The sequence below is a fragment of the Acinetobacter sp. AOR14_HL genome (genome assembly GCF_027855175.1).
Lineage (GTDB): Bacteria > Pseudomonadota > Gammaproteobacteria > Pseudomonadales > Moraxellaceae > Acinetobacter > Acinetobacter calcoaceticus.
On record NZ_JAKTII010000006.1, the window covers coordinates 57,672 to 280,859 of the forward strand.

General features: G+C 38.9%; 203 protein-coding genes and 2 other RNA genes (1 of these 205 cut by a window edge). 87 read left to right on the forward strand and 118 right to left on the reverse strand.

The window, feature by feature from the left end; all coding sequences use genetic code 11:
* Window positions 1–266, reverse strand: the 5' end (the start) of a protein-coding gene (locus MKL38_RS07160) for a cation transporter (protein ID WP_270902919.1). Its footprint begins 376 nt before the window's first position; only the first 266 of its 642 coding nucleotides appear in the window; its start codon is at window positions 264–266; its stop codon lies beyond the left edge, outside the window.
* Window positions 267–331: 65 nt separating this feature from the next.
* On the opposite strand from MKL38_RS07160, the gene MKL38_RS07165 reads away from it, so the two are divergent.
* Entirely contained in the window at window positions 332–733 is a 402-nt protein-coding gene (locus MKL38_RS07165) for a MerR family transcriptional regulator (RefSeq protein WP_080026514.1), read from the forward strand.
* 61 nt (window positions 734–794) lie between these two features.
* On the opposite strand, the gene MKL38_RS07170 is transcribed toward MKL38_RS07165, so the two are convergent.
* The 5 genes from MKL38_RS07170 to MKL38_RS07190 all read right to left on the reverse strand — a co-directional run bounded on the left by MKL38_RS07170 (window position 795) and on the right by MKL38_RS07190 (window position 5,738).
* The gene (locus tag MKL38_RS07170) at window positions 795–1,046 is read right to left on the reverse strand and encodes a hypothetical protein (RefSeq protein WP_003652849.1); all 252 of its coding nucleotides are present in this window, start codon (window positions 1,044–1,046) and stop codon (window positions 795–797) included.
* 206 nt (window positions 1,047–1,252) lie between these two features.
* Window positions 1,253–2,485, reverse strand: a complete 1,233-nt coding sequence (locus MKL38_RS07175) for an FAD-dependent monooxygenase (RefSeq protein ID WP_056478561.1) — start codon at window positions 2,483–2,485, stop codon at window positions 1,253–1,255.
* Window positions 2,482–3,690 carry a 2-octaprenyl-6-methoxyphenyl hydroxylase gene (gene ubiH / locus MKL38_RS07180; protein WP_270902920.1) on the reverse strand — a complete coding sequence of 403 codons (1,209 nt, stop codon included), beginning with the start codon at window positions 3,688–3,690 and terminating at the stop codon, window positions 2,482–2,484. Before ubiH ends, MKL38_RS07175 begins: the two co-directional genes overlap by 4 nt.
* Window positions 3,691–3,721: 31 nt before the next feature.
* Window positions 3,722–5,041, reverse strand: coding sequence for a Xaa-Pro aminopeptidase (gene pepP / locus MKL38_RS07185; RefSeq protein WP_270902921.1), 1,320 nt, complete (start codon window positions 5,039–5,041; stop codon window positions 3,722–3,724).
* Between the two features lie 67 nt (window positions 5,042–5,108).
* A complete protein-coding gene (locus MKL38_RS07190; RefSeq protein WP_270902922.1) occupies window positions 5,109–5,738 on the reverse strand; it encodes a UPF0149 family protein in 630 nt (209 codons plus the stop codon).
* Between the two features lie 64 nt (window positions 5,739–5,802).
* On the opposite strand from MKL38_RS07190, the gene MKL38_RS07195 reads away from it, so the two are divergent.
* The 3 genes from MKL38_RS07195 to ssrS all read left to right on the forward strand — a co-directional run bounded on the left by MKL38_RS07195 (window position 5,803) and on the right by ssrS (window position 7,016).
* On the forward strand, window positions 5,803–6,363 hold the full coding sequence (locus MKL38_RS07195) for a hypothetical protein (RefSeq protein ID WP_270902923.1): 561 nt from the start codon (window positions 5,803–5,805) through the stop codon (window positions 6,361–6,363).
* Window positions 6,360–6,644: a cell division protein ZapA gene (locus MKL38_RS07200; protein WP_003652859.1), complete on the forward strand. Its 285-nt coding sequence runs from the start codon at window positions 6,360–6,362 to the stop codon at window positions 6,642–6,644. The genes MKL38_RS07195 and MKL38_RS07200 overlap by 4 nt, the downstream gene beginning before the upstream one ends.
* 188 nt (window positions 6,645–6,832) lie before the next feature.
* A non-coding RNA gene (gene ssrS / locus MKL38_RS07205) (6S RNA) lies at window positions 6,833–7,016 on the forward strand.
* Between the two features lie 132 nt (window positions 7,017–7,148).
* Here ssrS and MKL38_RS07210 read toward each other — a convergent pair.
* The 3 genes from MKL38_RS07210 to MKL38_RS07220 form a co-directional block, all read right to left on the reverse strand.
* Window positions 7,149–7,469, reverse strand: a complete 321-nt coding sequence (locus tag MKL38_RS07210) for a hypothetical protein (RefSeq protein WP_270902924.1) — start codon at window positions 7,467–7,469, stop codon at window positions 7,149–7,151.
* 92 nt (window positions 7,470–7,561) lie between these two features.
* Window positions 7,562–7,675: a hypothetical protein gene (locus MKL38_RS07215; RefSeq protein ID WP_128814522.1), complete on the reverse strand. Its 114-nt coding sequence runs from the start codon at window positions 7,673–7,675 to the stop codon at window positions 7,562–7,564.
* Window positions 7,676–7,788: 113 nt separating this feature from the next.
* On the reverse strand, window positions 7,789–8,133 hold the full coding sequence (locus MKL38_RS07220) for a hypothetical protein (protein WP_270902925.1): 345 nt from the start codon (window positions 8,131–8,133) through the stop codon (window positions 7,789–7,791).
* 246 nt (window positions 8,134–8,379) lie between these two features.
* On the opposite strand from MKL38_RS07220, the gene MKL38_RS07225 reads away from it, so the two are divergent.
* The 5 genes from MKL38_RS07225 (at window position 8,380) to MKL38_RS07245 (ending at window position 14,805) form a co-directional block, all read left to right on the forward strand.
* On the forward strand, window positions 8,380–8,964 hold the full coding sequence (locus tag MKL38_RS07225; protein WP_270902926.1) for a 5-formyltetrahydrofolate cyclo-ligase: 585 nt from the start codon (window positions 8,380–8,382) through the stop codon (window positions 8,962–8,964).
* Between the two features lie 460 nt (window positions 8,965–9,424).
* A complete protein-coding gene (gene lon / locus MKL38_RS07230) occupies window positions 9,425–11,854 on the forward strand; it encodes an endopeptidase La (protein ID WP_045434518.1) in 2,430 nt (809 codons plus the stop codon).
* Window positions 11,855–12,158: 304 nt separating this feature from the next.
* Entirely contained in the window at window positions 12,159–12,638 is a 480-nt protein-coding gene (gene rlmH, locus MKL38_RS07235) for a 23S rRNA (pseudouridine(1915)-N(3))-methyltransferase RlmH (protein ID WP_003652981.1), read from the forward strand.
* Window positions 12,639–12,750: 112 nt separating this feature from the next.
* Complete coding sequence (locus tag MKL38_RS07240; protein ID WP_270902927.1) at window positions 12,751–13,527, forward strand: DODA-type extradiol aromatic ring-opening family dioxygenase; 777 nt, start codon at window positions 12,751–12,753, stop codon at window positions 13,525–13,527.
* Between the two features lie 168 nt (window positions 13,528–13,695).
* Window positions 13,696–14,805: an META and DUF4377 domain-containing protein gene (locus MKL38_RS07245; RefSeq protein WP_270902928.1), complete on the forward strand. Its 1,110-nt coding sequence runs from the start codon at window positions 13,696–13,698 to the stop codon at window positions 14,803–14,805.
* 54 nt (window positions 14,806–14,859) lie between these two features.
* Here MKL38_RS07245 and gdhA read toward each other — a convergent pair whose 3' ends face one another.
* On the reverse strand, window positions 14,860–16,263 hold the full coding sequence (gene gdhA / locus MKL38_RS07250; protein WP_209830226.1) for an NADP-specific glutamate dehydrogenase: 1,404 nt from the start codon (window positions 16,261–16,263) through the stop codon (window positions 14,860–14,862).
* Between the two features lie 272 nt (window positions 16,264–16,535).
* Here gdhA and MKL38_RS07255 point away from each other — a divergent pair, with 272 nt between their 5' ends.
* Together MKL38_RS07255 and nth are read left to right on the forward strand one after the other, a co-directional pair.
* Window positions 16,536–17,327 carry an RnfABCDGE type electron transport complex subunit B gene (locus tag MKL38_RS07255; RefSeq protein ID WP_270902929.1) on the forward strand — a complete coding sequence of 264 codons (792 nt, stop codon included), beginning with the start codon at window positions 16,536–16,538 and terminating at the stop codon, window positions 17,325–17,327.
* The gene (nth, locus tag MKL38_RS07260) at window positions 17,328–18,017 is read left to right on the forward strand and encodes an endonuclease III (protein ID WP_231761677.1); all 690 of its coding nucleotides are present in this window, start codon (window positions 17,328–17,330) and stop codon (window positions 18,015–18,017) included.
* Window positions 18,018–18,054: 37 nt separating this feature from the next.
* Here the strand turns inward: nth and MKL38_RS19245 are convergent, their stop codons facing one another.
* The 4 genes from MKL38_RS19245 to MKL38_RS07280 all read right to left on the reverse strand — a co-directional run bounded on the left by MKL38_RS19245 (window position 18,055) and on the right by MKL38_RS07280 (window position 20,896).
* Window positions 18,055–18,192 (reverse strand): hypothetical protein, encoded by a 138-nt coding sequence (locus tag MKL38_RS19245; RefSeq protein WP_003652992.1) that lies wholly within the window; start codon window positions 18,190–18,192, stop codon window positions 18,055–18,057.
* Window positions 18,193–18,264: 72 nt separating this feature from the next.
* Complete coding sequence (adk, locus tag MKL38_RS07270; protein ID WP_003652994.1) at window positions 18,265–18,918, reverse strand: adenylate kinase; 654 nt, start codon at window positions 18,916–18,918, stop codon at window positions 18,265–18,267.
* A gap of 86 nt (window positions 18,919–19,004) precedes the next feature.
* Window positions 19,005–20,318 carry a membrane protein gene (locus tag MKL38_RS07275; protein ID WP_003652996.1) on the reverse strand — a complete coding sequence of 438 codons (1,314 nt, stop codon included), beginning with the start codon at window positions 20,316–20,318 and terminating at the stop codon, window positions 19,005–19,007.
* A 59-nt stretch (window positions 20,319–20,377) separates the two neighbouring features.
* Entirely contained in the window at window positions 20,378–20,896 is a 519-nt protein-coding gene (locus tag MKL38_RS07280; protein WP_005042185.1) for a hypothetical protein, read from the reverse strand.
* A gap of 235 nt (window positions 20,897–21,131) precedes the next feature.
* Between MKL38_RS07280 and mrdA the strand changes: the two genes are divergently transcribed.
* Together mrdA and rsmD are read left to right on the forward strand one after the other, a co-directional pair.
* Window positions 21,132–23,141 (forward strand): penicillin-binding protein 2, encoded by a 2,010-nt coding sequence (gene mrdA, locus MKL38_RS07285; RefSeq protein ID WP_270902930.1) that lies wholly within the window; start codon window positions 21,132–21,134, stop codon window positions 23,139–23,141.
* Window positions 23,141–23,686, forward strand: a complete 546-nt coding sequence (gene rsmD, locus MKL38_RS07290; RefSeq protein WP_270902931.1) for a 16S rRNA (guanine(966)-N(2))-methyltransferase RsmD — start codon at window positions 23,141–23,143, stop codon at window positions 23,684–23,686. Before mrdA ends, rsmD begins: the two co-directional genes overlap by 1 nt.
* Before the next feature lie 73 nt (window positions 23,687–23,759).
* Here rsmD and MKL38_RS07295 read toward each other — a convergent pair whose 3' ends face one another.
* From MKL38_RS07295 to MKL38_RS07335, 9 genes are all read right to left on the reverse strand, one after another.
* A complete protein-coding gene (locus tag MKL38_RS07295) occupies window positions 23,760–24,215 on the reverse strand; it encodes a hypothetical protein (RefSeq protein WP_270902932.1) in 456 nt (151 codons plus the stop codon).
* Between the two features lie 57 nt (window positions 24,216–24,272).
* On the reverse strand, window positions 24,273–24,842 hold the full coding sequence (locus tag MKL38_RS07300; protein WP_270902933.1) for a HupE/UreJ family protein: 570 nt from the start codon (window positions 24,840–24,842) through the stop codon (window positions 24,273–24,275).
* Between the two features lie 9 nt (window positions 24,843–24,851).
* Entirely contained in the window at window positions 24,852–25,466 is a 615-nt protein-coding gene (gene ureG / locus MKL38_RS07305; RefSeq protein WP_002117800.1) for an urease accessory protein UreG, read from the reverse strand.
* Between the two features lie 24 nt (window positions 25,467–25,490).
* A complete protein-coding gene (locus MKL38_RS07310) occupies window positions 25,491–26,156 on the reverse strand; it encodes an urease accessory protein UreF (protein ID WP_270902934.1) in 666 nt (221 codons plus the stop codon).
* On the reverse strand, window positions 26,143–26,625 hold the full coding sequence (gene ureE / locus MKL38_RS07315) for an urease accessory protein UreE (protein WP_270902935.1): 483 nt from the start codon (window positions 26,623–26,625) through the stop codon (window positions 26,143–26,145). Before ureE ends, MKL38_RS07310 begins: the two co-directional genes overlap by 14 nt.
* 72 nt (window positions 26,626–26,697) lie before the next feature.
* Window positions 26,698–28,398, reverse strand: a complete 1,701-nt coding sequence (ureC, locus tag MKL38_RS07320; protein WP_270902936.1) for an urease subunit alpha — start codon at window positions 28,396–28,398, stop codon at window positions 26,698–26,700.
* A 37-nt stretch (window positions 28,399–28,435) separates the two neighbouring features.
* Entirely contained in the window at window positions 28,436–28,744 is a 309-nt protein-coding gene (locus MKL38_RS07325) for an urease subunit beta (RefSeq protein ID WP_004641817.1), read from the reverse strand.
* Window positions 28,745–28,755: 11 nt separating this feature from the next.
* Window positions 28,756–29,058: an urease subunit gamma gene (gene ureA / locus MKL38_RS07330; protein WP_002117495.1), complete on the reverse strand. Its 303-nt coding sequence runs from the start codon at window positions 29,056–29,058 to the stop codon at window positions 28,756–28,758.
* A gap of 100 nt (window positions 29,059–29,158) precedes the next feature.
* A complete protein-coding gene (locus MKL38_RS07335; RefSeq protein WP_270902937.1) occupies window positions 29,159–30,034 on the reverse strand; it encodes an urease accessory protein UreD in 876 nt (291 codons plus the stop codon).
* A 201-nt stretch (window positions 30,035–30,235) separates the two neighbouring features.
* Here MKL38_RS07335 and MKL38_RS07340 point away from each other — a divergent pair, with 201 nt between their 5' ends.
* Both MKL38_RS07340 and MKL38_RS07345 read left to right on the forward strand, forming a co-directional pair.
* Entirely contained in the window at window positions 30,236–30,559 is a 324-nt protein-coding gene (locus MKL38_RS07340; RefSeq protein WP_005042208.1) for a hypothetical protein, read from the forward strand.
* Window positions 30,560–30,746: 187 nt separating this feature from the next.
* Window positions 30,747–31,217, forward strand: coding sequence for a copper resistance protein NlpE (locus MKL38_RS07345; protein ID WP_270902938.1), 471 nt, complete (start codon window positions 30,747–30,749; stop codon window positions 31,215–31,217).
* 59 nt (window positions 31,218–31,276) lie between these two features.
* Here MKL38_RS07345 and MKL38_RS07350 read toward each other — a convergent pair whose 3' ends face one another.
* Window positions 31,277–32,881: an isocitrate lyase gene (locus MKL38_RS07350; RefSeq protein ID WP_003653024.1), complete on the reverse strand. Its 1,605-nt coding sequence runs from the start codon at window positions 32,879–32,881 to the stop codon at window positions 31,277–31,279.
* 587 nt (window positions 32,882–33,468) lie between these two features.
* Between MKL38_RS07350 and MKL38_RS07355 the strand changes: the two genes are divergently transcribed.
* The 3 genes from MKL38_RS07355 (at window position 33,469) to MKL38_RS07365 (ending at window position 37,800) form a co-directional block, all read left to right on the forward strand.
* Window positions 33,469–34,458 (forward strand): LysR family transcriptional regulator, encoded by a 990-nt coding sequence (locus MKL38_RS07355; protein ID WP_003653025.1) that lies wholly within the window; start codon window positions 33,469–33,471, stop codon window positions 34,456–34,458.
* Between the two features lie 110 nt (window positions 34,459–34,568).
* Window positions 34,569–35,894, forward strand: coding sequence for a hemolysin family protein (locus MKL38_RS07360; protein ID WP_017391686.1), 1,326 nt, complete (start codon window positions 34,569–34,571; stop codon window positions 35,892–35,894).
* A 568-nt stretch (window positions 35,895–36,462) separates the two neighbouring features.
* A complete protein-coding gene (locus tag MKL38_RS07365; RefSeq protein WP_017391687.1) occupies window positions 36,463–37,800 on the forward strand; it encodes a CitMHS family transporter in 1,338 nt (445 codons plus the stop codon).
* Between the two features lie 40 nt (window positions 37,801–37,840).
* Here the strand turns inward: MKL38_RS07365 and MKL38_RS07370 are convergent, their stop codons facing one another.
* Window positions 37,841–38,353, reverse strand: coding sequence for a hypothetical protein (locus MKL38_RS07370; RefSeq protein WP_005042220.1), 513 nt, complete (start codon window positions 38,351–38,353; stop codon window positions 37,841–37,843).
* A gap of 222 nt (window positions 38,354–38,575) precedes the next feature.
* Between MKL38_RS07370 and MKL38_RS07375 the strand changes: the two genes are divergently transcribed.
* Window positions 38,576–39,124: a DUF2239 family protein gene (locus MKL38_RS07375; protein ID WP_270902939.1), complete on the forward strand. Its 549-nt coding sequence runs from the start codon at window positions 38,576–38,578 to the stop codon at window positions 39,122–39,124.
* Window positions 39,125–39,178: 54 nt separating this feature from the next.
* Here MKL38_RS07375 and cysN read toward each other — a convergent pair whose 3' ends face one another.
* From cysN to lysS, 5 genes are all read right to left on the reverse strand, one after another.
* The gene (cysN, locus tag MKL38_RS07380) at window positions 39,179–40,792 is read right to left on the reverse strand and encodes a sulfate adenylyltransferase subunit CysN (protein ID WP_270902940.1); all 1,614 of its coding nucleotides are present in this window, start codon (window positions 40,790–40,792) and stop codon (window positions 39,179–39,181) included.
* Between the two features lie 30 nt (window positions 40,793–40,822).
* Complete coding sequence (gene cysD / locus MKL38_RS07385) at window positions 40,823–41,731, reverse strand: sulfate adenylyltransferase subunit CysD (protein WP_004641806.1); 909 nt, start codon at window positions 41,729–41,731, stop codon at window positions 40,823–40,825.
* Window positions 41,724–41,855, reverse strand: coding sequence for a hypothetical protein (locus tag MKL38_RS07390; RefSeq protein ID WP_080026499.1), 132 nt, complete (start codon window positions 41,853–41,855; stop codon window positions 41,724–41,726). Before MKL38_RS07390 ends, cysD begins: the two co-directional genes overlap by 8 nt.
* 254 nt (window positions 41,856–42,109) lie before the next feature.
* The gene (locus MKL38_RS07395; RefSeq protein WP_270902941.1) at window positions 42,110–43,555 is read right to left on the reverse strand and encodes a capsule assembly Wzi family protein; all 1,446 of its coding nucleotides are present in this window, start codon (window positions 43,553–43,555) and stop codon (window positions 42,110–42,112) included.
* Between the two features lie 185 nt (window positions 43,556–43,740).
* Window positions 43,741–45,270 (reverse strand): lysine--tRNA ligase, encoded by a 1,530-nt coding sequence (gene lysS, locus MKL38_RS07400; protein WP_003653042.1) that lies wholly within the window; start codon window positions 45,268–45,270, stop codon window positions 43,741–43,743.
* A 257-nt stretch (window positions 45,271–45,527) separates the two neighbouring features.
* Here lysS and MKL38_RS07405 point away from each other — a divergent pair, with 257 nt between their 5' ends.
* Window positions 45,528–46,016 (forward strand): YqiA/YcfP family alpha/beta fold hydrolase, encoded by a 489-nt coding sequence (locus MKL38_RS07405; RefSeq protein WP_270902942.1) that lies wholly within the window; start codon window positions 45,528–45,530, stop codon window positions 46,014–46,016.
* Window positions 46,017–46,070: 54 nt separating this feature from the next.
* Here the strand turns inward: MKL38_RS07405 and MKL38_RS07410 are convergent, their stop codons facing one another.
* Complete coding sequence (locus MKL38_RS07410; RefSeq protein WP_198496296.1) at window positions 46,071–46,511, reverse strand: SRPBCC family protein; 441 nt, start codon at window positions 46,509–46,511, stop codon at window positions 46,071–46,073.
* Window positions 46,512–46,946: 435 nt separating this feature from the next.
* Between MKL38_RS07410 and rubA the strand changes: the two genes are divergently transcribed.
* From rubA to oxyR, 4 genes are all read left to right on the forward strand, one after another.
* Window positions 46,947–47,111 carry a rubredoxin RubA gene (gene rubA, locus MKL38_RS07415; protein WP_000760495.1) on the forward strand — a complete coding sequence of 55 codons (165 nt, stop codon included), beginning with the start codon at window positions 46,947–46,949 and terminating at the stop codon, window positions 47,109–47,111.
* A 94-nt stretch (window positions 47,112–47,205) separates the two neighbouring features.
* A complete protein-coding gene (rubB, locus tag MKL38_RS07420; RefSeq protein ID WP_270902943.1) occupies window positions 47,206–48,387 on the forward strand; it encodes a rubredoxin reductase RubB in 1,182 nt (393 codons plus the stop codon).
* A gap of 53 nt (window positions 48,388–48,440) precedes the next feature.
* Window positions 48,441–49,385, forward strand: a complete 945-nt coding sequence (gene estB, locus MKL38_RS07425) for an esterase EstB (protein ID WP_005042235.1) — start codon at window positions 48,441–48,443, stop codon at window positions 49,383–49,385.
* 6 nt (window positions 49,386–49,391) lie between these two features.
* Window positions 49,392–50,300: a LysR family transcriptional regulator OxyR gene (gene oxyR / locus MKL38_RS07430; protein ID WP_005042237.1), complete on the forward strand. Its 909-nt coding sequence runs from the start codon at window positions 49,392–49,394 to the stop codon at window positions 50,298–50,300.
* Window positions 50,301–50,339: 39 nt separating this feature from the next.
* On the opposite strand, the gene MKL38_RS07435 is transcribed toward oxyR, so the two are convergent.
* Window positions 50,340–50,930, reverse strand: coding sequence for an SPOR domain-containing protein (locus tag MKL38_RS07435; RefSeq protein WP_270903021.1), 591 nt, complete (start codon window positions 50,928–50,930; stop codon window positions 50,340–50,342).
* A gap of 57 nt (window positions 50,931–50,987) precedes the next feature.
* Here MKL38_RS07435 and MKL38_RS07440 point away from each other — a divergent pair, with 57 nt between their 5' ends.
* Window positions 50,988–51,116: a hypothetical protein gene (locus MKL38_RS07440; protein ID WP_080026496.1), complete on the forward strand. Its 129-nt coding sequence runs from the start codon at window positions 50,988–50,990 to the stop codon at window positions 51,114–51,116.
* A gap of 59 nt (window positions 51,117–51,175) precedes the next feature.
* Here the strand turns inward: MKL38_RS07440 and ppk1 are convergent, their stop codons facing one another.
* Window positions 51,176–53,257 carry a polyphosphate kinase 1 gene (gene ppk1, locus MKL38_RS07445; protein ID WP_003653056.1) on the reverse strand — a complete coding sequence of 694 codons (2,082 nt, stop codon included), beginning with the start codon at window positions 53,255–53,257 and terminating at the stop codon, window positions 51,176–51,178.
* Window positions 53,258–53,362: 105 nt separating this feature from the next.
* The gene (gene mtgA / locus MKL38_RS07450) at window positions 53,363–54,040 is read right to left on the reverse strand and encodes a monofunctional biosynthetic peptidoglycan transglycosylase (protein WP_231761694.1); all 678 of its coding nucleotides are present in this window, start codon (window positions 54,038–54,040) and stop codon (window positions 53,363–53,365) included.
* Between the two features lie 76 nt (window positions 54,041–54,116).
* Between mtgA and MKL38_RS07455 the strand changes: the two genes are divergently transcribed.
* Entirely contained in the window at window positions 54,117–54,926 is an 810-nt protein-coding gene (locus tag MKL38_RS07455) for a rhomboid family intramembrane serine protease (RefSeq protein ID WP_270902944.1), read from the forward strand.
* Window position 54,927: 1 nt separating this feature from the next.
* Here the strand turns inward: MKL38_RS07455 and MKL38_RS07460 are convergent, their stop codons facing one another.
* Both MKL38_RS07460 and MKL38_RS07465 read right to left on the reverse strand, forming a co-directional pair.
* Window positions 54,928–57,387 (reverse strand): ABC transporter permease, encoded by a 2,460-nt coding sequence (locus MKL38_RS07460; RefSeq protein WP_270903022.1) that lies wholly within the window; start codon window positions 57,385–57,387, stop codon window positions 54,928–54,930.
* Between the two features lie 3 nt (window positions 57,388–57,390).
* The gene (locus tag MKL38_RS07465) at window positions 57,391–58,083 is read right to left on the reverse strand and encodes an ABC transporter ATP-binding protein (protein WP_270902945.1); all 693 of its coding nucleotides are present in this window, start codon (window positions 58,081–58,083) and stop codon (window positions 57,391–57,393) included.
* A 44-nt stretch (window positions 58,084–58,127) separates the two neighbouring features.
* Between MKL38_RS07465 and MKL38_RS07470 the strand changes: the two genes are divergently transcribed.
* Window positions 58,128–58,751 carry an arylesterase gene (locus tag MKL38_RS07470; RefSeq protein ID WP_270902946.1) on the forward strand — a complete coding sequence of 208 codons (624 nt, stop codon included), beginning with the start codon at window positions 58,128–58,130 and terminating at the stop codon, window positions 58,749–58,751.
* 36 nt (window positions 58,752–58,787) lie between these two features.
* On the opposite strand, the gene MKL38_RS07475 is transcribed toward MKL38_RS07470, so the two are convergent.
* Window positions 58,788–59,402: a carbonic anhydrase gene (locus tag MKL38_RS07475; RefSeq protein WP_003653067.1), complete on the reverse strand. Its 615-nt coding sequence runs from the start codon at window positions 59,400–59,402 to the stop codon at window positions 58,788–58,790.
* A 285-nt stretch (window positions 59,403–59,687) separates the two neighbouring features.
* Here MKL38_RS07475 and MKL38_RS07480 point away from each other — a divergent pair, with 285 nt between their 5' ends.
* Together MKL38_RS07480 and MKL38_RS07485 are read left to right on the forward strand one after the other, a co-directional pair.
* Window positions 59,688–60,713, forward strand: a complete 1,026-nt coding sequence (locus MKL38_RS07480; protein ID WP_270902947.1) for an alpha/beta fold hydrolase — start codon at window positions 59,688–59,690, stop codon at window positions 60,711–60,713.
* A gap of 26 nt (window positions 60,714–60,739) precedes the next feature.
* Complete coding sequence (locus MKL38_RS07485) at window positions 60,740–61,747, forward strand: hypothetical protein (protein ID WP_270902948.1); 1,008 nt, start codon at window positions 60,740–60,742, stop codon at window positions 61,745–61,747.
* A gap of 23 nt (window positions 61,748–61,770) precedes the next feature.
* Here the strand turns inward: MKL38_RS07485 and MKL38_RS07490 are convergent, their stop codons facing one another.
* Window positions 61,771–64,035, reverse strand: a complete 2,265-nt coding sequence (locus tag MKL38_RS07490; protein ID WP_270902949.1) for a TonB-dependent siderophore receptor — start codon at window positions 64,033–64,035, stop codon at window positions 61,771–61,773.
* Window positions 64,036–64,204: 169 nt separating this feature from the next.
* Window positions 64,205–64,843 (reverse strand): Fe-S biogenesis protein NfuA, encoded by a 639-nt coding sequence (nfuA, locus tag MKL38_RS07495; protein ID WP_003653074.1) that lies wholly within the window; start codon window positions 64,841–64,843, stop codon window positions 64,205–64,207.
* A gap of 158 nt (window positions 64,844–65,001) precedes the next feature.
* Between nfuA and MKL38_RS07500 the strand changes: the two genes are divergently transcribed.
* The 5 genes from MKL38_RS07500 to MKL38_RS07520 all read left to right on the forward strand — a co-directional run bounded on the left by MKL38_RS07500 (window position 65,002) and on the right by MKL38_RS07520 (window position 70,838).
* The gene (locus MKL38_RS07500; RefSeq protein WP_003653076.1) at window positions 65,002–65,619 is read left to right on the forward strand and encodes a rhomboid family intramembrane serine protease; all 618 of its coding nucleotides are present in this window, start codon (window positions 65,002–65,004) and stop codon (window positions 65,617–65,619) included.
* 168 nt (window positions 65,620–65,787) lie between these two features.
* Window positions 65,788–67,464 (forward strand): arylsulfatase, encoded by a 1,677-nt coding sequence (locus MKL38_RS07505; protein WP_080026491.1) that lies wholly within the window; start codon window positions 65,788–65,790, stop codon window positions 67,462–67,464.
* The gene (locus MKL38_RS07510) at window positions 67,461–68,465 is read left to right on the forward strand and encodes an SUMF1/EgtB/PvdO family nonheme iron enzyme (RefSeq protein ID WP_270902950.1); all 1,005 of its coding nucleotides are present in this window, start codon (window positions 67,461–67,463) and stop codon (window positions 68,463–68,465) included. The genes MKL38_RS07505 and MKL38_RS07510 overlap by 4 nt, the downstream gene beginning before the upstream one ends.
* Before the next feature lie 107 nt (window positions 68,466–68,572).
* A complete protein-coding gene (locus tag MKL38_RS07515) occupies window positions 68,573–68,737 on the forward strand; it encodes a hypothetical protein (protein WP_004793999.1) in 165 nt (54 codons plus the stop codon).
* 553 nt (window positions 68,738–69,290) lie between these two features.
* On the forward strand, window positions 69,291–70,838 hold the full coding sequence (locus tag MKL38_RS07520; RefSeq protein WP_270902951.1) for a hypothetical protein: 1,548 nt from the start codon (window positions 69,291–69,293) through the stop codon (window positions 70,836–70,838).
* Between the two features lie 46 nt (window positions 70,839–70,884).
* On the opposite strand, the gene MKL38_RS07525 is transcribed toward MKL38_RS07520, so the two are convergent.
* Both MKL38_RS07525 and MKL38_RS07530 read right to left on the reverse strand, forming a co-directional pair.
* The gene (locus tag MKL38_RS07525) at window positions 70,885–72,219 is read right to left on the reverse strand and encodes a D-serine ammonia-lyase (protein WP_270902952.1); all 1,335 of its coding nucleotides are present in this window, start codon (window positions 72,217–72,219) and stop codon (window positions 70,885–70,887) included.
* A 164-nt stretch (window positions 72,220–72,383) separates the two neighbouring features.
* Window positions 72,384–74,015 carry an inorganic phosphate transporter gene (locus MKL38_RS07530; protein ID WP_005042277.1) on the reverse strand — a complete coding sequence of 544 codons (1,632 nt, stop codon included), beginning with the start codon at window positions 74,013–74,015 and terminating at the stop codon, window positions 72,384–72,386.
* Window positions 74,016–74,481: 466 nt separating this feature from the next.
* Here MKL38_RS07530 and metH point away from each other — a divergent pair, with 466 nt between their 5' ends.
* The gene (gene metH, locus MKL38_RS07535; RefSeq protein WP_270902953.1) at window positions 74,482–78,168 is read left to right on the forward strand and encodes a methionine synthase; all 3,687 of its coding nucleotides are present in this window, start codon (window positions 74,482–74,484) and stop codon (window positions 78,166–78,168) included.
* Between the two features lie 42 nt (window positions 78,169–78,210).
* Here the strand turns inward: metH and MKL38_RS07540 are convergent, their stop codons facing one another.
* The 5 genes from MKL38_RS07540 to MKL38_RS07560 all read right to left on the reverse strand — a co-directional run bounded on the left by MKL38_RS07540 (window position 78,211) and on the right by MKL38_RS07560 (window position 83,646).
* Window positions 78,211–79,440, reverse strand: coding sequence for a hypothetical protein (locus MKL38_RS07540; protein WP_270902954.1), 1,230 nt, complete (start codon window positions 79,438–79,440; stop codon window positions 78,211–78,213).
* A gap of 197 nt (window positions 79,441–79,637) precedes the next feature.
* Window positions 79,638–80,642 carry a transketolase family protein gene (locus MKL38_RS07545; RefSeq protein WP_270902955.1) on the reverse strand — a complete coding sequence of 335 codons (1,005 nt, stop codon included), beginning with the start codon at window positions 80,640–80,642 and terminating at the stop codon, window positions 79,638–79,640.
* A 10-nt stretch (window positions 80,643–80,652) separates the two neighbouring features.
* Window positions 80,653–81,498: a transketolase gene (locus MKL38_RS07550; RefSeq protein ID WP_270903023.1), complete on the reverse strand. Its 846-nt coding sequence runs from the start codon at window positions 81,496–81,498 to the stop codon at window positions 80,653–80,655.
* 19 nt (window positions 81,499–81,517) lie between these two features.
* Window positions 81,518–82,819, reverse strand: a complete 1,302-nt coding sequence (locus tag MKL38_RS07555) for an MFS transporter (protein WP_035364395.1) — start codon at window positions 82,817–82,819, stop codon at window positions 81,518–81,520.
* Window positions 82,820–82,896: 77 nt separating this feature from the next.
* Window positions 82,897–83,646 (reverse strand): SDR family NAD(P)-dependent oxidoreductase, encoded by a 750-nt coding sequence (locus tag MKL38_RS07560; protein ID WP_205469704.1) that lies wholly within the window; start codon window positions 83,644–83,646, stop codon window positions 82,897–82,899.
* Window positions 83,647–83,830: 184 nt separating this feature from the next.
* On the opposite strand from MKL38_RS07560, the gene MKL38_RS07565 reads away from it, so the two are divergent.
* A complete protein-coding gene (locus MKL38_RS07565) occupies window positions 83,831–84,706 on the forward strand; it encodes a LysR substrate-binding domain-containing protein (protein WP_081037658.1) in 876 nt (291 codons plus the stop codon).
* A 12-nt stretch (window positions 84,707–84,718) separates the two neighbouring features.
* Here the strand turns inward: MKL38_RS07565 and MKL38_RS07570 are convergent, their stop codons facing one another.
* Window positions 84,719–85,165, reverse strand: a complete 447-nt coding sequence (locus MKL38_RS07570) for a hypothetical protein (protein WP_270902956.1) — start codon at window positions 85,163–85,165, stop codon at window positions 84,719–84,721.
* Window positions 85,166–85,356: 191 nt separating this feature from the next.
* On the opposite strand from MKL38_RS07570, the gene MKL38_RS07575 reads away from it, so the two are divergent.
* Window positions 85,357–86,502 carry an aldose epimerase family protein gene (locus tag MKL38_RS07575; RefSeq protein ID WP_270902957.1) on the forward strand — a complete coding sequence of 382 codons (1,146 nt, stop codon included), beginning with the start codon at window positions 85,357–85,359 and terminating at the stop codon, window positions 86,500–86,502.
* Between the two features lie 68 nt (window positions 86,503–86,570).
* Here the strand turns inward: MKL38_RS07575 and MKL38_RS07580 are convergent, their stop codons facing one another.
* Window positions 86,571–87,791, reverse strand: a complete 1,221-nt coding sequence (locus tag MKL38_RS07580; protein WP_003653093.1) for an MFS transporter — start codon at window positions 87,789–87,791, stop codon at window positions 86,571–86,573.
* Window positions 87,792–87,896: 105 nt separating this feature from the next.
* Between MKL38_RS07580 and MKL38_RS07585 the strand changes: the two genes are divergently transcribed.
* Window positions 87,897–88,685 carry an AraC family transcriptional regulator gene (locus tag MKL38_RS07585; protein ID WP_270902958.1) on the forward strand — a complete coding sequence of 263 codons (789 nt, stop codon included), beginning with the start codon at window positions 87,897–87,899 and terminating at the stop codon, window positions 88,683–88,685.
* Here the strand turns inward: MKL38_RS07585 and MKL38_RS07590 are convergent.
* Window positions 88,652–89,974 carry a glutaminase gene (locus MKL38_RS07590; protein ID WP_004641747.1) on the reverse strand — a complete coding sequence of 441 codons (1,323 nt, stop codon included), beginning with the start codon at window positions 89,972–89,974 and terminating at the stop codon, window positions 88,652–88,654. The genes MKL38_RS07585 and MKL38_RS07590 overlap by 34 nt on opposite strands.
* A 178-nt stretch (window positions 89,975–90,152) precedes the next feature.
* A complete protein-coding gene (gene def / locus MKL38_RS07595) occupies window positions 90,153–90,635 on the reverse strand; it encodes a peptide deformylase (RefSeq protein WP_003653096.1) in 483 nt (160 codons plus the stop codon).
* Between the two features lie 238 nt (window positions 90,636–90,873).
* Here def and MKL38_RS07600 point away from each other — a divergent pair, with 238 nt between their 5' ends.
* On the forward strand, window positions 90,874–92,172 hold the full coding sequence (locus MKL38_RS07600; RefSeq protein ID WP_005048427.1) for an MFS transporter: 1,299 nt from the start codon (window positions 90,874–90,876) through the stop codon (window positions 92,170–92,172).
* Between the two features lie 62 nt (window positions 92,173–92,234).
* Here the strand turns inward: MKL38_RS07600 and MKL38_RS07605 are convergent, their stop codons facing one another.
* The 14 genes from MKL38_RS07605 to MKL38_RS07670 all read right to left on the reverse strand — a co-directional run bounded on the left by MKL38_RS07605 (window position 92,235) and on the right by MKL38_RS07670 (window position 105,689).
* Entirely contained in the window at window positions 92,235–93,431 is a 1,197-nt protein-coding gene (locus MKL38_RS07605; RefSeq protein ID WP_270902959.1) for a hypothetical protein, read from the reverse strand.
* Window positions 93,432–93,586: 155 nt separating this feature from the next.
* Window positions 93,587–95,227 (reverse strand): thiamine pyrophosphate-binding protein, encoded by a 1,641-nt coding sequence (locus tag MKL38_RS07610; protein ID WP_270902960.1) that lies wholly within the window; start codon window positions 95,225–95,227, stop codon window positions 93,587–93,589.
* 38 nt (window positions 95,228–95,265) lie between these two features.
* A complete protein-coding gene (locus MKL38_RS07615; RefSeq protein WP_270902961.1) occupies window positions 95,266–96,732 on the reverse strand; it encodes an aldehyde dehydrogenase in 1,467 nt (488 codons plus the stop codon).
* Between the two features lie 13 nt (window positions 96,733–96,745).
* Window positions 96,746–97,537 (reverse strand): aspartate dehydrogenase, encoded by a 792-nt coding sequence (locus tag MKL38_RS07620; RefSeq protein WP_270902962.1) that lies wholly within the window; start codon window positions 97,535–97,537, stop codon window positions 96,746–96,748.
* Window positions 97,538–97,552: 15 nt separating this feature from the next.
* Complete coding sequence (locus MKL38_RS07625; RefSeq protein WP_056478455.1) at window positions 97,553–98,347, reverse strand: SDR family oxidoreductase; 795 nt, start codon at window positions 98,345–98,347, stop codon at window positions 97,553–97,555.
* Between the two features lie 15 nt (window positions 98,348–98,362).
* The gene (locus tag MKL38_RS07630) at window positions 98,363–99,187 is read right to left on the reverse strand and encodes an alpha/beta fold hydrolase (protein WP_270902963.1); all 825 of its coding nucleotides are present in this window, start codon (window positions 99,185–99,187) and stop codon (window positions 98,363–98,365) included.
* A 36-nt stretch (window positions 99,188–99,223) separates the two neighbouring features.
* Entirely contained in the window at window positions 99,224–99,745 is a 522-nt protein-coding gene (locus MKL38_RS07635) for a cupin domain-containing protein (RefSeq protein ID WP_003653112.1), read from the reverse strand.
* Between the two features lie 23 nt (window positions 99,746–99,768).
* Complete coding sequence (locus tag MKL38_RS07640) at window positions 99,769–100,992, reverse strand: MFS transporter (protein WP_003653114.1); 1,224 nt, start codon at window positions 100,990–100,992, stop codon at window positions 99,769–99,771.
* 42 nt (window positions 100,993–101,034) lie between these two features.
* Window positions 101,035–102,246 carry an NAD(P)/FAD-dependent oxidoreductase gene (locus MKL38_RS07645; protein ID WP_016138960.1) on the reverse strand — a complete coding sequence of 404 codons (1,212 nt, stop codon included), beginning with the start codon at window positions 102,244–102,246 and terminating at the stop codon, window positions 101,035–101,037.
* A gap of 28 nt (window positions 102,247–102,274) precedes the next feature.
* Entirely contained in the window at window positions 102,275–103,204 is a 930-nt protein-coding gene (locus tag MKL38_RS07650; RefSeq protein WP_270902964.1) for a VOC family protein, read from the reverse strand.
* 11 nt (window positions 103,205–103,215) lie between these two features.
* Window positions 103,216–103,980 carry an SDR family oxidoreductase gene (locus MKL38_RS07655; protein ID WP_017391727.1) on the reverse strand — a complete coding sequence of 255 codons (765 nt, stop codon included), beginning with the start codon at window positions 103,978–103,980 and terminating at the stop codon, window positions 103,216–103,218.
* Entirely contained in the window at window positions 103,973–105,040 is a 1,068-nt protein-coding gene (locus tag MKL38_RS07660) for an aromatic ring-hydroxylating oxygenase subunit alpha (protein ID WP_017388716.1), read from the reverse strand. Before MKL38_RS07660 ends, MKL38_RS07655 begins: the two co-directional genes overlap by 8 nt.
* A gap of 16 nt (window positions 105,041–105,056) precedes the next feature.
* Window positions 105,057–105,356 (reverse strand): recombinase-like helix-turn-helix domain-containing protein, encoded by a 300-nt coding sequence (locus tag MKL38_RS07665; protein WP_003653124.1) that lies wholly within the window; start codon window positions 105,354–105,356, stop codon window positions 105,057–105,059.
* Window positions 105,357–105,383: 27 nt separating this feature from the next.
* Window positions 105,384–105,689, reverse strand: coding sequence for a non-heme iron oxygenase ferredoxin subunit (locus tag MKL38_RS07670; protein WP_003653126.1), 306 nt, complete (start codon window positions 105,687–105,689; stop codon window positions 105,384–105,386).
* A 273-nt stretch (window positions 105,690–105,962) separates the two neighbouring features.
* Here MKL38_RS07670 and MKL38_RS07675 point away from each other — a divergent pair, with 273 nt between their 5' ends.
* Window positions 105,963–106,775: an IclR family transcriptional regulator gene (locus tag MKL38_RS07675; RefSeq protein WP_003653128.1), complete on the forward strand. Its 813-nt coding sequence runs from the start codon at window positions 105,963–105,965 to the stop codon at window positions 106,773–106,775.
* Window positions 106,776–106,822: 47 nt separating this feature from the next.
* On the opposite strand, the gene MKL38_RS07680 is transcribed toward MKL38_RS07675, so the two are convergent.
* Genes MKL38_RS07680 through pnuC form a run of 4 tightly spaced genes read right to left on the reverse strand, consistent with a single transcriptional unit; the run spans window position 106,823 to window position 108,870 of the window.
* Window positions 106,823–107,122, reverse strand: a complete 300-nt coding sequence (locus tag MKL38_RS07680) for a hypothetical protein (protein WP_270902965.1) — start codon at window positions 107,120–107,122, stop codon at window positions 106,823–106,825.
* A gap of 22 nt (window positions 107,123–107,144) precedes the next feature.
* A complete protein-coding gene (locus MKL38_RS07685) occupies window positions 107,145–107,612 on the reverse strand; it encodes a hypothetical protein (RefSeq protein WP_270902966.1) in 468 nt (155 codons plus the stop codon).
* Between the two features lie 21 nt (window positions 107,613–107,633).
* Entirely contained in the window at window positions 107,634–108,233 is a 600-nt protein-coding gene (locus MKL38_RS07690; RefSeq protein WP_270902967.1) for a hypothetical protein, read from the reverse strand.
* 46 nt (window positions 108,234–108,279) lie between these two features.
* Window positions 108,280–108,870, reverse strand: coding sequence for a nicotinamide riboside transporter PnuC (pnuC, locus tag MKL38_RS07695; protein WP_005048460.1), 591 nt, complete (start codon window positions 108,868–108,870; stop codon window positions 108,280–108,282).
* Between the two features lie 402 nt (window positions 108,871–109,272).
* Here pnuC and MKL38_RS07700 point away from each other — a divergent pair, with 402 nt between their 5' ends.
* From MKL38_RS07700 to MKL38_RS07715, 4 genes are all read left to right on the forward strand, one after another.
* Window positions 109,273–110,217 carry a DMT family transporter gene (locus MKL38_RS07700; RefSeq protein ID WP_132071922.1) on the forward strand — a complete coding sequence of 315 codons (945 nt, stop codon included), beginning with the start codon at window positions 109,273–109,275 and terminating at the stop codon, window positions 110,215–110,217.
* 194 nt (window positions 110,218–110,411) lie between these two features.
* Window positions 110,412–111,200: a crotonase/enoyl-CoA hydratase family protein gene (locus MKL38_RS07705; protein WP_270902968.1), complete on the forward strand. Its 789-nt coding sequence runs from the start codon at window positions 110,412–110,414 to the stop codon at window positions 111,198–111,200.
* Window positions 111,201–111,234: 34 nt separating this feature from the next.
* Window positions 111,235–112,119, forward strand: a complete 885-nt coding sequence (locus MKL38_RS07710; RefSeq protein ID WP_270902969.1) for an alpha/beta hydrolase family protein — start codon at window positions 111,235–111,237, stop codon at window positions 112,117–112,119.
* A 22-nt stretch (window positions 112,120–112,141) separates the two neighbouring features.
* Window positions 112,142–112,702, forward strand: coding sequence for a TetR/AcrR family transcriptional regulator (locus tag MKL38_RS07715; protein WP_270902970.1), 561 nt, complete (start codon window positions 112,142–112,144; stop codon window positions 112,700–112,702).
* Between the two features lie 44 nt (window positions 112,703–112,746).
* Here MKL38_RS07715 and pgaD read toward each other — a convergent pair whose 3' ends face one another.
* The 5 genes from pgaD to MKL38_RS07740 all read right to left on the reverse strand — a co-directional run bounded on the left by pgaD (window position 112,747) and on the right by MKL38_RS07740 (window position 117,720).
* Entirely contained in the window at window positions 112,747–113,166 is a 420-nt protein-coding gene (gene pgaD / locus MKL38_RS07720) for a poly-beta-1,6-N-acetyl-D-glucosamine biosynthesis protein PgaD (protein ID WP_005048472.1), read from the reverse strand.
* Window positions 113,167–113,254: 88 nt separating this feature from the next.
* A complete protein-coding gene (gene pgaC / locus MKL38_RS07725; RefSeq protein ID WP_270902971.1) occupies window positions 113,255–114,511 on the reverse strand; it encodes a poly-beta-1,6-N-acetyl-D-glucosamine synthase in 1,257 nt (418 codons plus the stop codon).
* Window positions 114,512–114,524: 13 nt separating this feature from the next.
* Window positions 114,525–116,519 carry a poly-beta-1,6-N-acetyl-D-glucosamine N-deacetylase PgaB gene (gene pgaB / locus MKL38_RS07730; RefSeq protein WP_270902972.1) on the reverse strand — a complete coding sequence of 665 codons (1,995 nt, stop codon included), beginning with the start codon at window positions 116,517–116,519 and terminating at the stop codon, window positions 114,525–114,527.
* Between the two features lie 244 nt (window positions 116,520–116,763).
* Window positions 116,764–117,102, reverse strand: coding sequence for an FKBP-type peptidyl-prolyl cis-trans isomerase (locus tag MKL38_RS07735; protein WP_270902973.1), 339 nt, complete (start codon window positions 117,100–117,102; stop codon window positions 116,764–116,766).
* A gap of 87 nt (window positions 117,103–117,189) precedes the next feature.
* Window positions 117,190–117,720, reverse strand: coding sequence for a YaeQ family protein (locus MKL38_RS07740; RefSeq protein WP_270902974.1), 531 nt, complete (start codon window positions 117,718–117,720; stop codon window positions 117,190–117,192).
* Window positions 117,721–117,907: 187 nt separating this feature from the next.
* Between MKL38_RS07740 and dctA the strand changes: the two genes are divergently transcribed.
* On the forward strand, window positions 117,908–119,170 hold the full coding sequence (gene dctA, locus MKL38_RS07745) for a C4-dicarboxylate transporter DctA (RefSeq protein WP_270902975.1): 1,263 nt from the start codon (window positions 117,908–117,910) through the stop codon (window positions 119,168–119,170).
* Between the two features lie 43 nt (window positions 119,171–119,213).
* Here dctA and MKL38_RS07750 read toward each other — a convergent pair whose 3' ends face one another.
* Window positions 119,214–120,212, reverse strand: a complete 999-nt coding sequence (locus MKL38_RS07750; RefSeq protein WP_270902976.1) for a CobW family GTP-binding protein — start codon at window positions 120,210–120,212, stop codon at window positions 119,214–119,216.
* A 497-nt stretch (window positions 120,213–120,709) separates the two neighbouring features.
* On the opposite strand from MKL38_RS07750, the gene MKL38_RS07755 reads away from it, so the two are divergent.
* Window positions 120,710–120,910 carry a hypothetical protein gene (locus MKL38_RS07755; protein WP_005042359.1) on the forward strand — a complete coding sequence of 67 codons (201 nt, stop codon included), beginning with the start codon at window positions 120,710–120,712 and terminating at the stop codon, window positions 120,908–120,910.
* Window positions 120,911–121,024: 114 nt separating this feature from the next.
* On the opposite strand, the gene MKL38_RS07760 is transcribed toward MKL38_RS07755, so the two are convergent.
* From MKL38_RS07760 to MKL38_RS07775, 4 genes are all read right to left on the reverse strand, one after another.
* Window positions 121,025–121,540 (reverse strand): acyl-CoA thioesterase, encoded by a 516-nt coding sequence (locus MKL38_RS07760; RefSeq protein ID WP_003653152.1) that lies wholly within the window; start codon window positions 121,538–121,540, stop codon window positions 121,025–121,027.
* Between the two features lie 252 nt (window positions 121,541–121,792).
* A complete protein-coding gene (locus MKL38_RS07765) occupies window positions 121,793–122,407 on the reverse strand; it encodes a MarC family protein (protein ID WP_003653161.1) in 615 nt (204 codons plus the stop codon).
* A gap of 11 nt (window positions 122,408–122,418) precedes the next feature.
* On the reverse strand, window positions 122,419–124,485 hold the full coding sequence (locus MKL38_RS07770; RefSeq protein WP_270902977.1) for a choline transporter: 2,067 nt from the start codon (window positions 124,483–124,485) through the stop codon (window positions 122,419–122,421).
* Window positions 124,486–124,607: 122 nt separating this feature from the next.
* Window positions 124,608–126,230: a BCCT family transporter gene (locus MKL38_RS07775; RefSeq protein ID WP_270902978.1), complete on the reverse strand. Its 1,623-nt coding sequence runs from the start codon at window positions 126,228–126,230 to the stop codon at window positions 124,608–124,610.
* A gap of 265 nt (window positions 126,231–126,495) precedes the next feature.
* Here MKL38_RS07775 and betI point away from each other — a divergent pair, with 265 nt between their 5' ends.
* From betI to MKL38_RS07810, 7 genes are all read left to right on the forward strand, one after another.
* Window positions 126,496–127,119 (forward strand): transcriptional regulator BetI, encoded by a 624-nt coding sequence (gene betI / locus MKL38_RS07780; RefSeq protein ID WP_017388703.1) that lies wholly within the window; start codon window positions 126,496–126,498, stop codon window positions 127,117–127,119.
* Window positions 127,112–128,584 (forward strand): betaine-aldehyde dehydrogenase, encoded by a 1,473-nt coding sequence (gene betB / locus MKL38_RS07785; RefSeq protein WP_270902979.1) that lies wholly within the window; start codon window positions 127,112–127,114, stop codon window positions 128,582–128,584. Before betI ends, betB begins: the two co-directional genes overlap by 8 nt.
* A gap of 95 nt (window positions 128,585–128,679) precedes the next feature.
* The gene (gene betA / locus MKL38_RS07790) at window positions 128,680–130,338 is read left to right on the forward strand and encodes a choline dehydrogenase (protein WP_270902980.1); all 1,659 of its coding nucleotides are present in this window, start codon (window positions 128,680–128,682) and stop codon (window positions 130,336–130,338) included.
* A 509-nt stretch (window positions 130,339–130,847) separates the two neighbouring features.
* Complete coding sequence (gene mqo / locus MKL38_RS07795; protein WP_004641704.1) at window positions 130,848–132,488, forward strand: malate dehydrogenase (quinone); 1,641 nt, start codon at window positions 130,848–130,850, stop codon at window positions 132,486–132,488.
* A 91-nt stretch (window positions 132,489–132,579) separates the two neighbouring features.
* Window positions 132,580–133,050 (forward strand): hypothetical protein, encoded by a 471-nt coding sequence (locus MKL38_RS07800; RefSeq protein WP_270902981.1) that lies wholly within the window; start codon window positions 132,580–132,582, stop codon window positions 133,048–133,050.
* A gap of 216 nt (window positions 133,051–133,266) precedes the next feature.
* A complete protein-coding gene (locus MKL38_RS07805; RefSeq protein WP_005042379.1) occupies window positions 133,267–134,145 on the forward strand; it encodes a homocysteine S-methyltransferase family protein in 879 nt (292 codons plus the stop codon).
* A 5-nt stretch (window positions 134,146–134,150) separates the two neighbouring features.
* The gene (locus MKL38_RS07810; protein WP_080026460.1) at window positions 134,151–135,485 is read left to right on the forward strand and encodes a basic amino acid/polyamine antiporter; all 1,335 of its coding nucleotides are present in this window, start codon (window positions 134,151–134,153) and stop codon (window positions 135,483–135,485) included.
* A gap of 55 nt (window positions 135,486–135,540) precedes the next feature.
* On the opposite strand, the gene MKL38_RS07815 is transcribed toward MKL38_RS07810, so the two are convergent.
* Together MKL38_RS07815 and MKL38_RS07820 are read right to left on the reverse strand one after the other, a co-directional pair.
* A complete protein-coding gene (locus tag MKL38_RS07815) occupies window positions 135,541–137,454 on the reverse strand; it encodes an esterase/lipase family protein (RefSeq protein ID WP_270902982.1) in 1,914 nt (637 codons plus the stop codon).
* A 149-nt stretch (window positions 137,455–137,603) separates the two neighbouring features.
* Window positions 137,604–138,311, reverse strand: a complete 708-nt coding sequence (locus MKL38_RS07820; RefSeq protein ID WP_231761737.1) for a YoaK family protein — start codon at window positions 138,309–138,311, stop codon at window positions 137,604–137,606.
* Window positions 138,312–138,632: 321 nt separating this feature from the next.
* On the opposite strand from MKL38_RS07820, the gene MKL38_RS07825 reads away from it, so the two are divergent.
* The 12 genes from MKL38_RS07825 (at window position 138,633) to MKL38_RS07880 (ending at window position 147,258) form a co-directional block, all read left to right on the forward strand.
* Complete coding sequence (locus MKL38_RS07825; RefSeq protein ID WP_017391749.1) at window positions 138,633–138,908, forward strand: hypothetical protein; 276 nt, start codon at window positions 138,633–138,635, stop codon at window positions 138,906–138,908.
* 231 nt (window positions 138,909–139,139) lie between these two features.
* Window positions 139,140–139,553 carry a type II secretion system major pseudopilin GspG gene (gene gspG, locus MKL38_RS07830; protein ID WP_270902983.1) on the forward strand — a complete coding sequence of 138 codons (414 nt, stop codon included), beginning with the start codon at window positions 139,140–139,142 and terminating at the stop codon, window positions 139,551–139,553.
* Window positions 139,554–140,603, forward strand: a complete 1,050-nt coding sequence (locus tag MKL38_RS07835) for a type II secretion system F family protein (protein WP_270902984.1) — start codon at window positions 139,554–139,556, stop codon at window positions 140,601–140,603.
* Window positions 140,600–142,180 (forward strand): GspE/PulE family protein, encoded by a 1,581-nt coding sequence (locus tag MKL38_RS07840; RefSeq protein ID WP_270902985.1) that lies wholly within the window; start codon window positions 140,600–140,602, stop codon window positions 142,178–142,180. The genes MKL38_RS07835 and MKL38_RS07840 overlap by 4 nt, the downstream gene beginning before the upstream one ends.
* Entirely contained in the window at window positions 142,164–142,733 is a 570-nt protein-coding gene (locus MKL38_RS07845; RefSeq protein WP_270902986.1) for a hypothetical protein, read from the forward strand. Before MKL38_RS07840 ends, MKL38_RS07845 begins: the two co-directional genes overlap by 17 nt.
* Window positions 142,730–143,206, forward strand: coding sequence for a PilN domain-containing protein (locus MKL38_RS07850; protein ID WP_270902987.1), 477 nt, complete (start codon window positions 142,730–142,732; stop codon window positions 143,204–143,206). Before MKL38_RS07845 ends, MKL38_RS07850 begins: the two co-directional genes overlap by 4 nt.
* Window positions 143,203–143,685, forward strand: a complete 483-nt coding sequence (locus tag MKL38_RS07855) for a hypothetical protein (RefSeq protein WP_270902988.1) — start codon at window positions 143,203–143,205, stop codon at window positions 143,683–143,685. The genes MKL38_RS07850 and MKL38_RS07855 overlap by 4 nt, the downstream gene beginning before the upstream one ends.
* Window positions 143,682–144,176: a hypothetical protein gene (locus MKL38_RS07860; RefSeq protein WP_270902989.1), complete on the forward strand. Its 495-nt coding sequence runs from the start codon at window positions 143,682–143,684 to the stop codon at window positions 144,174–144,176. The genes MKL38_RS07855 and MKL38_RS07860 overlap by 4 nt, the downstream gene beginning before the upstream one ends.
* Window positions 144,177–144,182: 6 nt before the next feature.
* Window positions 144,183–145,976, forward strand: a complete 1,794-nt coding sequence (locus MKL38_RS07865) for a hypothetical protein (RefSeq protein WP_270902990.1) — start codon at window positions 144,183–144,185, stop codon at window positions 145,974–145,976.
* 2 nt (window positions 145,977–145,978) lie between these two features.
* Complete coding sequence (locus MKL38_RS07870) at window positions 145,979–146,452, forward strand: type II secretion system protein (protein WP_270902991.1); 474 nt, start codon at window positions 145,979–145,981, stop codon at window positions 146,450–146,452.
* Window positions 146,439–146,825, forward strand: a complete 387-nt coding sequence (locus tag MKL38_RS07875; protein ID WP_270902992.1) for a prepilin-type N-terminal cleavage/methylation domain-containing protein — start codon at window positions 146,439–146,441, stop codon at window positions 146,823–146,825. Before MKL38_RS07870 ends, MKL38_RS07875 begins: the two co-directional genes overlap by 14 nt.
* Window positions 146,800–147,258 (forward strand): hypothetical protein, encoded by a 459-nt coding sequence (locus MKL38_RS07880; RefSeq protein ID WP_270902993.1) that lies wholly within the window; start codon window positions 146,800–146,802, stop codon window positions 147,256–147,258. Before MKL38_RS07875 ends, MKL38_RS07880 begins: the two co-directional genes overlap by 26 nt.
* 374 nt (window positions 147,259–147,632) lie before the next feature.
* Here MKL38_RS07880 and MKL38_RS07885 read toward each other — a convergent pair whose 3' ends face one another.
* The 6 genes from MKL38_RS07885 to MKL38_RS07910 all read right to left on the reverse strand — a co-directional run bounded on the left by MKL38_RS07885 (window position 147,633) and on the right by MKL38_RS07910 (window position 163,957).
* On the reverse strand, window positions 147,633–147,884 hold the full coding sequence (locus MKL38_RS07885; RefSeq protein WP_270902994.1) for a hypothetical protein: 252 nt from the start codon (window positions 147,882–147,884) through the stop codon (window positions 147,633–147,635).
* A gap of 10 nt (window positions 147,885–147,894) precedes the next feature.
* Window positions 147,895–151,101, reverse strand: a complete 3,207-nt coding sequence (locus MKL38_RS07890) for a transglutaminase domain-containing protein (RefSeq protein WP_270902995.1) — start codon at window positions 151,099–151,101, stop codon at window positions 147,895–147,897.
* A gap of 91 nt (window positions 151,102–151,192) precedes the next feature.
* Window positions 151,193–157,819 carry a carboxypeptidase regulatory-like domain-containing protein gene (locus MKL38_RS07895; RefSeq protein WP_270902996.1) on the reverse strand — a complete coding sequence of 2,209 codons (6,627 nt, stop codon included), beginning with the start codon at window positions 157,817–157,819 and terminating at the stop codon, window positions 151,193–151,195.
* Between the two features lie 521 nt (window positions 157,820–158,340).
* Window positions 158,341–161,373: an efflux RND transporter permease subunit gene (locus tag MKL38_RS07900; protein ID WP_270902997.1), complete on the reverse strand. Its 3,033-nt coding sequence runs from the start codon at window positions 161,371–161,373 to the stop codon at window positions 158,341–158,343.
* Window positions 161,373–162,527 carry an efflux RND transporter periplasmic adaptor subunit gene (locus MKL38_RS07905; RefSeq protein ID WP_270902998.1) on the reverse strand — a complete coding sequence of 385 codons (1,155 nt, stop codon included), beginning with the start codon at window positions 162,525–162,527 and terminating at the stop codon, window positions 161,373–161,375. Before MKL38_RS07905 ends, MKL38_RS07900 begins: the two co-directional genes overlap by 1 nt.
* An 11-nt stretch (window positions 162,528–162,538) precedes the next feature.
* Window positions 162,539–163,957, reverse strand: a complete 1,419-nt coding sequence (locus MKL38_RS07910) for an efflux transporter outer membrane subunit (protein WP_270902999.1) — start codon at window positions 163,955–163,957, stop codon at window positions 162,539–162,541.
* A gap of 97 nt (window positions 163,958–164,054) precedes the next feature.
* Between MKL38_RS07910 and MKL38_RS07915 the strand changes: the two genes are divergently transcribed.
* On the forward strand, window positions 164,055–164,657 hold the full coding sequence (locus MKL38_RS07915) for a TetR/AcrR family transcriptional regulator (RefSeq protein ID WP_056478401.1): 603 nt from the start codon (window positions 164,055–164,057) through the stop codon (window positions 164,655–164,657).
* 132 nt (window positions 164,658–164,789) lie between these two features.
* Here the strand turns inward: MKL38_RS07915 and MKL38_RS07920 are convergent, their stop codons facing one another.
* The gene (locus MKL38_RS07920) at window positions 164,790–165,680 is read right to left on the reverse strand and encodes a LysR family transcriptional regulator (protein WP_270903000.1); all 891 of its coding nucleotides are present in this window, start codon (window positions 165,678–165,680) and stop codon (window positions 164,790–164,792) included.
* A 185-nt stretch (window positions 165,681–165,865) separates the two neighbouring features.
* Here MKL38_RS07920 and MKL38_RS07925 point away from each other — a divergent pair, with 185 nt between their 5' ends.
* The 4 genes from MKL38_RS07925 (at window position 165,866) to MKL38_RS07940 (ending at window position 170,725) form a co-directional block, all read left to right on the forward strand.
* Window positions 165,866–166,810, forward strand: a complete 945-nt coding sequence (locus MKL38_RS07925; RefSeq protein WP_003653186.1) for a dihydrodipicolinate synthase family protein — start codon at window positions 165,866–165,868, stop codon at window positions 166,808–166,810.
* Window positions 166,811–166,982: 172 nt separating this feature from the next.
* A complete protein-coding gene (locus tag MKL38_RS07930) occupies window positions 166,983–168,368 on the forward strand; it encodes an MFS transporter (RefSeq protein ID WP_045434717.1) in 1,386 nt (461 codons plus the stop codon).
* A 78-nt stretch (window positions 168,369–168,446) separates the two neighbouring features.
* Window positions 168,447–169,793, forward strand: a complete 1,347-nt coding sequence (locus MKL38_RS07935) for an OprD family outer membrane porin (protein ID WP_270903001.1) — start codon at window positions 168,447–168,449, stop codon at window positions 169,791–169,793.
* Between the two features lie 647 nt (window positions 169,794–170,440).
* Window positions 170,441–170,725, forward strand: coding sequence for a hypothetical protein (locus tag MKL38_RS07940; protein WP_151799143.1), 285 nt, complete (start codon window positions 170,441–170,443; stop codon window positions 170,723–170,725).
* A gap of 158 nt (window positions 170,726–170,883) precedes the next feature.
* Here MKL38_RS07940 and MKL38_RS07945 read toward each other — a convergent pair whose 3' ends face one another.
* From MKL38_RS07945 to MKL38_RS07985, 9 genes are all read right to left on the reverse strand, one after another.
* Entirely contained in the window at window positions 170,884–171,681 is a 798-nt protein-coding gene (locus MKL38_RS07945) for a hypothetical protein (RefSeq protein WP_270903002.1), read from the reverse strand.
* Entirely contained in the window at window positions 171,678–173,261 is a 1,584-nt protein-coding gene (locus tag MKL38_RS07950) for an AAA family ATPase (protein ID WP_270903003.1), read from the reverse strand. The genes MKL38_RS07945 and MKL38_RS07950 overlap by 4 nt, the downstream gene beginning before the upstream one ends.
* A gap of 23 nt (window positions 173,262–173,284) precedes the next feature.
* The gene (locus MKL38_RS07955; protein ID WP_270903004.1) at window positions 173,285–175,009 is read right to left on the reverse strand and encodes a restriction endonuclease subunit S; all 1,725 of its coding nucleotides are present in this window, start codon (window positions 175,007–175,009) and stop codon (window positions 173,285–173,287) included.
* The gene (locus MKL38_RS07960; RefSeq protein WP_270903005.1) at window positions 175,006–176,568 is read right to left on the reverse strand and encodes a type I restriction-modification system subunit M; all 1,563 of its coding nucleotides are present in this window, start codon (window positions 176,566–176,568) and stop codon (window positions 175,006–175,008) included. Before MKL38_RS07960 ends, MKL38_RS07955 begins: the two co-directional genes overlap by 4 nt.
* 313 nt (window positions 176,569–176,881) lie before the next feature.
* Window positions 176,882–177,240, reverse strand: a transfer-messenger RNA (tmRNA) gene (gene ssrA, locus MKL38_RS07965).
* Between the two features lie 160 nt (window positions 177,241–177,400).
* Complete coding sequence (ggt, locus tag MKL38_RS07970; protein ID WP_270903006.1) at window positions 177,401–179,386, reverse strand: gamma-glutamyltransferase; 1,986 nt, start codon at window positions 179,384–179,386, stop codon at window positions 177,401–177,403.
* Window positions 179,387–179,689: 303 nt separating this feature from the next.
* Window positions 179,690–181,216 (reverse strand): DHA2 family efflux MFS transporter permease subunit, encoded by a 1,527-nt coding sequence (locus MKL38_RS07975; protein ID WP_005042591.1) that lies wholly within the window; start codon window positions 181,214–181,216, stop codon window positions 179,690–179,692.
* Between the two features lie 6 nt (window positions 181,217–181,222).
* Window positions 181,223–182,374, reverse strand: coding sequence for an EmrA/EmrK family multidrug efflux transporter periplasmic adaptor subunit (locus MKL38_RS07980; protein ID WP_270903007.1), 1,152 nt, complete (start codon window positions 182,372–182,374; stop codon window positions 181,223–181,225).
* A gap of 268 nt (window positions 182,375–182,642) precedes the next feature.
* A complete protein-coding gene (locus tag MKL38_RS07985) occupies window positions 182,643–183,140 on the reverse strand; it encodes a thioesterase family protein (RefSeq protein WP_004641674.1) in 498 nt (165 codons plus the stop codon).
* A 142-nt stretch (window positions 183,141–183,282) separates the two neighbouring features.
* On the opposite strand from MKL38_RS07985, the gene hemB reads away from it, so the two are divergent.
* Complete coding sequence (gene hemB, locus MKL38_RS07990) at window positions 183,283–184,296, forward strand: porphobilinogen synthase (protein ID WP_004641673.1); 1,014 nt, start codon at window positions 183,283–183,285, stop codon at window positions 184,294–184,296.
* 25 nt (window positions 184,297–184,321) lie between these two features.
* The gene (locus tag MKL38_RS07995; RefSeq protein WP_270903008.1) at window positions 184,322–185,437 is read left to right on the forward strand and encodes an NAD(P)/FAD-dependent oxidoreductase; all 1,116 of its coding nucleotides are present in this window, start codon (window positions 184,322–184,324) and stop codon (window positions 185,435–185,437) included.
* Here the strand turns inward: MKL38_RS07995 and MKL38_RS08000 are convergent.
* The gene (locus MKL38_RS08000) at window positions 185,429–186,334 is read right to left on the reverse strand and encodes a TIGR01777 family oxidoreductase (protein WP_270903009.1); all 906 of its coding nucleotides are present in this window, start codon (window positions 186,332–186,334) and stop codon (window positions 185,429–185,431) included. The two genes, MKL38_RS07995 and MKL38_RS08000, sit on opposite strands and share 9 nt — an antisense overlap.
* Before the next feature lie 83 nt (window positions 186,335–186,417).
* The gene (locus MKL38_RS08005; RefSeq protein ID WP_270903010.1) at window positions 186,418–186,870 is read right to left on the reverse strand and encodes an ABZJ_00895 family protein; all 453 of its coding nucleotides are present in this window, start codon (window positions 186,868–186,870) and stop codon (window positions 186,418–186,420) included.
* Between the two features lie 380 nt (window positions 186,871–187,250).
* Between MKL38_RS08005 and MKL38_RS08010 the strand changes: the two genes are divergently transcribed.
* Window positions 187,251–187,628 (forward strand): VOC family protein, encoded by a 378-nt coding sequence (locus tag MKL38_RS08010; protein WP_205469753.1) that lies wholly within the window; start codon window positions 187,251–187,253, stop codon window positions 187,626–187,628.
* A 71-nt stretch (window positions 187,629–187,699) separates the two neighbouring features.
* Here the strand turns inward: MKL38_RS08010 and MKL38_RS08015 are convergent, their stop codons facing one another.
* Window positions 187,700–188,173: an OsmC family protein gene (locus tag MKL38_RS08015; RefSeq protein WP_270903011.1), complete on the reverse strand. Its 474-nt coding sequence runs from the start codon at window positions 188,171–188,173 to the stop codon at window positions 187,700–187,702.
* A gap of 164 nt (window positions 188,174–188,337) precedes the next feature.
* Between MKL38_RS08015 and MKL38_RS08020 the strand changes: the two genes are divergently transcribed.
* Together MKL38_RS08020 and MKL38_RS08025 are read left to right on the forward strand one after the other, a co-directional pair.
* The gene (locus tag MKL38_RS08020) at window positions 188,338–189,606 is read left to right on the forward strand and encodes an exonuclease SbcCD subunit D (RefSeq protein WP_270903012.1); all 1,269 of its coding nucleotides are present in this window, start codon (window positions 188,338–188,340) and stop codon (window positions 189,604–189,606) included.
* A 9-nt stretch (window positions 189,607–189,615) separates the two neighbouring features.
* Window positions 189,616–193,212, forward strand: coding sequence for an AAA family ATPase (locus MKL38_RS08025; protein WP_270903013.1), 3,597 nt, complete (start codon window positions 189,616–189,618; stop codon window positions 193,210–193,212).
* 200 nt (window positions 193,213–193,412) lie between these two features.
* On the opposite strand, the gene MKL38_RS08030 is transcribed toward MKL38_RS08025, so the two are convergent.
* A complete protein-coding gene (locus MKL38_RS08030; RefSeq protein ID WP_270903014.1) occupies window positions 193,413–194,105 on the reverse strand; it encodes a YggS family pyridoxal phosphate-dependent enzyme in 693 nt (230 codons plus the stop codon).
* Window positions 194,106–194,231: 126 nt separating this feature from the next.
* On the opposite strand from MKL38_RS08030, the gene MKL38_RS08035 reads away from it, so the two are divergent.
* On the forward strand, window positions 194,232–195,269 hold the full coding sequence (locus MKL38_RS08035; protein ID WP_003653239.1) for a type IV pilus twitching motility protein PilT: 1,038 nt from the start codon (window positions 194,232–194,234) through the stop codon (window positions 195,267–195,269).
* 19 nt (window positions 195,270–195,288) lie between these two features.
* Window positions 195,289–196,407, forward strand: coding sequence for a PilT/PilU family type 4a pilus ATPase (locus MKL38_RS08040; RefSeq protein WP_004641663.1), 1,119 nt, complete (start codon window positions 195,289–195,291; stop codon window positions 196,405–196,407).
* 70 nt (window positions 196,408–196,477) lie between these two features.
* On the opposite strand, the gene fur is transcribed toward MKL38_RS08040, so the two are convergent.
* Window positions 196,478–196,915: a ferric iron uptake transcriptional regulator gene (gene fur, locus MKL38_RS08045; protein WP_003653242.1), complete on the reverse strand. Its 438-nt coding sequence runs from the start codon at window positions 196,913–196,915 to the stop codon at window positions 196,478–196,480.
* Window positions 196,916–197,026: 111 nt separating this feature from the next.
* Between fur and MKL38_RS08050 the strand changes: the two genes are divergently transcribed.
* Window positions 197,027–197,425, forward strand: coding sequence for an outer membrane protein assembly factor BamE (locus tag MKL38_RS08050; protein WP_003653245.1), 399 nt, complete (start codon window positions 197,027–197,029; stop codon window positions 197,423–197,425).
* Between the two features lie 67 nt (window positions 197,426–197,492).
* Here the strand turns inward: MKL38_RS08050 and MKL38_RS08055 are convergent, their stop codons facing one another.
* The 10 genes from MKL38_RS08055 to MKL38_RS08100 form a co-directional block, all read right to left on the reverse strand.
* Window positions 197,493–197,804: an RnfH family protein gene (locus MKL38_RS08055; RefSeq protein WP_270903015.1), complete on the reverse strand. Its 312-nt coding sequence runs from the start codon at window positions 197,802–197,804 to the stop codon at window positions 197,493–197,495.
* A complete protein-coding gene (locus tag MKL38_RS08060; RefSeq protein WP_270903016.1) occupies window positions 197,804–198,871 on the reverse strand; it encodes a hypothetical protein in 1,068 nt (355 codons plus the stop codon). Before MKL38_RS08060 ends, MKL38_RS08055 begins: the two co-directional genes overlap by 1 nt.
* A gap of 151 nt (window positions 198,872–199,022) precedes the next feature.
* On the reverse strand, window positions 199,023–199,478 hold the full coding sequence (locus MKL38_RS08065) for a bacteriohemerythrin (RefSeq protein ID WP_017388663.1): 456 nt from the start codon (window positions 199,476–199,478) through the stop codon (window positions 199,023–199,025).
* A gap of 251 nt (window positions 199,479–199,729) precedes the next feature.
* Complete coding sequence (locus MKL38_RS08070) at window positions 199,730–200,578, reverse strand: class II glutamine amidotransferase (protein ID WP_003653249.1); 849 nt, start codon at window positions 200,576–200,578, stop codon at window positions 199,730–199,732.
* A 107-nt stretch (window positions 200,579–200,685) separates the two neighbouring features.
* A complete protein-coding gene (locus MKL38_RS08075) occupies window positions 200,686–201,468 on the reverse strand; it encodes a GNAT family N-acetyltransferase (RefSeq protein WP_045434753.1) in 783 nt (260 codons plus the stop codon).
* 122 nt (window positions 201,469–201,590) lie between these two features.
* Entirely contained in the window at window positions 201,591–202,496 is a 906-nt protein-coding gene (gene argB, locus MKL38_RS08080; RefSeq protein WP_003653251.1) for an acetylglutamate kinase, read from the reverse strand.
* Between the two features lie 15 nt (window positions 202,497–202,511).
* Complete coding sequence (locus MKL38_RS08085) at window positions 202,512–203,930, reverse strand: phosphomannomutase/phosphoglucomutase (protein ID WP_270903017.1); 1,419 nt, start codon at window positions 203,928–203,930, stop codon at window positions 202,512–202,514.
* Between the two features lie 199 nt (window positions 203,931–204,129).
* A complete protein-coding gene (dut, locus tag MKL38_RS08090) occupies window positions 204,130–204,582 on the reverse strand; it encodes a dUTP diphosphatase (RefSeq protein WP_003653255.1) in 453 nt (150 codons plus the stop codon).
* A 23-nt stretch (window positions 204,583–204,605) separates the two neighbouring features.
* Window positions 204,606–206,645, reverse strand: coding sequence for a UvrD-helicase domain-containing protein (locus tag MKL38_RS08095; RefSeq protein ID WP_005042641.1), 2,040 nt, complete (start codon window positions 206,643–206,645; stop codon window positions 204,606–204,608).
* Window positions 206,646–206,837: 192 nt separating this feature from the next.
* Window positions 206,838–207,491: an OmpA family protein gene (locus tag MKL38_RS08100; protein WP_198496362.1), complete on the reverse strand. Its 654-nt coding sequence runs from the start codon at window positions 207,489–207,491 to the stop codon at window positions 206,838–206,840.
* A 246-nt stretch (window positions 207,492–207,737) separates the two neighbouring features.
* Here MKL38_RS08100 and MKL38_RS08105 point away from each other — a divergent pair, with 246 nt between their 5' ends.
* The 6 genes from MKL38_RS08105 (at window position 207,738) to MKL38_RS08130 (ending at window position 212,102) form a co-directional block, all read left to right on the forward strand.
* Window positions 207,738–208,664: an acyltransferase gene (locus MKL38_RS08105; RefSeq protein ID WP_005042645.1), complete on the forward strand. Its 927-nt coding sequence runs from the start codon at window positions 207,738–207,740 to the stop codon at window positions 208,662–208,664.
* 16 nt (window positions 208,665–208,680) lie between these two features.
* The gene (locus tag MKL38_RS08110; protein WP_017391780.1) at window positions 208,681–209,727 is read left to right on the forward strand and encodes a hypothetical protein; all 1,047 of its coding nucleotides are present in this window, start codon (window positions 208,681–208,683) and stop codon (window positions 209,725–209,727) included.
* A 120-nt stretch (window positions 209,728–209,847) separates the two neighbouring features.
* On the forward strand, window positions 209,848–210,576 hold the full coding sequence (gene minC / locus MKL38_RS08115; protein ID WP_004641649.1) for a septum site-determining protein MinC: 729 nt from the start codon (window positions 209,848–209,850) through the stop codon (window positions 210,574–210,576).
* Window positions 210,577–210,642: 66 nt separating this feature from the next.
* Window positions 210,643–211,455 carry a septum site-determining protein MinD gene (minD, locus tag MKL38_RS08120; RefSeq protein WP_004641647.1) on the forward strand — a complete coding sequence of 271 codons (813 nt, stop codon included), beginning with the start codon at window positions 210,643–210,645 and terminating at the stop codon, window positions 211,453–211,455.
* 2 nt (window positions 211,456–211,457) lie between these two features.
* Entirely contained in the window at window positions 211,458–211,730 is a 273-nt protein-coding gene (gene minE / locus MKL38_RS08125; protein ID WP_003653273.1) for a cell division topological specificity factor MinE, read from the forward strand.
* Between the two features lie 84 nt (window positions 211,731–211,814).
* Window positions 211,815–212,102 carry a PA4642 family protein gene (locus MKL38_RS08130; RefSeq protein ID WP_003653274.1) on the forward strand — a complete coding sequence of 96 codons (288 nt, stop codon included), beginning with the start codon at window positions 211,815–211,817 and terminating at the stop codon, window positions 212,100–212,102.
* Window positions 212,103–212,142: 40 nt separating this feature from the next.
* Here the strand turns inward: MKL38_RS08130 and rhtC are convergent, their stop codons facing one another.
* Both rhtC and MKL38_RS08140 read right to left on the reverse strand, forming a co-directional pair.
* Window positions 212,143–212,763 (reverse strand): threonine export protein RhtC, encoded by a 621-nt coding sequence (rhtC, locus tag MKL38_RS08135; protein ID WP_004641642.1) that lies wholly within the window; start codon window positions 212,761–212,763, stop codon window positions 212,143–212,145.
* A gap of 154 nt (window positions 212,764–212,917) precedes the next feature.
* Complete coding sequence (locus tag MKL38_RS08140; protein WP_270903018.1) at window positions 212,918–215,959, reverse strand: DNA translocase FtsK; 3,042 nt, start codon at window positions 215,957–215,959, stop codon at window positions 212,918–212,920.
* Between the two features lie 268 nt (window positions 215,960–216,227).
* Here MKL38_RS08140 and trxB point away from each other — a divergent pair, with 268 nt between their 5' ends.
* Window positions 216,228–217,178: a thioredoxin-disulfide reductase gene (gene trxB, locus MKL38_RS08145; RefSeq protein WP_056478355.1), complete on the forward strand. Its 951-nt coding sequence runs from the start codon at window positions 216,228–216,230 to the stop codon at window positions 217,176–217,178.
* A gap of 56 nt (window positions 217,179–217,234) precedes the next feature.
* Here trxB and MKL38_RS08150 read toward each other — a convergent pair whose 3' ends face one another.
* Complete coding sequence (locus tag MKL38_RS08150) at window positions 217,235–217,534, reverse strand: putative quinol monooxygenase (RefSeq protein ID WP_270903019.1); 300 nt, start codon at window positions 217,532–217,534, stop codon at window positions 217,235–217,237.
* Between the two features lie 108 nt (window positions 217,535–217,642).
* Here MKL38_RS08150 and aat point away from each other — a divergent pair, with 108 nt between their 5' ends.
* Both aat and MKL38_RS08160 read left to right on the forward strand, forming a co-directional pair.
* A complete protein-coding gene (gene aat, locus MKL38_RS08155) occupies window positions 217,643–218,374 on the forward strand; it encodes a leucyl/phenylalanyl-tRNA--protein transferase (RefSeq protein ID WP_205470144.1) in 732 nt (243 codons plus the stop codon).
* Between the two features lie 18 nt (window positions 218,375–218,392).
* Window positions 218,393–219,208: an arginyltransferase gene (locus MKL38_RS08160; RefSeq protein WP_004641630.1), complete on the forward strand. Its 816-nt coding sequence runs from the start codon at window positions 218,393–218,395 to the stop codon at window positions 219,206–219,208.
* A 44-nt stretch (window positions 219,209–219,252) separates the two neighbouring features.
* Here the strand turns inward: MKL38_RS08160 and rimI are convergent, their stop codons facing one another.
* From rimI to tuf, 4 genes are all read right to left on the reverse strand, one after another.
* Window positions 219,253–219,708 (reverse strand): ribosomal protein S18-alanine N-acetyltransferase, encoded by a 456-nt coding sequence (gene rimI / locus MKL38_RS08165; RefSeq protein ID WP_270903020.1) that lies wholly within the window; start codon window positions 219,706–219,708, stop codon window positions 219,253–219,255.
* A gap of 108 nt (window positions 219,709–219,816) precedes the next feature.
* Window positions 219,817–220,692, reverse strand: coding sequence for a metal-dependent hydrolase (locus tag MKL38_RS08170; protein WP_151744828.1), 876 nt, complete (start codon window positions 220,690–220,692; stop codon window positions 219,817–219,819).
* A gap of 231 nt (window positions 220,693–220,923) precedes the next feature.
* Window positions 220,924–221,805, reverse strand: a complete 882-nt coding sequence (locus MKL38_RS08175; protein WP_151744827.1) for a metal-dependent hydrolase — start codon at window positions 221,803–221,805, stop codon at window positions 220,924–220,926.
* A gap of 204 nt (window positions 221,806–222,009) precedes the next feature.
* Window positions 222,010–223,188: elongation factor Tu (gene tuf, locus MKL38_RS08180; RefSeq protein ID WP_215901186.1), on the reverse strand; the 1,179-nt coding region annotated here is incomplete at its 5' end.

Genomic DNA, 223,188 nt, shown 5'->3' on the forward strand with positions numbered 1-223,188 from the left:
ATCGTTATTCCTTTCATTAATGCCGCTGTTGCACGCCAATATAAGCTCATCGAAAGTACGACTAACGATAACGCATAGTTTGCTGCATCTCCGGCAAAATCTAATGCATCGGCCCATAGTGAAACCGATTGGGCTTTGTAACCACCCAAAATTTCCACTACGAACATCAATGCATTAATGATAAGTGCAATCCATAGCGCTTTTCTAAACCGTGGACTCACTTTCTTTGAAGGAGAACATGTTGAAGCACAACCACATCCAGCCATTTTATTTCCTCTAAAACTCTTTTATAGTCATTAAAAACCCTTGAGTAGCTCCAGAGTCAAGCCTTATGAGTCTTTCTATTGGTCAATTATCAAAAAAAGCGGATGTCCCAATTGATACGATCCGTTATTACGAAAAAGTAGGTGTACTTGATCGTATCCAACGTTCAGAAAATAACTATCGTGTTTACACCGAGCAAACACTTGGCGACCTATTGTTTATTAAGCATTGCCGTGAATTAGATATTTCACTCAGTGATATTAAAACGTTAAAAGAAATGAAAACTCAGCCTAAACAGGCATGTACGAAAATTGATAATTTAGTAGATAAATACTTAAATGAAGTATCTGAAAAAATTGAACGATTATTGCTTTTAAAAGAATCTTTAATTGATTTAAAACAGCACTGCTCTACCAATCGAACAGTAGATGAATGTGGGATTTTAAAAGAACTGCAAAGCTCTCCTTAAACCTGTTTTAGTAAATTCATACAAATAAAAAAGCACCACTCATGTGATGCTTTTTTTAAGATTAATGGTCGCTATGTTCATCAGGAGGAACTTCGGTAATTCTCCCACCCCGAGCTAAAAATGCAGCGATTTCATCTTCCAGCGCTTGGCGCTGTTTCTGTTTAGCAGTGACAGTCAGCGTTTCTGCCTCAGCAAGATCAGTATCACTCATACTGCCTGCTTCTTCATCAGCTGCACCGCTTTCTGCTGCCTTCGCTTCATCTTCATCTACAGCAGAATCTTCTGCATCTTCATAATCATTGATATCTGACATTTCACACTCCCCAGAATGATTTTATTGCATCATTGCTATGGTCCCAAGACCTCAGAAATTTAGCAACCTCTTTGCATTTAGCAAAGAGCCAATTTGGTCAATTCCGTATCTTTTATGACCAAATTGGTAATGATATATAAATGATTGTTCAAAAAATATCTACTGGCATTTAATTCGCTTAGTAGAGTATAGGCCCAGTAAATATTTTAATGCCTATAGCGGGTACTTTGTAAAGCCCCTAAACCATTTGCTTGTTGCATAAATTTATCTTTTAAAACCGGAATCTGCTCAACTTGCTTAAGGCCCATATTACGAGCCCAAACTATTGGGAATAATTCACTACTTTCAAGCCAACCAATTGCCGACATGCTATGCATCATTGCATCATTCTGACCTTTACGGCGATGCTCATAGCGCATTAAAGTTTGTTCATGTGCCCATACACCACGGCTTAAATCGTGAAGCAACACGTCACACAGTACTGCTGCATCAAGACAGCCAATATTTACCCCTTGTCCAGCAAGTGGATGAATCACATGTGCGGCATCACCAATCAAAGCTAAGCCTGCTTTTACGTATTGTTTTGCAGCGCGAGCTTTCAGCGGGAATTGTGCTCTGGAACGAACGTCTAATACTTCACCCAACATGTGTTGGCTTTCTTGAGTTAAAAGCTGCATAAACGCAGTATCGTTTAAAGCTGAATATTCATCGGCATAATCATCTGGTAGTGTCCAGACAATTGATTGCCAGTATCCGTTTTCAGTTTCTTCAAGACTTGCCATAGGTAAATATGCCAAAGGTCCTGTAGGTAAGAAAATTTGACGGGCAACATAATGATGGGGTTTTGCAGTTTTAATGGCACAGCTAATGGCTGCTTGTTTGTAATCCAGTACATCGAGGTCAATAAAAGCCTGTTCACGTACAAATGAATTAGCGCCATCTGCACCAATCAGCAGTTTAGTTTTAAGCGTAGTACCATCTGCCAATTGAATATGCCAACATCCAACACCCTGCTCAATACGAGTAACACGAACTTGGGTACGGTAATCTGTTAATTGCTCTAACATTTTTTGTTGAATGGCAACATTTAATACACTCGGTTCAACCATAGAACCTAATGCTTGTTCCGGCATCGGTCTTTGTATGGACTCATGGCCAAAATTAATTTCACCATAACCATTAAGATTCCAGACCTGCATGCCCGTATAAGGCATTTGACGCGCAAGATCATCCCAAACATTTACCGTTTTAAGCAAATGAATGGTCGCTTGGCTAAGTGCTAAAACACGTGGATTCATCACGCTTAATGTTTTCTCAACATCAAGTACAGGAGCCGCATCAAGCACTGTGGGTTGCACCCCACCTTGCGCAAGTAATAAAGCAGTTAAACCACCAACCAATCCACCACCAACAATGACGACATCCAACACTTCACTCATGCTTTTAACCCCATTGCATAATTAGCCACCAACGGCTTTACACCCGGAATAACATCAAATGCAATTAATCCCGTATTACGAATTAATTTTAATAATGGATTTTGGTTACTAAAACCACGGACTACAGTGTCACAGAACTTAATCACGCGCTGCTGATCTGATAAACGAGCTTGCTCATAGGCAAGTAAGTTATCAGGGTTACCCAGATCATCAGAAGTGCTTAATTGGTTCACTAAATAACGTACTAAAACATCTGCATCACGTAGGCATAAATTAAAACCTTGTCCTGCAACTGGATGAATTGTATGCGCTGCATTACCCATTAAAATAACGCGACCTACAGCTTGTTTATGTGCAAGTACTTGTGAAAGTGGATAGCTGAAACGTTTACCCGTTTTTTCAAACTTACCCGCTCGGTCACCATAGGTTTGTTGCAAGGCACTTAAGAAGTGTTGGTCATTTTCTTCACCTAGCCATTCATTTTCGGTGCCTTTTTTCACAGGCCATACAACCGAACGACGATATTCACCCGGTAAAGGCAATAAAGCTAAAGGACCTAATGCACTAAAACGCTCAAAACCAACATGCTCATGCGGTTTTGATGTCTGAACCGTGGTGACAATTGCAACCTGATCATAATCATGGACATCCACACCGACGCCAATTGCCTGACGACAAAAAGAATCACGTCCATCAGCCGCAATTAATAATTTTGACTCAAGCTTTAAGATTTCCTCACCACGCTGAGCTTCAATATGTACTTGTTCAGCATCTTGAGTTAAAGCTGTAACTTGTACGCCATCAATGAGTTCAATCAAAGGTTGCTGACGCACTTGAGTTAACAGAACACGACCAAGCCAAGCATTTTCAATCACCTGCCCAAAGCTTTCGACTTTTTCTTGTTCAGCAATTAAACGAGCTTTACCAAAACTGCCTTGCTCAGTAATGTGGACTTGTAAAATTGGAGTAGCATGTTGCTGTAATGCATCCCACAACCCTAGCTTCTGATAAATTTGCACACTACGACGTGATAAAGCCGTATTACGTGCATCAAAACTCGAATGGTAAGGGGCAACATTTTGATCATCATAGTTTGGGTATTTCACAGCTTCTAATAGCTTTACCGCAATATTAGCCTTTGCAAGCATGAGCGAAAGGCTCAACCCCACCATACCCCCACCTACAATAATCACTTGTTGTTGCATCGAGTTTTGCTCCTTTGGCGAATACGTTTAATTATGCTTTAGCTTGCGCCATTAAATGTTCAATATCTGCAATATCTTTAACTACATTGGCAGTTAGAACTCGTGGCCCTTTCGAAGTTGCGACCACATCATCTTCAATACGAATACCAATACCACGCCATTTTTCATCTACAGTTTTATCATCTGGCGCAATGTATAAACCAGGTTCAACTGTAACAACCATACCCTCTTCATATTGACGCCAGTCTTCACCTTTTTTGTAAGATCCAACATCATGTACATCCATACCTAGCCAATGACCTGTGCCATGCATATAAAACTGACGGTATGCTTCGGTTTCGATGAGTTCATTAACATCACCTTTGAGCAAACCTAAATTAACTAAGCCTTCAGTTAAAATTTTGACTGCAACTTCATGAGGTTCACGGTAAGAATTGCCAATACGAACTGCGTCAATAGCTGCATATTGAGAAGCCAGTACAACTTCATATAAGGCTTTTTGCTCAGCACTAAATTTGCCATTTACTGGGAAAGTACGGGTAATATCCGATGCATAAAACTCATATTCACAAGCTGCATCAATCAAGACTAAATCACCATCTTTTAATGGCTTATTATTTTCAACATAGTGCAAAATACAAGCATTAGCACCACCACCAACAATACTGTTATAAGAAGGCACACAACCGTTTTGCCCAAATATATAATTGAGCTCGGCTTCAAGTGCATATTCCATCATGCCCGGACGTACCATTTGCATCGCACGCGTATGCGCTTCAGCACTAATATTTGCAGCAATTTGCATCAGCTCAAGTTCTTGTGGTGACTTGACTAAACGCATTTCATCGACAATACGGTCGAGCTGTACCAATTGAGCTGGAGCGCTTTCATGTCGGTGCTCGGCATCTGCTTGTTTAATCCACTGGCTCACCCGTGCATCAAACGCAGCATTGTGCCCAATCCGATAATAAAGACGCTCTTTATTTAATAACTTTTCAATAATCTCTTCATCAAGCAAATCAATTGCATATGCCTCATCTGCGTCATAGTCTTCAATTGCACCATCAATGCCTGCACGGTAACCATTCCAGATTTCCATCTCACGATTACGTTCACGGCAAAAAAGACTATAGCTATAGTCATCGTCCTCGAAGGTTTCAATGACAGCAACTGCCTCAGGCTCAGCAAAGCCAGTCAAATAGAAAAAACTACTATCGGCACGGAATTTATAATCCGCATCACGATTACGGTACATTTCCTCACGCGTTGCAATAATTGCAATACTGTTTGGACCCATTTTTTCTGCCAGACGGTCTCTACGATGTCGAAAATCAGCTTGAGGCAATTTCATAATGATCTACTTGATTTAGAATTTTAAAGTCAAAAAATAAAATACAACCAATAACACATCGCCTCAATTAGCTTGGGCGATGTGGAGTAAACATTTCTACAATAGTTTGCTCTGTGTCTATAGGAGCAGATTTAATTTTTGCATGAAAGTTTTTCAATAAAGAACTGTCAGCTACAGTGATTTTTTTTCTACCAATAGACAAGCTTACAGGTATTAAGCGTACAAATTCATACAATTCTTCGTAGCTACTTTCACCTTCCTCATCATTATCAGAGTCTTCAAATTCGACCGCTGCAATATCTTGAAGGTTCTCAATCAACTCACGTTCATCATCACGAATATGACCCGATGCCAACCCAAAACCTAATACAACACCCGCACACCAATCTGATAATGCTTGTACACGCTCTTGAAGTGTATGTTCATCATCAGGAAGCATTGGTAAATAATCTAATTCATCATCAGATATAGCGTGAACGACATCTTCTGCTTCATCAGTTAAAAGTGCTAAAGCATCTTCACTTAACTCTGGCACATTAAGGGTTGTTAAAATTTGTGACCATTCTTCACGCGTTGGCGCTTCTGTCACACAAACAATACCTGTTAACAGACCATGTAACTCACTAGGGCTTGAAATTTCTTCAATTCCTTCAAAATGAGCGTTCCAATCTGTCCAGCCTGAAATATCGTCTTGCATTCGTTTATCCAATCTCTATACTTTGTATATATTACCTTTGATTGCAATTCTGTGCGACCTCGTTATGTTAGAACAATTACAGCGGCTACAAGCGCATATTAGCGTATTAAAAACACGCTTACATCATTTAGAGAGTGAACATGCGGCACTCTCAGAAGCTAATGAACTGGCTGAAACAGAGCATCACGCACAAGTTGTGCAAAAAAATAGTATTATCACTAAAAAACAAGAGGAAATTGAGTCAGTAACTGAGGAATTATCTCAGTTAAAAGGCCAATTTCAACAATTGAATCAGGATGCTAACACACTTGCTGAACGTTATAGCCGATTAGAAAAAAGTACGACTGATTTAAAAAATCGTTTTCAAGAAATTCTTGCCGAACGAAATGAATTACGTGTTGCAAAAGAAAAGTTACAAGCCCACCAGCGTCAAACTCAACAAGAGCTTCATGATTTACAACAAGATCGTGATCGTTTGTTACAAAAAAATGAGCTTGCCAAATCAAAAGTTGAAGCCATTATTCAACGTTTAGGAATTTTAGGTACTGCCCAAGATCAGCATGCTCAAGAAATTCAGCAGCTTGCCCATCCTAATGCTGAAACTGGTGAGGAGACCCAATCATGAGTGAACAAGTCATGGTAGAGCTTAGGCTGATTGAGCAGACCTTTAGACTCGCGACTACTTTAGATAAAAAAGATGAACTTGAACGTGCAGCAGAACTTCTCAATGAAAAATTTAATGAGATGCGTCGTAGTGCTCCACGTGTTGAACACAATAAACTGGTCATTATGGTTGCTCTACAACTGACTCAAGAAGTACTGAGCCTTAATAAGTCTTTGCAAGAATACACTCACTGTGAACGTTTACTGCAAACGATCTTGGATGATGTTGAACAAATTGTTTAATAAACTATCCATATAAAAACGCCTTGCTCTATGAATAATAGATGCAAGGCGTTTTTTATTTAGACTATTAGGACAATTGAAAAATATTTTATGCTTGTTAGTGTACAAAGCTTCATCAAACGCAAACTAAGTTTACAGTTCCAGAGGTTTAGGTGATTGCCAACATGGTCAGATCGGTTATACTTAAACTGTCTCTGGGATGTTCGCCAGCGGGTCTATTCCCCTGCCGATACTTAAACTTATGGATGTGTTCTGTATATTTAGAGTGTATGCCTACCTTCGTGTAGGAAACCCAGCAAGTATACGTCGCCTCCACCTTGAACTCATCGGGTTCAGGGTAACGACACATGCAGCGGCATCTTCGGAGCATTTAGTTTTAACTTTAAGAAAAATTCAAAATATTTATTTCAATCTAGCTTTCCATACAGACCTTTCAGTCTAAAGTTTTCTTTTTAAACATTAAATTTCAGATCGGCTGATTAATATATCCCAAACTTTCTAATATTATTTTTCATTTCTTTTAAGGCACTCTTCATACCAGCCTGTTTGAAAATCTTCTATTGCTTTTCTTTTAAAGAAACTGGTTTTGAATACTTTGGCAGAGTAAGCCGAATTAATTAAATCCTGATAAAGTTGTTTCGCTTTTGGGTCTTCGAGACCATTCGCTATCTGTTGCAAGTCTTGAGATGGAACTTTTTGTTGACGGGCCTCCATGACAGTATAAGCGACTTTTTTTACCACATTACAAATCTCAGGATCACTTACGTTTTCGTCGGCATGACATCCTAAAGCTAAAAAACCAAGAAAAAATAATTTAAACTTCATGATCCTGCCTTATTTTTATAGTTTGAAATTTATAACAAAATTTAATTATTAAAAAGAAATAGAAGATTTCTTACTATTTCTTTTTAAAAAAATTACGCTGGATTAATCACGTAAAAATAAATAATAAGCCCACCTAAAACGGTTGAAGCAATTGTTAAGTATGTACCGACCGTATTAAAACTCTGTAAGAATTTCAAGATTTCCATATCTAAAACCCCCTAAATTAGCAACTATAAAGACAAAATGAAATTTAACACAACTTAATAATGCCAATCAATTCACACTTATCGGATTTTTTGAGATTTTAAACATCAATTAATTATTGGTTACACCTAATGGCAAAGGCATCTTTGTAGTAATCAGTTGCACTCTTCAGATCTGACAATAATTTTTCTTCGGTATACGGTTTGGGTGAAATTTTTATTAATGCAGGCATATATTGGGTCTTATAAACCTCTGGATAATCATGACACAAGATTTTGACTTTAACCTCTTGTGGTGTATTCGGATTATCCAATTGATCTAAAAACTCTCCAATTTTACGGTCAGACTCTTCAAATTGAGCTTTATAGTCAACTTCAGCCGCTTCAGGTTCTGTTTGTTTTGTGCACCCACCAAGCATCAATAAGGCGCTTATTGTAATGGTTAAATTTTTTAACTTCATAGGCTTAACAATTTCACATTTATCTTTTTAAATATTCTTATCTCATTAAATATAAATAAATACTGGTAATACGTAAAGAAATAGAATTTTTTATCGCTAAAGAAGATACCTCACATCACTTTATGACAATTAACTAACCAAATAAATTTAAAGTTATTTTCTAATTACTCTTCTATTTTCATAAAGCTATAAAAAAAATAGGTATAATTTTGCTCGACTGATCTCAAATCTTTGTTAGATTTACACATGAATGAACTTAGTTTTATTAGAAAAAATTTAAGATCTAAAAGACGCTCTTTAACCCAATTGGAGCAAAAACAAGCTCAGCTTAATGTTCTCCATTATCTAAATACCCTTGCTATTTTTCATTCATCAAAAAAAATTGGTTTATATTTACATGCCTTTGGAGAAATCCATACCGACCTTCTCATAAAGTTATGTTTTAAAAAGAATAAGCAAGTTTACTTACCTATGATTTGTTCTATGAATCAAAATTTAGTTTGGGTAAAAATATCTAAAAACCAATATTTAAATCGACGTTTTTCTCATCATCCATTGGGTATGAAAGAACCTATGGCAACAAGAGGAAAACATGTATCTAAACTTGATTTACTGTTAATGCCACTTTTAGCTTGTGATCAATACGGTACGCGTATTGGTATGGGAGGTGGCTATTATGACCGTACATTGGCAACTGCAAAACACAGGCCTTATCGTTTGGGTGTGGCCCATCAATTTCAATTTATTGAGCATACTTTAAAACGTCAAAATTGGGATCAACCATTAGATGCTTTACTCACGCCTCAACATATTTATTATTTTAAAAGATAATCTTTATATAAAAACAATTTTAATTCAATAACTTAAAATCATACTTTACTTTTCATGCCTCTAAAATCATAAAAGTAACCACCCTAAGGATGGTTACTTTTAAGTGACAGACCGCTTTACCAACTTATATTAACACGCCTATTTAATGTTCAATATCGAATAAGTTTTGCATTATTGTTAACAATACATTGCTTATAAATGGCACAAGAAACTGATTACTTTCCATCCAAACGGATTTTTTGTTATATGAATATTTCATAATTATTAAGCTAAATTACTTATCCTTGCTACAAAATTTTATTCTTCTTAAGAATTAATTCATTGATTCATAATATTTTTAAAAAAAGTTGACTAAATTAGTCATTTTTTCCACATTTTCTATTGAAAGGCCCTTGTAATTTTCAAAATACACATCACTATAAAAACATGGCAACCTCGTTGTCACTCATTAGGAGTGCCCATGTCTGAACTTATTATGAATGAAAAAACTGACTTAGAGCCTCAGGTTCCAAGTGTATTACCACTTTTAGCGTTACGTGATGTAGTGGTCTATCCACACATGCAAATTGCGTTATTCGTGGGTCGTGAAAAATCGATCAATGCAGTTGATGTGGCTCGTAACAGTGACAATTTAGTATTTGTAGTTGCGCAAAAAGATTCGCTTACAGAAGATATTGATCACGATAACCTTTATCAGTACGGAACTGTCGCTAAGATTGTTCAGGTCGTAAATCATGAAAATGATGAAAACTGCATCAAAGTACTGATTGAAGGGTTACAGCGCTCTAAGCTTGAAAAAATTATCGATGAAGATAGCCATTTGACTGCTGAACATAGCTTAAGTCCAATGACAATTAACGTAGATAAAGCTACCCAAGAAACTCGTTTACAAGAGTTACGTACTTTATTTGCTCAATATGCTGAAGCAAAATTACGTAATGCACGTGAACTGGTTGCAGCTGCTAATAAAATTGAAGACTTGCTACAGCTTATGTTCTTCGTGGCAACACGTGTGCCTCTAAATATTGAAATTAAACAGAAGTTTTTAGAGCACGACGAGTTTGAAGCACATTTGCAAGAGCTTATGAGCTACTTGGTTAATCAATCTGCAGAACAGCAAATTGAACAAACTTTGCATGACAGCGTAAAACGCCAAATGGAAAAAAACCAACGTGAATACTTTCTAAATGAAAAAATGAAAGTCATTCAACGTGAACTTTCTGACATGAATGGCGGCGCTGAAGATGACGTTGCTGAAATAGAAAAGCGTCTTGCTGAAGCTGATTTACCTGAACACGTACGTAAAAAAGCTGAAGCTGAGTTCCGTAAGCTTAAAGCAATGCAACCAGCATCTAGTGAAGCGGCTGTTGTACGTAACTATCTAGAAGTAATTTTAGATACGCCGTGGAATAAAGCGAGCAAAGTGAGTATTAACCTTGCGAAAGCTCAAGAGATTCTTGATACAGATCACTACGGCTTAGATGACGTTAAAGATCGTATTGTTGAATACTTGGCTGTTCAGTCTCGTGTTAAAAAACTCAAAGGTCCGATTCTATGTTTAGTAGGCCCTCCTGGTGTAGGTAAAACTTCACTTGGTGAGTCAGTCGCGAAAGCAACAGGTCGTGAATTTGTTCGTATGGCGCTTGGTGGCGTACGTGACGAAGCAGAGATTCGTGGTCACCGTCGTACTTATATTGGTGCGATGCCAGGTAAAATCGTGCAGTCTTTAACAAAAGTTGGCGTGAAGAACCCATTGTTCTTACTCGACGAAATTGACAAGATGGCACAAGACTACCGTGGTGATCCAGCTTCTGCATTGCTTGAAGTATTAGATCCATCACAAAACAGTAAGTTCAATGATCACTATTTAGATCTTGATCTTGACCTATCTGAAGTGATGTTCATCTGTACTGCAAACAGTATGAATATTCCTGAAGCTTTGCTTGACCGTATGGAAGTTATTCGTCTACCGGGTTATACCGAAGATGAAAAAGTGAACATTGCTGAACGCTACTTAGTTCCCAAAGCAATTAAGAACAACGGTCTACGTGCAAAAGAGTTAACAATTCATGAAGAAGCGATTCGTGACATTGTTCAACGCTACACACGTGAAGCTGGTGTTCGTAGTTTAGAACGTGAAGTGTCTAAAATTGCGCGTAAAGTGGTAAAAGAAGCCGTAAGTAAAAAGTCTAAAAACTTACAGCTTGATATTACCTCTGCCAATCTTCCAGAATACTTAGGTCCACACAAGTTTGACTTTGGTATTGCAGAAGATGAAGCGCAAGTAGGACGCGTAAATGGTCTAGCTTGGACATCTGTAGGTGGTGAGTTACTTACCATTGAAGTTGCAGCTGTAAAAGGTAAAGGTAAATTCATTACCACTGGTTCACTCGGTGATGTCATGAAAGAGTCTATTACCACAGCAATGACTTTAGTACGTACACGTGCCGATGAGCTGGGTATTGAGGCTTCTCGTTTTGAAGAAACTGATGTACACGTTCACTTACCAGAAGGTGCGACACCAAAAGATGGTCCATCTGCTGGTTTAGCATTAACCACTGCCCTTGTATCAGCATTTACAGGTATTGCGATTCGTCCAGATATTGCAATGACTGGTGAAACAAGTTTAGGTGGTCGTGCAATGCGTATTGGTGGCTTAAAAGAAAAACTTCTTGCAGCACACCGCGGTGGAATCAAACTTGTATTTATTCCACAAGACAATGTTCGTGATTTGGCAGAAATTCCAGCGAATGTTAAAGAAGGTTTAGAAATCAAAGCTGTAAAAAGTATTGATGACATCTTACCTTTAGCATTAGTCTCAATGCCAAAGCCTTTACCTAAAACACCGATTGTAAAACCGGTGGAAGGTTCAAAAGCAGCACGTCACTAATTAAAATATGAAAAAAGAGAGCTTCGGCTCTCTTTTTTTTGTTACACAATTTGATTGAAAAATATCCAACCATCCTCATAATAGGTATTAAGAGTATTTAATTAAATTAAGTGCCCTTCGTTATCTATTCTTTTATAGATAGCCTTGTTTTTATTCTCTATGATCATCTGAACTCCAGACAGATGATCATTTGATCGCAGTCCAACACCGTTTTTTGGACTGCGTTTTTTATGCCTATTTTACTACCACGAACTTATCTCTTCCTCAGGTATAATGCGCAAGCTGCTTTGAATGAATAGATAACATGAAAATTCGTATTCTGACCATTGGTCAAAAAATGCCTGCTTGGGTTCTCACGGGGTTTGAAGATTATTTCAAACGCATCCAGCCTTTTGTTCAAACCCAAGTCATTGAACTTCCTATGGCCAAACGTGGTAAGAATGATTCAGAAGCAGATATTTTAAAGTATTGCCAAATTGAAGGCGAAAGTATTCTAAATGCGTTAAAACCAAATGAAACTTTAATTGCCCTAGAAGTCGGTGGTCGAGAACTCAGTACAGAAAAATTAGCTGACACCATGAAACAGTGGATGCTTGAAGGTAATGATGTAGTACTTGCGATTGGTGGCCCAGATGGTTTATCGGATCAGGTACGCAAAGCTGCGGCATGGCATTGGTCACTCTCAAAACTAACAATGCCACATCCTTTGGTACGGGTTTTATTAATTGAACAACTATATCGAGCGATGACTATTAATCATAATCATCCCTATCACCGTGCATAAAAACAACAACCGTTTCATTTTAGGAACAATCCGTTGAAATCAGGATACTTTTATCATGTCCTGATTTTGGCATAATGACTATTATTCTGCTTTTCAACTCAGGTGTAATGCAATGGAACTACAAACCCTTCCCGGACTGTTTATTTCACATGGTTCACCCATGCTTGCACTTGACCCAGAACAAGTAGGACCTGCTCTACATCGTTTAGGTGCAAATCTTCCCACACCGAAGGCAATCATTGTGATGTCAGCACATTGGGAAAGTAAAGCACTTGAGGTTTGTATTGCGACGCGTCCTGAAACATGGCATGACTTCCGCGGCTTTCCTAAAGAGCTATATGAAATTCGCTACAGCGCACCTGGGCAGCCAGCGCTCGCCGAAGAAATTTTAAAACTACTGGCAGATGCTCATTTTGTTGCCCATGCGAATAGTACACGTCCTCGTGACCATGGTGTATGGATGCCTCTATTGCATATGTACCCTGACGCTGATATTCCTGTAGTCGAAATTTCTTTGCCAACCAATTTAAGCGCACAAGAAATTTATCGTATAGGACAAACTCTCGCACCTTTACGTGACAAACAAGTTCTACTCATTGGTTCAGGCAGCATTACCCATAATCTTGCCGAGTTATCTTGGCAAGGAGACAACTCTAAAGTTCCTGAATGGGCTTCAACTTTTAGAAATGCTGTTGTTAATAAACTTACCCATCAAGATTATGATGGTGTACTGGAATGGCAATCATTGCCTTATGTCAAACGTAATCATCCTACCCTTGAACATTTTGCGCCTTTGTTCTTTGCTATGGGCACAGGCAATCGCTTTACGATTGTTCACAGCAGCTTCACAATGGGCTCACTAGGCATGGATATCTATCGTTTTGATTAATTATTAGCAAATACCCCGTTTTTCGGGGTATACCATTATTTTTGTTGAAAATTAGAATAACTTACAAACTTATACATTTTAAAAACCGAAACAATCAAATGTTTACATTTTCTTTTTTTAAGAATGTTTTAAGCTTATTGCTGTTGTTTTTTTACTTGAAGTTTTTAAATGAAAATTAAATATTTAATTCTTGCGTTATTACCTTTTTCTTTGATGGCGTGTCAAACAGTTACAAATACTCCAGCTCCGATTGTATCTGAGCAACAACAAAACCTTGCAGCCACTTTAGGTGAATATGCTTGGACTTATCAAAATGTAAAAGCTTCTAAACCACTTATTCTTAACTTTAATGCAGATGGCAAATTAGCAATCAATACAGGTTGTAATGGCCAAGGCGGTACGTGGAAAGTTGAAGGTAACCAACTTATTACTTCTAACCTTGTTTCAACTAGAATGGCTTGCCAAGATGATCTAATGAAACAAGAACAACTTTCTAATAGCATCTTTAATGAAGCAAAATTACCAATCGAAATTAGCAACAATAATGGTCAGGTGATTTTAAGCGTGACAGATAAAACTGGTCAAAAGCACATTTTCCAAGGTCAAAAAGCAGTTAATACTCAAGCTTTAACAGATTATTCTTGGTCTTATCAGCCTGAAAATACAAAAAAACCAATCGTTCTTAACTTTACCAATGACCGTTTATCTATCGCAACAGGTTGTAACCGTCAAGGAACAACTTGGAAAGTTGAAAACAATACGATTGTAACGGCTGACGTAATGTCAACGATGATGGCGTGTGAACCTGCTTTAATGAAACAGGAACAATTTTCTAGCAGCCTCTTCCAAAAGCGTGCAATTCCATTTGAGCTTAATACAACAAACGTTGATCAACCGACATTAACTATAACTGATGCGCAAGGTCAAAAATATACCTTTACTGGTAAAATGACACCTGAAGCAAAATATCAATCTGAAGGGAAAACTATTTTCCTAGAAGTTGCTCCACAAACTAAATCATGTACTGGTGTAGCACCACAAACATGTATGCAAGTTCGTGAAATTAAATATGATGACAAAGGTGTTAAAACTTACGCTGACAAAAACTGGTCGCTATATTATGGTCAAATTGAAGGTTTTGAACATAATCCAGACCAACGCGTAATTTTACGTGTAAAACGTTTTGAAGTGAAAAATCCAGCAGCAGACCAATCTAGCCTAGCAGATGTGTTAGATATGGTTGTAGAGCAAGAGTTAGTTAAAAAACCTAAAAAATAAGTTTTTAGATTAAAAAAATCCGATGCTTTTGCATCGGATTTTTTATTTCTATTCTTAGAAAATACCTTGAGCAAGCATTGCATCAGCTACTTTTACAAAGCCTGCAATATTGGCGCCGTCAACATAGTTAACAGTACCGTCTTCTTTTGTACCGTATCTTACACAATTGGCATGAATATCTTTCATAATTGCATGTAGACGCTCATCGACCTCAGCATGTGTCCAGCTTAAACGAATTGCGTTTTGAGACATTTCTAAACCAGACGTTGCGACACCACCTGCATTAGATGCTTTTCCTGGCGCATACAAAATTTTGGCTTTGATAAAGTGTTCAACTGCCTCAAGTGTGGATGGCATATTAGCGCCTTCAGCCACGCACATTACACCATTTGCGATCAACGTTTTAGCATCATCACCTGTTAATTCATTTTGCGTCGCACATGGCAAAGCAATGTCTACAGGAATATGCCAAGGGGTTTTCCCTTCAAAATACTCAAAACCATGTTTAGAAGCAAACTCGGAAATACGGCCACGCTTAACGTTTTTAAGATTCATCACTTCATCAAGTAATTCATCTGTAAAACCATTTTTTACATAAACAGTTCCGTTAGAGTCAGATAAAGTAACAACTTTTGCTCCTAAGAACATGGCCTTCTCTGCCGCGTATTGCGCAACATTACCCGAACCAGAAACAGAGACTGTTTTACCAACGAAAGACTGGCCACGTGCTTTTAGCATTTCTTCTGCAAAATAAACCGTACCATAACCAGTAGCTTCAGGACGCATTAAGCTACCACCAAATGAAATTCCCTTACCGGTAAAAACACAAGCAGTGTCGTTACTCAGCTTTTTCATCATGCCTGCCATGTAACCGACTTCACGCGCGCCCACGCCAATATCTCCCGCAGGAATATCAGTATTCGGACCCAAATGACGGTACAGCTCAATCATTAATGCCTGACAGAATCTCATAATTTCAGCATCAGATTTACCTTTAGGATCGAAATCTGAACCACCTTTGCCCCCACCCATAGGTAAGGTTGTAAGTGAGTTTTTAAAAGTCTGCTCAAAACCTAAAAATTTTAAAATTGATAGATTGACCGATGGATGGAAACGCATTCCGCCTTTGAATGGACCAATTGCTGAATTGTATTGAACACGGAAAGCTCGGTTAACTTGAGTCTGACCTTGATCATTCATCCATGAAACACGAAATTGAATCACACGCTCTGGTTCAACAAGGCGTTCTAACAATCCCTGCTCTGCATACTCTGGATTTTTTTCAATAAATGGCCACAAGCTCGTCATGACTTCTTCGACAGCTTGCAAAAATTCAGGTTGATGCGGATCACGCGCTTGCACGTAATTCAGGAATTCATTCAGATTGTTGTATTTCAATGCACGGTCCTCAGCATAGTCATGAATTAAATTGGTGCAATACATTATTAAATGCATCATTTAGCAGCAAAATATTAAATCCCTTTCCATCAATTTTAACAATAGTTATTTTAAATTATTTTATTCATCTTAATTATCAAAAACTTATTTTTAGAAAAACTACTCAAAGATAAGAAATAGTAATTTAACTCTTCACTTTTATTGATCTATTATTGTGCAATATTAGCTACATTTTAGGTCAATTAAAAACCCGATAAATTCGTTAAAATCCATTGACCTTACTTAGGTTTTTCTTCATTATCGCATCGTTTTAACCAAGCTATTTGCCCACTATGAATTCATCTATTTCTCTCATACGCGAGATTGATGCGTTATTACCACAAACACAATGTGGTCTATGTGGACATCGTGATGGATGTCTACCCTACGCAAAGTCGATTGCTGAAGGTGAAGAAGCAAATAAATGTGTTCCAGGTGGACAACCTGTTGCTGATGCACTGGCAAATCTACTCAATCGCTCTCCATTAACCGCTGAAAGTAGCGTATGGCCTGTACAAACAGATGGTCGCCCACAGCGAATGAAAGCGATTATTCGTGAAGATGAATGTATTGGCTGTACCAAATGTATTAGTGCTTGTCCTGTAGATGCTATTATTGGCAGTGGTAAGCTCATGCATACTATCTTGACCGACTTATGTACGGGTTGTGAGTTATGCATTCCACCTTGTCCAGTAGACTGCATTGATCTGGTTGAGGACACGCAAGCCTTACCCAATGAACAACAGCGTGCCGCAGAACAAAATGATTTAAGGCAACGCTACTACTCACATATTCAACGTGAAGAAAAGCGTCGCAGTCATCGTAAAGGTCCTGTGGTACGCGCTGAAATTGACACTCAACTGTTTGCTCAGTTCTCTCAGGTACTTGATGAACTACCGTCAATTGAGCTCACAGAGAAACCTAAAGAAGCCGTGTTAACTGATGCAAAAACGACAATTGAGTTAGCCAAAATCCGTACCCAAATTAAGAAACTGGAAAAACAGCTAGGTGTGCGTGAAGATGCTAAAAAGCGTCTTCAACTCGAAGAACTACAACAGCAACTCATGCAACTACAGGAGGTCTGAATGGCTGTCAAAAATATGACGAAAAAGCAGATTCAAATATTCTTTGAACGCCTTCGCGAACAACGGCCTTCTCCTCAAACAGAGTTAAAATATTCATCTTCTTTTGAGTTACTCATTGCTGTTATGTTGTCAGCTCAAGCCACCGACGTGAGTGTGAATAAGGCAACTGATAAACTTTACCCTGTGGCCAACACCGCTGAGAAAATCTATAACTTGGGCGTAGATGGTTTAAAGGAATATATTAAAACAATTGGTCTTTACAACGCTAAAGCAGAAAATGTCATTAAAACCTGTAAGATTTTAATGGAACAATTTAACGGCGAAGTTCCAAGTAACAGGAAAGACTTAGAGGCCTTGCCGGGTGTGGGGCGTAAAACTGCAAATGTTGTTTTAAATACAGCTTTTGGACAACCGACTATGGCAGTCGATACACATATTTTCCGAGTGGGAAATCGAACTGGCTTAGCCGTAGGTAAAAATGTACTTGAAGTTGAGCACCGCTTAATTAAGGTCATTCCTAAAGAATTTATTTTAGATTCACATCACTGGCTCATATTACACGGCCGTTATTGTTGTATAGCCCGTAAACCTAAATGTGCCGAATGTGTGGTTGCAGATGTTTGCAACTGGCCCGACCGTTTCGAATTTGGTGCGCAAAAACAAATTACTACTAAAAATATTGAAGCTTAAAAATATGGTTGGGTATAGGTAACATACCCAATCAATCTTACTTTAGACGCTTGTTCTGATTACGCTCTTCTTTTGCTTGTTTTTGTACCTGCCTAAGCATTTTATAGCTCTGATAACCCAAAAATATGACGAGTGCCAGACTTAGCAATACCACCAAAATCAATATGATTTTCATATTGTTCTCCTGCACTGAATGAAAGAAAAGAGCCCTCATGATGAGAGCTCCTTGTCACAAATAATATTTTAATTATTTATCTAAAATATTAAACAAGTCTGTTTGTACATCTTCAATTGTACGTAAACCATTAAGCTTGTCATAAGTCGGCGCATTCTCACCAGATGCAGCACGGCTTTGATAGAAGCCAACCAATTGCTCAGTTTCTGTATGATAAGAAGCTAAACGTTTACGGATCGTTTCTTCTTGGTCATCTGGACGTTGAACAAGATCTTCACCAGTTTCATCATCTTTACCTTCCACTTTAGGTGGGTTGTAAACTGTATGATAAACACGACCAGAAGCTGGATGCTGACGACGACCAGAAAGACGTTGTACGATTTCTTCATCAGGAACATCAATTTCAATCACGTGATCAATGCTAATCCCTTCTTTTTCCAAAGCTTCAGCTTGTGGAATAGTACGTGGGAAACCATCGAAAATGCAGCCATTTGCACAGTCAGGTTGAGCAATACGTTCTTTTACTAAACCGATAATAAGTTCATCTGAAACCAAACCACCAGATTCCATTACACTTTTAGCTTTTAGACCTAATTCAGTACCTTCACGAATTGCAGCACGGAGCATATCACCGGTTGAAATTTGTGGGACATTGTAGCGCTTACAGATCAACTGAGCCTGAGTCCCTTTGCCTGCCCCAGGTGGTCCGAGTAAGATAATGCGCATAAAAAACATCCTCATTTAAAACAATGAATGTGAAGCCTGGCAGAACAAGTCTCTTTAATCTTCAATAGATCCTGCCCGACGTCGAATTATAAGAAAGCCACAAACAAATGTATTGTACCAGCAATAAATCCGGTTACCCCACCTAATACAATAAGAATCCATTCATCCTCCTGAAATGCAGGACGCAATAAATTCTGAAACTCTTTGGGTGTCAGTTCGCGAATACGCTCTTTAAACATTTGAAAAATCTTCTGTGCCCGGCTTGCGTTCAGCGCTGGGTCACATACGGGTCCCATCGTAATTTCAATTGAACGATCAATCAAGTCCGTCTTTAACCTTGCGTACTCTCTTGGCCCTAAAGAAAGCTGTAAAGATGTACGAACTAACGGTGTTTCCATAATTTCGTTAATATGACGCTTCACAATGCGGCGGGTTTTATCTTTACGCGGCCCGTACATCATTTCGGTCATAATCGATTTTAACGTAATCAAATCTTCTGTTACTACGCTTGAAAACACATCAGAAACTTCTTCTTGACGCTTCATAAAAGCACCTTGGACATTATAAGTCCCAATTCGAAGTACTGGTACAATCCAAGGGAACTTACGATCTTTTGTTAACCTAAAAATCTGTGGGTAACGAATATAATGTGGCTCAAGAGGGTTAAACACCATCCAGATTGCAATCCAGTTCGTTAAAAAACCCCAAATCGCAGCCCAAAACGGGACTGTCCAGTGCCAAGGTACGACAAACCAGACAATCATTTGGAAAATACCAAAGAACATTCCAATTAAAGCACTAATATGCCAAATAAAGTTGATTTCTTTTTGACCAACTTTTAAGAACATGCGTACCATCAAACGGCGGTCACCTTCCATTTGGCTAACGACCATTTCACGCATATTAACCAGTGACTCGACGTTCATGGTCAGCTCAGTCACTAATTCTCTTAACACACCTGGTAATTGTTTATGCGCCTGAGCATAAATACGGCGTTTAATTGAATAAGGTAAGTTTTCCCAAAGTACAGCATTACGATCGATCATGACTTCATCAATAAGATGTTCAAGTTCAAACCCAACCTGCTCACCAATAATGCGTGCCATGTCTTCAGGATCCATTGCTTCTAAAAATTCACGCAATGAACCTAATTTAGATAAAGTATTGTCAGTAATAATACCTGAGATACGTCCAGCCTTTCGTGGCACAATACCTTGCCAACCTACTGGTAATGGACCTAAGTGGAAACCCCAAAATTTAATTGGGTAAAACACCATTTTTAAAGCCATCCACACGTGTGCCCATGTAACAAAGGCAGTGACTGGGATAATACTCAAAACGGCCCAAAAATCAGGTCTGTGTAAAAAGGTCTGCCACAATCCGCTGACGTACTCTAACATGTAAGACTCTCGTATTTATTTGTGCTCTGCTTATGGCGAGTTAACAATAAACTGCTTTTTTATAAACCAAAACTTAGAGAATAAGAAAATTGAATTTGTGGTTTAGTATCCGCGGCAACATTTCCATTTTGGTCAGTTAATTTTTCCGCCGCACCAATACCCACACTAAAAGTACTAATTCTTTCTGAATTCAACAATACATAGGCCAAATCGACACCAGCGCCTAAACGGGATTTATAATCACCATCGACCTCTTTACTATCGAGATGCCCAGCATAAAAACCGATATAGTAACCATTTTTATCTGTGCCGGTAAGATAATAAGGATAGCGAAACCCGACTTGGCCACCAGCAGTTTTGTCACCATTCAAAAATGCACCAACTTTTGCATAGGCAATACCATAAGGGTTTACCCATTCGCCGTTTAGATGTAATAATTTTTGTGTAAAACCTGCACCCACATTCCACGTAGATGCCGTATGTCCTGCTAATTTTGCTTCTGGAAGAAACGAATAGTCTTGAGCATGAGCCCAACTACTTACCGTCAAAACTGCAAGTAAGGGATAAATTTTTCTCATTATTTTCTCCATTTTCCCTAATCGTATGATGAGAACAACCCTATTCTATTGAATGAGAGACTTTAACAGAATTATTTTGCTTCTTATATACAAGTATCTACAATTTTGTTGTCTGCAAAGTCAAAACGTATCTTATTAAAGGGCAATGAAACTTTGAAAATTATGCAATATTTTAAGCTCTCTTGCGTTAGAATAAGCAGCTATTTTTCTACCCTATGTCATTAAGTCGATCCTTATGAAGCAGCACTTTCCTTTAAAAGATATCCAGCAAGAAAAGCGCATTTATCGAGGACGAATCTTTTTTGCCGTAGGTCTGGTTATCATTTGCTTATTAGTATTGATTAGCCGATACGCTTATCTACAAATTTTTCACTACGACGAATTCTCTACAGCATCTGACAAAAACCGAATTCGCTTACAGCCACTTCCACCTGCTCGTGGTTATATCTATGACCGAAATGGTGTCTTATTAGCAGATAATTATCCTGTTTTTACAGCAACTTTAAGTAAAACAGATGTAGAAGATGCTGACCATGTTGTTGAGCAACTACAGCCTATTTTAGATCTAACACAAGAAGATATTGATCGTTTCAAAAGTCGTATAAAAACTGCTCGAAAAACTGAACGTGTCGCGATTAAACTTAATCTAACCGAAGCCAATATTGCCAAATTCAGCGAAGCTAAATATAAATTTCCTGGCGTAAGAATCGAAACACAAATGACCCGTTATTACCCACATGGTGAGTTATTTGCTCATGTAATTGGTTATGTAGGGCGTATTAACGATAAAGAATTAAAAAGTATTGATAAAGATTTATATGCTGGAACCAACCTGATTGGAAAGATTGGAGTTGAAAAAAGCTATGAAGATTTGCTACACGGAACACCAGGGTATGAATCTGTTGAAGCAGATGCCCATAGCAATATATTGCGTCATTTAGGTCGTAAAGATCCTACTCGTGGGAATGATCTCTATTTATCTTTAGATTATGGTCTACAAGTTGTTGCGTCTCAACAGCTCGCAGGCCGTCGTGGTGCTATTGTAGCCATCGACCCTCGCACTGGTGAAATTCTGGCTTTAGTATCTAGCCCAAGTTTCAACCCTAATTTATTTGTGACTGGCATTAACCATAAGGATTATAGTTCTTTACGTGATAGTTTAGATCAACCGCTTTATAACCGTGCCGTACAAGGTGCATATCCGCCGGGCTCTACCATTAAGCCAATGGAAGCCATGGGTGGTTTACACTACGGTATTGTAAACTGGTCAACAGCAATTTCTGACCCAGGTTATTTTCACTTACCTGGTGATTCGCATAAATTCCGTGACTGGAAAAAATCTGGTCATGGCATCGTAAACATGCATAAAGCCATTGTGCAATCATGTGACACCTATTTTTATATTCTAGCCCACCAAATGGGTATTGATCAAATGAACCAATGGATGCGTCAATTTGGATTCGGTCAAAAAACAGGTGTCGACTTACCAAGTGAAAGTGAAGGTCTTTATCCAAATCCTGAATGGAAAATGCGTACTCGCAAAGCCAAATGGATGAAAGGTGAAACTATTTCCGTCAGTATTGGGCAAGGTGCATTTACAGCTACACCATTACAACTTGCTATGGCTACTGCAATTACAGCCAATCATGGTTCTCATGTCACCCCTCATGTTTTACGTGCAACTCATGGTGCAAAACCATTTACCGTACGTAATGCACCTGATGGCAAAATCAACTTCAACGGAACGGACGAAGACTGGGTTCAAATGCGCGATGCCATGATTGATGTAATTCAATCAGGTACTGGCCGAGGCATTCGTACACCTCTATATCAAATTGCAGGAAAGACAGGAACTGCACAGGTTAAAAGTATTGCACAGGGTAAACGTTACAATGAATCAGCTCTGAGTGAACGCCAACTTGACCATGGTTTATTTGTTGGATTTGCACCTGCTGAAAAACCAGAAATTGCGATTGCCGTGGTTTGGGAAAATGGTCGTCATGGTGGTTCTGCTGCCCAACTTGCAAAACCTATTTTTGATTATTGGTTGTTAACTCGCAAGAAAAATCCAACTCGACCAGCAAACCATCAAGTCAATGGTGGACTGATGACAGCTGGAATTAAGCCAAGTGAACTCCCAAGCGGTGGTGATAGCTCTAGTCCAGCACCAGCTACTTCGACTGCACCTGCATCAACACCACAAGCTACACCAGCTCGTCCTGCAACCAATGAGGTCGACGAATAATGAAAAATCAATTACGTATTATTGGCGGCAAATGGAAAAGACGAGTACTTCCTTTTGCTAGCATTGATGGTTTACGCCCAACTCCAGACAGAGTACGTGAAACTTTGTTTAACTGGCTCATGTGGGATATTCAAAATGCGCATGTCCTTGATATATGCACAGGCTCTGGCGCATTAGGTTTTGAAGCATTGTCACGCGGTGCAGCATCAGTTTATATGATTGAACCTGACAAAACTCAGGCACGTTTTTTAAAAGATAATGTTGAGCTATTAAAAGCCCAAAACTGTCATTTAATCAATGCAACTGCCCAACAAGCTTTACCTCGTTTGAAAGAACAGTTCGATGTGGTATTTTTAGATCCACCTTATAGTCTAGATTTATGGCAAGAACTCTCGAACTTGGTAGAGCCGCATATTAAAAAGAATGGATATATTTACGTTGAAGCTGACCGAGATTTATCTCAGCTTCACCTTCCTTCAACATGGCAGCAAGTTAAAACAACGAAAGCTGGTACAGTACACGCTGGGCTTTATCAGAAAATTTAATCATGTAGCATTTTTATGATGAATTAATTTACCGGATCTATTTATTTGAATTAGATTATTCTCATTTTGTATTTCAAAATAAATAGATCGTAAAAAATCGTATGAGTTGACCTCGATCATAAGGAAAACTCGAAATATATTCATAACCAATTTTCAGTCTTGGATTAACACTATAATTAACTCCATATCCAACTGAAATGGATAAGTCTTGAATATTAATATGATTCGTTAAACCATTGATGTTTTTGTTCTGAAGTTGTCCCGTATCATAGGCTGTATAATTATAAATCACCCAACGCTCATTTGAATAAAATCCATTTTTGAGCACATTATAGTTATTAACTTCAACATCATGCTCAATGGCTAACCGCCTTTGTTCCAAGTTTAAATCTGATTGATCTAACAACTGGTCTGAATCTAGTAAAGTAGAATCACTTTCTGGTTGAAAAAAATCATAGGCCTGAACATATCCACTATAAAAGATAATGATTGCTGTAAAAACAGTATAAATATTTTTATGCACACACATTTTATTTTGCAAATCAAAAAAGGTAGCTTAAAGCCACCTTTTTTTGCAAGGTTTTAATTAACTTAAACCAATCACTGCAACAACTGCCGCACAGGTGCCAACAATTTTTTTGCCATAAGGCACATATCGTGTAAGTGCAGCACCTAATGCCAATCCACCACAATAAATTAAAGCCATAGCCGCAACCATACCTGTCACTAATGCAACGACATGTCCTGCATGTGCTAATTCAACCCCATGCGCTATGCCATGAAAGCTTGCAAGTAATGCCGCAGCAATTGGTAAAACACGATTTGATTTTGTCCACAGTGCAATTGCTGTAACAACTAAAGAAGCAACAATCCCATATTCAGCAACATTTGTAGGTACTAAACCTTGAGCACCGATTAAAAAGCCTACAATTAGAGTAACACTCAAAGTCATTACACCTGCAACTTTCCATTGCTTAGCTGCTGACCAGAGTAAAACACCGAAAGCTAAGGCCATCACTAAATGATCTAAACCAGTAAATGGATGAATAAAACCCGCCAGAAAACCCGAATGTTCATGGTCATGCCCAGGATGTGCCATTACAAGTGTAGGTAGCAATCCAAGGAGCCCTATGCCCCATTTTTTAATGAAGTCCATAATCTCTCCTTAAGCTTTAAACAGCCCTTGTTTCTCGATAAATTGAATTATTTCTTCAAGACCATCTTGCGTTTTCATATTTGAAAATAAGAATGGTTTTTCGCCGCGCATGCGTTTTGCATCTTGATCCATAACATCAAGATTTGCACCGACCATTGGCGCAAGGTCAGTTTTATTAATAATGAGTAAATCTGATTTGGTAATGCCCGGCCCACCTTTACGTGGAATTTTTTCGCCACCGGCTACATCAATGACATATAGAGTTAAATCAGAAAGTTCTGGGCTAAATGTTGCTGCTAAATTATCACCACCGCTTTCAATAATAATGAGTTCTAAGCCTTCAAACTTTTCACATAAATCATCAATGGCAGCCAAATTAATTGAAGCATCTTCACGGATGGCTGTGTGTGGGCATCCCCCTGTTTCTACACCCACAATACGATCTGGCGACATCGCTTCGTTACGGGTTAAAAAGTTTGAATCTTCTTTAGTATAAATATCATTCGTTACTACAGCCATGTTGTATTTATTACGCAAGGCTAAACATAAATTAAGTGTAAGCGCAGTTTTGCCTGAACCTACTGGTCCGCCAATTCCAACTCGTAATGGACTACGTTCTGTCATGATTTTTATCCTTTTTTCCTAAACTTAAGATCTGAATAACCGTGAATATTGTGTTTCGTGTTTCATGCTCAGCATGGCATAACGAGGTAAAGCACTGCTCAATTGCTCATCATTAAGTTTTAAGGCTTTTTCTATCGCCTGTGGTACCAAACCATGTAAATGCCATAAAATTCTTTGTCCAGCCATTTGCCCTAACGGTACGGTTTTTACCGCAGCCAGAACCTGATTTTCTAAAACGGTAAAGGTATAAGCTGTGAGCACATCAACATCGTTAAGTCCAAGTCGACCACAGAGCTGTGCATAGACAGGCACAAAACCAAACTGCTTTTTAACCTCAACAGGTTTTTTTAAAACATCTCTAATCCATGCATTTAAAGAAAATGCCAGCTGCTGAGATTCCGCTAAAAGCTCTTTGCTTTCTCGGCTTGCTCTATATAAATTTGCCCAAACCAGAAACTGATCTTGGTCATCATGATGTTGCATGAGACGTTTCAGTACTGGCAGCTCAAAGCGTACTAACAGCATTTCAAGCACTTCTTCGAAATAAGCAATTGCCGACGTTTCATCGTGTATTAAGCCAATATCAATGGCTGTTTCTACACCTTGTGAATAACAATATGCTCCAACTGGCAATGCCGTAGAAGACAATGTCAGTAATTGAAGTAATTGCGCCGCGTTATGAATGGACATGATGCAAAGCTTTGATTGGGCTTAAACGATGATCATGGCTATGCTGTGCATAAGCACCACTTTCAGGTTCAAATGGATGATCAATCTTTGTCACTTTCAGGCCTAAGCCCTCTACCATTTCTGCAAGTACATGATCAGGCTCAAAATATAAAGCAGTAGGTGTAAGCATTAATGGCACATGTCGGTTACCCAGATGGTAGGCTGCTTTAAGCAAATCAAAATCGCTTGCTGCACTGACTTGCATTAATCTTTCAGGTTTAGCATCAATACGTAGTACATCACCTTGTTGAGTTGCAATATATGAACCACTACGCAAAATACCAGTACGTGGTAAATCGGCACCAATATCTACGCCGCTCGCTAAAGCCGCTCGAAACCGTGATTTTTGGCGGGTATCAAAAGTCAGTTCAACCGTTTCAAATGCTTGATCAGGAGAAATATGTTCAAGGCGTTGTGTATAGATTTTCATTTAGCTCTTCTCTCCTTATTTATTTCATTCATGTGTATAAATTAATGAGGCAAATCACCTCGACAAAATTCATTAAAACAAGAAATAACGCTGAGCCATGGGTAACACATCAGCAGGTTCACACGTTAATAACTCACCATCAGCTCTCACCTCATAAGTCTCGGGGTGTACATGCATGACAGGACAATATGTGTTGTGTTTCATGTCAGTTTTGCTAATTTCGCGCGTGTTTTTACACGGACTAATTAACTTCTTCAGGTTTAATTTTTCAGCAACTTTTTCATCAATCGCTGCTTGCGATAAAAAGGTAATGCAGGTGTTGTGCACACCGCGTGGATAGGCACCAAACATTGGACGGTAATGCACTGGTTGAGGTGTCGGAATTGAAGCATTAATATCACCCATCGGTGCTGCTGCAATCATGCCACCTTTAATAATCATAGATGGCTTCACTCCAAAAAAGGCAGGTTTCCACAACACCAAATCAGCAAGTTTTCCAACTTCAACCGAACCAACTTCATGACTTAAACCATGTGTAATTGCAGGGTTAATCGTATATTTGGCAATGTAACGTTTAACACGATTATTATCATGGAACTCGTTATCACCCTCTAAAGGGCCGCGTTGAATTTTCATTTTGTGGGCAGTTTGCCAAGTACGTAAAATCACTTCCCCCACACGACCCATTGCCTGAGAGTCCGATGACATCATGGCAATGGCACCTAAGTCTTGTAGAATATCTTCGGCTGCAATCGTTTCACGGCGAATACGACTTTCTGCAAAAGCAATATCTTCAGCAATTGCTGGGTCTAAATGGTGGCATACCATGAGCATATCTAAATGCTCATCAATGGTATTAATCGTATAAGGTCGTGTGGGATTAGTAGAAGACGGCAAAACATTAGTTTGTCCAATCGCTTTTAAAATATCAGGCGCATGTCCACCACCTGCACCTTCGGTATGGTAGGTATGAATCGTACGATTTTTAAATGCAGCTAGAGTCTCTTCTAAAAAACCACTTTCATTCAAGGTATCTGTATGAATCGCGACCTGCACATCAAACTCATCTGCCACGCTCAAGCAGTTATCAATGGCTGCAGGTGTTGAACCCCAATCTTCATGCAGCTTTAAGCCAATCACCCCAGCTTTAATTTGCTCTCGAATGGGGTCTGGTAAACTTAAATTACCTTTGCCTAATAGGCCAATATTCATCGGCAAATCATCAATGGCCTGTAACATGGTAGCAATGTGCCAAGGTCCCGGAGTCACTGTTGTTGCAGAGGTTCCTGCTGCCGGTCCTGTACCACCTCCGACCATTGTTGTTGTACCAGACATAAGCGCAGTTTCAACTTGTTGAGGACAAATCCAGTGAATGTGAGTATCAATACCACCGGCTGTTAAAATTTGCCCCTCACCAGCAATAACCTCTGTTGCAGCTCCTAAAGGAATCGTAATGTCTGGTTGAATATCAGGGTTTCCAGCTTTTCCTATTTTCCAAATGCGACCATTCTTCAAACCTACATCAGCTTTAACAATTCCCCACCAATCCACAATTAAAGCATTGGTAATTACAGTATCAGCGACTTCATTGGCTAAAAGCTGTGACTGCCCCATCCCATCACGAATGACTTTTCCGCCACCAAATTTAACTTCTTCACCGTATGTCGTTAAATCTTGCTCAACTTCAATAAAGAGCTCTGTATCAGCCAAGCGAATACGATCACCCACTGTTGGACCAAACATCTCAGCATATGCACGACGTGACATTTTCATAACTTAATACTCATCTCTTTCATTATCATTGTTATGTCTAATCCAACTTGCCCATGACGCGGCCTGCGAAACCATATACTTCTCGCTTACCCGCTAAAGCAACAAGCTCAACTTCCCGAGTTTGTCCCGGTTCAAAGCGAATTGCTGTACCAGCTGCAATATTCAATCGAAAGCCTTTAGCTAGCTCACGATCAAACTGAAGTGCATCATTTGCTTCATAAAAATGAAAATGTGAACCCACCTGAATAGGCCGATCGCCAATGTTGGCAACTACAACTTTTAAAGTTTGCCGCCCAACATTCAGCTCTATATCAGCATCTGGAGTAATGATTTCGCCGGGGATCATAAGCGTTCCTTTTATACAATTGGCTGATGAACTGTGACTAATTTCGAGCCATCTGGAAAAGTTGCCTCGACTTGAACCTCAGCAATCATTTCTGGCACACCATCCATTACATCTTCGCGCTTTAATAAGGTTGTACCGTAGTGCATTAAATCACTGACCGTCATACCGTCCCGTGCACCTTCAAGTAAAGCTGCTGAAATAAAAGCAATAGCTTCAGGATAATTCAGTTTCAAGCCACGCGCTTTACGGCGTTCAGCAACAAGTCCTGCTGTAAAAATCAGTAATTTATCTTTTTCTGTTGGATTGAGTTCCATATCTCTTTCCTAAATTTCATTTATATTCTTTAAGCAAAATACGTGCTCAAAAACAGCATACTTGTTTTAACTGTTTTTTAAATACGCAATTTAACGTAATTTATGTTTTCCATATTCTTGGAAATTCTTCTTCTAAATCAAACCAATATCGACGCAAGTTAGCCCGTATAGCTGCAAAAGCATCATGACAATGACGGACATCATTTCCCAAAAAACGGGCCGAAACCACATCATCCAATAAGGTTAATGTGACAGGTGCTTGCATACGCATCATCAATTCACGAATGAGCTCTAACTGTTGTTCTAAGTAAAATGATGAACGATATTCCTCTGGAGCGGCTGCCCAAAAGCTTCCCATTACTGCTTGATTGTTCATACCTAAACATGAACTAAGCCAACGATCTTCTCCTTCAAAATACAATGTATCTGCAACCAACAATTTATGTTCGCGCCACAATTTAAACTGGTTGTAATAACTCCCTTGAACAAAGCGCTCAGCACGTGCCTGTCGCCCAAGTACCAACATATCCCATCCAATAAAACTTGCAGCATTATCAAGATGAATATGAGTTTCTGAATGTGCTAAGGCTCCATCAAAAAGCATCGTTTCTTGTGGAACCCACTCTAAAATAGACTGATCTTTCACATGCAAATGAATATGCTGAAAAGCTTGTTTTCCATTGGTTTTGTACCATTTCCCCGCGCCTGGAGTAGTTACTACCGCATGAGCTTGATCTTTGGTTTCAATTTCAAACGTCAGATAATCTCCTCCTGCAATTCCTGCTGGTGGATGAACAATAATGGCATGACATACACCAGTCCTTTCAGGCCAGAGCATTTTTTGCACCCTAACAGGGCCATGATGTTTTCGATGACTCATTATGGTGCGTGAATTTTCAAAACAAAATCCGAGCTCTAATTGCGCATACCAAAATGGTGCTAAAGAGTTTTTTGAAAACGTTTGTACCTGATTCATTCTGGTTCATATGTTCAAAATAAGTGCTTAAACTTATAAGCAAAATACGCACCAAATATGAAAATAAGCCGACTGATAAAATTAGATACAATTTTTCGATTTTAATGAGTTAAAAAATCATCAATGTCTAACATAAAACCACAGTAACTTATGGAATTGTTTATACAATAGCGCCCACCGTTGCTTCCATACTTGCTCTCCATGAAACTTTTTTTCGTGTTAACCCCACTTGTCTTTTTAACTGGGTGTATTTTTGGCCAATCTAGTGAGGTCAAACGTGCAGAAAAGATCCTGCACAATTTCGAATGTAAAAATGTTGAGACAAGCCAGCTTGCAACAAGCTCGATTAATTCTTACTATCAGCAATCTTTAGCGGTAAGCAAAGAAAAAGCAACTTCATACGTAGAGAGCTACAAAAATGGTGAAGAATTATTCGACATGCCGCTAGATGAAGTTTTAAAGCAACAATACCAACTCTATAAATCAGCATGTGACTCTCTAGGTGGAGTTTCAGCGCAACCGTAATTTATAAGGTATTCATTAAATCGTTTTAGTGAATACCTGCTTTTAATTTTTGTTTTAATAATTATTCCAAAATTTACTCACTTTACCTTTTGTTAAAATTAAATTACATACTTAAACTTTTATTAAGCTCTTATATTTCATAGCCTGTTGATTGCTTTTTTATTTATTTTCCGAGGTTTAGATCATCATGAAAAAAACATTATTATCAGTTGCACTTGTAAGTGCCCTTCTTGTTGCTTGTAGCAAAAATGAAAATAAAGCCGACAAAACAACACAAGCCTCTACTCCAGCACAAACTACTGAAGCGAATAACAATGCAGTAGATACCGCTCATACGGCTGAAAACTCACTAGATTGGGATGGCACATATAAAGGCACTCTTCCATGTGCGGACTGTGAAGGCATCAAAACTGAGTTAGAGTTAAAAGATGATAAAACTTATGAATTGACTGAAACTTATCTTGGCAAAGGTGATAAAAATCCATTTGAAACACACGGTACGTTTACTTTTGACAAAGATAATACTTCTGTAATTACCTTAGATGACAAAGGACAAAATCGTAAATTCTTCATTGGTGAAAATACAGCCACTGCTTTAGATATGGAAGGTAAGAAAGTTGAAGGTTCTTTAGCTGAACACTATGTATTGAAAAAATAATTATTTATTAATGATAAAAAACCCGCTCATCTGAGCGGGTTTTCTTTTGAAATCAATTCTTAGTGTGCAGCGAATTGGTTCATTGTGTTTTTAGCATCGTCATGCGCTTTAAGTGCATTGTCACCAGAGAAGATTTCTTTGTGATCATCACCGATGTCAGAACCAGCCATTGCTTGGTGTTTCACACAAGCGATACCGCCACGGATTTCTTTACGTTGTACGCCAGCAACATAAGCCAACATACCTTCAGAACCGAAGTAACCTTGTGCAAGCTCATGTGTAGAAAGAGCAGCAGTGTGGTAAGTCGGAAGTGTGATCAAGTGATGGAACACACCAGCTTCACGAGAAGCGTCTGCTTGGAATGTACGGATCTTAGCGTCTGCATCAGCAGCTAATTCAGTAGCATCATACTCAGCGCTCATTAATTTAGCACGGTCGTAAGCAGAAACGTCTTTACCTTCAGCAACCCAACGATCGTAAGCTTGTTGACGGAAGTTTAAAGTCCAGTTGAATGATGGGCTGTTGTTATAAACAAGCTTCGCATTTGGAACAACTTCTTTAACACGGTTAACCATGTGAGCAATTTCTTCTACGTTTGGAGTCGCAGTTTCGATCCAAAGAAGGTCAGCACCATTTTGAAGGCTAGATACACAGTCAAGTACAACACGGTCAATTTGTGTGTCAGCACGGAACTGATATAAACCTGAAGGTAAACGCTTAGGACGGTGTAATTTACCATCACGTTTGATCAAGATTTCGTCTTCTTGAGCATCAGCAATGTCAATTTCAACAGTGTCTAAGAAACCGATGTATTGAGAAGCAATGTCACCTGGCTCTTTAACCACTGGGATTTTTTGAGTCAAGTCAGCGCCTTCAGAGTCAGTACGCGCAACGATGATACCGTCATCAAGACCCATTTCTAAGAATGCATAACGTAATGCATGGATTTTAGAGATGAAATCTTCATGTGGAACAGTTACTTTACCAGCTTGGTGACCACATTGTTTAGCATCAGATACTTGGTTTTCGATTTGAAGTGCACAAGCACCAGCTTCGATCATTTTACGAGCAAGCAAGTAAGTCGCTTCTTCGTTACCGAAACCAGCATCGATGTCAGCAATAATTGGCACAATGTGAGTTTGGAAACCGTCGATTTGAGCAGTGATTTCAGCAGCTTTAGCAGTATCACCAGCTTCGTTTGCTTTTTTAAGCGCACGGAATAAATCGTTTAATTCTTTTGCATCAGCTTGACGTAAGAAAGTATAGATTTCTTCGATCAATGCAGGTACTGAAGTTTTTTCGTGCATAGATTGGTCAGGAAGTGGACCAAACTCTGAACGAAGAGCAGCAACCATCCAACCAGAAAGGTAGATATAGCGACGCTCAGTAGTACCGAAGTATTTTTTGTTCGCAATCATTTTTTGTTGTGCGATAAAACCGTGCCAGCAACCTAATGATTGAGTGTATTTGCTAGAGTCAGCATCATAAGCAGCCATATCACGACGCATAATCGCAGCTGTGTATTTAGCAATGTCTAAACCAGTTTTGAATTGGTTTTGCATTTGCATACGTGCAGCATCTTCTGGGCTAATATCGCGCCAAGTGCTACCGAATTTTGCTTTTAGTTCGCGGATTGCATCAATCGCTGTTTGATATGTAGTCATGATATTGTCCTGTATTCATTTTAGGATTTCATCGATTGAAGCCTAGAGTCATGTACTTAAATTTCTTATGACACCAGCTGCTTCTTCATGAACACAGCTTAGACTTAGCCAATCAATTAATCCAATATCCTTTATTAATCTTCAGTATTTATTTAAAAAATGTACCGATAAACCGATATTATAGATAAAACCAAAAACATTAACACTTTGTTTATAAAAATAAAATTATTCTAAAGAAGTATAGAGTTTTATTCTAAAAACTTAGTAAGTCTTATTTTTATACAATTTTTGAAGTTTTTCCACCCATTTTTAACCTTAAAAGTCAATTGTAAATTAGGCTATTTTTGCCAATGTAAAAAGTCAATTTCCATGCTAGAAAGTAATAAGTTATATATAAATATATTCTATTTGTCACCTTCATACTTAAAAATGTAGCAAAGACAATAAAATCGAGCCTTTGAAGCACTTTTTACCCCTACTTAATTCCTACAAAAAATGTCGTTTTTCTCATCATTTTTTCACACAATAGTTATTAGATATGGCATAATTTGAAACAATTTCAGGGTTTTATTTTCGGTATTTTTTTTATGAATCTGGAGCGAGTAGATCTTAATCTATTAATATATCTTGATGTACTTCTTCGTGAAAAAAATGTTACACGCGCGGCCGAACAGCTTGGGGTAACTCAGCCTGCAATGAGTAATATTTTACGTCGCTTACGTAATTTATTTAATGACCCTCTTCTTATCCGTTCTTCTGAAGGGATGACTCCAACAGAACGTGCTCTTGAATTACAACCTCGTATTCGTGATGCACTTGCTGATCTCTCCATGATTTTGGAACCCCGTACCGAATTCCGCCCTTATACAAGTAATCGTGTTTTCCGCATTATGACATCGGACTATGCCGAGGCAACTTTAGTTCCTCGTCTTGTTAAAGCGCTCCGCTCTGAAGCTCCAAACGTTGTTCTCGATTTTCTTACACCAAGTGATGTGTCCTATAGAGACATGGAACAAGGTAAAGTTGATCTTGCAATTAATAGATTTAATGAAATACCGCAAAGTTTCCATCAGGTTTTAGTTTGGCGTGATAGTTTCAGTTGTATTCTTAACGATAAACACCCTGCTGTAACTCATTTAAATTTAAAAAGCTATTTAGATGCACAACATATCTGGGTTTCTAAAACAGGTATGGGTGTCGGTTTTGGCGTAAACCCTGATAAACAAGGTGGTTTAGGCTGGATTGATCAGGCATTAGAACGTATTGGTCAACGTCGTAAAATTTCTGTATTTACTCGCCACTACCAAATGCCAGCTTTACTTGCTCAAAACGTAGACCTTATTGCCACATTACCAACACGGATGGCACGTCTACAAACACAGAACCCTAAACTGGTTATAAAGGATCCTCCTTTTTATATTCCAGAGTTCGAACTTAAAATGGCTTGGTGCCCGTTGTTACATCATCACCCTGCTCATCGCTGGTTGCGCCAACTTATCTTATTTGTTGCTCGTCAAATGATTGAAGAGGAAAACCGTGAATTTCTAACCAATAATTCACAATTTTCTCACTATTAAATAAATTTTAATTTAATTGTCGATTTCAGGCGCTGAGCAATCAATCTGATTACCTCAGCGCCTTTTTATGTTAAAACATAGTCATAATAATGATGAATCTCAGGTGATTTGTGAGTCTCTTTCAAAATATCATTATCATCGTACTGCTTATCATCGGAGCAGGCTTTTTATCTTTAACTGAAATTGCACTCGCTGGTGCCAGAAAAGTTAAGTTAAAAATTCTAGCCGAAGCTGGTGAAGAACGCGCCCAACAAGTACTAGATTTACAAGAACAATCTGCTGACTTTTTTGCAGCCTCTCAAATTGGCCTAAATGCAGTTGCGATTTTAGGCGGTATTTTGGGTGAAGCTGCTTTTCGTCCTTATTTCGTGACTTTAGTTGACCGTTTCTACGCAGGTCCTTGGACACAAACGATTGGTTTTGCCCTATCCTTTACTTTAGTGACATCACTCTTTATTTTATTTGCCGATCTTATGCCAAAACGTTTGGCTATGATTGCCCCTGAAAAAATTGCAATTAGTGTTATTAATCCAATTCAGGTTTTTATTAAGGTTTGTAAACCTTTAGCTTGGGGAATTAACGCAATTGCCAACTTGCTATTCCGTTTATTTAAAGTGAATACAACACGAGAAGACAACATTACTTTTGATGATATTTCAGCAGTAATGGATGCAGGTGCTCAAGCAGGCGTACTGCAAAAACAAGAACATCACTTTATCGAGAATGTTTTTGAATTAGAAGAACGCAACGTACCTTCCAGCATGACAACACGTGAAAATGTTGTTTATTTCACCTTAAACGAACATGAAGATAGCATTCGTCAAAAATTAGCAGAGTATCCTTATTCAAAATTTTTGGTATGTAATGAAAATATTGATCAGGTCATTGGTTACGTCGACGCCAAAGACTTTCTTGTTCGTATTTTAAACAACCAATCCCCAACGCAATTGAATGAAACAACCATTCGTACTGTCCTGATGATTCCGGACACCTTAACCCTATCAGAATTACTTGATCGCTTCCGCTCTACCAAAGAAAAGTTTGCGGTTGTTATAAATGAATATGCGCTTGTTGTAGGGGTTATTACCTTAAGCGATATTATGATTACGGTTATGGGCGACTGGGTAACACCAATTGAAGAAGATCAACAAATCATTAAACGCGATAATAACTCGTGGTTAATTGATGGCAGCACACCAATTGATGACCTAAGACACGCACTTGAAATTGATGAAATGCCTGATGAAGAAAATTATGAAACATTAGCAGGCTTCATGATGTACCGCCTACGCAAAATTCCACGTCCAGCAGATTTTGTAGAATTCGGTGGCTACAAGTTTGAAGTAGTCGATGTCGATCATTTTAAAATTGACCAACTTCTTGTAACTCGAATTTTAGAACAAAGCGAAGTACATTCATCAATTGATGAAAACTGATTTATATTAATTAAAATACCTCACAATTTTATGTGGGGTATTTTTTAATCTAAATAAATTTTTCAAATATATGTAATAATTATTTTAGATCCATAAATTCAATTTGCTCTTTTAATCTAAAAATAATATTATTTAAATTATCACTTACATTAAATCTTAAATACTGAAAAATAATAGAATAATCTACATATCTCAATTAACATGATGCGATTAAGCCCCCATTTACATTGCAAACAAACTTATGTAACTTAGCTCAAAGCAAGTCTTTAAATGGTTCTTCTTCTCATTTCACCCATCAAACCACATATAATTTAAAAAAATATCATATAATTTTTATTTTTATAAAACCTTTATAATCCATTATAATGAATTACATTTATTATATGCTTATTATAACCCTAATATATATGTTCAGTATTTCGCCCAAATATACCCCTCCAACTGAATATATATTAACCAAATAAACTAAATATATTATTTGTCTTTTTAATAAAAATTAATAAGAATAACCAAGGTCAGAGTTTTGAATAAACTTGTTCAGTAAAACTATAGGCAAAGGATTGATTGTATGCTGACATTACTTGGTGTTGGCATGATTTTGTGCTTCATGTACTTAATCATGTCCAAACGTTTAAGCCCTATTATTGCTTTAATTCTCATCCCATTTATTTTTTCTCTTATTGCCTGGGGCCTAGGTCACTACTTTGAAAGTTTGAGTCACATTGAACTTAAAGGTCTCAGTGAGATGATGCTAGAAGGCATCAAAAAATTAGCGCCAACTGGCGTAATGCTTTTATTCGCAATTTTATATTTTGCCTTAATGATCGATGCAGGTCTTTTCGATCCACCAGTTAAATGGATTTTAAAAAAGGTTAAAGGCGATCCTTTAAAAATCACAATGGGAACCGTGTTCTTAACCACAATGGTTTCTTTAGATGGTGATGGCTCAACAACATATATGATTTGTGTGGCTGCAATGTTGCCACTTTATCAACGCTTAGGAATGAATACGCTCATCATGACTGCACTTATGCTGTTATGTAGCGGTGTAATGAACCTAACACCATGGGGTGGCCCTACAGCTCGTGCTGCAAGCGCCCTGCAAATTGACCCAAGCCACATTTTCGTACCAATGATTATCCCTATGGTCATTAGTATTGGTTGGTTATTCTTCTTGGCATACTTATATGGTCGTTACGAGCAAAAACGTTTAGGCGTTATTGAGCTTGAAACTCACCATGGTGACAATATTACTGTATCGAAAGATCCTGAAGCGACCCGCCCACATTTACGCAAAGTAAATATGGTGCTTACCATCCTTCTTATGATTGCTTTGATCAAAGGCATCTTGCCTATGTCTGTGTTGTTCATGATAGCGTTCTGTATCGCAATGCTCATTAACTACCCAGATGTTGATATGCAGAAAAAACGCATTGCAATGCATGCAGACAGTGTCTTAGCTGTTGTGGGCTTAATTTTCGCAGCAGGTATTTTCACAGGTATTTTATCTGGTACAGGTATGGTTGAGGCGATGTCTAAAGAATTCGTCGCAATGATTCCTCCAAGCATGGGTCCATATCTTGCACCAATCACTGCTTTAGTGAGTATGCCTTTGACATTCTTTATGTCAAATGATGCTTTCTTCTATGGTGTTTTACCAATTCTTGCTGAAGCTGCTTCACATTATGGTATTAGTGCAGAAGCGATTGCTCGCGCTTCGATTGTAGGTCAACCTGTACACTTGCTATCACCTCTTGTTCCATCAACCTATTTGTTATGTGGTCTTGCTAAAGTCGATTTTGCCGACCATCAAAAGTTCACTTTAAAGTGGGCATTTATAACTTGTATGGTATTAATGGGTACTGCTTTAGTGATTGGTGTTTTCCCACTCTTTAGCACGCTTTAATTATTCATATGCAATAAAAAAGCCCCAATCGGGGCTTTTTTTATTTCTGTACATATTCAATTAAGTGATCTAACACAATGTTAAAATGCAATGTAATGTCTTCTTCTAAAATTTTATAAGCATTATCAAACTGAACCATTGGCCAACCTTCTTTCCAAAATGGAAAAATATTGTGTAGACCTTCAGTCACGATCGCATCTTCACGACTAATCGCTTGAGCAACTTGAGCTAAAACCTGAGCGGTTTCTGCACCATCAATAGCTAAATAATCAATACCACGTGCTTTAAAAATACGGATACGGTCTTTTTTATAACGAATCTTTTTCGCCTGACCTGAATTCAAGCCTAATGCCAGCGTAGCAGCTTCTACAAACTTTTCTTCAAAGTTTGCATTCAATGCAACTAAAGCCTGTTTATGTGCTTCTTGACGCCCAGCTTTCCCCCCATTACGGATAATCTCATTTGCTTCCGTATCTAGCTTATCTTTTTTCATAGACTGTAAAATGTCTAAAATTTCGATATCGCTTAAAGATTCAGGAGATTGCTCAAACATAGGAGTCCTTATACATACAACTAAAGGCATATTCTCTCATAAAAGCACTACTAAAGCAGAGTAAAATTTTAAATAGCCTATTATCTTGACTATTTTTATAGTCCTGACTTCATAGACTACACTCATAAAATCAAATAATTCTTTGGTTATAATTTTAATTATTTGCCAAATTAATTTTACCCTGATAATATTATTTTACCCAGATAAAAATATACGACTAAAATGAATACTAAAATCACCTATACTGCTTTCACTGGAAGCACGCTTATTGCGAGTGACTCCCTAGTTGAACTTGCAAAAAAACTCAAACATATTCCTAAAACAACGGAAAATATTCTGATTTTTAACGATCAAACAGGTCAACAAATTGATCTTGATCTTTCTGGTTCGGAACAAGAATTTCAACAACGTTATGCTGAACCGGAAGAAATTAAAAAAGTTGGACGACCTAAACTCGGAGTAATTTCTCGTGAAATCACTTTACAGAAAAAACATTGGGATTGGTTAGATCAACAAAGTGCGAGTGCATCAGCAGTAATTCGTAAGTTAATTGATAAAGAGTTAAGTAACCCAAATTCTGAAGGTAATATTATGCTCGCAAAACAAGCCATCGACCGTTTTATGTCTGCCATGTTGGGTAATATGCCAAATTACGAAGAAGCAACACGCGCCTTATATCAAGGCGATCGAGATATATTTTTAAAGATGATTCAGAGCTATCCTAAGGATTTAAGAGAATATTTAACTTTAAAAACTCAAAGTATTTTCTAAACCCAATAAAAAAAAACCCGCTTACGCGGGTTTTTTCAAAATCAATTCAGCCTATTAAAGACGGACTAATGCAATAATTTGTTCAACCAACTCATCTACATTTTCAGTAGTAATGCTAGTATCAGTACCTTCAGCTACAGTAGTCAAAACAGTTACGCCAGTTTGACGGAGCAAAGCAACTAGTTCTTCCGTTAAATCAGCTTTAGCAATAGCAACTACGCCTTGCTGAATTAACGAACTTTCGATGACTTGAGCTTGCTCGAGTACTTTTGCTGAAACTTGAACTGCTGCTGGCTTTTGGCCCAAACGTGCAGCACGATCTTCAGCAGTAATAGGATTACTATGCGCAGTCCACTCTACCGCAGACTCAACCATACCCGCACCAACCGTTACATTGCTTAAACGGTCAATGAAAATAAATGAACCTGTGTATCGTGAATCTTGATACTGGTCAAATACGACTGGCGCATCAAACTCAACAACAACGTCCGCAATTGCATTTAACTCAAGCTCTTCCACCTGAGTATGCTCAAGCGTATTCACATTCACACGATAGTGAATGTTAGTCACTTTGGCAGGAACAGTCTGTGTACCAATTTTAACGTTGTACAACTTACCCTTCACGAGCGGATGTTCATTCATCCATACCACTGAAGCACGAACACTGCGAGAAATTAATGGTTGTTCGCCTGCACGTACTAATACGTTACCACGGCTAATGTCAATTTCATCATTCAACGTTAATGTTACAGCTTGACCCGCAACAGCTTGATCTAGATTTCCATCAAAAGTAACGATTTCTTTAACTGTTGAACGCTTACCTGATGGTAATGCAACGATTTCATCACCAACATTGATTTCACCCAAAGCAACAGTACCAGCAAAACCACGGAAATCGAGGTTTGGACGGTTCACATATTGAACAGGGAAACGGAATTCGTGTTTGTTTGATTCACGACTAATTTCCACAGATTCAAGAATGCTCATCAAGGTTTGACCCTTGTACCAAGCTGTATGCTCAGAAACATTTACTACGTTATCGCCATTTAAAGCAGAAATCGGCACAAACTGAATATTAGCTGGACGACGGTCACCCAATTGGCTTACGAAAGCATCATATTCAATCTGAATTTCAGTAAAGCGCTCAGGAGAGTACTCAACCAAGTCCATTTTATTAATAGCAACAACGATATTTTTAATACCAAGTAAACTAGCAATAAAAGTATGACGACGAGTTTGAGTTTGCACACCATAACGCGCATCAATCAAGATAATTGCAAGATCAGCTGTCGATGCGCCTGTTGCCATGTTACGGGTATATTGCTCATGTCCTGGGGTATCAGCAATAATAAACTTACGTTTTTCTGTCGAGAAATAGCGGTAAGCCACATCAATGGTAATACCCTGCTCACGCTCAGCTTGTAAACCATCTACAAGTAATGCCAAGTCTGGTGCATCGCCCGTGGTTCCTACTTTTTTACTATCACGCGTTACGGCTTGCAATTGATCTTCATAAATCAATTTTGAGTCGTAGAGTAAACGTCCAATTAAAGTACTTTTACCATCATCCACGTTACCGCAAGTCAAAAAGCGCAGAAGGTCTTTTTGTTCATGTTGCTTCAAATAGGCCAAGATATCTTGACTGATTAATTCTGATTGATGAGACATTGCTCAAACTCCACAAATTTAGAAATTGTCTTAGAAATAGCCTTCTTGCTTTTTCTTTTCCATTGAGCCCGCTTCATCATGGTCAATCATACGACCTTGACGCTCAGAACTAGTGGCTAAAAGCATCTCTTGGATAATTTCAGGTAACGTATCTGCTTCAGACTCAACTGCACCAGTTAATGGATAACAGCCAAGCGTACGGAAACGTACAGACTTCATCTGTGGAACTTCACCTTCTTTTAAGCGCATACGTTCATCATCAACCATGATTAACGTACCACTACGCTCTACTACTGGACGAACAGCAGAGAAATAAAGAGGAACGATTTGAATATTTTCTAAATAGATATATTGCCAGATATCCAACTCAGTCCAGTTAGATAAAGGGAATACACGAATACTTTCACCTTTGTTCACTTTACCATTGTAAAGATTCCAAAGTTCAGGACGCTGGTTTTTCGGATCCCAACGATGCTTGCTATCACGGAATGAATAAACACGTTCTTTCGCACGTGATTTTTCTTCATCACGGCGTGCACCACCAAAAGCAGCATCAAATTGATATTTATCCAAAGCCTGTTTCAAAGCTTGGGTTTTCATAATATCTGTGTATTTTGAGCTACCATGATCGAATGGATTAATACCAGCTTCGCGACCTTCTTTGTTCTGATGAACGATTAAATCAAAGCCATGCGTTTTTGCCATGTTATCGCGAAATGAAATCATTTCTTTAAATTTCCACCCAGTATCTACATGTAATAATGGGAATGGAAGTTTAGCTGGGTAAAACGCTTTTAACGCAAGATGAAGCATTACCGCAGAGTCTTTACCAATCGAGTAAAGCATTACCGGATTTTCAAATTCAGCAGCAACTTCACGGATAATATGAATGCTTTCAGCTTCAAGTTGCTTGAGATGTGTAAGTCTTGATTCAGTCATGAACACGTCCTTCTCTATCCATTTTGCCCATAAAATCTAGAAGTGGTATTAAACCACCACGTAGAAGACCATGTGGAGGAACGAGTGCCATAACAACTCCAATTTTTCGTGATAAATAATCCAACCACAAGCCTTTATATGGCTTATAGCATTAGTTATGCATTATAGTGATTTAAAACCGATTCCTTTTGCTTGTTTTTTCATATTGATATTCGATTTCATCATATACATATAATATGCTGATTCACTTGCACAACTTTGCAATCGTAGCTTGTGCAGCCAACTTAAGCAAATCATGATCTACTCTTTAGATTTCTCTAAAAACCATAAAAAAAGAGAAGCCTTAATAGCTTCTCTTTTCTAAAACATGATCTAATCTTAGAAACCGAACATTTTACGTTCTAATGGAATTTCAATACCAATAGATGCGCCCGCGTCATTACCTTCTAGATCAGAATCACTTACCCAGCCATTAATTTTTAATGGAAGATCAGGTTTGATGTAATGCGTCCAAGTTAGATCAAGGGCTTTAATTTCATCATCTTTAGGGAATGCTTTATTGATGGCCAAGTTAGATTGGTTGACTTTAACCACCATAGCACGACCACTTAAACGGTTCATGACATCAAAGCGGATATCACCACCCACTGAATACATTTGTCCATCACCACCCATCGCGTGGCCTAATGGGTAACCATGTTGGTAATAACCATCTTTATAAGTTGAATGCGCATAAGAGATACCTCTTACATCACCATTCGTACGTGTGTCTGCCCATTCTGCATAAAGTTGATAAGGCAAGTTATTGTAGCTAGATGAATAGTCCACACCTGCTAAGTACATTTTCTTAGAAGGTAAACCGCCCGCCTCATCTTCACCTACATATTGTCCATATATACTAACTGGAACTTGGAATAGCGGTTGTAATAATAAACGCCCGTCGAAGCCAGCAATTTGGTTTGATGGATCTGCTTCACCAGTTCCGCCATTATCTTTATTGCCGACAAATGCATCCCACAAAGAACTAAAACTTTCAGGACGTCCATCACCACCCCATTGAATAGCACGCGATGCGCCTAACTCAATATATGGCAATGGTTGTGCAGTTACACGCAATCCAATTAACTTAGCATCAGGGACTGCTTTATAGTCATCTAATTGACCAGCAAAAGCTTGATATTGCCAAGGCCCAATCCAAGATAACCATTTTGTATCAAAAGCATTTTGTACAGCACGTTGTGCCGTTACACCATAAACTGGGCGGCTAGCATCACCACGAATTAAGCTACCATCATGGCCAGGACCCCACCATGTTGGAATTTGACCCGCAACTACCCACTGATTCCAAAGTTTACCAGCGACATATGAGCCTTCAACATTCACATCTTGCCCATTATCAATTTGTGGGTCTTTTTCTGCATTTACTCGGATTTTTGCATCCCAGTTTTCACCACCTGCATTAAACTCTAAAGAACCTTGATATTGAGCTTTTTGGCTATCACCAAATGCTTGTGGAATATTTTTGCTATCGGTTTCAGCAAAAGCACCCACTTTAACTGTATTGTTATCTGCTTTTAATGCATCAAGAACTGAATTAATAACTTTTTGTTGAGCTGGATGCGTCACTTGTGCTTGAGAGAGTGCTCTCTGGATTTCATCACCACTTAACGGCCAAGTTGAAGTGCTAATCTTGATAACACCTTGTTGATTCAACCAATTTAAGTCTGTACGTAAGTCCTCATTATTTAGCACTAAACCTTGTGCAAAAATAGCGGATGAAGCAGTTGCCAATATTGCAATCGAAAGTGTTTTTCTTAGAAACATGCCAGCCAATTCTCAAAGTTATTTATGAGCAACACCTTAAATTTTTTATCACAACTTTGCAATTGTTAAACTGTGCAATTACATTTTTTAACGCTATCTTAAGATTAGTGTAGATAGGTAAGTTTTTGAGATATATAAGTAATAAAAAAGGCAGTATAAATACTGCCTTTTTTGTCTTTAGAAGATTAACCTTCTTTACGGCGCATGTGCGGGAATAAAATTACATCACGAATACTCGGCGCATCGGCAAATAACATGACCAAACGGTCAATACCGATACCCTCACCCGCTGTAGGTGGTAAACCATACTCAAGCGCTTCAACGAACTCTGCATCGTAATGCATTGCTTCATCATCACCAGCATCTTTCTCTGCAACTTGGGCTTGGAAACGTTCAGCCTGATCAATTGGATCGTTTAACTCGCTGAAACCATTTGCCAATTCACGACCACCGATGAAAAACTCAAAACGATCAGTAACATGTGGATTGTCATCATTACGGCGAGCAAGTGGAGATGTTTCAGCTGGGTATTCAGTAATAAATGTTGGCTGACGAAGTTTAGTTTCAACTGTTTCTTCAAATACGATAGTTTGAAGCTTACCTAAACCAAAACCTGGCTTAACTTGTTCTTTTAATTCTTCACGAATAAATTGAGCAAGAAACTCACGGTCACCAACATTTTCAGGTGTAAACTGTGGGTTATTCTCTAAAATCGCATCAAACATAGAGATTTTTTTGTATGGCCCTTTGAAGCTAAACACTTCACCTTGGTAAGGCACATCAGTTGTACCTAAAATATCCAAGGCCAACTTTTCAATCATATTTTCAGTCAATGCCATCAAGTCTTTATAATCAGCATAAGCTTGATAAAACTCGATCATTGTAAATTCAGGGTTATGACGTGTTGAAACACCTTCGTTACGGAAGTTACGGTTAATTTCAAACACACGCTCAAAACCACCAACAACCAAACGTTTTAAGTAAAGCTCAGGTGCAATACGCAAGAATAAAGGCATATCCAAAGCATTGTGATGTGTTTCAAACGGACGCGCAGACGCACCGCCCGGAATCACATGCATCATTGGCGTTTCAACTTCCATGAAACGTTCATTGTTTAAAAATGCTCGAATTCCAGCAACAACTTTAGCGCGGATTTCAAAAGTTTTACGTGTTTCTTCATTCACAATTAAGTCAAGGTAACGTTTACGATACTTAACTTCTGTGTCATTTAAACCGTGAAATTTATCTGGTAACGGGCGAAGCGATTTCGTTAAAAGCTCAAAACCTTCAAGGTGAACATATAAGTCACCTTTTCCTGAGCGTCCGATATAACCTTCAGCAGCAATAATGTCACCAAGATCTAAACCTTTAATGGTCTCAAGGATATCTTTTGGTAAACCTTTACGGTCAACATATAACTGAATACGACCTGTCATATCTTGAATAACCATGAAAGAACCACGGTTTAACATGACACGACCAGCAATTTTTACATAGACATGCTCAGCGCTTTCAATTTGTTCTTTCGACTGATCTTTAAATTGTTCTTGTAGATCAGCAGCGTAATGTTCACGCTTAAAAGTATTCGGCCAAGGACTCTTTCCAGTTTCCTTCGCAACATCTTGGATTTGCTTTAATTTGGCATGACGCTGTGCAATTAAATCGTTTTCGGAAATAGTTGGTTCAGAAGTCGATTGATCGTTTTGTTGCGTCATCTCTGCCTCGATTAAGTAAAAATTAAGTGCTATATCTTAACAGATTGCGGGAGTTTTTCGAATGATTTCAATCAAACAAAAATGAAAAAAGACAATTTTATAGACCCGAACAATACTTTTTAAAGGCAAAATGACTTAGACCAATCGCTAAGATCATTTTTTAAAGCATTTAGTAAAATATAAAAAAATCCAAATAACCTCGATATTCAAAAGGCCCTATTTACCTTTTTTTTATCAATGAGATTGTGTCGTAAATAATGAAAATTCTATTTTTACATGGCTTGGATTCTTCGCGTGAGTCGACAAAGTTCCATGCCATTTTACATCCTGAAAAATTTTGTATTGACGTCGATTATCGTAACTTAAGTTATGCCTCTGTTGAGTACTTTTACCATCAGGTTATTCAGACGATCAAACCAGACTTATTGGTAGGCCATAGCATTGGAGGCTATTGGGCGCTAAAAACTGCTGCTCAACATAAATTAGCTGTTATTGTGGCGAATCCAAGTCTTACACCTAACTTTCGGGCTGACTATCCTCAACTTTCTGAAGATGAACTCACTCTCTCTAACCCTAAAATGGCTTATTTAGAGTTAGGAGATGAGCAACTTGATATGTATCACGTTCAAAAAAAACTTGCCCCCTACATGAACATCGAAACTTTTGAAGGTGGACATCATCGCTTGGCCTATCCTGCACGACTTAATGATCTCATTATGAAAATTTATAAAAAATATTTAGCTTAGATTTATATAGTTTGATTATTGAAAAATCGGTTTTATGCGTAAATAAGCGAAGCTCTATTTTGCTTCTGCCATTTTTTTAACCACCTCAAAACCTTGAACAAAGCCACTTTTCAACATACCCATATATTCAGGTAAAGTGGCTAATTCAACTTTTAGAGTGGTTATATTATCTTTTTGGGTTAGAAAATATTTTTCTAAGGAACCACTCCACCCTTTAACCTCTTCACTTTCTAAATCTTCCTTACCCTCCTTAATCATTCCTAAATGTTTAAAAATTAATATTTCTGGTTTTTGCATTTGTTCAATCGTAGAAACCATGCCATTTCCTTCACCGTCAAGAAAATAAGTTTTACCACCTACTTGCCAGTCGGTACGCATTGAGGAATCTGGCGCAAAGAATTTCGTCCAAGCGTTATATGTCTCGCTGTTCCAAAGTATGTCCCATACTTTTTCTATAGGCGCCTCAATTTCTACTTCATATACTAAATTTTCCATATTTCACTTCCCTGATTTATACCGCCTTGAAGACAGCAAATTTTAATTTTCAGTTTTAATAATGACATTCTGTCGCATCATAGTTTGTTGTTATTTAGCTTTCGTATGAGATGAATCTTTTAAATTATGAGGTGCTCTTTATTTCAAGATATTTTCATCAATAAAATTAATTTTAAGAATGCATTAGTTATTATTAGTTTATGGCGAAGTTTTGCCTAAATAACCACTTATTTGTCCTAACCTGCCATTCATCTTTGCTTACGAATGATTAAACTCCGTTATTTACTTTACTTTGAATGTAGAACTGCGTAAAAATTTGATATCCGATCAAAGGCACATTGGTTATTATTGACCGGATCGTAGTTACATTATTAATAGATGGAATAGTTTTACTGAAAGGCAGCTTTGAGCAAACTTATCAGTGCGGAGAGTCTCATGAAAAAATATCAATGTATCGTTTGTGGATGGATTTATGACGAAGCGGAAGGTTGGCCACAAGACGGCATTGCAGCTGGAACAAAATGGGAAGATATTCCAGATGACTGGACTTGCCCTGATTGCGGCGTTTCAAAAGCTGACTTCGAAATGATCGAAATCTAAGAACGTAAAGTAAAAGGCCATGATCGACATGGTCTTTTTTACGAATATTACCAATCACCGTATTAAATAAATAATTCTAACTCTGGAGAAAAAAATGCATCCTATCGTCATTATCGGATCAGGCATGGCGGGTTATACCTTAGCACGTGAGTTCCGTAAGCTTAGCCCAGAGCAAGAACTTGTGATGATTTGTGCGGATGATGCAGTGAACTATGCAAAGCCAACATTATCAAATGCATTTGCAGGTAAAAAAGCACCTGAACAAATTCCTTTAGGCGATGCGACAAAAATGGGTACTCAACTCAATATGCGTATTGAGCCTTTTACCTTTGTGAAAGAAATTTTAGCTGAACGCCATGAGCTTGTTCTTGAAAAAGATGGTGTAACTTCACAACAACCCTATTCAAAATTGATTTTAGCCGTGGGTGCTAACCCAATTCGCCTTGCAATTGCAGGTGATGGTAGCGATGACATTCATGTTGTGAACTCACTTATTGATTACCGCGCTTTTCGTGAAAACCTAGCTCAGCGTAAAGACAAACGCGTTGTTATTTTAGGTGCAGGTTTAATTGGTTGCGAATTTGCCAACGACTTACTTCATAGTGAATATGAAATCACTGTCATTGATTTGGCTCCTCAACCTTTAGGTCGTTTACTTCCAGCACATATTGCTTCTGCTTTCCAGCAAAACCTTGAGGAAGCTGGAGTGAAATTTGCACTCGGAACCACTGTTGAAAAAGTTAGCAAAATTAATAATGGCGAAGATTATGCGATAACACTCGCAAACGGACAAACATTGGTTGCGGACATTGTTCTTTCTGCAATTGGCCTACAGCCAAATATTTCAGTTGCTCAAAGTGCAGATATTCAAACGAGCCGTGGAATTATTACCAATAGTTTACTAGAAACAAATCAAGCAGACATTTATGCAATTGGGGACTGCGCAGAGGTAAACGGTACTTTACTTCCATATGTTATGCCGATTATGCAACAGGCTCGTGCTCTCGCAAAAACACTCAGTGGGCAACAAACTGCTGTGCACTACCCTGCTATGCCAGTTGCAGTAAAAACGCCAGCTGCTCCACTTACAGTTTTGCCTGCTCCAGTTGATGTAGAAGTGAACTGGGAAACAGAAGAGTTCGACGATGGTATGCTTGCCAAAGCAATTGACAATGAAGGAACATTGCGTGGTTTTGTATTGCTAGGTGCAACCGCAGGTAAACAACGCTTAACTTTGACAAAGCTTGTCCCAGATCTTATTCCAGCCCAAGCATAAGGTTTGTATCAGGAATACTCACTTAGAGAGTATTCCTTTAAGGAATGAATAACATGAATAGCGCCTTACAGTTTAACATTTCACCGTACACATCTTTCATGCAAGAAACCAAAGTCAACTTAGGCAATGGAATTGAATTACATGTAGAAGTAGGTGGAAAACCAGAACATCCAACCATTTTGCTGATTATGGGCCTTGGTGCTCAAATGCTTTTTTGGCCAGATTTCTTCTGTAAATCGCTGATTGATCAAGGATTTCGTGTTATTCGTTTTGATAACCGTGATATTGGCCTTTCTTCAAAAGTACGTCATGAAGGTAAACGGTTAAATACTGTTAAATTGATGGGCCGCTTTGCACTGGGGCTAACTAATCAGGGCGCACCCTATACTCTGCATGATATGGCAGACGATGTATCTATGCTTATTGATCGTTTAGGCGTGAACAAAGCGCATGTGATTGGTGCATCAATGGGTGGGATGATTGCTCAAATTCTTGCAGCAAAATATCCAGAAAAGGTTGAGAAATTAGGGCTTATGTTTACAAGCAATAATCAGCCTTTTTTACCACCTCCTTTTCCAAAACAACTTTTGAGTTTAATTGGCAAGCCCGAGTCACGTGACGAAGAAGGTATTGTTAATCATAGTTTAAAACTATTTCAATTGATTGGTTCACCTGGTTATATCAACCAGATTGAAGCAATACAAACTGCGCGTAAGCTTTATCAACGTAGCTACTATCCTGCTGGTGTACTTCAGCAGTTTTTAGCAATATTATGTACAGGCTCCTTACTACAACTGGACCGTGAAATTAAGCAACCCGCTTTAGTCTTACATGGCTCTCGCGATCGCTTACTTCCCCCTAGCCACGGTAAGGCTGTAGCAAAAGCAATTTCCGGTGCTAAGTTTGAATTAATTGATGGAATGGGGCATGATATCCCTGCACATTTTATTCCACAGCTTAGCGGTTTATTTGCGCATCATTTTAAATCATCAGACTAGGACACTATGGCTGCATTACCCTCACTAAGACAGCTATCATATTTAGTTACGTTGTCGGAAACTTTGCATTTTACTGAAGCAGCACGCCGCTCTTTTGTCACTCAATCGACGTTATCAGGCGGCATCATGGAGCTTGAACGGTTATTAGGTGGCGTTCTGGTAGAACGTGATCGTCAGAATGTGCGTTTAACACCTTTAGGTGAACAAGTCGTTGCTCGTGCCCGTGTACTACTAGCAGATGCTCAAGATTTAATGCGTTTGAGCCGTGAAATGAGTGAGCCGTTAACGGGTGATTTGCATTTGGGTGTTATTCCAACCATTGCACCTTTTATCCTGACACGCTTACTTAATGAAGTGCATCAGCAGCTACCTAAAATTCAGCTACATTTGCATGAAGCACAAAGTGAAAAAATTGTAGAGCGTCTAGAACACGGTAATCTAGATATGATCGTTCTTGCTCTACCATTTGACACTAGAGGTCTAAAAGTCGCTGAAATTTCGAAAGAAAATTTGTACCTTGTATGTAGTAAACAAGATACGAATGCTCTTCAAGCAAACTCTCTAGATGATCTTGATTTATCAAGACTAATCTTGCTTGAGGAAGGCCACTGTTTACGTGACCACGTTTTGAGTGCGTGCCCTATCGGTGAGCGTAAAAACGACAACCGTTTAAAAGCAAGCTCTTTACCAACGTTAGTGGAAATGGTTTCTTCTGATTTAGGCTTTACGCTTTTACCAGAAATTGCAATTGAAAATAGTATGATCAAGTTTAATGATCAGATTACTGCAAAACCAATTGAAGATGCACCGAGCCGCACTTTAGCGCTAGTAACTCGTAAAAGTACACCATTACAAAGTGAGTTCGATGTATTACTGCAAATTATGCAGAAAATTACAACCAACTTGCACGCATAAAACATGTATAAAAAAGGAGTCTTCGGACTCCTTTTTATTTTACTGTGGTGTTAAAGATGCCCACTTAAACACCCAAGCAGATGGCAGATTCAAACTATTATCAGCAATAATTTTCTCTCTAATAATTTGCGCTATGGCATAGTCATTTGCAGGGTCCACCATAACTCGTATTCCTTTAGTCGTTGCACTGGTTACAACCTTGTACCCTTTCGCTTCTAACTGCGACTGAACTGTACTTGCCTTATTTTGATTAGCCGCTAATGCAACTTGTACCATCCATTTCTTTTCACCATTTTCCAAAATTTCTTTAGCGATCGCTGCATCAAGTTGCTTTTTATTGTCAAAATTTTTCTTTTCTTCTACTTTTTTTGTGTGGACGTCTTCAATTTTCTTTTGGGCTAATAACTCATCTTGTTTTGGTTTTCTTTTTTGGATGACTATTGTTTTATTTTTTTCCCCACTTTTTTTCGCTTTATCATTAGAAGGATTTACAAAATAAGGATATATTGCTTGATCATCAAATCTTTGAAATACGATGATATCCCCATAACACTTCTGATCTGCATAGGCGGTCACTGGTATTATCCCCAAAAGTATTTTAATAAGTAAACTTCTAATAAAGCATTGCATCTTATTCATTTACCAAAGTTAAGTATATTTAATGCGCCGTATTAAAGTAGATTTTTTGTGATTTGTATATTTTTAAAATTCAATGTTTTATGTAAAAAATCACATATTTTAAAAACATATTGCAGTGCTTCAAATTATTGTCGTTTATCCAGCAACCATTTAGAAAAACTAACTAAATTACTTTGAATTTCAGTTAATTAAAAAAGCCGACAAAATGTCGGCTTTTATTTAATCTTGGGAGTTCATTATTTAATGATTTCCAATAATGCCCTTTGAGCATTATGCAACTTTTCACCCTCAGCTGGCTCAGCACGGATCCAAGTACCGTCACCTTGTAAAAGCCATGCTTGTTGATTATCTTGTAAGTAGTTCACCAAACCTTGTTGATAAATACGTTTTTTCAACGCCGGGTCTTCAACAGGGAAACACGCTTCAACACGATTAAATAAATTACGGTCCATCCAGTCTGCACTTGAACAGTAAATACGTGCATCACCATTATTACTAAAGTAATAAACGCGAGTATGCTCAAGGAAACGTCCTACAATTGAACGAACTCGAATATTCTCTGATAAGTTAGGCAAACCCGGACGTAAACAACAAATCGAACGGATAATCAGGTCAATCTGAACACCCGCCTGAGAAGCTTCGTACAATTTATTGATTAACTGAACTTCGGTTAACGCATTTACTTTAACAATGATTTGAGCTTTACGTCCTGCCTTAGCATTAGCAATTTCTTCATCAATAAAGTTAATGAGCTGAGCATGTAAGGTAAATGGTGCATGTAATAGCTTTTTCAATTTCGCCATTTTGCCCATGCCAGTCAATTCTTGGAATATACGGTGTACGTCTTCACACAGATCTTTATCTGTGGTCATGAGACCATAATCTGTATAAATTCGAGCATTCATCGCGTGGTAGTTACCTGTTCCTAAATGAACGTAACGCACCAGTTTATTATTTTCACGGCGCACTACCATGATCATTTTGGCATGGGTTTTATAACCGACTATGCCGTAAACAACGACTGCCCCAGCCTCTTGTAAAACGTTTGCTACTTCAATATTTGATTCTTCATCAAAGCGAGCACGTAACTCAATGACTGCAATAACCTCTTTTCCATTACGAGCGGCTTCAGCCAAAATTTGCACAATTTCAGAATTAGCACCACTACGATATAGCGTTTGCTTGATGGCTAAGACTTGTGGATCACGTGCAGATTCGCGTAGCAATTGAATAACTGGCGCAAAAGACTCAAACGGATGATGCAGTAAAATATCCTGTTTTTGCATTGCCGAGAAAATACTCTCGGTCTTTTTAAACACTTTAGGCACAACTGGCGTATGCGAGTCATAACGCAAATGAGGACGTTTAAAATTTGAAACCAGACGAGCTAAGTTTACCGGACCATCAACTTTGTATAATTGCTCATCGGTTAAATCAAACTCTTCCAGTAAGTACTCATAAATATGCTGTGGGCAATTATGGGTTACTTCCAAGCGAACGGCACGACCAAAACGGCGTGAACTTAATTCACCTTTTAATGCTTTAGCTAAGTCTTCAACATCTTCATTCAATGCCAAGTCTGCATTACGTGTAACGCGGAATTGGTAACATCCAGTTGCTGTCATTCCCGGGAATAAATCAGACACATGCTCATGAATAATCGCCGATAACATCACATGATGTTCTTTACCACCCGTTAATTCATCTGGTAGTCGTACAACGCGAGGCAATGAACGTGGTGCTGGCACAACAGCCAAATCAATTTGACGACCAAAAGCATCTTTACCTTCAAGAGTGATAATGAAATTCAGGCTTTTATTCACAAGTCGTGGGAATGGATGTGCTGGATCTAAGCTAATTGGTGTTAATACAGGTGCAACTTGTTCCTGAAAATATTTTTTTACCCAAGCAGATTGGGCTGGCGTTAACTCACCACGACGTAAGAAACAAATATCTTCTTCACGTAGCTTAGGCAAGATTTCCTCATTTAAAATACGATATTGACGCTCAATCGCAGCATGAGCAGTTTCAGAGATTTTTTGTAAGACCTGTCTTGGCGTAAGACCATCTGGGCTACGACTCTCATTACCTAGAGAAAATTGCTCCATCACTCCGGCAACACGAATTTCAAAGAACTCATCGAGATTACGTGAAAAAATGAGTAAGAAATTCATTCGCTCAAGTAAGGGATGTAAAGGGTCTACCGCTTGTTCCAATACACGTAAATGGAAGTCAAGAATAGACAATTCACGATTGATATAACGGTCATTATAACTATATTCTATTGGGGTCGTTGTTGGTGTAATCGCTGTATTCATGTCTAACTCAATTCTCTATCCAGCCAAAATCTCTATAAACCAGTATGCTGCAAAAATATGACAATTTGGTAAAAACTAAAAAATTAACACATCTTTAAAACAGCATTATTCAGGAATCTGGGTGCTATTCATATAACGTAAAATAACGCGTTTTCTATATTGTACTTTACGGTCATTACGATGATCTTGATAATATTTTGGATTAGGCAATAACGCTGCTAAAAATGCTGCCTGCTCACGTGTTAGACTATGCGCACTCTTACCATAATAATGCTGAGCGGCTGCTTCAATACCATAAAGATTTTTGCCGAATTCAACCGAGTTCATATAGACCTCAAGAATTCGACGTTTTGACCACATCCGCTCCATCATCCAAGTCGCGACTGTTTCTTGACCTTTACGAATAAACGAACGCTTATTGTATAAAAACAGATTCTTTGCAAGTTGTTGAGATACTGTAGAACCGCCAGCAACAACTTCACCCTCTTCATTATTTCGCTCAAGGGCAAAACGAATACCCTGCCAGTCAAAACCATGATGATGGATAAATTTTGCATCTTCACCCGCCAAAATTGCATGTTTGAAATTATCGCTAATATCATCATAATCAAGCCACTTATGGATGATTGGCTCTGATGTATCAGACCAATAATCTATTCGCATGAACATGGTGGTATCCACTTCATGTGTCCGCCACCAGACCAAACTCGAAAAAATCCAAAGTTGAATAAGGAGAATCGCCCCAATAAAAATTAACAACACGCGAACAATAAAAGCTTTCATGTTCGTCCTGATCTCCTGTATTCAACTTTTTTCATGTTAAGCTGCAAAGCATGTTCATATATAACAAAAGCATAGCATGACTCAATATCAGCCTCCGCACATTAATCGTAAACTCAATGTACAAAATTGGTGGCTGACCGCCCTACTCATCGCAATCAATGTAGGTTTGTTTGTCTGGCAAATTGTCTCTGGCGTCGATATTAGTGACCCAGCCGTGAAAGATGCCATTCATTGGGGGGCTGATTTTACACCACTTACTTTTTCTGGACAGCCCGAACGTTTATTTACCAGCATGTTTTTTCATTTTGGTTTAGTTCATCTCATGCTTAACATGTGGGCCCTCTATATTTTCGGTAATGTTGCTGAATCACTATTTGGTCGCTTCTACTTTATTGGGATGTACTTACTCGCTGGCTTATTTGGTAGCCTTTTAAGTAGCTATATGACCATTCAAAATGGACATGAATTGCTGCAACATTTTGACCAGAACTTGCTTCCGCATGTCAGTGCAGGCGCTTCGGGTGCTGTGATGGGATTAGGTGCTGCGTTAACAGTGCTTTCTTTATTTCCACCGCTACCTCATCAAGCCTACATACTCGATAAAAAAGCATTATTAATGATTATGGCAATCAACCTTATTTTTGGTTTTGTCGCAACGGGAATTAATAATGCCGCACATATTGGCGGCATGATTATTGGCGCATTTCTTGCGCTGATGTGGTACTTAAGTTATGTCAGCAAATTTAAAAATACGCTCAAACTTTTAGGCTTATTAGGAGCAGTTGTAATTACAGGTGGTTTTTATATGTACTGTGTACAACTCAACTCACCTTTACTTCCTTTATGGCATGAAATCATCATCCAGAACCCCGGCATTATTCCTTAAGCTACAGCTGGTTTAGTTCTCTTAAGCTTTGTAAAGGTGGTAAGTTGCAAAGATAGCCTAGTCGATAACGGCCTATCAGGGCACAAACCAGCATCATGCCAACTGGTAAAATCAACCATATTTCAACATGCCACTGTATTGCCATATTCATTTTATAGCTTGCAATAGCACTAATCACTTCTGCAAAACAGCAGGCAACTATACCTGCTAATAATCCTAAAAATCCAACTTCAAGACTGAGCATCTGTTTCATTTTATTTTTAGACAATCCAAATGAGCGTAACAAAGCAACTTCACGGCGTCGCTCATCCATTAATAAGTTTAAGCATGCAATCAGTACTAGAACCCCAGAGAAACCCACTAAAGCCGCCAGCACGGTCACAATTTTCACTAACACATTCATTAAACGCTTTACTTCATCTAAAATTCGATCGACGTCAATAAATACCGTATTCGAAAATTGCTGAATGATATTGATCATTTTTGGCTGATCTTGCTTAGGTAGATAAAAACTGCCTAAATAACTTCCAGCATTTTCGTCTAAAGTTTTCGGTGAAAAAATAAAGAAAAAGTTAGGACTAAAACTTTCCCATTCTACACTTCGAAAATTAACCACTTTGGCCTGTAAATTGCCTTCCGGCAAGCTAAAGGTAAGCTTATCTCCAATTTGAATACCAAGGCTTTCAGCCGTTTTGTTTTCAACAGAAACTTGCCCTACACCACTAAACTGAGCTTGACCGTTTGTAATGGCATTGTCATTCGGTAATTGATTAGACTGAGTTAAATTTAACTCACGACGTAAAGAGTTATTTTGTTTTATAGCCTCTTCTGAAAAAGGTACTTCATTTTTTGCTAGCAATCGGCCTCGAATATTTGGATATAACGGCGTGCTTTGCCAACCATTTTGTTTCAACTGTTGTTCAAAATCTTTTAAGTCGAATGGAGGTAAACCATAAACAAACTGATTAGGCGTTCCTTCTGGCAATTGTTGCTGCCAACGCTCTAATAAATCAGTTCTTAATACACTTAACACTGTAATAAGGCTTAATCCTAAAGCTAGAGCAGTAATCTGTAATGCACTTTGGGAAGGAGAACGAATATAAAAAGACAAACGATTTTTCATCTTTTTTAGGCTACGAAGCAATAACCAGACAGCGGTGTAAAGCAAAATACAAAGAACGATAATCGCAGCCAGAACCATAATGCTGAGCATCAAGTTTTCACTCAACACCAAACTAAAAACGATCAGGCTAGTAATGCCGGCAAAAAACATAAAAAATAATGATTTTCTAGATTTTGCTTGTTCACGAATAACTCGAATTGGTGGGGTATTTAAAAGCTCCCAAATGCTTGGCAAGATAAACCCCAGCAAAACAATTACACTTGTAAAAATGGCGATTGGCAAAGGCCCAAGTAAAAGTGGTATGACTGAAAAATTTAATTCCAATTGAGGAATCAATTGCAACATGAGTTGAAGCAGGCCATAGCCCAATATCAGACCCAATAGGCTTCCTATAACAATAGAAATCGCACTAACAACACAAAGTAATCCAATATATGCCAATAAAATTTGGAATTTACTTCCCCCTAAACACCGGATGAGCGCAATGTGATCTTGGTTTTGTTGAACATATCTTTGGCTCGTTAAAGCGATGGCAATACCACATAATAAAATCGTTAAAATATTGGCCAATTGCAAAAAGGTATCAAGGTTTTCAAGCGGACGTAATAATCTGCTATTCGACTCACTTGCATCGCGTAAACGTAAACCCGCTGTTTCATCTAGATCTTTAGTGGTTTGATGTTGTTGTTTAAACTGCTTAGCAAAAGTCTGCACCTGTTCTGGTTTACCCGCCATTAATAAACGATAGTCAATTCTACTGCCTGTCTGAATTGCATGAGTTTTAGCAATATCAGCTTGATGGATAATAACCGTGGGAGAAAAGCCAGAGAAACCTAACTCTTGGTTAGAATCACGTACAATCACACCACTAAAACGAAATGTACCATCCGCAATAGAAACAGCATCACCCAGTTTTACTTTTAATAAATCTGCCGCCCTTTGGCTTAACCACACCTCACCAGACTGAATCCCTGGGGTAGTTGGCGCAATTTCAAGCTGGCCTCTTAGTGGAAATAAAGGCTCTATCGCTTTCACATTGACCATGACAAACTGATCTTGTGTATGGGCCATAGAACTAAAAATAGTGACATTGGTTTGCTTGAAACCAAGCTGCTCTGCTCTTTTTTTCCATGACTGTTCTATCGGTTCGTTATTCGACAGAACTAAGTCAGCACCCAACATTTGCGAGGCTTGCAGACTTACCGCATTTTTAACTTGGTCATTGCTAAATTTCAGAGCGGTTGTGGCACTAATCGCAAGCGATAAAGCAATAATAAGTAGATACAGACCACCCGTGCGGAAACTTTGAAGTAAAAGTGGTTTTAGAAGATTACGCATCATTTAACCACCCTGTACTGTCTTTAATTGGCCATCATCTAACTCAACATGGCGCTGACAAAGGCTTGCTAAGTTACGGTCGTGTGTAACCAAAATAAGGGTTGTACCTAACTCTCGATTTAAATCAAAAAGCAGATTTTCAATTTCTTCTGCTGTTTGACCATCTAGGTTTCCAGTAGGTTCATCTGCAAAAATAATTTGTGGTTCTGCAATGAGCGCCCTCGCAATTGCCACACGTTGCTGTTCCCCTCCAGACAAGACTTTAGGAGTTTGCTCCACCTGACGACCAAGCCCCACTCGATGCAACCAATCTAACGCTTTTTTCTCTGCGGTTTTATAATCGAAATCTTTCCGTAACCGTAAAGGTAACATCACATTTTCAAGTGCGCTCAACTGAGGCAAAAGCTGAAAAGACTGAAATACGAAACCAATATGCTGCATTCTAATTTGAGCGCGTTGTTCTTCTGTTAACTCATGTACTGCCTGACCACATAGCCATACTTCTCCTTCAGACGGTTGATCTAAAGTCGCTAGAATTCCTAGTAAGGTTGATTTACCTGAGCCGGAACGTCCCGTAATTGCTACCTGTTCGCCTTCAAAAATCTCTAAATCGATATCTTTTAAAATCGTAAACTGATTTTGGTTAATCTGAATAGTTTGTGTAACTTGATGGGCAGCAATGATGGGTTGTGGCATGATGTGAAAAGTCCTATGTATTCAGAATCAGGGTCGAAGTACAAATGTATAAATCTTTTTTGATTGGTTCTAAAAGCATCATGCTCATCTCATTAAGTATGCTGCCCATGCTTGTATCGGCGAAAACTATTTTAATTTTAGGAGATAGTATTAGTGCCGGTTACGGAATTGATCCCAAACAAGGTTGGGTACAATTACTACAAAAACGTTTAGACCAACAGTATCCCAAACAACACAAAGTGGTCAATGCAAGTGTTAGTGGAGAAACAACAAGCGGAGCTTTGGCTCGATTACCTAAATTATTACAGACCTATAAGCCAAATGTAGTCGTGATTGAATTAGGCGGAAATGACGGCTTGCGTGGGCAACCACCTCAAATGATTCAAAAAAATCTGGATCAGCTCATTCAATTAAGCCAAAAACAAAAAGCCAAAGTTGTTATTTTTGGTATGAAAATTCCGCCAAATTATGGGGCTGCATATAGCAAAGCTTTTGAAAATAATTATAAAGTTGTAAGCCAAAAATATCAGGTGAAATTGCTTCCGTTCTTTCTAGATGGCGTTGCTGGTCAAAAACAGCTTATGCAAAATGATTTGATTCATCCAAATGCTCAAGCACAGTCAAAATTACTTAATTTAGCTTATCCATATATAAAAGGTGCCCTGTAGGCACCTTTTAATTTTAAGCATTATTTTTTAATATAATCAGAAATCAAAAAAAGTAACTTCACCCGTTTCTAGTGAATACTCTGCACCAACAACAATCAACTCACCTTTTGCGATCAAGCTTTCAAGGACACTTGAACCATGACGTAATTGATTTACCGAAGCAAAAACGTTTGAACGTACTGCATGGCATGATAATTTTTTCAAATCATTTTTTAAGTCAGTTTGCATTAAAATTTCAACTGATGGACGAACACGGTTCACAATCGACATTAAGTTAGACGATGGCGGTTGATCAGGGTTCATTAAGGTATCAATTGTCGCTTGAATCGCGCCACAATGGCTGTGTCCTAATACAACTACAACCGGACAGTCATAACGCTCTGCTGCGAACTCAACACTACCGACTTGTGAAGGTGCCACAACATTACCAGCAACACGAATTACGAATAAGTCACCAAGACCTTGGTCAAATACCATTTCTGCTGGAACACGAGAATCTGAGCAACCTAATACAATCGCAAATGGATTTTGATCCTTTGCCATTTCAGCGCGTTCATGATGAGATAAGGTTTTTGCAAGGGAAGTATTTCCATTTACAAATCGTTGATTACCAGCTTTCAGACGATCTAAAACTTCTTGCGCAGTAGGCATTTTATATTTCCATTGTTTTTTCAAGGTTGGAAATCATTTTAATGTGTCAAAATTTGAATGTCACTGACAAAAAATTAAATCATTTCCCATGAAAAATTTTAAAAATACTTCCTCTATTTGAATGGAGAATTTACTGAACATTCACTGCTGTTTAGTGAAAAAATAGACATACTTTAGCAAATGGATTGACTATAATTTTCCTCCTTTTAATCATTTAGCAAATGACTCATTGGCAAAGTTTTTCAATAATTTTCAAACTCGCTTATGCATCAAGGATGAAATCTTATGACAACGCTGTCCGCATCAAAAAAAACCGTTCTAAAAAAAACCGTTGCAGCATTTACCTTAGCATGCAGCCTTACAACAATAATGAGTATTTCTCAGACTCAAGCTGCCGATACGATTGATATAAGCTTTCAAAATATTTTGCAGCAAGAACGAAGCTGGGCAGGTTTACAAAGTAAAAGTTTAAAAGTTGGTGATATAACTTGGTCATATAGTGAAGGTGGGTCTGCCACTAAACCTACGTTGTTACTCATCCATGGATTAGGAGGTAGCCGTGATAACTGGAACCGTGTCGCCCGTTATCTGACAGCAAATTACCATGTCGTTATTCCCGATTTACCAGGAAGTGGTGAAACCTTAGTTACACAAGACTTTGATTATTCAGTGCCTAATCTTGCCGAAAAATTACGTCGTTTCGTTGAAGCTGCAAATTTAAAAGGCCCTATTCATATTGCTGGCCACTCACTTGGCGGTTCAATTGCCCTACTCTATGCTGGACAATATCCATTTGAAACCAAAAGCCTATTCTTAGTTGATAGTGGCGGTATTTTCCGTTCTGCCAATACAATTTATCTAAAAGATCCTGCTTACCTAAAACAACTTTTAGTATCTAAAAAGGGGGACTTTAACTATTTATTAAAGCAAACCATGTTTAATCCTCCGTTTATTCCAAAAGAATTTTTAGAAGCTCAAGAAAAGCTCATGATTAATCAGGCACCTCAAACACAGAAACTGGTTGATCAGCTTATTGCGCTAAATAAGGTTTACACTCCCGATTCATTTGCAGTTCTCACAAAAACAATAGATGCACCGACACTGATTTTATGGGGTAAGCAAGATAAGATTATTAATGTCGAAGTCGCAAGTGAATTAAAACGACTATTAAAGAATGCCCAACCTCCAGTTATTTTAGAAAATGTTGGCCATATGCCAATTCTGGAAGCTGAGCAGCTGGTTATTCAACAATATGTACCGTTTTTACTGAAAGTAGAAACAAATCAGTCGCCAAAAGCGGCTACACCTTAAATAAAACTTCGGACTTGTGAGACCTTATGTCTACCCAACCGCTTATAGAAAAACTCATTGAAGCTCATCTTGATTTTTTAGATGAGGAATTTGCTCAGCCCCATGTTATCCAACAAGAATTTGAGCAATTTTATCATTGGTTGGGTAGTCGGCAACTACAACACCTCTGGACTTTCGAACAAATTCAGCAGCTGATTCAAAAGCAAATTTTAGACACCCCTGCTTCTGATTCCCTGCTTGAACAAATTGCAGAACATATCCGTTTTGCATTGATTCATCCTACTAATGACAGTACAACAATTGAAGATGTTATTCCTGTTTTAACAATTGATGGAATTGCGCAATACGTTGCAAGTAAAGATCAGCATCGTAAGAAGCTAATTAAAACGATTGTGAATAATCCTGCATTTTCAGCACTTCTAACACAGCTGATTCAACAAACGATGCATGACTATTTAGATGAGTCGATGTCAAAACGGGTGCCGGGTGTAGGTCGTTTTATGAAGATGGGTAAATCGGTTCTAGAAACCGTAACCGATTCAAATCTAGACGACACGATTCATCATTATTTGCAAAAGAATATTTTAAAACTCACTCAAATGAGTGAGCGCGTTTTAAACCAACATTTTGACAATGATAAGCTCTACCATTTTCAGGCAAATATTTGGCATAAAGTTAAAACCATGCCGCTTTCTGTTTTGAAAAATTATGTAGAAGTTCAGGATTTATCAAAAACTGTGGGTTTAGGACATCAGATTTGGGATCACATTCGCCAGACTTCTTATTTGAAACAACAAGTACATGATGGTATTTACACGTGGTATGTGCGCAATCAGGAACATAATTTTGACTTGTTACTTCGTGACCTCAATATTGATGAAAGCTTAATTCAACATGAACTGACTCAGTTACTTGTGCCGGTATTACAGCAATTAGTCACAACTGGTCATTTAAGACGACGTGCTCGTGTTTACCTAGAAAAATTTTATTATTCTGAAAAAGCATTAGATATTATAAATAACAAAGGCGCTTAAAGCGCCTTTGTTATTACTATGGATTAAAATGAATATTTTAGAGAGGCGTAATAAGCTCGACCTGGCTCATTGTAAGTTTGGCTAATCGAATTACTGTCTCTTAAAATTTGTTTATCAAACAAGTTACTTACACCAACACGCGTACTAATATTGTCTGAAATTTTATAACCAACATTAATTCCAGCCGTACTATAGCTTTTTACAGTGCTTGGCTTAATCGCAGAATTTGTTCCACCTGAACCAATGCCCGATTCGAGTCTATTTTCAGCAAACTGGCGAGATTTTTGACGACCATATTGAGTAAATACAAAATTCACATCTAACTGATCTGTAATGTCGTAATCAAAAATTGAGTTAATCGTATAGTTTGGAACTAAAGATAATGGGTTACCCGTTTGCTTATCTTTCGAGTCCATCATGTAAGTAAAGTTATTGGTCCAACGAATATCGCCAAAGTCTAATCCTAAGCTTCCTTCAAAACCTTGAATTAATGCTTTAGGCGTATTTTCCCAACGTAAGATATTCCACTTCGTGTTGGTCACAGCTCCTGTATTTGCATTGGTACTTGAGCCATCTACAGTGCCAACAACATTCGTTCCTGCCACAATCTTATCTTTATAGTCATTACGGAACCACGTTAAGCTCGCGTTGACAATATCTTTCTGGAACTGGATGCCTAACTCTTTGTTTACCGAAGTTTCAGGTTTTAAATCACCATTACCTTGTAATAAACAACGCGATTCAATATTGGCTGGACAACCATTGCCGTTTGTACTGAGTAAGTATCCTTCGGCATTTTGATACATGTTTGGTGCTTTATAAGCTTTTGCTATCCCACCTTTTAACGTGAAATAATCATTGAGCCTTTGAGTAACGTTTAAGCTTGGGCTCCAGTTAGAGCCAGATTTGCTATGGTCGTCAAAACGTAAACCTAACACGGCATCGGTGCTGTCTGTGAGTTTCAAGTTGTCTTCGATATATGCAGAAGCAATCCGTGATTCCATTTTACTGCGATTGCCTTTAGCTAATTGATCGCCATAACCTGAACCGCTGCTGTCTGTCCCCTGATTTGTCGAAATATTATCTTTAAATCTGTCTTCAACCCACTCAGTACCGAGTGTTAATACGTGTGGTACATAATATTCAAAAGGAATATTAGCTTCACCATTCAACCGAAGAGTCTCTAAGCGTGAAGTCGCTTTATCATCCAGATTATTAATTTTTCCTTCTGTGCTACCACCCAGACCTTCAGGCAAACGTTTATTATGAGTTTTATCGTATTGAGCAACTAACTTACTTTTACCCCAAGACCAATCACCTTCATGTGTTAAAGCATAGCTATCACGGTACATGGTATTGGTTTCTTTACCAATAAGCTCCGAAAGAATCGCATCAGCTTCAGCATTTGCATTTAACTGAGAATCACCAGAATAAATATTCCCTTGCTTGCTAGATGAGACATCGAGCAAGACTGTTTGTTGGTCTGTTGCTTGCCAAGCTAAACGTCCTGAAATATCTTTATTTTTAACGCCTTCACGCCCAGCTGCCGTACTGCCTATTGATTTATTAATATCGACATCGTCAGCTTCTGTTTTATTGTAATTACCATATAAACGGTATGACAAAACATCTTTAATCAGTGGCCCACTCAAGTTAAAGCCAACTCGATTTGATGAACCTTCTTTAGAGTCTTCAGGTTGTGAAGTATAGAGCTCTACCGAACCATGGGTTTCATTCGTCACTTTTTTAGTAATGATGTTGACTACACCACCTGCTGCACCTGAACCATATCGAGCTGCCGCTGGCCCGCGTAAAACCTCAATCGATTCGATTGCTTCTGCTGGAACCCAGTTTGAATCACCGCGTGTATCACGCTCCCCTTTCCAACCATAGCGAACTGAATTACGAGAGTTAACAGGTTTTCCATCCACTAAAATGAGCGTATTTTCAGGACCCATTCCACGAATGTCGATTTGTCTATTATTACCACGCTGCCCTGTTGCACTGTTTCCAGTTAAATTTACACCAGGCATACGGCGTACATAATCTGAAATATCATTACGAACTGGAAGTTTTTCTAAATCTTCTTGGGTGATCACTGATACACCGAGCGATTGCTTTACTTGCTCTTCAGCTGTTACAAAAATTGTTTCCAATTTCACAGGTTCAGCAGGCTTTTCTAATGCTGGTTCAGCTTGTTCTTGCTCATTTTTTGCAGCATAAGCCATAGACATCATACTTGCCAGTACTGAAACAGAAAGCACTGACTGGATAATACGCTTCGACATAAGTATTCCCAATATATTGATTTATTAAACATCTCTCATTTTAAGTTCCGCATTGTAACAAATCTAAATAAAATTACAAATGATATTGATAATAATTATCATTATTTATACTGAATAATAAAAAAACCTCATTTCGAGGCTTTTTTATTTCACTTTTCAAATAATTTAATTATTTGAAATAAGCACCTTCAGCTTGTGTATGGTCAGTTTGGTCAACCACACGTTGAAGCTCTGGAATATGCTCTCTTAACGTCGTTTCTACACCTTGTTTCAAGGTAACGTCAATTGCAGAACATCCTTGGCAACCACCACCAAATTTTAATACAGCAGTTAAACCATGTTCTGGATTATCTTGTACTTCTACCAAGCTACAATTCCCGCCATGGCCTGCAAGACCTGGGTTAATTTCTGCTTGAAGAATGTAAGTAATACGCTCTTCAATTGATGCATCTGGACCAACACGTGGAACTTTAGAGTTTGGCGCGCGGAAAGTTAACTGCCCACCAAAACGGTCCTTATTGTAATCAATTACGGCATCTAAAAGATAAGGAATAGATGGCGCGTCAATATATGCAGGGAAATCTGGATAGTCCTGTTTATAATCCGTTGGGATTACTTCTTCTGGTGCACTATATGCCATACAGCATTCTGCACGTGGCGTACCCGGATGTTCAACAAAAACTCGAACGCCAATTCCCGGAGTATTTTGCTTCGTCAATAAATCGTGCAAATACTCTTGTGCAGATGGTGTAATCAAAAGGTTTGGAATTTCTTCTGCAACAGCAGTGTTGGTGTTCTCAGTCGACATAACAATATTCCTCAAGCTGATGCCTTTATATTAACCGAAGATGAGGTAGATTTAAAAAAAATCAACTAAATTTGTCGGATTTATACACAACAGGGTTTCAACTGAAGTTTTTAATGGCATTATTGGACTCAATATTGATCATTTTTTAAATATTTCTTATGTTGCATCTGCCGTTTAACCATACCATTACCCTTATTATTATTACGGTCATTGTTTCTTTACTTGCGTTTAGCAATCAAAACGTGATGAATCGTTTAATTTTTTGGCCACCTGCAATGCAACGTGGACAATTTGATCGTTTCATTACTCATGGCTTTATCCATGCAGATGGTACACATCTACTTTTCAACATGATTACCCTGTTCTTCTTTGGCAGCATTATTGAAAGTTTTTATCGCCAATATTTTTATGACATGGGATTTGTGTTGTTCTATTTAGGCGGTTTAATCTTTGCGATTTTACCAAGCTATTTACAACATAGAAATGATACAAACTGGGCGAGCCTCGGCGCCTCTGGTGCAGTTTCAGCTGTTTTATTTGCTTATATTCTATTTCAACCATGGAAGCTGATTTTTGTATTCTTCATTCCAGTACCAGCCATTATTTTTGCTGTTTTATATGTAGCGTACAGCATTTGGGCTGGTAAACGTGGTAATAGCCATATCAACCATAGTGCTCATTTATGGGGTGCAGCTTACGGGGTCCTTGTCACCATTTTGATCGAACCTAAAGTGATTCCACATTTCTTAGATCAGCTGACTCGTATTCCGTTCTAAGTCAAGCATTCAAAAAAAGCCCGTAATGGGCTTTTCTTTTTTTCTCATTTATTTATCACCATAAATTCTCAGTCTTTTTTCTGATTTTCTTTGATCTTTTCCTTGTTTTGATTGCAAAAACCATCTGATTAAACTCATGCCAAATCTTTTAATAATTCAGATGATACAATGAAGTACAAAGCAATTTTATCTAGCCTTTCCATTGCTTTATTTAGCTTATCTTTGGCTGGCTGTAATGACAACGATAAACAAGAAAATGTAGTAAGCACGCCTAAACAGCCCAATATCTTATTTATTATGGCGGATGACTTAGGCTATTCAGATTTAGGGGCTTTCGGTGGTGAAATTCGTACACCCAATATTGATAGCCTAGCTCAGGAAGGTCGCCTTTTAACTGACTATCACACCGCCCCGACCTGTTCCCCAACACGCTCACAATTGATTTCAGGTACTGATCACCATTTAGCTGGTATTGGTGCAATGGCTGAACTCACGCCAGAACATTTAAAGGGCCAGCCCGGCTATGAGGGCTATTTGAATGAACGTTCGCTATCGATTGCACAAGTACTGAAAGATAATGGCTATCGTACTTATATCAGCGGTAAATGGCATTTAGGGCTAACTCCTGAAACAAATGCCCACGCAAAAGGTTTTGACCATTCATTTACCTTGTTACAAGGGCTAGATCATCACTTTAAACAAGCTCCAAGTGCATTTAAGCGAAATTCGACCTATACGGAAGATGGGCAAATTATTCCTGTTTCAGCATTGCCTGATGATTTTTTCTCGACAAATTATTTTACTGATAAATTACTGAGCTATTTAGACTCAGGCAAAAATAGCGGCAAACCGTTCTTTGCTTATGCTGCCTATACAGCGCCTCACTGGCCAATTCAGGCACCTGCGGAATACCGTGAAAAATATCGCGGAGTTTACGATGTTGGTTACGATGCAATTCGTAATGCGCGTATCGCACGCCAAAAACAGCTTGGTATTATCCCGGCAAACTTTGAAGCAGCCGAACCGATTGCAACTCAAAATGCTCCACAAAAATATGGAAAATGGAATGAATTAACAGCCGAACAAAAAGCACTAGAAGCCCGTAAAATGGAAATCTATGCAGGTATGGTAGAAAATCTCGATGCCAATGTGGGCCGAATTATTCAATACCTCAAACAAAATAATCTTTATGACAACACCTTAATTTTCTTTGTTTCCGACAATGGTGCAGAAGGTTTTGTACGTGGAGGATACGGCAGTGAATCTGGCTTTGATAACTCTGTAGCAAATGTAGGTACACCGACTTCGTATCACTATATTGGACCACGTTGGGCTGAGGTTAGTGCTGCACCTTTCCATTTATGGAAAGATACCGCTGGTGAAGGTGCAACTACTGCCCCTGCTATCGTGAAATTACCAAATCAGAAAAAAGCAGAAGAAACGAATCATAGCTTTGCATCAGTACTCGATGTTTTCCCAACTTTACTAGAATATGCTCATATTCCAGTACCTCAAGGCCAATACAATGGTCGTACCATTAACACGCCATCAGGGATTTCATGGAAACCTTTGCTTGAAAATAAAACAACTACGATTCGCCCCGAAAATTTTAGTTTTGCTGATGAATTACATGGCAGTAAATATGCAAAACAAGGCGAGTGGAAAATTGCACTTCAAGGGCGACCTGAATTAGGTACAGGAACTTGGGAGCTATACAACATTAAAGCAGATCGAGGGGAAAGACAGAACGTTGCTCAACTTTACCCAGCAAAAGTCCAAGAGCTGTTATCGGTCTATCAAAAATATACTGAAAAAAATGGTGTGCAGGAATATAACGCCAAATGAGATTGAAACCATTTTTAGTTACGACCATCAGCCTGTCTTTTATGACAGGCTGTAGTCAATCTTCACAAGTTTCTGAACCCACACCATCGTCTCAGCAGCAAACCTCGTTAGGTGACTTGGGTTCTCTTGAGAAATGTAAAAACTACACTGGACTACCTCAAGGTTGGCTAAAACAACCTACAGCTGGAATGGTTTTAATTCCTAATGGACATTTTAATTTTGGTTCTGAAAAAGCCTATCCCGATGAACTTAATTTTGGAAAAAAGCAACGGGAAGTCAAAGGATTCTGGATTGATCAGACAGAAGTCAGCGTTGCTCAGTTTGCTAGTTTCGTAAAAGCAACAGGTTATATCACTGATGCTGAAAAACAAAAGCAGGCTGCTGTTTTTTCACCAGACCCTCAACACCCACAGCAATGGTGGCAGCTAAAATCAGGCTATACATGGAAAACTCCAAACGGCAATAATGGTGCCGTAGCTAATCCTAATGAACCTGTGCGATATGTGAGTAAAAACGATGCTGAACATTATGCAGTCTGGTTAGGACGTGATTTACCAACAGAACTAGAATGGGAATATGCAGCTAAAGCGAATTCACAAACTGATACACCCTTACATCAGGCCCCTACCGATGAACACCAACATCCACAAGCAAATTACTGGCAAGGTGAATTCCCTTTTCAAAACCTGAATCAAGATCACTTTAAAGATGTTGCGCCCGTTGGATGCTTTGCACCAAATCATTTCAAACTATTTGATATGATTGGAAATGTATGGGAATGGACATCATCTCCATATCAAGGTGCTCATGACCAGCATATGGGAAATTATTCTGATTTAAGACAACAACAAATCACCAGTACACAATATGTAATTAAAGGCGGATCTTTTCTTTGTGCACAAAATTATTGTTCACGTTATCGTAGCAGTAGCCGCTATCCGCAAGACTTTGATTTAGCAGCAACCCATGTGGGCTTCCGAACGATTTTACGGTCTGATTAGTATCTTCAAATCAGAATTATTAAATATATTCTTAACCAAAAGTAGATCGAAAAATAATCAAAATATTTCTATAGTAAAATGGAGAATGATAAAAAAGTGAGAACAAGATGAAAACATTACTTCTCTGTGCAGCAGCAATTTTCACAATGTCATTATCAGCCTGCGCAGTTCATACACCTGAAGGTAGTATTGTGATTGATCCAGATTCACCTTATCACAACCATCCAGGAGACTTTTGCCCACCAGGACAAGCGAAAAAAGGACGTTGTTAGAAATAGTTTCTTTTAAAGTAATTTTGAAGTTACTTTAAACAAATAAGGTTTAATCGAGTGATAAAGTGAGTACAAAAATGGAGGGTTCCAACCCAAAATAGATGGGGTGAAACTAGAAAATTATGGTGTAAAAAAATCACCATATCCCCAAGATTTTTAAAAGACAATCTTATGTTGTCTTCTATCTAGTTTCACCCCAATTCTTTCTTATTCAGTCTGACTTTTCTTATCTTTTAATAAAAAAGTCTAGTTTTTAATCATTTCTGTATCTGTATTATTGATACATTTTGAACATTTTACCTTCAGGCTAAAACTGATGTATTTGCTTAATACAAAATAATCATTTATGTAACGTAAGTCTATAAAAATGTTCTAAAATTGTGAAAAAAATTAAGACCAAAATGAGATGAATTTATCATAATAATTCCCTCTTCCATGTTTCATCACATAAATAATCAATATTATTTTGTCAGTTATTGCCACTCGTTTCCTTTCATTGGCATAGATAATGTATACATCTGTATATTAACCCAGTCGTATAACGAGATATTTTATGTCCAGCACAAGTCAAGTCGAAGGTCTACAATTTCCAGTACACGCCTCAACAAAAAAACAAAGCACATCTCTTACTGGCCAAGAAATTTTGTCAGAGGCTTTATCTGTTGTAGATAATAAAACCGCACAACAAGTGTTGAATGAAAAAAACTGGCGAAAAAATTACCCAATATATTTTAAAGCACTTGTTAAACAAGGAATTTCTAATAGTAACCACCCCATTACTATTGCGAAGCAAGGTTTGCATAAAGCTCACCATATTTTTGACTATTATCGTGATAGTAAACACTACCTTTTAAAAGATGCAGTTAATATTGCTTCATCTACGCCACTTCATACAGTAAAACTTAAAGGTGAAAGTGATGCAGCACCTGAATGGTATGTTCCTTACAAAGGGCAAAAACTAAGCGGGCAAAGCTTACTGGACCAGATTCAACGTTGGGAAGAGGCTGGTATTATTGAACCAAGCCATGCAAAAGCTCTACGTGAAGCTATTGCTCATCCAGAATGGTTTGATTTATCTGACCGTACTATGGTGCTGTTTGGTGCAGCTTCAGAAGCAGGACCTCTACCCTGGTTAGCCAAATGGAAAGCGAATATTGTTGCTGTCGACTTACCAAACCCACGTGTCTGGGGCAAGATTTTAAATACGATTCAACAAGGAAACGCAACCCTCATTGCCCCTAGTGTTGAACAAATTGATTCATCAGCAAAAGTTTCTGAATTAAAGGATAAATTGGGTGCAAATTTATTGACTCAATTACCAGAAATTGCACAGTGGTTAGTCCAGTTTCCGCAAAAGTTAGATTTGGCTGCAATAGCTTATTTAGATGGTGAAAAGCATGTTCGTGTTTCCATGGCAATGGACAGCATCATGCAATTTGTGAGCGAGTATAAGTCTGATACGAGCCTTATGTTTATGTGTACGCCAACCGATGTTTATGCGGTTCCTAAAGAAGTCGCTAAAGCTGCTCAACAAAAGTTTAAATCACGCACAAAAATACAAAAAATGGCGGTGAAAGGTGTTTCCGCTCTTTCGCTCAATCGTTTTTTTCAGGCACCCTATCAAGACTTAATTGCTTGTGAAAATGGAAAAACTTATGGCATTGCCGACTGTCTAGTTGTTGAACAAGGGCCAAATTACGCCTTAGCAAAACGCATTCAACAATGGCGTGCTATTTTGGCCCGCCATCAAGGACAACACGTCAGCATTAATATTGCACCATCAACAACGACTCACTCTGTGACTAAAAATCCATTGTTGAAAGCAGCTTTTAATGGTGCAGAGCTTTTTGATGTAGAAGCATTTAGCCCTGAAACTACCAATGCAATTATGGCTGCAATCTGGATTCATGACTTAAGAAATGAATCTTCTGTAGCAAATCCTGAAACTGAGCTGGACCATCCGCTTGAACTTATGATGGAAGGTGCCAACCACGGCGGATTGTGGCGTGTTGCTTATTTAGCAAGAACTGCCCTGCCTTTTGCTGCAATCTATGGCTTTGCCACCGAAAAACTACCTTTTGGGAAATCATCTAAAAAATAGTTTAATTAAAGCCCAATTCTAGAATTGGGCTTTTTTCTGAGTTTTTCTATTTATTTTGAAAGTGTGATAGATATTTTTGCATTTCATCAGGCGGCACCATACCGCCTCCTGTCGCCCATATCACATGGGTTGCCTGTTGTAACTGCTCAGCTGATAGTTGATGTAAAGCCAAATAATCAGGGCTCATCTGAACATAATATGGCCCCATCATTCCTGCCACCGCAGAAGGCTCAAGCTGAATATTTTCGGTTTGATTTAAAAGCGCAATGAGCTCATACAAACGCTCATCATCAATGGTGTAGTAGCCATCTATTAACTGCTGCATAGCACGTCCCACAAAACCTGAAGCACGGCCTACCGCAAGCCCATCTGCAGTAGTTACATTATCGAGGCCAATATCATTCACTGAAATCTGATCATGCAAACCTGTGTGGACACCCAGTAACATACATGGTGAATGGGTGGGTTCTGCAAAGATACAATGTACATGCTCACCAAAAGCCAGTTTTAGTCCAAAACTTACCCCACCAGGGCCACCACCGACGCCACACGGCAAATAAACAAATAATGGGTGTTCAGCATCGACTTTAATTTGTTTTTGCTCAAATTGCTGTTTTAAGCGTATTCCTGCAACTGCATAACCTAAAAACAATGTTGTTGAGTTTTCATCATCAATAAAAAAGCAGTGCGGATCTTGCTCTGCTGCTTTTCTTCCCTCGTCAACAGCTACTCCATAGTCACTGGCATACTCCACAACATTAACGCCCAATGAACGCAGTTTGTCTTTTTTCCACTGTCTCGCATCGGCAGACATATGAACAGTAACTCTAAAACCCAGTTTGGCGCTCATAATGCCTATAGAAAGCCCTAGGTTACCTGTAGAACCTACTGCAATTTGATACTTAGAAAAAAACGTTCGAAATGAATCTTGATCTAACTTACTGTAATCGTCTTCCAACTTGAGAAGTCCAGCCTCAATTGCCAACTTTTCGGCGTGAGCCAAGACTTCATAAATACCACCACGTGCTTTAATTGAACCTGAAATAGGTAAATGGCTATCTTTTTTCAGCCAGAATGCTCCCCTCAGCTGCACTTGTTCTGTTGAAGAAAGTGCTTGTTGCATATGGGCAATTTCAACGATCTCTGATTCAATTTTTCCATGTTGCGCTTGAGTTTCAGGAAACACTTTTGCCAAATAAGGTGCGAAGCGCTCTAATCGGGCTTCTGCTTTACTTACGTCTTCGGCTGTTAATCCAACTTTTTCTAAAGCTTCTTTTAAAGGATAGTAATGAGGTGTAAACCAAAATGTTTCTTGATAGGCTTGCAGTGTCTCAATAAGTGGAAATTGTTGTTTTAGCTGATCTATTTGAACCGCATCCATAATCTATCCTGATATAAAAGTTTTAAGCCTAGCCTCTGAAGTTACTTGAGGCTTTATAAGGACTCGTTAATTTATAATTGAATGTACATGAAAATAGACTGAACGTTAAAAAGAAACAAATAAAAAAGCCACTGTGAACAGTGGCTTTAATTTTTTAAATACTTTTATACAAACTGTAAGAATAACCAGTACAAACCGCCAGACAAACAGATTGTTGCAGGAAGTGTAAATACCCATGCAGATAAAATCGTTTTAACTGTATTGAAGTTTAAACCCGATCTATTCGCTACCATGGTACCTGCAACAGCACTGTTTAAAACGTGTGTCGTTGAAACAGGCATACCTAAACCGTCGGCAGCTGCAATTGTACTCATTGCGACAAGCTCAGCAGACATCCCTTGACCATAAGTCATATGATGTTTACCAATACGTTCACCTACAGTCACAACAATACGTTTCCAGCCAACCATGGTGCCTAAGCCAAGCGCCAAAGCAACTGCTACTTTCACCCAAGTTGGAATGTATTGTAAGAATGAATCTAAGCTACTACGGTATTCTTTCACGAGTTTTTCTTGTGATTTATCCATTTTTGGTAAAGCATCTGCTTTATCCAAACGCTTAAACGTCGTTGTACTTAAATACATGTCATTACGAATTTCACTGATTGCAGCTTCTGGAATGTCTTTTAAGTTGCTATAGCTAGAAACTCGCTCACCCAAATGATCAGTCATGCTTGCCAATGCAGGCACTACTTCCGGAGTTTGCTGTTTAGTCTGAATATATTTAGTCAAAATAACACGTGCTTTTTCATCGGTTAATTCTGGCTGATTTTGGTTCAAAAGTACGGCAGTTTGAGAAGAAAGCTGATGGAATGATTGAACTTGTTGTGTATCAAGGTTTTTATTCAATGAATAAGCCAATGGCACCAGACCAACCAAAATCAGCATGATCAGACCCATACCCTTTTGACCGTCATTCGAACCATGTGCAAAACTTACACCGGTACAGGTAAAGATTAAAATTGCACGAATGATTGCTGGTGGTGGTTTATTACCTTCTGGTGGTTGGAATAATTCTAATTGGCGTTTAAAAATAGTTTTAACCAACAAGAATACAATCGCTGCAAAAGCAAAACCAATTAAAGGTGAAAATAATAAGGCCTTACCGACTTTAATCACCTGATCCATATCAACACCACTGGTGGTTACACCAGTCGATGCACTCAATAGATGGTTCATAATGCCCACACCCAAGATTGAACCAATCAAAGTATGAGAGCTAGAAGCAGGAATACCCAAGAACCAAGTACCTAAGTTCCAGAGAATCGCAGCAATAAGAAGCGCAAAAACCATTGCGAAACCTGCACCGCTACCCATGTTCATAATCAATTCAACAGGCAACAATGCAATAATGCCGTAAGCGACTGCGCCGCTTGCAACCATTACCCCAAGAAAATTACAAAAACCTGCCCACATGACTGCAACTGGTGCAGGTAAAGCATTGGTGTAAATCACTGTCGCTACTGCATTTGCAGTATCATGGAAGCCATTTACAAACTCAAAGCCTAAAGCAATCAAGAGTGCAGTAGATAAGAGAATAACCGAATAAAGACTCAAAGGCGGTACATGCGCTAAATCAGCACTCACCTGAAATCCAATATAAATAAGTGTTGCAACAATAATTGTCAGAAACACCGGCATAAAGAACTTAGGTGTCGGGACATGTACATTCGTCGATTTGACTTGCAGGTTTGCCGCAAGTTTTGAATCCGAAACAGGGGGTAGATTAGAATTCATGCAGACGGTAAGAGGATAGAAAAATCCTCTGTATTCTTAAATTAAATTATGACAATTATATGACAAAGCGGCGCCTGATGAAGTCAATTTTTCATATTTTGACCTCATTTGATGCACCTTTCCTCTATAAAATTTATTTTTTTATTAAAATACAATAATTTAAATCAATTTATATCTTCCTTATTTATGACTATTTTTAAAGCAAAAATATCTAAAAAATTACCTGTATGACGTTTTTTTAAACAGCCTAATTGTCATAAAACGGAATATTGGAGATGAAATATTTCAATATCATGATCATTTTATGAATATTTGATGAAAAAATACCCTCTTTTTGTTCGAAAACACTTTTTTTTTTACGACTAATTTACGGTGAATGGTGGGTCGTCATAGATCATCAATTGTTCTGCTATTCTGTTACAATAGCGCCGCATTTTTAAATTCATATAAAAGATCGGGGTTTTCTATGTCTACGCTTGCCACCCTAAAAGCGCTTCTTGCTAAACGCATTCTGATTATTGATGGTGCAATGGGAACGATGATCCAGCGCCATAAATTGGAAGAAGCCGACTACCGTGGTGAGCGTTTTGCTGATTGGGCACATGACTTAAAAGGTAACAATGACCTTTTAGTTTTGACACAGCCAGAAATCATTCAAGGTATTCATGAAGCTTATCTTGATGCTGGTGCAGACATTATTGAAACCAACAGCTTTAACGGCACGCGTGTTTCAATGTCTGATTACCACATGGAAGACCTTGTTCCCGAAATTAACCGTGAAGCAGCGCGTTTAGCCAAAGCAGCCTGTGAAAAATATTCAACACCTGACAAACCTCGTTTTGTAGCGGGTGTACTCGGACCAACATCGCGTACCTGTTCAATTTCACCCAATGTAAATGATCCTGCCTTTCGTAACATTACCTTTGATGCGCTAAAAGAAAACTATATTGAGGCCACTCATGCGCTGATTGAAGGTGGTGCAGATATCATTCTGATTGAAACCGTTTTTGATACATTAAACTGTAAAGCTGCAATTTTTGCAGTGAAAGAAGTCTTTAAGCAAATTGGTCATGAATTACCGCTCATGATTTCAGGGACTATTACCGATGCATCGGGTCGTACCTTAACAGGTCAAACTGCTGAAGCGTTCTGGAACTCTGTACGTCATGGTGACTTACTTTCAATTGGTTTTAACTGTGCCCTTGGTGCAGATGCCATGCGCCCTCACGTTAAAACTGTGTCTGATGTTGCTGATACTTTCATTTCTGCCCATCCAAATGCTGGCTTACCTAATGCTTTTGGTGAGTATGATGAAACACCTGAGCAAACTGCTGCCTTCTTAAAAGAATTTGCAGAAAGTGGCCTAATTAACATTACTGGTGGTTGTTGTGGTACGACACCAGACCATATTCGTGCTATTGCCAATGCTGTAAAAGACATTGCACCTCGTCAAATTCCAGAAACTAAGCCAGCTTGTCGTTTAAGTGGTTTAGAACCATTTAATATTTATGATGACTCATTGTTCGTAAACGTGGGTGAACGCACCAACGTTACTGGTTCAAAAAAATTCTTACGTCTTATTCGTGAAGAAAACTTTGCCGAAGCTTTAGAAGTTGCACAGCAGCAAGTAGAAGCTGGTGCCCAGATTATTGACATCAACATGGATGAAGGGATGCTCGATTCGCAAAATGCGATGGTTCATTTCTTAAATCTTGTGGCATCTGAGCCAGATATTTCACGTGTGCCAATCATGATTGACTCATCAAAATGGGAAATCATTGAAGCAGGCTTAAAATGTGTACAAGGTAAACCTGTTGTTAACTCGATTTCCTTAAAAGAAGGTTATGACGAGTTTGTCGAAAAAGCTCGCCTCTGCCGTCAATATGGTGCCGCGATTATTGTGATGGCTTTTGATGAAACTGGTCAGGCCGACACTGCTGCACGTAAACGTGAAATCTGTAAACGTTCTTATGATGTTCTGGTCAATGATGTGGGCTTCCCTGCTGAAGATATTATTTTTGATCCGAACGTGTTTGCAGTGGCAACAGGTATTGAAGAACACAATAACTATGGCGTCGATTTTATTGAAGCCACAGGTTGGATTAAACAGAACTTACCTCACGCCATGATTTCTGGTGGTGTATCGAACGTATCGTTCTCATTCCGTGGAAATGAGCCTGTTCGTGAAGCAATTCACTCTGTGTTCTTGTACCATGCCATTAAACAAGGCATGACCATGGGGATTGTAAATGCCGGACAAATGGCAATTTATGATGATATTCCTAAAGAACTCAAAGATGCAGTTGAAGATGTTGTTTTAAACCAGAACCAAGGTGAATCTGGTCAAAATGCCACAGAGAAACTGCTTGAAGTCGCTGAAAAATACCGTGGTCATAGTGGTGCTCAACGTGAAGCCGAAAACCTTGAATGGCGTAAAGAACCTGTAGAGAAACGTCTTGAATATGCTTTGGTTAAAGGTATTACCACATACATTGACGAAGATACCGAAGAAGCTCGCCTAAAAGCCAAACGTCCTTTAGATGTGATTGAAGGCGCTTTGATGGATGGTATGAACGTAGTTGGTGACTTGTTCGGTTCAGGCAAAATGTTCTTACCACAGGTTGTGAAATCTGCACGTGTCATGAAACAAGCTGTGGCTTGGCTCAACCCGTACATTGAAGCTGAAAAAACAGGTAGCCAATCTAAAGGTAAAGTCCTGATGGCAACTGTTAAGGGTGACGTACATGATATTGGTAAAAATATTGTGGGTGTTGTACTCGGTTGTAATGGTTACGACATTGTTGACCTTGGTGTGATGGTCCCTTGTGAGAAAATCTTGCAAACTGCGATTGATGAAAAATGTGACATCATCGGGTTGTCAGGTCTGATTACTCCATCTTTAGATGAAATGGTGTTTGTTGCTAAAGAAATGCAACGTAAAGGATTTAATATTCCTTTATTGATCGGTGGTGCTACGACATCAAAAGCACACACAGCAGTAAAAATTGACCCTCAGTACCATAACGATGCGGTGATTTATGTTGCCGATGCCTCACGCGCTGTGGGCGTTGCAACTACCCTACTTTCAAAAGAAATGCGTGGAAAATTCATTGAAGAGCACCGTGCTGAATATGCCAAAATTCGTGAGCGCTTAGCCAACAAACAACCAAAAGCAGCAAAACTGACTTATGCAGAGTCTGTTAAAAATGGCTTTAAAATTGATGAAAGCTACGTTCCAGCAAAACCAAATCTTTTGGGAACTCAAGTTTTAACAAACTACCCGCTTGAAACATTGGTTGAATATTTTGACTGGACACCATTCTTCATTTCTTGGAGCTTGGCAGGTAAGTTCCCGAAAATTTTACAAGATGAAGTGGTTGGTGAAGCTGCAACAGATTTGTACAACCAAGCTCAAGCAATGTTGAAAGATATTATCGACAACAACCTTTTTGATGCACGTGCTGTATTTGGTATGTTCCCTGCTCAGCGCACTGACGCCGACACCATTAGCGTATTTGATGAAGCTGGTCAAAATGTTACGCACACCTTTGAACACTTACGTCAGCAATCAGACAAAGTGACAGGTAAACCAAACTTGTCTTTGGCAGATTACATTCGTACTGACCGTGAGCAACAGGACTACTTAGGTGGATTCACTGTATCAATTTTTGGTGCAGAAGAATTGGCAAATGAATACAAAGCCAAAGGTGATGACTACTCTGCAATTTTAGTTCAGTCATTGGCTGACCGTTTTGCTGAAGCCTTTGCCGAACACTTACATGAACGCATTCGTAAAGAGTTCTGGGGTTATAAAGCAGATGAAACACTGACCAATGAAGAACTCATTAAAGAGAAATATGTCGGTATTCGCCCTGCGCCGGGTTACCCAGCGTGTCCGGAGCACTCTGAAAAAGCGGTGTTGTTTGACTGGTTAGGTTCTACAGACAAAATCGGTACTAAACTGACTGAACACTTTGCAATGATGCCGCCATCTTCGGTGAGTGGTTTCTACTATTCACACCCTCAAAGTGAATACTTTAACGTGGGTAAAATCTCTCAAGACCAACTTGAAGATTATGCAAAACGTAAAGGCTGGACACTTGATGAAGCGAAGCGTTGGTTAGGGCCGAATTTAGATGATTCGATTGTTTAAGCTTAAGTGGTAATAAAAAATCCCCTCTAGTGAGGGGATTTTTTATTTTTGTTCAAATACCCCTGTAATATGAGTCATACCATTAAGTGTATTTGCTCCTGCTTTTACATTATGAAAATAAAAGGTTTGTCTATCACTATCTGAAGTTATACCAGAACAAGGGATTTCTCGATTTCCGCACATGAACTCTTGTTCACCAACTATTGTTTTAACGCTTAAATGTCCTGCAAGCTCTTGAATGATAGATATATCAATTAATTCATTACTATTTTCAAAACCTAGATTATAAATTTTTTGATCATTTTTAACTGTAGCTATATAACGATTGTGAATAGGCAACATTACTATTTTTTGATCCCCAAATTGTAAGTCACTATAAGTTTTAGGCATGTTCATATTTACACTAACATTTAGTTTCCTATTATTAGTATGATCAATCAACTCTATATTTTCGAGATTAAACTCTATATTTTTTTGATCTTCCTTCCAAAACTGATCGCTCAATTCCTCTATATTTGTAAAATCCCCACCTTTATATACCAAATTAATTAATGCATTACTTTTCACCTTATTTTCATAAAATATTATACTTAAATATGAAATATCTTCATTTTTCTTCAAAGTAAATTTTTTTGTAGTGTATATTAATTCATTATTATAATATTGCTTTGACTCTTCAAAATCTATAATTTTAAAAATACTTCCATCAATAGCAATATCATTAACTTTGATAGCTGAAAACCTATCTTTTTGAAACAATGGCCAATTTGAAGGAACTGTAAAATTTATATTCCCAGACACAACTACGGGAACTCTATTTCCTACCTCCTCTCCGTTTATAGAAGTTACTGAGAACTCATTTTTGGACTGATTCAAATCAAAACTCAATTTAAATTTATCCCCGAAATTTTCTATCTTATATGTCGTACCATCTGGACAAGTTAAGAGTGGTAAACATATAAGTGCCTTATTTAAAGTATCCTTCCATACCAAATAATCTAAACTCGCTATATTTGAATAAGGTTTTAATGAAATAGAGCCCAAGAGCTTTTTTTCCTGTCCCGTTAAATTAATCAAGACAGCCTCAGTAGGTTCATTACCATAGGCAATTAGGTCATAGTTGGTTATGGCTGGGTTTAATTCAACCTTTTCATTAACACTAACGCCTTGTATAAACAATGTATTATCTTTATTTGGTACTATACTTTGGTTATTTTCACCACATCCAGCCAACATTAAAAAACTTAATAGACTAAAGTGTATTTTTTTCATTTTTTCAAATCCTATTTATAATTTTTATTCATCTTATAACACATAATTATTTAAACCAAACCTTCAAAATAGCCAACTTCCTGTTAGTTGATGTCTACATTTCATTAGCATATTGAGATAAAAAATCCCCCAATTTTTAAGATTGAGAGATTTAAAAGAATCTATTTCAATACTACTTACATCAAGCAGACATTACTCTACTTCAAATGTGACTTAATCTTTTCTTTAACTACTTCAGTTGAAATACCATAGCGATCATGCAAAGTTGGTAATGCCCCTGCATCTAAAAATGCATCTGGTAAACCAATCATATCGAAGCGTGGATGTTGACCATTTCTTAAAAGTAGTGACCCGACTGCTTCGCCTAAGCCACCAATGACTGAGTGATTTTCGGCAGTTAAAACAGGTCGACCACCTTTTGCGACTTCATCCAAAATAGTTTGTTCATCTAAAGGTTTAATTGTAGGTACATGCAGCACTGAAACCTCAATGCCCTCTTTTTCAAGCTCTTCGGCTGCCTCAAGCGCACGCATGGTCAATAATCCAGTAGAAATGATGAGTAAATCTTTACCCGGTTTAATTACCTGCGCCTTACCCAATTTAAACTGGTAATTGTATTTATCGAGTACTAATGGAACCTGTCCACGCAATAAACGCATATATACAGGACCGTTATGTGCGGCAATTTGAGGAATCGCCTGTTCAATTTCCAAGGCATCACACGGGTCAATGACCATCAGGTTCGGCATTGCACGGAAAATTGCAATATCGTCAGTCGCCTGATGGCTTGGGCCGTAGCCTGTGGTTAACCCTGGAAGTGCCGCCACAATTTTGACATTCAGGTTATCTTCTGCAATCGCCATACAAATAAAGTCATAGGCACGGCGTGATGCAAACACAGCATAAGTTGTGGCAAAAGGAACAAATCCTTCACGAGCGAGTCCTGCTGCTGCGCTCATCAAAAGTTGTTCTGCCATGCCCATTTGGAAAAACTTGTCTGGGTTTTCTTTAGCAAAGATATGTAGGTCAGTATATTTTGATAAATCGGCTGACAAACCCACAATATCATCACGCTCTTTTGCCAAGGCATTCAGCGCATGTCCAAATGGTGCTGGTTTGGTCGGTTGACCCTCGGCAGCAATAGAAGCAATCATTGCCGAAGTGGTTAGTTTTTTCTTAGGAGGATTGGCTAACTGGCTCATGGTGTATTCCTTACTGTCCGTAGTGGGTCAAAATATTTAAAGCGTCATCCCACTCATGTTCATCAACACGAATGAAGTGTGTTTTTTCGCGGCTTTCCAAGAAAGACACGCCTTTGCCCATTTTGGTGTCACAAATAATGACTCGTGGGCATGCTCCCTCATGGTTTCGTGCTTGGTCGAATGCCTCAAGTAAAGCTTCCATATTGTTGCCATCTACGCGTTGGGTGTACCAACCAAATGACTGCCAACGATCTACAATTGGTTCAAAAGCCAAAATTTCACTTGAGTGCCCATCTGCCTGTTGGTTATTAACATCAATAATGGCAATCAAGTTATCTAGTTTCCAATGAGAGGCAGACATCACCGCTTCCCATGTTGAGCCTTCATTTAACTCGCCATCAGACAGTAAGTTATAAACAAAAGCATCCGACTTTTTCTGTTTCAGTCCTAAACATGCGCCTACTGCAATCCCCAAACCATGACCTAATGAGCCACCTGTAATTTCCATACCTGGTGTGTAAGAAGCCATGCCTGACATCGGTAAACGGCTGTCATCTGCACCGTAGGTTTCAAGTTCTTCAAACGGGATAATTTTTGCTTCAATTAAGGCTGCATAAAGTGCAATTGCATAGTGCCCAATAGACAAATAAAAACGATCACGGCCTTCCCACTCTGGGTTTTCTGGCTGATATTTCATGGCATGAAAATAAGATACTGCGAGTAGATCTGCGGCACCTAATGCTTGTCCAACATAGCCTTGTCCTTGTACTTGCCCCATACGTAAAGCATGTTGGCGAATATGGTAGGCACGTTGTTGCAACTCGGCAATTTGGCCTGATTTATCAATATTTAACATTCTCATTTACTATTCCTTATTAACGATTGACCAGTTTTGCCGGAACGCGCAGAACCAAACTGGCACCGAAAATTAATACTGCTGTGATTAAGAACATGCCGATTGCATTTGAGCCTGTGTTGGTGGTGACCCAACCTATTAAATAAGGTGAACAGAATCCGGCAAGATTGGCGAAGCTATTGACTGCTGCAATACCTGCCGCTGCGGAAACACCACCCAAAAAGTTGGTTGGTAACATCCAGAATAAAGAAGATGCAGTGAGCACACCTGAGGCTGCAATGCAGAGGAAAATTAAAGAAAGTGTCAGATTTGAAGCGAGCAAAGTCGCAAGTGTAAGTGCGATCGCACCCGCACACATTGGGATAATTAAGTGCCAACGGCGTTCTTGGAAATGGTCACCACTACGCCCTGCCAAAAGCATAACCACAATGGCGCACATATAAGGAAGACTCGTAAGTAGCCCAATATGCCAGTTATCACTGATGCCTGAGTTACGAATGAGAGTGGGTAGCCAAAAGGTAATGGCGTATTGACCCATCACCACACAGAAGTAAATACCTGCAAGTAACCATAAACGTTTATCAGCGACAAACTCTTTAACGCTACCGTGGCCTTCTTTGTGTTGGTTATCTTGAGCAAGCTCTTGCTTCACCAAGTTTTTCTCGTCTTGAGTTAGCCAGTTCGCGTCTTGAACAGAATCTTTTAAAACAGCGAGTACGAGCAAACCGACAACAACTGTAGGAATCGCTTCAATTAAAAACATCCACTGCCAACCGAACCAGCCATGTACACCGCTCATTCGGTCCATAATTAGACCCGAAAGTGGCCCACCAATCATTCCCGAAATTGGAATCGCGATAAACCAAAGTACGGTCATGCGTGCACGGCGGTAAGACGGAAACCAGTAAGTGAGATAAAGTAACAAGCCCGGAGCCAAACCCGCTTCGGCAACACCCAGTAAAAAACGTAAGGTGTAAAATTGCCATTCAGTTTGAACAAAGGCAAAACAGCCTGACAAAATGCCCCATGTAATCATGATACGGGCAATCCAACGTCTTGCGCCTACCTTGTGGAGTACGATGTTACTTGGCACTTCACATAGGAAATAACCAATAAAGAAAATCCCTGCGCCTAGCCCATATACAGCTTCACTAAACTGTAAATCGCTCATCATCTGGAGCTTGGCAAAACCTACATTTACTCGATCTAAATAGGCACAAAAATAACAAAGCATTAAAAATGGCATAAGCCGAAATGCAATTTTTCGATACGCCGATTTACGAACTGCCGTATCTACTTCAGATGAAAATACTGTATCCATCATGCGAATCCCTTTACATTTGGCCACAGTATCCTCTTGTGACCATCATTCTATTTTTAGTTTTTAAATGGCAAGCTTTAGTGAATCAGCATGCCACCATTTACATCGAGTGTTACACCCGTTAAGTACGCTGACAGATCACTTGCCAAAAACAGTGCTGCATTTGCAACATCTTGCGCTTTACCTAAACGGCCAAGTGGAATACCTGCAAGAATGTCATGACGACGGTCATCATTCATTAAACCGCCAGTAATATCGGTTTGAATAAGACCCGGGGTAAGAGAATTTACACGAATTTGGTCAGCGCCAAACTCACGAGCCATCGCTTTTGCCAAACCTAAAACCCCTGCTTTTGCAGCGCTATAATGCGGCCCGCCAAAAATACCACCACCGCGTTGTGCTGAAACAGAAGATAGACACACAATGCTTCCGCCACCATTTGCTTTCATGGATGGAATAACAGCTTGTGACATAATGAGTGTTCCGCGTAGACTGACATCTAAAACACGGTCATAATCATTGCGTTGAATATCAAGTGTTTTTACAGGTTGGGTAATGCCTGCATTATTAATTAAAATGTCGATTTTTCCATAGTGTTGTATAGCTTGTTCAACAGCTGCTTTGACCTGCTCTTCATTTGCAACATTTGCAGCAAGACCTAAATGTCCTTCACCAAGTGCCTTTGCAGCGTTTTGGCTTTGAGCAAGATCTAAATCAACAATAATAACTTTGGCACCTTGTTGTGCAAAGATTTCTGCGGTTGCTCGCCCAATTCCACGTTCTGATGCTGCACCGGTAATTAATGCCACTTTTCCTTGTAGTAACATGTTGAATCCTCTTTTACGCTTTATTTCCTGAGTTCAGACTTAGATTCTCTTTTTTCAGAAGTTCCAGCAATCATCTCGAATTCAACAAGGCATGAAAAAAATTCATGCCTGTGCTATTTTTAAATAAGTTTTAGGGATAAAAACGGATCATTTCATGGATAGTAGTGAAAACAATTTCAACCAGATGCCCTCAATTAAAACATTACAGGCTTTTGAACAAACTGCCCGTTTTGGCAATGTTGCAAAGGCAGCAGAGCATTTGAATCTCACGCCTTCAGCAGTCAGTCACCAAATTGCCAAACTCGAAGAAATGATTGGGCAAAGTTTATTTATTCGTGGCGCCCGTGGTGTGACGCTGACCCCTTCAGGTGAACGCTATTTTCAAGATGTCACGACCATTTTGCATAACCTGATGTTAGCCACTGAAAAAGCTGCCGATAAAAGCCCTAAAGACAGTTTATATATTCATTCATCCCCAAGTTTTGGTTTGCTTTGGCTACTGCCACGCCTCGAATCATTTAAAGAAAAGTTCCCAATGATTCAGGTCAACCTGTCGTGTTCTTATGAAAACTTGCACTTTACTCGTGACAAGATCGACATTGATATTCGTCATGGTCTACCTAACTGGACCGGTGTGGAAATCAGAACGATTCGTAATGAAAAGTTAGAAGTACTTGCATCCCCCAAACTACTTGAACGCAGTCCAGTAAATAAACCTCAAGATTTATTAAAAAAAGAACTGATTTTATCGCGCTCAACCTTAGTCACTTGGCCTCAGTGGTTTGCGCATCAGGGCTTAAGCATTCCTGAGTTTCCCTATACTTTGAGTTTTGACCGCTCTTACATGTCACTTGAAGCGGCAACGCATGGACTAGGTTTTGTTTTAGAAAGTAATTTACTCACTCAAAATTATTTGGAATCTGGAAAGTTAGTTAGAGTTTTTGCAGATGAGTTATCAATTCCTATTTCTGCTCATCATCTGGTTTACCCGCGAACCCACCAGTTTATTCCTAAAATTGAGCTGTTTTTAAACTGGATTCATGATGAGTTGGCAGATTGAGAAAGCAATTTCTTAAATAATCTGAATTTGCTCAACTCTTAAGTGATGCATCATCTCTCGAATAAACACAAAGTAGGTAAAAATATAAAGTTGATCTGGGGCTATTTGGCTTGTGTAATAGCTCAAACGCTCAATAAAATCATTGAATCCATGCTCAAGCTCAATGCGACTGATTTTCTTTTGAGCACTAAAAAATAACTCACTGAGTTGCGTCATAGCTACATCAGACGTAACAGCTACACCACTTATATTTAGATTTCTTAAGGGCTGAGACTCTATAATTTCTTCAATAAAATAAATCATCTTTTCAATAGCAAGCTCATCAATCACACCATGGCTAATGCTTTTTGAATTAATAAAATTCAAGCCCTGTTCAAGTTGGATATGTTGATTGTCTATGTCAAATGACAGGCCATTAAGACCGAGTGAAAATTTTAAAGCCGAGTCAGAAGGAGTCATAAAATAGCTTACTGTTGAATTTTGATAATAAAGTTAATTTGTTTATAACCTTAAATGGTGTCAGTTTGTTCAATACCTAAAATGAACTGAGTTAATAATCATTAACACCATATAATAAAAAACTCATTAAAAAGATGAAAAATCAATCTTATATTCATCAATATCCTACCATTACAAAATAGAGTATAAACATGAAAAAATTAGCAATTTTAGGTATTACGATTTATAGCTTTGCACAACTTACCAATGCAGCCACATTAAATGTAAAACCATATGGTACGACTCAAGACGGTCAAAAAGTTGATTTATACACCATGAGCAATAACAAAGGAGTCTCGGTATCTTTTATTAGCTTCGGTGGTGTAATTACACAGATTTTGACTCCCGATGCACAAGGTAAACAAAATAATATTGTTTTGGGCTTTGATGATCTAAAAGGTTATGAAGTCACTGATACCAAGGAAGGCATTCATTTTGGCGGATTAATTGGTCGTTATGCGAATCGTATTGGCAATGCTAAATTTAACTTAGAAGGCAAAACTTATAACCTCGAAAAAAATAATGGACCGAATTCATTACATAGCGGTAATCCGGGTTTTGATAAACGTGTTTGGCAAGTTAAGCCCCTCGTTTCTAAAGGTGAAACCGTCAAAGCTTCTCTTAAGTTAACCAGTCCAAATGGTGATCAAGGTTTTCCCGGAAAGTTAGATGTGGAGGTGATCTACAGTCTTTCAGATCAAAATGAATTCAAGATTGAATATAAGGCTAAAACTGATCAACCGACCGTCGTCAATCTCACCAACCACAGTTACTTCAACTTATCAGGTGCTGGGAACAACCCTTATGGCATACTCGATCATGTTGTACAGCTCAATGCAGACCGTGTATTGGTAACCGATCAAAATTCGTTACCAACAGGTGAAATTGCTTCAGTTGCAGGTACGCCTTTTGATTTTCGGACTCCTAAAGCAATTGAAAAAGATATTCGAGCGAATCATCAGCAATTGGCCTATGGATATGGCTATGACCAAACTTGGGTGATTAACCAAAAGTCCCAAGGGAAATTAAATCTTGCTGCTAGTGTTGTTGACCCAAAATCTAAACGGACTATGCAGGTCCTAACCACTGAACCAAGCGTTCAAATGTATACGGCGAATCATTTATTAGGAAATGTTGCAGGTGCAAACGGCGTACTTTATCGACAAGCAGATGCTCTAGCATTAGAGACACAGCATTTTCCAGACAGCCCCAATCAACCGACTTTCCCATCTACTCGTTTGAACCCAAATCAAACGTATAACAGTGTCACCATATTTAAATTTGGTATTCAAAAATAGTCTTTTTAATTAGAACTATATTTATCTAAAAAAGACTCTCAGTTTAATATGACTGAGAGTCTTTTCATTTATTTAACCTTTGTATTTGGTAAAAATGCGGTTGCAAAACCTAATAATGGTAACAATGAACACAATCCAAATACCCATTCAATGCCGTTAACATCGGCCAAATGCCCTAAGCCTGCTGCGGCAATACCACTTACCCCAAACATAAGACCAAACATTAAACCAGCAATCATCCCCACACGGCCCGGAACAGCTTCTTGTGCATAAACCACCATTGCAGCAAAAGCAGACGACAACACCAAACCAGTAATAATCGATAAGACTGTTGTCCAGAACAAGTTTGCATACGGCATCATTAATGCAAATGGAGCCATACCCACAAATGAAACCCAGATAACAGCTTTACGACCAATCTTGTCACCAATTGGGCCACCTGCAAATGTACCTAAAGCAACAGCTGCCAAAAACGCAAACAAATGCAACTGAGCGGTCTGGATGCTGATATGGAACTTTTGAATTAAGTAAAAAGTAAAATAGTTACTAATGCTGGCAATGTAGGTAAATTTAGCGAACATCAACACACTAATGGTGCTCAAGGCAATAATGAGCTTACGACCATGTAATTTACTCTGTGCTTGGTTTGCACGTGTAACTACCTGATTTTTTGCATGACCAATCGTCCAACGGCTTACACCAAATAAAACCCAAATGGCTAAAAGTGCAAATATAACTAAACCTGCAACTGCATGCTGTCCAAACGGTACGATAAGTAAAGCTGCTAACAATGGGCCAATGGCAGTGCCTGTGTTTCCACCCACCTGAAAAGTCGATTGAGCCGTACCAAAACGTCCACCCGATGCCATTCGAGCCACCCGTGAAGCTTCAGGATGAAAAGTTGCAGAACCTACCCCAATCAGCGCAGATGCACATAACAACACAGTAAAGCTTGGTGAAAATGCCAACAAGATAATGCCGGAAAATGTGACGACCATTCCGAGTGGTAAAAGATAAGGTTTTGGATGTTTATCAGTATAAAGTCCAATCCAAGGCTGTAGCAGCGAACCTGTAATTTGATATACAAACGAAATCAGGCCAACTTGGGCAAAACTCAGCGAGAAGTTTGCTTTGAGCATTGGATAGATGGCTGGTAACACGGCTTGAATCAAATCATTCAGTAAATGTGCAACCGCCACGGCGCCTACAATTTTAATAATCATTCCTTGAGGCTGATCATTTGCAACGGTATTGGCAATACCATCTTTCAATTGTATTGAAGACGTCATACCTGAAAAACTCCAATATTTTAAGTAAGGTGCTTATTGTAAATTGTCGCTTATAAAGTTATCTTCCAATAATCATCGTATAAGTGACAATTTTTAGGATAGATTATGTCCGATTCTCTTATTCAGTCTGATTTGTCTGAACTTGTGATTGGGCTATCTTCCGAGCATGCCTACCGAGAAATCACGCCGACTCATACGCATACCCGCGCTCAGTTTTTATATGCGTCTACAGGAAACATTCAGGTGTTTACACCAAATAATGTCTGGATTGTGCCGCCAATGTGTGCGTTATGGATTCCTGCCCATGTCGAGCATAGTGTCATTTCACTGAGTCACGTTAAGTTAAATACAGCATTGGTTGAAGTAAATGCAGCTGCTTTAATGGGGCAATATTGCTTTATTATTCGGGTGAGCAACCTGTTGCATGAGCTTTTGATTCGTTTGAATGAAATTGAACAAGAGGAGACTCCAAATATTGTCACCTCTCAAGAGCTTTCCCGTTCTTTACAAATTTTGATTTTTGAAGAAATCCATCGGGCCAATTTGTTGCCTATCCAAATTCCTTGGCCCAAAGACAAGCGATTATTAAAAATTTGCCAAGCGTTATTACACGCGCCTAATCACTCAAAAGATTTAACAGATTGGGCCGATGATATTGGCGCGAGTTCGAGAACCTTAATGCGCATGTTCCAAAAAGAAACTGGACTGTCTTATCGAGCATGGGTCCAGCAAATGCATATCGCACTTGCCTTGAGTAAAATCGCGAATGGTGAATCGATTGCTCAAATTTCTGAATCACTGGGATATAACAATCCCAGCGCATTCAGCACAATGTTTAAACGACATTTAGGAAAAACACCTCAGCAATTTAGAAGTGCGGCAATGTCGTTATAAGTCTTTTTTTTTGCGGGTAAGTCATGCTTTTCGAGCAAATCATCGAAATCATGATAGACATGCAGTTCTCGATCTTTGCCGGTTCTCGCATGATCTAAACGCTGTTCTGGATCAACCAAAACGAGTGTATGCCCATCATCAATCAGACGATCTACGCCTTCTAAAAACATACGTTTACCCACATCGTGGATAAGCGAAATCTGGGTCAAATCAATCACGATTGTGCTTTGATCAGTTGTCTCGTCTTGTAAAATACGCAACAACATTTCAGCTTCGGTAAATTTCAATACACCTCGAAGCACATACACACTTAATGACGCATCTTTTCCTGTACGGTAATGACTTTGTACAATGGTTTGCGCAGAAGGTGTACCTTCCATGAGATGTAATCCCATGTCACGAGATAATCGTTCTAAAATATCGATACCTCGAATACTATGACCATGCTCATCTAGTCGAGGTGAAAAAGCAGCAATACTGACCTGACCCGGCAGTACTCCTAATATACCGCCTGCTACACCACTTTTAGCAGGAATACCTACAGTTGAAAGCCAGTCACCTGCGGCATCATACATACCACAGCTCATCATGACACTGAGTACTTGTCTCACTACAGATCGGTTCAACAAGCGTTTTCCGGTTTTAGGGTCGACCCCACCATTGGCAAGTACACTGCCCATACGTACCAGATCTTTAACTGTAACCATGATTGCACATTGACGAATGTAACCATTCACAATATCGACTGGATCAGTTTCTAAAATTCCGACAGTTCGCAACATATAACCGATCGAAAGATTACGATAGGCTGTTTTGACTTCCGAATCGTAAACAGACTCATCAAAACTTAATTCGCGACCAGCAAGCTCGCTCATAAAACGGCGTAGAATTTCTGCACTATGTAGACCATGTTTGACCTGAATCAATGAATGTACAGTAATTGCGCCAGAGTTGATCATCGGGTTTTTCGGACGGCCATCTTTACCCAATGAAATTTCATTGAAAGCTTCTCCTGAAGGCTCCACCCCGACTTTAGCAAGTACCGCATCAATGCCAAGCTGTTGTAAAACATAAGCATATACAAATGGTTTAGAAATTGACTGTATGGTGAATTCAGTATCATCATCGCCGATCGAATAAATTTCACCATCTACCGTAGACATTGCCAAAGCCAATCGGTCTGGATTTGCATTTGCCAACTCTGGAATATAGTCAGCTAGATGCCCGCTATTATCTACCTCACAGGCTTCTATCACATTTGCCAAATAATCTGGGAGAGGGGTTTTCATGGTCCGTAACCTTAAATGAGGAGATTTGCGCTTTAGAGCAATTTTTCAGCACAACCTGCTGATAATATTAAAATTATACTTTTTGAATGAATTAAAAATCACGATATAAGTATTGTAATTCCGTTGACTTCTTTATTTCAAGCTCATTATACCTTTTTCAAAACTTTAAAACAGAAGATTAGATTATTCTTTCTACAAATAACACTCCATTTAAATGATCGACTTCATGTTGAACAATACGAGCAGGAAAACCGTGAAAAATCGTTTCAACGAATTCACCCTGAAGTGTTGAATATTTAACCTTTACCATTTCTGCGCGTTCAACTTGTCCACGTTCATCTGGCACGCTTAAGCAGCCTTCTTCACCTAAGAGGGTTTCACTCGAAAACTCTAAAATTTCAGGATTCACCATCACCACCGCATCCATTTCAGGTGCGTCGGGATAGCGTGGATTTGGTCGAGAAGCCACAATAATGACTCGTTTAGAGATATAGACTTGAGGTGCAGCAATTCCTACACCATTGCGTTCAAGCATAGTGGCATGCATAGCGGCTGCAAGCCCATAAAGCCAATCACTGTTCAGCTCACTAGATGAGACAGGTGCAGCAATCAGTTTTAAAATGTCTTCACCGCGCTTAGCTACAGGTAAAACTACACTCATCCCTTGAATCTCTCATTAAACTAGCTATGACAAGTTTTATTGTGTCGCTGAACAGCTCAAAAGAAAAGCCATTCCTACATCTGTTTTTGTTTAATCTAAAGCTTTTTTAGTTTTAAACCGTTTTGTCTTTTCTTGGTTAACCCAATCTACACTCATCTATAGCACAAATTTCCTCCATTTACTTTTAATTCACTTTTCCATTAATATCCAAGCTTCGATTACAACAATTAAGTAAAAAATGGATCAAGAATTAACGTTGCAGGATGCGAACTATCTGAATAAAGAAGATAAACGAACCCTCGCCCTTTCTTCACTGGGTGGTGCTTTGGAGTTTTACGATTTTGTGATTTATGTGTTCTACGCCAAAATCATTTCCGACCTCTTTTTCCCAAGTACGCTTAGTCCTTTTTGGGCCATGCTCAATACTTACGGTATTTTTGCAGCAGGTTACTTTTTTAGGCCGTTAGGCGGGGTTGTGATGGCCCATTTTGGCGATCTAGTTGGGCGAAAAAAACTATTTTCGCTTTCTATTTTACTGATGGCCCTGCCTACTCTGTTTATCGGAATATTGCCCACTTTTGAAAATATTGGTTATTTGGCACCGCTACTTTTATTGCTCATGCGTGTGGTGCAAGGTATTGCAATTGGAGGTGAAATTCCTGCCGCGTGGACATTTGTGTCTGAACATGTTCCCGAAAGAAAAATTGGACTGGCCAATGGTTTACTAACTGCCGGACTGTCTTTAGGAATTTTATTGGGCGCACTGATGTCTTTATGGATTTCACTGAATTTTAGTGAGGGACAGATTCACGACTGGGCTTGGCGTATTCCTTTCATTGCAGGCGGTATTTTTGGCCTTGTAGCACTTTATTTACGGACCTATTTAAAAGAAACACCTGTGTTTAAAGCCATGCAGGCACGTAAAGAAATCTCAAAAGAAATGCCGGTTAAACAAGTGTTAAAAACACATAAAACAGCCGTTGTGATTGGGATGTTATTTACGTGGTTTTTAACAGGCTGTGTGGTGGTGGTGATTTTAGCCATGCCAAATTTATTAACTGGTACGTTTGGTTTTGAGCGTGCCCAGACTTTTGAAATGCAAAGTGCAGCCATTGTCATGCAAATGGTAGGCTGTATTTTGGCAGGCTATTTTGCTGACCGTTTTGGCTGTGGCAAAGTCATGATGGTCGGTGCGCTTGCCGTGGCACTCACAGCAGCAGTTTTTTATAACAGTTTGGGGCACGCGGCACATTCAACCATTTTTGGTTTATATATGTTGTTGGGTCTATGCTCTGGTACCGTCGGCATGGTGTCGAGCAGTATGGTCAAAATGTTCCCCGCGCCTGTTCGCTTCTCGGGCATTTCATTTTCTTATAATTTATCGTATGCAATTGTTGGTGGTATGACACTGCCTTTAGTCCATTGGCTTAGTCAATATAGTGATATCGGTGCGATGTATTATATTTTTGCGCTCACCATTTTGGCCTTTGTGACTGCGTTTGTATTTTGGAATAAGTTTGAAAAGTCCAGATATTAAAAGAGCTTATCTATTAAATAAAAAACCACGCAACGGGCGTGGTTTTTTTAATCTTGTTCGCTTTAGAAAGTAAAACCGATATTAAAGTTAATTCGGTATAACCACTTATCACTGTTGGGTGATGTGGCAGAGGTATACCCTGTTGAGTTGGTCGCCCCACCAATAATGTTGGAGTTTTTGCCCCACGTGTAATCTGCCCAAACCATAAATGGCGAAGCAATAAACATCATACCTGTAGTGTTCATTTGTGAATCTGACCAATCATCACGTTTTTTATCGAGATAACTATAGTCATTATAAAACTTAATGGCTTTTAGCTTGCCCATATTTGTGACAGGTAAAGTGTAGGCAAGGTTTAAACTGGCAATCGTTCCTTCCGAAGCAATGAAATAGGCAGGTGTAAAACCGTTATTGCCCATTAAAGTCATATCACTATTTACACCGTCCGGATTTTTAGCATCGTATTGATAGTGAATGACTGAACTTTGTAAGTTAAAGCGCTTGTAGTTGTTGTCGGTATGCAAACCAACCGCATAATATTTGCCATCTTTATCGGTAATTTTATTATGTAGCTGGGCAATCGCACCAGACACACCAACCTCTTGTTTACCAAAATCAGTTTCTAACTTACGCACAATGCGGGTATTAAACTGATGGCGCTTTTCATTCTGGTAGGCTTTTTGAGATGGAAATGCATTTTCTTCCAGGTCATCATAAGTCGCACTTTCAGGTGAATAACGCAAGTTGGTCTCTAGCATTTGCGGATAATAACCGAGCTTTACATCCCAATCTTTGTCGTGATAATTCCAGTTAAGTCCCGGTGCAATATTGTTGCCATAGCCTAAAAAGAACGGAATGTGATAGGTCCAGCCATTTTGCGGATATGGATAAATCGTAAATGGTTTATAGACCAAACCTGCTTCAATACTGTTATTGGCATCTAAGTTATAACCGACATATGCTTTTTCAATGGAGGTTTTCTGTTGGTCTTGGAACAGATAGCTCGCATTGATATATGCATCATCAAACTTACCTTTGAGATCAACCCTGAAAATATCAAAATAGAGCTTACCAAAACCACGGTTTGGCCCTTCCCAATCTTCATAGCGCTGATTTAACCGAACCACCCCACCTAACTTTAATGAGTCAGTTCCATCATCACTTTTCCATTCAAGTAATGAGTCTTTTGCAAACGCACTTGCACTCATCCCCATAGCGAGTGGTGCAATGAATGCCATGATCAATGAAGTCTTTTTCATCTCTACATCCTTGATTGAGTTCCAGCATCCTGCTGGAACTTTATTTGTTTTACCTGTAAAACTTCGTTTTTATTGTTTTTTAGATAAAAAAATATATCTAAAAAAAGGATGGCTTAGCAGCTCCCATCGCATATGTACTAAACCATCCAAACTGGTTAATACAGTTTCTTTTGCGGTGGACCCGCAAAGTTTAATGGTCCAATCGAGTTCATATCGAGCTCAATTACCGTTGGTCCTTCAAATGCAACCGCCTCTTGAATGACAGTTTTAAACTCATCTGCACTACCGACTTTCCAGCTTTTCACACCCATTGATTCGCCAAGAAGTTTGTAATCTGGTGTATGCAATTCATTGAAATACTGACGACCACCAAAGTAGTTGTTTTGAATGCCACGCATTACGCCATAGCCACCATCATTCATAATCATTAAGACCATGTTGGTGTTTTCTTGCACCATGGTCGCAATTTCGCCAATGCCAAGCATTAAGCCACCATCGCCTACCAAACCAATCACTTTTTTGTCAGGGTTAGCAACCGAAGCACCGATTGCAGTTGCAAGACCTAAACCAATTGCACCCGCGAGTGAGTGAATGTTTTGGTTCGGTGCTTGTACAGGGAACAAGCGACTCCCCCATGTGCTACCTGACATGGTGATGTCACGTACAAAAATGCCGTCTTGAGGTAAAGCTGCACGCAAGTGATCACAAATTAAAGCGTATTGGTCGATTTGCTTACGCAGTGCATCAATTGCAGCTTGTTTTGCAGCAACTACAGCAGCATCGTAATCGGCATCAACTTTTGAAGTACCTTGAAGCTGTTCCAACACACGTGTTAAGACATCTTTGGCATCACCACAAATGAAGTTGCGAATTTTATAATTACGTTGTTGAGCCATTGGGTTAGCATCAACCTGAATAATGTTTTCAGGGAACTCAACCGAATAAGTTTTGGTTTCATTACTACGTAAACGAGAACCCAATACAACCATTAAGTCAGCATCTTTTAATAACTGCTCAACCGCTGCCGAGTTGTGGAATGCACCCAAACTACGTGGATGATCATCTGACAATACACCACGACCGTGTGTAGATGACACAACCGGAATACCTAAATCTGCAATTGCTTTAACTTCAGCAACACTATTTAAAGTTCCACCGCCAATCCAGAAAATCGGACGTTTTGCTTTTCTGATTTCACTCACAAGAAGATCAATTTCAGCTTGATCTGCTTGTGGCAATTGCAATGCTTTGACTGGTCCAAGGTTAAGTGGCAAATCAATTTCTGCCGCTTGTACATCAATTGGCAATTCAACACTTACTGGCCCCATTGGAACAGTGGTTGCCACACGGATGGCTTCACGAATTACACCCACTGCATTGTCTGGACTTGTAATACGAAATGCCGCTTTGCTTGAGGCGCGTAAAAACGTAAGTTGGTCTTTGGTTTCGTGAATAAAACTTGCATCGCGGTCAAGATATTCGCGTTCAACCTGACCTGTTAAATGCAATACAGGGCTACCCGCATTCATCGCTTCAATCAGTGAACCCACCGCATTACCAGCGCCAGCACCAGTACTGGTCAGTGCTACACCCAAGCCTTTAAAGCGTGAGTGTGCATCTGCCATAGTTACCACACCCGCTTCACCACGAGCAGCAACAAAACGCATTTTTTCACGGCGTCCTACTGCGTCGGCAATAGGTAAATTGTGAATGGAAATAACACCATAAATACTATCAACTTGGTGCGCTTCTAAAACTCTTGCGATTGCTTCGCCTACATTTACACGTTCAGTCATGTCTGTTCCTCAAAATTTGTTTTCAGTCCTTGAATCTATTAATCGCACCAAGGGTTAGGCTGTTCATTCAGCCCCATATAAATACTCTTTTGCTGCATGTACGATAAAATGCCCAAACGGCCTTTTTCGCGCCCAATACCACTGTCTTTAAAGCCACCAAACGGCGCACTAATCGAGAACTTTTTGTAGGTATTAATCCACACGGTTCCCACTTCTAACACACGTGCAATACGCCAAGCTTTACGGTAACTTTCAGTCCAGATGCCAGCTGCAAGACCAAAACAACTGTCATTGGCTTGAGCAATCAAATCTTGTTCGTTGTCATATTTCATAACGACTAAAACAGGGCCAAAAATTTCTTCCTGACAAGTTTGGGCACTATTACTTAAACCCGTAATAATGGTGGGTAAGTAATAACTGCCTTTGGCATAGTCACCAGTGGTTAATGCTTCGCCACCCACCAAAACTTGCCCACCTTCACTTTTAGCAAGCTGCACATAGCGATCAACCGACTGCAAATGTTTGTCATTCACGAGTGGCCCTAAATGCACACCAGCCTGTTCAGGATGGCCCACGCGTAAGCCTTTGGTAATCTCAACCAGACGCGTTAAAAACTGATCGTAAAGACTGCTATGAATAAACAAGCGAGAACCTGCAATACACGCTTGGCCTGCTGAACTAAAAATGCCGTACGCTACACCTTTGGCAGCGAGTTCCACATCAGCATCTGGCAGAACGATTGTTGGTGACTTACCACCTAACTCAAGCGAAGTGGTAATGAGTTTGTCCGCTGCAATATGCGCTAAATGACGGCCCGTGGTTGTTCCTCCTGTAAAAGAGATTTTACGAACCAACGGATGTTGAGCAATTGCATCACCAATCACTGAACCACGACCAACTAACACACTGAGTAAGCCTTTTGGTAAACCTGCCTCTTCAAAAATTTTGGCAAGTTCTAAAGCAATCAGTGATGTTGCTTCAGCCGGTTTTAACACCACTGCATTTCCTGCTGCCAAAGCTGGGGCAAGCTTTTGAACTTCACTCGCAATTGGAGAGTTCCAAGGTGTAATTGCTGCCACAACACCTACAGGTTCATGCACGCTCATGGTCATAAAGTCTGGAGCACGTTGAGTGGTTAACTCATCATTCAGCATTTCACATGCCGCTGCAACATAACGTGCAGTCGCCGCAGCGCTCATCACCAAACCGCGAGTTTCGGTTAAAGGCTTACCGTTATCGCGTGTTTGTAGTTTTGCCAATTCATCGACACGCGCTTCAATAATGTCTGCAACTTTGTAGAGAATACGTGCGCGCTCATGCGGCAAGCTGTTTCTCCAGCTTGGTTGACGCCAAGCCTGATCAGCCTTTTCAATCGCTTCATTCACATCTTCAAGCGTTGCAGTCGAAATTTCTGCATTGACAGACTGATCTGCCGGAAACAGGCTTTGGATGACCGCACCGCGGCCCAAACGCCATTCACCTGCAATATAAATTTCCTTTGCCATGATCAAATCCTTCTTAAATCTGTATTGCTTCTACACTGTTGCGACAAGCACGAATCACGCTAAGCGCAGCCAAAGTTGATGTTTTCGGGTTACTTGCTAACGGCACGCCAACCAGTTCAATGGTCATTTGCCCAAAGCCACCTTCTGCCACAATGGTGTGTTTGTTTTTGTTGATGGTTGGATCAACAGTTAACTCGACCATGGTTTCATCCATTCCAAGTCCAGCAAGTGCAATCGTTGCAGCGACGTTGGCATTGGCCGGAAATTTCATGGCAGCTTCACGAGCAGTTCCGGTAAAAAAGACCGTAGCTTCAGTCACATGGTCTAAATCGACCAATTGTTCTGCATAACTGCCCTTCCAGCTTTTTGGACTTTTACAGCCTTTGTAAGTGACTTTTTGCAAGCCACCTTCTTTGGCTGCTGAAATACCGTCAATGCCAGCAATGGCACCTGCGAGTAAATGCAGATGGGCATCATTTTCTTCAGCTGTTTGTTTGAGCTGAATCAGAAAATCACTATCAGCCAAAGTTCCAACCGAAATCAGGCCTATGGTCCAACCTTTCGCTAAAACCTTTTGAGCATGTTCTTTCACAGCTGCTTGACCTGCCACCTCAATGACATAGTCTGGCGTACCATCACATTGCTCAATATCTGAAATCACCTGAATCTCTGAAGACACTTGTGATTGAACTTTTTCAACGCTACGAGACGGCACGACAATCCATTTCAGTTGCAAATCTTGAGGCAAGTGTGCATGCACTTCTGCTGCCATTGCGCCAAAACCAATCATCATCAACTTTTTCATGACAGCACCTGATATTTATAAATGTTTATTAAAACCACCTGAGACATCGAGTGCCGCACCTGTGGTGTACGATGCCAATGGAGATGCCAAGAAAACTAAAGCACGAGCAGGTTCTTCAGGACGACCTAAACGCTGCATTGGAATGCCGCGGTTTTTAGCAATATTGCCTGTCCATTCTTCCCATGACTGGTTTAAGTCCGAGCGAGTTTCATAACGGCGTTTCCACTGCGCGGATTCGACCATTCCGAGTAAAATCGAGTTCACACGAACACCATACTGAGTAAACTCATGAGCTAAAGAGTGTGTCAGATTCAACAACGCCGCTCGTGCTGATGAAGTGGCAATCATGTGTGGCTCTGGTTGTAACGCCAGTAACGAGTTCACATTGGTAATCGATGCATTTGCAGAGTGTTTTAAATCTTCAAGAAAAGCCCGAACCGGATGTAACACACTGAAATACTTCAGCTCAATTTCTTTCATCCAGTCTTCATCTTGCGTATTTTCAAAGTTTGAAACGCGGCCTTGTCCAGCATTGTTAATGAGCATATCAACATTGCCCAAATTGAGTTTTACGTCTTTGGCAAATTGTTGAACTTCTTCTTTTTTCAATACATTACATGCTTTGGTAAAAATATTGGCATGCGGATATTTCTCTAAAATATAGAGTTTTGAAGCATTCAAACGCTCTTCATCGCGACCACACCAAGCTACTTTTGCACCCTCTACAACCAATATTTCAACAGCAGCCAGCCCAATCCCAGAGGAGCCACCCGTAACAACTGCAACTTTTCCTTCAACTTGGAAGCTCATAATCCTTAATCTCTCTTACGATTGTTCCTGAATCGTCAACATAATTTGGTTAAATGCTTGCGGTTGGTCGACATAACTTAGATGTCCTGCATCTTGGATGATGTAGTGCTGTTCCAACTGCAATTCCTGAGCAAGCTCTTGTATACCTAACGCAGGAGTGATTTGATCTTGCTGCCCTGCAATGACTGTGCATGGGACTTTTAAATCTGTTAAATAATTACGTATTTCGTCATATGCGAGTAAGTACGATGCATGTGTGAATCCCTGTAGGGTCAACTGTTGCATCACCTCTGAAACTAAAGCCAAGGCTTGTGGTTCTTGTTTATAAATCAAATGAGGCCCACGGCTTTCTGCCATACCTTTAGCGCCTAATTCTTTCAACATTTTTGGTCTTTTTTCAAAAACCTGTATTTGTGTTTGTTCATCTTGACGTTGGTAGCCTTGAGCTAAATTGGCGATCACCAAATGCTCTACTCGTTCTGGGTAAAGTGCAGCAAATGCACTCGCCTGTAAGGCACCTAATGAGTGGCCAACAACAATTGCTTTTTCAATTTTTAAAACTTCAAACAGCGCTGCCAAACGCTTTGCATAATCGGTAGCATTGGGCTGATCAGTTAAAAGCTCATCTGACAAGCCATAGCCCGGTGCGTCCCAGGCAATGACATGAAAATGATGAGACAGCACTTCAAGTTGGTTCACCCATGAAGCAGAACCTGAACTAATGCCGTGTAACAGCACTAGGTATTCGCCCTGACCGGCTTCCCGATATGCTTGTTGCTGGCCTTGAACAGTCACCGTTTTAACCGGAAATTCTGCTAACTTTTCAATGAGTGTCATCATTTTTATTCCTTTCCCTTAACTCACGTCATCAAGCGCTTAACGTTTGATTTGAGACAATGGATGCTCTGGTGGATAGTTTGGAATCGTCGGTTTGCCTGTTCCTAACATCACACACATCAAGGCATCTTCTTGACCTGGGTTAAATAGACCACGGTAGATTCCTGGTGGAATTGAAATCAGGTCACGTTCTTTTAAACGGGTTTCGAATTTTTCGCCGTTGTGCTCAATGAACAAATCAATTTCGCCGCGAAGCATAAAGAAAACTTCTTCAACGTCGTGGTGAATGTGCAAAGGACCTTCACACTGAGGTGGCAACACCATGGTCGAAAACGTAAAGTTTTCTGCTGGTACAGTGTTACCGTCATTTGCAACACCTGTTGCGCCTGTACCCATATAACGCATTTGCGCACGGCGATATTTCGGGTCGTAATCGGCTTGGAACTTCAAAGCCTCAAAGTCATATTTACGTGTCTCAAAGCGAGCAATACGCGTGTTTAACCAATCTTCTAAAGAAGAATTTTCTGGTTGTGCCCACGATTCGAATTGTTGTGTAGTCATTTTTTAAACTCCTATACAGTGAATTAATATCGTTTTAAAAGAGGAACCAAGAAAAATGACCCGATGACAGCGACAGCAGCCAAGAAGGTAATTCCCAAATTAAAACTATGTGTTTGCATCACGATGTAACCGATAAGTACAGGTGCAATTGCACTTGCAAAATTACCCAAACCGTTAAATATTCCGCCCGCAGTCGCCCCTACATTTGAGGTCGTTACTTTTGCAAGCAGAGCAAATACAGCAGCCACTCCAAAACCCCAAGCCATCGCACTTAAAGACATCGCAGCAATAATCAATAATGGCTCGGTCATGATGACCATCACATACATGAAAATGCCGGCGAGTAATAAGCCGCTAAATACTTGAATTGCACGGCGACCCAACTTGTCAGATAAAAATGCACCGATGATTTCGCCAATTAACATGGCAATGAATGGAAAGCTTGAATACATCCCAAATTCTTTGAGGTTGAAGCCTTTGTCTTGTATTAAGTAAGAAGGAACCCAGCTATTTAAACCCCATAAATAAGTCATCAATGCAATGTTAAAAAGACAAACCAGCCAGAATGCTCTATTGCTCAAAAGTATTTTGGTATTGGCAATATGGCCTTTGAAATTGGTACGTTTACTCTCACCTTCAATTTCGACGGTTTTCTTGAGTTGCAAATTACGCAAACCGAAAACAATGCTGAAAATGGCAATTAGTGTTAATCCAGCCATCACAAAAAAAGTGGTATGCCAGTCATGGTGTGCCAAAACATTTGCAGTGATCGGGAACCCAAGGAATGCGCCAATCGGTGTTCCAAGTAAAAACATGGTTGAAGCACGTGCCTGCTGACGGTCTGTATAAGTCTGTTTAACAATGGTATAAGCCAAGGCAAACAACGGACCTTCTGCTAAACCCAACAGCACGCGTAAAATCAACATGCCTGAATAACTGGTGGTGAACCCCATGCAAAACATGAGTAAACCCCATGAAGTTACACTCCAAAACAGCATTTTCTTCGGGTTAAAAATGTCACCCAAAAAGCTTAGAAAAACTGATGAAAAACCATAAGCAAGTAAGAAACTTGTCATGAGCCATCCCAGCTTGGCCTTATCTTCAGCAATTCCCATTGCACTTTGGAAATGAGGATCTGAAAATAAAACCGCAATACTAATCTTGTCGAAAAATGCCAGTACCACACACACCATAAGGACAAAAGCAGGTACCCAATGCTTTAATCCACTTTTTTCTTCATTACTCATGTGTCATTCCTTCGATTTGGTAATGAGAACCAGATTTAATGTTTACGGTTTTAACTTCATGACATTAAATTCAGAATCTTCTAACAGTTTTGGGTCTAAAACAGTGTTGGCTTGCATCCAACGTTTTGCCAGTTTGACCAGTTTAGAATCATTAATGGCAATCATGTTCAGCAAACGATTTTCATGGTCCAGATATAAATAACTCACCTGATCTTCACCGCCTTGGCGAATCACCAACTCTTTCGTTTTTTCAGGTTGATACGTACCTAATATCTGGATATTAAAGTGATATTGATCAGACCAGAGCCAAGGAATATCGGTATATTCAGTTTCAATCCCCAGCATCGACTTCGCTGCGGCAATTGCCTGATTTTGTGCATTTGCCCAAGACTGAATGCAATAACCCAAACCCGGATGAATCGCGACATCGCCTGCGGCATAAATGTGTTGATCTGAAGTTTGTCCAAAGCAGTTCACCACAATGCCATCTTTCACATCGAGACCAGCATGTACACCTAACTCTTTGGCAATCTCGGCACCCGCGCCCACCACAACACAGTCAAATAACTGACTATTTTGTGGATGATTCACCACTTCAACTTTTTGATGAGGTGCTTCAACCAAGTGAAGGCTCTTGCTGTCTAAATGAATTTTTGTGCCTTGGGTTTCATGCATATTTTTTAAAAATGCAGAGACTTCAGGACTCACGCTTCTTGCACATAAACGGTCGCCATATTCAAAAATATGAACGTCTTTACCTTGCTTACGCGCAGTTGCCGCAATTTCAAGACCAATCCAACCACCGCCAATCACAGCGACATTTTTTGCATGCTTTAAAATTTCGGCTAAGCGTTCACAGTCATGCACATTACGTAATGTCACAACATTTGGAATGAACTGCCATGTATTCACTGGTACACGTGCACGGCTTCCTGTTGCAATCAGTAATTTGTCATAGGGCAAAACCTGACCACTTTCTAAATGAACCTGTTTTTGTTCACGATCAACTTTTGTTGCAATTTCCGGTTTGTGCCATTGAACGTTGAACTCTTGAACCTGTTCAGGAGAGAACAAGTTCAAACTTTCATAAGTTGCTTCTTTTGAAAGTACTTGCTTAGACAGTGGCGGACGCTCATAAAACACTTGATCTTCATTTGAAACCACGTGAATTTCGCCCACATAACCATTTTGGCGTAGTGTGCTTACTGCCCAACCCGCTGCCTGTCCGGCACCTACAATTACGATCTTTTCCATAGCCATCTTCCTTGTAAAGCAATACCTGTTAAACAGGCTTCACCTGACGGCGGGTTGTGTCATCAAGACCACCCTCAATCGCCCACTCGGTGAAAAGCTCTAGACGATGTTCTTCTACACGTGGCTGCCATTCTTCTGTCAAATAATCATCGTTGGTGTAATATTCAAATGCACCACCTAATGGTGAGTTGACGTACCAAAAATATGCTGAAGAAATTGGATGACGTCCCGGTCCAATAAAGGTTGACCATTCCGAACGATTCATATTTAAACCGCCCCCAATCACCTCATGAATATCACGTACGACAAACGCAACGTGATTTAAGCCGGCAGGTTTATTTGGAACGCTGAGCAAGAATAAATCGTGGTGATAACCTTCACCGCGACAACGTAAGAATGCACCGCGATTTTTGTAAGCATCAGATAAATGGAAGCCTACTTTTTCAATATAGAAATTTTCCGTGGCTGCTAAATCTGGTGTGAAGAACACGACATGTCCAATCGCAACAGGTTTACCTTTTTCATAGACAGGACTTGCCGCATTCACACGTTGAATATTGCCGTATTGGTTAATGCCTTCCGTTTTAAGTTCTTGAACATCTTTCACAAAACTTTGTTCAAAACGAATGGTCATACCATTTGGGTCAAGGCACTGAACTGTATTTTCTGAACGCTTAAAACCATTTACATCGGCTAGGCGGCCTGCTAAGTCTTCAAGGTCTTGAGCATGATCAACACCCCACGTGACTTCACGTAAAGTTGAACCTTGCTCAATCGCAGGTGGCAAACGGTCATCATCACAATTAAATAGATAAATCTTGCTACCATTTTGAGTCTGATATAAATCAGTGCCTTCAATATCAGAAGCACTTTGGTTTAAACCAAAATCTGCTAAAAACTTGTTTGAAGCGGCTCTATCTTCAACTCCAAACTTTAAAATCTCGATCCCTGTAATCATTTGACTACTCCTTAGTTAAAGACAAAACCGCCATTGACCGGAATATTTTGACCTGTCACAAAAGAGGACAAATCCGACAGTAGATACAATGCTGTTCCATTTAAATCTTGTGGAAGTTGCTGACGCTGAATCGCTCTTCCGTTGACATATAAATCGTGACGTTCCTGCGGTACATATTCAGTTGCTTCAACCAAAGTCAGACCTGGAGACAATGTGTTGACACAGATATTGAACTGCCCCAACTCTCTTGCCATTGAACGCGTCATGGCAAAAATTGCACCTTTACTTGCCACATAAGCCATCAGGTTCGGTGCACCCCATAAAGCAGTATCTGATGCAACATTAATAATTTTGCCAGCAGTTGACTGCTTTAAGTGTGGAACACATGCCTTACTGATCAGCCATGTGCCTTTTACATTAATATTCATGACCCGATCCCAAAGTTCAGGATCATAATCAATCATATTTTTCCCACCTACATTGGTTGCAAGCGCTGCACAGTTCACAAGGCCATCTAACCCTTTTAACAGCTCAACACTTTTTGCTACCGCATTTTCAATCGAGGTCGCATCGGCAAGGTCAACGGTGACCGCATGAACATGAAGTCCTTGTTTCTGTAACTCTTGTGCTTCTTGCTGAACGAGCTCAGACAAAATATCTGCCATTACAACCTCAGCACCAGCTTCAGCAATCGCTTGGGCGAAATCTCGCCCTAAACCACGTGCAGCACCAGTCACTAAAACTTTTTTGCCTTGCAGCAACGCTACATTAGCCATGAGCTTCTTCCTGCATCTCGATACGGTTTGATGCATTTAGTGCAGCAATTTTCTTTAATTGCTTTTCAGCTTCTTTCTTCATTAAACGGCGTAAACGTGCAAGACCCACATCGTGTTGATATAAGAATTCTCTTTCACGAGCATTTGGTGCAAGGTTTTCTAAAATAATGCGGTCTTGTTCCAACACATCCCAATGCAACTGTTCTAAGTGATTGCGATATAAGAAACGCCATACATTACGTTGCCAGCCACTTACTTTACGGCAGCGCCAGAAAAATACGCGGGTATTGTTGGCATCAATTGGCGTTGCATAACCCACAATCCAGAACTCGCCACCCGGACCAAATTGTTTACGATACGGAATTGAAAGACGTAACCAACTTGCACCTGTCGAACCGTATTCAACCCAGTCGAAGTTCACACCCGTTTGGCCTTCTTTTTCAAAAACAAAGCCATTATCTGTAGTACGGTGCTTCATCTCTGCGGTACGTTCACCATCTGCCATCGAGTGCGATGTCGCGTGTAAATATGTACCGTGCATTGGGTCCATCACGTTATCAATCGCGTATTGATGGTTTACTTTCCAGTCGGCTTGGCAAAGGAACGCACTCCACTCTTCGCTTGCAAGTTGTTCTGGGAACTCAAGCGGTTTTGGCTGTTCATTTGCGTCGATACCAAACCAAATAAAAATTGCACCATGCTGTTCACTAACTGGATAGCTTTTTAAGCATTTAGTTCCTGTCATTGGACATTCGTGAACGGCTGGTACATCTGCAACCACACCATCAGCACGAACTTCAACACCGTGATACCAACAAGCAACTCGATCACCTAAGTTCCAGCCTAACGAAAGACGAGCACCACGGTGCGGACAGCGGTCTTCAAGTGCGTGTACCTGACCTTCGGCATCACGCCAAACCACAATATTTTCACCCAAACGGGTAATTCCGACCGGATTGGCAGCCACTTCCCAACTTGCTAAAACCGGATGCCATTGATCACGTAAACCGAGTTCTAAATATTCTTCAGCGCTTTGTGAAGCTGATACGATTGCGTTCATTTTATTCTTCCTTGAATTAATAACCTAAACGTTGCATTTCTTCTGTAAAGCTCGCAGAAGTCCATTCATCACCAGATTCACAGCGGAAACCCTGCTGATTAAGTGCAGAAACAACGTCATCTAATGCTGTTGCGCCCGCAGAAAATGCCTGAATCAAGTTCTTTACAAAGTCTTGTTCGTAGACAGTTGGTTCTTTATAACGTGTTTGCCAAACCAACAATTCAGATTGACCAGGAATTTGAATATTGTTGATACCTGCATCGGTTGCCGGCGTTGCATGAATCCAGCTTGCCAACTTTTCATTAAATGTCTTCATTGTTCTGCTTCCTTGTACCTGTGAGGACTAGAGTTGAATTTGAATATCTTGTCCTTCAACACGAACTGGGTACGTACATAGGTTTCTACATCCCGGTCCACTTTTTAGCTCACCTGTCTGAATGTCAAAAATTGCTTCGTGCAATGGACATTCGACAGTTTGATCTTCGATAAATCCTTCGGTTAATAAGGCATACGCATGAGGGCAAACATTTTCAATCGCAAAGTAATTTTCATCGACGAAAAATACGCCAATTTTCTTCCCTTCAATTTCGATGGCTTTCGGCTCATCTTCGCTAACGTCACCCTGCTGACAAATTGAGATCCAACTCATACCTTGCGTCCTCATTTTGTTTTATATACAAAACATAATTTGATTTTCAAAACATGAGCTAAGCATAATACCCTTGATCATTTTTTGTCAAAGTAAAAATAAATAGATAATTCATTAGTTTAATGAATTTTAAATATTTTGTTACGTTTCAAACAAGAAACAAAGTTTTAAATATAAAAATTGTTTTATGTATTTTTAACAATTACAATAGTTCTAAAATAAAGCAGCATGCCCCAAATTGAACCTGGTTTTATTTATAGGAAAATGACACGAATGAGCCTAACTATTGAAGAAGATTCGCAAGAATCAGAAACAACAAAAAATGATGATCGATATTTAGTACCCGGTCTTGTACGGGGTTTAGCCATCTTGCAAGCATTTAACCAACAAGCACAAGAAATGACGATTACAGAAATCGCTGAAATTTTAGAAGTGAACCGTTCTAGTGCATTTCGTCTAATCTATACACTCGAATCTTGTGGCTATTTAAGAAAAGCTTCTCAAAAAACTTATGCACTTGATTCAAAAGTCATGGAATTAGGTTTTAACAGTTTATCTAAACTTTCATTGCTCGATTTATCGACGCCTTTAATGAAAGAACTACGTGATCAAACCAAACTTGCTGTGCATCTTTCTATTTTAGAAGGCACACATATTGTCTTTGTAAATAATATTCAGTCGATGGGAACCTTCACGAGTAACATTAGCTTAGGTACTCGCTGGCCTGCCCATGCAACCGTAATTGGTCAAATGTTATTGTCTGATTTACCTGAAACTGAAGTACGTCAGCGTTACCGTAACTTTGATGATTGGGATAGTTTTTCTGAACTGACTCCAACCAATTTAAAAACCTTATTGCAAAGATTAGTTTATGTAAAAACACAAAAAACGATGGTGAGCTGGGGTCATTATAATCATGATATGGCAGCCTGTGCGGCACCTATCTTTAAACAGTCAAATGGCAAAATGGTAGCGGTTATCTCTGTGAGTTGCCCAATTACAACTTATGATGAAAGAACGTTTAAAGAAGATATCGCAAGCCTAGTCGTTGAAACAGCAAACAAAATTTCAAAATTTATTTATTAAAAAAAGCGACGTTAAGTCGCTTTTTTTTTGCAATTTTATTTCACAAATTAAAAATTACGCTTAAATACGTTCCCATTCATATCTTGAAAAATAACTGTCGAATGGTTTTCTTTAATATCAAACTTTAAATACTGCTGTTTAAATTGTACAACAGCATAAAACTCTTCAGCACCATCATCTAAACCAGTAGCAGACACCTGAGTACCTTGTGGAAAATCCTTGAGCCATTCAGCATTATAAAAATCTGACACTGAATTAAAATCTATATATTTTGCGGGCTCAGCTATAATTTTTTGGGCCATCACATCAAACTGTTGCAGCTTATATATGACTAAATTCAGGATCATGGTTATTCTTAAAGGTTAATCATTAGCAGTCATCAATAGAGTGCGTATAGTAGTGTAATTTTCCATTACGGAAATGAAAATGTAAGCCATCATTACTACCTTCCCAAGGAAATATAGAGTAAGTATGATTTTCAGATATATCTATCTGCTTACCAAAAAACTTTTTAAACTCATTCTCGGTAGTTAAATGATTAAATAATCGAGAACCATACTTTAGACCGTTCTTCTGACTTACATATACTTTATCTAAAGATCCCGTAGAGAGTATCACTCCATCTTCATATACCCATTGATCTGGGAAATAACCACCATTGCATTCATCAACCTCACCTTTAATAACTTGCTTTGGTTTTTTCAGGCTATTTAAAGTAATATCAAAATCTTTCAATACTTTACCATGCCATAAAGGTTTAATATTTACTTGTGCATAAGAGGTCGTTGCTACTAAGAAACTAATACAAAATAAAAATATATGAGTTAAATTTTTCATAAAAATCCAGAAATTAATTATTTAAAAGTTTTGTGCCTTACTCTTATTGATGATCAAACCTTTTTGTTTGTCTTTCATAATGATTAAGGGAGATCCAACTTTTGTAGTTTTGGTATTATCCAAATATTTTTTCTTCTGTAAATAAATCTGTTTGTCTTTAATAGAGCTATCTATGGAAGTTTCATCATCCGTATAATAAGAAACATCTTGTGTATAAATATTTGACCAGTCCGCTATCCAAAAAATAATGAAATTTCCACCACGCTCCTGATAATTGTCTATAGCAAAGGTTTCAGAATCAATTTTATGTATGGTCTGGCCAGCTATTGAGGATATATCCTGATTTTTCGCTTTAAAATAATAGGTTTTATTTTTATCTAAATTGATAGCAAATACATTATAGCCTAGCGCATCAGCTATATTAGGCATAAAGCAAGAATAGCTTTGTATTTTTACCTGTGAGGACTGTGTAACTAATTTATTATTTTCAACAGGTTCATCTTTCTGACATGAATCAGGTAATTTACCGAGCTGATTTAAAGGTACAGCATTAACCTGAGCATTTGCATATCCAGAATAAAGAAATAAACAAAATAAAAGTTTTTTTAAAGTATGAGTCATCAAATAATTTCCAAAGAGGATTATTGTTTTAATATTTTCTCATAAATTAAACAGATTTTTTCAGATCTATATTATCAATCTGCTTTCTTTTAACCTTTTCCCATTGATACCAACCATAAGCTGCCATTAAAACAAAGGCTGCATATAATCCTGCAGTTAAAAATAAATCTTTATAGATAAACATACCTACATAAATAATATCAACGAATACCCAAAGTACCCATGTTGCAATATGCTTGCGACTGGTCCAGTAAGTTGCGAGCAAACTAAACGCTGCTAATTGCGAATCGAGCATTGGCACAGCTGCATCGGTAAAGTTTTTAAGAATCAAACCAAAGAGTAAGCCACCTACTGCCGCAATAATCATTTGAAAAATTGCTTTTTGAACTGCAATCGGTTCAATACGAATGTCGTGATCTTGCTGCTTTCCCTTAAACCAGTAGTAAAAACCATAAAAATTTACGACCATGAAAAAGAACTGTAAAATCGTTTCACCATAAAGCTTAAATTCGTAGAACAAATAAGCATATAAAACAAAGGCAAAGAAATTAAACAGCCAACACCACATGTTCCTAATAACAGTTAATCCAACTCCAATTAGGCTAATCAAGACTGCAAAAATTTCTAAAGGTGACATAAGAACAGCTTCTTATAGAGATCAATTCGACGAGGTATTATGAGAAAAATATCAGGTTAAGCAAACTGCTAATTTGAAATCAAAAAATCTATAGTTCATGCTTGAATATAATTTGTACTTTTCTATTTCTGTGTTATAAAAATATCACCTGTATTTTAATATACTTATCATGTTTTTATCTAAAGCCCATCTATGTCTGGCTCACCAATTATATGCCTTAGAGGTCAATATCTCTATGGCCGATTGGCGACGTCCATATTTTGGACAATTTGGCGCTTTGGATGAGAAAATCAAGATATTCCATTTGTAATATACCCCCTGATTTTCATAACAAGCCGCCATAAAACGCGGCTTTTTTTATGCCCTTTTAAAACACAAAAACCAAACTTTCTGGAGCTTTATATGAAGCCGTTATTTGAACAACAGAGTATTTCTACCCCGCAGACTCAGCCGGCTGTAGCATTATCTTCACCTTCTACTCGCCTCGCTACAGCCGGCCAATTTATTGCTGTCGTCATTATTTGGTCGCTTACCCCACTCGCGGCCGTCTGGACAGTACAAGAAATTCACTGGGCATGGGGGTTATTTATTCGATTCAGTTTGGCGATTCCAATCGCCTTACTCTGTCTACGATTTTTTCGTTTAAAACTCATCTTTAGTAAAAAAGCTGTTTTAAGTTATTGTGCCGGAGCCATTGGCTTATTTGGTTCTATGGCCTTTTGCTATATGGGCGCAGATAAAGTCCCCTCTGCCATTATTTCAATTATTTACGGTACTTCTCCGTTAGTGTCTGGACTCATCAGCTCTTTTTTATTAAGACGTGAACGTTTTTCGGCATGGCAGTGGCTTGGGCTCGGTATCGCTCTTGTTGGGATGAGCTTTACTTTAGGACTATCTTCATCAGGTTTTCAGCTCAACCGCATTGGTATTATGTTAGAGCTGATTGCGATGCTGTTTTATGTATTGTCGACTTTTGCCGTAAAATCTGTCGGAGCACATATTCCGCCAATTACACAAATGACAGGTGCTACTCTTGTTTCATGGGTCGGTTATATATGCCTGTTGCCTTTCTTTTGGTCACATCTTCCAACTGAATTTCCGAGCCTTAAAATTTCAATAGCGGTGCTCTACAGTGCAGTCTTTTCATCTGTGCTTGCCATGATTTTCTATTATCAACTCATCAAAGTCCTACAACCGACCACTGTGTTGCTCATTACCATTATTACCCCAGTTTTAGCTACATTTTGGGGAACATGGTTCAATCATGAACAGCTCAGCTCACATCTTATTTTAGGTTTAACGCTGTTATGCTTAGGATTACTGATGTATTCACGTCGTCCAACATAATGTTCTATAACCTGATTGAGGCTACTCATCAGGTTATTCTCCCCCTCATATTTATATTAATCTTAAGAATAAAAGTTTAGTTTTATTTTAATCCCCCTTCTATTTTTGTTTACGAAGTAGTCTATAAATTGTATTTGACACTTTTTAAACGATCGTTTAAAAACTTATTAAAGACAAATAAAGGACATCAAGACATGTCAAATCAAGAAGGAAAAGTTAGCCGTGAAACTCGCGGACATATTTTTTTAATTGGACTAGATCGGGCAGCAAAACGTAATGCCTTTGATAGCCACCTGATTAAAGATTTATCACTAGCGCTCACCGAATATGAAAATAATGATGAGCTGCGCTGTGCAGTAATATTTGCCCATGGTGAGCATTTTACTGCTGGATTAGATCTGGTTGAGTTACAACCTAAGCTTGCCACAGGTGTTTTTGATTTTAGTGATGAAGAAGTAAACCCTTGGGGCACTGTGGGTCGAAAACTGAGTAAACCTTTAATTGTTGCGGTACAAGGCTATTGTTATACCGCTGGTATTGAACTCTTTCTGAACGCAGATATTACGATTGCGAGTGAAAACACGCAATTTTCCCAAATGGAAGTTCAGCGCGGCATCTTACCTTTTGGTGGGGCAACAGCACGCTTTACACAAGCCGCAGGTTGGGCCAAGGCCATGCGCTACTTGCTTACGGGTGACCCTTTTGATGCAAAAGCTGCCTTGGATATGAACCTGATTACAGAAATTTGCCCTGAAGGTACTCAAATCAACCGTGCAATAGAACTGGCTGAACATATCGCTCAAGCTGCACCACTTGCTGTAAAAGCCACTCTTGCTTCTGCACGTGAAGCCATCAATGAAGGTTATCAAGCTGCATTTAGTCAGTTACAAAATCATCTTCATCCCTTATTAAAAACTGAAGATGTGCAAGAAGGAGTTTTTGCCATGTTGCAAAAAAGACCTCCTGTTTTTAAAGGTAAATAACTTTCATCACGCTAGAAAAATAAAGAGAAAAGCAATGCAATTAGCGACTCAAACGAAAGATCAGCTTAGCCAAAATGTACAATTTTCAGCTTTAGATGACTATCAACTCAAGGGCACACGTTACTTTACGACGACACCAGCTAAAGCCAATATTGTCGTTGCTGGAGCTACTGGCGTACCACATGAGTTTTACCGTCGTTTTGCTGAATATATGACGCAATATGGTTATCAAGTATTCACCTTCGATTATCGAGGCGTTGGAAAATCGAGTCCAAAATCTTTAAAAGGATTTGATATGTCTTATTTAGACTGGGGACAATATGACTTAGCAGGTGTCATTGAATATTTATCACAAGAACCCCTACCTCTTCTAATGGTGGGTCATTCTTACGGTGGCCACGCATTAGGGCTATTACCTAATCATGAAAAATTATTGGCCTGCTACACTTTTGGCACTGGGGCTGGCTGGCACGGTTATATGCCACTCAAAGAACGTTTTAAAGTTCAAGTGGTCTGGAATATTGTGTTTCCACCTATCGTTGCTGTGACAGGTTATTTGCCTTGGAGCAAATTTAATATGGGTTCTGACTTGCCATTAAATGTGTATAAACAATGGCGAAAGTGGTGTAAAAATCCTAAGTATTTTTTTGCTGACCCAGAACAGCAACATTTAATTGAACAATATGCTTCTGTCAAAACACCAATTTATGCAGTATCGGCACTTGATGATGATTGGGCTTTACTGGCTTCTTGTCGTGCATTTATGCAGCATTATCGACAAGCTCCGGTCACATATATCAGCCTTCAACCTCAAGATGTTTCTATGAAAACAATTGGGCACATGGGCTACTTTAAAAAAGGTGCTGAACAGATCTGGAGTAAAATCCGTACTACTTTTGATGATTTGGTACAAGCCTGATTTATGTTTTGGATAATTTAAGATGAGACCGCAAAAACTTGCGAAAGAAGAATTGCTCAAGCACTGTGCTTTGCAGTTTAAAACCTATGGATACGCAGGCACCAGTATGGACATGCTGGCAAAGGCTTGCGGCCTAACCAAAGCTTCTTTTTATTACTATTATCCAAACAAAGAAGCACTATTGCTTGAAGTGCTCAATAGCACTCATCAGTATTTGATTCATTCTTTATTTGGAAATACGGTAAATTCTGAACTCTCTGCAATTGAACGTTTTGAGCAAATGCATGAACGTGCTATTCATTTTTTTACACAAGGAGTGAATGGTTGCTTAATAGGTATTATTTCTATGGAAGCAGCATATGGCTCACCTGAAATTTTAGCCAAAATACGCAGCATTTTTGAGGACTGGCAACGTGCGATCCAATCTATTTTTGCGAAGAGCCTTGCTCAAGATAAAGCAGAGATTTTAGCAAAACAAAGTATTGCTGATTATGAAGGTGCGATCTTGATGTACCGTGTCACCCATGATGAATTTTATATTAATCAAGTCAAACAACGTATTCTTGGATTTCTCAGTTCATAAAAAATAAAGCCCACTTCAAGTGGGCTTTATTTGATTAATCAGGTTTATTCAACTCTAACAATCTTACCTAGTTCATCGTGGTGAACTACCGTAATTTTTTGGCTACGACCCTGCTCAATTTCATGTTCAGGTAAATCAAAATAGCGTGCATAATCATCAGTCTGTTTCATTTTAAGCGCACTACCACCGACACGACGCTCCGGTAGCACATGGCTCCACAATAATAAACAAATTGCGCAAGCAATTAATGCTGTAAGGCCATGTTCAATTCCTACACCAAAGGCACTAAATAAACGGTGTACCAAATGAGTTTTTTGTAGTTCAACCAATAACCATACAAACACGAACGGACGCCACAACAACAACCAAACCGCCCACATCATGGCTGTGCTTGTTGTAGAAGCATAGCGTTTATGCCATGGTAATTGACGGCGTAAATCAATAATCAACGAATCTGTCTTCATTTCTCTCTTTACCTAACGAAGTGCTGTGGTTTTTCCCCAGACATCAATACAGCACGATCTTTAAAATCTCATGACTCTCGCATTTCATCTAACGAATGCCCCGATCCGGGCTCACCCAACGTGCTCGTTTCTCATCTCCACGTCGTAAGACTTTTGGAAATGCCACAATGGTTGCCGAAATCGTAATTAACCAAAAGACAAGCGGGTACCAAATCATCCAGAAATAATTTTTTCCTAGGTTTGGTTCATAACGACTATCCATCCATTTGCTTAAAGCAAACTGAATTAGACAAGTTGCCCCCAATAAAATGCCGCTACCATACGGTAAAAATGGAGAGCTCACAACGGCTAGTGCTGGTAGTGGTAAAATAAAATGCGCCAACCACAATACAGCCATCGCTAGCATTAAATATGACCATACTAATGTTAAGCAAAGCTCAAACATTAAAGGCCATAAAAAATTCAATTTTGGCTTGGTGAACACATCAATATTTTTAATTAATACTTGTGCGCCACCCATTGCCCAGCGTAAACGTTGTTTCCACAACCCATTTAAGGTTTCAGGCATTAAAATCCAAACCAAGGCATTCGGTTCAAACTCAATATCCCAACCTGCACGCTGTAACTTCCAAGTAATATCGATATCTTCAGTCAACATATTGGGTGACCAATAGTCGACTTGGTGAACGGCGCTTTTACGAAAAGCCGTAATTACACCTGATACAGTAAACAAGCGACCAAAGGTACGTTGTGCACGTTTAATCATGCCCACAATCGAAGAAAACTCACCGACCTGAATACGCCCTAATAAAGTTGAGCGAGTGCGGATACGCGGGTTTCCAGTAACCGCAGCAACAGTCGGATTTTCAAGAAAATGACGAATCATCCACTTTGCTGCATGTGGATCAAGTAAAGCATCACCATCAATACCAATTAAAAACTCGGCATCGGTCATTAAGCTTCCGGCTTGCAACCCCATGGCTTTACCTTGGTTTTGAGCCAAATGAACAACACGCAGTTTTTCATGTTGTTCAGCTAAACGGTCGAGTACTTCGCCGGTATTGTCTGAGCTACCATCATTAATCGCGATGACTTCAAAGTGAGGATAGTCCAGTTTTAAAGCATGGCTAATGGTTTCTTCTGCATTATCCCCTTCATTAAAACAAGGAACTAATACAGCGACTTTCGGATAACTTTCTAATGGCGCTGGTTGATCGTAAGGCGGAGCCTGACGTTCTTTCCAATAGAAAATGATCGCCCCCATCATCCATAAATACGACATGAATAATGGGTAATAAAAAACAAATTTTAAGGCATACGACCATATTGCAGCAAAGATTGTCATGTTTCAGCCTCGACTACGGCACAAGACGAGATGATTTTTCAGCAAATGCTTTATTCATTACGTCCACATCCGGATGATCTTTAATTGGGTCATCTGGGTAATATCCGACATGCATTACACCTTGCTGATAAAGAGAATGAATTGTTGCTGCCATTTCAGCTGAAGGTACCTTTTCGTTTTTACGCCAGTCGGTTGCCTGTAATTCAAAAACAGTTTTCTTGATGCCATTCGGGTATTGTTTTACCCGATCAACCATATCTTTATAGAATTGATCAGCATTATCGACCTGCTCCATATAAGGCATTGCCATAATAGCTGTAAAATCATAACGCTTTAATGACTCTTCAAGAGATTGAGAGTACCAATTTTCCGCATATGGTTTTAACGCGACTTGCGCATATAAATTACGTGCGGTGAGCAAGAAAGGTTCATATTGTCGCACGTCATCAACGAGTTGCATTGCAAAATCATCTAGATATTTTGTCTTATATGCAGTCCACTTTTGTAAGTCTTGATCGTTTTCACGGATTTTTGCTAAATCTGTTGGCAAACCTTGCTTCGCATAAGCTTTTAAAGCATCAGGGCTTGCATCTTCATAATCAGATAATGTCACATCATCATGGAACAAGAGGCCATTAAATGGCGTTGATTTTGCCAAATCCTGATAAATTTCACGAATCGTTTGACGTGCATCGGCTGAGAACGGGCTTAAACGGATATACCCCATATTAAGGTGTTCACCTGTTTTTTCCTGCTGAGTCACCACCAAGTCCTTAGAAACAGGATCCGTTTTTGGTAGTTCCCACGCCAATAAAGGCATCCATGCATAAATACGACTTACAGATGTACGCGTTTGAATTTGCCATGCAACACGGTTAAATAAGTCTGCACGCATTGGAATATGACGGTTTGGGAAATAAACCATATCAGCAGAACCATTCGCATCTGGATCTGAAAATGCCTGTAAATAAACTGTATTTACACCCATGCCATTAATTCGATCTAACAAGTGTCCTAAATTACGCTCTTGTTGTTTCGGGTCTGGATCATAAATATAGTCCAGATCAATATGCATGATTTTTTGCGGACGATTATTATCCGTTAAATTTAATTCACGGTTTTTAATTTCTTGAGCCAAATCATCAGTTGTCATTCCACCTTCAACCAAAATACGGCTCATATTTTGTAAAGATTGTTTTGCATGGTCTGCCCCATCATCAAGTGTAATGGTCACTGGCATGCCTAATTTTTTTGCAATTTGAACAGTTTGCATATTATAGCGACCATATGGCCATACCATAATACGTGGTGAACGTAAGCCATGCGCTTTTAATAAGTCATTATTCTTTTTCAGGTCGTTATAAATTCGTGCCTGATATTGTGCATCGTTCTCATATGTTTGTGTTTTAACATCATAAAAACGTGTGGTCGCAGCAGGTTCTGAGTTACCTTGCGGGTTACCCGTAATACCGCGGTGCAAATGATAGCTATGGCTCGCAATTTCAACCAGACCACTATCTTGCATCTCTTTAAGCTCATTCCAGCTCAAGATTTTATCACGTGAAATTTCTTCGCCAGAGAAGTCAACTTTTTGACCAGCTTTTGGTTCTAACCATGAACCGACTACAGCCAAAACAACCGGAATCTTTTTTGCTTTAATAACAGGATATGCATTTTGATAAAAAGACTGATAACCATCATCTACAGTCAATAATACTGGCTTAGTCGGCAGTTGATATTTGCCTTGATGTGCACGAATTAATTGATCAACGGTAATAAAATGGAAACCATTCTTTTGCAACCATTCAACATGCTGTGTAAATTGTTGAGTCGTTACCGCATACTCAGGAATCATTGCATTTTTTGTATCAGTAATTTCATGATAGCCAATGACCGTAAGTGTTGAAGCATCAATTTTTTGTGGTTTAGCCAATGCCATACCAGACATGCCAGTAAGGGCTAATCCAAGCGTAAGATTCAACAAAGGAGATGCAAAGCGGATAGTCATGAAATAGCGTCTCAATAACAATATAGATTATTTATGTGAAATTTAATGTTAAGACGCAAACTTTCTGAAATTTGGTCTTAATATCATCCTGCCCACAAATGAACAGTTTTTCAGTCAGCATTTATAATCAAATAACCTGAAAATAAGCTTAAATATTCAAAAAGCTAAAATATAAATTATGAATGTATTTATATTTAAAGCTCATATAAACAAGAAAGCCCCCTAAAGGGCTTTAAGTTTTTCGCTAGTCACGGGTTTTGACATCGAATAATTCAATTTCAAAAATTAAATTAGAATTGGCTGGAATAATCTTACCCATTTTACGCTCACCATATGCTAAATGAGCAGGCACGATTAATTTACGTTTACCGCCAACTTTCATTCCCATGATACCTTGGTCCCAGCCTTTAATGACACGACCGGTACCAATCACACATTCAAAGTAATTACCGCGGTCAATTGAAGAGTCGAATTTGGTACCGCCTTCTAACCAACCTGTATAGTGAGTCGTAATCAAAGCACCTTTAACTGCTTCTTTACCTTCACCGATCTTTAAGTCGATAATTTCTAATTCATTTGACATCGTTTTACCCCTTAACCTCAATCTTTTACCTACAACTGGTGCCTAGTGTACCAATTGAATCTGTCGAATTTGTTGTGCTTTTCTATTTTACTGTAACTGGCTCCACACCACATTTGCTTGCCCCTTATCACCTAAAAGGGTCCATTCTGTGTCCATCACATTTAACTGTAGCTGCATGGTACGTTCACAGAGTTGTTCTAACTCAGCTGTGCTTGCAGGTGCGATTTGCCAAACCTGAACGTTACTTAACGTTTTAATTTTGCTATTTCTCTTCCACCACTCTTCGACTTGTGTGCTATACACAACAATCGCAACTTTTTTACAGCGTGCACTCGCCTTTTTAACTTTATCTTCAGATGGCAAACCGACTTCAATCCAAGTTTCCAATTGACCCGTTAAATCTTTTTGCCATAACGCTGGTTCATCAGTTTCAAAAAGATCTTTTGTAAACTCAAGCTCATCACTTGCAAAACGGGCAAAGGCCATTAAACGAACCATTAATCGTTCTAATGTTTCAGAAGGATGCAAGGCAAGCGTCAGTTGGTAATCACCATAAATATGGTCATCCATATTGGCAATATTCAAGTCTGCCTTATAAATTGTTGCTTTAAGCGCCATGATTAATATGTTCCAAAATTTGGCGCTAAGGATACTCGATTTTAGCTAAAAATTATAAAAAAACTGAGTAATGTAAAACATCGCGATGGTGAAATTTGCATATTCTTCCAAAACGCTCCACTTATTTTAGAGTTGGCTGGCTTTTTGCTTAAAAGAGATATTCTCCTCTTCCGAAAATTGATGACTTATGTGGCAAAAGCTCAAGCGTAGTTTATTTTTACAGGTTCTTTGTGCTCTCTTTCTTGGTGTTGCAGTTGGAGCTGGTTTTCATGATTTCTCCCTATCTTTAAAGCCATTGGGTGATGGTTTTATTTCTTTAATTAAGATGCTGATTGCACCAATTGTGTTTTGTGTGGTTGTGCTGGGAATCTATGGTGCAAATGACATCAAAAAAATGGGCAAAGTCGGTGCAAAAACCATTCTCTATTTTGAAGTGGTCACCAGTATTGCTTTAGTTTTAGGCATTATTGTGGCCTATGTATTTAAACCTGGCGTTGGCATGAACATCGATATCAGCCATTTAGATGCAAAAGATTTAAGCACCTATACCGAACGTGCACATGAAATGCACACAGGTTCGGAATTTCTGCTCAATATTATTCCAAAAACATTCACGGCTGCCTTTGCAAACGGCGATATTTTACAAGTTTTACTCATCGCTATTTTATTTGGTGTAGCACTACTTTTAATTCCTAAACATTTGGCAGAGCTGGTACGTCAGGCTTTGGAAGCTTTTTCTGAAGTCTTCTTTAAAATTATGGGACTGATTATTCGTTTAGCGCCTATTGGTGTGTTCGGATCAGTGGCCTATACCACTGCCAAGTTTGGTTTAGATTCACTTCTACAATTGGGTTATTTAGTTTTACTGTTTTATGCAACGTGCATTTTATTTGTTGTTATTGTTTTAGGTTCAATTTTAAAACTTGCCGGTCTCAACATCTTCAAATTTGTAGCTTATTTTAAAGATGAGTTAGCCATTGTTTTGGGTACAGCCTCTTCTGACTCTGTCTTACCCCAAATCATGAAAAAACTCAGAAATCTGGGAATTAAGGATTCAACCGTTGGTCTCGTCATCCCTACTGGTTATTCTTTTAACTTAGATGGCTTTTCAATTTACTTAACTTTAGCTGTTATTTTTATTGCACAAGCCTGCAATATTGATTTATCTATGCACGACTTGTTGGCTATTTTATTAGTTTCACTCATTACTTCTAAAGGTGCACACGGTATTCCCGGTTCAGCTTTAGTTATTCTTGCAGCCACCCTTTCAGTTATTCCAAGCCTCCCTGCGATTGGTCTAGTACTTCTACTTTCAGTCGACTGGTTCATTGGCATTATTCGTGCCTGCACCAACTTGATTGGTAACTGTGTTGCGGCCGTAGTCATTGCGCATTGGGAAAAAGATATTGACCATGCTCAAGCTAAAGCCGTGCTAAATACCAAACCTTAAATCCGTTCTAGAGAACATTGAATCATCTTTTTCTCAATGTTCTCTAGTCTTCAATTCGGCAATTCAATAAATCAGTTTCAAATGCCAACCAATCGTGTTCATGTTGGCTAATCATTTCAATCCGGTTATCAATGCCCTCTTCGCCAGACTTATAATTAAATTGCTGCGGATTAAAGTTAAAGGTTTTCCAACCTTGATCCGTATTAAAAATTCCCTTAATTCGCAACCAGTCTTTTTGTGCACATAACACATCGAGCAAAGCATAAAACTCAAACTTCCAGCGTTTAGGCAATTTCCAACCCGCGACAATATAACCTTGTGCCGACTCGACATAATGATAAGGTAACTGCTGAATTTCTTTCACGACCTCAGTTTCAGTCATTTGTTTTTGAAGTTTAAGTAAAGGTTGAATAGAGCGTTCGGTTAAACGAGCAGCCACATCAATTTTATTTAACGCTAACTGACCATGTTCAGTTTTAATCCACTCTTGTTGATAAGGCTGATATTCTTCTTTTAATAACTCAAGTGCCTGATCATCTTCAAAAGTCATCACATCAGTATGTGACACCACCACAGTCTGAGCAGCTTTTAACTGATCTTCATAAAGGTTTTGTTTAACCCAATTGGTATCGTGTAAACGGCTACCATCTATAACTGTGACTAATGCTCGCATGGCTAAACTACTTTGCCAATGCGGTTCAGTCAGTTGATCAAATAACTGCGAAGGATGCCCAAGACCAGTCGGTTCAATAAATAGTCGGTCTGGTTTTTGTTCACTCAATAGACGGGCTAAAGCAATATGCATAGGCAATTGACTGCTACAACATAAGCAACCACCTAATAATTCTTTGACTGCATATCCTTCATCTTGAGGTAAGAGTTGTTGATCTACTCCAATCTGCCCAAACTCATTCATTAATACAGCCCAGACCTCATCTTTAGGTTTCTGACTTAATAAATGCTGCAATAACGTGGTTTTCCCCGCCCCTAAAAAACCGGAAATAATATGGGTAGGAACAGTTTTTTGGGCAATAAATTTCACGAGTCACTCAAATTGGAACGATCTAAAACATTTTAGGTATATCACTCTTTTTTGTCATGTAAATGATTTTTAAAGTTGGCCGATGATTTTTTAATTTTTACTTAACAAACCAATAATGAGACTTACATCTCATTTAAAATCTAAATTAACTTTAGATAACTACAATTCAAACGGAATATTCTATTTATACGCATTCACAATTCATGCCAGAGTGTTAGGTTTACGTAACACAATTGGTTTTTTTTCACTCAATAAGAAATATTTTTACACATTTTAAGGTGTAATTAAGCCCTTTAATTTTACAGATTCCGCACATAAATGGTCCATATATTTCATATTGTTAAGATAGGCGTAATAGATTGTTAAGTTAATTGATGTAATCCAAACCTCGGCTTAGCATGTGTCCTAGCTTAGTCATTCATCCATACACGTTTCATGTGTAGGTATGAACGATTAGGTTTGATTTACTTTTTTAATGAATTTAAGGATGCCATAAAATGAAATTAGCTAAGACTCTACTTGCAACAACTTTAGCTTTAACTGCAGTATCAACTTTCGCTGCTTCTAAACATGAACAAGCACACAGCACTGCTGGTGAAGAGAAAGTTGTTGTTTCAACTCAAGAACAAGCAAACACAGCAAACGCTGCATCTGATGCTGTAGGTTCTGCTTCTGAAGCTGCTCCTGCAGCTCGTTAATTCTCTCAGCACTCTCCTCCAAGCTCAGAGATAATTTTACTGAAATGAAAAATGGATGCTGAATTTCAGTAAAGAAGAAAAGGATCGAACCATGCTGCGGTTCGATCCTTTTTTTTAAGAAGATTTCTTATACATACTACAAGATGGGTTGTGATTTTCTTGTAGACGTAAAACCTTACGGTGCTCGGCTGCTTCAAAGCGGCAACGTTTCCACTCAGTATTTAGATTTAATTGAGGCACTTCACATGGCTTGCTCTGTTCATCAACAGCAACCATGGTGAAATAACAGCTATTGGTATGACGCACTGTACGCTTCTGGATATTTTGGGCTTCAACACGTATTCCCACTTCCATTGAAGTACGGCCTACATGGTTAACACTTGCCAAGAAGGTTACCAGCTCACCCACATAAATAGGTTCTTTAAAATTCACCTTATCTACAGATAACGTCACTACGTAGCCACCCGAATAACGACTCGCACAAGCGTAAGCGACTTGGTCTAGTAGTTTTAGAATCGTACCACCATGAACATTACCTGAAAAATTTGCCATATCAGGCGTCATCAAAACTGACATCGTCAATTCAGACTGATCATCAGTTGCTGTGGTTATTTCATCTAATGTAGGCATAGCTCAACTCTGTGTCTTAAAACAAGCTCAGTCAACATTATGGTTGATAATTCACAAAAAAAACATGATTAAATCCACAACATGGCATTGTATTTTTTAATATCTCTGATTGTTTTTTAAAATCTAATTTTTTAAAGCATTATTTTTAAAGTTATTTTTTATAGCTGCATCATTTATTTTAAAGTTTTATAGAACATGCTATGCCATTTTATTCCACGCTTAATGGCATAGCAGGGTCTTACAGATCATTCACTATACTTTAGTAATAACGCCTGTCACACCATTAATAATCATATCAATGGCGATCGTTCCAATTAATAAAGCAGATAAACGTCCCACAATGTCGAAATAACGGTCGATATGCTTGGCATGTTTATAGCGTAAATGATCATGTGAAAATTTCATCAAAATCAAAATACTACAAGTTAAAAACAAGGTGAAGGCAATCACTAGGGCTGCCTCACCAATTGACATTTCAATACCTGTAACCACAGCGGCACTAATAGTTCCGGGGCCAATCATAAATGGCATTGCAATGGTGCCAGCCAGATGTTCTGGCGCTCCACGCATTTCACCAATCGTATCGGCACCCTGAAAAACATAGCGATAGCCAATGACCAAAAAGATAAGGCCTCCAAAAATCTGGAAGGCTTCAAAACGTACATTCAGATATTTACTAAAAATTGTTTCGCCGCCCCATGCAAATAGCATGAACACGACAAAAGCAATCAAGCTTCCCTGAATCAGTGCTTTATTAAACACCTTTGTTTCTGAATGGCGGATTAGGCCAATCATATAAATGCTCATTAAAAATGGATTGAGCAAAGAGAAAAATAAAGCAAAAGAATGTAGATAAGGAGAAGCCATGCATTGTCCTCTTAAGCTTGTGGATCTGGGAACAACGGTCGGTTCCCTGGGCTAATACGATTAATATGTAAGAACGTCATATGTCTTTCATATTTATCTAAAATGTCATTAATAACCTGTTCCTTACCGTAACCAACGAGGTCATTATCTTGAGAACCATCATAAAGATAGGTTTCAAGTCGGTAATAGAACTGTTTACCCCGTTTCACACGTTGACTGAAATTCGGTGCGCTATAGCGTACAGGCCAGATCTGGTAAACGAAGTTTTGTTCTTCTTCCAAATGAATTGTGAAGTCGAGATGGTAAAGCGTGTCTTCATCTTCGAGTAGCGTTTGCTGCACATCCACGTTCATTCCCTGCTTAATAAGTTCATCAGCAACGGCCTGAACAGCCGGTCGACAAACTGTATCCAACATGCGCAGAGTGTCAGTGGTTCCCGGATGATGCATCACTCGAGTTAAACGCTGTTTCCAATTCAAAATATCAACGTTACCAACCACTGGAGCTGCATTCATGCTACGGCTAGCCTGCCTGTAATCTTCAAGCCTTAAGGACTTATAAAGTCCGGCCATGACAAGGAACATCACGAAACTAAACGGCAATCCCATAATGATGGTTGCGTTTTGCAAAGCGGTAATCCCGTTGGTCATCAGCATCGCTAACGTAAGTAAACCAATGGCAATAGCCCAGAACACACTCAACCAACGCGGAGCATCATTATCAATATGAGTTAACTTGGTGGTGAAGTTCCCTAGAACCAGCGCTCCCGAATCAGCAGATGTCACATAGAACAAAAGCCCTGTTACGGTGGCAATTGAAGCAATAAACGTAAAGCCTGGATATTGTGCTAACAAATCATAAAAACCATGAGCCGGATTCGCCAACACAGTAGCAGCTAAGGTTTGGTTCCCTTCAAAAATAACGCTGTGCAACGCACTATTACCAAAAATAGATAGCCACGTGATCGTAAATAAAAGCGGGATAATTAAAGTACCAGACACAAACTCACGAATGGTACGCCCTCTTGAGATACGCGCCAGAAAAAGTCCTACAAATGGAGACCACGCAATCCACCATGCCCAGAAGAACAAGGTCCAGCTACTCATCCACTCTTTAGGCTGTTCAAACGCAAAACTTTGTAAAGCCAAAGACGGAAAACGGCTTAAATAATCACCAACATTTTGAACAAGGGCATTGAGTAAAAACTCAGTATTTCCCAAAAATAAGATAAACAGTAAAAGGCCAATCGAAACATAAATATTGATTTCAGATAGAATCCGCAGGCCTTTATTAACGCCTGATGTCACCGAAATAATACTGATCCCAACTGCGATGGCAATCAGGGCAAACTGCATCCAGATATTCTCTGGTAACCCCAATAACACATGTAGCCCATAATTTAGCTGTACCACCCCAATCCCGCAGGTCGTTGCAATACCAAAAATTGTCCCGATAACGGCAGCCGTATCAACACTATGCCCGATTACACCATTAATTCTTTGACCAAAAATTGGGTAGAGTGCAGAGCGAATAGTAAGCGGCAGATTATAACGATAGCTAAAATATCCCAATGACATACCAATCAAGGCATACATACACCAACCAGTTAAACCATAGTGGAACAATGTCCAGACCATACTTTGGCGTGCGGCTTCATAAGTCTGAGCTGCACCTACTGGCGGTTGCATATAATGAGATAAAGGCTCAGCAACCGAGAAGAACATTAAATCGATACCAATACCAGCCGAAAACAGCATGGCAGACCAACTGAGTAAACTAAACTCAGGTTTTGAATGCTTAGGTCCTAGCTTAATATTGCCATATCTTGAACAGGCAATAAAAATCACAAACGCCATGTAAAGTGTTGCGGCAAGCAAGTAATACCAACCAAAAGTTGAGGTTACCCACTGAAGTACGGTGTTCATGATTCGGTTTGAAAAATCGTTGAACAAAAACGTGACGAGAGAAAAAATTAAAATAAGTACAGCTGAAAAATAAAAAACCACACGGTTGAGCGGGTCTTTTTTAGATTTAGATAATGTTAAATCATCAACTGCTCTTGGATTATCTGTTGCCATACAATCCTCAAGGAATAAAAATAAAAACAAAATATTTAATTTCGTCTTTTCACTCTTATTTAAAACAATGAAAAGACGACTTTAAACGCAAAAAAATAATATATAGATGTGATCGGTTGAGGTTATAAAACCTCAGTCACTTTATTCTGGTCACAATTCGACGGAACCGAAATGTCTTTTGAAACAGCTAACTGTTTTTTCACTAATTGAGGGTCAAAATCATCTTGCTTTAACGCTTTGGCTAAACCAAACATATAGAGCAAAATAATGACTGAAAATGGTAAACCACATAACACCACAGCACTTTGCATGGAGGTAAAACTACCGGCTAAAAGCAAGCCAATACTTACAATGGTAATTACCACAGACCAAAAGACGCGTAACCAGATCGGTGAATCACTATCATTGGTGCCCCCTTTTGAGGACAAATTAGCGATCATTAGTGTACCAGAGCCAACTGGTGTCAAAAATAAAACGAAACAAATTACAACAACAATGCCAGCAACATATGGATTAAACGGTAGATATTCGAGTAGCTTAAATAAAGATAATGCCGGATCAGTTAAGACCATATCACCCAAAACTTTCTGTTTTTGGTTCAAGATAAAGTAAATTGCCGTATTTCCAAAAACTGAGATCCAAGCCAGCGTAAAGCCTAATGGAATCAGGCATACACCCAGAATAACTTCTCGAATTGTACGTCCTTTTGAAATACGGGCAATAAACATCCCTACAAAAGGTGCCCAAGCAATCCACCATGCCCAATAAAATACTGTCCACGAACCTAACCAACCACTTGCCTTCTGGTTGTATAAATACATATCAAAGCTTTTACCAATAAAATTGCTTAGATAATCACCCGTATTTTGCACAAGACCATTTAATAAATGATTTGTAGGACCTGTTAAAAATACAAATAAAAGTAAGGCATAGAGCAGACGTAAATTAATACGAGATAACCATGCCAGACCTTTTTCGATGCCGACCACTGTCGTAATCGTGGCAACAAACATCATAACCAGAACAGCAGTAATTAAGGTCACAGAGTTATCAGGAATTTGGGGAAGTAAATAGCAAATACCAGATACGAGTACCAAAGCACCAATTCCTAAATTGGTGACCAAGGAAATAACCGTTGCTAAAATTCCAAAACCATCAACAAAATCTCCCACCAAGCCATGAACACGCTCTCCAAAAATTGGATAAAGCGCTGAACGTAATGCTAAGGGCAAGTCTTGTCTAAAAGCGAAATAACCTAGAGTGACTCCAAGCAATGCATAGAGTACCCAGCCATGAATCCCCCAATGCAAGAAGCTATAGGTCATGGCATTTCGGGCAGCTTGAATGGTTCCGGCCTCACCTTCTGGTGGTCTCAAGAAGTGATCAACAGGTTCGGCAACACCATAGTAAAGTAAGGCAATACCAATACCTGCCGAGAACAACATTGAAGTCCATGCCAAATAAGTAAACTCAGGTTTATCGTCGTCTTTTCCTAGGGGAATCTGCCCCACTTTTGAAAAAGCTAGCCAAGCGACAAAGCCCAAGCACAGCACAATAACCAACATGTAATACCACCCAAAAAAGTGATTTACCTGCTCTTGTACATAGGTCAGCCAAAACTGACTTTTTTCTGGAAACAGCACAAAAAGTAGGCCAAAAATGCCAATACTGATGGCCGAACTCCAAAATACAAAACGATTTAACCGAATATGGTCTGAAGAATATTTATCACTTTTCAACACCATCTTATTGCTCCTTGCAATCGGTGTATTTTCTCAAAATAACGTGATAAGTAATGTACTTATGCGCATCATCATATCCTTAAGAATCTTTGATTTTACCTCTTTATTCCTAGAGGCAATCTTCAAAAATTCATTGATTTTTACATATGATACTTGTTATTGATTGAACGTTCAATCAATAACAAGTATGATAAAAAAAGTGCTATGATGCTCTGCAAGTTAACATGCTGAATTTAAAGCACCATTAAAAGTGCTGATGTGGAAAAACATGACAAAACGCAGAGTAAAACCAGAGCACGTGCGACGTGAAGAAATTATGAATGCCGCACTCGACGTAATTTATGAAGTGGGGTTATCCAATACCACCATTGCACAAATTGCAAAAAAAGCCGAGTTGTCGACCGGCATTGTCAGCCATTATTTTGGCGACAAACAAGGGTTGATCAATACCTGTATGCAAGAAATGCTGAATGTTCTGCGTCATAAAACTGAACAGTACAGAGCAGAAGCAGATTCGCATCCAGAGAGCCAGATTAAGGCGATTATCGACTCTAACTTTGACATTAGTCAGGTAAATGAAAAAGCAATGCGGGTCTGGTTAGACTTTTGGTCAGCGAGTATGCATGTACCAGACTTAAGCCGTTTGCAAAAGATTAATGATCAACGCCTATATTCCAACTTGAAGTTTTATTTTCTCAAGTTAATGGATGAACAGCAGGCAAGTGTTGCCGCTAGAGGGTTGGCAGCATTGATTGATGGATTATGGTTACGAGGCAGTTTAAGCCGTCATAACGAATTTGACAGCAACCTTGCTCGTTCCATTGCTTACGATTATGTACAAACGCAAGTTCAATTTGCGAACAAGCCTTTGCAGGAGAGACAAAATGAGTGATGCACAAGTTCATCAACTGTATATCCATGGACGCTACGTTAAAGCAACCAGTGGAAAAACATTTAATAGTATTAACCCTGCCAACGGCGAGACAATCGCGATTCTTCAACAAGCTTCTGAACAAGATATTGAAGCTGCTGTACAAAGTGCCCAACAAGGACAAAAAATCTGGGCTGCCATGACAGCCATGGAGCGTTCACGTATTTTACGTCGCGCAGTCGACATTTTGCGTGATCGTAATGATGAACTTGCCCGTCTTGAAACACTCGACACTGGTAAAGCCTACAGTGAAACATCTACAGTCGACATTGTGACTGGTGCAGATGTACTCGAATATTATGCAGGACTTGCAACAGCCATTCAGGGTGAACAAGTTCCGCTTCGCGAATCAAGTTTCTTTTATACACGCCGTGAACCTTTAGGCGTGGTTGCAGGTATTGGTGCCTGGAACTATCCAATTCAAATCGCTTTATGGAAATCTGCCCCTGCCCTTGCTGCCGGCAATGCCATGATTTTCAAACCTAGTGAAACCACTCCTCTTACTGCATTTAAACTTGCAGAAATCTATACAGAAGCTGGCTTACCAGACGGCGTATTCAACGTAGTTCAAGGGCCAGGCCATGAAATTGGTCAGTGGTTAACTGAACATCCAGTAATTGAGAAAATCTCATTTACAGGTGGTGTTGAAACTGGCAAAAAAGTCATGGCAAGTGCTGCTGGCTCTACACTTAAAGAAGTGACCATGGAACTTGGTGGTAAATCGCCACTGATTATTTGTGAAGATGCCGACCTTAACCGTGCAGCTGATATTGCTGTCATGGCGAACTTCTTTAGTTCAGGCCAAGTTTGTACCAATGGTACGCGTGTATTTGTTCCAAAATCTCTTTTAGCCGATTTTGAAAAAGCTGTTGTAGAGCGTGTAAAACGTATTCGTATTGGTGACCCAATGGCTGAAGAAACCAACTTCGGGCCACTCACCAGCTTCCCTCATATGGAAAAAGTGTTGTCTTTCATTGAGTCAGGTAAACAACAAGGCGCTAAAGTCTTAATTGGTGGTGGACGTGCAACAGAAGGTGACCTTGCTAAAGGCGCTTATGTACTACCGACAGTATTTAGCGACTGTAATGACCAAATGGCAATTGTTCAAGAAGAAATTTTTGGACCAGTCATGAGCATCTTAAGCTACGAGACTGAAGAAGAAGTGATTCGTCGTGCTAACGACACCACCTTTGGTTTAGCTGCCGGCGTGGTCACTCAAGACATTAGCCGCGCTCATCGCATTATTCACCAAATTGAAGCTGGTATTTGCTGGATTAATACTTGGGGCGAGTCGCCTGCAGAGATGCCAGTGGGTGGCTACAAGCAATCTGGCGTGGGCCGTGAAAATGGCCTAACCACGCTTGGACACTATACCCGTATCAAATCTATTCAAGTTGAACTTGGCGATTATCAAAGCATTTTTTAATGCATCAATTGCCTTAAACACGTCAACCTAAATCACATATGCAGAGCAATCTTTATAGATTGCTCAGGCAAACTGTTAGTAAAAAAAGGATAGTTATGAATATTAAAGAATATGATTACATTATCATTGGCGCAGGATCTGCCGGAAATGTACTTGCTGCACGTCTTACTGAAGACAAAGATACCACCGTTTTATTATTAGAAGCTGGTGGACCAGATTATCGTTTGGATTTTCGTACCCAAATGCCGGCAGCTTTGGCCTACCCTCTTCAAGGTCGTCGCTATAACTGGGCTTATTTAACCGACCCAGAACCGCACATGAACAACCGTCGTATGGAATGTGGTCGTGGTAAAGGTTTAGGTGGCTCATCTTTAATTAATGGTATGTGCTATATCCGTGGTAATGCAATGGATTTAGAACAATGGGCAACCCATAAAGGCTTAGAAAACTGGTCTTATGCCGATTGTTTGCCATACTACAGAAAAGCCGAAACTCGTGACATTGGTGAAAACGACTACCATGGCGGCAATGGCCCTGTGTCAGTTGCAACACCAAAAAATGGCAACAATGTATTGTTCCATGCCATGGTTGAAGCTGGCGTACAAGCAGGTTACCCGCGTACCGATGACTTAAATGGTTACCAGCAAGAAGGTTTTGGTCCAATGGACCGCACGGTAACGCCTAAAGGTCGCCGTTCAAGTACCGCACGTGGTTATCTGGATATGGCAAAAGGCCGTCTTAACCTCACCATTTTGACTCATGCAACGACCAATAAAATCTTGTTTAATCAAAAACAAGCCGTGGGGGTTGAATACATCATTGGTGCTGATCAAAACAACTTGCAACGCGCCTTAGTTAAACGTGAAGTCTTACTGTGTGCAGGTGCAATTGCTTCACCACAAATTTTACAGCGCTCTGGTGTGGGTGAAAGTACTTTCTTAAAATCAATGGACATTGATGTTGTTCATGATTTGCCGGGCGTAGGTGAAAACCTGCAAGACCATTTAGAAATGTACCTACAATATAAATGTAAGCAGCCTGTTTCTTTATACCCTGCCTTGAAATGGTATAACCAACCTGCCATTGGTGCTGAGTGGTTATTTAATGGAACAGGTATTGGCGCAAGTAACCAGTTTGAAGCAGGCGGATTTATCCGTAGTTCAGATGAGTTCAAATGGCCAAACATTCAGTACCATTTCTTGCCAGTTGCTATTAACTACAATGGTAGTAATGCAGTGAAAGAGCATGGTTTTCAGGCACACGTTGGTTCAATGCGCTCGCCTTCACGTGGCCGTATTAGACTGAAATCAAAAGATCCGTTTGAGCATCCAAGTATCTTGTTTAACTATATGTCGAGTGAACAAGACTGGCGTGAGTTCCGTGATGCGATTCGTATCACCCGAGAAATCATGCAGCAACCTGCTCTTGATCCATATCGTGGTGAAGAAATTAGTCCGGGCAAACATTTGCAAACAGATGCAGAGCTTGACGACTTTGTTCGTAACCATGCAGAAACAGCTTATCATCCATCTTGTAGCTGTAAGATGGGTGAAGATGAAATGGCTGTCGTGGATGGTCAAGGCCGAGTCCATGGTATGCAAAGCTTACGTGTGGTTGATGCCTCGATCATGCCGCTTATTATTACCGGTAACTTAAATGCAACCACCATTATGATTGCCGAGAAAATTGCAGACCAAATTCGTGGACGTGAAGCACTACCACGTTCAACTGCACCTTTCTATGTAGCCTCGTAAAATCTTAAAGGGTATATTTCTTATGCAGAAATATACCCTTAATTTAATATTTATAATCCAAGCATTAATAAGAACGATGTATGACAGAAAATAAGCTCTTCAAAAAAAGCTGTTTTACATCAATATGGCATGAAACAAAAAATCATCTATCTTTATATACGTATATTCTTCAAATGATTTAACTTTAATCAAATAAAATTTATTAATTATATTTCAAATAGTTAATTAAAAATAATTATTGAAAATTATCTTATTAAAGCTCAAATTGATCAAATATAAATCATATTTATGATATTGATGAAACCCATTTATTATAAAAATTGTCTTGTCAATGCAAAATTAGTCTAAAATATAGAGTGTTTGCGATAATCCCAAGTAATTTTATTTTTTTATAAGTTCTCTGATTTTGAGAATTTACTTCGCATTTATATCCATTTTGTCTGGATACGCTGTCTAGGTTTCCTCACACCTTAAGTGACTCAAATAACTTATTTTAAGGTCCCCCTTACATGAAAAAGTTTTTGAAATACCTTCTGGTATTAATCATTCTTATTTTAATTGCAGGTATCGTTTTCTTGTTTAGACCGACGACGTCAAAACAAGTTCAAACTGCAAAAGATGAGCCAGTTGTTGATGCCGTTCTTGTTGGCGGCGGCATCATGAGTGCCACTCTCGGTACTTATTTCACTGAGCTTGAACCAAACTGGCAAATTCGTATGTATGAACGTCTTGACCAAGTTGCTCAAGAAAGTTCAAACGGCTTTAACAATGCCGGAACAGGCCACTCTGGCTTTATGGAAATGAACTATACCGAAGAGAAAAACGGTAAGATGGAAATTGTCAAAGCTGAAAAAGTTGCTTCTCAATTTGAAGTTGCTAAACAGTTTTGGTCATATCAGGTAAAACAAGGCGTTTTAGCTGAACCTAAATCATTCATTAACCCTGTTCCGCACATTGCTTTCGTTTGGGGCGATAACGTTCAATTCTTAGAAAAACGTTATGCTGCAATGATTCAAAGCCCGTTGTTCAAAGGTATGAAATTTACTGAAGACCCAGCTGTTATTAAACAATGGGCACCTTTAGTAATGAACGATCGTGACCCTAGTCAAAAAGTTGCAGCGACCCGTATGGATGTTGGCTCTGACGTAAACTATGGTTCTATCACTAAACAATTAGTGAATCGTTTAGACCAAAACCCTAATTTCAAATTACAGACTTCAACCGAAGTAACTGGCATCAGCCAAAATGATGACAAAACTTGGACTGTGTCTTTCAAAAATTTGAAAACTGGTAAAGTAGATCACGTTAAAACTCGTTTTGTATTTATTGGTGCAGGTGGTGCAGCAGTTAAATTATTGCAACTTACTGGTTTACCAGAAGCGAAACAATATGCTGGCTTCCCTGTCGGTGGTGAGTTCTTAATTACGGACAACCCAAAAATTACTGCAGAACACACAGCAAAAGTTTATGGCCGTGCTGAATTAGGTGCGCCTCCAATGTCTGTGCCACATATTGATACGCGTTATATCGACGGTAAAAAATATGTATTGTTTGGACCATTTGCTACGTATTCAAACAAGTTCCTGAAAAACGGTTCTCAGCTTGATTTACTTGCATCTACTAACAAAAACAACGTTTTACCAATGACTACTGTTGGCTTGGAAAATCTTGATCTTGTTAAATACTTGGTTAGCCAAGTGATGATGTCAGATGAAGACCGTCTAAATGAACTTCGTAAGTACTACCCAGATGCGAAAGCTGAAGACTGGCGTTTAAGCCAAGGTGGTCAACGTGTTCAGATCATTAAAAAAGAACCGGGTAAACCAGCTACACTTCAATTCGGTACAGAAATCTTTGCGTCTAAAGATGGTGCTGTAACTGCATTGTTAGGTGCGTCTCCGGGTGCTTCGACTTCTCCATACATCATGCTTAACTTGCTTGAAAAAGCTTTCCCAGAGCAAACTGAAGGTAAATGGAATCAGAAGCTTCATGAAATTGTTGTTTCTTATAAACAAGACCTAAGCAAAGATCCTGTATTACTCGACAAAGTTCGTCAGTACACAAGTTCTACACTTGGCTTGAACTATACATCTCCGTTCAAAGCGGCAAACGATGAAACTGCTGCTGCCCCTGTTGCAAAAGCAAACTAAGTTTGATGATGTATAAGTAAAATTCCAAAAGGATGAATTTCGATTCGTCCTTTTGTTTTTTAAGACCTCAGTTGAGATATTTAGATTAGCTATGACGCCTTTAAACTCATCATCCCGCCTCTTTTCATTTTGTTTTAAGCTCGTGCTTGTTGTACTACTGGCTTATCTATTGGTAAGCGGTTTTTATATGTGGATGATTGGCGGCACAGCTATTTATGTAAGTTCAGCCGTGTTACTTGCCATCACTGCTTATACATTTAAGCTCGGCAAATATCAAAAACTATTTTCAATTTTAAATCTACTAATCAGTACTGTCTCAGTCTACTTCAGTACCACTCATTTATTTTTCTCTCCTATTCAATTCTTTATATTTTTACCTGCTCTGTTTTTTTTGTCATTGGCGTTTACTCACTTAAAAAAAATTCGAAGCCTATATAAAGCTTTAATATTAATCAGCTTATTGATTTGGTCTGGCATACATTTCAGTCAACTTGAGCAACTTAAGGCCTATTATAAAACTCAGCACACTGGAGAAAGTTGGCAACAATATGGCGCACTTTAAGCTTGTTTTTTAGTCTATAGCTGTATATAAATAAGTCTTCTTTTTCACATGAAGTTCATCAGTAAAACTGAACATCATATACAGAATTCCTTTTAAGAAAAAATATTCATAACAATCTAATTTATTTAGAAATATATCGAGCATATTAGCGATTGAATACGCCCCTTCTACGCGCTAGATTACTTAAATATTTTTTCTCCCTTTATGTTGTAATTTATGAAAATTTTAGATGGCGGTTTAGGCCGTGAATTGGCTCGTCGTGGCGCTCCATTTCGTCAACCAGAGTGGTCTGCGCTCGCACTCATTGAAGCGCCTGAAACAGTAAAAGAAGTACATCTCGATTTTATTAACGCTGGTTCAGAAGTGATTACCACTAATAACTACGCTGTCGTACCCTTTCACATCGGGCAAGAACGCTTTGAAACTGATGGTGTTCGTTTAATTCAAGTTGCCATCGAACAAGCAAAAAATGCAGTTAAAGAAAGCGGGAAAAATGTCAAAATTGCAGGCTGCTTACCGCCTTTATTTGGTTCTTACCGTGCAGACCTTTTTCAAGCTGAGCAGGCTAAAGACCTTGCTGAACCAATCATTAATACATTGGCACCAGAGGTGGATTTCTGGTTGGCAGAAACTCAATCGTGCTTAAAAGAAGTCGAAACAGTTCATGCCTTATTACCAAAAGATGGTAAGGACTATTGGGTATCGTTTACGCTTCAAGACGAAATTACACAAGAACAAGCCTTACTCCGCTCAGGCGAAAACATGCAACAAGTGGCTGATTTTATAAAACAGTCAAATGCAAAAGCGGTTTTGTTTAACTGCTGCCAGCCTGAAGTAATCTTGCAAGCCATTAATGAAATTAAAGGACTTATTCCAGAGTCTGTACAAATTGGTGCCTATGCCAATGCTTTCCCGCCTCAAGATAGCAGCGCAACTGCCAACGATGGACTTGATGAAGTTCGTAAAGATCTTGATGCTCCTGCTTATCTTGGTTTTGCCAAGCAGTGGCAGCAAGCAGGTGCAAGTTTAGTAGGCGGTTGCTGTGGTATTGGTCCAGAACACATTGCTGAACTCTCTCAATTTTTTAAAGAATAAATACCATGTCTGCTGCCAAAATTGGATTGTTGTCTCTTACAGCGCTGGTCTTTAGTTCTATGGTGGGGTCAGGCGTATTTAGCCTACCCCAAAATATGGCTCAGGTTGCCAACGGCTCTGCCCTTCTTATTGCATGGCTCATTACCGGAGTCGGCATTATTTTCTTAGCGCTCACGTTATTACATTTAACTCGCCAACGACCAGATCTAGACGGTGGTATTTATAACTATGCGCGTGAAGGTTTTGGTGACCTGATTGGGTTTTGCTCCGCTTGGGGCTATTGGTTGTGTACCACCATTGGTATTGTCGGTTATGTCGTGATTGCATTTTCGGGCGTTGGCATGTTTACCGACAGCAAAGACCATATTATTTTTGGTGAAGGTAATACGCTCTATTCACTGATTGGCTCAAGCATTTTTGTATGGCTTGTACACTGGTTAGTGAGTCGAGGCATTAAAGAAGCGGCAATTGTGAATTTACTGGCGACCATCGCCAAAATCATTCCAATGGTGGTTTTCATCTTCTTTACCTTTATTGCCTTTAAGTTTGATTTATTCAAACTCAACTTAAATGACTTCTCTTTAAAAGTTCCACTTTGGCAGCAAGTGAAAGACCTGATGCTAATTACCCTTTGGGTATTTACCGGTATTGAAGGTGCTGTGGTTTTATCATCGCGTGCAAAAAACCGTTATGATATTGGTAAAGCGACCATTTTGGGTGTGTTACTGGCATTAAGTTTTTACGTGATGGTCACAGTATTGGCCTATGGCGTGGTGAGTCGTGAAGCGCTTGCTGGTATGCATAACCCATCAATGGCAACCATTTTGCAGCAGCTCATAGGCTTGCCAGGCACTATCGTTATTACCATTGGGCTTATTATTTCAGTTGCTTCGTCTTATTTAAGCTGGACTTTATTTGCAACTGAAATTCCATATTTGGCTGCAAAAAATGGCGCATTCCCGAAATTATTTTTAAAGAATAATCAAAATAATGTACCCATTTCATCGCTTTGGCTCACCACTCTGGTCGTGCAAGGCGCATTGATTGCCGTATATTTTTTCAATAAAAACTATACCCAGCTTTTATTGATTTCATCGGTAATGATTTTACTGCCTTATTTTCTGGTGTCTGCTTTTTATCTTAAAGAATCAATTCGCCACAAACGTACCCCACATATTGCCATTGCAAGCGTCGCTTCAATTTATGCACTTTGGTTGCTCTATGCAGCAGGATTAGATTTATTACTCCTGTCTGTAGTCTTGTATTTAGTCGGCTTGGTTATTTTTTCAATCAGCTATTTTGAGCACAAAAAATCGCTCAAACAAAACCAGCTAAATTAATCATTTCAACCACTGTTGGCCCATTTCAGCAGTGGTTGTCTAAAAAACAAAAATTCTATTTTGAAGGCTGTGACTGCTTAAGGTGCAACCGTAAAATACGGCGTAATTCTAAAATCGCTTCTGGGCTGGTTTGAATTGAATGCCCACCTTTAATAATCAGTTCCGATTGCTCACCACCTAAATGTGAACTTTGATACGGCACAATTCCATCGCTGCTTTTTAACTTATCTGCCGTACCATTAATATTGCCCATAATCGAGTGATAGACCACTTGTGGCGATGGCTGAATGGCTTGTGTGAGCTGCATAAAGTTGGAAGAACGACTTAAATTACTCGCGCCATTTTCAATTAAACCTTTTCTGAGTTTCGTATTTTTCTCATCTCTCATTTCGACTGCAATAAAGAAATCGGCGGGCAAACGAATAACACGGCGGGCAATTTGGGTAAACCATCGGTCAGCGTAATCTGTACCATGATGTGGCGCCGAAACAAAAACAACCCGCTTAAAATAAGGCAAAGCTTTGAACTGAAAACGCTCTCGAATCACTGGATTTTCTTTTAAACGATTTAACTGTGCTTCATTCATTTTTTGCATGGCTAAATCGGAAACATCAGCATCGCTTACTAATAAACGGCTAATCACTCCGCCCATACTATGCCCAACCAACACTGCATCGTGCGCAGCATAGCTGTCTTTAGCAATGTTTTGAAAAGCTTGATTCAGCAATGAATAAATCTGAAAACGACTTTCAAAAATGGGCATATTGGTAGAATAAAACACCTGCCAAACTTGATAGTTTTGTCTTAACTCGGCATCGCCCATAATATCATTGGTCAAACTTACCCACGCCTCTGGACTACTTGCCAAGCCATGAACAAACACAATGATTTTCTTATTGGGGTTAAAAGGTTCCAGCATATATAAATGCGGCATGATTAAATTGGATTCTTTATTAATTAAAGACCAATACCCTGCTGCACCTAAATTATATTTCGATAGCCAAAGTCCATAAGGCGCCGAATAATTGGCGGTAAGTGGATAGTCCACACCTTCAACCTTTACGCGGCTTTGTCGATATGGATCGAACATCGCAATTTCTAACTCTGCTCCAGCAATCACCTGATCGGCTGTAGCCTTTTGTTTTGGGTAAGCAATGGCAGTGACTGGAAAAAAGCGTGGTAAATGTATGTTCGGATTATTCTGATGAGCATAAAAAGCATCGGGATCTAAAATAAAGCCATGATTTACATCATTTTCTTTACGCCCGACAATAAACTCTGCCCCTAAACCATCCTTACGGTTAACGGTATTAAAACCAGAAAAGTTCATGTTATAGCTGGAGCGAAAGGTATCGACCTCAATCTTTTGTACATCTACGGCATGGTCAAAATTGACATGATATTGATGGCCATCTGCTTTCAGCAGAGGTGGAAAACGATGCGTATTTAAATGATTAAAATACGTGGTCATTAACTTCGACAAAGCGACGTTATAAAAAATACGTACCTGATTTTGGCGATGGTCAAATACCCGATCAAACGGAGACTCTTCAGAGTCAAATAAATAAACGTAACTATAGCGCAAGCTTTTATCGAACAAAGCTAACTCTTGCTCAATGCAACTATTACTTTTATTGATGGCATTACACTGGCTGCTACGCCCAACATCTAAAGCTTTTGCTAAATAAATTTCGCTCAGCGCAGCATAGCGTTCTTCTCGGCTGCTATTTTCGGACAAACTCTGAATTTTATTTAAACAATCATCAAAATTTTGCAGACAAGATTTTTCATCTTTTTTAACCAAATACAGTAAGTTTTGGGTTTGGTGACTTAAAGTGCCGTCGGTCAGAATACTTTCATTCTTACTTTTTAAGGCATTGCTTAAATTACTTTCTTTTAAATTAATGACCTGACAGCCACTGAGCAAAGCCATTATTGTTATCATTGAATAATGGTAAGACTTTGTCATTCTGCATTCCTTAATCGAATGTATTCCCCATCAGGTCATTATGCCTGTAAAGCGATGAACGAACAATTTTAGCTCAGCTTCCGTTTTCCTTTATTGCGAAAAAAAGCCTGAACTCACTCTAATTCAGGCTCAATGGTTATGTATTTCAATCAAGCTTGGTTGAACTTTTGCTGTGAAGCTAAATAAGAGAAATACAAAATTGGTAAGATAAACGGCGCTACACTCCAAAAGTCAAAATAGACATAGAGGATCGCTCCCAAGAAAGCACCAATCACAAACCCAATCACAATACTGGCGCTTTTTAGAAAACTTGCCCGATTGGCTGCATTATTGTTTTTAAGCAAGTTAGCAATATCAATACCGAGCTGCGTGGTATTGCCCGTCATCATGGTACTTGGGCTAATATTTTTAATCAGCGTTTTGCTTGAAGTATTACGAATAGCTAAGGCAATTAAACCCAACCCACCTGTTAGTGCGACTGTAATGGCATCGGCATTTTTAAAAGGTTCGAAATAAAGCCCTGCAATCATAAAAGCAGATAGAAAAATGGCTTCAAATAAGAATAAATAAGACAGCGTTTTGTGCTTCATCTGACTACGGTCAATTAAAAGTTTTGTAATGACCACAGTCAAAATAAATAGTGGAATAGCAGCAAGCTTAATCCATAGACCTGCACCGCCTTTAACCATTGCCGCCCCTGCCAACACTAAGTTTCCCGTAACATGAGCAGTAAAAAAGCCAAACAACGCAATAAAGCCAATGGTATCAATCGCCCCACCAACCATAGTTAGTAAAACAGGATCTCGACATATCGCCCATGTACTTTCTGTTTCTTTTTTAATTGGGGTATCTACCATATAAAATATCCTGTTAAATTAAAGTTTTAAAGCAATTAAGTTGTATCTAAATGATTTAAAAATGAATAATGCTTAAACGTTTATCAAAGCAAAAAAAGATGTAAAAAAATAGGGTGTGTAATGTCGTAACACTGTCTTTAAAATAGCAACAATCAAAATTGTCTATTTTAAGGACAATAAAACAGTGATCATCTTCAAATCAATTTGACCTCTAAAACAGTTCTAACTATGATGAAACCGCAAGTTGATATCAACTGATTTTGAACCTGAAAAAGTTATGCCAAAATATGGATAATGAAAAAAACAATCACGAGTAGATATATGTCATTTTATAATTATTCAGTTTTTCTAGGCGGATTATTATTTGCATCTATTGCCTTTGCAGGTCAGAAAAATAATGCTCAACGTGATTTCTATTTAAAATGTATGGCAGCAGGTCATAGCCGTGCAAGTTGTACATGTATTTATCACCGCTTAGAACGTCAATATTCCCCTAAACTAATGCTTAAACTTGGAAGCTTAAGTTTACAAAGCCCTGAAGTACCACGTGATTTTGTGAAAACCATGAAGCGTACTATGCAACAGTGTCAATCTTAAAGTTACGGGTTCATTAAAGCAAACAGGCAAGATTTCTAATTTCTCCTACCTTAGATAAAATAATAAATGATATGATGAATAAAAATGTGACCAACATCTTATATTTATTAATTAATGTTATAAATTTAAAAAATAAGAATTTTTAATATATTAACTTTAGATTTGTTTTTCTTTATTGTTTTGTAACTTTTTGATAAAATTTGTTTAATAAAATTTAACCACTTGAAAAATATGAAAAAGAATAGTTTGGGGTTTACACTTTTAGAGTTATTAATTGTTGTTGTAATTATTGGATTACTAGCAGGAATAGTTGGTCCAAAGTTATTTAAAAATATTAATAAGTCTGAAGTCACGACTGCAAAAGCCCAAATTGATACATTTGTTAAAGCTTTGGACAATTTTAGGATAGATACAGGGCGATATCCAACAGCTGAGGAAGGTCTAAAAGCTTTATTAAATTGTCCAAATAATTTACAAGGTTGGAATGGTCCTTATTTAAAAAAGAGTATTCCTGCTGATCCATGGGGAACACCATACCAATATAATGTACCTAGTCAACATAATGGTGACTATGACGTCTTTTCATTTGGTAAAGATAAAAAATTAGGTGGCGAGAACGATAATACAGATATTGGTAACTGGTAAATGAAAAGCCACAATATTTTTAAAAATCTTTCTTATAGGCCTCATTTTAATCTAACCATTTTCCTATACGAGTTTAAGACCTTATTAGAATCTGGATTAAGTATTGTCGAGGTCGTAGATGTACTACGGGAAAGAGGACAAATTTACCATGATGTTCTACAGCCTATTTATGCTCAACTCAGAGCAGGTAAAACTCTGTCTCAAAGCATGTCTTATCAAGAGGCATATTTTCCAGACTTATGTATTGCAATTATTAAATCAAATGAAAAAACAGGAAGTTTAGTTATCGGTATAGAGCGTTATTTGGCTTATGCAGAAAATATCGAAAAGATCAAAAACAAACTCATCAATTCCTCTATCTATCCCTTTACTGTTTTGGTAATTGGTATCATTATTTTCTTATTTCTCTTGCTCTATCTCATTCCAAAATTTTCACTAATTTACAGTGATCTTGATCTCAAACTTCCCTTTTTTTCGAACTTATTGATTCAATCTGGCGGTTATATTTCCCAATATCGAGCTTATATTATTACGATTATTATCTTCATGTTTTTGGCTATTTTTTATTATAGAAAAGATATTATTAATATTAGCTTGGCTAATCTAATTAAAATCGAGACTTTTTCCTACTATTATAATATTGTTATTTTTACTAGATTTTATCGAGGATTAAGCTTAATGCTTGAAGGAGGATATCCTCTCATTTATGCTCTACAAAATTGTAAGGATATATTAGATCAGAATCAAAAAAATAAGATCCCATTTATTGAACAAGGTCTAAAACAGGGTGAAAAATTTAGCGATTTATTAGAGAAACATAAGCTAATAACCCCCATTGCTAATCGCCTTATTAGAAGCGGAGAAACGAACGGAAATATCAGTAAAATGCTCCAAAAAACTGCTGATTTTCATGATGCCGAAATTTCTAGATTTATTGAAAAACTATCCAAAGTCATTGAGCCACTGTTAATGATTGTGATCGGAAGTGGCATTGGTTTTATTGTCATCCTGCTCTATCTTCCAATCTTTGATATGGTGGGCTCATTATGAACCATCAAACCCTATTAAATTCTCTTAAAGCAAGAGCATTAAACAATGAAAATTGGTTAGAAAAATTTGATGAGAATCAATTATCTAAACTAATTTCACATTTAGAAAATTTATATAAAATTCCTTATTGGGATAAAGCTATTCAATTGAATATTTCTGATCATTCAATCAGCCTTCAGGAAATGTTTCGCTATAACTTAATCCTAGTCAAACATGATGATCAAAATGTCTTGATTCTTCCTTCGCCTTGGCACTTTAACTTGTCTTCACTTTTAAAAGACAAAGTCCAAGATACTCAAATTTATTTTTCCAGCCCTGAGTTCATCAAGCAACATCTACAACAAATACAAAGTTTTTCTAGTAACTCTACAATAGATCAAGAGCATCCTTATCAAAGTGATATAGCACATAGTGAACAGATTGAACTAATCTCTCTCAATAGTATTGCAAACACAACGAATGAAGTGATTCAAATAGTCAATACTGCTCTATATGATGCTTATATTAAAAAAGCCAGCGATATTCATTTTGAAAATATTTCTGGTGGGTTAATAATTCGCTACCGACTTGACGGCATTCTGATTAAGGTCAAGCAAATATATCAAACTGAACTTGCTCAACAGATCGTTTCAAGAATTAAAGTTTTAGCAGAACTTGATATTGGCGAACGTCGCATTCCCCAAGATGGGCGTTTTACTATTAATTTAGAACATAAACTATTGGATTTTCGCGTCTCAATTATTCCAGGAATCTTTGGAGAAGATGCTGTTCTACGGATACTAGATAAAGATGGAATCTTAAAACAGGGACAAAAACTTCTCTTATCTGACTTGGGATATAACCCGCAATATCGGGAAAAATTATATCAGATTGCCAATCAGCCTTATGGCATGGTGCTTATGACAGGTCCAACAGGTTCTGGTAAAACTACAACCGTATATGCATTGATTAATGAAACACTGAAACCTTATGAGAAATTAATCACTATTGAAGATCCTGTTGAATATGCATTGGATAATGTCTTACAAGTACCCATCAATGCAAAAAAAGGCTTAACTTTTGCTAAAGGTCTACGTTCAATTCTTCGTCATGATCCCGATAAAATTCTTGTCGGTGAAATCCGAGACAAAGAAACAGGCGAAATTGCTATTCAAGCGGCACTAACTGGACACCTCGTTTTTACAACTGTTCATGCAAATAATGTATTTGATGTTGTTGGTCGTTTCCAACATATGGAAATTGATCAATTTAATTTTGTAAGTGCACTGAATGGCATTATTGCACAGCGTTTAATTCGCATATTGTGCTCTCATTGCAAACAGCAAGAGCAAGATCACTATATTGCTTCAGGTTGTAAGGAATGTAACCAAACTGGCTATAAAGGTCGAAAAGCAATTGCAGAAATTCTCGTGCTGGATGATGTACTCAAAGACATGATCATTCATCGAGCATCTTTAGCAGAAATGAAACAAAAAGCTTTGGAATACGGCATTAGTTCCATGCGTGAGCAGGCATTGGAAATGGTAGTAAATGGTGAAACTTCATTCGAAGAGGTCAACCGTGTTACGTTTAAATAAATCCAAGCCTAGATATTATATTACCCAGCAACAATTATATTTGATTACAGAAACTCAATTACAGCCTTTAGGGCAACTTTCAGAACTATTTTCAAATGCTATATTGGCCGAACCAAGCTTAATTTTCTTGGGTGCCGACTGTTATGAGATCTTTATCAATTCAGCAGAACAGATCTATTCTGCTGAACATTTTGTAAAACAAAACCAAAAGAATTTTGTATTACACTTTCCATATCTTGAAGTTGAAAAATATCAACTTTTCTTTGAAAAACCACAGTTTAATAAGCCTTATCTAGGCATAGCTGTTAATAAATACTGGTTGGAATCACTCAAACAATATTTGAATAAGCGTAAGTTTTTCAATACAGACATTCAACCTCTTGCCACTTATCTCTTTAAAAATAATGTAAAGGAAGAACAAGTTTTTTCCTGTTTAGAACCATTAACAGAAACGCTATTTATTCATGTGGATCATATGCTTGATATGATTATTCGTAAACCTAGATCAGAGATTACAGAAGTAACACTCCAAACATGGAAGGGCATAAAATGAGTTTTAACATTTATGACCATAAACGTTTTAAACATCCCATCCGATATTGCCTATTGCTTGCATTCTTCTTAATTTCTGTCTTTACATTATTCACAGTGTGGACAAAGAAGCAGCAATTTAATTTACAACAAGAAAGCCAACTGACTTTGCAAACACAATTAGAGAAACTAAATAAGCAAAATCAAGAAACATCCAAAACTTCAATTTCAGCACTTCAAATAGATGCTTTCCCAATAATTGAACAAATCAATCAATATCCTAGAGAAAAAATTCTATTAAAAAAATTGGAATATAAAAAAAGCTTGAATCAATTGGAAGTCTCTGGACAAGCAAGCTCTATTGAAGATTTAAGTTTATTTAAAACATCATTATTAAGTATGCAACAGATTCAGAAAATAGAAATACTTTCAACCTCAGCCTTAATTGAAAGTAAGACATATAAAGTTGAGTTTTCTTTAAAATGTACGCTATGAATCATCAAAAAATTAAATGGGTTGTATACCAATCTATTAATCAACTCATCAGACTTGATATCATCACCACCTTTTTGTTTTTGTTTTCAATCTTTAGTTATCTATTGGTTCTACCCCAATATGAGAAAAATCTGGACGCAATCACAGCAGAAAATATAGAACTACTACATGAAGTTAAAAGAAATATTAAACAACAAGACATTCAGCAAGTTTCCAGTAAATCGTTGACAGGAACTGCCCTAATTGAGATTGCAAAATCCTATCAATATGCTGATGTTCAGGTTTTAGATGCAAAATATGATCCGCAGAATCAACAAGTTCAATTACAGTTACAAGGCAAAATTAGCAATTTGAGTAATACTACAAATCATTTAAAAAATTATCAAAATATCCAGTTATTAAGCTTCAGTCTTGTACAAGATGATCTAAAGAAACAGCCAAATATGAATATCATTTGGCAAGTGCAGGAACGCTCATGATCAGACAATTCATTTTCATTTCTGCCTTAACTATTACACTAGCTTTGACAGCAGTTTCTTGGTTGATTCCTGACACATATCAAAAGATGGGGGCAGTAAAAGCTGAGACTGGTCATTCCCAATTAGAGTTTCACTCACTGAGGTTACAGCAGAACGCCCTCCCTAACTCTGAAATATTCCAGCAATTTTTAGTGGTTAATGAAACACCTAAAAAAACTCTTGCACCTAAAATTACTCCAATTATTAAACCAATTGCACAGGCTCCAATTGTTCAAGCTCCTCCTCCAATCATCCCACCTAATTTCCAATACATAGGTCAAATGGTTGATCCGAGCGGAGTCAAAAAAATATTCCTATCTAACGATGGGGAAACCTATGTGGTTAAAGCAGGCGATATATTAGGAAATCGCTGGAAAATTAGTGTCATTCAAAATGACCAAATCACGATTCTAGATTTGACCAACCAACAGTTTTTTGTACTTTATACTTAAATGACGATGAAAAAATATTATTTATTAACAACTTTGTTCTGGGGAACATTCACCTACTCTGCTTTTGCACTTGCAAATGAAGAGATATCTACGTCACAGTCATTACTTGATAAAAAGATTTCTCTCAATTTTAAAGAAGCCAATGTCAGACAAGTGATGGACGTTGTATCTCAAACAGCAGGCATAAACTTTATCTTTGACAGTGATGTTGGAACAGATCTCAAAACTACAATTTATGCCAGCAATGCCAAAATCTCTGAAACACTTGATCTAATTCTAAAAACCAATAAGCTTCGCTACAAGGTTGTGAATCAAAATACCTATTTGGTTTTTAATGATACAGCAGATAAAACACAACAGTATGAAGACCTACAAATCAAAACTTTTGTCCTAAAAGCAGGTGATCCCAAGAAGACACAGGATGTTTTAAAGACAATTTTAAATCCAAAATTTATTTACATTGATGATAAGAATCGCTTGATTACTCTTCGTGATCGCCCTGAAATTTTACAAGCCGCAGAAAAGTTGATTCAAGTTTATGATCAACCTGATCCAGAAGTAGTTTTAGAAGTGAAAGTGTTTGAAGTCAGTAATGAAGTTTTAAATAATTTGGGTATTGCTATTCCTAGTAAAGTTTCTTTATCTCCAGTAGGTATCTCTACTCAATCATCAAATGTCGTTTTAAACGATCTGCTAAATCTCTCGACGAATCGTATTACTGTGGGTGGTATTTCCCCACTTGTAACCTTAAATTTGCAAGATACCAATGGTCGGGTCAATCTTCTTGCTCGCCCCTCTCTACGTGTTAAGAATTTAGAAAAAGCAAAAATTGTGGTTGGTGATAAAGTTCCCGTAATTACTTCAACAATGAATCAGGTCTCTAGTTCAGTAACTGAGTCAGTTAGTTATTTAGATGTAGGTTTAACTCTAGAAGTTCAACCAGAAATTCAAGTTAATGATGACGTCGGGATTAAAGTTTCTTTAGAGGTCAGCAATATTGTCAAAGAAATTCGAACCAATACAGGTTTATTGACCTATCAAATTGGTACTAGAAATGCCAGTACAGTACTACAACTTAAGGATGGTGAAACTGAAGTTCTAGCAGGATTGATCCGTGAACAGGAACGTAAGAGTGCTACTAATATACCCTTCTTAGGTAGGTTACCTATATTAGGAAATTTGTTTTCCAGCCGCTCAAAAGACAAAAGTCGATCAGAAATCTTATTATCCATTACCCCCAAAATTATTCGTCGTAATACCGAACGTTTAAAATATATCGATGCTTTTGATTCGGGCACACAAAACTATATTAGTTTAAATAACAATCAAGACTCCTTAGCAAAATTTAAAGGTGAAGTTAAAAGCTCTACCTCAAATAATATACCTCCATCTGCCTATCTTCCTGTACCACCACCTCAATCAATTGCTGAGCCACAAACCGTCTCCGAGAATATTATTAATTTAAATGTACCCGAACAGGTCATAAATACTGATCCATTAAACGTGCTAGTAGAAGCTCAATCCATTGCCAAAGATTCAAAAGTATTAATTAAATTTGATCGACATGCATTTAACTTATCTGATATGCGATTAATGACCAAAGCTACTCAATCGGTTACATACAATACTACTTTAGAGGGTATCGAAATTTTAGTGAATGATGATCTCAAGCAACAGTCACTCGCTTTACTAACCTTACAACCCTTATCTGGTTATAAAGGCAAAGGTGAAATTACTTTAACCACTTCACATGATCAATTTGGTCACCATTCTGATCGTAAAACTGTGGAAATAAAATAATCATGCTGGCAAGGATTCGAGGTTTTACTTTAGTAGAAATGTTGGTGACGCTTACCCTCATTTCTATTATTGCTTCTATGGCTTTTCCTTTGATTCAATTAGATCAAAAGCGTCGCCAAGAACGTGAATTAAAGGACGCTCTAATACAAATACGCACAGCCTTAGATAATTATAAACAAGCTGTGGATGAAGGAAGAATTTATATGCCTGTTGATAGTTCAGGTTATCCCAAAACCTTAACTGATTTAGTAGATGGTGTCCCTGACTTAAAAGATATCAAGGGACGGAAAATCTATTTTTTAAGACGTATTCCTACCGATCCATTTGTACCCGATCAAACTCGCGGAGCAGAATCATGGGCTCTTAGAAGTTATGCTAGCCCTGCCAATGCTCCTGAAGCTGGAGATGATGTCTATGATATACACTCCAAAAGTAAAAAACTCGCTTTGGATGGAACTCGTTATGACACATGGTAAATGTAAAATCGAGCGTGGTTTTACATTAGTTGAACTTTTGGTGGTACTTGTCATTATTGCATCATTACTCAGCATTGTTTTACCGAGATATATTAAAAGCTTAGACAAAGCAGAAGAATCTGCCCTTAAAAGCGATTTAGCAACGATTCGGATTGCGATTGACCGCTTTTATTCTGATAAAGGACATTATCCAAAAAACTTAGATGAGCTTGTTATAGAAAAATATTTGAGACATATTCCTGTTGATCCAATTACTAAAAAAACGAATTGGCAACCTATATATATCAATATGGATGGTGAACAGGTTGTATATGACATAAAAAGTAATGCTAAGGGAGCATCCATTGATGGTAGCAATTACCAAACTTGGTAAAGCCCAAACAGGCATGACCTATGTTTTTTTCTTATGGTTTATTTTGGTTTATGGCATTTTATTGGGGAGCTATATCGAAATCACCTCAACGCAAACAAAGCGTCTTAAAGAACAAGATTTTATCAGTACAGCACAACTATATATAAAAGCATTAGAACACTATTATCAAGATCATCAAGTTTTACCTAAAGACATCAAACAGCTTTTATGTGATGGTCAAACTTATCCTTGTAAGCATTATCTACGACAGTTATATAAAGACCCTCTAACACAGCAATACTTTATTTATATTTATGATGAGCAAAAACAAATTATTGGTGTGAAGACCAATGCTAAAGGTGAGATTATTAATTCAAAATTACGAAATGATTATAAAAAAAACTACTACCAAGATATAGAAATTAAAATCCAAGCCCCCCAAATACAACTATAAAAATTTACTTATATTTTAGTACAGGAAATTAATATTTACTTTAAATAGTACTTTCACACCTAAAAAACATTATTAAAAACTTTTAGTTAAAAATAATAAAGATAAATAAAAATTCAACATACATAAAATAAAAATTAAAATACATAGCTTTATCGAAAAAATTCTATTTTTCAAAAAAATATATACAAAAAAAATAGAAAAAAACAAAGTAAGAAAGCTCAAAAAAATAAACCAATTTGGCAAAATAATCCTCCTAAAAAAAACAACTGATGTTAAACAACAACTTTATCACCCAGTACTACCTATTACTTCCTGTATTTAGAGCAATATAAATTAAAGTATATAACATCAGCCATTTAAAATCCTAGATATAACTAAAAATTTGTTCGCCAGACGGCAGCATAAGGTATTACAATACTTACTAAAAAGTATATTCCAACATGAGTGCTTATTAATGGAAGAAAAGCAACCATAACTACATTAGCAATTAAATACATTAAAAGCATCACAACTAATGGTGCTTTTTTAGTTTGAAAATTATTAATAGCAATATTATAAGAGATCACATTTAATCCAAATCCAATTAAAAAATAAAGAATACTAATATAAATTGGTAAATTAGTCATATAAATATAATCAAGTAGGACCACAGTTTTTCGCCTCCTTAATGGCATCAGGTAAGAAAAACCCTATCGCTCCTGAACTTAAGCCTAACCACCTTGCTATAGATGGTATTTTTGTAAAACCTAAAACACCAAATATTAAAGTAATCAACCCAAAACCGAGTACATCAGAAATAGGACATTTTGATTTGTATAAGTCGTAAACTCCTGAAGCAAGTGTCAAAAAACTCATAAATAACGCAAACCAAAAAACGATACCAACAAAAATAGAAGTTGCTGGTAATGATAAAGCTAATATACCAAGTATCGTTAATCCAACTCCAACTAAAGTTCCATTCAAAGCATCAGATAAAGCATCAATTGCTCCTCCATTTACTCCTCCACTAATCATATAAGCGCCGCTTCCTGTATTAGGATCAGTAATAATATATCCGCTTCCACTCCAAGTGTTAAAATTAATTTTAGCCTGGCTTATCGTAACAATTTTACCTGCTGCAATAGCATTACGCACATCTGTAATTACCTGACTACTATGGTTAAGCTCTGGTAATATTTTATCAATATTAGACTGATCAATTTTATAAATTTTTTGACCTTGTGATGAAGCTATTTGAAGAACTTTAACTGCACTTACGCCGGCTACAGTCTTCTGTGTACTATCTGGATCATTAAAAAACATTTCAGGAATTTGATTTTCATTCAAACTTTGACGTGATCCCTGCTGTTGAGTAAAGGCTAATAAGTTGGATTGCTTATTATCTTTATCAACAATCGTTGCACCAATACGATCAATATCCATGACCATTCCAGCAAATTTTGCCGTTCTTAGTACTCCCCAACTATATACACCTTGTAAACTTGTTGAGAATGTCCCAAAACTCATAAACGAATTATTAATAACACCAAATGGACGTTCTTGAATTTTATCTTGTGCATCATTTAAACCAAAGTAGTTTTGTACCACCGCTTGAAGCATTATTCCGGTCACATCATGATTATTTAGCGTTTTAATTTGCGCTTCATCTTTGCTTTCAATCTTAGTTTTAGCTGCTTGTAATTTAACCTTTAACCGCGCTAATTGGGATTTACCAATTCCTTGCATATCATAACCAATCGCATGGTATTCACCCGCATTAAACTGTTTGTTTGGTAAACTCCAGTTATTGTTTGGGCTCATAAAACCCATTTGCGCTTGAATTTCTGTACCTAATGCATAGCTCGGTAAGGTCTTTAATACTTGTCCATCCAGTGTGATTTCACCTGTTACCCGAATTGAACTAGACAAAGATTTGGGTAGCTTGCTTGGGTCAACGTTGCCACTCGCATCAGGCTTTGGAAGCGCATTGGCAATTGCCTGCGCATCAGCGTCTGCTGTTGGGCGGAATGATAAGGCTAATGACTTACCACGTAACTGAGTGCTTGGAATCCTGAACTGAACAACATAGCTTCCCGTCTGAGATGCATATGGATCAGTTTCATCATAGACATTTAAGTGAAAGTAATGACGCATAGTGTCCGGTAAGGTGTGATAGTCGCGGACTACTGCAACTACTTCATAAGGCAGTACTGGACTTAACATCTTACTTTTATAAGTCTTGATCTTGCTTGTACCTAATACATCACCCACTGTTGCCGTTGGGTGTTGCTGTTTTAGGTAAGCTGTTATCTTGTCTTGATACGCTTTGGTTGCTGTTTCAATATTCGCGGCATTGAGGTTTTGTACACTGCCATTGGCTTCATCAACAGTTGCACCTTGCTGGGCTTTATTTAAAAAGTCTTCGGCATCAAATGGTACAGCTTTGGCTAAATCTATACCTTTAGTACGTTCATAACGCTTATAGCTAGCATCTAGTGGTACCCAGCTATCTTCAACATTCGGGTTATTTTGTTCACTGGTCTGAACTGCTCCTTTACTTGGCATGAAGTCTAGTTTAGCTTCAACCCATATGTGCTCCATGCGTAAATGGGTTTCTTTACCACCACTGGCCATAATGACACTTGGTACACCACCTTGCCCAATTAAATTAGCCGCAGCACCTAAGTTATTTACACCACCGACCCAATCTTTCGCTACTTCCGCAGGTACATCAATTGTTCCTGATACATAACGGGCAGGAATACCTGATGCACGAAGTAAAGCAATTAATAAACTACTGGTATCTGTAGCATTACCTCGTTTGGTTTCTAATGTATAGGCTGAACCTTGTATCGAACCATAGGTTGGGACAAACTCAATGTTGTCATAGACCCATTTATAAATTTTTGCAGGATTATGATTCAGTTGTGCTGCAAGGTCTTTAATCTCTTGGCTAATTTGTACATCTTCATTAGGCTTTAAATCTTCTACCTGCGTTGCCACAGGGAGTGAAGCCAGTACAGGCCATTTATTTTGATCTGTTAAAGTCATACCATTAAAGGCAATTTTTTGCCATTGCCCTACACTGGTACTGTTAAACACCGTTGGAGTCGCTTGTTTCCAAAGTTGATCTGGATTTAATGTTGAAGCATCCACCAATGGTTTGTAATTTGGATTAATCGTGATTTTATCGTTCTTGACTCGATAATGTTCTAGTGCAGGTGCAAGTTTTTTAAAATCTTGTGCTGTTACGGGGGCTGGAACTTTGCTATCTGGCCGTCCCCAAGGCAACTCTTTAAAATTACGCTGTAGTTTTTTTGGTTCCCATTGAGCCATCTGATTTGAAATTTTGTCTAAAGCAGCATTGCGGCTATTCGTGTCTTTGGCTGCTGCTAACTGGTCAAACAATCCATCCATAATCGTCTGGCGTTGTTCGATCAGTTTAGCTGTTTGTTCCTGTCGAGCAATGATAGTGCTTGAAACTTTCTTAGCTTTAAATTGTTGTGCTTCCAGACGAATATCGGCAACAGCTTTTGCTGTTTCTTGGGCAATGTTACTGCGTAGCCCTAGAATTTGTTTGGCAGTTGCTGCTCTTAATGATTCTTGCTGCTGGTTTAATTTCTGTAATTTTGATGCACTGACTTTTCCCCTAGGGTGTAAATCCGTCAAACGCATTTGCATTTTTTTCACTAGTTCCTGCATCTGCTCCAGATCAGATTGTCTTACCGAACCCTCCGTACCAGGTTTAACCCGACCAAAGGCTTCTTGTTCAATTGCGGCCATTGCAGGTACAGATAATACCCCCACATGGCAAAGCACAACTGCCCCCGCTATACAGCGTTTTAAAGTTTTACTAAATTTCATTATTTCACCAAGTTTTAAAACTTATATTCGTAATTAACTTTTTGAAAAGTGATATGGCTAAAAGCACATACCACTTACTCCCCTATAAAATCTATTGATTGTTTTGATACCACTGAATTTGTAAGGTACGAATGAGTTCATCCAACTCTTTTCGCGCAGCTCTGAAATCAATATTATTTAAACGATCCATGGCACCTCCAGCTTCGGCATAGTGTGCAATTGCATGGTCATATGATCGTTGCGATGTCTTCAGTTTACCTACTGTCAATAACGCCTTAATTTTAGCAATCTGTCCCCAATTACTTACTTCAGTACGCCATTTACCAATTTGTTGATCAAGTAAAGCGATTCGCTCGTTTACTCCGCGCACAAGGAAGCGATATTCCCTACTATTTAATGCAGTAGCACCAATATCTGTACCGTTATAGACATTTACTTTAATTACATGTGTTCCAGAATTTGTTGGTAGCACTATTGGTAAAGTAATATTTTGCGTAGTCATAGCACTCAACGGTACTGTGAATTTTATTTGGTTATTATTCACTGTACCGGAACCTAGCCATTGTGCATCTTGTGGTAATTGCACCACAATTGTCGCTTGGGTATCTTGATTACTGTTCAGCTTAACATTCAAATATACAGGTTCTTTCGGCGCATAACTCAAACGTTTGGTAGCATCAACTTGTTGATAGCTTAAACTTTGTTTAAGTAGGTTTTTCCAAGCTTGTTGTTTGTTCGTCGATGTCGAGCCATCTGTGATTAAACTTTTGAGTAGATCAAATGACAATGCTAACGGTTTACTGTCACCATAATCTGCAGTCACAATTGCTGGATATTTGACTTGAGCATTACAAATGTAAAATTTCGAATTCACATTCGCTTCAATATTTTTAATCCAGTCTTTATCAAAACCTTTACAATAACCGCCATCATAATCGGCAGTGATCTTTGCATTTTTCCCCAAATCCCATGCTAAAACACTATCATCTGTTGGGGTGAGAGCAGCTAAAGCTGTTGGGTAGACAGGCTCGTGAACTTTCATGTCGCCTTTAGAAAGCAAAAGATGTCCACGATAGCGAATATCGACAAGATCAAGGAGTTCATAATTCGTCCAATTCAAAAGTCCTTTATCGAATAAAACAGACTCACCATTAAAACTTAACTCTCGGAGCTCATCATTCGTGCTAATTTGAAACTTTTCAACAGCCCCTAATATCCAGTAGTTATTAAAACGCCCACTGCGCATCAGTTTTTTAAATTCTGTTGGGTCATAAGTAATCTTATAATTTAAACCTGTTTCTAATTTAATTTCATTGAGATAGCGCTTAAGCGTATTCTCACGCTCACTAAAACAAGCATATTTAAATTTACCAAATTCCCAATTAGTCACAGACTTATGCCATCCAGCATGGCAATTGTAATAAACCAAAAGCTGGTTCTTAACCTGCTTATAATCTGGCAATTCAACTTCTACAGGTATTTGGATTAGCTTAAAGCTGGCTTGAGCAAGTGGTTTTTCCTGTCCTGAACCCGCAATATAGGTTAATGCCGCCATAATGCGGTCACCATTTTGTCCTAGGGTTTTCCAACCAAGACTTTGTTGATAAGTCTGTGCCTGAGCAAGTTGGTTTACAGTAGTACTTAGTGTTGCAATCGCATCTAAATCATCATTTTTAAATAAACGAATATTCAATGGTAAGTTTGACCAAACTTCACTACCTGTGTTTTGAACTTGAAGATTTAATAATACTGTATCACCTATAGGCACCTCATTTGGTGTTGCACTTAATGCCCCTACCAACCCTAAACCAGTTTGGGTTGAATTGAGAACACTAAAGCTAGTTTGACGAGTATAGCTTTGCTGCCCAGATGTAGTCGTAGAACGAACTGTATAAGTACCTGCTTTAGCATTTGAAAGTTGTAACGAGTATTGTTCTTGTTTTAAGGCATTGGCAGCAAGTTGTGGGTAGTTTGCTGTCTGGCTAAAAATTACTTGCCCCATACTATCCAGAACTTCTGTAAGGACAGTTGCAGCTCCCCCAAGGTCATTGCTTGATGTGTTTTGTAACTGCATCTCTAACATGACCAACCCATTCACAGGGTATTGTTGTTTATCCGTCCGAATACGGGTATCAGTTAAACCATTCGTCGATGCTGAACTTTGTACAGTCAGAGTATTATTGGCTGTCGCAATCACGCTACCCTGTTTAATAAGATCTGTCTGAATTCGATATTGTCCACTATAAATACCAACCAATGACCAAGGCAAAACTTGACTTTGACTATCATTGGTTTGATGGGCTGCCGAAAGACTTACGTCATAACTTGGTAAAGTCACAATTAAATTGTTGGCATCATCATAAATACTGTGTCGTACGGTTGCACCACTAGCAAAGCTACCCAAATTGCTCACATTGGCAGTAATTTGCACATTCTCACTGGCCTGATAAGAAGCCTTATCTAAGCTTGCTGTTAGGCCTAATGATTCATATCCACCCGTTACGCTTAATCGCGCTATGTTATTGGTTTCGCTATATTCCTGAATCTTAACCGCGTTGCTTTGACCAACATCATTGGTAACAATAACAATCTCACCAAAGTCAGCCAAATTGCCTGCATAGCTATAAGTCACATCTTCATATTCACCGCCATTCAGTCCCTTGGTAGTGAGCACAGTTCCCAGTAAAGTGCCTTTTTCGCCATTGGCAGCTTGTTGAGCTGTAATACGGTAGAAACTTACAGGTAAACCTTTAGCAATACGTTTGCCCCCCGCGTTACCCACACGAACAGTAAAATCTGCTTTATTTAAACCGCCCTGGTCATTTACTTGGATATAAGAGGCGGTTGGATCGGCTGCTGCTGTGGCATTTTGGTCAAGTAATAGATTGGCACGATAGGTATTGTGTGCTTCCCAACTATTCACCTCATGTATTGGCACAGTGAGGTCATCATTGATGTTGGTGACATGGTAACTGTACTGGTTCCAGATATTACGGGTGTTGGCCCAGTCTCGATTCTTCCCTGAAATCATGCGAATGCCTTGACTATTTGCTCCTAAAATAATATCAGCATGCCCATCAGCATCGGCGTCTACAACAACAGGGTACTCATGCGCAGTTAGAGTATAATTAGGTATTTTAATTCGTTCTATACCCGTTGCGGCATCATAGACACGAATATTTTGCTCATCAAAATGAACTGCTTCTAGTTTTCCATCGTTGTCGAAATCAAAAATTGTTGACCCTGTTCCACCTGAACCATCTATGATGGGAGTAGACCAAATCACACTACCATCGCCACGTAAAGCGACATAATTATATGTTCTAGCAAGCCCAATATCAGCCACCCCATCACCATCAAAATCGGCAATAACAGGAGATCCACCGGCACTACTTGGAGCATTATAAGATGCAATCTCAAGGCCAGTTTGCGCATCAAAAATGTAAATTAGATTGCTATATACACCAATGATCTGGGGTTTTGAACTCCCTAAGACATCACCTACAGCTAAAAACTTAAGTGTAATTTGTGATCCTGTTTTATTTCTAAAACGATATAGTAAATTTCCTTGACGATCAGTTACACCTTGCAAACCAATAATTTCTGGATAGCTATCACCATTAATATCAGCATTTGCTTGTGTTTGTCCGGATGCTAAGTTATCTAAAATTAAACCTTTTTCATAATTAAAGACTTTATTATTAATGACAATTTCAGGTATACCATCTGCATCCAGATCTACAATATTCGGGTGATAAGCATCAGATGACCAACCACTTGCTGTTAGACTAGGTGTATTAAACTCTTTTTTAACTTGCCCCTTATTATTATAAATTGTTAATTTTGTACCATTTTTTACAATAATTTCAGGAATACCATCTCTATCCAAATCCGCGATTGCGGCTACTTCCTGTGAACCAGTACCTGCTAAAGTAAACTTTAAGCTCCCATTTTTTCCATTTATTGCACGATATTGACCACCAGTTCTATATAAAATAGTTGCAATATCTCCTGCCCCTATAACCCCATCACCATTTGTATCTTCTAAAGGTGCAACTGTTGGGCTAGAATCTGTCGATGCTGAATGTTGCCATACTACTTCCGCATCCAATGTCCCTTGTTTAGGTCTAATCTCTACAGCTTCATTAGTTAAACGAATATTGTTACTTTCGTCCCTTTCTGCAACTTGCTTAGAACTATCTACCCATACACCAACTGGTGCATCACGAAACAGGGATTTACCTTCAATTTGTAAACTGACTTCCACACCTTCTTGTATATCCAATCCTTTTGGTAGTTCAGTTCTACCTAGTACAATCTCACCCTCATCAAAAATTCGATTATTGTTAGTATCTGCAAAAGTAAGAATTTCTACATTCTGTGTTTTGGTAAATACTCTATTCCCTACATTAGTAATCGTCGCTTTTAGAGTTCCTGTTATCTCAAGACTTTGTTGATCTGTACTTAAACCAGTTACGTTCGTTGCCGTAACTTTTAGATCAGGCATACTAGTATCCGCAGATAATGGACGTAGACGAATTTCTCCTAAATTCGCTGTTACTCCCTCAACATATTGTTTATCAAAGAAACGGGTTGTACTTAAGTGTGGTGTTGAATCCACCTTTATCTTGATTAAATCTGTATTTAAATTTTTTGCACTAAAACTCCCAGATACATCAGTCTTGCCTGTATATAACTGTTGATTATTATCTTGGCGGTAGACAGTAATATTTGCATTTGAAATGGCTTTATTTGTTTGGGAATCAACCACCGTGCCTTTTAACTCATAAGCAAGCAAGGTTAGCTTAAGTTGTACTTGCTGAGTTTGATTTGCCGTTAAAGTGAAAATAGTCCCTGTACTATTTTGATAACTTGGATGTTGTGCGGTTAAACGCCAACGTCCTGCCGTCAACTCTGCCAAAAGTTTATTATTGCTTGCATCTTCTGGTGGATTAAAACTTTGTCTCTGTATTACCTGATTATTACTATCCAGTTTTTCAGCAAGGATGGTTGGGTTTTGAATAATAGTCCCATTTGCATTGATCACTGTAATCTCAAACTTACCTGTCGATAATGCTGGATCAGTTTGATTAGGATTGCTAGGGTCTTTAGCAAAAAGCTGAACTGTACCTATATTGGTTGTTTGCCCAGCTGGCAAGTTAATATTTACACTTGGACCTTGATAATTTGTTTTTTCAAAAGTTAGATTAAAGCTACCAGCCGAGATCTTATCGAGTAGAAACTGACCACTAGCATCTGTTTGACCAACGATCACACCATTTTTTAAAACAGATACATCAGAAAGAGGTGTTCCAGCACTATCTGTTATTTTTCCTGTTACACTCCCAATGTAATCTTTTTCAGAAATTAACTGAGGAGAAAAATCAAATGTGCCTCCTGCAGTTGCAGTACCTGAACCACTAACACCTATATAACCATTTGCTGCTACATTTAATGTAAATGCAGCAGGTTGTGCTAAAGTGAGCTGATAACGACCTTCTACATTCGTAGTAGCAGTCAGTGTATTGCTTCCACTGATAAGTTTAATTACAGCCCCAACAACAGGTTGACCCGTGGTTTTATCCGTCACACGACCTTGAACTGCTGCACTCGTAACATTTGCTTTTCGTGTCAGTTCAATTTGTCCTAAATTTAAACTTTCACCCTGTCTTAAAGTCACTTGAAACGTCAGTGAACTAAAGCCATCTTTGCTTACTGTAAAGCTATAGTTACCCGCCTTAACATCTGTAAATAAAACACTTCCATCATCTTTACTTTTAACAGTTAAAGCAGATGCACTATCTACTGCACTACTAATTGTTGCATCAGAAATATTAGCTTTAGTTTCAGCATCAATTACACTAAAGCTAATTGTAGAAGTAACGGGGTTGATAGGTGGAGTAGATTGTGCTTTTAACGAACGTAAAATAATCGAAGTGGTATAAGCATCTTCATTCCAACTTCCATCTGTTTTTTGTTTTTCAAATACTTCTGTTTTAAAAGCAGAACGTGCCGGACTATTTACACCTCGATAAGGATGTAAAGCTTCATTTAATAGGGCATCAATAAAAAGTTGATCTGCATTTTCAGCCCATTTGCCTGCACTAATTTGCTTAGATTCCAGATAATCAACTGTTTTTAAAGCGATTCCATTATATTGAGGATAAACCTTTAAATATTCGGTTAAAGCAGTCAAAGCATAAGCTGAAACATAATACTCATCTAAAGAAATAACCTGAAAAGCACCAGTCGTTCTTTGTTGGCTCGCTAAATAATCCAAAGTTTTAGATATTATCGTAGTATCTGAAAAATTGATCTGCTTAAGAGCGAGTAAGACCCATGCTGTATCTAAAGGATTACTTTGCCAATCCATTAAATGCCCGAAACCACCATCTTTATTTTGATAACTTAAGATTTTATTAATAATCTCATCAGTAGGTTTTTGTTGACTCTTCAGTAGAATAGCAACTCTAACTAAAGCCTCCGTACTTTGTTCATCATTTAAAAAATCATCAATATCAATATTATCAATTGATTGCCCATATAGTCCTAAAGTAACCTCTTTTTCATATATAGCTTGTAATGAAGTCGCTATTTGAGAATCACTTGAGGATTTCAACCAAGTTATTCCTTGCTGTTCTGTTGCAGAAGAGTTTTGATTTACTCCAACAACAACCCCCACCCCCAATAATATTTTCTGCCAAACTTTTAATGACATTCCAACCCCACAATATTTAAGTTTTATTTAAGAATAATATTTTAAGTTGTTAATTTTATTGTATTTTTTATTAATAAACAATAATTAACAATATATAAGTTGAAATTACAAACTAGTTTATATATCTAAATTCTTTAAAATAGTTATTTGACTAATGGATCTTTCATCAATCTTTGTCTTTAAGTTTCTTTTCTTGCCAACCCAGATTTAATTAATGGTTTCATTTATTGTTTTGCAATAAATTTATCTTCTATTAATAAAGATTTAGGCTCTATTATTTACTTTTTCCCACTGTAAAGGTCCATCTCAAATAGAATAAAACTTATAATATTGAGCAAAATATAGACATTAAGTTTTCTTTTCTTAAATAATTTATAATTTAAAAAATAATTGGATAGTACTGGACTAAGATTTATTAACAATCATTTTTTTTTATGATTTAAAACCAATAAATGATTCATTCTCTACTAAACCTTTAACAAAAGTTTGAAAAAGATTTAATAGAGATTAAGCATTAATAGTTAATTTTTTAAGGCTACAATTTTTCTTCTAAACCACATCAATAAATCATCAATGTAGGTAAAGACCACAGGTACAACCAATAGACTTAATACAGTCGATGTTAACAAGCCACCAATCACCACAATAGCCGTTGGTTGTCTAAAACTTGGTTCAGCACCTAACCCTAAAGCATTAGGCATCATTCCCATCCCCATGGCTAAAGTTGTCATAATGATTGGACGAGCACGTTTAGAACAAGCATCCATGACTGCTTCAAAACGAGAACAATTCTTTTCCCGTCGGGCAATAATGGCGTAATCCACTAACAAAATTGAGTTTTTGGTCACAATCCCCATTAGCATTAAAATACCAATGACAACAGGCATAGAATAAGGCAAACCAAAAATGTAGAGTGAAACAAATGCACCACCTAACGCTAAAGGCAACGCTGAAAGAATCGTAACGGGTTGCATGAAGTCATGAAATAACAACACCAGAACAGCATAAACACAAACAATTCCGATAAAGAAAGCAAGACCAAAACCTTGCAGCATTTCACTCATACGTTGCGTTTCACCTTGCTCAACTAATTTTACCCCTTGCGGTAAAGTCTTAAGTGAAGACAGTTTCATTGCCTCATTTTGCACTTCACCTGTTGCCAGACCATTGAGCTCTACGGATAAAGTAATATTACGCAAGCGATCAATACGGTTAATCTGTGAAGGACCACTGGCAATGTCAATTTTTGCAACGCTACCTAATGCCACAGTTCCATTTGTTCCTTTGACTCGTAAGTTCGCAATGCTATCAAGATCATGACGTAGCTCCGGATTCATACGTACTCGCATGGCAACCTGACGCTGGGACAAATTCAGTTTAGGTAAACCTGATGAATATCCTCCATAGGTTGCATAGCGTATAGTATCTGCCAAGGCTTCTGAGGTTACGCCAAATGAAGCGGCTAATGCTTTATCAGGATGGATCTGAATTTCAGGCTGCTCAATTGCAGCATCCGAACTGACGTTGCCAATTCCCTTTAATGTTCTTAACTGATTTTCCACATTGTGAGCAGTCTGTGTTAATAAATCAGGGTTATCACTGGCTAATGTTAATTCGAGTTTTTCACCACTATTACCGCCCCCTACAGTCACTCGTACGCCTGAAAGTGCTTTTAACTTTTCTCGAATTTTCTGCTCTACAGCCACCTGCTTAAGCTCTCGCTCATCACGTGCGACCAAATCTACTGTTAAAGTTGCACTGGTGACATCATCACCGCCGACTGACATAAATACATCTTTGACTTCCGGCAACTTTCGAATAATCACATCGGCCTGTTGTGCGGCAGCATTGGTTTCATTCAAGGTTGAACCAGGCTGTAATTCCAATTTGACACTAGATTGCGATTTGTCTTGGGCAGGCAGAAAAGAAACAGAATTTTGTAAACCCACAACTACAGTCAATAAAAAGAAGCCTGTCGCCAGTAACATGGTTGTCTTACGGTGCCCTAAGGTCCAATGAACGAGTGATTTATAGGTGGACATCACTCGCCCATCTTTTTCTTCGTCTTGATTCTGTTCACGAGGAGGCTTTAAAAGATAAGCTGCCATCATTGGGGTAAGTAAACGAGCAACTAATAGCGAAGCTAAAATGGCGACCGATGCAGTAATACCAAATTGTTTAAAAAACAAACCTGATATCCCGCCCATAAATGCTGTAGGTAAGAAAATTGCCACTAAGGTCAAAGTTGTAGCAATAACCGCTAACCCAATTTCATCTGTGGCTTCCATTGCTGCGTCATAGGGAGTTTTACCTTGCCGCAAATGCCTTTCAACATTTTCAACCTCAACAATCGCATCATCTACTAAAATGCCGACCACAAGAGATAATGCCAATAAGGTAATCATGTTTAAGGAATAATCTAGTAAATACATGACCCCAAAGGCAGGAATAATCGATAAAGGTAAAGCAACCGCAGAAATTAACGTTGTTCGCCAGTTTTTTAAAAATAGCCAAACCACCACAATTGCAAGAAATGCGCCTTCATAAAGCATGTCCATTGAACCCTGATAATTATCTTTAATCGGGTCAACTGTATTACTTGCTTCTTTAATCTTTACTTCAGGGTGTTCTTTTTGAAATTTGCTAATGGCGGCTCTTGCCCCATCAACCACACTCACATCAGAAAAACCTTTAGATCGTTTAATCTGGAAGCCAACCGTAGCTTTACCATTTTGATAAGCTCTTGAGGTCAGATCTGAATAACTGTCTTTAATCGTCGCAATTTCATCGAGCCTGACATAACTTCCATTGGACAATGGGATGCTAATTGCCCCCACATCTGCAACATGGTTAACCGTTGCCAAAGTTCTAACCGACTGGCGCTCTCCACCAATACGTCCCTGACCACCAGATGCATCTTGTTGCATTGCTTTGAGTTGAGTCGATACATCAGAAGGCATGACTCCCATTCCTGCCATCAGGCTAGGGTCAAGCTCAATCTGCACTTCACGGTCAAGTCCCCCAACGCGGCTAATGGTATTTACACCTTTAACAGCCATGAGTGCTTTGGTCACATCATTATCAACAAACCAAGATAAATCTTTGGCATCGTAACTATCAGATTCAATGGTATAGGTGAGTAAGGCTGAATTTGAGATATTTACTTTGGAAATTGTGGGATCATTCATGCTGCTAGGCAATTCTGCGCGTACACTATCTACAGCATTACGAACTTCCGAAAGCGCCTCTTCACCATCTTTTTCCAGCTCAAAACTCACTGAAATCGTTGCCTGACCATCCGAAATCATGGTCGTGATGTGATCCAATTTGGTTAAAGATGTTAATTTATCTTCAATTTTTCTGGCCACTTCAGTTTCCAGTTGTTCTGGCGCCGCGCCCTCTAAGCTGGCTGAAATCTGAATGGTGGGTAAATCCATATCTGGCGTATCTTGTACTCCCAGATGATAGAAGCCGAATAGACCCAATACCGTTAAAAAGAAAAAGAGTAAAATAGCGGGAACTGGATTTTTAATTGACCAAGCAGAAACGTTCATTATGGCGCTCCTACTTGTGGTTGTGACCCATGTTCAATAGACTTTTCAGAAGATAAAATCTTAACTTTGACTCCTTCTGATAAAAATGCGCCGCCCTTCTCTACGATGTGTGCATTGCTTGCCAGCGCTGATAGAATTTCAACATCCTGCCCCACACGTCGTCCTGTTTCTACGACTACACTTTTAACCTGTTGGTCCTGACCAACCAGATAAATATATGAGCGTCCATCTCGCATTACGAGTGCAGATTGAGGAATAGTATTTGCCTCACTTTTTCCTACACTAATTTTGCCATTGGCAAACATACCAACATGCGCATTTCCAGAATTTAGACTGACATAGAGACTAGAACGTCCAGTGCTGTTGGATAAAGCAGGACCTATGCTTCGGACCACACCACTTAATTGCTGACCATTGGATAAAGAAAGATTCACTTTCTGACCAATTTGAATTGAATCAATTTGCTTGGCATCCACTTCAGGGCGCCACTCCAGACGTCCCTGACGAATCATACGGTACAGCTCAGTTCCCGAGCTGACGACATTCCCCAATACGGCGGACTTTGAAGAAACCACACCATTATCTATGGCGTAAATCTGGGTTTGCGATCGTTTTAATTGAGTACTATCTACGTCTGCTTGTGCAGAAGCGACACTCGCTTGAGCTGACTCTAGATTAATACGATATTCTTCTAATTGTTGATCAGATAACGCGCCTCCCGCTCCAATAATTTTAGCGCGCTTCAAATTCGATACTGCTTGTTGCAGGCTGACCTGATTTTGACGAAGATTGGCTTGTTGCTTACGCAAATCGGCATTTAAACTGTCATCTGCCAGTTTAAGCAAAAGCTGACCTTTCTTTACATGATCACCCACATCAACATAGAGCTGTGCAATTTTATATCCACTAATCTCGGGGCTAACGATTATTTCCTGCCAAGCCGCAATGGGGCCAGTCGCACTAATGGTGTTTTCCCAAATTTGAGTTTTTGGAGAAACTACCTGTACGGATAAAACACTTTGCTCACTCGGGACAGAATCATTATTTTTATTTTGTGTTGGTTTTTTAATGAATAGCAAAAATATTGCGACTGTAATCAACATAATCACAATGACGATTATCGTCCATTTTTTCAGTCGTATCGCTTTGTTCATGATGCTAATCCTTAAAAATTAATGTCTTTCAAACTTGTCTCGGGTTGAGTGACGACGGCATTTTTTTGCCAGCCGCCACCCATTGCCTTGTACAAAGCAATCCATTGCTGTACGCGGCTGGTTTGCAATTCAATTTGACTCATTTGTGCTGAAAGTGAGGAACGTCGTGCCGACTCCAAATCCAGTAAATTGGTATTGCCCGCTTTCCAACTTAATTGCAGCGCATTAAAGTAATTTTCATACTCTCGAACAGAGTTTTCTGATGCCTGCTCTTGGGCAGCAATCGAATTTAGCTGTACTAAGGCTTGCTCAACTTCACTCACCGCCGATCTCACCCCAGATTGATAATCTGCAATTGCAGACACATAGGTGGCTTTGGCACTTTCTACCGCAGCTTTTTTCTGACCTGCATCAAAAATGGGTAAAGATAGAGCTGGTCCAAATGACCATGAAGCTGCCGATGTTCCGCCCGTTAAAACTGTGCTGATTACCCCTGTTAATGAAAGGCTCGGATAACGATCAGCTTGAGCAGAGCCAATCTCTGCATAAGTGGCATAAACCTCACGTTCTAATGCGGCAATATCAGGGCGATGTTGCAACATCTGTGCAGGAACATCTGAAACATTAAATAAAGCTGGCTTTGGTAAGCTTTTCGACTTTCCACTATTGAGTAACGGGCGTAATGCGGTTTCTTGCATGCCCGTGACCTGTACCAGAGTTTTTACCAATAAATTACATTGCTTCTGTTGGTTAAGAAGATTCATCTGGGTACTCGCAAGATTGGCACGCGATAAGGCGCCATCCATGGGTGCAGTAAACCCTGCTTTGACCATTTGAGAATTTGCTTGTTCAGTTTTTTGCATCGATTGCAATTCATTCTGATAAACCGCAACCAATAATTCACAGGACCGATATTGCACATAGTCATCTGCCACTTCTGCTGCAAGCGAAATGCGGGCATCATGCCAATCATCTTGTCGGGCTTCGATACGAGACTGAGCGGCTTCATTCTGTTTTCGAATCTTGCCAAATAAATCAATTTCCCATGAAGCATCTAAACTGCCCGTTCCCTGATTAGAAACTTGGCCATCTTTCGCTCTTTTGGCGGAGGCACTGCCAGTCAAAGAAGGAAATAAACTGGCCTTTGATGTGGTTAATGTTGCCCTTGCCTGTTCAATTTTGGCCCATGCTTTAAGCAAGTTAGGGCTATTGTCTTGTGCTGTTTCAATCAATTGCCCTAAAACCGGATCATTAAACTGCGACCACCACTGTGTCAGGTCATCAACTTTATGATTTGAGTTAGGGGTATTTTGTGACCAGACACTTGTAGTCTGAGATTTGGGAGGTTGATAAGACGAATAATGCATACAGCCAGCAAATATGAAAGGAATGGATGAATACAACAGCAATGAATAAATTTGGCGGTTCATGCGAAAACACAACTAAACTAGACGGTTTAGTTTAGTTTGACGAAATTTGATTGTCAAACTTACAATAGCCCCCTTGGCTTTATAGGAAAAAAACTTAATGGCAAAAGTAAAGAGTGAAGCAACCCGTAACATCATCCTTGATGCCGCTAGTCAAGTTTTCCAATTAAATGGGTATGAAAGCTCCACCATGGATGCCATACGAGATGTCGCTCAGGTTTCTAAAGCAACGCTATATAGTCACTTTGCGTCAAAAGCAGAATTATTTATTGAAACACTTCTACGTGAAGCAGAAGCCAATTTTAATGATGAAATGCTAAAACTTGAGCAAAATCCCGATAATTTAAAAAATCATCTCACTATTTTGGCTTCTAACATGATTCGTTCAGCCTATTCTACAAATGGCTTAGCCATTAGAAGGTTACTGATCGCAGACGGTAGACAGAATAACTTAGGAAAAAAATTCTATGAACGAGGGCCTCAAGGAGCCAAGGCTTTTATGGCCTCTATTTTGCAAAAAGCGATGGATGATGGCTATTTAAAACAAGCAGATGCAGAAATAGCAGAATGTCACTTTAGAGCTTTAGTAGAAGCTGAATTTGTTGATATTTTATATTTTGGTTTAGACATTCCGTTAACAGAAGAATGGATTAAGGCAGCAAGTGAACGGGCAATAGAAACTTTCTTCAAAATTTATAAATAACACATTACTTTAACAATGACTTAGTAGAACTTCTTACACTCCAAGAAGTTCGCTATAACACTTTTTCAATAACTTAAAAAATTGTAGATTTATCAATATACTTTAATTTTTCAAACCTAAATCATTACCCGCTTAAAGCAAATGAGCCAGATTTTTAATTTCTTCCATCACTGCCTTACAAGCAGGCGTTAAATAGCCATGCTTAGAAATAGACAAAGAAATATAGCGCTTTAGCTCGGGACTCATAATTTTTGCTGCTTGAATTTGGGTGTATTGGCTGGCCTTTTTTAAAGCTTGCGGCCCAAGCATGGTGTAAATACCAGATTCGGAAACCAAATGCGTCTGTAAACTAATCGAGTCGGCTTCAAACACAATATTAAGCTCTACCCCATTTTCATAAGCCATGTGGTCTAAAAAGTTTCGCCAGTTACTTGGCCTGCAAAACGTGACCAGCGGTAACTGATTTATTGCTTTAAATTCGACTTCATTTGCCTGAGTGAGCACATCTCCTTCACAGCTCACCAAATAGGTATCGGCTTCGGTAAGATAGACATCACCGTGTTTAGGCGTCGGGTTAAATCGATAGAGTATGGCTAAATCGACGCTGCCATCTTCAAGCCATTTTTCTAAATGTACCCCTTGCCCTTCACGCACCGACAGTTTAATTAAGGGATATTTTTGTTGAAGCACTTTATATAAAGTCGATAACAACGGATGCGCTGTAGATGGCAAACTGGCAATACGAACCGTCCCAATCGGTGTATCGGTCGAGTGCAAAATTTCATTATTGAGTTGGTCGGTCACGTTTAGCCATGAACGAATTTTTGGAAGTAAATGCTGGCCTAAATCGGTCAACTCAACGCCGCGTCCAGTTCGGTTAAACAAACGACCGCCACATTGGGCTTCAAGTTCGTTCATTTGCCGACTGATTTGCGGTTGGTTGGTGTTATGTAGCATCGCAACTTTGCTTAAACTACCGAGTTCCACCGCATCTAAAAATATTTTCCATAAATCATAATTCATCGATTCTTCCTAAATCGTAAACTAGCACTTTTGAGCTATACATTTTTAGTATAACTGAAATTCAAGAATTGGTAATTCCTACATAGCTCGCCTATTTCTATACTCCAATCATGTTCTCTACAACACGATTTAAGTCAGATTAAGAACCAGAGAATATTTAATTACACTGTATAGGAAGTACGATTATGAGTTTAGATTTACGTGGATTAACCCCAGCACCTGTGACTCCTTTTACCCGTGACGGACAAGTAGACCATGATGCGATTCAACGTTTAGGTTCATGGTTAGGCAGTATTGATGGTGTGAAAGGCTTGGTTGTTCTTGGGCATGCAGGTGAAGGAACATTCTTGTCGCAGAAAGAACAAATGCAAGTCATCGAAAGCTTTGTTAAATCGGTAGATGACAAAATTCCGGTAATTGCAGGGATTACACTCGAAGGTACTTCGGTTGCAGCAGAAGAAGCAAAACGTGCAGTGAGCGCGGGTGCTTCGGCAGGCTTAATTTATCCTTCACATGGTTGGTTGCGTTTTGGCTATCAAAAAGGCGCACCACAAGACCGCTATAAAGCGATTTATGAAGAAAGTGGTTTGCCATCTATTTTATTTCAATATCCAGATGCCACGAAGGCCACTTACGACCTAGAAACTCTACTCGATATTTCTGCACAGCCGGGTGTGTTTGCCATGAAAAATGGTGTGCGTAACATGCGCCGTTGGGATGTTGAGATTCCGATTATTCGCCGTGAACGTCCAGACTTACAGATTTTGACTTGTCACGATGAATATTTGCTTCACACCATGTTTGATGTAGACGGCGCTTTGGTTGGCTATGGCAACATTGCCCCTGAGCTTTTAATTGAAATGATTAAAGCAGGTAAAGCCAAAGATTACGCCAAAGCTCGTGCACTTCACGACCAACTTTTACCCGTGACTCGCAATGTCTATCACCGCGGTTCACACATGGAAGGCACGGTAGCGCTTAAACATGCATTGGTTGCTCGCGGAATTTTGGACCACGCCACTGTGCGTTCGCCATTGCTTCCACTCGCAGATGGTGCTGAGCAAGAAATTCATGATGCGATGCGTCAAGCCGGAATTGGCAAGGTCGATTTAACCCAAGCCGTTGCTTAAATTCTATTCGGGCTAGCATGTACGCTAGCCTTTTTTTCCTGTACGCTGCCTGAGGCCAAACATCGGGCATGTCACTTAAAAATAATAATAAAAAGCATGCAAACTGTGGTGAACAGGTAGTGCGAAATAGAACAAAAAAACTACGAGGAATGTAGTCATAAGGAGATAGAAGATGACAAATCTAGCGGATGTAGAACCAATTAGTCATCATCAAAAAAATGCGGAAATTATTGCAAGACTCGAACGGCTTCCTGTGACTGGTCGATTGCAATTTATGCGAATTACCATTGGTATAGCGACCTTTTTTGACGCTTATACTGTTCTCGCCATTGCCTTTGCTTTACCCCAACTCATTACCGAATGGCACCTGACCCCTGCCTATGTCGGTGCGATCATTGCTGCGGGCTATGTCGGGCAACTGGTCGGTGCCATCTTTTTTGGTTCACTTGCCGAAAAAGTCGGTCGTTTAAAAGTACTGTCTTTTACCATTTTACTGTTTGTGGCAATGGACATTTCTTGTCTGTTTGCGTGGAGCGGAATGTCACTGTTAATTTTCCGTTTCTTACAAGGTATTGGAACAGGTGGTGAAGTACCTGTTGCCAGTGCCTATATTAACGAGTTTATTGGTGCAGAAAAGCGCGGTAAGTTTTTCTTACTCTATGAAGTTTTATTCCCGATGGGCCTTATGTTTGCAGGCATGGCAGCATTTTTCCTGATGCCAATTTATGGCTGGAAAGTCATGTTTATTGTGGGCCTCGTTCCATCTTTACTGGTGATTCCTTTACGGTTTTTCTTGCCTGAGTCACCACGTTGGCTTGCTTCAAAAGGCCGTTTTAAAGAAGCCGATAAAGTTGTCAAAAGCTTTGAAGATGGTGCGATTAAAAGCGGTAAAACTTTGCCTGAACCTGTGGTTAAAGACATTAACCCGCAAGCCATGGCAAAAACCGACTGGCGTGAGCTGTTCCAAGGCATTTACCGCAAACGTACCTTTACCCTGTGGGGCATGTGGTTTTGCGTCTATATGATTAACAATGCCATGGTGACTTGGCTGCCATCTCTGTACAAACAACACTTTGGTCTGTCGCTTCAAACCAGTTTGGGTTATGGCTGGATTACCTCGGGCGTGGGTGTGATTGCCTCTATTATCTGTGCGTTAATGATTGATAAAGTCGGCCGCCGTCCTTGGTACAGTGCAGCTTTTTTCTTAGCGATCATTCCACTCATGAGCCTTTCAATTTTAGGCGCAAAATCGGCGATGGAAGTTGTGATTTTGGCAACGCTGAGCTATGCCATTTTGCAAACCATTTCATTCTCTTTATACCTTTACGCTGCCGAACTTTACCCTACTCGCCTACGTGCGATGGGCATTGGTTTTAGTACCGCTTGGTTACGTGCCGGTTCTGCAATTGGACCTGTTATGGTCGGTCTGGTGGTCGGTGGCTATGGCATTCAATATGTGTTTAGTGTGCTTGCTGTCGTGGCGCTCATTGGTGGCCTTGTGACCTTCTTGTTTGCCATTGAAACCAAAGGCCAAGTGCTCGAAAAACTCTCTCCTTAATTCATCCATTTCATAAAAAGCTTGCCTAACCTCAGCGTTAGGCAAAGGGCTTATTCATGCTTAAAAAAGGAATTTAAAATGAATAAATATTTGCTATGGGGCTGTATTGGTTTAGGCAGTGTGAACAATGCTTATGCAGAACTTCCTCAAGAATTTGGCAAGTTAGAATTAAAACTTAACACCCGTTACTGGAATGATGAAGGCACTGCCCACCCCACGCTTGCCAACCCTTCGCCTTCGTCGAATGAATATGAGCAAAGTGCGTTAGGGCTTGAGTTAAATTATCAGTCACCGTACATGTGGGACTGGCTTGGGGTAGATGGCTCACTGTATGCGGTCACCAAGTTATTTGATTCTGGCAAGCCTAGCGCTCAGCTTTTAGAGGTCGAAAATAACGGCAAGCTCGATCAAAACTTTGCGACTTTAGGACAGTTCTACGTCAAGGCAAAATTGGGCGATAAAGGCGAAATTAAATTAGGCCGCCAGTTGCAAGACTCGCTGTTGCTCAAAAGCACCAATAACCGCGCGGTGCCCGATACTTTTTCGGGTGCGAGTGGTCAGTTTCAATTGAATGATCAGCTACAGACTTACATTGCCTACTATGACCGCTGGAAACCGCGCAGCATGGACTCTTTTGAAAAACTGGTGACTGAAAATGACGAGCGCATTGATTATGTCGGTTTGCTTGGAGCTAAGTATCAGTACAAAAACTGGAGCGTGAATGCCGAGTATTTAAATAGCAAAGATTATTTAAAAAAGTACGGGGTGATTGCTCAATATAAATTGCCAATGCATGGCTTTGTGTGGACATTCAACACAGGTGCTTTTTTCTCACGTGATGATGGCAAGCTGTTTAAATGCGGTGCCGAAACTGAGCTGGACTGTGTCAAAGGCCAAGACATTAACAACCGTGGGAATGGTTATTTTCTCGATGTAAATGTGGCCAAGAATAATATTGAAGGTGGCATTGCCGTTTCAAAGTTTGATGGTTTTTGGATTGAAGATAACTTTGCCGTGCACTCCGACCGCAACTCGGTTTTAACGCAAGATCACGGCACCAACCCGTTTCCAACCTCTTCGACTATTGGCCCCGACTTTACCAATAACGATGAAACCGCCGTTGCCCTTCGCCTGAAATATAACTGGAAAGACTACGTGAAAGGTTTAAAAACCGAAGCGAAGTATATTTATGGCTTTGGCGCTCACCAAAGTAACATCAACAGTGATATTGAAGGTAAAGAGCGTTACTTTGACTTTACGGTAAGTTATGTCTTGCCGTGGGTGAAAAACTTAGATGTGCGTTATTCATTTTTGTATTATGAGTCAAAGTTTGAAAATGCAAACTTAGGTGAAAAAATAAATGGCATGACCCGTAAAGATTGGGACCAACACCGTGTATTTATTAATTACCGTTATACATTTTAATAGCAGGCTAAACGTTTAGTTTAACTTTATTATATTTATTAATTTACTGCTTTAAATAGATTAACTCTTGAGTTTAATTAAAATATAAATTTATATTTTAATTTTTTATAATATTTTATTTAAATTGAATTGACCTGTTAAAAACTTATGATTATTATGGTCTCGCTGGCACACATTGCCAGTCGGTTTTGACAGACCGTTTTACATACAGCACATCAGATTTATCCTTCTGAGGGAGAAATTTGTGTGAAAACCACCGTCCCCCTCATGTTGCGGTAGGGCGGAAGGGGGACACCTTCGGGTGTGCTGGTTCTGTATGTCCGGTCTGTCAACCCCCTTTCGTTCTACCACCATAATCAATTGACGGTGATCTTTGGTGGTAGAGCTCCATAAATTCTAGGAGTTGACCATGACATTTTTTATATTAATCCCCTATCTTCTCTCGTAATTTTATTTATTTAAAATTTAGGCTTTCTCTCACCTAAAATATTTTAAATTTATAAATAATTTTATTTTAAAATTTTAATCATTTTATTTTTCTGTATTACAGGCGGGTTAACTATGCCCTTTTTAAATGATTTTAATACTTTAAATATAAGCGGCTTATTTTTTATTAATAACTTAGTGAAAATTATCACGAGAATAATATGAAACTTTATAAACCTATTTTGGCTTTAAGCCTTTTAATAGGCGATTACGGTGTTTCTGGTTGCGACATTCACACTCAGCAGGATTTTGAAGAAATTTGCCTGTCTGGTGGGCACACCCAAGCCAGTTGCGACTGTATTTACCAACGGCTTGAACAAGTGTATTCGCATAAGCTCATGCAACGTCTAGAGCATGTCAGTTTGCAAAGTCCTGCTCTCCCACAGGACTTTGCCCCTACTTTCTTTAACGTGATGCGGCGGTGCGATAAAGACGACATGGGCTAAGCGTTTGGCTTAGCTCCCTTATCTCTGTGCCGCAATGGTGGATTACTTTAAATCAGCGCAAAAAATTAAAGTTCTGTTGCGGCACGGGGGCCTGAAAATAGCTAGTTCATTGATATTAAATATGCAAATAATCTCTTGGTCGAATCGACACTTTTAAATTAGTCTAAGTTTAAGATTTCTTTTACTTTAGGTAAATCTCTATGCGCACTCAAATAAACAATCGCTGTACGAGATAATTTCTCCTTTTCTCTAACCATACTTTTCAACTTTGAAAAAGACTCTTCATCATTAGAATTATTTCTAAGTTTTTTTACCAGAGTATCCACCGTAATTCTTATACGATTTCTAGCCCTTACAATCCGAGTCTCATGTAAATGAAAAATATCTACAGAGTTCTCTACTTTTTCTACTTCAGCAGGAGTAATATTTGGGTTTGGAATGGGAAAACCATCATTATCGAACCACAATAGTTTTTCATCTTGGGGCTTAAAAGGATCTAAAAAATTAAGCTGCTCTATTGATATATCATCTTCGGGTTTAACCGCCCTGTTATCTGGATTCAATAATGGGAATTTACAAGCCTTCCCTCCCTGAGATTCCTCAAAATTTCGGCGACTATTACAAAATGTACATGCACATCTATAATTTTCCCAATCAAATGCTAACCACCAATAACCATTATTTTCTTTTTCACCCTCAACCATATTTTTAGGTCGAAAATGATCTACAGGCATATCGGATCTTATTTCTTCAGCTTCACAATACCAACACTTACGTTTAAAGTTATCTGGAAGAAGTTCATAATATTTACGCCATATTTCAGATGATTTATTAATAATTTGTTTTCTACGCGCTTGATCTGGTGCTTCTAATAAAGCTTTTTTTAGTGCTGCTGCTTGTACACGCCATTCTTCCGTTAAACACTCTTCTATATCATCTTTACAAATCCATCTCATGGTTCTTTACCCTCTTGATATTTTTCTTGTAAAAAATCCATATAATCAGGATCATCTGAGGCTAGATTAAATCCTAAACTTTCTAGTTCTTCATTAAGTCTAGCTAAACATTGTTCTTCTGTTTCAAAACCTATTTCCTCATCAAATATTTTTTGTGCTGATGATAATATTTCTTTAGCGGCTAGAGAATTTCTTAATTTTAACTTTCTATTAGTAAACTCATCTAAAGTTGATTTAAGGCCAAACATATCACTTCTTAATATTAAATTAATTCCCATTCCTCTTGGACTTTCATCTGGTTCTATCGCACTTATATTATAGTTTTCATCTCTAGTCATTACCTGAACTTGTTTCTTTTCTAATTCAGCAATAGCGAGAGGATGATGTGTAACCATTAATAAATGACTAGTTTCCTCATTGGGTACAAATTGTTTAAGGAATTTAAGATATTTAACAGCCCATGCAGGATTTAAATGAGTATCAGGCTCATCTAATAAAAATAAAGAATCCTCTCCACCTGTAAATTTTAATAGTCCCAACACTGTTAATAATTGTTGCTCACCTTCACTTAATTCATTAAAAGTTAGTGGAAAATTATTTGATTTAACTTTTACACGAACAGAAACTTCTGAAATAATCTCTGAGAGCAACAGGCTCTCCAACATTTTAAAAAGCTCGTCTGGAGTTAAATCTTTGGCAAAATTTTTCAATGAGTTGAGATCAGGTAGAAATAGATGAAAAAACTCATTTCGAATATTCTTGCCAGTTAATGAAGTATTCTCCTGTCTTTTTATTTTTAAAGGAGCTAGAGCATGTTTGATTAATTCATCTAAAAATTTTCTAACTATTCCTTTAGCTCCCCAAAATAATTCATCTTTATCTTTTGCCCAGTTTGGTTGCCGTAATACAAAATGAACACTATCTAGATCTTCTATTTCTAAGTGCTCTAAGATAAATTTTCTTTCTATACTTTGTTGATCTGATAGAAAGAAAGCCAGTAGAACAAACTGACTATGATAAGGTTTTGCGTAAAATAAAGGTCTAATATCCCCTTTTAAGTTTAACTCATCCTGCAATAATTTCCGATAAAAATTAGTTCGATGTTTTATAAAATACTTTTCTAATCTATCACTCGGACCTGAATAATAAGCGAATAAATATTTAGGTAAATAATCAGAATTACCAAATTTATCTCTTTTAACTTTCGTTATTGGAATTTTTTTACTGGAGTTCAAATCACTAGAAAATTGAGAAGATAATAAGTTATTACAATGAATAGTATATTGACTATTCAAAGTTTTTTTCTCAACATCTGCTTCAACTTCAACTTCAAGCCATTTTTTACTTGAGCTATCAAGTTTAGGGTCCCTTCCTAATCTATATACTAATTTATAAGAAAAAGGTGGAGATTCACCCAAATCTAGATTTCTGAAAATTGAAACCAAAGCCTCAAGCACATTTGACTTACCAGAACCATTTTTTCCCACGATAACTGTCATCAAGCTATCTTCATCAAAATTTATTTCAAAATCTTCTAATTGTTTAAATTTAGAATATATATGCAACTTATCAATTTTCATTTAATACTAAAATTCCTATTCATTTAACCCAATTCAAATAAACAGTTATAAGATTCATCACCTATTACCTTTATTTTACCTTGATTGATAGACTCTCTTAAATCTAAATAGAACTTTTCAATTAATTCCGTTCCTGCATCATTTGGGTAATTTGCAAGGGAAAATAAATCTATGCTACTAAGAGGATGTCTAACACTTTGTAAAACATCTAATACTGATTTTATCTCATTCATTTTTTTACTCTTACTATTCTGCTTAAGTACATTCTCTTTAATTTTATCTTGATTTAGTTTTTTTATTTTCTTTTCTTGTTGAATTTCAATAAGTAAAACTTCTGCACTATTATTACCAGTGATTAAATCATTATGTTCTTTACGCCATTTAGCAGTCAATTCTCCATTAAAAGCTTTTACTAGAATTGTCTGAGTGATTGAGCTAACTTTTATTTGGCTTACTTGAATATTTTTTTCAATATTTTCAAAATATTGAATATATTCATTTATTTTTCGAACAATAAAATCTTGTTCTTGTAGTGGAGGAAAAGGTATTGCTAAAACTCGCATATCTCTTAAATGTAAGTTTTTTATTGCAGAACCTACAATTCTGCTAGAAACATCTATTTCATTTACCCATTTTTGCAATGCAATATTAATAAACTCCATATTTACATTTTTTGATGCAGGTTTTAGTAATGCTACACTGACAAATAAAGAAAATTCATTACTAGTGTTTACTATAGCAGTTCGACCAATTGTTCCACTTTTAGTTATAAGTAAATCGCCTTTTTCAACATTACATCTTTTAGAAAGTTCCGTGTGTTCAATCTCCGAAATATATTTTGTATTCGAAAAATCAATTTTACCTTCATAAATATCTTTTACAGATATAAAGGGTATCCCATTTTCTATATATTTAGGTGTATGATGTGTCCCATCTACGATTTTAGAAGTTAAAGCATCTAAAGAAGTCCAAATCCAAGTTGAAGGTATTGTATACTCCTCATTTTTTAGATGCTGTTCAACTTTAATATTCTTATCTCTTACTAGACTAATACGCTCTCTCAATATTTGGGAGAGGTCTTTTTCAGCATGAGAAACTAATAAATTTTGATGTTGTCTCCACTCAGCAGACACTCTCCCACTCATGGCTTGCGCTAAAAAAGACTTTTTCAATTTTTTCAAAAATTTAGAAATAGCTTCTAAACGTGTTTTTATTTGCTCGACTTTTGCAAGCATAATATCTAGTTGGCGAACAATCTCTTTCTGTTCCGCAATTGGAATCAAAATAAAAGGAAGTTTTTTACAAGCACTTCCAGATAGTTCTTTAAATGTCGTACCCGTGCCTTTGCTCTCGGCTAAATCTTTAATACTTTTTAAGTAATAGTAAAGATATTCAGATTCAATATTTGAACCAGTGACAAAACTTTTAAATCCTTGATTGGTGCACATATCTTTTGAAGCAATGGCTACATATCCTATTGGAGCTCGGCTACTAAAAACTACAGTTCCTTTTGGCATTAATTTAGCAGAAGAATTTTTATACCCTTGCTCTGATAAATCACGTGCACCATGAGTAATATATTTTTCTTTATATCCACTTAAATCAGCAGGAGTTAACCAACTAATACCCATTGAAGGTTCTACAAAATTATCAGGGTCATTTGCTCTAGGGGTCCCCCCTCCAACTACATCCGCGATATCTTCGATATATGTTAATAACCATTCCTCAGGCAATTTTCCTACACTCATGCCTGTTTCCTATTGTCAATTTCCAGAGCATCTCTTAGAAACATTTTTTGGTTATTTGCTTCACTTTCTTGGTCTAAAGCATGCATTAAACTATCTAGTTCAATAAATACTTGAACCAGCTCAGACATTACCTCACTTACTAAAACATGAGGCTCTGGTAAATTTGCTGCATCAACAGCTTCATAATCTTTTAACCATGAGATATCCAATGAATCAGATTTTTGGTCCCTAATCCATTCTCTATTAAATTTTCGCCAACGGCTATTTTCTAAATTCTTTTCTTGAGACGAGATAGTATTTGACCACTCCCCTTCAATTCTAGATACTAAACTATCGGCACCTGTACAATAAACTTTTTCAAAACCAAAAAGATAATTTTCTGTAAAAGGTGTACGTTTACCAAAACTTGGAATATTAGTCCGTAAATCGTATACCCAAGTTTCCGTTGTGCAGTTTTCTTCTTGTAAAGGGTTTTCTTCTGTGCCTTTATTAAAAAAAAGAACATTAGTTTTCACTCCAGGCGCATAAAAAATGCCTGTGGGTAAACGAAGAATTGTATGAACATTACATTTATTCATTAAATCTTGACGAATTGCTGTACCCTGTCCCGCTTCAAATAGTACATTATCTGGTAAAATTACAGCAGCACGACCTGCCGGCTTTAAATTCATATAAATATGCTGCAAAAAAGCAAGCTGCTTATTAGAAGTTGTAAATGATAGGTCATCTCTTGTTATACTTGCTTCTCCTCCTTTTGAAGAACCAAATGGCGGATTAGCTAGAATAACGTCTGATTCTGGTAAATTCTTACCAACAGGACCTAAAGAATTACCCAATAAAATTACACCATTTTCTCCACCAATATCATGCAACAAACAATTCATTTGTGCTAAACGCCAAGTATTAGCAACAAGCTCAACTCCAACAAAAATTGTATTTTTATACTGCTGTAAAATTTTCTTATCTGAAGACATCAAGTTATTATTTTCTTTTATATAAGTATCTGCAGCAATAAGAAAACCTGCTGTACCACATGCTGGATCTTGAATTATTTCTCCAAGTTGTGGTCGTATGCACCTTACAATACTATTAATCAAAGAGCGAGAAGTAAAATATTGTCCAGCTCCTGATTTTGATTCAGTAGCATTTTTTTCAAGTAGCCCTTCGTATAGGTCACCCAACCCATCCACTTTGATAGTGAACCAATCTAGCTGATCAAAAGCTTTAATCAATTGTTCAAGATGCAACGGTTCACGGATACTAGTTTGTGCATTAGCATAAATTGAAGAAATTAATTTGTGTTGACTCAGAGATAATTCATGAAGCATATCCTGATAAAAAGCTAATAAATTCGTTCCCTTTAATGCTTTTAGTTTTTCCCAAGTATATTGTTCGGGGTATATTTTTTTAAGAGTTGATGAACTATCATCTAACTCATCAATCATTTTTATAAACAATAATGTAGTTAATTCACTCACATAGTCACTATAATTAACACCATCATCTTTTAAAATATCACAAAGACTCCATAGTTTTTGAACAATATCATTTTGGGTCATTTGGCATACTTCAACATTGCATTCTAAAAGTTATAGAATTGTAGCAGTTAAAGAACTTCTCACAAGCTTTAACAGATATTTTCGTTTATTTTTTCCTCATTTATACTTGGGCCTTTTAATTAAGTTTCTTAAACAATTATTTTAAGTGAAATTTTTCAAGTACAGCTATGATTAATAAAAACTATTATGAAATAAATTAATCTTCTTATGAATGCAACTCAATGAATTTAAAAATACATCTAGTATAATAATATAGGACATAATTCTAATTAAAAAAGCCCCAAATAATTAATATTTGGGGCTTTTCGAATTTTGGTGGAGATGGCGGGAGTTGAACCCGCGTCCGCCAGCATTACGCTCGAGAATACTACATGCTTAGATATCGTCTATTGTTTTAACACCAAGTGACCCGACGAACAGGGTACAAGTTGCGATCCTCTAAGTTTGGTATAAAGCCCCGAGGCTTGACTCTATACGGACTTGTGTGCGTGCGCTACGGTCGGGTTCCTAAACCACAAGTATTCTAGGAAGCGGACAAACTGCCCTTAGGCAGCTAGAGCGTAAGTTTCGTCGTTTGCGACTAAAATATGCAAATTTGATTTACGAGAGAAAATGCGCTCTCGGCATGCATCTATGAGTTTCATCACCAGCGTCGAAGCCAATAACATCCCCATGAATGTATGAGCATCATAGCATAACTAAAATAAAATACTGTGCATTTTATCAACAGTCCGCTACTGATGAACATATTTACATAATGGAGAGCCTTTTGTTTTTTTCAAGGGCCACATAAAAAAGCTGCCAAACATGACAGCTTTTTTTAAAGTGTGGTCTATAAAGCACCATTGCCTAACACAATACCCTCACGGCGCGGGTCTACCCCACCTGCGTATTTGCTTTGATTATTAATATTTACTTTCATAATCGTTGAAATACCGCTGGTTTGCGCAGTGTTGGCAACGCCATGCCCTTTTGCTTTTAAGCCTTCAATCAAATCAAGCAAAGAAAGCTGCACATTCGAGCTATCTACATTGGTGTTTTTGCTATTGGTCGCACCAAAGTTAACAAGCGAAGTCGCCTGCTGTGCGTTTAAGTTCCAGTCCAGCGCACCCACTAAAGTTTTAACCACATATTGAATGATCGTACCACCACCTGGTGAACCTGTTGCCATATAAAACTCATCTGGCGTGGTGCCTTTAAACACTAAAGTTGGCGCCATGGTACTACGTGGGCGTTTACCACCTTCCACACGGTTGGCAACCAGTGCTCCCGTGCTGTCTAGCGGGTTGGCGCTAAAGTCAGTTAACTGGTTTGACAGCAAGAAACCATCCACCATGTGGAATGAACCCATGCTCGATTCAACCGTCGATGTCATTGAAACCACATTGCCATAGGCATCTACAATCGTGAACTGAGTCGTGCCGTGTTCAACAGTCGTATCGACACCCGAAGCTGGATTGAAATTACCTGCTGGCGCAACGCCCATACTTTGGTTCGGGTTAATGAGTGCTGCACGTTGTTTTAAGTAATTTTTATCAATAAAGCTTGCAATACCCTGTGCTGGTAAAGCGACAAAATCAGTATCTGCCACATATTTATCACGGTCGGCGTAGGCCAAACGTTCTGCTTCAGACACTAAATGCACGCCCATCACATCTGGCACACCACCTTCATTTTCAGGGTTTTTAGGTGGATAAAGCGACATATCAAAGTTTTCTAAAATACCCAGCGTTTGCGCAACCGCAATTCCTCCCGAAGATGGAGGCGGCATGGTACATACATAGTAGCGGTCACGATACGTTGTACAAATCGGGTCGCGTTTTTTCACCTGATAGTTCGATAAATCCTGCAAGGTCATCAAGCTTGGAGTAATTGGAGTTCGTGCTGGATCATCCCCTAATGTTTGGCCTGCTTTTGCCACAATGGCTTGAGCAATTGGACCCGTGTGCAATGCATTTGCGCCTTGCGTGGCAAGTGCTTCTAGGGTTTTTGCATAGGCTTTATTGGTCATGGTCTCACCTACTTTACGAGGCGAACCATCTGGGTAGAAATAAGTTGCCATTGCATTTGCATCAAGCGCTAAGCTGTTTGCATTGCTTGCAATCGCATCTGCCAAACGGCCCGGAATGCGGAAACCGTTGTCAGCCAAACCAATTGCTTCACCAAAAAGCTGGTTCCACTTAAGCTTGCCATGTTCTTGTTGTGCTTGTTCAAGCAAACGCATCACACCCGGCACACCAATCGAGCGACCACTACGGCGGGCACTTGGTACAGGCGCTGGTGAATTGGGATCATATATATCTTGGCGAATTAAATAATATTCGTTAGCTGCGGCTGGTGCTGTTTCACGTCCATCGTAAGCCGTGACTTTTTTGGTTTTGGCATCGTAATACATCATAAAACCACTACCAGCAATCGTGCTCGACTGTGGTTCTACTAAACCCAACACTGCTTGTACCGCAACGGCTGCATCGACTGCACTACCGCCTGCTCTTAAAACATCACAGCCCGCTTTTACCGCCAGTGGCGTGTTTGCCACCACCATATATTTATCTGCGTATTTAACCGTGTTACCGAGTCTATAACCCGATGCACCCTCAGGCGCGGCTGGGTCACCATTTTGGTTTGAACCGACCACCACGCTTGAACCATCTTGTGCCAGTTTGCTACAACTGGTGGGGTCATTATCTACAATTAAATTGGGCGGGGTTGTATTTGAATCATCCTTGGGCTGATCTGACGAGGAGTCATCTCCACATCCTTGTAATAAACCGACTGCTAATAAACTACTGAACAAAAATGAATATCTTTTATTCACGTGATAACTCCAATATATACGCCTGCCTATCCATGCAATTGCCATGCAAGCTTCTTTGTTTTCAGGTATTAAGTTTTTTTAATCTTTGATAAAAATAAGGTTTTATAATATTGAATGTTTAAGGGCGTTTATCCTGTGCCCTGTCTGATGCCTCCTTGCTTGATATCACACTCTTTTATAACTGATTTGCCCGATTCTGGCATGCTTTATTTCGCTAAATACAGGCAAAATCTGCCATTTGCAGATGTAGTTTATTTTTTAGTGGGCCTAAAAAAAGCACCTCCGAAGAGATGCTTTTGATGTTTAGTGAGAAGGCATTCCGCTGACATCTCCTTTGGGTTTTGGACACAGCCAAATGACCAGCCCCGCAAAGACAAACACCATCGCAAATAGTAAAAATACATGGTTTGCCGACATGGTAATGGCTTCTTTATCGACGAGGTTTGAAATGATTCCTAAGGTCGAGTCAGCCGTAAAACCATTTTGCAAAAGGTTATTTTGTACTTCGGCAGTATTTAGGTTTGACACCATTTCACTACGTGCAACTTTGGCGTGGTCGTCCCACACCGTGACTGCAATTGAAGCACCAATTGCCCCTGCCATAGTTCTTAAAAAGTTCATTAGACCCGCAGCAGATGCAATTTCTTGCTGTAACACCGAACCCAGTGCAATATTCGACAGTGGAATAAAGAAGAACGGCACAGCAAAACCTTGCAGGATTTGTGGCCAAGCCAATGCCATAAAGTCGGCATCTGTGGTCCAGAATGCCCGCATTAAGGTCACAGCACCCAGCAAAATCAGGCCAAAGCTTGCAAGTGCTCGTGGGTCATGTTTAGTCGAAAGCTTCGCCACAATCGGTGACATGGTCAAACTACCAAAGCCCATGGTTGCAGTTAAATAGCCGGCCCATGTGGCGGTATAGGAAAGGTTCATTTGCAGCCACTGCGGAATCAGTACAATACTGCCAAAGAACGCTCCAAAGCCGAGCGACAAGGCTAACACTGAAATAGCAAAGCCCCTATGCCTGAATACCTTCACATCCACCACGGGGTGCTTATCGGTCAGCTCCCATATGAGGAACACCACAAAGCCAATGACGGCGGTTAAAGCGAGTACCACAATGCTGGTGCTGTTAAACCAGTCGCGTTCATGCCCTAAGTCGAGCATGAGCTGTAGTGCACCAATCCACAGAATTAACAAACCTAAACCAACCGTATCGATTCTTAAAGAAATCGTTTCTGTTTCGGCTGGTTTGAGCAAACGGATTGCCGCTAAAACACAAATAATGCCGACCGGAATGTTAATAAAGAAAATCCAGTGCCAAGACAGGTTGTCACTAATCAGACCACCTAAAATTGGTCCTAAAATTGGCCCAACGACTGTGGTCATTGCCCAGAGGCCCATGGCCTGTGCATGCTTTTCTTTAGGGAAAATACGCATCAACAAGGTTTGGCTGAGTGGCATAAGTGGACCACCGCATAGACCTTGTCCAATACGGAAAAAGACCAACATACCTAACGAGTTTGCTAGGCCGCACAAGAAAGAAAAAATGGTGAAACCAATCAGGCCAAAAATAAAAACCCGAACAGTTCCAAAGCGGCCCGCAAGCCAACCCGTTAAGGGTACACAAATCGCTTCTGCAACTGCATACGATGTAACGACCCACGTCCCTTGTGTACTTGAAACAGCAAGGTTACCGGTAATGTGTGGTACAGATACGTTGGCAATGGTCGTATCGAGTACGACCATAAAGTTCGACAAGGCAATAACAAACGCTGCCAGTAATAAACGACCACCGCTCAGCTCGGCAAAAGGTGTTTGCGTTTTCATAAGCGTTTACTTCGCAGATAAGTCGACTTTTGCTTCCATCGACAAGCCAACACGCAGTGGGTGTTCAGCAAGTTCTTTCGGGTCAAGTGCAATACGAACTGGTAAGCGTTGAACCACTTTAATCCAGTTACCTGTTGCGTTTTGAGCCGGAATTAAGGCAAAGGCAGAGCCTGTACCACCAGAGAAGCCCATCACTTTGCCGTGATATTCAACATCGTCACCATATAAATCTGAAGTAAGAGTGACGATTTGACCCGGACGGACTTTTTTCAACTGACTTTCTTTAAAGTTCGCATCTACATATAAATCGTTGAGCGGCACAATCATCATCATGCTGGTACCAGGTGCAACGCGTTGGCCCACTTGAATATTACGACGCGTCACCACACCATCAACTGGCGCACGAATTACGGTACGTTCCAAATCAAGCTGAGCTTGTTCAACATGTGCTTGTGCAACTTGTACATCAGGTGTTGAAGTTTCACTTACACCCTGAATTAAAGCTTCGTTCGCTGCAAAAGTGCTTTCGGCAGCTTTACGGCTTGAAGATGCTTGCGCTAAACCTGCTTTTGCAAGCTCTAGCCCTGCTTTGGCTGTTTCAACTGCACTTTGTGATTTAGTGAGTTCTTCTTTAGACACTGCACCAGACGCGGCAAGTTGCGCACGACGATTCAGCTCTAAAGCAGCTCTGTCGTAGTCAGCCTGTGCTTGAGCAACTTGTGCTTTGGCACTGGTAATTTCGTCGGCACGAACCACAACTTGAGAGTTTAAAGAGCTACTGTTTGCCGCAGTTTGTTTGTATTGGCGTTTTGCTTTGGCGAGTTCTGCCTCAGCTTGAGCCAGTGCAATTTTGGCATCACGATCATCAATATGAACCAGCACGTCACCACGATGTACTGTTTGGGTATCTTTTACCACAACCTGAGCGACCTGCCCGCTTACCATTGAAGTGATTTGAGCCGTTTCTGCACCGACATAGGCATTATCCGTACTCACGGAGTTGTTTAAAAATAATGCCCAAATTGCATATAAAATAGCGGCGATCAATAAAATCAGCGCAAAAAAACCAAGAAATTTTTTGCGCTTGTTTTGATTGTTGTCATCCGAGGCAGATGTTGTTGGCACTGTTTCTTGTACATTGCTTTGTGCATCAGTCATGGTATGTTCCTAAAGATGGGTTGGCTTTGCCATCAATCTCGCACTACACCTTGTTATAGAGTTTTTATTTTTCTATAAACAAGACATACCGCATTGTCAAAGGAGCTAATTTTAACGCTAAAACCTCATAATATGAGAATAAAAAATTATAACTAATGCGTTCGTTCTAATTAAATTAATGTTTATCTCAAAGTTTTTGTGAAAATTCCCACTTTTCAAATACTAAAAAAAGCGCACTTGGCGCTTTTTAACTACTTAAATGAGCAATTTAATAGGCGTATGAAGCAATACCCGCAGCAATTGCTTTGCCTTCATCATTGACCATGGTCATGCGCATAGTGCAGCCCTTACGACCTAAACGCAGAACTTCGGCACGTGCAATAAAGTATTTACCACGCCCCGGCGCCAAATAATCGACACGCATGTCGACGGTTGCCAAACGCGACACTTGCTTAATGGTCTCGGTTAAAGTTTCCGGCGTTGAACGGCGATATAAGTGTTCCATTGCCACAATACCGCCAATGCTATCGAGCAAGGTTGCAGCAACTCCACCATGCAAAATCTGAAATGCCAGATTACCAATCAGGTCGGGTTGCATCTCGATATAGCCTTCAATCTGCCCGTCCACCACACGCATAATCATTCCACTATGCTTAAAAAAAGGAGAGCTATTAAACGCCTTACATAATTGCTTAAGAACTACATTCAGGTCAGTTTTTGCACCTAAATGAATGCTCCCAGTCCAATTTTTCTTTTCATCACTCATACATTGCCTAAATTTAAAAGCATGATAAACACCCATAATTTTGTACAAATCCAGCATTATGGGGCTACAATACAGCAGTCGGTTGACAGTAATGGAATATCCGCCAACCTATCCTAGTGTAATACCGAACATCGAGATTGTTATGACTTATACGTTCAATCGTCCTGCATTTCCAGCCACTCGCATGCGCCGTATTCGTAAAAATGACCAGTTGCGTGCGATGGTCAGCGAAACACAGCTCACTACCAATCACTTGATTTATCCAGTATTTGTATTACCGGGACAAAATCAAACCCAAGATATTCCAAGTATGCCAAACATTCAGCGTTTGTCGGCAGATTTATTACTGAAAAAAGCTGAAAGACTTCTGGAATTGGGCGTATCAAAACTGGCTCTTTTTCCAGTTACGCCTCAAGAAGATAAAAGCCTGACCGCAGAAGCTGCATGGCATGAAGATGGTTTAGTCCAAACCACGTGCCGTTTACTTAAAAAAGAATTACCAGAAATGGTGTTAATCACTGATGGTGCGCTCGACCCATACACGACTCATGGTCAAGACGGCATTATTGATGACACTGGCTATGTGCTGAATGACGAGACTGTAGAATGCTTGATTAAACAAGCTTTAAGTCATGCCGAAGCGGGTGCTGATGTGGTTGCACCAAGTGACATGATGGATGGCCGTATTGGCGCAATTCGTCAAGCTTTAGAAGCCAATGGTCACATCTATACCAACATCATGGCCTACTCTGCGAAATATGCGTCGAGCTTCTATGGCCCGTTCCGTGATGCTGTTGGCTCTGCATCCAACCTAAAAGGTGGTAATAAATATAACTACCAGATGGACTTTGCCAACCGTGCTGAAGCTTTACATGAAATCGCACTTGATATTCAAGAAGGCGCCGACATGGTCATTGTAAAACCGGGCATGCCATATCTGGATGTGGTACGTGAAGTGAAAGATACCTTTGGTGTTCCGACATTCATTTACCAAGTGAGTGGCGAATACGCAATGTTAGCTGGCGCAATTCAAAATGGCTGGTTATCAGAATCAGTGATTTTAGAATCACTCATGTGCTGCCGCCGTGCTGGTGCAGATGGAATCTGGACTTACTTTGCAGAAACTGCTGCAGAAAAACTCAAGGAAATGAACTAAGTTCGCAGAGAAAGGATAACACTGCATGCATATTGCAATCATTGGCGCGGGCATAAGTGGATTAATGTCTGCGCTGGAGTTGGTTGAACAAGGCTGTACCGTCAGCATTTTCGATCAACAACAAGCGGGACAAGCAGCCTCATGGGCTGGCGGAGGTATTCTCTCTCCGATGTACCCTTGGCGCTATGTGCATGCAGTGAACCAACTCGCTCAATTTGGCAAAGCGTCTTATCAAGCATGGAACCAAAAACTCTCCCCTGTTACAGGGATTGATTTTGAAATTCATGACACAGGCATGCTGATTTTTGATGAAGAAGATTTTGACATCGGACTTTCCTATGCAAATCAACATCAAGAACCCATGCAACGCTGTGAATATTTACAGCGAGATGCGCTAGAGCAAGTCAACCCGCATATTTCCGCTCAGTTTCAAGAAGCTATTTATTTCCCTGAACTTTCTAATATTCGTAATCCACGCGTTTTACAGTCGCTCATTAGCTATTTAAAACAACATCCAAATGTTGAGTTTTTTGAACACGCTGCTGTTAAAAAACTGATTCAACAGGATGATGTTATACAGGCACTACAAACCGAAGATGGTCGCAAATATACAGCAGATCATTTTGTAATAACTTCGGGCGCATGGAGCCATTACTGGAATTCACAATTACAACTCGAAATTCCAGTCGAACCTGTTCAAGGTCAAATGTTGTTATTTAAAACCCCTGCTCACTGGTTACCTACTATGTGCATGAATCGCGTGATGTATTTGATTCCACGTATGGATGGTCATATTGTGTGTGGTTCAAGCATGGCACATCGGGGTTTTGACACTTCTACTGACGAAACAACCCAACACAATATTTTAGAAGCTTGCTTAGAAATGGTGCCTGAATTGGCCAATTTCCCGATCGTACAGCGCTGGGCAGGACTCAGACCAAGTTCACCAAATGGCGTGCCATACATTGGCAAAATGCCTGAAATGGATAACCTATGGGCAAACTTTGGTCATTTTAGAAATGGATTATGCATGGGTGCAGGCTCTGCACAATTGCTCCGTCAGCTTATGCTGGGTCAACCTACGCTAGTTGATGCAAAAGCATATTCACCAGAGCGCCTACAAAATAAAATCTTAGCCTGACACGAGTATATTCTCTAAAGCCATTTTTAACTGAGGATAAGCAAACTCAAATCCTTCTGCTTGTAAGGCAGCAGGTTTAACGTATTGACCATTCAAAATCAATTGCGATTGTTCGCCTAACAAACAGCGAAAAACCGTGCTTGGTGCCGACAACAGCGGTTTCTTATTGAGTACCGCAGCAGCTTGTTCAACAAAAGCTTGTTGAGTCACATTTTCTGGTGCCACGACATTATGGATTTGAGAAGATTGAGGATGGTTAAATATAAACTCGATGGCGCTTAATACATCTTCAATATGCACCCAAACCACAGGCTGACGACCGTGACCAATTTGACCGACTAAATTGAGTCGAATTGGAAGCAACATTTTAGGTAAAATGCCACTACCCTGCCCAAACACCACGCCTAAGCGAATAATTTTAGTATTTTGCTGAGTATCTGCTAAAGCTGCGCGCTCCCATTCTTGGCAAAGCTGAGACATAAAAATAGGCTGTGGTGGACTTTGTTCAGTGCACACCTCTGCCCACTTTTCTTCAACATCTATACCGTAATAGCCAATCGCAGAACCAGACACAATCACTTCCGGAAAAATTTCAGACTGCTTTAGCCATGCATATAACTTTCGTGTCGTGTTTACTCGGCTTTCAATGAGTTGTTTTTTACGTGATTCGGTCCAGCGTTTTTCACCAATATTTGCGCCTGCCAAATTCACGACATAGTCAATTTGGCGGGTCGAAATATCTTCAAATTTTTGAACCCACTGTAAGGCAGGCTGGTCAGATTTCTTTCCAGTCTGACGCGTCACAGCAATCACGTTATAATTTTTTTCTAAAAGGAACTTAATTAAATACGTTCCGATAAAACCACTGGCGCCCGTAATTAATACATTCTTATTCATATTTCCTCCAAAACCGAGGACACAAGTTTTATTTCATTATATAAGACTCATTTATATTTAATCGTAGCTGTTTTTGTAGTGATCTATTGCACATTAAACATTTTGCTTGCCATACGCTGTGCCTGTTTCCCATAAAACCAATAGGTAATCAAATAAAGCGGGATCGCTAACATTAAAAGCATAATGAGCATAATGCTTAAAAACTGAGGCTGTTTAAGGTAAAGCATAAAGTTCTGCAAAATCTCTTGGTCTTTTCTGGCAAATAAAAACAGACCAAATAAAACACCACATAAGTTATAGCCCCAAAAAATCAGGGTAAAACCTAAAGTAAATTTCTTTTTTTCTTGTACAGTTGGTGCACGGCGCTCTTTCTTTAAAAACTTAAACAGGACAAAAATCATTGCGCCTAAATATGGAACGGCTGTTAAAATACCACCTACACTCGCTGGTAATAGTGCTGCAACCACACCTACAATTAAGGTGAGTCCTATGCATAAAGCAAAAAACCAGAGAAAGTAAGAGCGTAATTTGGTCATCTTTTTGCCTAATTTATGGGTTCAAAAAATAATTATAAATTTTTTTCGATTTTTTTTCATTTTTCTGTCAACCAATCCGAATCTCTTGACGTTATATAGGGTAATAAGGTCGCAGCAACCGAATACTTCCTTTGCACGGCATCCGCAGAATTGTATCGGTGACCTTTCATTACGACTCTTTTCTTCCTTCAGATTAGGTTTTGTTAGCAGCCGAAACCCTTGATGAAGTTTTTGACCGACGATTCTCTCATCACTCGAATCGTCGGTTTTTATTTTCTGGCACTTTCATTTAGTTTACGCTCACCATACACAATAGTTGTTTCATGGTCATAAAGGCTATGCGTATACTTTTTACACCATAAAAATATGTTTTTAATAATATGAACAACATTGCCTATTTTGAAATCCAGTCTTCAAACCCTGCCCGAGACGCGCAGTTTTATCATGCTGTGTTCGGCTGGCAATTTAAATTAGATGAAAGCTTACCAATTGAATATTACCGTATAGAAACACCCTCAATTATGGGTGGGCTATTAAAACGCCCAGCTCAAACGCCTCCAATGGAATATGGCACCAATGCATTTACCTGTTCGGTTCAAGTCGAAAACTTTGATGAAGTTGCTACAAAAATTTTAGCGCAAGGTGGCATTGTGGCAATGGATAAATTCGCCATTCCCGGTCGTGCTTGGCATGGTTACTTTGTCGATTTAGACCATAACGTTTTTGGTATTTTTCAAGTTGATGAAAATGCTGCTTAAAGATTTTATTTAACAAATTTATTTTCTAATTTATAGCCACCGCCTTGTTATCGGTGGCTATTTCATATTGATTATTCGGCAAAGCTAAAACTGGCTTCACATGTAATTGGGAAATTCACCGAATTGGCAATCATACATTCGTGATGCGCTTCTTCATGCAATTTTGCAGCAAGCTCTTGGTCTGCGCCTTTTTCTAAAACAACCACAGGCTTTAAAATAATTTGGGTAAAGTGGCCACGTTTAACTGGATCCGCATCTTCCATAAATCCAAGTGCATGGTCAACATAACTCAGCACATGAATATGATTGACTGCACACAGGTGTAAATACCAAAGCTTATGACAAGCTGAGGCAGAAGCAACCAATAAATCTTCTGGGTTCCATCTGGTCACATCGCCTAAATAGGCAGGGTCTGATGAACCTTGAATAGTGGCTTTTTGTGGATGTTGAATACTAAAGTCTCTTTTATATGAACGATAAGATGAAGTGCCTGTACCTGTATTGCCTTCCCACTGTATTTTCACTTCGTATTTATGAATGGTCATTTTATTCTCAAAGTTCATTGTTTGAACTGATAGTAACAAAGCAAAGTTTAAAGTGACAAAATTAATTCAGATTTCAGCGTAGGCTTAAATATCGAGCACTTTAAAATGTCTTGATAAAATCTCCTGCCAATTTATGCTAACGTATCTGTGTTTACTTTGGCTTGATGTCTGTTTCTATGTCCGTACATTTTCTACATACTTCTGACTGGCATTTGGGGCAGTTTTTTTATAATCATTCACGCCACTACGAACACCAACAATTTTTAAGTTGGTTACTCACTCAAATTCAAGAAAAACAACCGCATGCCCTGCTCATTGCCGGCGATATTTTTGATGTGATTAATCCGGGTTCACAAGCACAAAAACAACTCTATCAATTTTTAGCAGATGCACATCGCCTTGCACCGCACATGCAAACGCTCATGATTGCGGGTAACCATGACTCAGGCTACCGTATTGAACAGGTCGAACCACTTTTAGAAAAATACAATGCAAAAACCGTGGGCGTGGTTCGCTGGAATGAAGATAAAACCCTAGATCTCGATCGTCTGCTGTTGCCTATTTATAATCAAAATCAAGATATTGTGGCGTGGTGCCTTGCCCTACCTTTTTTACGTTCAGCCGAAATTACGGGCTTTAATGAACATACCACCAATAGCAAAAATGCGATTGCCTATTTGCATGAACAACTGATTGCTGAAGCGAAGCGTCGTAAAACACCAGACCAAGCGCTTATTTTGATGTCGCATGCCCACATGCAAGGCGGAGAAACATCTGACTCTGAACGCCCAATTATTATTGGTAATGAAGAGGCGCTTTCAACCACTTTGTTTGAAGATGCTGTCGACTATGTCGCTTTAGGGCATCTACATAAACCACAAAAAGTAGGCCAGCCGCACATTCGTTATAGCGGTTCACCTATTCCACTTTCTTTTAGTGAAATTAACTATAAACACCAAGTGGTTGAAGTCAAAATTGACCCTGCTCAAGAGGCAGACCACCGTTTGCAGTTTGAAGCTGTTGAAATTCCGCGTTGTATCAAATTACATCGTATTCGTGGTGAATTAAACGAGGTACTGCAACAACTCAAAGCTTTGCCGCACGGCGTGATTGAGAATATTGACCACCGTGAATATGTCGATATTGAATATTATAGTTTAACTCCACCACAGCCTAATTTACGCCAACAGTTTGAAGCCGCATTGCCACCTGACCGCTATCGTTTAGTGCGTATTTCACGTCAATATGTGAGCCAAGATGCTTCGGACACTGATACCACCCAGCACATTGCACTTGAACCACCAACACCAGAAAAACTCTTTCAAAATATTTGGGAAAAACAAGGTTACAGTGCCGATGATGCAGTCTTAAAAGATTTTCTGAGTCTGGTACAAGAAGCACAAAAAAATCTTGAAAATGATGCAACACCTTAAGGATATGTCATGAAAATTTTATCTATTCGTATAAAAAATCTGGCATCTCTTTCTGACGAGCACTTTATTGATTTTGAAAGCGCGCCTCTAGCTCACGCAGGCTTAATTGCCATTGTGGGTAAAACTGGTGCAGGTAAGTCGACCATTTTAGATGCGATGTGTCTGGCCCTGTTTAATCGCGTTCCACGCCTTAAAGACAGCGATGGCAAATTAAAAGATGTTGATGGTTCCGAGTTACTCACCAATTCACCTTTAACTGTTTTACGCCGCGGTACAGGACATGGTTTTGCTGAACTTTGCTTTATTGCTCAAGATCAAAAACGCTATTTAGCACGCTGGGAAATTAAACGTGCGCGTGAAAATCCGAATGGTAAATTACAAAGTGTGCAACGCCACTTAAAATGCCTGACCGATGGTGTGGTGCTTGCCGATAAAGCCAAAGCAGTTGATGAAAAAGTTAAACAAATCACCCAGCTTTCATTTGAACAGTTTACCCGTGCTGTTTTACTTGCCCAATCAGAAGTCACGGCGTTTTTAAAAGCACGAGATAGTGAACGCGGTGAACTACTTGAGTACCTGACAAACTCCAGCATTTTTGCCAAAATTGGTGAACTAGCTTTTCGTAAAACAGCAGATATTGCCAAACAGCGTAAACAGCTTGAAGAGTTTTTAGGTCATATTGAGATTTTATCTGATGAAGAAATCTCAGCATTTACCGAACAATATCAACAAGCTCAAGAGAACTATCAAAAATTAGAACAACAAAAAAATGTGTTGGATAAACAACAACAATGGTTTGAACGCAAAGCCAAACTTGAGCTTGAGGTTCAAGCTAAACAGCAACAGTTTCAAACCCAGCAAAACCATCATCAGCAACTTACGGGTGAACGTGAGCAATTAAAACGACTCGAAGTTTTCTCTGAAATACGCCCACAGGTCTTTCAGCAGACTCAAAATTTACAAACCCTACAACAACTTGAGCCGCAAATTCAGCAAGCTCAAATTAAGTTTAATGATTTGGTTCAAATTTTTGAAACGGGACAAAAACAATATCAATCAGCAGAGCAAGAACTCAAACAAACGCTCGATTTTGAGCAACAGCATCAATCTGCTTTAAATCAGGTTCGACAGTCCATTCAAGAGCGAACATTTATTGCAGATGAATATAAAAAGTGCAAAGAAAAAAGAAATGTTCTAGAGCAGAAACTCAGCCCGTTGCAACAACAGCAAAACACTGTTCAACAACAGATTGAGCAGCTTCAACAAAATCAGGCATATCTGCAACAACAGCTTACTCAGACTGGGCAATATGCTGTATTAGATAAAGGCCTTTCAGCACATTTACATCAACTCGGGCAATTTATTCAAAACTACGAAGCGATTGAACAACAGCTTGGAAATCCTACTCTAGCTCGTCAAAAACTATCGGAAGCTAAAAGTGAACTTGAACAACTGACGGCTTCGGTGGGGACAGTTGAACAGATTGAGGTAAAACTTGAGCAACAGCGTAAAGATAAAGAACAAAAACTTACTCAAATTACTCAGCTAGACCTCATTCAACAAAAAGTTAAAATTTATCATGAGCTATATGCTGAGCTTCAGCAGTTCACCGAAAAACATAGCCAAGCCTCTGCTCAAGAACAGCAGCTTAAAACCGTTTGCCAGTTAGCTGAGCAAGACTATCAAACAGCAAAAACAGAGCGTGAAAAATTACAGCAAATTTTGCAACAGCAACGCTTATTACATACAGAGAATATTGAGCAGTTACGTACCAATCTTAAAGAAGGCGAAGCTTGTTTAGTCTGTGGCAGCACGCATCACCCCTATCGTGTTGATGACAGCACAGTTTCCAAGGCCTTATTCGACTTGCAGCAACAGCAAGAACAACAAGCAGTAGCGCTAGAACAAACTAAATTTAATGCGTGGCAAAACCAACAGCAAACACTTACCCAGTGTCGTGCTGAGTTCGAACAAGTTCAAAATTATTTATCTCAACTTAAAGCAAAACAAGCAAATTTACAGCAAGATCTTATTCAGCAATTAAGTCTCAACCAATTACAAATTGATCTTGCTCAACCTCCAGAACAAATCTTACAAACACTAAGCGAGCTTAGACAAGCCGCTCAAACTGCAATAAGTTCATTTGACTCAGAAAACTTGCGTTTAACCCAAGCGATTAAGCAGCAGAACCAGTTGCTTCAACATGTTCAGCGTAGTGAAAGCTTGCTCAATACATCACAGCAATGGCAACAGCAAGTTCAGCATATTGTTCAGTGCCTATCTGAGCCCGAGCAGCACGCATGGCAGCAGTCGAGTAGCCAAACAGCTAAGCAGACTTGGTCTATGCTTGATGCACGTGCTAAGCAACTTGAACAACAAGAACAGCTCGCTCAGCGTTTTGAACAGCAGCAACAAGAACTAAAAATGTTAGCTGCCAACCTTGAGCAAATGACCAAACAAATTAATGAGATCGACCAAAATCTCAAAGAAATTACGCTCAAGGGTCAACAAAATAATGAAAAAGCAGTATCGCTTATTCAACAAATGACAGGCCTTTCTGACCTTAAGCCTCATGATTGGTTAATTGAGCATGATGCCAAACGTCAGCATCAACAAACAGCTTATCATGCGTCTAAACAACGTTTTGAACAGACCAGACAGCACTTCGAGCAACAAAAACAGGCACTAGATCAGCTCAAGCATCAACACCAACACACCGAGCAACATCAACAACAGATTAATGCGCAAATTCAAAACTGGTTAAACGGGCATTCTGATTTTCAGGCGCAGGACTTTACGGCGCTCATACAGATTAATTCAGCACAAGAGCAAGATATCCGTAACCGCCTTAATCATGCCGAACGTCTACTCAGTGAGAGCTCTTCTGCACTTAAAACCATGCAAGAGCAATTGTCCGATCACTTACAAACTCAACCAGATATTGAATTTGAAAAGCTCCTGAACCTCATTCAAGACAATATTGCAGAGCTTAAAGCCCAACTGGAAGTTCGTGATCAGCTGAAACTGAAGTTAGAGCTGCACCAGCAAAACCTTGCGAAACAGCAACAATACGCCCAGCAAATTCAAAATATTCAGCAAGAAGAACATCGCTGGAGCAAAATTTCAGGTCTGATTGGTGATGCCAAAGGCAAAGAGTTCCGTGACTATGCCCAGCAATATCATCTGGATATTTTAGTGGAACATGCCAACCAGCAACTGGCGATGCTTTCTCAACGCTATACATTAAAACGGCTTGACCAATCTTTAAGTCTTGCCATTATCGACCACGATATGGACGGAGAAATGCGTTCGGTTTCGTCTTTATCCGGCGGTGAATCCTTCTTAACAGCCCTCGCCTTATCTTTAGCCATTGCCAATATGGCTTCAGGCTCAATGAAAATTGAATCTCTGTTTATTGATGAAGGTTTTGGAACCTTAGATGCATCTTCATTGCATATGGTGATGAATGCTTTAGATCAATTACAAAATCAGGGTCGTCAGGTTGTTCTCATCTCACACATTCAAGAAATGCATGAGCGTATTCCTGTACAAATTCAAGTGAAACCACTTGGTGCTGGCGCAAGTACTATCGAGGTCATTGGTTAAAACTAAAAAGCCCCGACATCCTGTCGGGGCTTTTTTAGAATCTGCGTTGGTATAACTCCTGTCGTACCTGTATGCATCCATTCATCACTGTTTATTGTTATTCTTAGAAACATCCTGTCTCCTGATGAATTCATCATAAGTGAAAACCACTTCCCGCCATAGCCGCAAAAGGACGCAATGAACGTACGAAATAGCGTACATCATCCTTTTTGCGAATAGTCTCTAGCACCGAATAAAGCAGTTCCCACACGGACCATGGTTGAACCTGCAGCAATTGCAGCCTCTAAATCACTCGACATTCCCATGCTTAAAGTATCCCAGTCTTGAGGGTGAGCATGTTTTTCTTTCACCGCATCAAACAAGGCCTTAGCATCTGCAAAAGCAGCAGTATTGTCTGGTGCTGGAATCACCATCAAACCGCGTAGTCTGATTTTGGGTAATTGGCTAATTTGAGCAACTAACTCGGCAACCTCATCTGGTACACAACCATCTTTACTATCTTGCCCGTCAATATTCACTTGCAAACAAATATTTAAGTCAGATTGATCTTGAAGCCTTTGATTAGATAATCGTTCAGCAATAATTAAACGATCTACACCATGCACCCAATCAAACTTTTCAGCCAAATTTTTAGTCTTGTTTCGCTGAACATGACCAATAAAGTGCCATTCAATTTCTAAATCTTGTAAAGCTTCAATTTTTTCCAAAGCTTCCTGTAAATAGTTTTCGCCAAATGCTCTTTGCCCTGCTGCATGCATTTCACGCAAACTTTCACTTGGATGTGTTTTTGATACGGCTAAAAGTTGCACAGTTTCAGGCGCACGCTGAGCATGTTCACAACCACGCTGGATTTGCTGTAATACGTGCTGTCGCGCATCTTGCAGGTAATTCATTGACAAGGTTCTCATTTTCAAAAAACTTTTTTGCTTTTCACCTAAAGCGAGGTGTTGGTAAGCCTCAGTGAAAGCCGTATATTATTCTACAAAATAATGACATATTTTGATTTACTTGGGGAAATTATGGATATTACAGAGCTACTCGCTTTCTCTGTGAAAAATGGCGCGTCCGATTTACACTTATCTGCTGGCATGCCACCAATGATTCGCGTGGATGGTGAAGTCCGCCGCATTAACTTACCAGCTTTAGACCACAAAGATGTTCATCGTCTGGTCTATGACATCATGAATGATAAACAACGCCGTGACTATGAAGAAAAGCTCGAAACAGACTTTTCTTTTGAAGTTCCAAATGTTGCGCGTTTTCGTGTCAATGCATTTAACCAGAACCGCGGTGCCGGTGCAGTGTTTCGTACCATTCCATCAAAAGTACTCACCATGGAAGATTTAGGCTTAGGGCAAATCTTTAAAGATATTTGTGATTACCCACGTGGCATTGTGTTAGTTACAGGTCCAACAGGTTCGGGGAAATCAACCACGCTTGCAGCGATGATGGACTACATTAACGAAAATCGTTATGACCATATTTTAACAGTTGAAGACCCAATCGAATTTGTACACCAGTCGAAGAAATGTTTGATTAACCAGCGTGAAGTACATCGTGATACGCATGGCTTTAATGAAGCACTACGTTCGGCACTGCGTGAAGACCCCGATATTATTTTAGTCGGTGAGATGCGTGACCTTGAAACCATTCGTTTAGCACTTACCGCTGCTGAAACTGGTCACTTGGTATTTGGTACGCTCCATACGACTTCTGCTGCAAAAACCATTGACCGTGTGATTGACGTATTCCCTGCCGAAGAAAAAGACATGGTTCGTGCCATGTTATCTGAATCTTTACAGGCTGTTATTTCGCAAACCCTACTTAAAAAGAATGGCGGCGGACGTGTCGCAGCACATGAAATTATGATTGGTATTCCTGCCATCCGTAACTTAATTCGTGAAAATAAAGTCGCACAAATGTATTCATCAATTCAGACTGGTGCAAATCATGGCATGACGACACTCGACCAAAGCTTAAAAGGTTTGGTATCTCGTGGTGTGATTAGCCCACAAACTGCACGTACTGCTGCAAAACAGCCTGAATCCTTCCTATAAAAATAATTAGAGAATAAATATGGATTTTAATGACCTACTCAACCTCATGGTTGAAAAAAAATCATCCGACCTTTTTATTACAGATGGTGTTGCGCCATCTATGAAAATTAACGGGCAAATTGTTCCAATTTCAAAAAATAGTCTTTCAGGGGACGTTATTGGTCAACTTTTACATTCCATCATGAGTGAAAAACAACGCAAAGAATTTGCAGACACTCGTGAATGTAACTTTGCCATTATGAACCGTGATAAAACGGCCCGCTTTCGTGTGAGCGCCTTTCAGCAGCGTGACATGCCAGGCATGGTGCTACGCCGAATTGAAACTAAAATTCCTTCAATTGATGACTTGCAGTTACCGCCCGTTCTTAAAGATTTATCAATGACCAAACGCGGTATCATTATTTTTGTTGGTGCAACAGGTACTGGTAAGTCAACGTCTTTGGCTTCAATGATCAGCTATCGCAATCACAACACTAAAGGTCATATCATTACCATTGAAGACCCAATCGAGTTTATTCATGAGCATGCGGGCTGTATCATTACTCAACGTGAAGTCGGCATTGATACAGACTCATTTGAAATTGCCTTAAAGAATACTTTGCGACAAGCACCAGATGTCATTTTAATTGGTGAGATTCGATCTCGTGAAGTTATGGACTACGCGATTGGCTTTGCTGAAACAGGTCACCTTGTATTGGCTACGATGCACGCTAACAACGCCAACCAAGCGCTCGATCGTATTATTCACTTCTTTGAAAGTGACCGCCACAGCCAGCTTTACATGGACTTATCGCTTAACTTAAAGGCCATGATTGCGCAGCAACTTATTCCAACACCGGATGGCAATTCACGTCGTGCAGCCATTGAGATTTTGATTAACTCGCCATTAATTTCTGACTACATTCGTAAAGGCGAAATTCATGAAATTAAAGATTTAATGAAGCGTTCGCGTGAACTCGGTATGCAAACCTTTGACCAAGCGTTGTTTGATCTCTATAAAGCAGGCCAAATTACCTATAAAGATGCATTAAAACATGCCGACTCACCGAACGATTTACGTTTGACCATTAAGCTTGCCGAAGAAGGACCTGATCAAATTGCAGGCACAAATCAGCATTTAACCTTCGACCGACAGTAATTTCTTCATAAAAAAAGGAAGGTTAAACGTAACCTTCCTTTTTTTATTTGTTTTCTTTATGTGAAAACGATTATTTCTTGCGCAACACTTCCTGACACTCAGGTTCGTTACAGTAACCGTAGAGGTTTAATGAGTGACCTGTTAAGGTAAACCCATGTTGTTCTGCTACAGCATGCTGTTCCTTCTCGATAACATCATTAGTAAATTCAATAACTTTGTTGCAATTATAGCAAACCAAATGATCATGATGATCTTCTTGCATAATTTCGAAAACAGAATGATTATTTTCGAAATGATGGCGCTGAATGATACCCGCAGCTTCAAATTGTGTTAACACACGGTAAACTGTCGCAAGTCCGACATCTTCCCCTTGTTCTAACAAAGTCTTGTAAATATCTTCAGCACTAAGATGATGTTGCTTTGAATTTTCTAATAATTCCAAAATCTTAATTCGTGGAAGGGTAACTTTAAGTCCAGCTTTGCGCAAATCTTGATTGGAAATAGGCATGAAAAAAGGTCTCTCAACAAATCTCAAGTTGGAATAGGCAATAGAATTTAGATGAAGTATGATCTATCCTTTGATCAAATGCATCATAATTTATTGGGATAGTGTAGCAAAATGCAAAAACTCGTGCTGACGTTATTAGTCACTTCACTCCTTGCTGGTTGTTCAATCTTTGGTGTATATAAGGTTGATATTCCTCAAGGGACTCCTTTGACCAAAGCTCAGGCCTCTCAAGTACAAGTCGGCATGAATTTCCAGCAAGTGCGTTTTTTGCTTGGTAGTCCAACTGTGACTGATCCCCTCAATCCTCAACGCTGGGACTACATTTACAACTATATCCCGGGAACTTATGCTAAAAAGGCAAAAATCCCCGCAGCACATGGTCAGCATTTAAAAATTTACTTTGATGGCACTGGCACAGTAACTAAAATTGAAGGTTTAGAAACTATTCCAGAATCGCAACCAGGTTTACCTGCTTCTAAAGAAGCGATTTTAACTGCCCCACCACTATAATCGTTTTTTCTAATAAAAATAAACCCCTCAAGTGAAATACTTCGAGGGGTTTTATTTATGGGACTTATTACTTTAAGCGATTACTTTTAATATATCGTCCCACAGGATTCTTCTCGGCGCGGTTACGGCGTATATCTTTAGGGTTAATAGTTAAAGGTCTATAGACCTCTACCCGATCACCTGTTTGCAAAATCGCATGTGCCTCAACTTTTGCACCAAAGATGCCAAGTTGTAATGGCTCAGGCAAACTTACCAGTGTCTGCAAACCACTTGCCTCAACCGCTTGTAATGCAGTCATACCAGCTTCAAATGGAATAGCAACTAAAAACTGTTGCTCTGGGGCTGCAAAAGCAACCCACACTTTCTGAGCTTTTTCCATCAGATCATTTGTCCAATGACCGAAATCATGGCAATGACAATTGAAAGCGGTAAAACAATACGCACTGCAATACGCCACAAGTTATAAAACAACTCATTGCTAAAATTCATCGATTTACGCAAGTGGCTAATTTTCATAATCCAACCAGCAAAAATTGCATAGATAAGGCAAATGAGTAATCCCCAAAGCATCAAAATCAGCGTAAAGATGCCATGAAGTTCAGGCACAGCCCAAACCGCAATTGCCAAAATAATGACAACCCATTGTAAAACGTACATCAGTTGACGTTGAGCAAGCTGTTCTTTAGCAAGTTGAATAAACAAAGCTGTTGTCATTACCGCAGTAAAAATCCAAGTAAAAACTGGAAGCTGTGCTTGAAGAGAAAAGAAACCAAACGCAACGACAGCAATTAACTGAGCTAACCAGATTGGAAGTGCAGTTTTTGTGGCACCTTCTTGAGAGTGAATTACAGACAAGCTATTTTGCCAGTAAAGTCCTAAGCCTAAACCACTCGCAACAAGTGCAAGTACGGTCGCATTACCCCATTCTTTAAACTCAACATTTGTCCAATGCCAAGGCTGTAAAGTCGTTCCCATTGTATTAGCTAAAACAAGAGAAGCGATTACGCCGACTGTCATTAGCACAATTAAAATCTGACGCGGAATAAAAGATAAAATTAAAGCCGCAACAGCAAGACCAGCAAAAACAATTTGCCCAGAAACACTATTATTGAGCTGTGCTGTCAGTAAGTTGCCAGCAGTACTCAATACACTCCCTGCTAAAAATGGAATAAAAATAACCGCAAGCCAACCAGCCAAACGCCATTTTGGTGAACTATCTGCTTCACGAGTTAAACTTGATAAAGCATTTAAGGCAGTAGTCTTCGACCGTTTTGCTAAGGCAATTTCCAAATAACAAACTGGCAGAGCCAATAACAGCATTGTGCCTAACCACAATAACCAGAAATCGATTTGACGATCAATCTGGATTCCCATAGCGGGTGCCAATGTCGCCATAATGATGAAAGATAAGCAAAACGCCATCAGGGGCGATAACCATCGTGACATAGGTATGTCCTGCATTATGCATTCCTTGAAAAAGACTATAGATATTTTGCCCGTCTCATGCCTGAAAATCAAAGTTTGCTCAATAAAAAAAGCAAACTACCGAAACGATAGTTTGCTGCGCTAACTAAAATTATAAGTTTTGTTATTTAAGTTATGCGAAAAACCGAGCAAACCAGTTTTTCCCTTTCTTCTTTTCTTTTTCTCTAATAATTCCCATCATGTTTTCTTTTACTGCCCCCACATAATCGGCATCGTCATGTTGAATATGATTGATTAACCATTTTGCTAAAATTTCTTGTAGCTCTTTTTCAACAGTATGTCCCATTTCAAAACGCTCACGATATAACTCTATTTTTTTAATAAATAAATCATGAACACGTTTATGTGGTACACGATATTTATAATCAGCTTCCTCTTGCAAACTTTCCTCGAAAGTAAAATGTGATTGCGTATAATCAATAATGTTGTCTAAAACGTCTTTAATACGACGTCTATCTTCATCATCTTTTACATCATCAATTTCATTAATATAATCAAGTATTCGTTTATGTTGCTCATCAATAACCTCGATACCCGTATTATATTCTGAAGCCCATTTCATTTTCATACATCTCCCCAATGATGTTCAATGACTGTTGCATAAACCTCATGATATATTTAAAGAATATAAATAAAAACAAAGCTATTTTGTCGGCTTTATCATATAAAAATTATATTTAAATCAAGTTATTGTTTTTATTTGCTTTTTAAAAAATTAACCAACTAAAATAATAAAGTATTTTTTAAACAAAATACCTTACTATTAAATGTGTAATATATATAAATATCTCTATTCATACATTTTAAATATACTTTATATTAATACTGATCCGCACGAGTAATACGTTTAAGCTCTGGATTTTCCTGCTCACGTTTTAATCTTTCCACATGAGTAATTGCTTTTTTAATCGGCTTACCATGTTGAAATAAAATCATTTCACCTGGTTGATAAGCAGTCCAGTTTTCATTATGTGTTAAAGGTTCTGTCGTTATAACTGCCACACGATCTTCAGGTGTAGTGACCTGACTAAAATCAACCTCAACATCTAAGTCAATTAAATGAGCCTGATTAAATGGATATTCTCGAACCAACCAATGTAATTTAGTTATCGCGTAACTAAATAATGCCTTCCCATTCGACAAACAATAATTAAATGTGCCGTATTCAGCAATTTGTGGAGAAATTTTTTCTAATACTTCAAATATCTCATCAAGACTCGGTTCTTCATAACCGAAAGCTTCAACCAGTTGATCAAGCAAATAACAAAATGCACGTTCACTGTCTGTATTACCCACAGGGGTAAAACGACCACTTAGTGGTGGGTTAAAATCATGTAAATCACCATTATGGGCAAAAATCCAATGACGCCCCCACAACTCTCTAATAAAGGGATGAGAGTTTTCTAATGTAATTTTACCTTGAGTTGCTTTACGGATATGTGCAATTACGTTACGCGATTTGATAGGATAATTACGGATAAGATCAGCAATTGGAGATTCAACTGCCGACTGGTTATCGACAAATAGTCGGCAAGCTTTGTCTTCGAAAAAAGCAATACCAAATCCATCACTATGATCTGAGGTAATTCCTGCACGCTGTGAAAAACCACGGAAAGAAAAAGTGATATCCGTTGGTGTTGCACAATTCATTCCTAATAGCTGGCACATATCGCTTTTAAACTACTTCTAATTACCTCATATACTCTATTGTGCATGAGAGTAAAATTGCTTGCAAATCTCAATATGTGCTGGCTATTAGAAAATAAGACATATTATTAACGCTGCCCCATTTTATTCATAACAAATGAAGTCGCCACTTTATTCACTTCCAGAAATACAAAATAATCTAGACAGTTAAATTCTTCATCAAAAAATGCCTGTTTAGATAGTTTTGACTGCATGCTCAAATACATTTGGAACAATTTTGGCATACGCTCATCTTGTGGAAAACTGAACTCAGGATATTCAGGTTCATAGATTTTTTTCGAACGAATATCAATTGTTTTGCTTTCAGATAATTGCTGAATCTGGCGATGCGTGTAGTACGCTCTAGCCAAATTATCTTGCAAATGAATACTGACACAGCCCATCAAATATTTAGCACGCATTGACCATAGCACTTTGGGTGCAAGGTTCAACCACAGCATCGATAACGCTTTACCATTACGAAAGCGAGGATGGACACACGTACGCCCTATTTCTAACACATTAGGAAGGTGCGATAACTGAGGAACAATATCAAATTCATGTGCGCTGTAGCTTTGTGCGATCTCATGACCTTGAAATAATTTTAGACGGGTATACGCTACAATTTCTCCAGTCCACTTTTCACGTAAGACTGCATGCTCGCAACCAAAATCATAAATGTCTTGATCTAAGTTATCTTCAAAATGAATTCCAAATTGTTGGCTAAATTGTTGTGCACGAAATCGTTGTACATCTTGTAATTCTTTTAAATTATCAACCCACTCAAAACGAAATTGCGTTTGATTTATTGCTTTATGACGATTTAAAGGTAAAGTCCAGGTTTGGCGATATTGATTAAATTTTTCCAGCATAATGAACGCTCCTAGTGACACCCCTTACACTAGTCAAAGCTCATGACAAAAAAATGACCAAATTAAATTGGTATAAAAAAAGACCACCTAGAGTGATCTTTTTATTGAGAATAACGGTTTTATTAAGCAGTTTTTGCGCGATTAGAAATCAGTGTTCCAACCCCATGGTCAGTAAAGATTTCAAGCAATGTTGCATGTGGTACACGACCATCAACAATATGCGCACTAACAACGCCGCCTTTAACAGCATCAAGTGCACAACCTACCTTAGGAATCATACCGCCATAGATCACGCCTGTTTCAATGAGACGATCAACTTCTTGCGTAGTAAGGCCAGTTAACAGATTTTTGTTTTCATCCAGCACGCCACTAATGTTTGTGAGCAAGATTAATTTTTCAGCACCTAATGCTTCTGCAACCTTACCTGCCACTAAATCAGCATTAATATTATAAGTATTGCCTTCTTCATCTACGCCTAATGGCGCAATAACTGGAATAAAGTCACTTTGAGTAAACATTTCAAGCACATCAGTTTTAACGCCAGTTACTTCACCAACCATACCTAAATCAATATGTTTGATAGAACCGTCTTCTTCTTGCTTTTCCATAAGTAATTTACGAGCACGAAGTAAATTACCATCTTTACCTGTTAAACCAATAGCACGGCCACCATGTTTATTAATCAGGTTAACAATCGATTTATTTACGCTACCACCTAATACCATTTCAACCACTTCCATGGTTGCAGCATCAGTTACACGCATACCGTCAATACGGTCAGACTCGCGGCCTAACTGCTTTAAAAATGAGTCTACTTGTGGCCCACCACCGTGAACAACAATCGGATTTAAGCCTACAGTTTTAAGTAAAACGATGTCTCGGGCAAATGAACTTTCTAGCTCCGGATCAGTCATCGCGTTGCCACCATATTTCACCACCAGCGTCTTACCAGTAAAACGTTGAATATACGGCAAAGCTTCAATCAAGATTTTTGCTTTGTCGACACCGATATGCTGATGTTGGGGCATTACGCCTCTCCTTACTTAGGCCTCTGAAAGTTCTTGTGCAATTTGCGGATAGTGCTCTTGCAACATATCTACAAATTTTTGCTGGATTTCCTTTAATCGTAAAGGATTATCTGCGTCAAATCTTACTGTAAAATATTCACCAGTATTTGATGCTCGAATAATGCCAAAACCATCATCAAAATCAAGACGTACGCCATCGATTTTACTGATACGAGCACCTAAACGATGACTTAAAATTTCAATATCTTGTAATACATACTTTGGATCGGACTGATACGTACCAATATAGGTATCTTCTGTACAACATCTTTCTGGATAAGGAGCAAACAATTCGGAAATTGTTGTAGCATCAGATTTGGTAAAATATTCCATTACACGTAATGCAGCATATAAACCATCGTCATAGCCAAAACCACGCCCATCATTAAAAACGTAGTGGCCTGCATATTCTCCACCAAAAATGGCGCGTCCATTTGACTGAGATAAATAAGCCCGTAAAAAACTACTTCCCGTGCGGATCATTTTTGCTTTTCCGCCGAGTTGTTCGACCGTTTTTTGAACCATGCGTGAACATTTCACATCGAAAACGATTTCTTGCTCTGGGTGCTGCTCTAGGCACATTTGCGCAAAAAGTGACAACAATCGGTCTGCGGTCAATATCTGAGCTTTTTCATCGACTAAAACTACACGGTCACCATCCCCATCAAGGGCAATGCCAATATCTGCCTGCTGCTCAACAACTGCTTTACGCAAATTAGTTAAGTGAGCTGCATGCGAAGGGTCTGGTGCATGGTCTGGAAACTCTCCATTTGGATTAGTTCGCAAAGCAATCACTTCACAGCCCATTTTTTCCAATATTAATTTTGAGCAGTGTCCAGCAGAGCCATGTAAACCATCTAAAACAACTTTTAAAGGGCGTTTTAACTGAATATCTTTAAAAATAGCTTGCTGGTATTTTTGGCAAAACTCAGCTTTAAATTGAGGTACAGTTAACTCCAGTACAGAAATTGAGTGGGCTGGTACATAAGTTTGGGCTTCTTCACCAACCTGCTGAATCATTTCTGGAGACGGCGGTTCACCTTTTAAAATCCACTTAATACCATTATCGGACTTTGGGTTATGGCTTGCAGTCACCATAATGCCATTGCCACCAAAATCTCGCGCAATGTAATACATCATTGGCGATGAACAACAACCAATGTTTGTGACCACTAAACCCTGTTCTATTAAAATTTCTTCAATTAAGTGTGCATAGGCTGGACTTGTGAGACGGGCATCATAGCCAATCACTAATTGAGTTTGTTTTGCTTGTTTGTATTGTTGTGCCAATCCGTAGGCAATCGAACGAACAACGTCCGCGGTTAAGTAAGAAAGTTTGCCTCTAATATCGTAAGCACGAAAAATACTTTTTGGAAATGAGTGTCTTACATTCATAGTGTATCTTCTATTTAAAGATCAATCCGATCTATCGCAAAAACATAGATTATTCAAAATTTTTGAAAGGTTTGTTTGCTAAAAAAGTTAAAAGAATATGAGTAAAGCGTGTTGTAATATAATCCATTGTAACATTCAAGATGTAAAAAGAAACGCCTGTTCAACAGGCGTTTGATTTTCGTTAATATTTTCAAAAAACTTATTGTTTGCCTGTGTGACCAAAGCCACCAGCGCCACGTAAAGTTTCTTCAAATTCTTCTACTTGCTCAAATTCAGCTTGAACAACTGGAACTAAAACGTACTGTGCTAGGCGCTCACCTGGTTCTAGACGGAATGTGGTTTGACCACGGTTCCAAACTGAAACCATCAATTCACCTTGATAATCCGAATCAATCAAACCAACTAAATTGCCAAGCACGATACCGTGTTTATGACCTAAACCTGAACGCGGTAAAATTAAACCAGCAAAATTTACATCATGAATATAAATTGCCATACCTGTTTTCACTAAAACAGTTTGTCCTGGTTCAATATCAATTGCTTCATCGACGCAGGCACGTAAATCTAAACCCGCTGAACCTGCTGTTGCATATGAAGGTAAAGGCCATTCTTTACCTAAACGCGGATCGAGCAATTTCACTTGAACTTTCATGGGATTTCCTAAAAATTAAAAAATTAACGCTTTAATAAAGCTTTTAAATTTGCCAGATACTGTTGAGCCTGTTCTTTAGGGTCAACATTAGCCGCAATTTTCTTTTTACGCCCTAACCACTCCAACTCATCTTGAGGGAGTTCATCAAGGAAACGGCTTGGGGTCATCTGTCTCATCTGCCCGCCATTTTTACGCTGCTCTGCCAAAGTTAAGGTTAAACCTTGACGTGCGCGAGTAATTCCCACGTACATAAGACGGCGTTCTTCTTCAATGGTTTCTGCTGCAATTGAGTTTTTATGCGGTAAAAGTTCTTCCTCTAATCCCATAATATAAACATATGGGAACTCCAAACCTTTTGCCGCATGTAACGTAAGTAAGTTAACTTTGTCTGTATCTTCTTCTTCCTGCTGCTGTTCTAACAGGTCAAGTAAAACCAGTTTTCGGATTACACTTTCAATATTTTTTTCATCAACATCTTCTGCACGATTAATCAGGTTTTGAATACTGTTAAATAAATTCTCGATATTATCGAGCTTACTTTTCTCTTGTGCAGGTGTTGCAGACTGTTCACGAACGTAATCCATATAACCAGCTTCGTTCATCATTTGACGAACTTTAGGCACAGGTTCATCGTCTTCCAACAATTCACGTGTAAATGTCGCGATAAAGTCAGCAAATTCATGAAGCTGAGTTTCTGCCTTTTTAGGAAGCACCATGCTTAAACGTTGGTCAGCGGAAGCACCAAGTAAAGACAAATTATTTTCTTGTGAGAATAAACCTAACTTCTCAAGAGTAACCGGCCCAATGGCGCGTTTAGGCGTATTAATAATACGTAAGAACGCACTGTCATCTTCAGGGTTAATAATAAGACGTAAGTAACTCATTACATCTTTAATTTCTGCACGAGCAAAGAAAGATGTACCGCCAGATAATTTATACGGGATTTGCATTTGGCGAAGCTGTGTTTCTAATACACGTGCCTGAAAGTTACCGCGATACAAAACCGCATAATCTTTCCAGTTTTTACCGTTCATGAGCTTATGAGTAAGCAAGTCTTTTACCACGCGCTCTGCTTCATCATCATCATTACGACACGTAATAATTCTGATGACCTCACCATGCCCTTTATCACTCCACAATTTCTTATCAAAAATATGCGGGTTATTTTGAATCACACAGTTGGCAGCTTTTAAAATACGGCTGGTCGAACGGTAATTTTGTTCAAGCTTAATAATATGTAAATTCGGGAAATCTTGTTTAAGCAAAGCCATATTCTCAGGTTTGGCTCCACGCCACGCGTAGATCGACTGGTCATCGTCACCTACTGCTGTAAACTGCCCCATCACCCCAACTAAAAGCTTGACCAAAATATACTGGGCTGTGTTGGTATCTTGATATTCATCGACCAATAAATAGCGAACACGGTTTTGCCATTTATCACGTACTTCTGCATTTTCTTGCAATAAGCGTGTTGGCATAACAATCAAGTCATCAAAATCAACTGCGTTGTAAGCACGTAAATTACGTTCATACAATTGGTAAAGATGGGCAAACTGTACATCTTCAGGTGTTTCACAAGTCGAATGTGCTTGCTCTGGCACGATCAGATCGTTTTTCCAATCTGAAATTTTCTTCATTGCCTTGGCAATTAATTCTTTACTTTCTGCACCCGACAAATTGTCGCGATGCATCAGATCCATCAAAATACGTTTACAATCATCTGCATCTAAAATCGAAAAATTAGCTTTTAAAGGTAAATTTTTAAGTTCTAAACGTAAAAGGTTTAAACCAAAAGTATGGAAAGTAGAGACAGATAGACCTTTTGATTCTTCACGTGACAAAAGCTTGGTCACACGCTCTTTCATTTCACGTGCAGCTTTGTTTGTGAAGGTCATCGCGGTTATACGATGCGCTGGAATACGGCAATGCTGCACCAAATAGGCAATTTTACGAGTAATTACCGATGTTTTACCTGAACCAGCACCAGCAAGCACCAATAAAGGGCCCTGAGTATATTTCATGGCTTCTTCTTGCTTGTTGTTCAATTGACTGGCAGATGACATCGCGTAGTACCTCTTAATTTTTCGAGCATGATTATAGTCATCTCTGTTTTAGAATCCCAATAGTAAATCTATGGATATGTATAAATGATGTCTAATAATGCAATTTATGCGCCGCAGTTTGTCGTGGTTATTTATTATTCACAGTCATAAAAAAACCACCCGAGGGTGGTTTTTAACACAATAAATTAAATCTTATTGTTTTGCATAGATGCTGATTTCTACACGGCGGTTTTGTTCACGACCAGACGCAGTTGAGTTGTCTGCGATTGGGTTAGAAGAACCATAACCTTGTGCATCGATACGGCTAGATGAAAGGCCTTTACCAGCTAAATAGTTTTTAACTGATTGTGCACGTGATTGAGATAACGGAATGTTGATAGAGTCATTACCAGTGTTGTCTGTATAACCAGTAACCAAAATCGCGCTCTTGTTATCTTCAGCCAATGTTTGAGCTACTTTGTCTAAAGTTGAATAGAAGTTTGGCTTGATGTTTGATTTGTTTGTATCAAAAGTAATGCTACCAGGCATAATCAATTGAACAGAACCATCTGGATTACGGCCAACGTCTACGCCAGTACCTGCCATTTGTTGACGTAATTTTTTCTCTTTCTGGTCAAGGTATACGCCACCAGCGGCACCAAGAACTGCACCAATTGCTGCAGCACGGTTGTTTTGACGGCTAGAGTTTGCACTTGACTTAGAAATACCGTAGCCAGCTGCTGCGCCAATTAGAGTACCTAATGCGGCTTTATCGTATTCAACGCCACCAAGATTATTACCAGTTGTTTGACAACCAGATAGTACTACTGCTGCCCCTACCACTGTTGAAATAACTAATGCACGCATTGCATGCCTCCTCACTTTGTGTGTTTTGTTGTCTGGATGAATAATGAAACAAAAACGAAGTATAAAACATTGATATTTTGTTAATAATAAACACTTTAGTTACTTTTTTGTAATATTTTGATGCACTTTCAGATGCTAGCTCATCACAATTTCTTCATTGTTGTCTAAGATGTCGTTGTATTTCATATTACGATAGTTATAGTTAAACAACTTTTCTATGGATTTTAGACATTCGGGGTCATTCATATGTCAACTGCACCCAATAAGCAATCTGCGCTAAAAAAAATTACACGTGGACTCACTGTAGGTACAGTCATTACAGGAAGTACGTTTTTTCATGGTCCACCTGTTTTGGCATTAGGTCTGACCAAGCTATTAAAAAAATCATCAAAAATAGATGAAACCAATATCCAAATTACAAATAGCTGGTTAGGTGTTAATAATTGGTTGATTGATCATGTCTTACCAAATCTAAAATGGGACATTACGATTGATGAGGGACTTGACCTAAATATGCAAGGTCGCTATCTCATGACTTGTAATCACCAAAGTTGGGTAGATACAACGGTAAACCAATATTTTGGTTTAACCCGTATGCCACTCACCCGCTTTTTTACTAAATGGGAACTTATTTTTATTCCTTTTGTTGGGCAAGCATTTAAAATTTTAGGCTTCCCGATGATGAAGCGTCACACCAAAGAACAGGTTGCAAAGAATCCTGAGCTCAAAGACCGTGACATGATGGAAGCACGTAAAGCCTGCGAGCAGCTTTTAAGTCAACCATTTACATTATTAAATTATTTAGAAGGTACTCGTTTTACTCAAGAAAAACATGACCAGCAAAAATCACCATATAAGCATTTACTTAAACCTAAAGCAGGTGGTTTAGCCCTTGCATTAAATATCTTGGGTGACAAAATTGATGCCTTGGTTGACATGACGATTGTCTACCCTAATGGCGTACCCGGATATAGTAATTTCTGGCTAGGTGATGTTTCAAAAATTGCGGTAAATTTGCGTAAAATTGAAATTCCAGATTGGGTTCTTGGTGGAAACTATGAAGATGACGCGGTTTACCGTGAACGTTTCCAACAATGGGTCCATGAAATTTGGACCGAAAAAGATCAACTTATTGAGCAAATAAAATCTCAATATCTCACTACGAACATTTAAGAAAGCACCCGTTATTATGCAAAACAGTTCTGGGAAAAAAACGAAATATCACCATGTCGACCCAAACAGTCTTTCATTTAAGCTGTTTTTGATCTATGACATCTTTATGGTGTTCATTATCATTTTTAACCTGTTCTGTCTGGCTGCAAATTTCTTTTTAATGAGCAGTATTGGGGCATGGTTCTTCGAACACATTCATTTGCCCCAAATTGTGAGCTTTTACCGTAATTCCCTTCACCCATGGGTAATCACATCAGAAGCATGGTTTATTGGTTTTTTAATTGTTGAGTTACTTGTCCGCTGGGGCATCGCGATTATTTATAATCATCATAAACGTTGGTTCTTTTTCCCTTTTATTCACTGGTATGAAATTTTAGCCATTATTCCTCAGCTTCGTTTTTTACGTTTGTTTCGAGCAGGAATTATTGCTTATCGCTTACATGAGCTGGGCTATCCGGTTGTTCCGCCAAGCTGGCGAAAGACAGGTTTGTTTTACTATCGCGTCGTCATGGAAGAGCTGTCCGATCGTGTTGTTATTACGGTAATTGATGGTATTCGATATGAACTTGAAACCAGTTCTAGCCATAAACAAATTATTCACGACTTGGTTAATCATCATCGTGAACAATTTACTGTCACCCTAACAGCATTATTACAAGAGTCTTTAGCAACTGCTTTAAAAGAACAAAAGCCAGCAATTACAAAAGGCGTTGGGAAAATTGTAGATCAGGCCATAGTAGATACCCCTGAACTAACCCAGTTATTACGCTTAATTCCTTTAGTCGGCGGCCGCATTGAACAGCAAATTCAAAGCATTGGTCAAAGATTAGGTGAAAATATTAGTGCAGGTTTAATTGAGCCTTTAATTGAGGGTTCATCGGCGCACCCAAATCCGACTTATCAATTAATTTCTCAAAAAGTGAGTGAAATAAATATTAATAATCGTCAGCTTGAGCAATTGGTTGAATCTGTCGTGTTTGAGACACTCGAGTCTGTACGAAAACAAGTCAAGGTCAAACAATGGCAACAAACGCTTGCGGAGTATGATCGAATCAAAGAATAAGCATTTACTTAATTTTTTATGAATCTCGCTAGAGAATTGGCACAAATTGTTCTAGCATTTGCCCTATTTACAATAAACTTAACGCTATTACAGCTCGTTTAACGCCTTGAAGGAAGACTTATGGCTGATATACGGATTACCGGCAGAATGGTTAACTTTAGCAGGATAACCTTCGATACCAATGATCATGATGTGATCCGCCAGCAATTATCAAATATATTAAATGAAGGTTCCTATCAAGGAACTTTAGTAATTATTGACAGTACAGTTGAGCAAGAATTAATTGCATTGATTCAACTTCTGGTGAGCTTAGGTTTGCAACCTATGGCGGTAATCGATGGTATTTTAGGAGATGAAGCTCGCGCTATTCAATTCCCTGTTTTACCGGCAGATCAACCATTACAGCGTATTAAAGCCACAACCGAACAAGTCGCGATTGTAGAAAAACCGGCTACCGCTCCTGCCTCGTCTTCAGCAGAAACAAAAAAACCACTAAACAAGATAGCGGTTGCCCATATTACCTCTTATCATGATGAAATTTTGCGTACAGGCCAATCCCTCGTACAAGATAACGGCGATATTATTTTGAAAGCTGGCATGAATAGTGGTTCTGAAGTTATTGCATCAGGAAATATACATATTTATGGCACAGTTCGTGGTAGAGTCATTGCTGGTGCGGGCGGGCACGCAGCTGCACGCATTTTTTGCCAATCTTTAGAGGCTGAGCTCGTTTCCATTGCCGGAACGTATTGTGTCGCAGATGATATCCCTAAACATGTGGTAAAAAAGCCAGTACATATATATTTAAATGAAAAGCAAGAGCTTGAATTTGAAGCGATTGAACTTTAGTTTATTAAGTAAATCACCAAAAAACAGCCCTTTTAAGGGTGAATGACCATAATAGGAGTGGATTCGGTGGCCAAAATTGTTGTCGTAACATCAGGCAAAGGTGGTGTAGGTAAAACTACAACGAGCGCATCTTTTGCAACAGGTTTAGCCCTTCGTGGTCATAAAACTGTTGTGATTGATTTTGATGTAGGCTTACGTAACCTTGATTTGATTATGGGTTGTGAGCGTCGTGTTGTTTATGATTTTGTCAATGTTATTAACAACGAAGCACGTCTGCAGCAAGCCCTTATTCGTGATAAAGATATCGAAAACCTTTATATTTTACCGGCTTCACAAACACGTGATAAAGATGCGTTGAGCGACGAAGGTGTTGCTCGTGTTATTGATGAGCTATCTCAAGAATTTGATTACGTTATTTGTGACTCACCTGCGGGTATTGAACGTGGTGCGATTTTAGCCATGTATCATGCAGATGAAGCAATCATTGTAACGAACCCTGAAATCTCTTCAGTACGTGACTCTGACCGCATTATTGGTATGTTAGATAGCAAAACCAAAAAAGTTGAACAAAACGAAGGACGTATACGTAAACATTTATGTATTACTCGTTTTAACCCTGAACGTGCTGACCGTCAGGAAATGCTAACAATTGATGATATTTCTAAAGATATTCTACGCGTACCGACATTAGGTGTTATTCCAGAATGTCCAAGTGTATTACAAGCATCAAACGAGGGTAAGCCAGTAATTCTATATTCAGAAACTAAAGCTGGTCAGGGTTATGATGATTTGGTTGCACGCTTTCTTGGCGAAGACCGTCCTTATCGACACATCACAGCTCAACCTAAAGGCTGGTTAGCACGACTATTTGGAGCGTAGTTATGGCAGGATTCTGGAGTAAATTATTTAGCAGTGACGAAAAGCCATCAAGTGCTCAAACTGCAAAAGATCGTTTGAAAGTTATTGTTGCTTCTGAACAAGGTTTAGGCCGCCGTTTAAGCCAAGACAAGATTGATCAGATGAAGAAAGAAATCATGCAAGTGGTCAGTCGTTATGTAAGTGGTGTAGGTGAACAGCATATCCAAATGCAGGTTCGCTCTGAAGCAAATATCGAAATGTTAGAAATGAATATCAATTTACCTGAAGAACGATAATTCTATTTCTGACTATTCAATAAAACAGAATCAAGGCAAAATAACGCAAGTTATTTTGCCTTTTTTAAAACTGAGGAGATTGTCATGGCATTATCACAGCCAGCAACTTTCAATGAAGAATGGTCCGATGAGCGTGTTTTTGCCTACCTCAACCAACTTCCGCCAGCGGGTGTGAACGCAGATTTTCATGTGCTCTACCATGCATTCAAACATATGCGCCCAACAGACTATGAACGTCTTTTGACTCAATTTATTGCGGACGGACGCGATATTAATGCCAAAGACCCGGAAGGCCAACGCATCCATGATGTGATTGCCAAATTTCCGCGTCAATCGGCACCCTTTTTAGAAGTTCTAGCAAAGTTTGCTTAAAAATAAAAAGCCTCTTAAAGAGGCTTTTTTTTACCTAAATTTATCGATTACCAATCAGGAAAATACCAAACACCGTAAAAATACCGCCTGAAATACCATCAATCCATTTTGAAAAATTACGATAAGCTGATCTAAAACTCGGTAACGAAAAAATAAAAGTCACAAAGCAGAACCATAAAATCGTTTCAACCGTGACAATAATAAACAGTAACCAATGAACCTGATCAAGTTGAGGATTGGCTAAAAATAAAGAGAAAACACTACCAAAATAAATAACAGCTTTAGGATTTGATAGATTCGTTATAAGACCTTTAATAAAAAATAAGTAAGGTGCTTTGGGTAGCTCGACAGCAACAACATCTTCTTGTTGATTTTTTGAAAATGCTGAACGTAACATCTGATAGCCCAACCAACATAGATATAAGCCACCAGCAATGAGTAAACCTTGCTTTAACCAAGCCATTTTCTCAAAAATTAGATTTAATCCCATCAGTGCTAAACAAGCCCAAAACATAACACCTGCTGTTATGCCAGCAACCACTAACATAGCGTCTTTACGTGATCGACTAATCGCTGTTTGAGATACAAGGAAAAAATCAGGCCCTGGAGTAATAAGTGCACAAAAATGGATAAAAGCTAAAGTAATCAGAGCAAGTAACATGTTTTCCTCCAGATTTAATTCATTGTTATTTATTTAGGAAAAATACATTAGCATTTTTTACTATACGATAAAATCTTTAAGTCATTTTATGGAAGTGTTTATTTTTATTTAAATCATAAAAAAGCCTCCGAAGAGGCTTTTTAGCTATTTCATATTAAACCAATATATCTCGCTTACCATTAGGGCCCATTGCGCTCACAATGCCATTCTCTTCCATTTGGTCAATGATACGAGCAGCACGGTTATAGCCAAGGCTAAATTTACGCTGTAGTGACGATGTAGAAGCTTTACGAGTTTCTAAAACAAATGACACACATTGATCATAAAGTGCATCACGATCAGAACCACCCTCACCCTCGTCAAAACCACGTGAAGTCGGTTCTTCATCAAATGGAGTCAAGATTTCGTCGACATAGTCTGGTTCGCCACGTTCACGCCAAGCATCACATATGCGGTTTACTTCATCATCACTAATGAATGCACCATGCACACGCTCAGGCTCGATTTTACCAGGCCCCAAGAACAGCATATCACCATGGCCTAACAGATCTTCTGCACCACCTGCATCCAAAATCGTACGCGAGTCAATTTTACTGTTTACACGTAATGCTACACGCGTTGGAATATTGGCTTTAATCAAACCCGTGATCACATCAACAGATGGGCGTTGAGTTGCAAGTAATAGGTGAATACCAGCAGCACGAGATTTTTGCGCTAAACGCGTAATCATTTCTTCTGCTTTTTTACCCACCTGCATAATCATGTCGGCAAACTCATCTGCCACAATCACAATAGATGGTAACGGTGTTAAACGAGGCGCACGTTCTTGAGTTGCCGAGTCACTTGGTTTCCAAGTTGGATCAATTAGATCTTCCCCATTCGCAATTGCTTCTTCAACTTTACGGTTGTAGTCACTTAATTTACGAATTTTAAGAAATGACATCAGCTTATAGCGACGTTCCATCTCATTCACACACCAGTTTAATGCACTTACTGCATCTTTCATGTCAGTAACGACTGGAGTTAATAAATGTGGAATATCATTATAGTTTGCAAGTTCTAGCTGTTTTGGATCGATTAAAATCAAACGCAACTGGTCAGGTGTATATTTCAGCAACATCGATAAAATCATCGAGTTTACCGCAACCGATTTACCGGAGCCTGTTGTACCAGCAACTAACATGTGCGGTGCTTTCGCTAAATCAGTTAATACTGGATTACCTGAAATATCTTTACCCATTGCCATACTGATTAATGCGCTTGGATCTCGATAGGTTGGCGTTTCCAATAGCTCGATCAAACGTACCATTTCACGGGCACTGTTTGGCACTTCAATACCAATATATGGTTTACCCGGAATAACCTCTACCACACGTACAGAAGCCATCGACATTGAACGGGCTAAGTCACGTGAGATATTCGTTACCTTAGATGCTTTAACCCCCGGTGCCAAATCTAACTCAAAACGGGTGACTACTGGCCCTGGCTGAGCTTCAACCACTTGAGCCTTAACATTAAATTCTTGTAACTTAATTTCAAGTAATTCAGATAAGCGCGAAAGCTGCTCTTCAGTAAAGTTAACTTTCTTATTCGGATCAACCTTATCAAGCAGCTCAAGACCTGGCAAAGTTGGTAAATCCAAACGCTTCTTGGCAACCTGCATTGCACGAGACATTGGTCGACCAGCTGCATCTGTTAATGGCGCATCTAAATCGAAATCATCTTCATCAATATCAGGATTTTCCTGAGGTTTCCCAGCAGTTTCTTGCCATGCCTCAATAAACTCTTCTTTTGAAAGTTTATCGGCCTGAATATTCGTTTGAATAGGAGCTTTTACAAATGCTGAAGATTGCGCATAACTACTTGCTCTTACAGGTTCAGCGGGCGCAATATCTTCATCTATCAATAAGTCATCAAAATCTTCAAAAACTTGTTCATTTGCTAAATTTTTAGGTGACTGATTTACATTCGATAAAGGTGAAGAAGTTTCTTTCGCAATATTCACCGATTGCGAAGTAGGTTCTGCATCTACATGTTGCCCTTGAACAAATGGTGTATGCACATCTGTTGCAGTTTTGCTGTTTGGAACCGCAGCAAGTAATTCATCAAAAATCTCATCATCATTCCAATCAAGACCATGTAAATCTTGTTTAGGTGTAGGTTGAGTTTGATGAACTTGAGAAATTGTTTGCTGGAATTGCTCATGAGCAGGAGCTTGTTCTGTTGAATCATCAGCTGCTCTCAAAAGTGCATCAATTTCTTGCTTATGGCTCGCATCATCACGTTGTAAAGCCCGCCATACCTCACCCGTAGCAACTAAACGTTGACTGTCTTTTTCAAGCTTATGGGCTTGCTCAAGCGTATGCTCGAAGTTTTGAGTATTTGCAACTGGTGTATCAACTACAGGTTCAGGTCGGCTCTGCTCTTTTGCTAACACATCGGCAAATAAACGCTCAGCAACCGCATCATGTCGTGTTGCCGAAGATTGTGGTTGAGTACTTTCAGATTGGACTGATGCTACTTTCTCATTCGAAGCATTTGTCTCTGCATTTTCTGCAACTTTAACCGTGGCTGCTTTATTAGCAGGCTGAGTTGTTAAATCATAATCCGATTCGTTCGGTGATACGTTTTTATAAAATAAATCTTGTAAATAACTTGGCGTCGCTTTAAGGGTAATCCATGTTTTGCTCCATTGCACCCCAAATGCAAGAGTAAACAAGACCACTCCGAAAACCAGTAAAAATAAGGTCGCACCGTAAATTGTTAGCAATTGAGATAAGCTCTGACCTAACTCGTAACCAATAATTCCCCCCGCTGCATTATCTAAAGTATCAGCAGGCACATTCCAGTGTAAATAAAGTAGGCTAGACACAACCAGAATTAAAAAGAATTGTGCAGCATAACGAAATGGGCGGTTTAAAAAACTACGCGGCCACCACACCTGAATTGCTTCAATGAAAAGGAAAATTGGAATAAGCAAACTTGCCCATCCTAAAAAACCAAACAGCAAATCTGCAATCCATGCACCAGCAATACCACTTGCATTGGATACTTGCTGAGTATCACTGGAAATATGCATCCAGCCCGGGTCAAATGGTGTATATGTTACTGTTGCCAGAAACATATAAATGCCAAAAGAAACCAAGAATAATGTCATCAATAAGCGCTGTGCATAAACACTCGACACCGCAGTCATATACTGTCCTGTAACCCATTTAATTATTGGTTTAGAGATGTGAAGAACTACACTTAGATCTTCAACGAATGAACTTTATATTATGCACCTGTTCTTACAAAAAAGGTGCATGATTCTTTACAGTTGTTGTTAACATGAGCCACTTCTATATTGTTATATAACTTAATTCGATTGACCTGATCAATATTATCCACATTGATTTCACGCTATTGATCGACAAATTCACGTATAATTTTCAAAATTCTCGAAATAAATAAGGATACCCTCAATGAGTGCTCGTCATTCTCGGTTAATTATTCTCGGTTCTGGCCCTGCTGGTTATAGTGCAGCTGTCTATGCGGCACGTGCCAACCTTAAACCTACTTTAATTGCAGGTTTACAACTAGGTGGCCAACTTACAACAACAACCGAAGTTGACAACTGGCCGGGCGATCCTGAAGGTTTAACAGGTCCTGCATTAATGGATCGTATGCAAGCACATGCTGAACGCTTTGGTACAGAACTCGTCTATGACCATATTAACGAAGTGGACTTAAACGTACGTCCTTTTGTTCTTAAAGGTGATATGGAAGAGTACACATGTGATGCTTTGATTATTGCAACTGGTGCTACGGCTCAGTACCTTGGTCTAGAGTCTGAACAGAAATTTATGGGCCAAGGCGTAAGTGCCTGTGCAACATGTGATGGTTTCTTCTACAAAAATCAAAAAGTGATGGTTGTAGGTGGTGGTAACACTGCTGTTGAAGAAGCACTTTATTTATCAAATATTGCTGCACATGTAACGCTAGTACACCGCCGTGATAGTTTACGTTCTGAAAAGATTTTGCAAGATCATTTATTTGCCAAAGAAAAAGAAGGCAAAATCAGCATCATCTGGAATCATGAAGTTGAAGAAGTATTGGGTGACAATACTGGCGTAACAAGTGTTCGCCTTAAATCAACTCAAGATGACTCTAAGCAAGACGTAGAAGTTCATGGTCTATTCGTTGCAATCGGTCATAAACCGAACACTGCAATGTTTGATGGTCAATTAAACTTACGTGATGGCTATATTCAAGTGCAAAGCGGCACTTCAGGTAATGCAACAGCAACTTCTGTAGCTGGTGTTTTTGCTGCTGGTGACGTAGCTGACAGTATTTATCGTCAAGCCATTACTTCTGCTGGTTCAGGTTGTATGGCGGCACTTGATGCTGAAAAATATCTAGATAATCTCGGTTAATTCAATTAACACAAAAGACATTCAATGCTCTATTGAATGTCTTTTTTAATAGTGTTTTATTTCATCATATTTTCAAAATGGTCCAAATGCGTAAAACGTCCTGACCTCGTCTGATATTGGTCAATCTGAGGAACTAACCGTTGAAAGTGTTCAGACTGGACATGTCGATCTAATGCGGCTCGATCTACCCATTCTTCAATAAAAACAAAATGTCCTAAATTTTTTATATCATGATATAAATCGTACGCAATACATCCTTCTTCACATCTCGTTTTTTCAACAAGTTCTTGATAAAGCGGCAAAAAAAAATCAATTTTTTTAATATCAATAAAATCTTCTGCAATAAGTTTTAGCATTAAGCAAACCTTTTCTATTCGTTGATTCATGCTAAAGATGAACAATAAAAATTGTCAATGAAGCTCAGTTACGTTAATTTTGAATCATTCTATTTCATTTTATCTTCTATGCAGAAACTTCCACTTTCTCAATTCATTTTCCCTGACCCCATTGAATCTGATCCGGATGGTCATGGTTTAATTTGTATTGGTGCTGATCTCTCCCCTTCTACTCTCTATGAAGCGTACACCCATGGATTATTTCCGTGGTTTAATGAAGATGAGCCCATTTGTTGGTGGAGTCCCGAACCTCGTTGTGTTATCTACCCTCAAAATTACAAGCCGAGCAAGTCACTACTTAGAAATATGAAAAAATATGACTATGCGATTACGGTAAATCATGCCTTTGAAGAAGTTATTCGCTCATGTTCTCTACCAAGAAGTTATGCAGACGAAACATGGATTAGCGAAGATATTATTCAGGGCTACTGTGAGATGTTTAAAGCTGGCTATGGATATAGTGTGGAGGTTTGGGAACAAGATAAACTTGTTGGAGGTTTGTACGGCATTACGATTGGCAAAGGATGCTTCGGTGAGTCAATGTTTAGCAATGAAACTGATGTTTCAAAAATGGCTTTTTACACATTAATGCTGATTGGACAAGAAAATCAGCTCCCTTGGGTAGACTGCCAACTTGTAAATAGTCACTTAATTAGCTTGGGCGCTTGTACACTTTCTCGTCAAGACTACTTAAAATCGTTACAAGATGTAATTATTCACCCCTCTATCAATTGGAAAAAGTATCAAGAACGTGTATTTTCAAGTAAAACAATAGCATTAGATGCAAAATTAATGGAATGATAACAGGAGGGACCAATCATGAAATCATATCACCCGAAGTCCCTTTTAAATGATCTGCAGTATTATATTACTCCACCTCATGATTGCAGCTACCTAGAAAATAAATCGGCGCGCATGGTGTTTTTAGACCCTATTCATCGGATTGATGTGGTCACTCTTTCAGAACTTTCTCGTTTAGGATTTCGTCGTAGCGGTGACTTCGTTTATCGCCCTGAATGCCATTTATGCAGACAATGTTTGTCTTGTCGTGTTCCAGTTGCCGACTTCCAAATGAATGGAATGCAAAAAAAAGCATGGAAACGAAATCAAGACCTCACCATGACTATTTTGCCTACTCAGCAAGCGGCACAAATTCATTACGATTTATATGAACGCTATATTAATGAACGCCATGCTGATGGTGATATGTTTCCACCTAGCTTAGATCAGTTTGAAAAGTTTTTAGTACATAGTTGTACAGATAGCTTTTTTCTTGAGCTTTGGAAAGATAACCGTTTAATCAGTGTGTCTACCTGCGATCTAATGGATGATGGGCTATCTGCGGTTTATACTTTCTTCGACCCAGATGAGCACAGAAGATCACTTGGTGTGTACTCTATTCTTAACCAAATCGAATATGTCAAATCGCTTGGTTTAGAATATCTTTATTTAGGCTATTGGGTACCCCACTCAGCCAAAATGAATTATAAATCGCAATATACACCTTTAGAACTTCTATTAGATGGACAATGGCGCCGTTTAAACAGATCCTTATCACCAGAAGAAATTCAACAGTTAGGTACATCTCTGATGACAACATTACCTTCTGAATGGAATAATTTAATTATTAAATGATTTTAATCCTGTCTTTTTGTTAGGTCAGCAACTAGACAGGAGTTTTAAAACAACGATGCAAAATCGTCGGTACAGGTTTTCACCATAATGACCGCATGTTCACGCCCACCTTCTTGGGTAGGATAGTAATTACGACGTAGATCTATTTGGTGAAAACCTGTTTTCTCATACAGACCAATAGCTGCTTTATTACTTTCACGAACTTCTAAAAATATTTGTACTGGCTGATTTTTTAATTGTTCAATTGATGCATTTAATAACTCATACCCGAGACCTTGTCCTTGCATTTTAGGATCAACTGCCATGAGTAATAGATTCGCTTCATCTAGCACTGGCTGCAAAATACAAAACCCAACGACTCTATTTTGTGACTCAATGACTGTACATTGGTAGGAATTCAAAGATTCTACAAATTGCTGTCTTGACCATGGATGTGTTTGCACTGATTTTTCGATTTGTACAATAATATCAACATCAGTGTTTTGCATAGTACGAATCATGAGTTCCAACACAATCAGAGTTTTAAAGTAATGCGTATTATAAAAACTTCACAAGAAAAAACGAGCAAAAAAAAAGGACAATTAAATTGTCCTTTTTTATCGTTCTTTTTAGAGACCTAACTTTTCACGCCAAGTTGCCAGCAATGCTGTAGTGTCAGAATCATTTGGATGAAACTTTGGTCTTAAGAAATCAAGTAACTCTGGAATCTGACGAGTCATAAAACCTTTACGACCATACATGAACTTAAGCATGTATTTAGTATCTTTCCAAGTTAATTTTCCATCGGTTTTTAATAGCTTGGCAGTAAAATGCGTCTGCGTTGCAAAAATTAATGCCATTGCAATGATTAAAGCCGTTGAACGCATAAAATAAGCTTTTGGTCCTTGTCCATACATACTTGTATACACATCAAATGCCACAGCTTTATGCTCATTTTCTTCTACCGCATGCCACATCCACAAATGATACATCGTGTCATCTTGGAACATCGCTTGAATTTCAGGGTTTTGTAAAAGTTCAGCTGCAATGGTAGATGTGAAATGCTCTAAAGCACACGTTCCGGTCAAATCAATCATTTCTTTGGTATAACCAAAAGGTTTCATTAATTTGGTGACAACAGCTGTACCTACCTTAATGACAGTACCTGTCTGCTTTTCCATATGACGGACATCATACCCATAAGCTTGCGCTGAGGCATTAAAAGCAAGATGCTCTTTTGAATGCATAGCTTCTTGACCAATAAAAGCGCTAATTTCTTTTTGAAGATCGGGATCGGCAAGTTTTGGGTCATTTCGCACAGCACGCGTGCTATTTACAAAGAACTGCTCACCTTCTGGAAAAAGGGCCGATAATGCTGTCATAAAATGGGTTAATCCTGCATCATAATTTGCCCAATAACGAGGGACCTGAGCAAATTCAAAGTCCATACGACGAACAGGGAAACTAGCACCAGCACGATTGGAAATATTTACTTTAGCATTCATCTCAGACTCCTTTTAAGCGAATAGCTAATCCACTTATAACTTTATTTATTTTCTTAATATTTATAATCATACGTCTTTCAATGTGCCAATTAAGTGCAGATGAGGACAGAGAAATATCAGATGAGGTCATTCATAACCCCATAAAGGTGCATAGATCTGCTAATCGTTATTGTTAGTACTTAAAAAGAAAAAGGGCTACTATGAGCCCTTTCAAATCAACATAGATTTAAATTACAAACCTAATTTTGCTTTCCATGTTTTCAATAGGCCTACTGTATCCAAATCATTTGGATGAAAACCAGGCTTAAAGTAAGCTAGCATTTCTTTAGCCATACCAGTAATGATACCTTTCGATGGGCTATATCCATATTTATAAATTACTGATAGTTCACCTAGATTCAATTTTTTATCTTGCTTTAATAGACGAAGTACAAAAGAAGACTGAATCAAGAAAATTAAAGTCATCGCAAATACTAAAGAGCTTGTACGTAAAGCATAAGCTTTTACGCCCTTACCAAATACACCTTCGTACACGTCAAATGCTACGGCTTTATGCTCGTTCTCTTCGATAGCATGCCAATACCACATGGTTGACATGGTTTCATCTGTCATTAACTCTTGAATATGCTTATTGACTAATAACTGTGAAGCAATGGTAGCGGTAAAATGTTCAAGTGCTGTTGTAGCAGTCAAGTCAACCATTTCTTTAGTCATACCAAAAGGTTTGACAATTTTTACAAAAGCTTGAATTGCTGTTTGAATCGCTGTATCAGTAAACTTTTCTAACGCTTCAACGTCGTGACCAAACTTTTGAGCAGAGGCATTAAAATTCACATGCTCTTGAGTATGCATTGCTTCTTGCCCAATGAAAGCACTAATCTCTTTCTGAAGCGCTTCATCATCTTTAATAGATGGGTGATAACGTACTGCTCGTACACTATCAATAAAGAATTTTTCACCTGCCGGAAACAAGGCCGACAATGCTGTCATAAAGTGTGTTAGTCCAGCAGAACCATTCATCCAATATTCTGGTACATCATTAAAGTCAAAGTTCATACGACGTACAGGAAAGCTCGCCCCTGCACGATTAGTAATATTCACTTTAGCATTCATACCCAAAGCTCCTTAATAAGTAACCCAAGTTACTCAAACTTTATTGTTCGTTTTCTTGATTCTTATCATACAAATTTAATAAAAAGGATTAAGTGTAAATAAGGACATTGAAATATCAGTTAAGGCCAGCTTTTATAGTGATTGTTAGACAATTAAATATAAAAAAAGCGCTCTAAAAAGAGCGCTTTTTTTCACTGAAAGTGATTATGCAGTTACTTTCGCAACAACACCAGCACCTACAGTACGACCACCTTCACGGATCGCAAAACGTAGACCTGGGTCCATTGCGATTGGGTGGATTAATTCTACTGACATTTCAACGTTGTCGCCTGGCATAACCATTTCAACGCCGTCTTGTAATTGGATTGCGCCAGTTACGTCAGTTGTACGGAAGTAGAACTGTGGACGGTAACCGTTAAGGAATGGAGTATGACGACCACCTTCTTCTTTAGAAAGTACGTATACTTCTGCATCGAATTTAGTGTGCGGCTTGATTGTACCTGGTTTAGCAAGTACTTGACCACGTTGTACGTCTTCACGCTTAGTACCACGTAGAAGAACACCACAGTTCTCGCCTGCACGACCTTCGTCAAGCAATTTACGGAACATTTCTACGCCAGTAACTGTAGTTGTTTGAGTATCACGGATACCAACGATTTCAACTGATTCGCCTACTTTCACGATACCAGCTTCTACACGACCAGTTACTACTGTACCACGGCCAGAGATAGAGAATACGTCTTCGATTGGCATTAAGAATGCTTTGTCGATAGCACGTTCTGGTTCTGGAATGTAAGAGTCAAGCGCTTCAACAAGAGCAAGAACTGAAGACTCACCATATTGACCAGCATCGCCTTCCAACGCTTTAAGCGCAGAACCACGGATAACTGGAGTGTCATCACCTGGGAAGTCATAAGTAGAAAGAAGTTCACGAACTTCCATTTCTACTAATTCAAGTAATTCTTCATCATCAACAAGGTCACACTTGTTTAAGAATACGATGATGTAAGGTACACCAACCTGACGAGAAAGAAGGATGTGTTCACGAGTTTGTGGCATTGGACCATCAGTCGCAGCACATACAAGGATCGCGCCGTCCATCTGAGCAGCACCAGTAATCATGTTTTTAACATAATCGGCGTGGCCCGGGCAGTCTACGTGAGCATAGTGACGGATTGGAGAATCGTATTCTACGTGTGAAGTATTAATTGTAATACCACGTGCTTTTTCTTCAGGTGCTGAGTCGATTTGTGAGTAATCTTTCGCTTCACCGCCGTAAGTTTTTGCACAAATAGTTGCAATCGCAGCAGTTAAAGTTGTTTTACCATGGTCAACGTGACCGATTGTGCCCACGTTTACGTGTGGCTTATTACGTTCAAACTT

What these genes read in the sequence shown, in the direction of transcription:
- MKL38_RS07190 (WP_270902922.1), bottom strand. Translation starts at nt 5,738, where the DNA reads ATGCAAGACGATATTTCAGGCTGGACAGATTGGAACGCTCATTTTGAA.
- MKL38_RS08030 (WP_270903014.1), bottom strand. Translation starts at nt 194,105, where the DNA reads ATGAATTACCTGCAAGATGCGCGACAGCACGTATTACAGCAAATCCAG.
- MKL38_RS07195 (WP_270902923.1), top strand. Translation starts at nt 5,803, where the DNA reads ATGTTAGAACAATTACAGCGGCTACAAGCGCATATTAGCGTATTAAAA.
- MKL38_RS07810 (WP_080026460.1), top strand. Translation starts at nt 134,151, where the DNA reads ATGTCTGCTGCCAAAATTGGATTGTTGTCTCTTACAGCGCTGGTCTTT.
- MKL38_RS07625 (WP_056478455.1), bottom strand. Translation starts at nt 98,347, where the DNA reads ATGAGCTTCCAAGTTGAAGGAAAAGTTGCAGTTGTTACGGGTGGCTCC.
- MKL38_RS07855 (WP_270902988.1), top strand. Translation starts at nt 143,203, where the DNA reads ATGAATCATCAAAAAATTAAATGGGTTGTATACCAATCTATTAATCAA.
- MKL38_RS08020 (WP_270903012.1), top strand. Translation starts at nt 188,338, where the DNA reads ATGTCTGTTTCTATGTCCGTACATTTTCTACATACTTCTGACTGGCAT.
- MKL38_RS08130 (WP_003653274.1), top strand. Translation starts at nt 211,815, where the DNA reads ATGGCATTATCACAGCCAGCAACTTTCAATGAAGAATGGTCCGATGAG.
- MKL38_RS07215 (WP_128814522.1), bottom strand. Translation starts at nt 7,675, where the DNA reads ATGGAAATCTTGAAATTCTTACAGAGTTTTAATACGGTCGGTACATAC.
- MKL38_RS07340 (WP_005042208.1), top strand. Translation starts at nt 30,236, where the DNA reads ATGAAACTTTTTTTCGTGTTAACCCCACTTGTCTTTTTAACTGGGTGT.
- MKL38_RS07530 (WP_005042277.1), bottom strand. Translation starts at nt 74,015, where the DNA reads ATGAATTCTAATCTACCCCCTGTTTCGGATTCAAAACTTGCGGCAAAC.
- MKL38_RS08175 (WP_151744827.1), bottom strand. Translation starts at nt 221,805, where the DNA reads ATGAATGCTAAAGTGAATATTACTAATCGTGCAGGGGCGAGCTTTCCT.
- MKL38_RS07475 (WP_003653067.1), bottom strand. Translation starts at nt 59,402, where the DNA reads ATGCCTACTGCGCAAGAAGTTTTAGATCGTCTGAAAGCTGGTAATCAA.
- MKL38_RS07705 (WP_270902968.1), top strand. Translation starts at nt 110,412, where the DNA reads ATGTCAAATCAAGAAGGAAAAGTTAGCCGTGAAACTCGCGGACATATT.
- MKL38_RS07980 (WP_270903007.1), bottom strand. Translation starts at nt 182,374, where the DNA reads ATGACTGATGCACAAAGCAATGTACAAGAAACAGTGCCAACAACATCT.
- MKL38_RS07905 (WP_270902998.1), bottom strand. Translation starts at nt 162,527, where the DNA reads ATGAACAAAGCGATACGACTGAAAAAATGGACGATAATCGTCATTGTG.
- MKL38_RS07945 (WP_270903002.1), bottom strand. Translation starts at nt 171,681, where the DNA reads ATGAGATGGATTTGTAAAGATGATATAGAAGAGTGTTTAACGGAAGAA.
- MKL38_RS07365 (WP_017391687.1), top strand. Translation starts at nt 36,463, where the DNA reads ATGCTGACATTACTTGGTGTTGGCATGATTTTGTGCTTCATGTACTTA.
- trxB (WP_056478355.1), top strand. Translation starts at nt 216,228, where the DNA reads ATGAGTGCTCGTCATTCTCGGTTAATTATTCTCGGTTCTGGCCCTGCT.
- betB (WP_270902979.1), top strand. Translation starts at nt 127,112, where the DNA reads ATGAGTGATGCACAAGTTCATCAACTGTATATCCATGGACGCTACGTT.
- MKL38_RS07910 (WP_270902999.1), bottom strand. Translation starts at nt 163,957, where the DNA reads ATGAACCGCCAAATTTATTCATTGCTGTTGTATTCATCCATTCCTTTC.
- MKL38_RS08025 (WP_270903013.1), top strand. Translation starts at nt 189,616, where the DNA reads ATGAAAATTTTATCTATTCGTATAAAAAATCTGGCATCTCTTTCTGAC.
- MKL38_RS07920 (WP_270903000.1), bottom strand. Translation starts at nt 165,680, where the DNA reads ATGAATTATGATTTATGGAAAATATTTTTAGATGCGGTGGAACTCGGT.
- MKL38_RS07735 (WP_270902973.1), bottom strand. Translation starts at nt 117,102, where the DNA reads ATGTCAAATGAATTAGAAATTATCGACTTAAAGATCGGTGAAGGTAAA.
- MKL38_RS07770 (WP_270902977.1), bottom strand. Translation starts at nt 124,485, where the DNA reads ATGGCAACAGATAATCCAAGAGCAGTTGATGATTTAACATTATCTAAA.
- ureA (WP_002117495.1), bottom strand. Translation starts at nt 29,058, where the DNA reads ATGGAACTCAATCCAACAGAAAAAGATAAATTACTGATTTTTACAGCA.
- ubiH (WP_270902920.1), bottom strand. Translation starts at nt 3,690, where the DNA reads ATGCAACAACAAGTGATTATTGTAGGTGGGGGTATGGTGGGGTTGAGC.
- MKL38_RS07395 (WP_270902941.1), bottom strand. Translation starts at nt 43,555, where the DNA reads ATGTTTCTAAGAAAAACACTTTCGATTGCAATATTGGCAACTGCTTCA.
- betA (WP_270902980.1), top strand. Translation starts at nt 128,680, where the DNA reads ATGAATATTAAAGAATATGATTACATTATCATTGGCGCAGGATCTGCC.
- MKL38_RS07740 (WP_270902974.1), bottom strand. Translation starts at nt 117,720, where the DNA reads ATGGCGCTTAAAGCAACAATTTATAAGGCAGACTTGAATATTGCCAAT.
- MKL38_RS07505 (WP_080026491.1), top strand. Translation starts at nt 65,788, where the DNA reads ATGAAGTACAAAGCAATTTTATCTAGCCTTTCCATTGCTTTATTTAGC.
- MKL38_RS07350 (WP_003653024.1), bottom strand. Translation starts at nt 32,881, where the DNA reads ATGACTACATATCAAACAGCGATTGATGCAATCCGCGAACTAAAAGCA.
- MKL38_RS07455 (WP_270902944.1), top strand. Translation starts at nt 54,117, where the DNA reads ATGACTCAATATCAGCCTCCGCACATTAATCGTAAACTCAATGTACAA.
- MKL38_RS08040 (WP_004641663.1), top strand. Translation starts at nt 195,289, where the DNA reads ATGGATTTTAATGACCTACTCAACCTCATGGTTGAAAAAAAATCATCC.
- MKL38_RS07620 (WP_270902962.1), bottom strand. Translation starts at nt 97,537, where the DNA reads ATGAAAAAGTTGATGATGATTGGTTTTGGCGCAATGGCAGCAGAAGTG.
- MKL38_RS07995 (WP_270903008.1), top strand. Translation starts at nt 184,322, where the DNA reads ATGCATATTGCAATCATTGGCGCGGGCATAAGTGGATTAATGTCTGCG.
- MKL38_RS07225 (WP_270902926.1), top strand. Translation starts at nt 8,380, where the DNA reads ATGAATGAACTTAGTTTTATTAGAAAAAATTTAAGATCTAAAAGACGC.
- ppk1 (WP_003653056.1), bottom strand. Translation starts at nt 53,257, where the DNA reads ATGAATACAGCGATTACACCAACAACGACCCCAATAGAATATAGTTAT.
- gspG (WP_270902983.1), top strand. Translation starts at nt 139,140, where the DNA reads ATGAAAAAGAATAGTTTGGGGTTTACACTTTTAGAGTTATTAATTGTT.
- MKL38_RS07955 (WP_270903004.1), bottom strand. Translation starts at nt 175,009, where the DNA reads ATGAGTGTAGGAAAATTGCCTGAGGAATGGTTATTAACATATATCGAA.
- MKL38_RS07925 (WP_003653186.1), top strand. Translation starts at nt 165,866, where the DNA reads ATGAGTTTAGATTTACGTGGATTAACCCCAGCACCTGTGACTCCTTTT.
- cysN (WP_270902940.1), bottom strand. Translation starts at nt 40,792, where the DNA reads ATGTCTCATCAATCAGAATTAATCAGTCAAGATATCTTGGCCTATTTG.
- MKL38_RS07565 (WP_081037658.1), top strand. Translation starts at nt 83,831, where the DNA reads ATGCCCTCAATTAAAACATTACAGGCTTTTGAACAAACTGCCCGTTTT.
- MKL38_RS07815 (WP_270902982.1), bottom strand. Translation starts at nt 137,454, where the DNA reads ATGACAAAGTCTTACCATTATTCAATGATAACAATAATGGCTTTGCTC.
- MKL38_RS07615 (WP_270902961.1), bottom strand. Translation starts at nt 96,732, where the DNA reads ATGGCAAAGGAAATTTATATTGCAGGTGAATGGCGTTTGGGCCGCGGT.
- MKL38_RS08100 (WP_198496362.1), bottom strand. Translation starts at nt 207,491, where the DNA reads ATGCGTGCATTAGTTATTTCAACAGTGGTAGGGGCAGCAGTAGTACTA.
- MKL38_RS07835 (WP_270902984.1), top strand. Translation starts at nt 139,554, where the DNA reads ATGAAAAGCCACAATATTTTTAAAAATCTTTCTTATAGGCCTCATTTT.
- MKL38_RS07885 (WP_270902994.1), bottom strand. Translation starts at nt 147,884, where the DNA reads ATGACTAATTTACCAATTTATATTAGTATTCTTTATTTTTTAATTGGA.
- MKL38_RS08055 (WP_270903015.1), bottom strand. Translation starts at nt 197,804, where the DNA reads ATGGAAAAAGCTCAGAAAGTGTGGGTTGCTTTTGCAGCCCCAGAGCAA.
- MKL38_RS07490 (WP_270902949.1), bottom strand. Translation starts at nt 64,035, where the DNA reads ATGTCGAAGCGTATTATCCAGTCAGTGCTTTCTGTTTCAGTACTGGCA.
- rhtC (WP_004641642.1), bottom strand. Translation starts at nt 212,763, where the DNA reads ATGTTACTTGCTCTGATTACTTTAGCTTTTATCCATTTTTGTGCACTT.
- MKL38_RS07940 (WP_151799143.1), top strand. Translation starts at nt 170,441, where the DNA reads ATGAAACTTTATAAACCTATTTTGGCTTTAAGCCTTTTAATAGGCGAT.
- MKL38_RS07280 (WP_005042185.1), bottom strand. Translation starts at nt 20,896, where the DNA reads ATGAGAAAAATTTATCCCTTACTTGCAGTTTTGACGGTAAGTAGTTGG.
- nfuA (WP_003653074.1), bottom strand. Translation starts at nt 64,843, where the DNA reads ATGTCGACTGAGAACACCAACACTGCTGTTGCAGAAGAAATTCCAAAC.
- MKL38_RS07375 (WP_270902939.1), top strand. Translation starts at nt 38,576, where the DNA reads ATGAATACTAAAATCACCTATACTGCTTTCACTGGAAGCACGCTTATT.
- MKL38_RS07875 (WP_270902992.1), top strand. Translation starts at nt 146,439, where the DNA reads ATGACACATGGTAAATGTAAAATCGAGCGTGGTTTTACATTAGTTGAA.
- MKL38_RS07460 (WP_270903022.1), bottom strand. Translation starts at nt 57,387, where the DNA reads ATGCGTAATCTTCTAAAACCACTTTTACTTCAAAGTTTCCGCACGGGT.
- MKL38_RS07895 (WP_270902996.1), bottom strand. Translation starts at nt 157,819, where the DNA reads ATGTCATTAAAAGTTTGGCAGAAAATATTATTGGGGGTGGGGGTTGTT.
- MKL38_RS07655 (WP_017391727.1), bottom strand. Translation starts at nt 103,980, where the DNA reads ATGGCTAATGTAGCGTTGCTGCAAGGCAAAAAAGTTTTAGTGACTGGT.
- argB (WP_003653251.1), bottom strand. Translation starts at nt 202,496, where the DNA reads ATGCCCCAACATCAGCATATCGGTGTCGACAAAGCAAAAATCTTGATT.
- MKL38_RS07245 (WP_270902928.1), top strand. Translation starts at nt 13,696, where the DNA reads ATGAAAATTAAATATTTAATTCTTGCGTTATTACCTTTTTCTTTGATG.
- MKL38_RS07880 (WP_270902993.1), top strand. Translation starts at nt 146,800, where the DNA reads ATGGTAGCAATTACCAAACTTGGTAAAGCCCAAACAGGCATGACCTAT.
- MKL38_RS07345 (WP_270902938.1), top strand. Translation starts at nt 30,747, where the DNA reads ATGAAAAAAACATTATTATCAGTTGCACTTGTAAGTGCCCTTCTTGTT.
- MKL38_RS07935 (WP_270903001.1), top strand. Translation starts at nt 168,447, where the DNA reads ATGAATAAATATTTGCTATGGGGCTGTATTGGTTTAGGCAGTGTGAAC.
- aat (WP_205470144.1), top strand. Translation starts at nt 217,643, where the DNA reads ATGCAGAAACTTCCACTTTCTCAATTCATTTTCCCTGACCCCATTGAA.
- MKL38_RS07515 (WP_004793999.1), top strand. Translation starts at nt 68,573, where the DNA reads ATGAAAACATTACTTCTCTGTGCAGCAGCAATTTTCACAATGTCATTA.
- MKL38_RS08140 (WP_270903018.1), bottom strand. Translation starts at nt 215,959, where the DNA reads ATGACTGCGGTGTCGAGTGTTTATGCACAGCGCTTATTGATGACATTA.
- gdhA (WP_209830226.1), bottom strand. Translation starts at nt 16,263, where the DNA reads ATGATGCATTTAATAATGTATTGCACCAATTTAATTCATGACTATGCT.
- MKL38_RS08075 (WP_045434753.1), bottom strand. Translation starts at nt 201,468, where the DNA reads ATGCTGGAAAAATTTAATCAATATCGCCAAACCTGGACTTTACCTTTA.
- estB (WP_005042235.1), top strand. Translation starts at nt 48,441, where the DNA reads ATGAATAGCGCCTTACAGTTTAACATTTCACCGTACACATCTTTCATG.
- MKL38_RS07410 (WP_198496296.1), bottom strand. Translation starts at nt 46,511, where the DNA reads ATGGAAAATTTAGTATATGAAGTAGAAATTGAGGCGCCTATAGAAAAA.
- MKL38_RS07660 (WP_017388716.1), bottom strand. Translation starts at nt 105,040, where the DNA reads ATGAACGCAATCGTATCAGCTTCACAAAGCGCTGAAGAATATTTAGAA.
- MKL38_RS08070 (WP_003653249.1), bottom strand. Translation starts at nt 200,578, where the DNA reads ATGTGCCAGCTATTAGGAATGAATTGTGCAACACCAACGGATATCACT.
- MKL38_RS07465 (WP_270902945.1), bottom strand. Translation starts at nt 58,083, where the DNA reads ATGCCACAACCCATCATTGCTGCCCATCAAGTTACACAAACTATTCAG.
- MKL38_RS08010 (WP_205469753.1), top strand. Translation starts at nt 187,251, where the DNA reads ATGAACAACATTGCCTATTTTGAAATCCAGTCTTCAAACCCTGCCCGA.
- MKL38_RS08095 (WP_005042641.1), bottom strand. Translation starts at nt 206,645, where the DNA reads ATGTCATCTGCCAGTCAATTGAACAACAAGCAAGAAGAAGCCATGAAA.
- MKL38_RS07435 (WP_270903021.1), bottom strand. Translation starts at nt 50,930, where the DNA reads ATGCAATGCTTTATTAGAAGTTTACTTATTAAAATACTTTTGGGGATA.
- MKL38_RS07915 (WP_056478401.1), top strand. Translation starts at nt 164,055, where the DNA reads ATGGCAAAAGTAAAGAGTGAAGCAACCCGTAACATCATCCTTGATGCC.
- MKL38_RS07555 (WP_035364395.1), bottom strand. Translation starts at nt 82,819, where the DNA reads ATGGATACAGTATTTTCATCTGAAGTAGATACGGCAGTTCGTAAATCG.
- MKL38_RS07170 (WP_003652849.1), bottom strand. Translation starts at nt 1,046, where the DNA reads ATGTCAGATATCAATGATTATGAAGATGCAGAAGATTCTGCTGTAGAT.
- MKL38_RS07550 (WP_270903023.1), bottom strand. Translation starts at nt 81,498, where the DNA reads ATGTTAAATATTGATAAATCAGGCCAAATTGCCGAGTTGCAACAACGT.
- MKL38_RS07405 (WP_270902942.1), top strand. Translation starts at nt 45,528, where the DNA reads ATGAAAATTCTATTTTTACATGGCTTGGATTCTTCGCGTGAGTCGACA.
- hemB (WP_004641673.1), top strand. Translation starts at nt 183,283, where the DNA reads ATGACTTATACGTTCAATCGTCCTGCATTTCCAGCCACTCGCATGCGC.
- MKL38_RS08015 (WP_270903011.1), bottom strand. Translation starts at nt 188,173, where the DNA reads ATGACCATTCATAAATACGAAGTGAAAATACAGTGGGAAGGCAATACA.
- MKL38_RS07560 (WP_205469704.1), bottom strand. Translation starts at nt 83,646, where the DNA reads ATGTTACTACAAGGAAAAGTGGCATTAATTACCGGTGCAGCATCAGAA.
- cysD (WP_004641806.1), bottom strand. Translation starts at nt 41,731, where the DNA reads ATGACTGAATCAAGACTTACACATCTCAAGCAACTTGAAGCTGAAAGC.
- ureC (WP_270902936.1), bottom strand. Translation starts at nt 28,398, where the DNA reads ATGAAAATGTCACGTCGTGCATATGCTGAGATGTTTGGTCCAACAGTG.
- MKL38_RS07480 (WP_270902947.1), top strand. Translation starts at nt 59,688, where the DNA reads ATGACAACGCTGTCCGCATCAAAAAAAACCGTTCTAAAAAAAACCGTT.
- MKL38_RS07500 (WP_003653076.1), top strand. Translation starts at nt 65,002, where the DNA reads ATGTTGCATCTGCCGTTTAACCATACCATTACCCTTATTATTATTACG.
- MKL38_RS07870 (WP_270902991.1), top strand. Translation starts at nt 145,979, where the DNA reads ATGCTGGCAAGGATTCGAGGTTTTACTTTAGTAGAAATGTTGGTGACG.
- ureG (WP_002117800.1), bottom strand. Translation starts at nt 25,466, where the DNA reads ATGACAGAACGTAGTCCATTACGAGTTGGAATTGGCGGACCAGTAGGT.
- MKL38_RS07650 (WP_270902964.1), bottom strand. Translation starts at nt 103,204, where the DNA reads ATGATTACAGGGATCGAGATTTTAAAGTTTGGAGTTGAAGATAGAGCC.
- MKL38_RS07610 (WP_270902960.1), bottom strand. Translation starts at nt 95,227, where the DNA reads ATGACTGAACGTGTAAATGTAGGCGAAGCAATCGCAAGAGTTTTAGAA.
- MKL38_RS07760 (WP_003653152.1), bottom strand. Translation starts at nt 121,540, where the DNA reads ATGCCTACATTAGATGAAATAACCACAGCAACTGATGATCAGTCTGAA.
- dut (WP_003653255.1), bottom strand. Translation starts at nt 204,582, where the DNA reads ATGAAAGTTCAAGTGAAATTGCTCGATCCGCGTTTAGGTAAAGAATGG.
- betI (WP_017388703.1), top strand. Translation starts at nt 126,496, where the DNA reads ATGACAAAACGCAGAGTAAAACCAGAGCACGTGCGACGTGAAGAAATT.
- MKL38_RS07675 (WP_003653128.1), top strand. Translation starts at nt 105,963, where the DNA reads ATGAGCCTAACTATTGAAGAAGATTCGCAAGAATCAGAAACAACAAAA.
- MKL38_RS07335 (WP_270902937.1), bottom strand. Translation starts at nt 30,034, where the DNA reads ATGAATCAGGTACAAACGTTTTCAAAAAACTCTTTAGCACCATTTTGG.
- pepP (WP_270902921.1), bottom strand. Translation starts at nt 5,041, where the DNA reads ATGAAATTGCCTCAAGCTGATTTTCGACATCGTAGAGACCGTCTGGCA.
- MKL38_RS07520 (WP_270902951.1), top strand. Translation starts at nt 69,291, where the DNA reads ATGTCCAGCACAAGTCAAGTCGAAGGTCTACAATTTCCAGTACACGCC.
- MKL38_RS07370 (WP_005042220.1), bottom strand. Translation starts at nt 38,353, where the DNA reads ATGTTTGAGCAATCTCCTGAATCTTTAAGCGATATCGAAATTTTAGAC.
- MKL38_RS07805 (WP_005042379.1), top strand. Translation starts at nt 133,267, where the DNA reads ATGAAAATTTTAGATGGCGGTTTAGGCCGTGAATTGGCTCGTCGTGGC.
- ureE (WP_270902935.1), bottom strand. Translation starts at nt 26,625, where the DNA reads ATGAAAATCTATACACAACGCCTTGAACATATTTCTCCTGATCAAGCA.
- minC (WP_004641649.1), top strand. Translation starts at nt 209,848, where the DNA reads ATGGCTGATATACGGATTACCGGCAGAATGGTTAACTTTAGCAGGATA.
- MKL38_RS07590 (WP_004641747.1), bottom strand. Translation starts at nt 89,974, where the DNA reads ATGAAAACCCCTCTCCCAGATTATTTGGCAAATGTGATAGAAGCCTGT.
- MKL38_RS07510 (WP_270902950.1), top strand. Translation starts at nt 67,461, where the DNA reads ATGAGATTGAAACCATTTTTAGTTACGACCATCAGCCTGTCTTTTATG.
- MKL38_RS08000 (WP_270903009.1), bottom strand. Translation starts at nt 186,334, where the DNA reads ATGAATAAGAATGTATTAATTACGGGCGCCAGTGGTTTTATCGGAACG.
- metH (WP_270902953.1), top strand. Translation starts at nt 74,482, where the DNA reads ATGTCTACGCTTGCCACCCTAAAAGCGCTTCTTGCTAAACGCATTCTG.
- MKL38_RS08005 (WP_270903010.1), bottom strand. Translation starts at nt 186,870, where the DNA reads ATGACCAAATTACGCTCTTACTTTCTCTGGTTTTTTGCTTTATGCATA.
- lysS (WP_003653042.1), bottom strand. Translation starts at nt 45,270, where the DNA reads ATGACGCAACAAAACGATCAATCGACTTCTGAACCAACTATTTCCGAA.
- MKL38_RS07840 (WP_270902985.1), top strand. Translation starts at nt 140,600, where the DNA reads ATGAACCATCAAACCCTATTAAATTCTCTTAAAGCAAGAGCATTAAAC.
- pgaC (WP_270902971.1), bottom strand. Translation starts at nt 114,511, where the DNA reads ATGACAATCTTTGCTGCAATATGGTCGTATGCCTTAAAATTTGTTTTT.
- MKL38_RS07800 (WP_270902981.1), top strand. Translation starts at nt 132,580, where the DNA reads ATGACGCCTTTAAACTCATCATCCCGCCTCTTTTCATTTTGTTTTAAG.
- MKL38_RS07900 (WP_270902997.1), bottom strand. Translation starts at nt 161,373, where the DNA reads ATGAACGTTTCTGCTTGGTCAATTAAAAATCCAGTTCCCGCTATTTTA.
- MKL38_RS07240 (WP_270902927.1), top strand. Translation starts at nt 12,751, where the DNA reads ATGGAACTACAAACCCTTCCCGGACTGTTTATTTCACATGGTTCACCC.
- MKL38_RS07275 (WP_003652996.1), bottom strand. Translation starts at nt 20,318, where the DNA reads ATGTTAGAGTACGTCAGCGGATTGTGGCAGACCTTTTTACACAGACCT.
- MKL38_RS07255 (WP_270902929.1), top strand. Translation starts at nt 16,536, where the DNA reads ATGAATTCATCTATTTCTCTCATACGCGAGATTGATGCGTTATTACCA.
- MKL38_RS07700 (WP_132071922.1), top strand. Translation starts at nt 109,273, where the DNA reads ATGAAGCCGTTATTTGAACAACAGAGTATTTCTACCCCGCAGACTCAG.
- MKL38_RS07825 (WP_017391749.1), top strand. Translation starts at nt 138,633, where the DNA reads ATGTCATTTTATAATTATTCAGTTTTTCTAGGCGGATTATTATTTGCA.
- MKL38_RS07575 (WP_270902957.1), top strand. Translation starts at nt 85,357, where the DNA reads ATGAAAAAATTAGCAATTTTAGGTATTACGATTTATAGCTTTGCACAA.
- MKL38_RS07210 (WP_270902924.1), bottom strand. Translation starts at nt 7,469, where the DNA reads ATGAAGTTTAAATTATTTTTTCTTGGTTTTTTAGCTTTAGGATGTCAT.
- def (WP_003653096.1), bottom strand. Translation starts at nt 90,635, where the DNA reads ATGAGTGTAGTTTTACCTGTAGCTAAGCGCGGTGAAGACATTTTAAAA.
- dctA (WP_270902975.1), top strand. Translation starts at nt 117,908, where the DNA reads ATGTGGCAAAAGCTCAAGCGTAGTTTATTTTTACAGGTTCTTTGTGCT.
- MKL38_RS07665 (WP_003653124.1), bottom strand. Translation starts at nt 105,356, where the DNA reads ATGAAGACATTTAATGAAAAGTTGGCAAGCTGGATTCATGCAACGCCG.
- MKL38_RS07850 (WP_270902987.1), top strand. Translation starts at nt 142,730, where the DNA reads ATGAGTTTTAACATTTATGACCATAAACGTTTTAAACATCCCATCCGA.
- MKL38_RS07645 (WP_016138960.1), bottom strand. Translation starts at nt 102,246, where the DNA reads ATGGAAAAGATCGTAATTGTAGGTGCCGGACAGGCAGCGGGTTGGGCA.
- MKL38_RS07680 (WP_270902965.1), bottom strand. Translation starts at nt 107,122, where the DNA reads ATGATCCTGAATTTAGTCATATATAAGCTGCAACAGTTTGATGTGATG.
- MKL38_RS07545 (WP_270902955.1), bottom strand. Translation starts at nt 80,642, where the DNA reads ATGAGCCAGTTAGCCAATCCTCCTAAGAAAAAACTAACCACTTCGGCA.
- MKL38_RS07640 (WP_003653114.1), bottom strand. Translation starts at nt 100,992, where the DNA reads ATGAGTAATGAAGAAAAAAGTGGATTAAAGCATTGGGTACCTGCTTTT.
- MKL38_RS08065 (WP_017388663.1), bottom strand. Translation starts at nt 199,478, where the DNA reads ATGAAAATGAAATGGGCTTCAGAATATAATACGGGTATCGAGGTTATT.
- MKL38_RS08160 (WP_004641630.1), top strand. Translation starts at nt 218,393, where the DNA reads ATGAAATCATATCACCCGAAGTCCCTTTTAAATGATCTGCAGTATTAT.
- MKL38_RS07670 (WP_003653126.1), bottom strand. Translation starts at nt 105,689, where the DNA reads ATGAGTTGGATCTCAATTTGTCAGCAGGGTGACGTTAGCGAAGATGAG.
- MKL38_RS19245 (WP_003652992.1), bottom strand. Translation starts at nt 18,192, where the DNA reads ATGAAAATCATATTGATTTTGGTGGTATTGCTAAGTCTGGCACTCGTC.
- rimI (WP_270903020.1), bottom strand. Translation starts at nt 219,708, where the DNA reads ATGATTCGTACTATGCAAAACACTGATGTTGATATTATTGTACAAATC.
- MKL38_RS07985 (WP_004641674.1), bottom strand. Translation starts at nt 183,140, where the DNA reads ATGAGTGATGAAAAGAAAAATTGGACTGGGAGCATTCATTTAGGTGCA.
- MKL38_RS07685 (WP_270902966.1), bottom strand. Translation starts at nt 107,612, where the DNA reads ATGAAAAATTTAACTCATATATTTTTATTTTGTATTAGTTTCTTAGTA.
- adk (WP_003652994.1), bottom strand. Translation starts at nt 18,918, where the DNA reads ATGCGCATTATCTTACTCGGACCACCTGGGGCAGGCAAAGGGACTCAG.
- fur (WP_003653242.1), bottom strand. Translation starts at nt 196,915, where the DNA reads ATGCCTATTTCCAATCAAGATTTGCGCAAAGCTGGACTTAAAGTTACC.
- MKL38_RS07930 (WP_045434717.1), top strand. Translation starts at nt 166,983, where the DNA reads ATGACAAATCTAGCGGATGTAGAACCAATTAGTCATCATCAAAAAAAT.
- MKL38_RS07580 (WP_003653093.1), bottom strand. Translation starts at nt 87,791, where the DNA reads ATGACGTCTTCAATACAATTGAAAGATGGTATTGCCAATACCGTTGCA.
- MKL38_RS07585 (WP_270902958.1), top strand. Translation starts at nt 87,897, where the DNA reads ATGTCCGATTCTCTTATTCAGTCTGATTTGTCTGAACTTGTGATTGGG.
- MKL38_RS07605 (WP_270902959.1), bottom strand. Translation starts at nt 93,431, where the DNA reads ATGAAAAAGACTTCATTGATCATGGCATTCATTGCACCACTCGCTATG.
- rubB (WP_270902943.1), top strand. Translation starts at nt 47,206, where the DNA reads ATGCATCCTATCGTCATTATCGGATCAGGCATGGCGGGTTATACCTTA.
- MKL38_RS07765 (WP_003653161.1), bottom strand. Translation starts at nt 122,407, where the DNA reads ATGGCTTCTCCTTATCTACATTCTTTTGCTTTATTTTTCTCTTTGCTC.
- MKL38_RS07710 (WP_270902969.1), top strand. Translation starts at nt 111,235, where the DNA reads ATGCAATTAGCGACTCAAACGAAAGATCAGCTTAGCCAAAATGTACAA.
- MKL38_RS07715 (WP_270902970.1), top strand. Translation starts at nt 112,142, where the DNA reads ATGAGACCGCAAAAACTTGCGAAAGAAGAATTGCTCAAGCACTGTGCT.
- MKL38_RS08060 (WP_270903016.1), bottom strand. Translation starts at nt 198,871, where the DNA reads ATGTCACGATGGTTATCGCCCCTGATGGCGTTTTGCTTATCTTTCATC.
- MKL38_RS07355 (WP_003653025.1), top strand. Translation starts at nt 33,469, where the DNA reads ATGAATCTGGAGCGAGTAGATCTTAATCTATTAATATATCTTGATGTA.
- MKL38_RS07600 (WP_005048427.1), top strand. Translation starts at nt 90,874, where the DNA reads ATGGATCAAGAATTAACGTTGCAGGATGCGAACTATCTGAATAAAGAA.
- lon (WP_045434518.1), top strand. Translation starts at nt 9,425, where the DNA reads ATGTCTGAACTTATTATGAATGAAAAAACTGACTTAGAGCCTCAGGTT.
- MKL38_RS08110 (WP_017391780.1), top strand. Translation starts at nt 208,681, where the DNA reads ATGCAAAACAGTTCTGGGAAAAAAACGAAATATCACCATGTCGACCCA.
- MKL38_RS07775 (WP_270902978.1), bottom strand. Translation starts at nt 126,230, where the DNA reads ATGGTGTTGAAAAGTGATAAATATTCTTCAGACCATATTCGGTTAAAT.
- MKL38_RS07865 (WP_270902990.1), top strand. Translation starts at nt 144,183, where the DNA reads ATGAAAAAATATTATTTATTAACAACTTTGTTCTGGGGAACATTCACC.
- MKL38_RS07295 (WP_270902932.1), bottom strand. Translation starts at nt 24,215, where the DNA reads ATGTGTGTGCATAAAAATATTTATACTGTTTTTACAGCAATCATTATC.
- MKL38_RS07325 (WP_004641817.1), bottom strand. Translation starts at nt 28,744, where the DNA reads ATGATCCCCGGCGAAATCATTACTCCAGATGCTGATATAGAGCTGAAT.
- MKL38_RS08050 (WP_003653245.1), top strand. Translation starts at nt 197,027, where the DNA reads ATGCAAAAACTCGTGCTGACGTTATTAGTCACTTCACTCCTTGCTGGT.
- pgaB (WP_270902972.1), bottom strand. Translation starts at nt 116,519, where the DNA reads ATGACTATCCGCTTTGCATCTCCTTTGTTGAATCTTACGCTTGGATTA.
- rlmH (WP_003652981.1), top strand. Translation starts at nt 12,159, where the DNA reads ATGAAAATTCGTATTCTGACCATTGGTCAAAAAATGCCTGCTTGGGTT.
- MKL38_RS07485 (WP_270902948.1), top strand. Translation starts at nt 60,740, where the DNA reads ATGTCTACCCAACCGCTTATAGAAAAACTCATTGAAGCTCATCTTGAT.
- MKL38_RS07200 (WP_003652859.1), top strand. Translation starts at nt 6,360, where the DNA reads ATGAGTGAACAAGTCATGGTAGAGCTTAGGCTGATTGAGCAGACCTTT.
- mqo (WP_004641704.1), top strand. Translation starts at nt 130,848, where the DNA reads ATGAAAAAGTTTTTGAAATACCTTCTGGTATTAATCATTCTTATTTTA.
- MKL38_RS07630 (WP_270902963.1), bottom strand. Translation starts at nt 99,187, where the DNA reads ATGATGACACTCATTGAAAAGTTAGCAGAATTTCCGGTTAAAACGGTG.
- mtgA (WP_231761694.1), bottom strand. Translation starts at nt 54,040, where the DNA reads ATGAAAGCTTTTATTGTTCGCGTGTTGTTAATTTTTATTGGGGCGATT.
- MKL38_RS07175 (WP_056478561.1), bottom strand. Translation starts at nt 2,485, where the DNA reads ATGAGTGAAGTGTTGGATGTCGTCATTGTTGGTGGTGGATTGGTTGGT.
- MKL38_RS08035 (WP_003653239.1), top strand. Translation starts at nt 194,232, where the DNA reads ATGGATATTACAGAGCTACTCGCTTTCTCTGTGAAAAATGGCGCGTCC.
- rubA (WP_000760495.1), top strand. Translation starts at nt 46,947, where the DNA reads ATGAAAAAATATCAATGTATCGTTTGTGGATGGATTTATGACGAAGCG.
- MKL38_RS07570 (WP_270902956.1), bottom strand. Translation starts at nt 85,165, where the DNA reads ATGACTCCTTCTGACTCGGCTTTAAAATTTTCACTCGGTCTTAATGGC.
- MKL38_RS07525 (WP_270902952.1), bottom strand. Translation starts at nt 72,219, where the DNA reads ATGGATGCGGTTCAAATAGATCAGCTAAAACAACAATTTCCACTTATT.
- MKL38_RS08150 (WP_270903019.1), bottom strand. Translation starts at nt 217,534, where the DNA reads ATGCTAAAACTTATTGCAGAAGATTTTATTGATATTAAAAAAATTGAT.
- MKL38_RS07690 (WP_270902967.1), bottom strand. Translation starts at nt 108,233, where the DNA reads ATGACTCATACTTTAAAAAAACTTTTATTTTGTTTATTTCTTTATTCT.
- MKL38_RS08085 (WP_270903017.1), bottom strand. Translation starts at nt 203,930, where the DNA reads ATGAATGTAAGACACTCATTTCCAAAAAGTATTTTTCGTGCTTACGAT.
- MKL38_RS07820 (WP_231761737.1), bottom strand. Translation starts at nt 138,311, where the DNA reads ATGGTAGATACCCCAATTAAAAAAGAAACAGAAAGTACATGGGCGATA.
- MKL38_RS07860 (WP_270902989.1), top strand. Translation starts at nt 143,682, where the DNA reads ATGATCAGACAATTCATTTTCATTTCTGCCTTAACTATTACACTAGCT.
- minE (WP_003653273.1), top strand. Translation starts at nt 211,458, where the DNA reads ATGGCAGGATTCTGGAGTAAATTATTTAGCAGTGACGAAAAGCCATCA.
- MKL38_RS08170 (WP_151744828.1), bottom strand. Translation starts at nt 220,692, where the DNA reads ATGAATGCTAAAGTAAATATTTCCAATCGTGCTGGTGCTAGTTTCCCT.
- MKL38_RS07950 (WP_270903003.1), bottom strand. Translation starts at nt 173,261, where the DNA reads ATGAAAATTGATAAGTTGCATATATATTCTAAATTTAAACAATTAGAA.
- nth (WP_231761677.1), top strand. Translation starts at nt 17,328, where the DNA reads ATGGCTGTCAAAAATATGACGAAAAAGCAGATTCAAATATTCTTTGAA.
- oxyR (WP_005042237.1), top strand. Translation starts at nt 49,392, where the DNA reads ATGGCTGCATTACCCTCACTAAGACAGCTATCATATTTAGTTACGTTG.
- MKL38_RS07635 (WP_003653112.1), bottom strand. Translation starts at nt 99,745, where the DNA reads ATGACTACACAACAATTCGAATCGTGGGCACAACCAGAAAATTCTTCT.
- MKL38_RS07165 (WP_080026514.1), top strand. Translation starts at nt 332, where the DNA reads ATGAGTCTTTCTATTGGTCAATTATCAAAAAAAGCGGATGTCCCAATT.
- mrdA (WP_270902930.1), top strand. Translation starts at nt 21,132, where the DNA reads ATGAAGCAGCACTTTCCTTTAAAAGATATCCAGCAAGAAAAGCGCATT.
- MKL38_RS07300 (WP_270902933.1), bottom strand. Translation starts at nt 24,842, where the DNA reads ATGGACTTCATTAAAAAATGGGGCATAGGGCTCCTTGGATTGCTACCT.
- MKL38_RS07960 (WP_270903005.1), bottom strand. Translation starts at nt 176,568, where the DNA reads ATGACCCAAAATGATATTGTTCAAAAACTATGGAGTCTTTGTGATATT.
- MKL38_RS07890 (WP_270902995.1), bottom strand. Translation starts at nt 151,101, where the DNA reads ATGAAATTTAGTAAAACTTTAAAACGCTGTATAGCGGGGGCAGTTGTG.
- MKL38_RS07220 (WP_270902925.1), bottom strand. Translation starts at nt 8,133, where the DNA reads ATGAAGTTAAAAAATTTAACCATTACAATAAGCGCCTTATTGATGCTT.
- pnuC (WP_005048460.1), bottom strand. Translation starts at nt 108,870, where the DNA reads ATGTCACCTTTAGAAATTTTTGCAGTCTTGATTAGCCTAATTGGAGTT.
- MKL38_RS07540 (WP_270902954.1), bottom strand. Translation starts at nt 79,440, where the DNA reads ATGAAAAAAATACACTTTAGTCTATTAAGTTTTTTAATGTTGGCTGGA.
- MKL38_RS07470 (WP_270902946.1), top strand. Translation starts at nt 58,128, where the DNA reads ATGTATAAATCTTTTTTGATTGGTTCTAAAAGCATCATGCTCATCTCA.
- rsmD (WP_270902931.1), top strand. Translation starts at nt 23,141, where the DNA reads ATGAAAAATCAATTACGTATTATTGGCGGCAAATGGAAAAGACGAGTA.
- MKL38_RS07755 (WP_005042359.1), top strand. Translation starts at nt 120,710, where the DNA reads ATGAAATTAGCTAAGACTCTACTTGCAACAACTTTAGCTTTAACTGCA.
- pgaD (WP_005048472.1), bottom strand. Translation starts at nt 113,166, where the DNA reads ATGAAGACAGATTCGTTGATTATTGATTTACGCCGTCAATTACCATGG.
- MKL38_RS08105 (WP_005042645.1), top strand. Translation starts at nt 207,738, where the DNA reads ATGTCAACTGCACCCAATAAGCAATCTGCGCTAAAAAAAATTACACGT.
- MKL38_RS07975 (WP_005042591.1), bottom strand. Translation starts at nt 181,216, where the DNA reads ATGAAAACGCAAACACCTTTTGCCGAGCTGAGCGGTGGTCGTTTATTA.
- MKL38_RS07310 (WP_270902934.1), bottom strand. Translation starts at nt 26,156, where the DNA reads ATGTCCATTCATAACGCGGCGCAATTACTTCAATTACTGACATTGTCT.